The organism is Bacillus sp. FSL R7-0646 (genome assembly GCF_037969865.1).
GTDB lineage: Bacteria > Bacillota > Bacilli > Bacillales > Bacillaceae > Bacillus > Bacillus licheniformis.
The window spans coordinates 1136543-1366067 of sequence record NZ_CP150217.1 but is presented as its reverse complement, the minus strand read 5'-3'; the positions used below and the strand labels follow the sequence as shown (position 1 = coordinate 1366067).

The 229525-nt window shown below is 47.1% G+C and carries 241 protein-coding genes, 1 tRNA gene, 5 pseudogenes, 3 riboswitches and 1 other annotated feature (2 of these 251 cut by a window edge); of the genes and pseudogenes, 85 read left to right on the top strand and 162 right to left on the bottom strand.

The features are described from left to right. The 8 genes from MKY62_RS06905 to ggt all read right to left on the bottom strand — a co-directional run. Positions 1-732: the 5' portion of a glycoside hydrolase family 105 protein gene (locus MKY62_RS06905; protein ID WP_011197819.1), read on the bottom strand. 303 nt of this gene lie to the left of the window's left edge; only the first 732 of its 1035 coding nucleotides appear in the window; its start codon is at positions 730-732; its stop codon lies off the left edge, out of view. A 17-nt stretch (positions 733-749) separates the two neighbouring features. Then, positions 750-1625, bottom strand: a complete 876-nt coding sequence (locus MKY62_RS06900; protein ID WP_085959531.1) for a carbohydrate ABC transporter permease — start codon at positions 1623-1625, stop codon at positions 750-752. Between the two features lie 21 nt (positions 1626-1646). Continuing rightward, complete coding sequence (locus MKY62_RS06895; RefSeq protein WP_171003031.1) at positions 1647-2564, bottom strand: sugar ABC transporter permease; 918 nt, start codon at positions 2562-2564, stop codon at positions 1647-1649. A 34-nt stretch (positions 2565-2598) separates the two neighbouring features. Continuing rightward, on the bottom strand, positions 2599-3894 hold the full coding sequence (locus MKY62_RS06890) for an ABC transporter substrate-binding protein (protein ID WP_025808357.1): 1296 nt from the start codon (positions 3892-3894) through the stop codon (positions 2599-2601). Between the two features lie 146 nt (positions 3895-4040). Then, entirely contained in the window at positions 4041-5207 is a 1167-nt protein-coding gene (locus MKY62_RS06885; protein ID WP_025808355.1) for a response regulator, read from the bottom strand. A 2-nt stretch (positions 5208-5209) separates the two neighbouring features. Beyond that, entirely contained in the window at positions 5210-6946 is a 1737-nt protein-coding gene (locus MKY62_RS06880) for a histidine kinase (protein ID WP_016886673.1), read from the bottom strand. A 13-nt stretch (positions 6947-6959) separates the two neighbouring features. After that, the gene (locus MKY62_RS06875) at positions 6960-7604 is read right to left on the bottom strand and encodes a YesL family protein (protein WP_009328721.1); all 645 of its coding nucleotides are present in this window, start codon (positions 7602-7604) and stop codon (positions 6960-6962) included. 128 nt (positions 7605-7732) lie between these two features. Then, positions 7733-9490 (bottom strand): gamma-glutamyltransferase, encoded by a 1758-nt coding sequence (gene ggt, locus MKY62_RS06870; protein ID WP_003180886.1) that lies wholly within the window; start codon positions 9488-9490, stop codon positions 7733-7735. A 331-nt stretch (positions 9491-9821) separates the two neighbouring features. On the opposite strand from ggt, the gene MKY62_RS06865 reads away from it, so the two are divergent. The 5 genes from MKY62_RS06865 to MKY62_RS06845 all read left to right on the top strand — a co-directional run bounded on the left by MKY62_RS06865 (position 9822) and on the right by MKY62_RS06845 (position 12707). After that, positions 9822-10439, top strand: a complete 618-nt coding sequence (locus MKY62_RS06865) for a DUF47 domain-containing protein (RefSeq protein WP_003180884.1) — start codon at positions 9822-9824, stop codon at positions 10437-10439. 12 nt (positions 10440-10451) lie between these two features. Beyond that, positions 10452-11450, top strand: coding sequence for an inorganic phosphate transporter (locus MKY62_RS06860; protein ID WP_009328723.1), 999 nt, complete (start codon positions 10452-10454; stop codon positions 11448-11450). A gap of 110 nt (positions 11451-11560) precedes the next feature. Next, positions 11561-12307 carry a type II toxin-antitoxin system SpoIISA family toxin gene (locus tag MKY62_RS06855; RefSeq protein WP_003180879.1) on the top strand — a complete coding sequence of 249 codons (747 nt, stop codon included), beginning with the start codon at positions 11561-11563 and terminating at the stop codon, positions 12305-12307. Further along, complete coding sequence (locus tag MKY62_RS06850) at positions 12307-12480, top strand: type II toxin-antitoxin system SpoIISB family antitoxin (RefSeq protein ID WP_003180877.1); 174 nt, start codon at positions 12307-12309, stop codon at positions 12478-12480. The genes MKY62_RS06855 and MKY62_RS06850 overlap by 1 nt, the downstream gene beginning before the upstream one ends. 95 nt (positions 12481-12575) lie before the next feature. Continuing rightward, entirely contained in the window at positions 12576-12707 is a 132-nt protein-coding gene (locus MKY62_RS06845) for a hypothetical protein (RefSeq protein WP_003180875.1), read from the top strand. 62 nt (positions 12708-12769) lie between these two features. On the opposite strand, the gene MKY62_RS06840 is transcribed toward MKY62_RS06845, so the two are convergent. The 41 genes and pseudogenes from MKY62_RS06840 to MKY62_RS06640 all read right to left on the bottom strand — a co-directional run bounded on the left by MKY62_RS06840 (position 12770) and on the right by MKY62_RS06640 (position 45182). Continuing rightward, on the bottom strand, positions 12770-14041 hold the full coding sequence (locus MKY62_RS06840; protein WP_011197811.1) for an MFS transporter: 1272 nt from the start codon (positions 14039-14041) through the stop codon (positions 12770-12772). A gap of 52 nt (positions 14042-14093) precedes the next feature. After that, positions 14094-15107: a zinc-binding alcohol dehydrogenase family protein gene (locus MKY62_RS06835; protein ID WP_011197810.1), complete on the bottom strand. Its 1014-nt coding sequence runs from the start codon at positions 15105-15107 to the stop codon at positions 14094-14096. A gap of 26 nt (positions 15108-15133) precedes the next feature. After that, entirely contained in the window at positions 15134-15982 is an 849-nt protein-coding gene (locus tag MKY62_RS06830; protein WP_003180869.1) for an SDR family oxidoreductase, read from the bottom strand. Beyond that, complete coding sequence (gene uxuA / locus MKY62_RS06825; protein ID WP_339614007.1) at positions 15958-17055, bottom strand: mannonate dehydratase; 1098 nt, start codon at positions 17053-17055, stop codon at positions 15958-15960. Before uxuA ends, MKY62_RS06830 begins: the two co-directional genes overlap by 25 nt. Before the next feature lie 20 nt (positions 17056-17075). Beyond that, on the bottom strand, positions 17076-18092 hold the full coding sequence (locus MKY62_RS06820; RefSeq protein ID WP_003180865.1) for a zinc-binding alcohol dehydrogenase family protein: 1017 nt from the start codon (positions 18090-18092) through the stop codon (positions 17076-17078). A 22-nt stretch (positions 18093-18114) separates the two neighbouring features. Then, positions 18115-18792, bottom strand: coding sequence for a GntR family transcriptional regulator (locus MKY62_RS06815; protein ID WP_003180863.1), 678 nt, complete (start codon positions 18790-18792; stop codon positions 18115-18117). 101 nt (positions 18793-18893) lie between these two features. Continuing rightward, a complete protein-coding gene (locus tag MKY62_RS06810; protein ID WP_003180861.1) occupies positions 18894-19958 on the bottom strand; it encodes an N-acetylmuramoyl-L-alanine amidase in 1065 nt (354 codons plus the stop codon). 50 nt (positions 19959-20008) lie between these two features. Next, the gene (locus tag MKY62_RS06805; protein WP_003180859.1) at positions 20009-20272 is read right to left on the bottom strand and encodes a phage holin; all 264 of its coding nucleotides are present in this window, start codon (positions 20270-20272) and stop codon (positions 20009-20011) included. 14 nt (positions 20273-20286) lie between these two features. Next, complete coding sequence (locus tag MKY62_RS06800) at positions 20287-20556, bottom strand: hemolysin XhlA family protein (protein WP_003180856.1); 270 nt, start codon at positions 20554-20556, stop codon at positions 20287-20289. A gap of 476 nt (positions 20557-21032) precedes the next feature. Next, entirely contained in the window at positions 21033-21695 is a 663-nt protein-coding gene (locus MKY62_RS06795) for a hypothetical protein (RefSeq protein ID WP_016885891.1), read from the bottom strand. A 37-nt stretch (positions 21696-21732) separates the two neighbouring features. Further along, complete coding sequence (locus MKY62_RS06790) at positions 21733-22938, bottom strand: pyocin knob domain-containing protein (protein WP_003180851.1); 1206 nt, start codon at positions 22936-22938, stop codon at positions 21733-21735. A gap of 15 nt (positions 22939-22953) precedes the next feature. Continuing rightward, entirely contained in the window at positions 22954-23340 is a 387-nt protein-coding gene (locus MKY62_RS06785; protein ID WP_003180850.1) for a phage tail protein, read from the bottom strand. A gap of 472 nt (positions 23341-23812) precedes the next feature. Then, positions 23813-24274, bottom strand: a pseudogene (locus MKY62_RS06780) (YmfQ family protein); the annotation flags it as partial. Next, entirely contained in the window at positions 24261-25304 is a 1044-nt protein-coding gene (locus tag MKY62_RS06775) for a baseplate J/gp47 family protein (RefSeq protein ID WP_009328732.1), read from the bottom strand. The pseudogene MKY62_RS06780 and the gene MKY62_RS06775, both read right to left, overlap by 14 nt. Next, positions 25297-25722, bottom strand: coding sequence for a DUF2634 domain-containing protein (locus MKY62_RS06770; RefSeq protein ID WP_003180844.1), 426 nt, complete (start codon positions 25720-25722; stop codon positions 25297-25299). Before MKY62_RS06770 ends, MKY62_RS06775 begins: the two co-directional genes overlap by 8 nt. Before the next feature lie 18 nt (positions 25723-25740). Then, positions 25741-26049: a DUF2577 domain-containing protein gene (locus MKY62_RS06765; RefSeq protein ID WP_003180843.1), complete on the bottom strand. Its 309-nt coding sequence runs from the start codon at positions 26047-26049 to the stop codon at positions 25741-25743. Then, on the bottom strand, positions 26046-27026 hold the full coding sequence (locus MKY62_RS06760; RefSeq protein ID WP_009328734.1) for a hypothetical protein: 981 nt from the start codon (positions 27024-27026) through the stop codon (positions 26046-26048). The genes MKY62_RS06765 and MKY62_RS06760 overlap by 4 nt, the downstream gene beginning before the upstream one ends. Before the next feature lie 56 nt (positions 27027-27082). Beyond that, a complete protein-coding gene (locus MKY62_RS06755; RefSeq protein WP_003180838.1) occupies positions 27083-27739 on the bottom strand; it encodes a LysM peptidoglycan-binding domain-containing protein in 657 nt (218 codons plus the stop codon). Further along, positions 27732-31514: a transglycosylase SLT domain-containing protein gene (locus MKY62_RS06750; RefSeq protein ID WP_011197805.1), complete on the bottom strand. Its 3783-nt coding sequence runs from the start codon at positions 31512-31514 to the stop codon at positions 27732-27734. The genes MKY62_RS06755 and MKY62_RS06750 overlap by 8 nt, the downstream gene beginning before the upstream one ends. 3 nt (positions 31515-31517) lie before the next feature. Beyond that, positions 31518-31655 carry a hypothetical protein gene (locus MKY62_RS06745; protein WP_003180833.1) on the bottom strand — a complete coding sequence of 46 codons (138 nt, stop codon included), beginning with the start codon at positions 31653-31655 and terminating at the stop codon, positions 31518-31520. A gap of 41 nt (positions 31656-31696) precedes the next feature. Beyond that, positions 31697-32146, bottom strand: a complete 450-nt coding sequence (locus tag MKY62_RS06740) for a phage portal protein (RefSeq protein ID WP_003180832.1) — start codon at positions 32144-32146, stop codon at positions 31697-31699. Between the two features lie 182 nt (positions 32147-32328). Beyond that, positions 32329-32772 carry a phage tail tube protein gene (locus tag MKY62_RS06735; RefSeq protein ID WP_003180830.1) on the bottom strand — a complete coding sequence of 148 codons (444 nt, stop codon included), beginning with the start codon at positions 32770-32772 and terminating at the stop codon, positions 32329-32331. 1 nt (position 32773) lies between these two features. Further along, the gene (locus MKY62_RS06730) at positions 32774-34120 is read right to left on the bottom strand and encodes a phage tail sheath family protein (RefSeq protein ID WP_011197804.1); all 1347 of its coding nucleotides are present in this window, start codon (positions 34118-34120) and stop codon (positions 32774-32776) included. Then, positions 34120-34344, bottom strand: a complete 225-nt coding sequence (locus MKY62_RS06725) for a hypothetical protein (RefSeq protein ID WP_003180826.1) — start codon at positions 34342-34344, stop codon at positions 34120-34122. The genes MKY62_RS06730 and MKY62_RS06725 overlap by 1 nt, the downstream gene beginning before the upstream one ends. Further along, positions 34345-34785 (bottom strand): hypothetical protein, encoded by a 441-nt coding sequence (locus tag MKY62_RS06720; protein ID WP_003180824.1) that lies wholly within the window; start codon positions 34783-34785, stop codon positions 34345-34347. 12 nt (positions 34786-34797) lie between these two features. Continuing rightward, positions 34798-35286, bottom strand: a complete 489-nt coding sequence (locus tag MKY62_RS06715) for an HK97 gp10 family phage protein (RefSeq protein ID WP_003180822.1) — start codon at positions 35284-35286, stop codon at positions 34798-34800. Continuing rightward, positions 35283-35639, bottom strand: a complete 357-nt coding sequence (locus MKY62_RS06710) for a YqbH/XkdH family protein (protein ID WP_009328738.1) — start codon at positions 35637-35639, stop codon at positions 35283-35285. Before MKY62_RS06710 ends, MKY62_RS06715 begins: the two co-directional genes overlap by 4 nt. Beyond that, positions 35636-36010 carry a DUF3199 family protein gene (locus MKY62_RS06705; RefSeq protein WP_003180816.1) on the bottom strand — a complete coding sequence of 125 codons (375 nt, stop codon included), beginning with the start codon at positions 36008-36010 and terminating at the stop codon, positions 35636-35638. Before MKY62_RS06705 ends, MKY62_RS06710 begins: the two co-directional genes overlap by 4 nt. A 93-nt stretch (positions 36011-36103) precedes the next feature. After that, positions 36104-37039 (bottom strand): phage major capsid protein, encoded by a 936-nt coding sequence (locus MKY62_RS06700; RefSeq protein WP_009328739.1) that lies wholly within the window; start codon positions 37037-37039, stop codon positions 36104-36106. Positions 37040-37056: 17 nt separating this feature from the next. Then, positions 37057-37905 (bottom strand): XkdF-like putative serine protease domain-containing protein, encoded by an 849-nt coding sequence (locus tag MKY62_RS06695; RefSeq protein WP_009328740.1) that lies wholly within the window; start codon positions 37903-37905, stop codon positions 37057-37059. A 7-nt stretch (positions 37906-37912) separates the two neighbouring features. Continuing rightward, entirely contained in the window at positions 37913-39427 is a 1515-nt protein-coding gene (locus MKY62_RS06690) for a phage portal protein (protein WP_003180808.1), read from the bottom strand. 3 nt (positions 39428-39430) lie between these two features. Then, positions 39431-40729, bottom strand: coding sequence for a PBSX family phage terminase large subunit (locus MKY62_RS06685; protein WP_003180806.1), 1299 nt, complete (start codon positions 40727-40729; stop codon positions 39431-39433). Continuing rightward, complete coding sequence (locus MKY62_RS06680; protein WP_003180804.1) at positions 40726-41526, bottom strand: terminase small subunit; 801 nt, start codon at positions 41524-41526, stop codon at positions 40726-40728. The genes MKY62_RS06685 and MKY62_RS06680 overlap by 4 nt, the downstream gene beginning before the upstream one ends. A gap of 142 nt (positions 41527-41668) precedes the next feature. Further along, positions 41669-42172: a sigma-70 family RNA polymerase sigma factor gene (locus MKY62_RS06675; protein ID WP_003180803.1), complete on the bottom strand. Its 504-nt coding sequence runs from the start codon at positions 42170-42172 to the stop codon at positions 41669-41671. 120 nt (positions 42173-42292) lie between these two features. Then, positions 42293-42496: an XtrA/YqaO family protein gene (locus MKY62_RS06670; RefSeq protein WP_003180800.1), complete on the bottom strand. Its 204-nt coding sequence runs from the start codon at positions 42494-42496 to the stop codon at positions 42293-42295. Further along, complete coding sequence (locus tag MKY62_RS06665; RefSeq protein ID WP_003180798.1) at positions 42493-42834, bottom strand: hypothetical protein; 342 nt, start codon at positions 42832-42834, stop codon at positions 42493-42495. The genes MKY62_RS06670 and MKY62_RS06665 overlap by 4 nt, the downstream gene beginning before the upstream one ends. 100 nt (positions 42835-42934) lie before the next feature. After that, positions 42935-43105 (bottom strand): hypothetical protein, encoded by a 171-nt coding sequence (locus tag MKY62_RS06660; protein WP_003180796.1) that lies wholly within the window; start codon positions 43103-43105, stop codon positions 42935-42937. Then, positions 43105-43905 (bottom strand): ATP-binding protein, encoded by an 801-nt coding sequence (locus MKY62_RS06655; RefSeq protein ID WP_011197802.1) that lies wholly within the window; start codon positions 43903-43905, stop codon positions 43105-43107. Before MKY62_RS06655 ends, MKY62_RS06660 begins: the two co-directional genes overlap by 1 nt. Continuing rightward, complete coding sequence (locus MKY62_RS06650; protein ID WP_003180792.1) at positions 43805-44635, bottom strand: hypothetical protein; 831 nt, start codon at positions 44633-44635, stop codon at positions 43805-43807. Before MKY62_RS06650 ends, MKY62_RS06655 begins: the two co-directional genes overlap by 101 nt. Then, a complete protein-coding gene (locus MKY62_RS06645; RefSeq protein WP_003180790.1) occupies positions 44636-44932 on the bottom strand; it encodes a hypothetical protein in 297 nt (98 codons plus the stop codon). Continuing rightward, a complete protein-coding gene (locus tag MKY62_RS06640) occupies positions 44922-45182 on the bottom strand; it encodes a helix-turn-helix transcriptional regulator (RefSeq protein ID WP_003180788.1) in 261 nt (86 codons plus the stop codon). Before MKY62_RS06640 ends, MKY62_RS06645 begins: the two co-directional genes overlap by 11 nt. Positions 45183-45354: 172 nt before the next feature. Here MKY62_RS06640 and xre point away from each other — a divergent pair, with 172 nt between their 5' ends. Both xre and MKY62_RS06630 read left to right on the top strand, forming a co-directional pair. Next, positions 45355-45708 carry an HTH-type transcriptional regulator Xre gene (xre, locus tag MKY62_RS06635; RefSeq protein ID WP_003180787.1) on the top strand — a complete coding sequence of 118 codons (354 nt, stop codon included), beginning with the start codon at positions 45355-45357 and terminating at the stop codon, positions 45706-45708. Positions 45709-45896: 188 nt separating this feature from the next. Beyond that, the gene (locus tag MKY62_RS06630; protein WP_003180785.1) at positions 45897-46553 is read left to right on the top strand and encodes an ImmA/IrrE family metallo-endopeptidase; all 657 of its coding nucleotides are present in this window, start codon (positions 45897-45899) and stop codon (positions 46551-46553) included. Positions 46554-46566: 13 nt separating this feature from the next. Here the strand turns inward: MKY62_RS06630 and MKY62_RS06625 are convergent, their stop codons facing one another. Beyond that, on the bottom strand, positions 46567-47214 hold the full coding sequence (locus MKY62_RS06625) for a poly-gamma-glutamate hydrolase family protein (RefSeq protein ID WP_003180784.1): 648 nt from the start codon (positions 47212-47214) through the stop codon (positions 46567-46569). Between the two features lie 220 nt (positions 47215-47434). Here MKY62_RS06625 and MKY62_RS06620 point away from each other — a divergent pair, with 220 nt between their 5' ends. The 6 genes from MKY62_RS06620 to MKY62_RS06595 all read left to right on the top strand — a co-directional run bounded on the left by MKY62_RS06620 (position 47435) and on the right by MKY62_RS06595 (position 53143). Continuing rightward, complete coding sequence (locus MKY62_RS06620) at positions 47435-49474, top strand: T7SS effector LXG polymorphic toxin (RefSeq protein ID WP_025808340.1); 2040 nt, start codon at positions 47435-47437, stop codon at positions 49472-49474. 3 nt (positions 49475-49477) lie between these two features. Continuing rightward, positions 49478-49960 (top strand): immunity protein YezG family protein, encoded by a 483-nt coding sequence (locus MKY62_RS06615; protein WP_003180781.1) that lies wholly within the window; start codon positions 49478-49480, stop codon positions 49958-49960. 374 nt (positions 49961-50334) lie between these two features. Beyond that, complete coding sequence (locus MKY62_RS06610) at positions 50335-50748, top strand: regulatory YrvL family protein (protein ID WP_003180779.1); 414 nt, start codon at positions 50335-50337, stop codon at positions 50746-50748. 28 nt (positions 50749-50776) lie between these two features. Beyond that, complete coding sequence (locus MKY62_RS06605; protein ID WP_003180778.1) at positions 50777-51112, top strand: hypothetical protein; 336 nt, start codon at positions 50777-50779, stop codon at positions 51110-51112. Between the two features lie 12 nt (positions 51113-51124). Beyond that, entirely contained in the window at positions 51125-51703 is a 579-nt protein-coding gene (locus MKY62_RS06600; protein ID WP_003180775.1) for a TetR/AcrR family transcriptional regulator, read from the top strand. Between the two features lie 15 nt (positions 51704-51718). After that, positions 51719-53143 carry a DHA2 family efflux MFS transporter permease subunit gene (locus MKY62_RS06595; protein ID WP_003180773.1) on the top strand — a complete coding sequence of 475 codons (1425 nt, stop codon included), beginning with the start codon at positions 51719-51721 and terminating at the stop codon, positions 53141-53143. A 55-nt stretch (positions 53144-53198) separates the two neighbouring features. On the opposite strand, the gene MKY62_RS06590 is transcribed toward MKY62_RS06595, so the two are convergent. After that, positions 53199-53933, bottom strand: a complete 735-nt coding sequence (locus tag MKY62_RS06590) for a 3D domain-containing protein (protein ID WP_003180772.1) — start codon at positions 53931-53933, stop codon at positions 53199-53201. Positions 53934-54385: 452 nt separating this feature from the next. Here MKY62_RS06590 and MKY62_RS06585 point away from each other — a divergent pair, with 452 nt between their 5' ends. Further along, positions 54386-54934 (top strand): IseA DL-endopeptidase inhibitor family protein, encoded by a 549-nt coding sequence (locus MKY62_RS06585; RefSeq protein ID WP_003180770.1) that lies wholly within the window; start codon positions 54386-54388, stop codon positions 54932-54934. Between the two features lie 43 nt (positions 54935-54977). On the opposite strand, the gene MKY62_RS06580 is transcribed toward MKY62_RS06585, so the two are convergent. Both MKY62_RS06580 and MKY62_RS06575 read right to left on the bottom strand, forming a co-directional pair. Next, entirely contained in the window at positions 54978-55355 is a 378-nt protein-coding gene (locus tag MKY62_RS06580) for a VOC family protein (RefSeq protein ID WP_003180768.1), read from the bottom strand. Between the two features lie 47 nt (positions 55356-55402). Then, positions 55403-56275, bottom strand: coding sequence for a DMT family transporter (locus tag MKY62_RS06575; RefSeq protein WP_003180767.1), 873 nt, complete (start codon positions 56273-56275; stop codon positions 55403-55405). A 91-nt stretch (positions 56276-56366) separates the two neighbouring features. Here MKY62_RS06575 and MKY62_RS06570 point away from each other — a divergent pair, with 91 nt between their 5' ends. Then, positions 56367-57254 carry a LysR family transcriptional regulator gene (locus MKY62_RS06570; RefSeq protein WP_003180765.1) on the top strand — a complete coding sequence of 296 codons (888 nt, stop codon included), beginning with the start codon at positions 56367-56369 and terminating at the stop codon, positions 57252-57254. 57 nt (positions 57255-57311) lie between these two features. Here MKY62_RS06570 and cysI read toward each other — a convergent pair whose 3' ends face one another. Both cysI and MKY62_RS06560 read right to left on the bottom strand, forming a co-directional pair. Continuing rightward, the gene (gene cysI / locus MKY62_RS06565; RefSeq protein WP_003180762.1) at positions 57312-59030 is read right to left on the bottom strand and encodes an assimilatory sulfite reductase (NADPH) hemoprotein subunit; all 1719 of its coding nucleotides are present in this window, start codon (positions 59028-59030) and stop codon (positions 57312-57314) included. Positions 59031-59057: 27 nt separating this feature from the next. Then, positions 59058-60887 (bottom strand): assimilatory sulfite reductase (NADPH) flavoprotein subunit, encoded by a 1830-nt coding sequence (locus tag MKY62_RS06560; RefSeq protein WP_339614004.1) that lies wholly within the window; start codon positions 60885-60887, stop codon positions 59058-59060. Between the two features lie 320 nt (positions 60888-61207). Here MKY62_RS06560 and MKY62_RS06555 point away from each other — a divergent pair, with 320 nt between their 5' ends. Both MKY62_RS06555 and MKY62_RS06550 read left to right on the top strand, forming a co-directional pair. Further along, positions 61208-62098, top strand: a complete 891-nt coding sequence (locus MKY62_RS06555; protein WP_003180759.1) for a LysR family transcriptional regulator — start codon at positions 61208-61210, stop codon at positions 62096-62098. A 135-nt stretch (positions 62099-62233) separates the two neighbouring features. Then, positions 62234-62593, top strand: coding sequence for a hypothetical protein (locus tag MKY62_RS06550; RefSeq protein WP_011197795.1), 360 nt, complete (start codon positions 62234-62236; stop codon positions 62591-62593). A gap of 91 nt (positions 62594-62684) precedes the next feature. Here the strand turns inward: MKY62_RS06550 and MKY62_RS06545 are convergent, their stop codons facing one another. Both MKY62_RS06545 and MKY62_RS06540 read right to left on the bottom strand, forming a co-directional pair. Continuing rightward, positions 62685-63263 (bottom strand): maltose acetyltransferase domain-containing protein, encoded by a 579-nt coding sequence (locus MKY62_RS06545; protein ID WP_003180754.1) that lies wholly within the window; start codon positions 63261-63263, stop codon positions 62685-62687. Between the two features lie 33 nt (positions 63264-63296). Beyond that, positions 63297-63476 (bottom strand): hypothetical protein, encoded by a 180-nt coding sequence (locus MKY62_RS06540; protein ID WP_003180752.1) that lies wholly within the window; start codon positions 63474-63476, stop codon positions 63297-63299. A gap of 173 nt (positions 63477-63649) precedes the next feature. Here MKY62_RS06540 and MKY62_RS06535 point away from each other — a divergent pair. The 3 genes from MKY62_RS06535 to MKY62_RS06525 all read left to right on the top strand — a co-directional run bounded on the left by MKY62_RS06535 (position 63650) and on the right by MKY62_RS06525 (position 65587). Continuing rightward, positions 63650-63722: transfer RNA gene (locus tag MKY62_RS06535), tRNA-Val, on the top strand. 192 nt (positions 63723-63914) lie between these two features. Further along, positions 63915-63998, top strand: coding sequence for a putative holin-like toxin (locus MKY62_RS06530; RefSeq protein WP_016885898.1), 84 nt, complete (start codon positions 63915-63917; stop codon positions 63996-63998). A gap of 602 nt (positions 63999-64600) precedes the next feature. Further along, positions 64601-65587, top strand: coding sequence for a glycoside hydrolase family 43 protein (locus MKY62_RS06525; RefSeq protein WP_003180748.1), 987 nt, complete (start codon positions 64601-64603; stop codon positions 65585-65587). Between the two features lie 87 nt (positions 65588-65674). Here the strand turns inward: MKY62_RS06525 and MKY62_RS06520 are convergent, their stop codons facing one another. The 4 genes from MKY62_RS06520 to MKY62_RS06505 form a co-directional block, all read right to left on the bottom strand. After that, the gene (locus MKY62_RS06520) at positions 65675-66109 is read right to left on the bottom strand and encodes an SMI1/KNR4 family protein (protein WP_035334158.1); all 435 of its coding nucleotides are present in this window, start codon (positions 66107-66109) and stop codon (positions 65675-65677) included. A gap of 94 nt (positions 66110-66203) precedes the next feature. Then, positions 66204-67577 (bottom strand): serine hydrolase, encoded by a 1374-nt coding sequence (locus tag MKY62_RS06515; protein WP_003180744.1) that lies wholly within the window; start codon positions 67575-67577, stop codon positions 66204-66206. A 177-nt stretch (positions 67578-67754) separates the two neighbouring features. Beyond that, a complete protein-coding gene (locus tag MKY62_RS06510) occupies positions 67755-68039 on the bottom strand; it encodes a hypothetical protein (RefSeq protein WP_003180743.1) in 285 nt (94 codons plus the stop codon). Beyond that, positions 68029-68598, bottom strand: a complete 570-nt coding sequence (locus MKY62_RS06505; RefSeq protein ID WP_003180741.1) for a MarR family transcriptional regulator — start codon at positions 68596-68598, stop codon at positions 68029-68031. Before MKY62_RS06505 ends, MKY62_RS06510 begins: the two co-directional genes overlap by 11 nt. A gap of 171 nt (positions 68599-68769) precedes the next feature. Between MKY62_RS06505 and MKY62_RS06500 the strand changes: the two genes are divergently transcribed. Continuing rightward, complete coding sequence (locus tag MKY62_RS06500; protein WP_003180739.1) at positions 68770-69960, top strand: DUF819 family protein; 1191 nt, start codon at positions 68770-68772, stop codon at positions 69958-69960. 45 nt (positions 69961-70005) lie between these two features. On the opposite strand, the gene metC is transcribed toward MKY62_RS06500, so the two are convergent. Both metC and MKY62_RS06490 read right to left on the bottom strand, forming a co-directional pair. Then, the gene (gene metC / locus MKY62_RS06495) at positions 70006-71181 is read right to left on the bottom strand and encodes a cystathionine beta-lyase (protein WP_003180737.1); all 1176 of its coding nucleotides are present in this window, start codon (positions 71179-71181) and stop codon (positions 70006-70008) included. Next, on the bottom strand, positions 71171-72295 hold the full coding sequence (locus tag MKY62_RS06490; RefSeq protein WP_003180736.1) for a methionine biosynthesis PLP-dependent protein: 1125 nt from the start codon (positions 72293-72295) through the stop codon (positions 71171-71173). The genes metC and MKY62_RS06490 overlap by 11 nt, the downstream gene beginning before the upstream one ends. A gap of 65 nt (positions 72296-72360) precedes the next feature. Beyond that, positions 72361-72477, bottom strand: a riboswitch (SAM riboswitch). Between the two features lie 127 nt (positions 72478-72604). Between MKY62_RS06490 and MKY62_RS06485 the strand changes: the two genes are divergently transcribed. From MKY62_RS06485 to MKY62_RS06440, 10 genes and pseudogenes are all read left to right on the top strand, one after another. Continuing rightward, on the top strand, positions 72605-73552 hold the full coding sequence (locus tag MKY62_RS06485; RefSeq protein ID WP_003180735.1) for a YafY family protein: 948 nt from the start codon (positions 72605-72607) through the stop codon (positions 73550-73552). A gap of 80 nt (positions 73553-73632) precedes the next feature. Then, the gene (locus tag MKY62_RS06480; RefSeq protein ID WP_003180734.1) at positions 73633-74121 is read left to right on the top strand and encodes a DinB family protein; all 489 of its coding nucleotides are present in this window, start codon (positions 73633-73635) and stop codon (positions 74119-74121) included. An 11-nt stretch (positions 74122-74132) separates the two neighbouring features. Then, positions 74133-74588, top strand: a complete 456-nt coding sequence (locus MKY62_RS06475; RefSeq protein ID WP_003180732.1) for a helix-hairpin-helix domain-containing protein — start codon at positions 74133-74135, stop codon at positions 74586-74588. 111 nt (positions 74589-74699) lie between these two features. Continuing rightward, positions 74700-75422 carry an esterase family protein gene (locus tag MKY62_RS06470; protein ID WP_003180731.1) on the top strand — a complete coding sequence of 241 codons (723 nt, stop codon included), beginning with the start codon at positions 74700-74702 and terminating at the stop codon, positions 75420-75422. A 64-nt stretch (positions 75423-75486) separates the two neighbouring features. Continuing rightward, positions 75487-75996, top strand: coding sequence for a YjcG family protein (locus MKY62_RS06465; RefSeq protein WP_003180728.1), 510 nt, complete (start codon positions 75487-75489; stop codon positions 75994-75996). A gap of 9 nt (positions 75997-76005) precedes the next feature. Further along, on the top strand, positions 76006-76425 hold the full coding sequence (locus tag MKY62_RS06460) for a GNAT family N-acetyltransferase (RefSeq protein ID WP_003180726.1): 420 nt from the start codon (positions 76006-76008) through the stop codon (positions 76423-76425). Positions 76426-76590: 165 nt separating this feature from the next. Next, positions 76591-76920, top strand: a pseudogene (locus MKY62_RS06455) (GtrA family protein); the annotation flags it as partial. Between the two features lie 82 nt (positions 76921-77002). Next, positions 77003-77899 carry a UTP--glucose-1-phosphate uridylyltransferase GalU gene (gene galU, locus MKY62_RS06450; protein ID WP_167511163.1) on the top strand — a complete coding sequence of 299 codons (897 nt, stop codon included), beginning with the start codon at positions 77003-77005 and terminating at the stop codon, positions 77897-77899. Beyond that, on the top strand, positions 77896-78882 hold the full coding sequence (gene galE / locus MKY62_RS06445; RefSeq protein ID WP_003180718.1) for a UDP-glucose 4-epimerase GalE: 987 nt from the start codon (positions 77896-77898) through the stop codon (positions 78880-78882). Before galU ends, galE begins: the two co-directional genes overlap by 4 nt. A gap of 95 nt (positions 78883-78977) precedes the next feature. After that, complete coding sequence (locus MKY62_RS06440; protein ID WP_003180716.1) at positions 78978-79565, top strand: DedA family protein; 588 nt, start codon at positions 78978-78980, stop codon at positions 79563-79565. A gap of 39 nt (positions 79566-79604) precedes the next feature. On the opposite strand, the gene MKY62_RS06435 is transcribed toward MKY62_RS06440, so the two are convergent. After that, positions 79605-79862, bottom strand: coding sequence for a hypothetical protein (locus MKY62_RS06435; RefSeq protein ID WP_003180714.1), 258 nt, complete (start codon positions 79860-79862; stop codon positions 79605-79607). Positions 79863-79983: 121 nt separating this feature from the next. Between MKY62_RS06435 and MKY62_RS06430 the strand changes: the two genes are divergently transcribed. After that, the gene (locus MKY62_RS06430; RefSeq protein WP_339613999.1) at positions 79984-82263 is read left to right on the top strand and encodes an ATP-dependent helicase; all 2280 of its coding nucleotides are present in this window, start codon (positions 79984-79986) and stop codon (positions 82261-82263) included. Between the two features lie 38 nt (positions 82264-82301). Here MKY62_RS06430 and MKY62_RS06425 read toward each other — a convergent pair whose 3' ends face one another. The 5 genes from MKY62_RS06425 to MKY62_RS06405 form a co-directional block, all read right to left on the bottom strand. Beyond that, entirely contained in the window at positions 82302-82559 is a 258-nt protein-coding gene (locus MKY62_RS06425; RefSeq protein ID WP_003180710.1) for a stage VI sporulation protein F, read from the bottom strand. Between the two features lie 126 nt (positions 82560-82685). Continuing rightward, positions 82686-82817 carry a YjcZ family sporulation protein gene (locus MKY62_RS06420; RefSeq protein WP_020450965.1) on the bottom strand — a complete coding sequence of 44 codons (132 nt, stop codon included), beginning with the start codon at positions 82815-82817 and terminating at the stop codon, positions 82686-82688. A 79-nt stretch (positions 82818-82896) separates the two neighbouring features. Further along, positions 82897-83106, bottom strand: coding sequence for a hypothetical protein (locus tag MKY62_RS06415; protein WP_003180706.1), 210 nt, complete (start codon positions 83104-83106; stop codon positions 82897-82899). Between the two features lie 83 nt (positions 83107-83189). Next, complete coding sequence (locus tag MKY62_RS06410; protein WP_254926386.1) at positions 83190-83315, bottom strand: hypothetical protein; 126 nt, start codon at positions 83313-83315, stop codon at positions 83190-83192. A gap of 77 nt (positions 83316-83392) precedes the next feature. Next, the gene (locus tag MKY62_RS06405; RefSeq protein ID WP_003180704.1) at positions 83393-83749 is read right to left on the bottom strand and encodes a DUF1360 domain-containing protein; all 357 of its coding nucleotides are present in this window, start codon (positions 83747-83749) and stop codon (positions 83393-83395) included. Between the two features lie 147 nt (positions 83750-83896). Between MKY62_RS06405 and MKY62_RS06400 the strand changes: the two genes are divergently transcribed. From MKY62_RS06400 to MKY62_RS06380, 5 genes are all read left to right on the top strand, one after another. Next, positions 83897-84283 (top strand): spore coat protein, encoded by a 387-nt coding sequence (locus tag MKY62_RS06400; RefSeq protein WP_003180700.1) that lies wholly within the window; start codon positions 83897-83899, stop codon positions 84281-84283. Positions 84284-84331: 48 nt separating this feature from the next. Further along, entirely contained in the window at positions 84332-84685 is a 354-nt protein-coding gene (locus MKY62_RS06395) for a hypothetical protein (protein WP_003180698.1), read from the top strand. Positions 84686-84752: 67 nt separating this feature from the next. Further along, positions 84753-85259, top strand: coding sequence for a spore coat protein (locus MKY62_RS06390; RefSeq protein WP_003180696.1), 507 nt, complete (start codon positions 84753-84755; stop codon positions 85257-85259). A 132-nt stretch (positions 85260-85391) separates the two neighbouring features. Continuing rightward, positions 85392-85874 carry a CotY/CotZ family spore coat protein gene (locus tag MKY62_RS06385; protein ID WP_003180694.1) on the top strand — a complete coding sequence of 161 codons (483 nt, stop codon included), beginning with the start codon at positions 85392-85394 and terminating at the stop codon, positions 85872-85874. A gap of 150 nt (positions 85875-86024) precedes the next feature. After that, entirely contained in the window at positions 86025-86474 is a 450-nt protein-coding gene (locus MKY62_RS06380; RefSeq protein WP_339613998.1) for a CotY/CotZ family spore coat protein, read from the top strand. Between the two features lie 36 nt (positions 86475-86510). Here the strand turns inward: MKY62_RS06380 and MKY62_RS06375 are convergent, their stop codons facing one another. The 10 genes from MKY62_RS06375 to MKY62_RS06330 form a co-directional block, all read right to left on the bottom strand. Beyond that, complete coding sequence (locus MKY62_RS06375; RefSeq protein WP_003180690.1) at positions 86511-86990, bottom strand: CotO family spore coat protein; 480 nt, start codon at positions 86988-86990, stop codon at positions 86511-86513. Positions 86991-87092: 102 nt separating this feature from the next. Continuing rightward, positions 87093-87869: an enoyl-ACP reductase FabI gene (fabI, locus tag MKY62_RS06370; RefSeq protein WP_003180687.1), complete on the bottom strand. Its 777-nt coding sequence runs from the start codon at positions 87867-87869 to the stop codon at positions 87093-87095. 156 nt (positions 87870-88025) lie between these two features. Continuing rightward, positions 88026-88844, bottom strand: coding sequence for a bifunctional hydroxymethylpyrimidine kinase/phosphomethylpyrimidine kinase (gene thiD, locus MKY62_RS06365; RefSeq protein WP_003180685.1), 819 nt, complete (start codon positions 88842-88844; stop codon positions 88026-88028). Between the two features lie 24 nt (positions 88845-88868). Beyond that, entirely contained in the window at positions 88869-89879 is a 1011-nt protein-coding gene (locus tag MKY62_RS06360; protein ID WP_339613997.1) for a thiazole biosynthesis adenylyltransferase ThiF, read from the bottom strand. Beyond that, on the bottom strand, positions 89876-90643 hold the full coding sequence (locus MKY62_RS06355) for a thiazole synthase (RefSeq protein WP_003180679.1): 768 nt from the start codon (positions 90641-90643) through the stop codon (positions 89876-89878). The genes MKY62_RS06360 and MKY62_RS06355 overlap by 4 nt, the downstream gene beginning before the upstream one ends. A 6-nt stretch (positions 90644-90649) precedes the next feature. Continuing rightward, positions 90650-90853: a sulfur carrier protein ThiS gene (thiS, locus tag MKY62_RS06350; RefSeq protein ID WP_003180678.1), complete on the bottom strand. Its 204-nt coding sequence runs from the start codon at positions 90851-90853 to the stop codon at positions 90650-90652. Then, a complete protein-coding gene (gene thiO / locus MKY62_RS06345; RefSeq protein ID WP_003180677.1) occupies positions 90850-91959 on the bottom strand; it encodes a glycine oxidase ThiO in 1110 nt (369 codons plus the stop codon). Before thiO ends, thiS begins: the two co-directional genes overlap by 4 nt. Then, positions 91943-92554: a thiazole tautomerase TenI gene (gene tenI / locus MKY62_RS06340; protein WP_003180673.1), complete on the bottom strand. Its 612-nt coding sequence runs from the start codon at positions 92552-92554 to the stop codon at positions 91943-91945. Before tenI ends, thiO begins: the two co-directional genes overlap by 17 nt. Next, on the bottom strand, positions 92529-93230 hold the full coding sequence (gene tenA / locus MKY62_RS06335) for a thiaminase II (protein ID WP_003180672.1): 702 nt from the start codon (positions 93228-93230) through the stop codon (positions 92529-92531). The genes tenI and tenA overlap by 26 nt, the downstream gene beginning before the upstream one ends. Positions 93231-93313: 83 nt before the next feature. Further along, positions 93314-93422, bottom strand: a riboswitch (TPP riboswitch). Between the two features lie 59 nt (positions 93423-93481). Beyond that, positions 93482-95326, bottom strand: coding sequence for a monovalent cation:proton antiporter family protein (locus MKY62_RS06330; RefSeq protein ID WP_003180670.1), 1845 nt, complete (start codon positions 95324-95326; stop codon positions 93482-93484). Between the two features lie 272 nt (positions 95327-95598). Between MKY62_RS06330 and prpE the strand changes: the two genes are divergently transcribed. Further along, a complete protein-coding gene (gene prpE / locus MKY62_RS06325) occupies positions 95599-96339 on the top strand; it encodes a bis(5'-nucleosyl)-tetraphosphatase PrpE (RefSeq protein WP_003180667.1) in 741 nt (246 codons plus the stop codon). Between the two features lie 15 nt (positions 96340-96354). Here the strand turns inward: prpE and MKY62_RS06320 are convergent, their stop codons facing one another. Genes MKY62_RS06320 through MKY62_RS06305 form a run of 4 tightly spaced genes read right to left on the bottom strand, consistent with a single transcriptional unit; the run spans position 96355 to position 99108 of the window. Then, entirely contained in the window at positions 96355-97245 is an 891-nt protein-coding gene (locus tag MKY62_RS06320) for an RluA family pseudouridine synthase (RefSeq protein ID WP_003180665.1), read from the bottom strand. 11 nt (positions 97246-97256) lie between these two features. After that, positions 97257-98057, bottom strand: a complete 801-nt coding sequence (locus tag MKY62_RS06315) for an NAD kinase (protein WP_035334049.1) — start codon at positions 98055-98057, stop codon at positions 97257-97259. An 18-nt stretch (positions 98058-98075) separates the two neighbouring features. Continuing rightward, a complete protein-coding gene (locus MKY62_RS06310) occupies positions 98076-98711 on the bottom strand; it encodes a GTP pyrophosphokinase family protein (RefSeq protein WP_003180661.1) in 636 nt (211 codons plus the stop codon). Positions 98712-98742: 31 nt separating this feature from the next. Next, on the bottom strand, positions 98743-99108 hold the full coding sequence (locus MKY62_RS06305; protein WP_003180659.1) for a hypothetical protein: 366 nt from the start codon (positions 99106-99108) through the stop codon (positions 98743-98745). Between the two features lie 130 nt (positions 99109-99238). Here MKY62_RS06305 and MKY62_RS06300 point away from each other — a divergent pair, with 130 nt between their 5' ends. From MKY62_RS06300 to MKY62_RS06280, 5 genes are all read left to right on the top strand, one after another. Then, on the top strand, positions 99239-99811 hold the full coding sequence (locus MKY62_RS06300; protein ID WP_003180657.1) for a CYTH domain-containing protein: 573 nt from the start codon (positions 99239-99241) through the stop codon (positions 99809-99811). A 12-nt stretch (positions 99812-99823) separates the two neighbouring features. Next, positions 99824-100477, top strand: coding sequence for a lytic transglycosylase domain-containing protein (locus tag MKY62_RS06295; protein WP_003180655.1), 654 nt, complete (start codon positions 99824-99826; stop codon positions 100475-100477). 281 nt (positions 100478-100758) lie between these two features. Next, positions 100759-101157: a thiol management oxidoreductase gene (locus MKY62_RS06290; protein WP_339613996.1), complete on the top strand. Its 399-nt coding sequence runs from the start codon at positions 100759-100761 to the stop codon at positions 101155-101157. Beyond that, entirely contained in the window at positions 101154-102056 is a 903-nt protein-coding gene (spxH, locus tag MKY62_RS06285) for a protease adaptor protein SpxH (RefSeq protein WP_003180650.1), read from the top strand. Before MKY62_RS06290 ends, spxH begins: the two co-directional genes overlap by 4 nt. Positions 102057-102467: 411 nt before the next feature. Continuing rightward, positions 102468-102635, top strand: a complete 168-nt coding sequence (locus MKY62_RS06280) for a hypothetical protein (protein ID WP_003180648.1) — start codon at positions 102468-102470, stop codon at positions 102633-102635. A 57-nt stretch (positions 102636-102692) separates the two neighbouring features. Here the strand turns inward: MKY62_RS06280 and pepF are convergent, their stop codons facing one another. Both pepF and MKY62_RS06270 read right to left on the bottom strand, forming a co-directional pair. After that, complete coding sequence (gene pepF / locus MKY62_RS06275) at positions 102693-104522, bottom strand: oligoendopeptidase F (RefSeq protein WP_023856662.1); 1830 nt, start codon at positions 104520-104522, stop codon at positions 102693-102695. 212 nt (positions 104523-104734) lie between these two features. After that, positions 104735-105883, bottom strand: coding sequence for a competence protein CoiA family protein (locus tag MKY62_RS06270; protein ID WP_003180643.1), 1149 nt, complete (start codon positions 105881-105883; stop codon positions 104735-104737). Positions 105884-106053: 170 nt separating this feature from the next. On the opposite strand from MKY62_RS06270, the gene MKY62_RS06265 reads away from it, so the two are divergent. Beyond that, complete coding sequence (locus tag MKY62_RS06265; protein WP_003180641.1) at positions 106054-107598, top strand: sensor histidine kinase; 1545 nt, start codon at positions 106054-106056, stop codon at positions 107596-107598. 22 nt (positions 107599-107620) lie between these two features. Then, positions 107621-108340 carry a response regulator gene (locus tag MKY62_RS06260; RefSeq protein ID WP_003180638.1) on the top strand — a complete coding sequence of 240 codons (720 nt, stop codon included), beginning with the start codon at positions 107621-107623 and terminating at the stop codon, positions 108338-108340. A 19-nt stretch (positions 108341-108359) separates the two neighbouring features. Here the strand turns inward: MKY62_RS06260 and MKY62_RS06255 are convergent, their stop codons facing one another. The 6 genes and pseudogenes from MKY62_RS06255 to MKY62_RS06230 all read right to left on the bottom strand — a co-directional run bounded on the left by MKY62_RS06255 (position 108360) and on the right by MKY62_RS06230 (position 113973). Continuing rightward, positions 108360-109865, bottom strand: a complete 1506-nt coding sequence (locus tag MKY62_RS06255) for a tripartite tricarboxylate transporter permease (RefSeq protein ID WP_003180636.1) — start codon at positions 109863-109865, stop codon at positions 108360-108362. A 22-nt stretch (positions 109866-109887) separates the two neighbouring features. Beyond that, positions 109888-110343, bottom strand: a complete 456-nt coding sequence (locus MKY62_RS06250) for a tripartite tricarboxylate transporter TctB family protein (protein WP_003180634.1) — start codon at positions 110341-110343, stop codon at positions 109888-109890. A 100-nt stretch (positions 110344-110443) separates the two neighbouring features. Further along, positions 110444-111559 (bottom strand): tripartite tricarboxylate transporter substrate binding protein, encoded by a 1116-nt coding sequence (locus MKY62_RS06245; protein WP_080989013.1) that lies wholly within the window; start codon positions 111557-111559, stop codon positions 110444-110446. 123 nt (positions 111560-111682) lie between these two features. Next, the gene (locus MKY62_RS06240; RefSeq protein ID WP_003180630.1) at positions 111683-112987 is read right to left on the bottom strand and encodes a glycosyl hydrolase family 8; all 1305 of its coding nucleotides are present in this window, start codon (positions 112985-112987) and stop codon (positions 111683-111685) included. A 237-nt stretch (positions 112988-113224) separates the two neighbouring features. Beyond that, entirely contained in the window at positions 113225-113863 is a 639-nt protein-coding gene (mecA, locus tag MKY62_RS06235; protein WP_003180627.1) for an adaptor protein MecA, read from the bottom strand. Next, a pseudogene (locus tag MKY62_RS06230) lies at positions 113845-113973 on the bottom strand (hypothetical protein). The gene mecA and the pseudogene MKY62_RS06230 overlap by 19 nt, the downstream one beginning before the upstream one ends. Positions 113974-114148: 175 nt before the next feature. On the opposite strand from MKY62_RS06230, the gene MKY62_RS06225 reads away from it, so the two are divergent. Continuing rightward, positions 114149-114811 carry a TerC family protein gene (locus MKY62_RS06225; protein WP_339613993.1) on the top strand — a complete coding sequence of 221 codons (663 nt, stop codon included), beginning with the start codon at positions 114149-114151 and terminating at the stop codon, positions 114809-114811. Positions 114812-114841: 30 nt separating this feature from the next. Here the strand turns inward: MKY62_RS06225 and spxA are convergent, their stop codons facing one another. The 7 genes from spxA to MKY62_RS06190 all read right to left on the bottom strand — a co-directional run bounded on the left by spxA (position 114842) and on the right by MKY62_RS06190 (position 121807). Beyond that, positions 114842-115237, bottom strand: a complete 396-nt coding sequence (spxA, locus tag MKY62_RS06220) for a transcriptional regulator SpxA (protein WP_003180621.1) — start codon at positions 115235-115237, stop codon at positions 114842-114844. Positions 115238-115414: 177 nt separating this feature from the next. Beyond that, the gene (locus tag MKY62_RS06215) at positions 115415-115993 is read right to left on the bottom strand and encodes a GNAT family N-acetyltransferase (RefSeq protein WP_003180619.1); all 579 of its coding nucleotides are present in this window, start codon (positions 115991-115993) and stop codon (positions 115415-115417) included. 229 nt (positions 115994-116222) lie between these two features. Then, entirely contained in the window at positions 116223-117146 is a 924-nt protein-coding gene (locus MKY62_RS06210; protein WP_003180617.1) for an ATP-binding cassette domain-containing protein, read from the bottom strand. Between the two features lies 1 nt (position 117147). Further along, entirely contained in the window at positions 117148-118224 is a 1077-nt protein-coding gene (locus tag MKY62_RS06205) for an ABC transporter ATP-binding protein (protein ID WP_151025719.1), read from the bottom strand. Between the two features lie 4 nt (positions 118225-118228). Then, positions 118229-119146, bottom strand: a complete 918-nt coding sequence (locus MKY62_RS06200) for an ABC transporter permease (protein ID WP_003180613.1) — start codon at positions 119144-119146, stop codon at positions 118229-118231. Positions 119147-119150: 4 nt separating this feature from the next. Continuing rightward, the gene (locus tag MKY62_RS06195; protein WP_003180611.1) at positions 119151-120086 is read right to left on the bottom strand and encodes an ABC transporter permease; all 936 of its coding nucleotides are present in this window, start codon (positions 120084-120086) and stop codon (positions 119151-119153) included. A 95-nt stretch (positions 120087-120181) separates the two neighbouring features. Continuing rightward, entirely contained in the window at positions 120182-121807 is a 1626-nt protein-coding gene (locus MKY62_RS06190; RefSeq protein ID WP_003180610.1) for a peptide ABC transporter substrate-binding protein, read from the bottom strand. Between the two features lie 461 nt (positions 121808-122268). Next, positions 122269-122490, top strand: a binding site (T-box leader). A 54-nt stretch (positions 122491-122544) separates the two neighbouring features. Between MKY62_RS06190 and trpS the strand changes: the two genes are divergently transcribed. Then, positions 122545-123537: a tryptophan--tRNA ligase gene (trpS, locus tag MKY62_RS06185; protein WP_003180607.1), complete on the top strand. Its 993-nt coding sequence runs from the start codon at positions 122545-122547 to the stop codon at positions 123535-123537. 244 nt (positions 123538-123781) lie between these two features. Here the strand turns inward: trpS and MKY62_RS06180 are convergent, their stop codons facing one another. The 11 genes from MKY62_RS06180 to MKY62_RS06130 form a co-directional block, all read right to left on the bottom strand. After that, a complete protein-coding gene (locus tag MKY62_RS06180) occupies positions 123782-124534 on the bottom strand; it encodes a YjbA family protein (protein ID WP_003180605.1) in 753 nt (250 codons plus the stop codon). A gap of 214 nt (positions 124535-124748) precedes the next feature. Next, positions 124749-126014, bottom strand: coding sequence for an MFS transporter (locus MKY62_RS06175; RefSeq protein WP_003180603.1), 1266 nt, complete (start codon positions 126012-126014; stop codon positions 124749-124751). Positions 126015-126306: 292 nt separating this feature from the next. Continuing rightward, positions 126307-127221 (bottom strand): oligopeptide ABC transporter permease, encoded by a 915-nt coding sequence (opp4C, locus tag MKY62_RS06170; protein WP_003180601.1) that lies wholly within the window; start codon positions 127219-127221, stop codon positions 126307-126309. A 19-nt stretch (positions 127222-127240) separates the two neighbouring features. Next, on the bottom strand, positions 127241-128191 hold the full coding sequence (locus MKY62_RS06165) for an ABC transporter permease (protein ID WP_003180599.1): 951 nt from the start codon (positions 128189-128191) through the stop codon (positions 127241-127243). 78 nt (positions 128192-128269) lie between these two features. Then, entirely contained in the window at positions 128270-129913 is a 1644-nt protein-coding gene (locus MKY62_RS06160; RefSeq protein WP_003180598.1) for a peptide-binding protein, read from the bottom strand. A 112-nt stretch (positions 129914-130025) separates the two neighbouring features. Then, positions 130026-131009: a dipeptide ABC transporter ATP-binding protein gene (locus tag MKY62_RS06155; protein WP_035317451.1), complete on the bottom strand. Its 984-nt coding sequence runs from the start codon at positions 131007-131009 to the stop codon at positions 130026-130028. Between the two features lie 42 nt (positions 131010-131051). Next, positions 131052-132026, bottom strand: a complete 975-nt coding sequence (locus MKY62_RS06150; RefSeq protein ID WP_003180594.1) for an ABC transporter ATP-binding protein — start codon at positions 132024-132026, stop codon at positions 131052-131054. Positions 132027-132217: 191 nt separating this feature from the next. Then, the gene (locus MKY62_RS06145) at positions 132218-133006 is read right to left on the bottom strand and encodes a DUF2268 domain-containing protein (RefSeq protein ID WP_025808298.1); all 789 of its coding nucleotides are present in this window, start codon (positions 133004-133006) and stop codon (positions 132218-132220) included. A gap of 208 nt (positions 133007-133214) precedes the next feature. Next, positions 133215-133808, bottom strand: a complete 594-nt coding sequence (locus MKY62_RS06140) for a hypothetical protein (RefSeq protein WP_229118231.1) — start codon at positions 133806-133808, stop codon at positions 133215-133217. 274 nt (positions 133809-134082) lie between these two features. Continuing rightward, positions 134083-135321 carry a beta-ketoacyl-ACP synthase II gene (gene fabF / locus MKY62_RS06135; protein WP_003180590.1) on the bottom strand — a complete coding sequence of 413 codons (1239 nt, stop codon included), beginning with the start codon at positions 135319-135321 and terminating at the stop codon, positions 134083-134085. A 21-nt stretch (positions 135322-135342) separates the two neighbouring features. After that, positions 135343-136281, bottom strand: a complete 939-nt coding sequence (locus tag MKY62_RS06130) for a beta-ketoacyl-ACP synthase III (protein WP_003180588.1) — start codon at positions 136279-136281, stop codon at positions 135343-135345. A 168-nt stretch (positions 136282-136449) separates the two neighbouring features. Between MKY62_RS06130 and MKY62_RS06125 the strand changes: the two genes are divergently transcribed. Next, positions 136450-136692 (top strand): hypothetical protein, encoded by a 243-nt coding sequence (locus MKY62_RS06125; protein ID WP_003180586.1) that lies wholly within the window; start codon positions 136450-136452, stop codon positions 136690-136692. Positions 136693-136743: 51 nt separating this feature from the next. Here MKY62_RS06125 and MKY62_RS06120 read toward each other — a convergent pair whose 3' ends face one another. The 4 genes from MKY62_RS06120 to MKY62_RS06105 all read right to left on the bottom strand — a co-directional run bounded on the left by MKY62_RS06120 (position 136744) and on the right by MKY62_RS06105 (position 139374). Beyond that, positions 136744-136914: a ComZ family protein gene (locus MKY62_RS06120; protein ID WP_031314537.1), complete on the bottom strand. Its 171-nt coding sequence runs from the start codon at positions 136912-136914 to the stop codon at positions 136744-136746. Between the two features lie 25 nt (positions 136915-136939). Further along, entirely contained in the window at positions 136940-137893 is a 954-nt protein-coding gene (locus MKY62_RS06115; RefSeq protein ID WP_003180583.1) for a BMP family ABC transporter substrate-binding protein, read from the bottom strand. 85 nt (positions 137894-137978) lie between these two features. Continuing rightward, entirely contained in the window at positions 137979-138554 is a 576-nt protein-coding gene (locus MKY62_RS06110) for a hypothetical protein (RefSeq protein WP_003180580.1), read from the bottom strand. Between the two features lie 85 nt (positions 138555-138639). Continuing rightward, positions 138640-139374 (bottom strand): hypothetical protein, encoded by a 735-nt coding sequence (locus MKY62_RS06105; RefSeq protein ID WP_003180579.1) that lies wholly within the window; start codon positions 139372-139374, stop codon positions 138640-138642. A gap of 231 nt (positions 139375-139605) precedes the next feature. On the opposite strand from MKY62_RS06105, the gene MKY62_RS06100 reads away from it, so the two are divergent. Then, on the top strand, positions 139606-139800 hold the full coding sequence (locus tag MKY62_RS06100) for a YjzD family protein (protein ID WP_009328851.1): 195 nt from the start codon (positions 139606-139608) through the stop codon (positions 139798-139800). Positions 139801-139870: 70 nt separating this feature from the next. Here the strand turns inward: MKY62_RS06100 and MKY62_RS06095 are convergent, their stop codons facing one another. Further along, complete coding sequence (locus MKY62_RS06095) at positions 139871-140050, bottom strand: YjzC family protein (RefSeq protein WP_003180573.1); 180 nt, start codon at positions 140048-140050, stop codon at positions 139871-139873. Between the two features lie 181 nt (positions 140051-140231). Here MKY62_RS06095 and MKY62_RS06090 point away from each other — a divergent pair, with 181 nt between their 5' ends. Next, positions 140232-141044, top strand: a complete 813-nt coding sequence (locus MKY62_RS06090; protein ID WP_003180571.1) for an undecaprenyl-diphosphate phosphatase — start codon at positions 140232-140234, stop codon at positions 141042-141044. A 33-nt stretch (positions 141045-141077) separates the two neighbouring features. On the opposite strand, the gene argF is transcribed toward MKY62_RS06090, so the two are convergent. The 9 genes from argF to MKY62_RS06045 all read right to left on the bottom strand — a co-directional run bounded on the left by argF (position 141078) and on the right by MKY62_RS06045 (position 151948). Next, the gene (gene argF, locus MKY62_RS06085; RefSeq protein WP_003180569.1) at positions 141078-142028 is read right to left on the bottom strand and encodes an ornithine carbamoyltransferase; all 951 of its coding nucleotides are present in this window, start codon (positions 142026-142028) and stop codon (positions 141078-141080) included. Next, positions 142016-145105: a carbamoyl phosphate synthase large subunit gene (locus tag MKY62_RS06080; protein ID WP_003180566.1), complete on the bottom strand. Its 3090-nt coding sequence runs from the start codon at positions 145103-145105 to the stop codon at positions 142016-142018. The genes argF and MKY62_RS06080 overlap by 13 nt, the downstream gene beginning before the upstream one ends. After that, positions 145098-146162: a carbamoyl phosphate synthase small subunit gene (locus MKY62_RS06075; protein WP_003180564.1), complete on the bottom strand. Its 1065-nt coding sequence runs from the start codon at positions 146160-146162 to the stop codon at positions 145098-145100. The genes MKY62_RS06080 and MKY62_RS06075 overlap by 8 nt, the downstream gene beginning before the upstream one ends. Before the next feature lie 67 nt (positions 146163-146229). Further along, positions 146230-147387 (bottom strand): acetylornithine transaminase, encoded by a 1158-nt coding sequence (locus MKY62_RS06070; protein WP_003180562.1) that lies wholly within the window; start codon positions 147385-147387, stop codon positions 146230-146232. After that, positions 147384-148160, bottom strand: a complete 777-nt coding sequence (argB, locus tag MKY62_RS06065) for an acetylglutamate kinase (protein ID WP_003180560.1) — start codon at positions 148158-148160, stop codon at positions 147384-147386. Before argB ends, MKY62_RS06070 begins: the two co-directional genes overlap by 4 nt. A 14-nt stretch (positions 148161-148174) precedes the next feature. Beyond that, positions 148175-149395, bottom strand: coding sequence for a bifunctional ornithine acetyltransferase/N-acetylglutamate synthase (gene argJ, locus MKY62_RS06060; protein ID WP_003180559.1), 1221 nt, complete (start codon positions 149393-149395; stop codon positions 148175-148177). A gap of 19 nt (positions 149396-149414) precedes the next feature. Next, a complete protein-coding gene (gene argC, locus MKY62_RS06055; RefSeq protein WP_003180556.1) occupies positions 149415-150452 on the bottom strand; it encodes an N-acetyl-gamma-glutamyl-phosphate reductase in 1038 nt (345 codons plus the stop codon). Between the two features lie 357 nt (positions 150453-150809). Next, a complete protein-coding gene (locus tag MKY62_RS06050) occupies positions 150810-151118 on the bottom strand; it encodes a metal-sulfur cluster assembly factor (RefSeq protein ID WP_003180552.1) in 309 nt (102 codons plus the stop codon). A gap of 62 nt (positions 151119-151180) precedes the next feature. Further along, positions 151181-151948 carry a prolyl oligopeptidase family serine peptidase gene (locus MKY62_RS06045; RefSeq protein ID WP_003180551.1) on the bottom strand — a complete coding sequence of 256 codons (768 nt, stop codon included), beginning with the start codon at positions 151946-151948 and terminating at the stop codon, positions 151181-151183. 122 nt (positions 151949-152070) lie between these two features. Here MKY62_RS06045 and MKY62_RS06040 point away from each other — a divergent pair, with 122 nt between their 5' ends. From MKY62_RS06040 to guaC, 4 genes are all read left to right on the top strand, one after another. Continuing rightward, positions 152071-152883 (top strand): Cof-type HAD-IIB family hydrolase, encoded by an 813-nt coding sequence (locus MKY62_RS06040; protein ID WP_003180550.1) that lies wholly within the window; start codon positions 152071-152073, stop codon positions 152881-152883. 97 nt (positions 152884-152980) lie between these two features. Next, positions 152981-153121: a hypothetical protein gene (locus MKY62_RS06035; RefSeq protein WP_003180548.1), complete on the top strand. Its 141-nt coding sequence runs from the start codon at positions 152981-152983 to the stop codon at positions 153119-153121. Beyond that, entirely contained in the window at positions 153122-153310 is a 189-nt protein-coding gene (locus MKY62_RS06030; protein ID WP_003180546.1) for a DUF3813 domain-containing protein, read from the top strand. A gap of 177 nt (positions 153311-153487) precedes the next feature. Then, positions 153488-154468 (top strand): GMP reductase, encoded by a 981-nt coding sequence (gene guaC / locus MKY62_RS06025; RefSeq protein WP_003180544.1) that lies wholly within the window; start codon positions 153488-153490, stop codon positions 154466-154468. Positions 154469-154567: 99 nt separating this feature from the next. On the opposite strand, the gene MKY62_RS06020 is transcribed toward guaC, so the two are convergent. After that, the gene (locus MKY62_RS06020) at positions 154568-155020 is read right to left on the bottom strand and encodes a BsuPI-related putative proteinase inhibitor (protein ID WP_003180542.1); all 453 of its coding nucleotides are present in this window, start codon (positions 155018-155020) and stop codon (positions 154568-154570) included. Between the two features lie 15 nt (positions 155021-155035). Beyond that, on the bottom strand, positions 155036-155878 hold the full coding sequence (locus MKY62_RS06015; RefSeq protein ID WP_003180539.1) for a YitT family protein: 843 nt from the start codon (positions 155876-155878) through the stop codon (positions 155036-155038). Between the two features lie 163 nt (positions 155879-156041). On the opposite strand from MKY62_RS06015, the gene MKY62_RS06010 reads away from it, so the two are divergent. After that, positions 156042-156902: a DegV family protein gene (locus tag MKY62_RS06010; protein ID WP_003180537.1), complete on the top strand. Its 861-nt coding sequence runs from the start codon at positions 156042-156044 to the stop codon at positions 156900-156902. A gap of 40 nt (positions 156903-156942) precedes the next feature. Here the strand turns inward: MKY62_RS06010 and MKY62_RS06005 are convergent, their stop codons facing one another. Further along, complete coding sequence (locus MKY62_RS06005) at positions 156943-157149, bottom strand: hypothetical protein (RefSeq protein ID WP_003180535.1); 207 nt, start codon at positions 157147-157149, stop codon at positions 156943-156945. A gap of 154 nt (positions 157150-157303) precedes the next feature. Here MKY62_RS06005 and MKY62_RS06000 point away from each other — a divergent pair, with 154 nt between their 5' ends. Continuing rightward, positions 157304-157426 (top strand): hypothetical protein, encoded by a 123-nt coding sequence (locus tag MKY62_RS06000; protein ID WP_003180532.1) that lies wholly within the window; start codon positions 157304-157306, stop codon positions 157424-157426. A 38-nt stretch (positions 157427-157464) separates the two neighbouring features. Here the strand turns inward: MKY62_RS06000 and MKY62_RS05995 are convergent, their stop codons facing one another. Then, the gene (locus MKY62_RS05995) at positions 157465-158313 is read right to left on the bottom strand and encodes a S1 RNA-binding domain-containing protein (protein WP_003180530.1); all 849 of its coding nucleotides are present in this window, start codon (positions 158311-158313) and stop codon (positions 157465-157467) included. A gap of 163 nt (positions 158314-158476) precedes the next feature. On the opposite strand from MKY62_RS05995, the gene MKY62_RS05990 reads away from it, so the two are divergent. The 3 genes from MKY62_RS05990 to metH all read left to right on the top strand — a co-directional run bounded on the left by MKY62_RS05990 (position 158477) and on the right by metH (position 164476). After that, entirely contained in the window at positions 158477-158968 is a 492-nt protein-coding gene (locus MKY62_RS05990) for a YajQ family cyclic di-GMP-binding protein (protein WP_003180528.1), read from the top strand. A gap of 77 nt (positions 158969-159045) precedes the next feature. Beyond that, positions 159046-159157, top strand: a riboswitch (SAM riboswitch). Between the two features lie 80 nt (positions 159158-159237). Further along, positions 159238-161067, top strand: a complete 1830-nt coding sequence (locus MKY62_RS05985) for a bifunctional homocysteine S-methyltransferase/methylenetetrahydrofolate reductase (protein WP_003180525.1) — start codon at positions 159238-159240, stop codon at positions 161065-161067. Beyond that, on the top strand, positions 161060-164476 hold the full coding sequence (gene metH, locus MKY62_RS05980; protein WP_003180523.1) for a methionine synthase: 3417 nt from the start codon (positions 161060-161062) through the stop codon (positions 164474-164476). The genes MKY62_RS05985 and metH overlap by 8 nt, the downstream gene beginning before the upstream one ends. A 74-nt stretch (positions 164477-164550) precedes the next feature. Here the strand turns inward: metH and MKY62_RS05975 are convergent, their stop codons facing one another. Continuing rightward, positions 164551-165513, bottom strand: a complete 963-nt coding sequence (locus tag MKY62_RS05975) for a YafY family protein (RefSeq protein WP_003180521.1) — start codon at positions 165511-165513, stop codon at positions 164551-164553. Between the two features lie 111 nt (positions 165514-165624). Here MKY62_RS05975 and MKY62_RS05970 point away from each other — a divergent pair, with 111 nt between their 5' ends. After that, positions 165625-166458, top strand: coding sequence for a dehydrogenase/reductase SDR family member 1 (locus tag MKY62_RS05970; RefSeq protein ID WP_003180519.1), 834 nt, complete (start codon positions 165625-165627; stop codon positions 166456-166458). Positions 166459-166622: 164 nt separating this feature from the next. Then, positions 166623-167063, top strand: a complete 441-nt coding sequence (locus tag MKY62_RS05965; protein WP_003180517.1) for a GNAT family N-acetyltransferase — start codon at positions 166623-166625, stop codon at positions 167061-167063. Between the two features lie 42 nt (positions 167064-167105). Here the strand turns inward: MKY62_RS05965 and MKY62_RS05960 are convergent, their stop codons facing one another. The 7 genes from MKY62_RS05960 to MKY62_RS05930 form a co-directional block, all read right to left on the bottom strand. Further along, positions 167106-168920, bottom strand: coding sequence for an IucA/IucC family siderophore biosynthesis protein (locus tag MKY62_RS05960; RefSeq protein WP_003180496.1), 1815 nt, complete (start codon positions 168918-168920; stop codon positions 167106-167108). A 16-nt stretch (positions 168921-168936) separates the two neighbouring features. After that, positions 168937-170280: a lysine N(6)-hydroxylase/L-ornithine N(5)-oxygenase family protein gene (locus MKY62_RS05955; RefSeq protein WP_003180495.1), complete on the bottom strand. Its 1344-nt coding sequence runs from the start codon at positions 170278-170280 to the stop codon at positions 168937-168939. Continuing rightward, on the bottom strand, positions 170255-170809 hold the full coding sequence (locus tag MKY62_RS05950; protein WP_003180492.1) for a GNAT family N-acetyltransferase: 555 nt from the start codon (positions 170807-170809) through the stop codon (positions 170255-170257). The genes MKY62_RS05955 and MKY62_RS05950 overlap by 26 nt, the downstream gene beginning before the upstream one ends. Continuing rightward, positions 170806-172572, bottom strand: a complete 1767-nt coding sequence (locus tag MKY62_RS05945) for an IucA/IucC family protein (RefSeq protein WP_003180490.1) — start codon at positions 172570-172572, stop codon at positions 170806-170808. The genes MKY62_RS05950 and MKY62_RS05945 overlap by 4 nt, the downstream gene beginning before the upstream one ends. Continuing rightward, a complete protein-coding gene (locus MKY62_RS05940) occupies positions 172569-174080 on the bottom strand; it encodes an aspartate aminotransferase family protein (protein ID WP_003180488.1) in 1512 nt (503 codons plus the stop codon). The genes MKY62_RS05945 and MKY62_RS05940 overlap by 4 nt, the downstream gene beginning before the upstream one ends. Then, positions 174064-175410 (bottom strand): aspartate aminotransferase family protein, encoded by a 1347-nt coding sequence (locus MKY62_RS05935; RefSeq protein WP_003180486.1) that lies wholly within the window; start codon positions 175408-175410, stop codon positions 174064-174066. The genes MKY62_RS05940 and MKY62_RS05935 overlap by 17 nt, the downstream gene beginning before the upstream one ends. A gap of 286 nt (positions 175411-175696) precedes the next feature. After that, a complete protein-coding gene (locus tag MKY62_RS05930; RefSeq protein ID WP_003180484.1) occupies positions 175697-177169 on the bottom strand; it encodes a PLP-dependent aminotransferase family protein in 1473 nt (490 codons plus the stop codon). A gap of 98 nt (positions 177170-177267) precedes the next feature. On the opposite strand from MKY62_RS05930, the gene MKY62_RS05925 reads away from it, so the two are divergent. The 4 genes from MKY62_RS05925 to MKY62_RS05910 all read left to right on the top strand — a co-directional run bounded on the left by MKY62_RS05925 (position 177268) and on the right by MKY62_RS05910 (position 181667). Continuing rightward, the gene (locus tag MKY62_RS05925; protein WP_003180482.1) at positions 177268-177873 is read left to right on the top strand and encodes a LysE family transporter; all 606 of its coding nucleotides are present in this window, start codon (positions 177268-177270) and stop codon (positions 177871-177873) included. 114 nt (positions 177874-177987) lie between these two features. Further along, positions 177988-179457 carry a spore germination protein gene (locus tag MKY62_RS05920; RefSeq protein ID WP_003180481.1) on the top strand — a complete coding sequence of 490 codons (1470 nt, stop codon included), beginning with the start codon at positions 177988-177990 and terminating at the stop codon, positions 179455-179457. 6 nt (positions 179458-179463) lie between these two features. Next, positions 179464-180582 carry a GerAB/ArcD/ProY family transporter gene (locus MKY62_RS05915; protein ID WP_003180479.1) on the top strand — a complete coding sequence of 373 codons (1119 nt, stop codon included), beginning with the start codon at positions 179464-179466 and terminating at the stop codon, positions 180580-180582. Continuing rightward, positions 180579-181667 carry a Ger(x)C family spore germination C-terminal domain-containing protein gene (locus MKY62_RS05910; protein ID WP_003180477.1) on the top strand — a complete coding sequence of 363 codons (1089 nt, stop codon included), beginning with the start codon at positions 180579-180581 and terminating at the stop codon, positions 181665-181667. Before MKY62_RS05915 ends, MKY62_RS05910 begins: the two co-directional genes overlap by 4 nt. Before the next feature lie 130 nt (positions 181668-181797). On the opposite strand, the gene MKY62_RS05905 is transcribed toward MKY62_RS05910, so the two are convergent. The 4 genes from MKY62_RS05905 to MKY62_RS05890 all read right to left on the bottom strand — a co-directional run bounded on the left by MKY62_RS05905 (position 181798) and on the right by MKY62_RS05890 (position 185543). Then, the gene (locus tag MKY62_RS05905; protein WP_003180474.1) at positions 181798-182826 is read right to left on the bottom strand and encodes a Gfo/Idh/MocA family oxidoreductase; all 1029 of its coding nucleotides are present in this window, start codon (positions 182824-182826) and stop codon (positions 181798-181800) included. Between the two features lie 167 nt (positions 182827-182993). Beyond that, a complete protein-coding gene (locus MKY62_RS05900) occupies positions 182994-184037 on the bottom strand; it encodes a LacI family DNA-binding transcriptional regulator (RefSeq protein WP_003180471.1) in 1044 nt (347 codons plus the stop codon). A 56-nt stretch (positions 184038-184093) separates the two neighbouring features. After that, the gene (locus MKY62_RS05895; protein WP_339613987.1) at positions 184094-184651 is read right to left on the bottom strand and encodes a GNAT family protein; all 558 of its coding nucleotides are present in this window, start codon (positions 184649-184651) and stop codon (positions 184094-184096) included. A gap of 28 nt (positions 184652-184679) precedes the next feature. Further along, on the bottom strand, positions 184680-185543 hold the full coding sequence (locus MKY62_RS05890) for an AraC family transcriptional regulator (RefSeq protein WP_003180467.1): 864 nt from the start codon (positions 185541-185543) through the stop codon (positions 184680-184682). Positions 185544-185628: 85 nt separating this feature from the next. Here MKY62_RS05890 and MKY62_RS05885 point away from each other — a divergent pair, with 85 nt between their 5' ends. The 3 genes and pseudogenes from MKY62_RS05885 (at position 185629) to MKY62_RS05875 (ending at position 188982) form a co-directional block, all read left to right on the top strand. Continuing rightward, a complete protein-coding gene (locus tag MKY62_RS05885; protein ID WP_025805600.1) occupies positions 185629-187005 on the top strand; it encodes an MATE family efflux transporter in 1377 nt (458 codons plus the stop codon). A gap of 202 nt (positions 187006-187207) precedes the next feature. Continuing rightward, positions 187208-187467 (top strand): annotated as a pseudogene (locus MKY62_RS05880) (P-II family nitrogen regulator); the annotation flags it as partial. Between the two features lie 135 nt (positions 187468-187602). Further along, the gene (locus MKY62_RS05875; protein ID WP_003180461.1) at positions 187603-188982 is read left to right on the top strand and encodes an ammonium transporter; all 1380 of its coding nucleotides are present in this window, start codon (positions 187603-187605) and stop codon (positions 188980-188982) included. A gap of 131 nt (positions 188983-189113) precedes the next feature. Here the strand turns inward: MKY62_RS05875 and asnB are convergent, their stop codons facing one another. Continuing rightward, on the bottom strand, positions 189114-190955 hold the full coding sequence (gene asnB, locus MKY62_RS05870) for an asparagine synthase (glutamine-hydrolyzing) (RefSeq protein WP_003180460.1): 1842 nt from the start codon (positions 190953-190955) through the stop codon (positions 189114-189116). 164 nt (positions 190956-191119) lie between these two features. On the opposite strand from asnB, the gene MKY62_RS05865 reads away from it, so the two are divergent. Then, positions 191120-191686: a DUF2777 domain-containing protein gene (locus MKY62_RS05865; protein ID WP_003180458.1), complete on the top strand. Its 567-nt coding sequence runs from the start codon at positions 191120-191122 to the stop codon at positions 191684-191686. Positions 191687-191725: 39 nt separating this feature from the next. Here the strand turns inward: MKY62_RS05865 and MKY62_RS05860 are convergent, their stop codons facing one another. The 4 genes from MKY62_RS05860 to MKY62_RS05845 all read right to left on the bottom strand — a co-directional run bounded on the left by MKY62_RS05860 (position 191726) and on the right by MKY62_RS05845 (position 195067). Then, complete coding sequence (locus MKY62_RS05860) at positions 191726-192082, bottom strand: YisL family protein (protein ID WP_011197750.1); 357 nt, start codon at positions 192080-192082, stop codon at positions 191726-191728. 134 nt (positions 192083-192216) lie between these two features. Then, positions 192217-193269, bottom strand: coding sequence for a ribosome small subunit-dependent GTPase A (gene rsgA / locus MKY62_RS05855; protein ID WP_003180453.1), 1053 nt, complete (start codon positions 193267-193269; stop codon positions 192217-192219). A gap of 269 nt (positions 193270-193538) precedes the next feature. Beyond that, positions 193539-194444, bottom strand: coding sequence for a fumarylacetoacetate hydrolase family protein (locus tag MKY62_RS05850; protein WP_003180452.1), 906 nt, complete (start codon positions 194442-194444; stop codon positions 193539-193541). Positions 194445-194596: 152 nt separating this feature from the next. Then, complete coding sequence (locus tag MKY62_RS05845; RefSeq protein ID WP_003180451.1) at positions 194597-195067, bottom strand: hypothetical protein; 471 nt, start codon at positions 195065-195067, stop codon at positions 194597-194599. A gap of 165 nt (positions 195068-195232) precedes the next feature. On the opposite strand from MKY62_RS05845, the gene MKY62_RS05840 reads away from it, so the two are divergent. Together MKY62_RS05840 and MKY62_RS05835 are read left to right on the top strand one after the other, a co-directional pair. Continuing rightward, positions 195233-196306: a CotH kinase family protein gene (locus MKY62_RS05840; RefSeq protein WP_035334042.1), complete on the top strand. Its 1074-nt coding sequence runs from the start codon at positions 195233-195235 to the stop codon at positions 196304-196306. A 166-nt stretch (positions 196307-196472) separates the two neighbouring features. Then, complete coding sequence (locus MKY62_RS05835) at positions 196473-196652, top strand: aspartyl-phosphate phosphatase Spo0E family protein (protein ID WP_011197747.1); 180 nt, start codon at positions 196473-196475, stop codon at positions 196650-196652. Positions 196653-196733: 81 nt separating this feature from the next. On the opposite strand, the gene MKY62_RS05830 is transcribed toward MKY62_RS05835, so the two are convergent. Next, positions 196734-197027: a DUF3784 domain-containing protein gene (locus MKY62_RS05830; protein WP_003180447.1), complete on the bottom strand. Its 294-nt coding sequence runs from the start codon at positions 197025-197027 to the stop codon at positions 196734-196736. 181 nt (positions 197028-197208) lie between these two features. Between MKY62_RS05830 and MKY62_RS05825 the strand changes: the two genes are divergently transcribed. Genes MKY62_RS05825 through MKY62_RS05800 form a run of 6 tightly spaced genes read left to right on the top strand, consistent with a single transcriptional unit; the run spans position 197209 to position 199143 of the window. Beyond that, positions 197209-197430, top strand: coding sequence for a spore germination protein (locus MKY62_RS05825; RefSeq protein ID WP_003180445.1), 222 nt, complete (start codon positions 197209-197211; stop codon positions 197428-197430). 11 nt (positions 197431-197441) lie between these two features. Further along, on the top strand, positions 197442-197684 hold the full coding sequence (locus tag MKY62_RS05820; protein WP_003180443.1) for a spore germination protein GerPB: 243 nt from the start codon (positions 197442-197444) through the stop codon (positions 197682-197684). Between the two features lie 20 nt (positions 197685-197704). Further along, complete coding sequence (locus MKY62_RS05815; protein ID WP_003180441.1) at positions 197705-198310, top strand: spore germination protein GerPC; 606 nt, start codon at positions 197705-197707, stop codon at positions 198308-198310. Next, positions 198307-198489: a hypothetical protein gene (locus MKY62_RS05810; protein ID WP_003180439.1), complete on the top strand. Its 183-nt coding sequence runs from the start codon at positions 198307-198309 to the stop codon at positions 198487-198489. The genes MKY62_RS05815 and MKY62_RS05810 overlap by 4 nt, the downstream gene beginning before the upstream one ends. Further along, the gene (locus MKY62_RS05805; protein WP_003180437.1) at positions 198486-198869 is read left to right on the top strand and encodes a spore germination protein GerPE; all 384 of its coding nucleotides are present in this window, start codon (positions 198486-198488) and stop codon (positions 198867-198869) included. Before MKY62_RS05810 ends, MKY62_RS05805 begins: the two co-directional genes overlap by 4 nt. A 55-nt stretch (positions 198870-198924) precedes the next feature. After that, positions 198925-199143 carry a spore germination protein gene (locus MKY62_RS05800; RefSeq protein ID WP_016885923.1) on the top strand — a complete coding sequence of 73 codons (219 nt, stop codon included), beginning with the start codon at positions 198925-198927 and terminating at the stop codon, positions 199141-199143. A gap of 44 nt (positions 199144-199187) precedes the next feature. Here the strand turns inward: MKY62_RS05800 and sbcC are convergent, their stop codons facing one another. The 6 genes from sbcC to modA form a co-directional block, all read right to left on the bottom strand. After that, positions 199188-202580, bottom strand: coding sequence for an exonuclease subunit SbcC (sbcC, locus tag MKY62_RS05795; RefSeq protein WP_003180433.1), 3393 nt, complete (start codon positions 202578-202580; stop codon positions 199188-199190). Then, positions 202577-203758: an exonuclease subunit SbcD gene (gene sbcD, locus MKY62_RS05790; RefSeq protein ID WP_003180431.1), complete on the bottom strand. Its 1182-nt coding sequence runs from the start codon at positions 203756-203758 to the stop codon at positions 202577-202579. Before sbcD ends, sbcC begins: the two co-directional genes overlap by 4 nt. A 65-nt stretch (positions 203759-203823) precedes the next feature. Continuing rightward, positions 203824-207516 (bottom strand): helicase-exonuclease AddAB subunit AddA, encoded by a 3693-nt coding sequence (gene addA, locus MKY62_RS05785; RefSeq protein WP_003180429.1) that lies wholly within the window; start codon positions 207514-207516, stop codon positions 203824-203826. After that, the gene (addB, locus tag MKY62_RS05780) at positions 207503-211003 is read right to left on the bottom strand and encodes a helicase-exonuclease AddAB subunit AddB (RefSeq protein WP_003180427.1); all 3501 of its coding nucleotides are present in this window, start codon (positions 211001-211003) and stop codon (positions 207503-207505) included. Before addB ends, addA begins: the two co-directional genes overlap by 14 nt. 109 nt (positions 211004-211112) lie before the next feature. Then, complete coding sequence (modB, locus tag MKY62_RS05775) at positions 211113-211769, bottom strand: molybdate ABC transporter permease subunit (protein WP_003180426.1); 657 nt, start codon at positions 211767-211769, stop codon at positions 211113-211115. 8 nt (positions 211770-211777) lie between these two features. Further along, positions 211778-212572: a molybdate ABC transporter substrate-binding protein gene (gene modA, locus MKY62_RS05770; protein WP_339613980.1), complete on the bottom strand. Its 795-nt coding sequence runs from the start codon at positions 212570-212572 to the stop codon at positions 211778-211780. A gap of 202 nt (positions 212573-212774) precedes the next feature. Between modA and MKY62_RS05765 the strand changes: the two genes are divergently transcribed. The 6 genes from MKY62_RS05765 (at position 212775) to MKY62_RS05740 (ending at position 219125) form a co-directional block, all read left to right on the top strand. Beyond that, positions 212775-213215: a ferritin-like domain-containing protein gene (locus MKY62_RS05765; RefSeq protein ID WP_003180422.1), complete on the top strand. Its 441-nt coding sequence runs from the start codon at positions 212775-212777 to the stop codon at positions 213213-213215. 80 nt (positions 213216-213295) lie between these two features. Further along, complete coding sequence (locus MKY62_RS05760) at positions 213296-213970, top strand: response regulator transcription factor (RefSeq protein WP_016886420.1); 675 nt, start codon at positions 213296-213298, stop codon at positions 213968-213970. Next, positions 213967-215334 carry a HAMP domain-containing sensor histidine kinase gene (locus MKY62_RS05755; protein ID WP_003180417.1) on the top strand — a complete coding sequence of 456 codons (1368 nt, stop codon included), beginning with the start codon at positions 213967-213969 and terminating at the stop codon, positions 215332-215334. The genes MKY62_RS05760 and MKY62_RS05755 overlap by 4 nt, the downstream gene beginning before the upstream one ends. An 83-nt stretch (positions 215335-215417) precedes the next feature. Next, positions 215418-216659: a cell wall-binding repeat-containing protein gene (locus MKY62_RS05750; protein ID WP_016886422.1), complete on the top strand. Its 1242-nt coding sequence runs from the start codon at positions 215418-215420 to the stop codon at positions 216657-216659. Positions 216660-216894: 235 nt separating this feature from the next. Further along, positions 216895-217431 (top strand): MFS transporter, encoded by a 537-nt coding sequence (locus MKY62_RS05745; RefSeq protein ID WP_016886423.1) that lies wholly within the window; start codon positions 216895-216897, stop codon positions 217429-217431. Positions 217432-217505: 74 nt separating this feature from the next. After that, the gene (locus tag MKY62_RS05740) at positions 217506-219125 is read left to right on the top strand and encodes an AMP-binding protein (RefSeq protein ID WP_003180415.1); all 1620 of its coding nucleotides are present in this window, start codon (positions 217506-217508) and stop codon (positions 219123-219125) included. A gap of 43 nt (positions 219126-219168) precedes the next feature. On the opposite strand, the gene MKY62_RS05735 is transcribed toward MKY62_RS05740, so the two are convergent. From MKY62_RS05735 to MKY62_RS05725, 3 genes are read right to left on the bottom strand one after another with little or no spacing between them, the layout of a single operon-like run. Further along, entirely contained in the window at positions 219169-219738 is a 570-nt protein-coding gene (locus tag MKY62_RS05735; RefSeq protein ID WP_003180413.1) for a manganese catalase family protein, read from the bottom strand. A gap of 21 nt (positions 219739-219759) precedes the next feature. Further along, positions 219760-220023, bottom strand: coding sequence for a spore coat protein CotJB (locus tag MKY62_RS05730; protein WP_003180412.1), 264 nt, complete (start codon positions 220021-220023; stop codon positions 219760-219762). A 5-nt stretch (positions 220024-220028) separates the two neighbouring features. Beyond that, positions 220029-220262: a spore coat associated protein CotJA gene (locus tag MKY62_RS05725; RefSeq protein ID WP_003180410.1), complete on the bottom strand. Its 234-nt coding sequence runs from the start codon at positions 220260-220262 to the stop codon at positions 220029-220031. Between the two features lie 210 nt (positions 220263-220472). On the opposite strand from MKY62_RS05725, the gene MKY62_RS05720 reads away from it, so the two are divergent. Then, positions 220473-221627, top strand: coding sequence for an AbrB family transcriptional regulator (locus MKY62_RS05720; RefSeq protein ID WP_003180408.1), 1155 nt, complete (start codon positions 220473-220475; stop codon positions 221625-221627). Between the two features lie 24 nt (positions 221628-221651). On the opposite strand, the gene melA is transcribed toward MKY62_RS05720, so the two are convergent. The 6 genes from melA to MKY62_RS05690 all read right to left on the bottom strand — a co-directional run bounded on the left by melA (position 221652) and on the right by MKY62_RS05690 (position 227928). After that, positions 221652-222950 carry an alpha-galactosidase MelA gene (gene melA, locus MKY62_RS05715; RefSeq protein ID WP_003180406.1) on the bottom strand — a complete coding sequence of 433 codons (1299 nt, stop codon included), beginning with the start codon at positions 222948-222950 and terminating at the stop codon, positions 221652-221654. A gap of 30 nt (positions 222951-222980) precedes the next feature. After that, entirely contained in the window at positions 222981-223811 is an 831-nt protein-coding gene (locus MKY62_RS05710; RefSeq protein WP_003180403.1) for a carbohydrate ABC transporter permease, read from the bottom strand. Further along, complete coding sequence (locus MKY62_RS05705) at positions 223812-224729, bottom strand: sugar ABC transporter permease (protein WP_016886425.1); 918 nt, start codon at positions 224727-224729, stop codon at positions 223812-223814. Between the two features lie 42 nt (positions 224730-224771). Continuing rightward, complete coding sequence (locus MKY62_RS05700) at positions 224772-226025, bottom strand: ABC transporter substrate-binding protein (protein WP_009328911.1); 1254 nt, start codon at positions 226023-226025, stop codon at positions 224772-224774. A gap of 113 nt (positions 226026-226138) precedes the next feature. Further along, positions 226139-227176 carry a LacI family DNA-binding transcriptional regulator gene (locus MKY62_RS05695; protein ID WP_025805588.1) on the bottom strand — a complete coding sequence of 346 codons (1038 nt, stop codon included), beginning with the start codon at positions 227174-227176 and terminating at the stop codon, positions 226139-226141. Between the two features lie 257 nt (positions 227177-227433). After that, positions 227434-227928, bottom strand: a complete 495-nt coding sequence (locus MKY62_RS05690; RefSeq protein WP_003180395.1) for a hypothetical protein — start codon at positions 227926-227928, stop codon at positions 227434-227436. A 105-nt stretch (positions 227929-228033) separates the two neighbouring features. On the opposite strand from MKY62_RS05690, the gene MKY62_RS05685 reads away from it, so the two are divergent. Continuing rightward, positions 228034-228561, top strand: a complete 528-nt coding sequence (locus MKY62_RS05685) for a hypothetical protein (protein WP_003180393.1) — start codon at positions 228034-228036, stop codon at positions 228559-228561. 530 nt (positions 228562-229091) lie between these two features. On the opposite strand, the pseudogene MKY62_RS05680 reads toward MKY62_RS05685, so the two are convergent. Next, positions 229092-229318: pseudogene (locus MKY62_RS05680) on the bottom strand (site-specific integrase); the annotation flags it as partial. A gap of 97 nt (positions 229319-229415) precedes the next feature. Further along, positions 229416-229525, bottom strand: the 3' portion of a protein-coding gene (locus MKY62_RS05675) for a hypothetical protein (protein ID WP_003180390.1). Its footprint extends 7 nt past the window's final position; 110 of the gene's 117 nt are visible here — the last part of the coding sequence; its start codon lies off the right edge, out of view; it ends in the stop codon at positions 229416-229418.

Here is a 229525-nt window from a genome sequence, read left to right as displayed (position 1 = left end):
TAAACCTGAGGGATGCTGAAGCCTGACAAGCGCGCTCAGCAAGTCCCGGAGCGAACCGTCAATGATCATATAAGACGGATGCGTAACATCGATTAAAGGGAGCGCTTTTGCCATCGTTAAAGCTGCCCATCCGTTTCCCCTTCCCCAAAATATGCCTGACAGGTTGTTTTTGGCCACATGGTCCCATGCGTGATAATAAAGATTGGTCTCCATATCCTGCAAAAATTCTTCATGGCCGTGATACTGGCTCAGCCCGTCTTCAAAATATTCCTCGCTGCCGACAAGCTTTCCGATTCGGAGAAGGAACAAGCCCGCCATCATCATCGTATCGACCCATGCCTGTTCAGGGAATACATGTTTCTCTGAGTTGACGGTGTGCTGCAAAACCCCGTCTGCGAACCGAGGCGCTTCGTGGAGCACATAGTCCGCCATTTGCCGGGCGGCGTCCAGATAACGGTCATCTCCTGTCGCCTGGTAGAGCGATATGAGGGTATGGCCGATGGATACTCCGTTGATCGACAGCTTAGGCAATCCGTCTTCAAGCTTTTCATCCGTCCAGTTTTTCAAAAGCTCGAGGTATTCTTCATTTTCGGTTGCTTCATACGCCTCAGCCACGCCGTAAAACGCGACGCCGCCCGGCCAATCCCATTCGAAATCCATCTCAAATGTCCGCTTAACGATTCTGTCGATCACTTGATTGAGTTTTTCTTCATCAAAAACAAGCTTTGTCATGCACTCTTCTCTCCTTTTTATTTTAATCCGCTCATGCTGATTCCTTGGACGATCGATTTTTGAAAAACGAAAAACACGAGGATCACCGGGACGAGTGAGACGACTGACATCGCAAACATCGCCCCCCAGTTAGACGCCGTTTCCGTATCTAAAAACAGCTTTAATGCCAGAGAAACCGGGTAAAGCTCCGGCTTGTTCAAGTAAAGAAGCGGATTGATCAGTTCCTCCCACTTCCAGTAAAACGAGAAGATGGCGGACGTCGCGAGCGCCGGTGCGATCAATGGCAAAATAATTCTGAAAAAGATGCCGAGACGGCTGCAGCCGTCAATCTTTGCCGCTTCATCGAGTTCTACCGGGATCGTCCTGATGAACTGAATCATCAGAAAGATAAAAAACGCGTGCCCGAAAAATTGGGGAACAACGATCGGCTTGAATGAATTCAGCCAATCCAGCTTTGCAAAAATGATGTACTGCGGAATCATCAGCACCTCGTGCGGCAGCATCATCGTCACCATCATGCAGCTAAACCAAAACGCCTTCCCTTTAAACGGAATCCGCGCGAATCCGTAAGCGATGAACGCCGAGGACAAGACCGCGCCGGCCGTCGAAAGGCCGACAATGATAAGCGAATTTTTAATGAATGTGATGAACGGCTGTCCGGCGATCCCTTTCCAGCCCTCCGTATAATTGGACAGGATCAAGGGGTCCGGAATGAGCGAGTGGGATGTGGCGAATATGCTCGCACTTTCTTTAAACGAGCTTGCGATCAGCCAGATAACGGGATACAAAAGGATGATCGCAAGACCGGCCGTCGTGATATGAAACACGAGTTGCCCGGCTCTTTTCTTTCTATTTCCCGCAGGAAGCGGGGCAGGCGCGGCCCGCCCCGAAATATCTTTTACCGGCTCCACCAGCTACCCCTCCTTCGATTCGTAATGCACCCATAAGGATGAAGTTTTGAACAATATGAATGTGACAAGGCCGATCAGGATCAGCATCACCCATGCCATAGCCGAAGCGTAGCCCATTTGGAAAAAGTTGAACGCCCGCTGGAACAAATAGAGGGAATACAGAAGCGTCCCGTCAAGCGGACCGCCTTCCCCTTTTGAAATAATGTAGGCCGGCGTAAAGGTCATGAAGGCTGAAATGGTCTGCATCACCAAATTAAAAAAGATGATCGGGCTGAGAAGCGGGAGCGTAATGAGAAAAAACCGCTGAAACCTGTTTGCACCATCAACGCTTGCCGCTTCCTGATACATCGGCGGAATATTTTTCAATCCGGCAAGAAAGATCAGCATGGAAGAGCCGAACTGCCACACAGACAAAAGAATCAAGGTCCACAATGCGCTTGTCGGGTCCTGATACCAAAAAATCTTCTTGTCAAAACCAAGGAAGAACAAAAGCCCATTGATGACACCGTCATTGCCAAATACATTGCGCCACATAATCGCAACCGCCACGCTGCCGCCGATGATGGACGGGAGATAAAAGAGCGTCCGGTAAATGCCCACACCCTTTTCGGCTCTGTTCAAAATCACCGCGATGAAAAGCGCAAACGCGAGGCGCAGCGGCACACCGGCGAGCACGTAATAAAACGTAACTTTCAGCGAACCCCAGTATTTTTCATCATCGGTCAGCATCGCCTTATAGTTGTCAAAGCCGACCCATTTGGGCGGGGTGAACAGATCGTAGCTTGTAAAAGACAGAAACAGCGAGGCTCCCATCGGAATGACGGTAAAGCACAAAAATCCGATAATAAACGGGGAAATAAAGGCATAACCCGCCAAATTGTCAATTCTTTTTTTTCGCTTCACGTTCACTTCCTCCTGGATTTGATGAGCGGCCTTCCTTCACTTGCCCCGCTTATCATTGTTGATTTCTTTTCAGTATGGCGTCCGCTTCTTTTCTGAACTTCGCGGCTCCTTCTTCAGGCGTGATCTTTTTAAACAAAATTTGGTCTGACGTGTCTTTTAGCAGCTTGATGACTTCGGCGCTGCCGATCGGCTCAGGCGGTTCCGCTTCTCCCGCGTACGCTGTAGCCCTTTCGACATATTCGAAAATCTTTTTCTCCTCTTCGCTCAGTTCTGACTTCACTGTTTCCGCTATTTTGGAGGAGACCGGTACGCCTCTTTCTCCTTTGATCAGGGCATTGGCTTTTTCATTGTTAATAAAGAAGTCGATAAATGCAGCCGCTTCTTTTTTCTGTTCGGAGCTTTTCGGAATTGAAAACAGCATGCTCGGCCTTAAAAACAGCGCCTTTTCCTTCGCCTGTTCAGGAGGCAGCTTTAATGACAGGGGCGCATCGGTAAGCTGCGCGAACGCCGCAAACTGATTTGAATAATTCCATGTTGCAGCGGTTCGGCCTTTGACGATAAAATCGTCTTCCATCCCCTTCACCTGCGCGCTTTCATCAGGCGTCGGCGAAGCTTTTTCATCGACGAGCTTCACCTGCCGCTTGAAGTAATCGACAAACAGCTTGTCGTCTGAATAAGCAAGGCCTGTGCCGTCCTCTTTATAGAAGCGCTCGCCCTTTGTCCTGAGGTAGTACGGGAAAAAGACATCGGGCGGATGCATGCCGTTTGAACCGTATTGTCCCGTCTTCTCTTCGACCTCTAGCGCCAGGTTTTCAAAATCGGTCCACGTCCAGCTGCCATCGTCAATCTCGACGCCCGCTTCTTTTAGCAAGTCGTCATTGGTAATCACCGACAGTACATTCACACCGAGCGGGAAGCCGTATAGCTGATCACCGATTTTTCCGCCTTTGATCGTCTTTTCATCAATCGATTCGGTGTTGATCGCCCCGTCTTTGACATACGGAGTCAGATCTTCAAGCTGGCCTTTCTTGCCGTATTGGGATAAATACGCCATATCCATTTGAATCACATCGGGCAGCTGCCCTGCCGCGGACATCGGGGCAAGCTTTTTCCAATAATCGTCCCAATTCGCAAACTCCGCTTCGATTTTGACATGCGGATGTTCCTTTTCATATAGCTCAATGATTTTTGATGTATAATCATGCCGAGGCTGTCCGCCCCACCATGCGACCCTTAAGGTAACCTTCTTTTTGCCGTCCGCACCGGCCGCCTCTTCAGTGTTTGAACTGCATCCGAACAGGCCGAGCGTCAGCAAAATGCACAAAGAGACAAACACAAATCTTCTCATCAACATTCCCCCTCCCCAATTTGTAAGTGCTTACATTTCATTTTAAATTCAGCTTTCTGTCCCAGAAACTCAAAAAACAGAGAAGAATGTTAAAAAAACAGAGATTCCGTCAATGCGCAAAAAACCGCCGGATAAACCCGGCGGCATTAAAACGTGTTGTCTTCTTTTTTTCGAAATTCTGACGGGGTGAGTCCCGTGTATTTTTTAAAGACAAGGCTGAAGTATTTTGGATTGTGGCCAAACCCCAGTTCCTCTGCCAGCGTGCCGATGGCCGTGTTTTTAGACTTCTTCATCTTCGCGATCGCTTTTTCGATGCGCACCTTTGCGACATAGCTTGAAAACTTCTCACCGGTTTCCTGTTTAAACAGCTTGCCGAGATAATCCGGATTCATATACAGCATGTTGCGGGCTGCCCACTTTAGCGAAAGCTTCGGATTTGAGGCCTCCTTTTCGATGAGATCAAGCATCCTTCCGATTAAAACCGATGTCTCCCCTTCATCTTGGACGATCTTTCTATATGCCTTTTCGTACATCGCGGAGGCTTCGCTGATATTGCCGCTTTCGCTGAGTGATGCTTCTGGTTCAAATCGGAGCAGGCGGCGTGAAAGCTCTTGGACGCTTTTCATTTTTTCCTCAAGCACGGCAGGAGCCAATGTTCCGTCTACTGCACAGACAAGCAATTGCTGAACCCGGGCCGAGGCGATGACAGCACCGTTCAGCACCTCATCCGCAATGGATTCAACGCCTTGTGCATATTCTTTATCCTCCCCGTCCCGGACGGAAAACAGGATCAGCCTGATGGCCTTTTGCTCTGAAAAAAGGCGCAGGCACGCTTCATCCTCGATGCCGCCTCCGGTGATCAGCTCTTTTAACATCTGCTTCATAAGATGCGGCTTCATCATCTCCAGATCGGTTTTCACTTTTTGCGCCGATTCCTCTTTTTTCAGCTCGCCGATCACGCTTTGAAGCGAATCTGTAATATGGCTCTCATTGCAGGGTTTGAGCAAATAATGCCTGACTCCGTATGACATCGCTTTTTTAGCATATTCAAACTGGCCGAAGCCCGTCAGCAAAATAAACCGGATTGACGGGTGGTCGCGGGACACTTTTTCGATCAGTTCGAGTCCTCCCATCCCAGGCATTTTAATATCGCTGATCACAATGTCCGGCCGCTTTTCCATAATCAGGCGGTAAGCATCAATCCCGTTCTGTGCGGCCCCGATCAAAGAAGTCCCGAACGAATTCCACTCGATCATGCTGGAGATGCCGTCAAGAATAATCCGTTCATCGTCCGCCAACAGCACTTTATACATCATCACACCCCGCTTTGAAATGGTATTTTAATCATCATCTCGGTTCCCTTATTCTTTTCGCTTGAAATCGTCAAGCCATACCCTTTGCCAAACATCAGCTGAATGCGCTCGTCGATATTTAGCAGCCCGATTCCTCTCCCTCTTGTCCGGACAAGCTCCTTTCTCGCCTTTTCCAAAAAGTCTTCATCCATGCCGGGGCCGTTGTCGGCAACCTTTAAATAGACAAACTCTCCTTTTTTATATGCTTTGATTTGAATATGGCAAGGTTCAATGAAGGGCTCAAGGCAATATGTAATCGCGTTTTCAGCCAAAGGCTGGAGAACAAGCTTAGGTACGCGGCATTTTTTCACAGCCGGCTCAATGTCGAGCTCAAAAACGAGCCTCTCCTCAAAGCGAAACCGCTGAATCGTAAAATAGTGGCGCACGATTTCAGCTTCTTCCTCGATCGTCAGCACGTCGGTTTTCACATTGATGGCATTTCTGAGCAAAAACCCTAGAGATTCCGTCATCTTTGAAATTTGCGGCTGCCGGTTCGTTTTTGCAAGCCAGTTGATCGACTCGAGCGTGTTGTATAAAAAGTGGGGGTTGATTTGCGCTTGAAGCGCTTTGAATTCCGTCTCTTTCAGCATCAGCTGCTTCTTGTAGTTCTCGGCAATCAGTTCATTGATCCGTTCAACCATTGTAAAGAAGTTGCGGTTTAAGACGCTGACTTCATCCTGCCGGTCTAAAGGAGCGCGAGTGAGCGGCGCCAGTTTAAAATCGCCGTTTTGGACATTTTTCATGGCCGCCACCAGCTTCTCAATCGGGCTCGTAATGCCCCTGGCCATTTTTCTTCCAAAGAGAACCGCAATCAGAAAAAAAAGGATAAAAAGGGAAATCAGGATCGTCTTCATTGCAGAAATTTTCGAAAACATAGCGTCAAAGGGGATCAGGCTCCAATATGTCCAATTCTTATACGCTGATTTGACATATGAAACGAAAAACCGCTGGCCGTTTTCCTCCACAATGTCATATCCGTTTTCAGCATGAGAAGACAATCGGAGGCCATCGGTTTGGCTGAAAGGCATTTCAGAAAAAAACAGCTCCCGCCCGTCCGACATCGCAATCTTGCCCGCGCCTTCCCCCCAGTCTTTCGGAAGATCGCCGATCACCCGTTTTAAATCGGCGACAATCACCACTGTTCCCAGGTGGTCAAGGTTTAAACGCTCATAGGAGCGGATTTCCCGGACGGATAACAGCTCGCCGGTTTCACCCGGCATGGGCTCCCACATGTTGCTGCCTTTTTGGCGCGACGCTTTTTCGATCAGTGCATTCTTTTGCTCCCGCAATGCTTCGGTTAAATTCGCCCCTGCGGAGTACTCGGTGCCGGAAGCATCAAACAAATGAATCGATTTAATGTACCGCTTAGAGCCGGTATATTCGGCCAGCTTATCCCAAATTTTGCTTTTTATCCGGTAGCGTCCGTATTTGTTCTGGCCGCGGCCGGCTTTCAGGAGGTTCGCTTGGATGTCTGCGTCAGTGGTGATTTGATATGACACATCCTCAATCTTTTTCAATTCATCTTCAATGCTTTTTGATGATAGCATCAGCACCTGTGACGACTTCCTGTAAATCTGCTGGTCATATACCCGGAACGCGTATTGAATGCCGCTCAAGATCAGGATGAGCGAAACGGCCATGATCAGTGAAATCAAAATAAACAATTGATCTTTAATTTTTAAATGCTGATACCGGTTCACCGAACGAACACCTTCATTTCAAGCGTGGGGCGGCAGCCTGCTTGTCTGTCCGGCGCCCGTCGATTGCACGGAATGCCTGAAACGAAAGCTTCGTCAAAATGAAGCTTAAAGCGCTGCCGCTGAAAAACAGAAGAAATGTGACATGAAATAAAGCGAGCAGAATCATGCCAAACGCGCTGATCAGCATGAAAAACGAGGTGAGCGGACGGGAAAAGCCGATGATGAAGCTGTATTTCAGCACTGCAATCCGTTTTAAATCGTAGTGGACATCAATTGGAAAAGCGTATAAGAGGATGATGGCATAAATGATAAACAAACTGATGAACAGGCTTAAAAACACTGGCTGATCGTGAAAATAGACGGCCGCAATCTGAAAATCAACAAACAGCAATAAGCCGACCAGACCCAATATCAAACCGAGAACGCTTGATTTGGCCCATTTCTTTTTAAACGCCCGAAAAAACGTCTGAAACACCGGGACATCCGTTTTTCCCAGCGTCCACTGTCTAGTCACAGCGAACATCGCGGCGGTCGCCGGCGCTAAACCGAAGATGACCGCTCCCGCCAGCGTAAAGCCGATCCACAGCAGATTCAAATAGGCAAGCCGCATCACCCACTCGCAAAAGCGGTAAAATCCATTTGCCAACGTGTGAATCATGGTACCCCTCCTTTATAAATTGGTAAACGCTTTCAAAAAATATATTTCTATTCTTTCGAAAAAAATCCTCTTTTCCCCGCTGACGGAAGAAGGCTTGATCTAAATACTTTAGACCAAGCCTTGCTCCGCTATTTAGCCGATGTCTTAATGTTGACCCCAACCGCCGTTCCGTTTCTGCTTGAATCGGCAACCCCCATAAACGTTTTGTTCTCCCGGTCAATGAAAATGCTTTGGACATTGCCGATATCAACCGGATTCGAGCCGAATTTGTGGCCGAAGTCATTGAGCTTCCGTCTGACATCCTCCGGCATTCCGGATTCATAGCGGTACGAAGTCAGGCTGTTCGTATAGATCCTCGGCTCTTCAATCGCATCCTGAAGGCTCATGCCGTACTCAAAATAATTCAAGATCGTCTGGAAAACGGAAGCAATGATCGTCGTTCCGCCAGGGGAACCGACAGTCAGCACCGGTTTTTCATCTTTGAATACGATCGTCGGCGTCATGCTTGAAAGCGGCCTTTTATTCGGCTGCACTTCGTTGGCGCCGCCTGGAACCGCATCAAAATCGGTCAGTTCATTGTTCAAAAACAGTCCGTACCCGGGCACTAAAATCCCCGTTCCAAAAAGCTGTTCAATCGTTGTCGTATAAGAGACAACATTGCCCCACTGATCCGTGACGGTAAAATGCGTCGTCTCCCCGATCGTTTTATCTTCAGGCTGAGGCACGATCTCATAATTCGGCTCGCCTTCCTCATATTTCCACGGATCGCCCTCTTTCACATCGCGGTTCATCGAATCAAGGCTGATCAGCTTTTGCCGCTCCTTAATATAATCGGGATCGAGCAGCCCTCTGAGCGGAACATCGACAAATTCCGGATCGCCCGCATATGCAGCCCTGTCCGCATAGGAGAGATGCATCGTTTCCGCGAGCAGATGATATTTTTCAAACGACTTTGGATCGTATTGCGATAAATGAAAATCATCAATCAATTTCAGCATCTGCAGCATGAACACTCCGCCTGAGCTTGGAGGAGGCATGCTTGCAATATCATAGCCGTGGTACTCGCCCCAGATGGGCTTATCTGTTGTGACCTCGTAGCGGGACAGGTCATCAGGTGTCATTGAACCCCCGAAATCCTGCACGACATCTGCAATCGCCCGGCCGATTTCCCCATCATAAAAGGCTTTTGACCCTTCTTTCCGTATCAATTTAAACGTTTTGGCCAAATCCTTTTGTACAAGGATATCGCCTTCTTTCAAAGGTTCACCGTCCGGAAGGAAAATATCCTTTGCGGCCGTTTTGCTCAGCTTGTCCTGATGATCCTTTATCGCGTCAGCCAAAACCGAGTCGATTGGGAACCCTTCCTCTGCAAGCTTTATAGAAGGCGAAATCAAGTCTTCCATTTTCTTTGTTCCCCACTTCTTATGCGCTGCTTCAAGCCCTTTCAGCGTTCCCGGCACACCGACCGCATTTCCGTGTCTCGACCTTTCTGAAAACGGAATCACCTTTCCGTCTCCATCCAAAAACATGTCAGGCTTGGCTCCCTCCGGAGCACGCTCCCTGCTGTTGATGATCGACGTTTCCTTCGTCTCGCCGTCGTAGACCATCATGAAACCGCCGCCGCCGATTCCAGACATCATCGGCTCTGTTACATTCAGTGCGTACTGGATCGCAATAGCTGCATCAATGGCATTCCCGCCCTTTTTCAAAACTTCGGCTCCGATTTTTGATGCAAGCGGATGGGCCGTAGCCACCATACCGTCTTTCCCGACGGCGACTTTATCACCATCTCCCCCGCTCATGACTCCTTCTGCTTTCGACACCGGACTGAAAAAGCAACCAACCGCCAAGCAAAACGCAACAACTAAGAAAGCTAACCGTCTCATCAGATCACCTTCCTTTCCAGTTTATTACTACTATAACAGGAAAGCGGACTGAAAATAAGAAAAACTCCCAATTTTCTATTTTTTTGAACCTAAACTCCCAAATTTCTCGAAACGATCCTGAGATCCGTTCTTTTGGAACGATGATATCAAAGGAAAAATCGCCTATTGTCATCTTAAAATCCCGGATGCCAGCTGGTGCTTGCGCCTATCTAAAAGGTATGACGATTTGAAAATTAATTGTTTTTTTCGACTGCACCTGTTTTTTTTCGACAAAAAGTTATATAATATTTTGATGTGTGCATTGTCTCATTTAAACAATGGAGGGTTACAAATGTTGAAAAGAAAAAAAGACAAGTTTTCCGTGCTTTTGACGGAAATTGCAAAAAATTTAGATGAAACAGCTGAGTATTTTGTTAACTATAAAGTGACGAATCAGACAACCCTTAAAGAATTCGCGGATACCTTAAAAGAGTATGAGACAAAAGGAGATAACTATGTACATACGATGATTAAGGAGCTGAACAAAGCATTTATCACGCCGATTGAACGCGAAGACATCCTTCAGCTTACAAACAGCCTCGATGATGTACTCGACGGCATCGAGCACTTTTCAGCCATGATGGAAATATTCTCGATCACATCTTCAGATGAGCATATTGACAAATTCAGCGGCTATATCAGAGAATGCGCAAAAGAAATTCTGGTGACGATCGAATTGCTGGCGGAAAATCGCCTGAAAGAAATTCAGCCGCACGCCATTAAAATTAAAGAATACGAACATAACTGCGATAACCTGCACCGCAAATCGCTGAAAAATCTTTTCGGTAAAGAGACAGATCCGATTAAAGTGATCCAGTACAGAGAAATCTATGAGACGCTTGAAGAAATCGCAGATTCATGCCAAAGTGTAGCAAACAATTTAGAAACCATCATAATGAAAAATGCGTAACGAGGGATTATAATGGATCTTTTATTTGTATTAACCATATTGATTGTCATCTTTGCTTTGGCATTTGACTTTATCAACGGCTTTCATGATACGGCAAATGCGATCGCCACCTCGGTATCGACAAAAGCGTTAAAACCAAGGCATGCCATTATTATGGCCGCTGTCATGAACTTCGCCGGCGCCATGACGTTCACAGGCGTAGCCAAAACAATTACAAGCGATATCGCCGACCCTTTCAAGCTTGAAAACGGATCGGTCGTGATCCTTGCCGCTCTTATCGCCGGCATTACATGGAACCTAGTGACCTGGTATTTCGGGATTCCCAGCAGCTCATCCCATGCGATCATCGGAGCGATTGCCGGAGCTGTCATCGCATCGGAAGGATTTGCCGCGATTAAATACCACGGATTTATTAAAATTATTGAAGCACTTATATTATCGCCCATTTTGGCGTTTGTTTTAGGATATTTGATCTACAGCATCGTCAAAGTCATTTTTAAGAACAGCAATCTGGCAAAAACGAATAAGCGGTTTCGGCGCGTTCAAATCGCGACAGCTGCCATTCAGTCCTATACGCACGGCACGAACGATGCACAGAAAGCGATGGGTATCATTACGATGGCTTTAATCGCGGGTAACTTGCACAGTACAACCGACATCCCGTTCTGGGTGCAGTTTGCATGCGCCATGGCCATGGGACTCGGAACATCTGTCGGCGGCTGGAAAATCATCAAAACCGTCGGCGGAAAAATCATGAAGATCCGTCCCGTCAATGGTGTCTCTGCAGATTTGACGGGAGCCCTCATCATCTTTGGCGCGACGATCGTCCATTTGCCTGTCAGCACGACACACGTCATTTCTTCATCCATTTTAGGCGTGGGCGCTTCCCACCGGGTGAAAGGCGTAAACTGGGGCACCGCAAAGCGGATGCTGATCACTTGGGTCATTACCCTTCCCATTTCGGCAACCATCGGTGCATTTGCCTATTTCATACTTGATTTATTCTTTTAATCAGCACACTCCCGTCCGAATCTAGGACGGGAGTTTTCATGTTTAAAAGAAAGCCGGCATAACAATAGAAATAGGAACTGCACTATTTCTCGGGAAGAGGGAAACAAGTTATGCTGCTATTTTATCAATTCCTTGTTTGGCTTATTGTTTTGGCGCTGGCTCTGTACGTAGCTGCCGTGTGGCGTTTTGAAAAACAGCTCGCCGAAAAAACGGTCGCCATCAGAAAAACGTGGTACCTTCTTTATGTCATCGGCGCCGTGATATATTGGACGCACGATCCGCAGTCAATTTTCACAAACCCGCTTCATTACCTGATCGTTGCCGTTTTTTTCACGTTGACAGACGCTTTTATTTTCTTAAATGCCTACTTTAAAAAGCTCGGCAGCTCTGAACTCGCGACAGATACAAGAATGCTTCTCGAAGAAAACAACGACCTCCTCCACACGTATCAAAACAGGCTGAAAACGTTTCAATACCTATTGAAAAACGAACCGATCCACATCTATTATGGAAATATAGAAGCGTATGCAGAAGGCATCGAAAAGCTCATCAAACGGTTTGCCGAAAAAATGAATATATCCGCTGCACTTTGCGAATATAATTCAGAAGAAAGCAAGGATCATTTGCTTGAGCATATGGAAAACCGGTTCGATGTTCAAGAAAAGCTTGACCGCAAAGACGTTTATTATGAAGAAAACGGAAAAATGGTCCTCATTCCTTTTTCCATCCACGATTTTGACTATGTCATGAAGTTAACCTCAGAAGACCTTGTCACAGAATTTGATTATCTCCTGTTTACTTCTTTAACAAGCATCTATGATCTTCTGCTACCAAACGAAGAGGAAGGTGACGACTGATGGAGCCTGCTTTTCAGCAAGACCAGGAAAGCGTAAAAAAGCGCCTCGCCTTTAAAATGTTTAAAAGGCAATCCAAAACCAATATCGCGAAATACGAAGTCAGCCCCCATACCGAACGGATTTTCCGGCAAAACGAACGGCTGATCGGCGAGTATAAAAGAAAAAAAGCTTAACGAGGACGGGAAAAAAATTCTCCCGTCCTTATTCCGTTTTCCCGTTTCTTACATACAATAAACCAATCAACTAAACCGCTGAATTAGGTGATGCTGTGAAAAAACTGAAAAAACAAGTCAAACACGTCGATTTCGCAAAATTCGGCCTGTCAGACTATACCTCTCTTCTCAGAAGAAGAAGCGAAAAAATCATTAAAACGCTGAACAGAAGAAAAAACAAACCGTGAAGCTTGGACTTTCACCCTCCTTCTCTGCTGAGAAGGGGGTTATTTTCATGTCTACAGGAGCATCATAAAGGATGCCCCTGTCCGCCTTCTCCTACAGATTGAGGCAGCCTTTCAGAACGTATCGGTTTCACAAACAAAGCGACGCAAATAGAACCTGCCACCGCCAGCCCTCCCGCAAGCAAAAAGGCGCTTGTGAAAGCTCCGGTGTACTCGACGATGTACCCTGTAACCGTCGGACCGATAATGCCGGATGTATTGGCAAGAAAATGCATGAATCCGCTCACGCCCCCGACCCTGTCCGGATGAACGATATCCTGTATAATCGCCCAGTATGTGATGCCGGTCAAATACAAAAAGAAAACCGATAATGCGACAAGTGCAACAGCTCCAAACGCGGTAGTGACAAGCCCGGCAAATCCAATGCATACCGCTGCAGCCAAAAGGCAGCACACAAGCACGGCTTTTCTGGAAAACATCTGTTTGCCCGTCAGCTTGAACAGATAATCTGAAATAAATCCCCCAAGCGCAAGACCGAGAAATCCGACAACCCACGGTATAATCGTTGCAACGCTCATATCGTGAATGCTCAGCCCCCGGGCTGTCGTTAAATAGCTCGGAAACCATGTTAAGAAAAAGAACAAAATATAGTTGTAGGAAAAGAACGCGAACGCCGTAAACAGCACGGTCGGCTGCTTCAAATAAAAAGACAGCGGGATGCCGGTATCCTTTTTCGGACGCGCTTCCTTTTCAGGAGACAAACTGCCGGAATCAGCCGGCTTATCTTTCATGAATTTCATCCAGAAGCAAGTCCAAACAAGCCCGATGATCATGATCAACACAAAGGAAGCCTTCCACCCCCAATGGATCGCGATCAATCCGACGATCGGACCTGAAACGGCTCCGCCGAGCGGCGTTCCGCACATTGTCATGCCGAGCGCTCTTGCCCTTTCTTTTTGCGGAAACCAATTGTTGACCGACTTGCTCGTTGCCGCTGACAGCGGACCTTCCCCCATGCCGAAAATGACGCGGATGATAAACAGTGAAACGAAATTATATGTCAGTGCAATAGCGCCGCTGAAAACCGACCATACGACCATTGCAGCCGACAGCGTATGTTTCGCTCCGTATTTGTCTGATGCCCAGCCGCCGATAAAATTAAAGACGGCATATCCGATGAAAAAACTGCTGAACAGCATGCCCATCTGCGCCGGACGTATGTTCAAATCTTCCTGAATAAAAGGAGCGGCGACAGACAATGCCGAACGATCCAAATAATTAATCACTCCCGCCAAAAAAAGCATCACGATGACAAACCCGCGGCCGTTTGAAAACATGGCCAACCCCCCTCTTTCCGAAATTTAGAAAACGCTTTCATTTCGTGCGATCTTACAGATGGATCAACACTTTCACAGGATTGGTTTCCGGAGCAAGCGCTGATTGAAATCCGTCAACAACATCGTGAAACGCCATCTGTCCGTTCACAAACCGGTTCGCATCCGCTCCGCCATCCATGATGGCTTTCATCACCGTCTCAAAATCTCTTCTTAATGCGTTGCGGCTGGATAAAATCGTCAGCTCCCGCATGTGGATTTCAGGATCGGGCATAGCCAGATGGTCGTTGACAAGTCCGACATAGATCAGCCGTCCCCCGTGTGCGGCGTACTGATAAGCGCTGTTCATCGATGCAGGGTGCCCTGTCGCATCAAAGACAGCCGTCGGAAAGTCGCCGTTCGTCAACCGTTTGATCTCATCAGCCGCATGTTCTCCCCCTAATACGACTTCATCGGCTTCAGCCCATCTGCGGCTAAATGTGAGGCGCTCTTTTCTGACATCCATCGCGATGACTTTTGCACCCTTCAATTTTGCGAATTTCATCACGCTGAGCCCGATGGGCCCCGCTCCAACAACAAGCACCGTTTCCCCTTTTTTGATATTTGCCCTTTCTGCAGCGTGGGCGCCGATGCTTAAACATTCAACAACAGCAGCTTCGCTGAGCGTCAATCCTTCTGTTTTTAGCAGGTGGTCTGCCGGGACGTTTATGTATTCCCGCATTCCCCCGTCTGTATGGACACCGAGGACGTTCAGATTGACGCAGCAGTTGGGGCGTCCGTTCCGGCAGGCGATGCATGCCCCGCATTCCAAATAAGGAATAATTGACACTTGATCGCCCGGCTTGAGCGTTCCGCCGGAATTATCGATGCTGACAATTTCACCGGACAGTTCGTGTCCGAGCACTCTTGGATAAGAGAAAAATGGCTGTCTTCCGCAATAAGCGTGAAAATCCGTCCCGCATATTCCGATCCGTTTGATGCGGACCAATGCTTCCCCATCCTTTAGTTCCGGCATTTTCACATCCGTCATTTTAAAACGATAAGGCTTTTCACACACAATCTGCTTCATGTACCGGCCTCCCCTTTATCGTGTTTTTAGACACCGGCATAAGCCGTAAATCCGCCATCTACCGGCACTGTTATGCCGGTAACAAATCCGGACATCTTCTCATCCGCCAGCCAAAGCAGCGTCCCCAGCAAATCTTCCGGTTTGCCGAAACGCCTCATCGGGGTGTGAGAGATGATCTTCTTTGCTCTATCTGTAAATTCGCCGTTTTGATCAAGAAGAAGCCTTTCATTTTGATTGGTTAGGAAAAATCCCGGGGCAATGGCGTTGACCCTGATTCCCGTTTCGGCCAGATAGACGGCCAGCCATTTCGTAAAATTGTCGATGCCCGCTTTCGCCGCGCTGTATGCAGGCACTTTCGTCATCGGGGTTTGAGCGCTCATTGAAGAAATATTGATCACGGACGCCCCTTTTTGATTCAGCATCATTTTTGCAAATTGCTGTGTTGGAATGAAAGAACCGAGGAAGTTTAAATTGAGAACAGAACCGACATCATCGCAGTTCAGATCAAGTAACGTCTTGATGTTGTCCTGGAAGATGTGCTCGGAGTTGAATGTTTCATCTGATGTCGTGCCATTGGGGTGATTGCCGCCGGCTCCGTTCACCAATAGATCACAGCCGCCGAATCGGTCGGCCACAACGCGTTTCGCCTGTTCAACGCTCCGTTGGCTGATGACATCACACTCAACTGCAATCGCTGCGCCGCCGGCTTTTCGGACAGCTTCGGCCACGAGTTCCCCTTTTTCAACGGTTCGATTAAGAATGGCAACATTCATACCCTGCCGGCCGAGCTCTCTCGCCATCGCACCGCAAAGCACCCCGCTGCCGCCTGTGATGACCGCAGTTTTCCCCGCTAAATTTTCATGGATTTCAAGCATTTTGAAGCCTCCTGTTTTTCTCTATTGAGCGAATCCCATATGCCCCATAAATACATGATACCGAGCGCCCTGTCATACAGACCGTAGCCGGGCCTGCACTTTTCATCCCAAATGTGGCGGCCGTGATCCGGACGCACATAGCCTGAAAAACCTGTTTCATGATAGGCTTTGACAATCCCGCAAATGTCAACTGTGCCATCTTTTGTTCTGTGCGATGTTTCGATAAAATCGCCGTTTTCGTAGACTTTGACGTTTCGGATATGGGCAAATGGAATCCGGTCGGCATACGCATGGATCATGGCGGAAATATCATTTTCGGGGTTGGCGCCCAATGAACCGCTGCACAGTGTCACGCCATTCGCCGGATGATCGACAAGCTGTAGCAGCCGCCCGATGCTTTCTCCTGAAGTCATGATGCGCGGGAGTCCGAAAACCGGCCACGGCGGATCATCGGGATGGATCGCCATTTTGATTCCGCAGCGTGCGGCGGTTGGAATGATGCGTTCAAGAAAATAGTGAAGATGGCTCCACAGATCCTCCTCCGTCACATTTTGATAGGCTTCAAACAGCCTTGTCAGATGCTCAAGCCGCTCCGGTTCCCAGCCGGGCATCGTGAATTCGGGATGCTTGGCGATTTGATCGACAAGCGCAAAAGGGTCGATTGTGTGCAACTTTGCGTGCTCATAGAACAAAGCGGTGGAACCGTCTGGAGCCTTTTTGTACAAATCGGTCCGCAGCCAGTCAAATACAGGCATAAAATTATAGCAGATCACTTTTACGCCGGCTTTGGCCAAATTTTCAATCGTTCGCTTGTATTTTTCAATATACAGATCTCTCGTCGGCAGCCCAAGCTTTATATCCTCATGGATGTTAACGCTTTCAACAACTTCAATGTGAAAACCGTGCTGTTCACACTGCCGCTTCACTTCTAAAATTTCTTCCAATGGCCACTCTTCACCCGGCGGCTGATGATGAAGCGCCCAAACGATTCCCTCCACACCGGGAATCTGCCTGATCTGCTCAAGGGTGACGGAGTCGTTTCCTTCTCCATACCATCTGAAAACCATTTTCATCACACTTCCTCCTCACCGATTCAATAAGATAAAATGATCTTTGTGACCTGATGGGGACAGTTTTTCGCTTTTTTCAACGCCTCTTCTATTTCCATAAAAGGCATGATCTCAGTGACAAAAGCCCGGGCTATTTCAGGGTTTTCATTCAAAAATTGAATGACGCCGGGAAATTGATTGACGCTGTGTTTTGTTCCATAAATTTCAATATCTTTCTTTGTGAGAAGAAGACCCGGAATCGTCACATTCCTCCCCGTTAAGCCGACAATGACAATGCGCCCGGCGGCGGCCGCCAAACGAACGGATTGCTCAATCGTCGCGGGAATCCCGGCCGCTTCGAACACAATCCCCGCTCCTTCTCCGCCTGTCAGCTTCAGAATCATTTGCTCTGCATCCTCTTCACCAGGCTGAATAACGGCATCCGCCCCGAATGCCTCGGCAAGCTCAAGCCTTTCCCTTACAGGATCGACAGCGATCACACGAACGTCGAAGCGCTTTTTTACCTGCGCCAAAATCGTTAACCCGATCGGACCCATTCCCAATATGACAATCGTTTCGCCTGTTTGAATATCTGCCCGCCGAACCGCCTGCGCTCCGATTGAAAACGGCTCGCACAAAGCAGCGGTTGCAAAATCCATTTGCTCAGGAATCGGATGGACATGCGTTTCTGGAACAATGATAAAATCAGCGAACCCTCCTCTGCGAACCGACCCGATCATATCGATGTTCATACAGGCGTTTGTCCTCCCTTTCCGACAAGGGTAGCAGCCTCCGCACGGGATCGCCGGTTCAATTACGACCCGTTCGCCTGCGGATCGCCCCCTCACGCCGGCCCCCGTTTTTTCAATGATGCCTGCAAGCTCATGTCCAAAGATCTGAGGGTACTGTGCATATGGATTTGAGCCGTCGTAAAAATGCACATCACTTCCGCAAATCCCGGCAGCCTTTATCTTGACAAGGACTTCACCGCTGGCCGGTTCGGGACGCGGTATGTCGTGAAATTCAATCGAATAAGGCTTCGTCATCACCGCAGCTTTCACATCACCACTCCTTTTAAAGCGCTTACTTTTTGAAATAACCGGGAAACTCATCAATGAGCATCTGTTTATCGACGATGACTAGCTGCAAATGCTCTTCGGCGATTTCCTTGGCTTTTGCCTTCTGTTTTGTTCGAATCGCTTCTGTTAATGCCGCGTGCTGCTGATGGATGGTGTTCCAGTTAAAATCGGCGGCAAGCCTTAAAAAGCGGATTCTTTGGAAGGGAACGTTCATCTGCTGAATCGCAGCCCAGACATTCGCTTTTCCGCAGCCTTCAAAAATCGTCTGATGAAACGCTTCATCTAATTCAAACAAACTTTCATAATTTTTCTGTGCGATCGATAATTCCTGCATCTTCACATTCTGCTCCAGCTTAAACATAGCTTCCTGCGGGAAGTCCTCACACGCCAGTTCAGCTACAGCCTTTTCCAGTTTTTCCCGCATAAACCTCGCTTCCTCCACCAGGTCAAGATCGATCAGCGACACGCGGGTTCCTTTCTGCGGATAGACTTCGAGAAGCCCTTCCTTCGACAGTTGCAAAAAAGCCTCTCTGACCGGAGTGCGGCTGACTTCATACCGTTCTGAAATCTCTTTTTCCGATATCTGCTCACCCGGAACAAGCCGAAACTTCATGATTTCTTCCTTCAGCACCTGATAGATTTGATCTCTGACAGAACGCGGGTTTAATTGTTTCATTTTCATGACTCTCACCCCCTCTCCGCCATACTACCATACAAGTATGGCTGTGGGATAGTTATTTTTTGAAAATTTTTAAAAAATATAAAGGAACTTTAAAAGTTCCTTTATTTCAAAAGGGACAACATTTTCGCTTTTGTCTTCGGTCCGTATATCCCGTCCGCTCCCAAACCGTACATCAGCTGAAAACGTTTCACCGCATTTGCCGTCTTCATTCCGTAAAATCCGTCGATCCCGTTGTTTTTGGCCCCTTTATCAGGGTAGTAATAAAGAGCGGCAAGGGCTGTCTGGATTTGTGTGACACCCGTTCCCTTCATCAGCGGGTTTTTCACCTTATAAATGCCGTCGGGAAGGGTCCACGTCTTGCTCTTGCCGGCTGCTGACGCTTCAGCGGCCGAGAGGGCTTTTTCAGTTGACGGACCGTAAATGCCGTCGGCTTTAATTCCCGCTTTCTTTTGTAAAGAAACAACCGCCTGCACCGTCTCGTCTCCATAGCTTCCGTCCGCCCCGTACTTAGGCAGCGAAAAGCCGGCCGCGATCAAGCGAGTTTGCAGCTTTTTCACATGAGCGCCTGACATTCCTTTTTTGAGTATGATGCCAGATGACGAACTTGTCTGGCTGGTGGAGGCAGCCGACACGGATACGGTTTTCGTTCCCAAAAGGGCGTCTACTCTTTTACGGAAAGCTGACAATTGGCCGGCATCTCTCACCCACGGGGTTGGACAGCTTTTGTTGGTGACATCGTAATGGCGGACAATCCGATCTGCGGACAAACCGTATGTCTTGCACAAATCCGCTACAAGCTCTGCCGCATTGCGAATCGTCTCTTCATGGATGGTACCGTCTTTTTCCACGCACATTTCGACCCCGAGAGCCGTGGTATTGGCATTCGGCTTCAGAAAGCTGACATAGCAGCGGTTTTGATCATGCGCATGATATGCGACTTCATGATCGGGAATAATATGCTGCGCCTCATGGCGGTCGACAAAATAGTGAGCCGACGCATAACGCTTGTCGGCAATGCAGGTGCCATTGAAATAATTGCGCTCATTCAAAGCCGAAGCCCCGGGCGTCGCCGTCCAATGCATGACGATGCCTTTGACTGCCGCAAGCTTCAGCCCGGGACGGGTGTATTGATTGACTTTTACAAAGTTATTGATTACTTTGACCAAACTTCATCATTCCTTTTCAAATTCAATTCTGGAAAGTCTGAAAGGAAGCTTTATTTCGTTAAACCTTTTTTCTGTAAAACTTCTTTTTGCATTTTCCCTTTGCTCGTCACATAGTTGTTCTTATACCAGGCAACGAGCGATGCAGCGATCGTAAAAGCCGCAGATCCGGCCGAATACAGGGCATCCGCCAATGTATGAATCTGATCTTCAGCGACCGGCAAAACCGGCTTTCCAAACATGATCAACGTCTGATTGACCAGCGCAATAAAAAGAAGCACCGTCCTGACGACCGTGCCTTTGTCGATATGTTTCATGATGATGTCCTCCCTTATTTCTGCAATAAATTATAAAAAACAGCGATCGCGCCGCCGATGATGCCGGTGCTGACCGCTGTAATTATCGCGCCTGTGATGCTGCGCTTAATCCAGGTTGTATTCTCTTCGATTTTGTTCAGCTTTTCGTTAATCGAGATGATTTGCTGATCGTGGCGGTCTGATGTTCTTTCGAGTGTACTGACGCGCTGTTCGAGTGATTTTTGATCAGCTTTCATCTCTGTAATTTCCTTTTGAAAAACTTCTAATTCAGACGTTTGTTGCATATCTATGTTCCCCCTAATTCATCTACACGGGCAAAAATAAAAACCGTTCTCTATAGACCAGTTCAATAAGTATATATCAGGATATTATCCATTTGTGACCAATCACCTAGCTTTAAAACTAAACCCTAAAGCTATATATTCGTTTGGATAGACCTTATTTGAACAATTTTCAATGATCACTTCTCCATCCGTGTTAACAAATAGCCTGTGATATTGCGGTACTCCCTGCATTCCCACTTGGGACGCCACACCCGTCCATTGAAAATTTCTTCCTGGCCTGTAGCCTTCAGGGAGAGTAAATGCTGGTATACCAAACCCGATACTTCCCCCGGAAATTGCACCTTCAACATATACTGTTCCGGTAATATCTTTGGCGTAGCGGACAGCATATTTCTTTTTATCATCCTCACTTCCAGCAGGATAATTTCCCCAGCCATTTTGAAACGTTGGAGTTAGCCAGGTTAGATCGGTTAACTTTAACTCAAGATTATTAGTTTAGTATAGTTTTTCGCATCATTTAACATTTTATCTGCCTTCAATTGGGCGTTGACAGTAGATTCAATGGGAAACCATTTAATTCCGGTATGAGCTGCATTGTAATAAAACCACCATGCATTGCCTAGTGTATCAATAGCATACCCTATACCTATCCCTTTTTGGCCAACCAACTGCATTCCGCGGAGACTTCCATTTGACGGTGAATCTTCCACTGCATTCGTTCCATAAAAAGTTCCAGTTCCCACATCTTTTAAAGCTTCATAAAAGGTACCCGAAGTAAGATTATATTTATGGATACCTGTATCAGATGTTATTTTAAAAAGTTGGGCATTATTCCATTTATCACGTTCTTGGCTTATAATATGACGCAGATTATCATTTAGATGTGAATCAAATTCTATTTTTGACGCCTGCTTAATATTGTCTACTTGATCCAAACCAAGTTGTTCTTTTGTCACTCTATGAGGGTTATCTTTTCTTGAAGCATGTTCATCTGTGTATATTTTAGCCTTTTGATCGACCTCTTCAGCACGCTTAACAAGCAATTCATCATTTTCATTCAGTTGATCTATAACAATATTAAAAAGGTCGGCATGGGCGCGATCTGTTGTTTCAAAGCGTCTTGTTTTTTTAATGTCCACTGTAATATGCCTCCTTGATCTATTTAGGACTGCATAACTATGCAGTCCTAAATTTAAAACCAAATGTAATAAACTCAGTTGGATTTACAGTATTCGAACAGGATTGAATGCATACCCTTCCGTCAGTATCGATCAGTGTCCGGTGATATTGCGGTGTTGACCCTGTACCTACACTTGATGCGACCCCGACAAAGTGCATCATTTGAATCGGGCGGAACCCCTCAGGCAGCGTAAACGCAGGAATATCAAAGCCAATCGTCCCGCCCGTTATTGATCCAATAATTTCGACTTCTCCAAGCATATTTTTACAAAACCGGACTTTGTGCGACCCATACTGTTTCCATCCATTTGTCAACGTTGGAGTCTGCCAAGCAACGTTTAAATCGGCGTTTGTGACTACTCTTTTCCATTCTCGAAACTGTCCATCTGTGTGAACTGTTCCATGCCATAAAGTATTATCATAGCTCCGCCACGCATGGATGGTCTTTCTTCCAGCGCCAGTTTCAATTACATCGTAATTAAACCAGGAGCTGTCGTTTTCTACAGGGTTGTTTTGAACAACATGGCCCATAGCATAATAAAAACCTGTCGGCAGCGTTAATAAATCCGTTCCATCCGGCAGTTTTGTGCGCGTTCCATTATTATCAGTAATTTTATATAACTGTGCATTGTTCCATTTTTCCCGTTCATCTTCATTCACATGGAGATTCGTATTTTGTTCATGAGCATCAACCTTGGCCTGTGCTCCACTGGTCGTTTCCTGGGTCTGCCATGGCGTCCACGTTGTTGAATCGGATTTTCTGAATCTAAAATACGACTGTGTCCCTTTGTACGATTCATAAGCTGCCTGAACCAAGGTATTGCCGAAACTCATGACAAGCAAAAATATCCGATTTGATGAAGGTGGCGAGTTGATTCCTTCATTATAGATGAGATACATGCCGGTTTCTGTCAAAGTGTTAAAATCTGTTGTTTCTGAACTGCCTCTGTAAAAGACTTTTCCGTTATTTTCGGTTATTTTATATAACTGCCCCGCGCTCCATTTTTCCCTCTCTTTGTCGGTGATGTGAATCGAATGGTCGTTAGCATGGGCATCAGTATACGTTTTAGCCCTTTCTTCAGCTTCCTCAGCCCGCTTTGCAATCCGTTCATCGTTTACATTCAGCTGATCTATCGCTTCGTTGAACAAGTCGGCATGGGCGCGGTCTGTTGTTTCAAAGCGTCTCGGTTTTTGGATGTCCACCTTGTTTCAGCTCCTTTAATAAATGTCGTCGATTTCAAAGACGAACTCGATGTCGCCGTCTTTCTGCTTGTCTGTCATCGTTCTGACCGCTGTGAATTTTCCGGCTTCATCGACAAGGGCGAGCTCGTTGATCGTTTCCCCTGCGAGTTCGCTTTCTCCCAATGTACATGTATAGCGGACTTTCGCCGGCTCCATAAAGGCAAAGCCGTCGATATCCTTTTGCAGAAGTTCGTTTTTCAGGGCCTGTTCGTTGCCCTGCAGAGGAACGGGTTCGCCTTTATCGTTTGTACCTCCGTTTCCGAAAGCCATTTTTGTGATTTTGGTGAGCTTGCCGCCCTCAGCCCGTGCTTTTGCCATTTGCTGTCTCGCATAAAGCGTTGTCACTGTTAATTGTTGTGCCATTTTGATTTCTCCTTTACAATGCGATTTTTTGCGCCGCTGCTGCCAGCTGCTTTGTACCGTCGAGCAAAAATGCGCCGTTTAGCGTCCACCACTTCTCTCTCATTTCAAGCGCGCCTGCTTGCTTAAATTCATGTTCGCATTTGCAGCTGATTTTGAAGGATTGGACCTTTTTGTTTTGATTGGTAATGCCGGTTTTCATGCCAGCTTTTGTTTGCTGTTTCCGCCGGTTTTCAGCGGCCGTCTTTATCGTAAAGCTGGAGGCGGACCGAATGTATTGCCGCTTCTTGTGGCGCAGTGTGAGCTGCTGTTTAAACCTGCGGGGCAGTCCGTCGATTTCTCGAAAACCGTTCAAGTAGAATGCATCATCAAGCAGATACTGTCCGTCCAAATAGACCGGTATCGTACCGAAAAAGCCGTTTTTGCTTCTTAAAACGAGCCTGTCATGAACGCTTTTCGGCGGCCGACATTCATAATGAAACCCGCCCCGGAATGTATAAGCCAAATGGGCGGGCTTCATATGATTGACGGTTTGAATGATTGAAGGTATAAACTGCAGATCCTCTCCGTTTACACTCAGCAAAAAATGATACCGTCCGGCCGTCAGTCTGACGGATGCGGACGGCTGTTTTAAAAAAGCATTAACCGCGCGCTCGATCGAGCGGCTTGTAATCGGCGGAATATTGGACATCTTGGTTAACAGACGGGCCCTTCGAATATCGACGCCGTCCGAAGCCTCGCGTCTGACATTCAAAATCTTTTCCCACCTGTCCAGCCCCCATGTGGCCGTCGTGACGAAAAGCTGGTCCGTCATATCGAAAATCTCTTGATTTTGCCTCTCAAATTCAGGCGCTTCAGCCGTTATAATTTCTTGAATTTCCCGGATTTCCATCAAGTATGGCGGCAGGTGAAAAGCCATTTCATCAATCTTGCTCAATGATGGTCACCTGCCCCAGCTTTGGAATTTCCGTTTCTGTCAACTGCAGATTTTTCGCTTCCCCGTTGATGAAGACTTCCGAATAGTCGCTGACAGAGGACGATTGATAGATCATGTTGTTGATCTGCGAGAGACGGATGACGCTTTCTTTAAAAGCCATTTCTTTAAATAATTCAGTGATTTTTTCTGCAATTTCCTGTTTGGCCTCACCGATCGTCCGGCCTGATTCAGGTATGATTTTTGCAGATATGCTCACGTCTTTCCATACCGCGCTTTCAACCGCGGTATAAGCTCCGATCGGCGCCATACCTTCCCCTTTGCCCGGATCGGGATCGATATACTGCTTGACTCTTTCGATTAATGCGTCTGTGGCTGGCTCCATTTTCGCGTTTGTAATGACAACCTTTACGGTTCCCTCGCCATTCCACAGCGGAAAGACCTTCGCTTTGCCTACGCCGTCCACTTCTTCGGCCCATTGTTTGTAATGCAGCTGATTCGCGCTGACCGCTTCCCTACGGACGCGGATTAAATACCTTTCATACAGGGATTCATCCGTCTCCTCGTCGCGGCCGGGAATTTCAAGGCTTCCCATAACCGCTTTTTCAAGCCCGGGAATGGTATCGAGCGGAAGCAAAGGCCGCCCCGAAAAATTGGCGTTTCCTTTTGTCCCGGCTGTTTCACATTCCAGCTTGCCGTCTTCGAGCATGGTAAAATATAAATCTTCCAGAAAGAAACGGGTTCCGGGGGGAACCGATACTCCATCCGTAAATGCCGCAGACCATATGGCTTTTGACGCCCGATAGCGCTCAAGACCGGCCTCAGCCGCCCTTCTGTCCAAATATTCGCCTTCAGCCGTATCCGCATAAACCAAATTCAGCACTTGATCAAGCCAAATATAAGAAAGCGCCAGCTCGGCGGCTGCCGGGGCAAGCGCATTCCAAATGACGCTGTTTTCACGTTTGTCAATCTCATCTGAAACCCGCTCAAGCATGCGTTCCATGATCTCTTCAAATGTCTGGTCTTCAAACATCTTCCCCAATCACCTCCTCGATTTCCAATGTCCCTTCATCGGTTTCAACCGAAAAGGACACGTGGAAGGCATCGCCTTGACGCTCAATCTCGAAGTCGGTCACCGCCGAAATTCGGTCATCGTATATGAGGGCTTCCTCGATCAATCTCGGTATCTCCATTTCTTTATAAGCGTCGGTCGTTTCATGATCTGAAAGAACCTCCTGCAGTTCATTTCCGATATTATGGCTGTAAACGGCGTATGCGTAGCGCTCGGTTCTCAGCGCCATACAAACCATTTGTTCCACGGCTTCCAGCCCCGAAATCATATCACCCGTCATCCTGCCTGTTTCAAAATCAATTTTGTACGTTTTTGAAGTCTCAATCACATCGCTGTCATCCTCGATATCTTCAAAAGATACTTCCGGCGAAAGAGCCATCCGAGCCACCTCCTACTCCTACACTCTGTCTATTACAAAAAAAGACTGCCCTCCAGGCATAGCCGCAATCATCACGTGGTCGCCGGCATGCAATTGATTGTAAAAGCGAATCGTTTTGTCTTCTCCGTCAATTCGGATCTGTTCCGTATGCTCTGTCAAATGCCTGGCCACCACCAATAAGTCGGAGGGGATCACCAATTTATCATGATTGCGGAGCTTCAGCTTGAGCGGAGACGCGGACACGACTTCAGCCGGCATGACATCGACAGGCGATTCAGCGTTTACGGCTCCAAGAGCCAGCTCTTTTATCGCATCGCTTAATTTCATGAAGACGCTCCTTCAGGTATGGTGTTTTTAGCGACGACATCAATCGTCATCACATGTTTTGTTCCTGTAAAATCGTGTTTATCCTTATCAACCCAATAGGTTTCTTTAATGCCCGCTTCCGGAATCGATATATAAACCGGCAGTCCGCTTTGAACTTCCGGTATGCCGATTGCCTGTATGCTTTTCAGCTCTTTTTTGACGCCTTTCTTTTCAGCCTGTATCTTCTTCGCCCGGTCGCGGAGCTGCGCCTCGTTAATGTCATCCGAAACCGTTTCTGTGTACTGGAGAACGCCGAATCTTTTCATACCGGCTTCATCGCTTGCGGATGCGGTATAGGTTTTGTTATCTTTCTGCTTTCTCAGTTTCACCCGGGTTGCCGTTTCATCGATTGACGTGCTGTAAGCGTAATCCGTAATGTTCACACCCGTTTCCAAAACCCAGATATCCTCCGGTTCGGGCCACGCTCGTAAACACAGCTTTCCTTTTTCGGCATACAGCTGATAGTTTTTTCCGGTTTGCTTTTTTGTCTCCCGCAGCGCTTTTAAAATAATGTCATACAGGCTCGTATTGTCTTTAAAGACGAGCGATTTAATCGTATGTCCGGTGTTTGCAATCGAACCTTTGGGAATTTGAAAGTCGTTCGCAATTCGTTTGACAATGTCAGCGGCCGTTTTGTTCGAGAATACATAGACATCCTGGTTTTTCACCAAGTACTGAAGCATGTCGTACGCTTTAAACGTAAGCGTATATTCTTTCGGCACCCTGCTGAACACAATTCCGCGAAACAGTTCTTTTCCTTTCCATTTAAATAAAACGGTATCGCCTTCCTGCACGCTGTAATATTTGTGGCTTCCCTGCTTGATCACAATCGACGCTTCGATCGAACGAGGCGCCTGGTACCTTTCTCCTTCCAATGTGACGCTTTCGGTGACAAGTTCATACCATTCGCTTTCTTTTATGACAAATAATTCGATCATCGCTATCCCCTGCTTTTGATTTACCAGAAAAACGCCGGTTCATCCGGCGCTTCGTTTTATGGTATTTTCAGCTTTTGCCCCGGAAAAATCCAATGTCCCGGCTGTTTGATGTTTCGCTTGCTTCGTTTGATCATCGCCTGCTTGTTCGCATTCCAAATTTTCCGCCATTCCTGGCTGTTTCCGTAAAAACGGCCTGCGATGTGCCAGAGCGTATCGCCTTTTTTGACGGTGTACATTTTTGGAGCCGGTTTGGACGGCCGTTTTTTCTTCGTTTTCTTTTTTTGTTTAATCTTCCGGGGTGATGCTGTTTGGTACTCTTTCAATGTGAGATCAAAATCCCGGTCGCCGATATCCTTTTCACCCTCGCGATGCGAAAAGTTTTCAATGCTGCATGTGAAATTGATCTTCGTTCCCGTCACGAGAAATTGAACCGGTTTTTTTGCTTTCATCCATTTCTCGATTTTAAGAATCGCGTTCTCCGGCGAAAGAAACCCTTTGTATTCCGAGAGCGGAGAATACTTTTTCGGAAAATGAGACGAAAATGAAATCGTCTTCGCTCCCGGTTCATTGATAAACGTCACCTCGCCGAACTTTGACACCTTTACAGATTCGTTCGCAAGATTATTGCTGACGTCAAGCTGCTCTGGAAGCACAGGGAGGCGCAGCTTTTCCTTTCCTTGCGTCAGCCAAAATTCGTACACGGATTTAGTCATAAGCTACGCTTCCTTTCGTCCCAATATGAATATCCCGTTCAAGCTCATCGACAAGAGCGCGCTTGATTTTCGCAATCAATGTTTCCTGGTCGCGCTCACTGTGGTAATGATTGTCCCCGGTAATATAGATGTTGACTTCTTTGGCGCCATTTTCAGCAGGCTGCCGGGATCGGGTCCCGCCCGTGGTGGCTGCAGCCGCCTGAGCACTTGATATGGAACCGGACCCTTCAGCGGGGTCTTGCACTTCCATCCCGAGCGCGCCTGCAGCCCGCTGAAGCAGATATCTGCCGCGGATGCCGCGTTCTTCGGGAATGATCCATTCGCGTTTGCCGCCTTCACCCACGCGGGCGATCTGCTCGCTCGTAATCAGGCCGCCGTTGGCATAGCCTTTATAAGCTCCGCCTCTTGCCATGCTTTTAATCCCCGGAGTGTTAAATGGCGACCCGTATCGCGATTTGATGTAGTTGATGGCCGCTACCGCGTTGTGAACAGGATTGAAAATATCATTCATTCCTTTTCCTTTGTAAGCATTAAACGTTTGGCCGATCGTCTGCATCAAGCCTCTGCTCGGGTCCCCCCGCTTGGCGTTAATGTCCCAGCCGTTATAGGCGCGCGGATTTCCGCCGGATTCCTTTTGAGCAATAACAGAAAGCGGCTGAAGCCACGACACCGGCGAACCGGTAGCCATGATCGCCTGCATCAGCCACGACTTTACATTTCCGCCGACGGCTCCGATTCCGGAAAACGCAGCTGCCAGTGAGCCTGCTTGTTTTTCCGCAAAACTTTTGACATCGACAGAGCTTAAACCTTTGACAATCCCGACCGACGCGAAACGCCCGAGACTCATCATAACCCGGGACGGAGAATGAATATCTAGTTCTTCGCGGAACGCTTTTTCAACTTTTTTCGCCAAGTTTTTTGCAGCTTGAGAAACTTCGCTGCCTTTTCCATTCATGCCGCTGATAAAGTGTCCGACCATTCCTGACCCCCAGCCTGCAGCCGACTGTTTCGAATCAAGGAACGGCTTGTTGATATTTTTATCAACATACTGCGACGTCCCGGTCGGTGTTGCATTTTGCCCGGTTGCAAAGTTTTTGACTGTATTTGCACCCCAGGAAGAGGACGTTTTCACCGTTGTTTGATAAGGCGCATTTACTTTTGCTTGAAGAAAACCGCCGGTTCCGGTCGCGGAAGCATTTTGTCCGGAAGCGAACCCGGCAACCGTCTGTTTTCCGTAGTTAGACGATTCTGCCGGCAGGCTGCTAAACGGCTTGCTGATGTTTTTTTGCTTCCATTGATCAAGGGAAGGAGCGTTTGAGCCGATCCCCTTGTCAAAACCGCCGGTGAATTCCCGGCCGAAAGCCTGCGCCTCTGCTGCTATACTCCCGACACCGACAGCAGGCGACACAGAAGCCGAATACGAAGCGGTGCTTGAAACCGGAGAAGAAGCTCCCCCGTCTCCCGCCGCGGCCCCCATGTCGTCAACAACGCGCATGCCGAGCTTGGTAGCGGCCTGGGCAAGCAGCATCTTCCCGCGTCCCCGGTTGTTTTCCGTAGGGATGACGAATTCATTTCCGGCTTCACCGATCCAGGAGATGGTCGGTTTTGTGATGTAGCCGCCTGTGGCATAGCCTTCAAATCCATGATCCTTATGGGCTCTTTCCCGACCTTTCTGAAAATATTCAACTTTTTCTCCGACCCAGCTTTTCGCGCCTTCGAAAATACTCTTGCCCCTTTCCAAAGCGCTATTCCATTGGTTAGACCACCAGTCTCCATTGAAAACAGTGTCTTTAATGGTTCCTGTAATGGATTCCCAAACAGAGACGGCTCCGTCCCACGCATTCTGCGCCCATGTCACTGCGTTGTCCCATTGTTCACCCCACCAGTCTCCATTAAAAACGGTGTCTTTAATGGTTCCTGTAATGGATTCCCAAACAGAGACGGCTCCGTCCCACGTATTCTGCGCCCATGTTACTGCATTGTTCCATTTTTCGCTCCACCAGTCTCCATTAAAAACGGTGTCTTTAATGGTTCCTGTAATGGATTCCCAAACAGAGACAGCTCCGTCCCACGTATTCTGCGCCCATGTTACTGCATTGTTCCATTTTTCGCTCCACCAGTCTCCGTTAAAAATCGTCTCGCTGATCGTTCCTGCAATGGTTCCCCAAACATTACTTAACGGCCCTAAAAATGCAGCTTCCAAAGTACCATAAAGATAGCCGGCTTGTTCAGCCCACCAGTTTCCGTTTAAAAACGTATTTGTGGCTGTTTCTTTAAGAGATCCCCATTTTTCTCCCCACCAGTCTCCATTTAAAAATGTATTTGTAGCGGTTTGACTAAGGGAATCCCACTGTTCGCTCCACCAGTCTCCATTAAACAGCGTGTTCATGAGATCTTCCTTCAATTGGGAAGTGTCAAACATTTTACCGAGGGAACCGCCTGCCTTTTCACCGCCCATCCCGCCTGCAAAGCCGCCCACTACTCCTCCAATCATTGCACCCGGAGGTCCTCCAACCAATCCTCCGATCGCCATTCCGGCAGCTTCTCCACCAAAAGTTCCTAACATACGGCCGCCTACAGAACCAATTTTTTCGCCTGCGTTATCTTTGTTGATGCCGATTAGATCTGTAAGCGGCAAAAGTTTGCCTAGCGGACTTAGTTTTTTACCTAGCGGCTTTAATTTTTCAATCATTGGTTTTAAGGGCTCTAATAATTTTGCAAGTTTACCGGGCTCTTTGTTGGGCCTTAAACTTTTTAAATAGAAGAGTATCTTTGCGGCTGGAAGAATTCCCCTTGATAAGCTTTTTAGATTCCAGCCTTTATGCTCTTCACTTGAACCTGAAACAGAGACATTTTGCCTATTTCCGGCTGAATTCGGAGGATCTTTCTGCGGATATAAACAGCAGCAGCATTGTCCATGGCCTGGTCCGCTTGATTTTGACTGAGAACCTTTTGTTGACTGAGGCCCTAAGATTTTATCAATGACTTTGTCAAAAATATCATTGTTCAATTTTTCCATCAGTCTATCTTTAAATCGATCTACAAATGCTTTGCCAATTTCCTTCCCAGTATCCTTTATCCAAGGCCATCCTGACTTTTTCCACCATTCGCCTAACAAGTCTTTTCCTTGTTCAAAGAAAGATCCCTTTTTATCGTGTTTGACTTCTGATGTTTCTCCTGAAACTTTTTTGTTTTTGATTTTGTTGGTCGCCTTGTCGTTTAAATCAATTGTGACAATGTACGTTTTCTCTAGTTTTTTTAGGAGCGAGGCAATTCTGCTTGCTGTTTTCGTTACTTTATCAAGTACATATAACTGAACTGAATAACCTTTTTTCAAATTGTTTTTAAGATAGCCGATTATTTTTTTAACAGTTAATGTTACACGGTCTTCAGCAGAGATTGATAAGAAATATTCACGCTTAGAGAGCATCCTTTTAATTTTAGTTAACTTTTGCGAGACATTGTCTGCTAAAGTTAACTTAACGGTTGTTTCTGGCGGAATTCTTTTTAATCTTCTTTGTATTTCTATTAGTTGAGCGGATGCCTGGTCATTTATATTCACTCCAATATTTACGGAGTGAATGAACTTTCTCATCAGGTAATTGTTCAGTTTTTTAAGCCGAAAAAAAGCTTGATCTTCCGTTTTAATGTTAATTTTGATTTGCCGGTTCAATCGTTCTGCTCTCTTTTCTAAAATCGCAAAACCCTTCTGAATCCTCCGCAGCTTCTTAGACACCCGGTCTTCAAGTTCAAAACGTGCCGTCAGTTTTGCCATGGATTATGTACCTCCTTTCCGCGCTTCTTTTTCCAAGAGTTGAAGTTTGTAGCTGATGAGTCCGTATAATAATGCCTTAAACGGTTTTGGGGCTTCGTACAGCTCCCGGAGCTGGGATGGAGAATAGTGAAGTTCGTGCATCGCGAAATAGAGATACACCGCTTCTTTATTCCCATCCTTAATTAGTTTTTTGCTTCTTCTTCCAGATCTTCAAGATCGTCTTCAAAGCCGTTGATTTCAATCGCTTTGTTGAGCCAGTTCGCATATTCCCCACCGACGGAGAGAACGCGTTTGGCCACTTCGACCGGGTCGGCCGTTTTATAGGCTTCTCTTAATTCCTTTGAACGGAAGTCAGGGTAGATCGTCGATTCAATGGCGATTCTGGCGTAAAAGCGCTGGGTGTCTAGATCCTTGACACGGCCTCTGCCTTTAATGTTTTTATAAGTCGTATTTTCTTTTTCAAGCTCGTCAATGCGCTCGGTTGTAATCGGCTTAAACACAAACGGAATGACATTGCCCTTTTTATCGACGAACCGCTTTGAGATCGGCACTTTGATTTCTTCGGCTTCAACGGTTTGTCCCGGCATAAAAAAGGATAAATCATATACTTTTTCTTCTTGTTTTTCGCTCATGTCTGCTTGCTCCTTTAACATTCAATTTTGGATTTGCAATGAAAAAGCACCCTCGGCTTGGCGAGAGTGCTTTGCTTCCTATTTCCTGACTACTGAATCGGTTCCTTCCGTAAAAAAGAAGAAATAGACCGGCTGTTGCGGTCTATTTTTGAAAAGCGGGCTCGTTGTATACGGCTCCTATTTTAAAACGTATCTTTCAGTTTTTCAGGAACGTCGAAATCTTCAAATGTGAACGGCACTTCTTCTTCGAGCGCCTCTGAGTCGACGTCAAGACCGGCGATTTTGGCCGAGTCAAAATTCACGTCATACAGCGTGACCCGCTCCGTTCCGCGGCCTGATGACTGGTCGTCAAGGACGGCCTGGAGCGTGAAATACGGATCATCGCCTTTTTTCACATAGTTCATCATTAACGTGACAAATTGAGACGTGACTTTATAAAATGTCGCCGTTCCCGTGCCGTTTGCCCCTGTTGTCTTGTGGCCGGTCATGCGGCGGCCCATAATATTGACTTCAGCTTTATTCTTTTCGACATTGGCCTCAAATGTTTTGATGTGAGCCATCTCTTGTCCGTCGAGAAAAAGACGGCCTTCTTTTCCGGAAATCGTGTTTTGCGCTTTTAATGCCATACTATTTTACCTCCACATTAAAGTAGAATTTTTCTGCTGCATCAACCGGCTGAACGGCTAAATCGATTAAAAACCCGTCGCGGTCTTCATTCAGTGTAATGGCAATATCGCTTTCAGAATCAAAGCCGGTAATGCCGCCGGCTTCCTGAAGCGCCGTCATATACTGAATGATCAGCGTTTTGACGTATTGCAAACCATCGTCTGATGCAGGGATGTCGCTGCCGCTTGCTTTTCGTGCTTTGATTAAAGCCTTTAACTCGCGGGTCAGGTCATTGTTGACTCCGTCGAGAACGCGGATGATTTTGTTTTTCGAGAATTTTTTGTTCTTGTCGGCAGTGAAACTCGTTAAAGAGTTGATGTCTTTTTCAACGCTGACCGATTGATCGCGTGCATCAAATGTAAATAAAAACTCGCCTTTTTTCAGACGTTCGATGACCTGGTCTTCATCCAGACGGTTCAGGACATCAACAGCACCTTCGTATTCGACAAATGTCAGCGACTGGTTAAAAGTCGCGCCTGCGCTCGCTCCGGCAACCCATGCCGTCGCTTTTTCAGGAGTGATTTCAGTGCCGTCTTCCAGCACGACGCCTCCCGTTACATTAATAATGCCTTCATAGTCTCCGGCATAATCGGCGACAACGCCTTGGACTTTCTGGCCCTGCTTGTCGCGAAGGCGTTTGATGAAAGCGGCAAAAGTGGCTTTCAGCTGTTCATTGTCTGCGACCGGGAGTGCGATCGTATTGAAGTATTCCGTTTCGGCAGCATCTAAAAATGCGGTGTAATCGGCAACGCTTGCCGTTCCGTTCTCCCCGCCTGACAGCTTTGTGCCCGCTGTCAGTTCAAGCGCGCCTTCCCCTTGAAACGCGACGTACGCATTTGCGGTAAGCTCTTCTGCCGTTTTGACGGTTTGTCGGTCAGCTTCATCTGTTCCGACAAAGGTGGTGACATCAAACTTTTTAGAATCGAGCACATTTTCGGAAATGCGGATCGAAATGTCGTTCCCTTTCTCGCCTCCGTATTTTGCCGTTACGCTCAGCGTTTCGCCGATTTGGGCTTTCGCCGGCGCTCCTGTGTTCAGACGGTACAGCAAAACGGTCTGTGCGTTTTTCTTCGCTTCCCGGAAAAGCAGAAGAGACGGATCATCGATGTTCAACCCTACTTTTTTATTTAAGTCTTCAATGCTGGAAATCGATACGAATGTTTTCGGCTCCCCCCAGCTCATGACGACAGGGAGGGCAACTGTACCGCGATCCCCGATGGAAACGCGTTCCTCTGCTGTCGTTTTAAAATTAAAATAAATGCCGGCACGATCTTTTTCTTTGCCTGGTGTAAATGTTCCGCCGTTCATTAATTCATGACCTCCTTGGCTAAAAATGTTTGAATAAGCTGACTTGCCTCAGGTTTTGAAATCTGCTCTTCTTTCACATGAAAAAGAGCACCATCGAGAACTTCCGGCTTAATGCCGAAAAGCTCTTTCGCGTGCTCCCTCAGGTCTTCGATGTAGAACAGCGCTTCACGTTCCTCTTGAGGCGCCTTTTTTGCTTCGGTGTTTGTTTTTTTGCTGACTGCCAATTATTTCACCCCGTTTGTAAAATCAATTGTTTCCAGAGAAAGTTCGCTTTCCCGTTTGTACCAGTAGCGGCTGTTCCATTGAATAATAATGGACGCGGTGCCGGAATCCCCTATTCTCGTCTCGATCCGGCTGATCCTCAAGCTGTCCCCTGTGCCTTTACCCGATCGGTCAATGAGCGGTATGATGTGCCTCGCTTCCCTTACGGCGTCTGCAATGCGCTCGGCATGATCATGGGCCTGCTGCGAATCGTGGTGAAACAGTTTCACATTCAGGGTGAAGACTTTTTTAAATGTTGAAACCGTATCATTCTCATCAAAAACAGAAGGGGGAGGAAAATACAGCGACGGTATTTGAAAGTGGTCGGGTATTTCCTTTTCATAACAGACGACAGGAAAGACTTGATAAAAGAAATTCATGACAGATCCCGTTTCGTCGTTCAAAGCTTCACCTCCTTAAAGGGAATTCAGCCATTTTTGCAGCCTTTCATTCAGGCGTTTTTCAAATAAACGCTCAAATATGTAAAGCGCATGCTCCCAATAGCCTGTTCCCTTTACCCATTGCCGTTTTAAGGCCATGCCGGACGATGAACCGGGATCATATTGAAACCGGCCGCCGTGCCATTGTCCCGGAACCCACCTGACTTCGTCTTTTCCGCCTGTCCAATGGCCGTCATTTACAAATGAGGCGTACTCTAACTCCGTCCCGACTTCAAGCGTGAGTCCGCCTTTTTCGATTTCCCACCTGTTCCCTTCGGCTCCCCGCTTGAAAGAGCGCAAAAGGCTGCCGGTATCAATCGATCCGGCGCGCACGATTTCGTCACAGACCAGGTCCAAAAAATCGGTTCCCGCCTGTTCAAGCCACTTGGCAGCTTCATTTCGAAAGCCGCTCTGCCCTGCTTTTTCCAGCGTCTGCGACAGCTGTTTCAATCCTTTGATTTTCATAGTTTTTCATCCCTGACCGCTAACACTTCGAGGTGATGGCCTTTGATGTTGCGCGGCTGCTGCAGCGTGTAGGCGACACCGTTCCAGACCGCCTTATCGTGAAGGCGCACATCTGCCTCCGCCGGAAAATGGGCCAAATATGAATGATAAATAACCTGTTCGGGATCTTGCTGGACGATCGACTGGTTTTTTTCCGTAAAATAGCAGGGAACGTTTTGAAGATCAGGTGTTTCCCCGTATGTGCGAATCGGCTGCAGGTCTCGCGCAGGAATGCCGTACCTTGCTTCCTCAGCCTGGTCTTCCTTTAAATGATAGATATCGCAGCGGTCGCTTAATAACCTTTTGTAGCTCATAGCGGGCGCACCTTGAATCGAACAGATTCATAATCAAGAATAAATTCTTCGAGCAGTTTATAGACGTCGGGCTTCACTAGGCCTCCGCTTCTTGAAAGCGTATAGGAGTAGTCTCCCAATTTCTCAGATTTGTAGCCTTTCAAAAGCGATTCATCACCGTTTTTCAATGCAAAGTACTGTGCCAGCTGCAGCAAAGCGAGCCTTGCCTTTTCCGGCAGCGGATCATATTTTTCATCTGTAAAACGGTGCCCCGTTATCTGCTCGGCTTCCGCTTCAGCTTCAAGGATATCCTGACGCAGCAATTCCTGCGGCCGGTTTTTCACGGCTTCAATAACGGAATATTGGATGATATCGTCGGGCGTGATCAGCATGTTCATCACATCCTTCCAGAGCTTTTAGCTGTTGTCCGGGCTCGGTTTCCGCCGGTCGGCTGTTCTTCCTTTGGAACGGTTCGAACTCAGCATTTACTCTTTTACATTGATGATTTTTGCAACCGCGTCTTCTTCCTCGAATTTGCTGTCCAGTTTTGCCGTCAGGACAATGATGAATTTGCGCGCGCGAATGTCTTTATCGACTTCAATTCTGATATTGCGCGAGAAACCGAGAATGATATTTTTCGGGTGCGTCAAAATAATGTCTGATGCTTCGGCGGCCGCATCTCCTTCTCCGTATGCATACGGCTGAATATTTGAGACCCCTTTAACAGGCACGCCAAAAGCGGTAGAAAGTCCGCCCTGTACCGCCGCATCCCCGAGAGTCGTTTGACGTTCTGCGACGCGGTCTTTCCATTCAATCTCCTGGCCGAGCGATGTGAAGAATCTGAATTCCTGAGGAACGCGCATATATTTTGCCGGAACAGCTTTCAGCCCCTGTTTGAAAAGCTGCCGGCTGATTTGCTCCCCGCCCGCATCGACGATATGGGAGACGGACTGCTTCCGGATCCCGTCGAGCTGGGCAAGGTATGGATCTGAGGATGCGACATCACCATTGACGATCAGTTCTTCAATATCAACGGCAGCCCGCTCCGCCAGCATTTGCATCAGCGTCTGTTGAAGGCCGTCTTTTTCAATGTTATTTTCGAGCGTGTCATAAGTGATGTTGACTTCGGCAATGACTTCTTTCGCGTTCAGTTCGACCGTGCTGGTCACCGGTGCGGTTAATTGATCTTTCGCCAATGCCTTACCTTCATCAGCCGCTCGTAAAATCCGCTGGCCAAAGCCGATCTTTTCAAATTTTTGCGAGTCGTTTTCCATTTGAATCACGCGCGATTCGCTGAAAATTGTCGGCGTGTTTTGCACCATGCGAATAAATGCAGAAGCCTGCGCCGGATTCATTAATCCTCCGCTTTTCAAAGTCGCAAGCGACATCTCGGCTTTACGAATAATCTCTTGATTTCTCATTGTCTTCCTCCTCCAAATTAAAGCAATCCGCTCCAAATCGATTTTTTAACTTCTTCTTCCCCGTCTTTTTCGGCTGCTGCCTGCTTTGAGGCGCCTCTCATCTTTTCGAGTGCTTCAATGCGTGCAATAAGAGGGGCGAGCATGTCCTCGACGATTTCCTTCACATGTGCGTCTTGGTCTGTCTGTTGCTCTTTTTCATCTGCCGCTTTATCCCCTTCCAAATCGTCAAGACGTTTGAGAAGCGGAGCCAAGACGGCTTCAATCGTTCCTTGAACTTCTGATCGTTTCATCTTTTTTTCTTCCTCTCCCGTTTTTTGTTTGTCGCCGGCAAAAAACTGCTTAAACAGCTGAAAGAAACTGCCGGGCTCATCGGTTTCAGAGTCGGCTTGGGGCGCGTGCTCGACCGTTTCGGCAGTGCCCGCCATGCTGTAGCCGGTGATGCTTCCTTTTTTAATCTGTTCCCAGATCTCATCGCCGGCTTTTGTCACCAGCACCCAAGAGCCTTTCACAATCGTTTCGCCGTTTACTTCAAAATCAGCCGGCGCTACGTAGGACTCCACGACTTCTCCGACGCCTCCCTGGAAATTGTGATCCTTGTCGATCTTCCGGGCATTTTTCAGAAAACCGTGGGCGGCTTTTTGGATTTCTTCAGCCGTCATAAAGTCGCCGTGGGCATCCTGAATGTCCGGCTCGTAGACAACGCCGTAGACGAGCTTCTTTTCATCCTCGGCTTTTGCAATCAGCTTGACTTCCTTTTGAAATGTCGGCGGTTCACTCGACTTCGTCATGAAGAATTTCTTTTTGTTCGCCGCTTTGTCGACATAACTGACGAAATTGATTTTGGCATTTTTAAGCTCTCTCGGCACGAAATGTTCACCTCCTTTCAGTGATCTGTTTCAATGTCTCGACGGCTTCCTGCAGTTCAGGCAGCAATGCTCCTGCTTCCGCTTCCGCACGCTTTGAGCTTTCCTGGTAAACGAGCGGCCTGCTGAATTCTTCCTCCGGCCATTCATCTAGCGTCTTGCCGAGCACTCTGCCGGCCAGGTCGCGCAAATCATTTGCAGATACTGCTCCTGCCTGAATAAAAGGACCGAGCACTTTTGCGATCTCAAGCGGATCGCGAAAGTCCGGTCCTTTCAGCTGGAGCCTCGCGTGGAAAATGTTTAAATCGCGGAGAAACAGCGTATTCAGCTTGCCGATCAATATTTTCCGCTCCGGTTCAAAAACCTGTTCTTCGGTGATTTTGCGGGCGGTATCGGCTGTCGCCCTGTTATATTCATGGGCATCACCGGTGTAGAGCGGCGGGAGCCTGAAGGAAGAGCGGATTTTATTCCGGGTTTTCTCGTCATATTCAAGAAACAGCGCATCTTCCTGCAAAATTTCGGCGAGGGATTTGATGTCCACCTTCACCGGCGTAATGTCCTGGCTGCCGTGAATGTCTTTTTCCTGTGCGATTCCCTCCGCTTCGATCAGCAAAAATTTGTGGGCATTTTCAACGCCTTCCAAGTCGTTCATATATTCCTGCAGCTCTCTGTAGGAAGCCTCTGAGAGCATGCCGTTTTCAACCGTAATGACGGCAGGTACGTGCCGGCCTTGTCTGAAGTACATATAATTCAGCTCTTCCGCTTTCCGCGCCCCGTACAGGTTGACAATATTTCCGATCCAGCGCGGAACGCCGTAGACGCCGCTGCCGATTTTAAAATGGATCGCTTCATTCGCGCTTCGTTCAGGGGGAGTCTGCCTGTCAAACTCTCCGGTGGTCATATCCATGACGCGCGGATCGCCGTACTCTTTAAAGTACACTTTCCTGCCGTCAATCATCTGAACGTATTTGCGGAACCTTTTCTCCCTCTTGATGTTTTTTAGCGATCCGTTTTCCATGTAGGCGAATTCAACTTCGATCGGTTCTGTCAATCCGCATACCCGCATATTTTTGACATCGAGATATTCAATTCCGGCCGGCTGCCCCGCACCGTTTCTGAGCACCTCCAAAAACCCGTTCCCGGTTTTTTCGCGGTCCTCTATCATATGGCTTAAAATTGTTTCAGCCGATTCGTCAAAATGAAGGTGGCGGCAAAAATCTTCAAGCCTTGTCCAATCGGACTCAGCAGCTTTTTTCCGATCGGGCGTCACATCCGCCCCGTTGAAATCAAAAGCGTATTCTACATCGAGCCCGAACCCCGCAATATTCGTTTTATAGGCGTCAATGCATTGCTGAAGAATTGAAGAATATTCGGCAATGGCTTTCAATTCTTTCAAATTGTACGGCGGAGCGATAATATCATCGCCGTAGATCTCCGAAAATTGATCTTCATATATTTGTTTTGTTACAGGCCCGTGAAAACGGGATTTCATGACTTTCGCTCTTACCGTTTGCTGAGTGGACATACGCTATCTCCCCCTTTTCCTGTTCGGCCGTTTTCTCACTTCCGGCTCAGCCTTCAAATCGGTTACTTCATAATCATCAAGCGCGTACCATAGCGCGGAAAGCGTGTGCGGATCAATTGTAAACTGATCCTCCTTCAGATTGCCGTCTTGATCCGTCGCATAGGTCAGCGGCTGCAATTCGTAGATCGTATTGGCACATCGGTCAGAACAGAATATTTTTTTAAACCGCTTGATTTTTTTCGTATATTGCAGGCGCGAGCCTTGGAACTTGCGTGCTGCTGTCATGTTAAAACCATTCTGCCTGAAAAACTGAATGCTTTTCGGCTCAGCGGGATCAGCTTTAATCAGCTCCTTCGTAACCGCGAATTCGTGAAGTTCTTCGGCCGTCTTATCATCTGTCATTTTATTTTTGTAGTACTCCCAATAGATATATAGATATTTTTTGTCGGGATCGACGGCCGCCCGGACGACGGCATTGTATGATTCCTCAAATCCGAAATCCATTCCGGTTCTCTTCAGCGGGTTGGAAATGGCGGAGATCTGCCTCATGACCTCCTCATGCTCCATCACTTCAAATTGCGGCAGAACCCTGGTGCCGTTTACCCCAAACCGCCCTTTTCTGGCAATCCGGTACAGGTCGGGATCATATGCTTTCATATCATCAAGCTGTTTGAGGTAGCTTTTCGGCAAAAACAGGTTGTCATCAGCTGTGGAATGGTGGTAATACGTATCACCGACGACAGCGACCCGCTTTTTATACAAGACCTCATCATCCAAAATGAACCGCTTGTTCCGCTCATCCTTGAAAAAGTGTCTGTACGTCCAGTTTGACTGGCTGACGGGGTTTGTCGTCAACATCATATACAGCCTGTGATAAGGATGCCTCAGCCGGCCGATCAGTTCCTTGAAGCCTTCATACTTCACCTCTGAACATTCTTCAATCCAAATCAGCGAGATGTTGTTGACGGATTTCAATTTCGCCGGGTTGTCCATTCCTTTAAAAATAATTCGGCTGCCGTTTGCAAACCTGATATGCATCGGAGAAGAAACCGCCTGAGCCGCCTTTTGGACACCCAGCTCATCGATAATGGATGCGAATAAAGAAAACGTCGAATCCCTGTGTGTTTCAAACACTTCCCTTACGACAAGAGCGGTCCGCTTTTCCTGAAGCAGTTTTAATACGACTTTTAAAGCGGTATGATAGCTTTTCGACGAACCGTATCCGCCGACAAGAAATTGAAAGGTCTGATCCCAGTTAAACAAATAATCTTCAAAATGCGGATTGACTTCTTTTATGATCAAGCCTGATCACCTTTTCGGGCGATGACCACTTCAACGGGACCCGTTTCCGCATCTTTGTCGGCTTTTTGTCTGGCGAGCTTCAGCTTCTCATTTTCAATTTTCCGCTTAAATGAATCAGGGAAAAGGTCAAAATACTGTGAGAGCTTATCGAGCGCCTTCATTTTATCGGCCAGCTTGATCGCGATCCCTTCTTTCCCGAGTTTCGCTTCCGTGATGACTGTGCCATCGACGAGGTCGGAATGTTTCACATCCACAAAGCTGACCTCTTTCATAACCGGATTGTTTTCTTCATCAAACAGCGGTCCGGACTTTCCGACAGCCTGTACCTCTTTTTTGCCGAAAGTCACATAATCGGTCATATCGGCAAACGCGATTTTTACATAGACTTGGAGAACATCCATCGCCTCGACGAATATCTCCCCTACCATTTCTTTTTTGATTCGCCTGATTTCATCGGCCACCTTTTCATTTTTCAAAAGCCGGCAGCCTGTCACATGGGCGCTGGCCGGGGAATAGCCCGCTTTTACCGCCGCTTGGGTGGCATTGAAGCTTTTCACATAATAGATGCAAAACAGCCGCTGCCGTTCATTCAGCCCTTCATTGTGAATGTCTGCTTTTCCACGGTTCGCGTCATCTCCGGCTAAAGCCTCTTGCCAGCGGTCGCGGGTTTTCCAAACGCTGATTTTTTTATTTGAAACGCCGAGTTCTCTTGCGATTGCGAGATTCGTAATGTTTCCCCCGTATTTTTGATAGAGACGAAAAGCTTCATCCCTTTTTGGATCCCTTTTCCTTGGCATTGTTCATTTTCACCGCCTCTCATTCTCGGAAACAGTAATATTTAATCGCTGTATGAATCTTCCATATGAACAGTATGCTTTGTTATATTTTTTCTCTTTTCACTTATAGGTGGCAAACGTATGACAAAAGACAGATATATCGTTATGCCATACAATCGAGAGGCTTTTCGATCTGTTTCGCGATTTTCAGCTGCGCCCGTTTCACATTGGTTTGAACAGTAGACTTTTTGATGCCGAGCATGGCGGCAATCCGCTCATAGGAAAACTGTTCGACCTTATGTAAAATGAAGATTTCTTTTTCGCGTGCCGTAAGGGCAGACAGCGCTGATTCAATCCGGGCTTTATCGTATGCTGACACTTCCTGAGCCGGTTCAAATGCACTCTGTTCTGAAAACGTGTCGATGATCCGCGGATCTTTCAGGAGCATCCGCTTATAAGAGTCGCGCCTGTCAATCGCCCGTCTGATTCCAGGTTCTCTTCCGTTTTCAAGCCAGTCGATCACATATTCCAAATCGGTCATCATGTTTCTGATCAGTTTTTTATCATTCAGCTGTTCAGCCGTCAGCCCTTGTTCATCTTGATAGGGCTTATACAATTTTTTCGTGTTTTTCAGCGCTCTTTTATATTCGAAAAGCAAATCTTCCATTTTAATGTACCTCCGTTTTTTTGAAATAAAAAAGGACACCAATCAGCCGCACAGTTAAGATGTGCATCCTGATCAGCGTCCGCAGGCTTTCCGTCTTGGACAAATATTCAAGTTGTAGAGCTATAGCTTATAGCCGATTTCAAATTCGATCCTTGCGAGATCTCCCTTTCTCGTTTCAATGACGGTTTTGCCGTGCTCAGGCGCCTCGGCCTGCCATGCCGTGCCGTTCATTCCGTCAAGGACGATCACCGTCACCTTTCCTTTTTTGATGCGGCTTGCAACCGTCGTATCGTTGATATCTGTTAACTTTGCCGGATGGTTCATCTTGTTTCCTCCTCTTCAAATTCTGCTTTTGCGACGACTTTTTCTAAAATATTCTTCAATTGATTCTCAACTGAATCGCTGTGAACGGGCCGTTTTCGCTTCAAATAGGCAAGCGTGAGCTTCACTGCGGTCAACAGTTCGGGAGCTGCAGCGATTAAGCGGGCATTTTTTTCCTTGGAATATGCGCTGTAGTCGGCGACTTTGGCAATCACCCTTCCGTTGGAATAAGGAAACCGTTTCTTTTCGGCTTTGCTGTATGCTGAATAAATGTATACGTCGGTATTTGTTCTGACGACGCGCCATGGTGATGGGCTGTACGCCTCACTTTCGTTTTTCACGTATGTCTTTCCTCACTTTCCGTCTTCTTCGTGCCATCGTTTAATTTGTGCGTCTCTTTTTGCCGCTGTCCAGATGATGAGAATCATAGCTTTTAAACTTTTAAGCACCTTGTGTCACCCTTGTTTTCATTTTTGCAATCAGCGCTTCCAGATGTTTGATCACATCCGTCAAACCGCCGCTTTCAGTGCAGCAGTTCGGGCAAGCGCGGAAAATCGTTCCGACCCTTGCGTCCTGATGGATTGATTTTCTCCCATTACATAGCCGGCACATCAAACCATCCCCTCCAGTCTATGATTGATGCCGAAAGAGCTCCCGTTCAGGACGACGAGAAAGTCCCCGCACATTTCGACCAGCCTCGTTCCGAGCGCTTCGTCTATGCTGACAATTTCTTCAACGCTTAGCTCGCTGGACAGCATGATCGGCTTATGGTTCAAATACCTGTAATTGACGACGGCATATGTCTGTTCGATCTGCCATTCCGTTGCCCGCGGCCTGCCTGCCACCGGCTTAAACAGGTCATCAAGAAACAGCACCTCGACTTGCTTCATCCGGTTCAGCTTATTCTCAAGCAACGAAAAGTCCTGTTTTAAATCATTGAATCCTTCGACAAACGGAAAATACAGGACGGGTACAAAAAGCTTCCTCATCAGCTCATTGGCGGCAGCCGTCAGCAAATGAGTCTTCCCTGAACCGGGTCGTCCCAAGAGCGCGATGCTGTTTCTGCGGCTTTCCTGAATGTCCCGGTAAGCTTGTACATATTCAACGGCGCATTCATACGCCTCTTTTACAGATTGATGCTTTCCTTCCGTCTTGAATTGAGCAAAGTTTAAGTTTTTAAATTGTTCGGTGATTTCGCTCGTCTTCAACAGCTTTTGCGCTTTGCGCCATTCGCGGCAGACGCATGATACCCATACTTCCATCGTTCCGCGCCGTTCGATAAATCCGAGTTCATCTTTGCACTTCGGACAGTCATACCGTTTTGCGGCGGATTCTTCCGGTTTGCCCCCCTGTGATTGACGGCTCCTGTTTCTCAGTTCGTCCATGACCTCTTCGATTGTTCTTTTGGGCATTGTTCTCCCTCCTGACAGTTGTTTTCGTTTTCGCTTCCGCTTCAGCCAGCCGGCCGATGATATATTTTTCACAGTAGCTGAAGACCTTGATCGTTTCATGACGGCTTCGGCGCCGCGCCTCATACTCCTCAAAACATTGTTCAAGCCATTTGATTGTTTGCGGAAGAGACACTCCGCGGGCGACAATCCGGGCGATGGCCTGATAGTCTTTTGACGAGGGATGGACGGGCTTTCCTTCCTGCATCGACCTGAGGGCGGCAAATCGTTCTGCTATTGTTTTTATGGAACTCATATTATGTTTTGTGTTGATTTGTGTGATATCTTTATTGGATTGGACAAGCTTGTCCGCACTGCCAGTCTCTTCTGTCCGATCAGGCAGTTCTGTTCGGACATGGCTGGCGTAGGCAAATTTTTTTGAATGTCTGACTGACAAAATCATTCCGTAAGGCGCTCTTGTGACTGCAATGTAGCCGTTTCGTTCGAGAAGAGCGAGCCATCTTCTGATCGTTTTTTCGTTGACGCCGAATTGAAGAGCCAGTTCGGCTGCTTTCAGCGGCTTGTTGCCGAGCACGATGCCCCATGTCTCCCCATCGCGTTCGATTTCCTTTGTTGTTGAACTGATGCACCATAAAAAAAGCCAAATGGCATTGCCTATTTTCTCGTAGTGAACAGGTGTTAAAAGCCCTGAGTAAACCGAAAAGGGATAGCTTTGATCCGGCGGGCGGGACATTCATCTTCCCCCTTCCTTCTGCCTTTTGCGGTTCAGCCTGAGATACCGTTCGTATTGGCCTTTATGATCAAATTGGAATACAGGCTTTCCGTCTTTCGTAAAAGCGATGAATCCCCCGGCTTCTCCGAGCCGCCATTGATCAAACCGGTCTGAGCTGTAGGAAATCACAATTTTACCCATGCTTCCTCCTTTTGGATATCCGGCAAGTCCGCCGTGGCTTCTCATTTGCTCTCTGTCGGCTTCCTTTGGATAGCCGTGTGTTCGGATGCGTGTGACCATCGGATGTTCAAGATTCATGACATCGCCTTCTTTCATGCAGGTTTTCTTTGATACAATATGTATCTATAAAGGCCTGAAAAAGATCGGGAAACAGCAAACGATCAGGCACTGAATAAAGCGTTTCGAATTTCAGCATCGTTTCTCTGCCGGGATTGCGTGTTCCCCTTTCAATTTTGCGAACATAAACCTCGGAGAGTCCAAGTCTTTCCGACACTTGCTTCTGGGTCCATCCCCTCTTAGAGCGCTCTTCGATCAATCGTTTTCGCACATGTTCTCACTCCCTGTTTTTGATACAATACGTATCTGATGATTTGATTATATATGATACGCTTCTTATCATCAACACTTTTTTGATACTTTTTTTATCATCTGTTTATTTCGATACATTTTGTATCTATAATAGAGATAATCATGCCGAATTGAGGAAGAGAGGTCATTCTATGTTAGGCGGCAGACTGAAGAGCCTGAGAGGAAAAAGGACACAGGAAGAAGTGGCAAAGCAGATCGGTGTATCGCGGGCACGCTACTCCCATTATGAAAACGGAAGAAGCGAGCCGGACTATGAAACATTAAAAAAACTCGCTGATTACTATAAAGTGACGATAGACTATCTGCTGACAGGCACGGAAAAGAAAAAAAACATCGAAGACGAAATCGCAGATCCGGATCTGCAAATTGCCTACCGCGACATGCAGGAATTTTCCCCCGAAAGCAGACAGCAGGCCATCGAGTTCATTCAATACTTAAAAGAAAAAGAGAAGAAACGAAAGCCCGGAGATAAACAAAACGGATAAATAAGGAATTTTTATTAAACATTACCTGGTGAGCGCCGATTTAATAGATAAGACAATAAAAAAGGGAAAGATTTGCTAAAGTGGCTGCTCATCGTATATGATAGATCTGCATGAAATCATGACAGCCCCTTTGACGGGCTTTTCTTTCCCGCTAAAAACAGAACATTCGTTCGAAAGGGTGTCTCGTATTGAAGTTTTATTTATCTCACCTAGAAGAATACGTCAAAAATATGTACCAAAAGTTCGGTTTTTTTGAACCTCACCAGATTGATATGAATCGCATAGCCGCTCATTTTAATATTTGGATTCACTATGAAAATGTCAACAGCATGATGATTAAGCATGACGGCATGTACAGCATTATTCTCAACAGCAGCCTTTCAAAGGAAAAGCAGTGGGAGGACTTTGCCCATGAGCTGTGCCACGTATTAAAGCACGCCGGAAACCAGCTTTACATGAATCAGATGTTCAGGGAGCTGCAGGAGTTCCAGGCCAATCAATTTATGTACCATTTTTGCGTCCCTACTTTTATGCTTTTAAAAATGGATTTTCCTCAGCTGCGATGCCAAGCCGCTAAAATGATCGCCGACCTCTTTAAAGTCACGGAGTCGTTCGCTGTCAAACGGATCGAGCTCTTTGAAAAACGGCAGGCCGGAATCCAGTTTCATGAGGCGTGGATGGCAAGCCTTTCCCAAGAGAGCGAATCGGCGAATGCACCACGCTTTGAAGAAGTAGACGAACTTGCACGCTACCGGCGGGAAACCCGCCGCCCGTACGCAGCGGCAAACGGCCTCGGCAAAATGGTCGCTGCGGAAAGCCGGCCGGCTTATATGCTGAGAAAATAAAAAAACAGCCGGCTCAGCTGCCGGCTGCACTCGGCCCATATGCGATGCATGCTCCTTCCTTCAAAGCTTTGACATAGCGGGAAAACACCTCATTTTGAGACGTTCGCCTGCCCTTTAATGTGAATTGCTCAAACATCGCCTTCCGCTGGGCTGTGCTGATTTCAAATTGCACGCTTAAACCGGTTTGGCAGCGATTGTTGATGCTTGCAGGGTTTGTACCTGAAAGATAGCCCCTTTCAGCCGCCAGCTCCGCAGAAAATCCGTGCCTCTCCAATGTCTCCTTAAACATCAAGGCGCGCCTTCGATCTGTCCCTCCGATGAGCGTATGTCGATGAGCAGGCTCCTCATACCCGTGAAAAGCCAGTATGTACCGGTGTCCTGCAGCCATTCGCAAGGCAAGCGGGCAGTCAAAATGAGCGCTTGTCACATGAAGGCTCTTATTGCCGCGCCTTTTCAATCCTTCCAATAAATAAACCGAAGCGCCCTCTGCAAAAGCCTTGACAATTTCACTGATGCCCGGCTCGATCCCGCCCCCGTGGGGAGCCATCACAAGCAGAGCGCTCCCTGCATCCCGAGCAGCCACCGAATAATCGGTCCCTTCTATTTCGTTTTCTGCCATCTCTGTAAAGCTGCCGTATTGGTCAGTTAAAGCCCGCTTCATCTTTCGATTTTTGCACCTGCCTGTCCTGTTTTTATGTAGTGTACCGGGAGTCGCAGCGGTTGTAAATATGTTGCCTTCAGGATAATGAAATCTCTAGTAGGTATATAAACCTAAATCGAAAGGTTCATTTTATTGGGTATACAGGATGTATTTACCAATATCCTTCCGTAAAGTGGTAAACTCTAAAATGATTGCAACTTTAGTATTAGAGGAGAATGCCATGAAGACTCTGGACGTTCAGGCGCTGCACAAAGCGATTGATCAAACGGTGGAACAATTAAAGCAACAATCGGAAGAAATCGTCAACATTAAAAAAAGCGTGGAAGGTATCACGTCGCTCAACGATGCCTTAAAAGGAAAAGGCGGCGACGCAATACGGAATTTTTATAAAGAGTGTCACACCCCATTCCTTCAATTTTTTGAAACTTTTATCGAGGAATATCAATCAGCATTGAAGAAAATCAAAAGTGCATTGAATTCCCTGGAGCCACAACACAATGGATATATTTCGCAAGCCTTCCTCGATAATGAGCTGGAACAAGGAGTGAAAGATGCCGATCGCACCACGAAGCGTTTGGTTTCTAAAACGAATGCTACAATCGCTAAAGTCAGCCATATAGTCGATTTGCCGGAATTAGATGACAGTAATTTTCACGAGAATTACTCGAAAGCTTTAAAAGAAATCAATCAGACAATTGAAAAATTACATACATTCGACAGGGAGCAGACGAACACCATCAAAGCCGCTGAAAACGACTTAGAAACAATGCAAAGATACATCGCTAGGCTTGAAAAAATGTACACAGGCCCTAAAATTGAAATCACCGGCTATCAGAAAGGTTCTATTTTAAAACAGGATAAAATGGATACCTTGAGTGGAAACCAGGAAACAGCGATGGGCGTTATGTTGGCTAAGCTCGATAAGAGATCAAAACTCGAAAAGGAAGTTAGTGAAGCTAACAAACAGGTTAATAAAATCTCTCACCTAAAGGAAAAGCTCGAAAATGTCATTGATCCTGATGAATTTGTTGAGATTGCACAAGAGATTGGAATTGAAAATCTGACAGAAAAGCAGCAAAATTACTATTTTTACACTATAAATCGAAAACGAAAACAAAGTGGTATCATGGGGCGTATTAAGCAGGGCATTGAAGAAGGAATAGAAGATGTGGCCGTCGATACAGTGACAGGAATACGAGATACCATAACCAATCCAAAAGAAACGCTAGAGGGCATTGCCTACACAGTCACCCACCCTGTAGAAACATTTGAAATCATAAAGAAAGATATCGAGGACTCCTTCGTGAGGGACGTCATCAATGGTGATGCAGAAAGCAGGGCGAGATGGTTTACATACGCTACCGGAATGGTTGCGTCATCCATTGTCGGAACGAAAGGTGCAGACAAAGTTAGCAAGTTGGCTAAGGCGGGCAAGATGGGAAAAGCCGCATCTAAGATAAAGGATGTCTCTAAAAAGACAGCTAGCAAGGGCATAGAGAGTGCGAAAAAGGCAGGTAAGAAAGCAGCTGATAAAGTTGTCAGGGATTTTAAAGATATTAAAAATCTCACTCCGAAAGTCCAAATCGCTTCTCTTCAACTAGCTTTAGCCAATGCTGGTAAAGTTCCGTTCAATACGATAGATGGATCTCGATTGAAAGATAAATTAATTCAACAAACCAAAAAGATTTCTGATCAAGCAAAACAAGCAAGAAATCGAATGGTCAGCATCATTGCGGGTGTTTCTTCCAAAACAAAAACAGACATTAAAGTAGACTCAAAAACCATCCATAAAGTGAAATATGGTGACCATTTCACAAGAGTCAAAAGAAGAAAGGTGTTAAAACCGGATACAACGCCTGTAGGCTATACTTATAAAACTGATCATAAAGGACGTATTACAAATGTCAGCGGCAAACTAAATTTGGGAGCAGCAAAGAGAAACAAATACGCCCAAAGAATTGCCGGCCGTGAAGATCGATTAAAAACCGATGAGGGCGGTCATCTCATTGCAAGTATATTCGAAGGGTCTGGAAAGCTTGACAACCTTGTGCCGATGGATGGTAACTTAAATAAAGGAGAATGGAAAAAGCTTGAGAACATGTGGGCCAAACACCTCGAAAAAGGAAGAACAGTTGAGGTTAAAATACAGCCAGTATACAAAGGGAATTCCCAAAGACCGGCAAGCTTTGAGATAGAATATAAAATCGGAAAACGGGAATGGGAAGTTGTGAAATTTGATAATAAGCCTGGAGGTAAGTAGCCAATGGATGAAAATCAATTAAACACGATATATCAAGAAATTGCGGAGACAGTAGTTGAGACTATTCCAGAGGAATGGTCAAAGATTTTGATTTATGGAGAAATTCTTGAAGATGTGCAAAAAGGATTCTTTTATTATTATCCTGAAGGAAATGATTCACCGGTATATTGTCATAATATCCCTGAATTTTTTAGGATTGAAAAAGAAGCCTATCGAAATCTTTGGAGACAATTAATCAATAACTTAGAAAAGCTATGGTACGAATTTAAGAATAGTGATCAAGAGACTTGGACGAGTCTCTCTATGATCATTCACAGTGATGGTGAATTTAATATCGACTACGACTATGAGGATTTATCAGATGCTGATGATTATGAAAGAAGAATTGTATGGGAACACAAATATTTAGGACTCTGGCCAGAAGATGAAGATGATAAGGAATTTTTAGAGCAATACCTTGAATCTAATCAAGATGAAAATGAATAGACAATACAAATGAGATTCAAAAAAGCAATTGAACCAAAATCGAAAATCACCTAAGGCACGAAAATGATTCTTCGGGTAAACACGTCGGTTTAAGAACAAGCAAATACGAAATATGCTTAACAAAGTAAGGTTGCCGGTTGGCAGCCTTTTTTATTTGGGATCCTATCCTCTTGATTGCAGCCCTTATGAAAACGCTCCAAATATGATATATGGTGATTAATTAGGTCTCGAAAAACACCTTAGGAATTTTTCAGAACGCTCTCTTCACTCCCCCATCCACACAAACTTTAACCCCAAAATCTCATTTATAACTCACAACCGGATATTTTTCTGATATCATGAATATACACTGCATGATTAGGAATGAATGATTAATGATTAAAAAAACTCTCGGTACCATGTTCGCAGTGACTATGATCTTTCTTTTGATCCTCACTGTGTTTACGCTCTTTTTCGGGTCTTATTATTTCGGCGTCGCCGGTTTTTTTGCGATTTTCGGCGTTACATACGAATCGCCCTGGTCGCTCTTCTGGTATATCCTTTTATCTTTTGGCCTCGGCGCGCTGTTTGAAATCCCGGAAAAAATTCTGAGCTTTATGATTGGGCATAAAGCTGCGACCTTTATGATCGAATGTTTTTTTACTTGGCTTGCCATCCATCTCGCTGATGAATTGATGGACAGCATCACCATCCCGCTGGATGTCGAAATCATCGCCTGTCTGTTTTTATTCGTCATTCATCTGGCATTTGAAGACAACAAAGAAAGAAACCGGACATACGAGGATTGAGAAACTTTCCTGCGAAGGGAGAATAACTGTGACGTTTATCATTTTAATGGCCGGATTGTTTCTTTTGATTCAACTCAAAAGACCGTTCCGCAGAAAAATGTTCGGCTATGTTTTTTTAGCCGTTTATTTAACGGCGCTCGCACTCTATACCATCAATTCCGCTTTTGTTCACTTCATATCTGACAGCCTTTTGTCGATATTGGCAGCGATTGCTGTGGCGCCTGCTGCTTGCCGGCTTTCTGAAGCCTTCAGCGGATTCCCGCTGAACCGAATATGGACAAATCGTCCTTATTTTAAAACAGGCCTTCAAAAAAGGTCTTTTTTTTCGTTAAAATTATATAGACCGATCAGTATAAAATCATAAGGGAATGATAGAATGGCAGAAAAAATGAGCAGCCGCGACAAAATTTTGCGGACGGCTTCACGATTGTTCCGCAAACAAGGCTACCATGCCACAGGCTTAAGCCAAATCACAGCCGAAAGCGGAGCGCCGCGGGGATCGCTTTATTATTATTTCCCCGGCGGCAAAGAGGAACTGGCGCAAGAGGCGATTCAATTAACCGGAGAAAGAATCAAAGCGTATATATCGTCAGCGATCAGCGGTGAAGCTGATCCTGTCAAGGCGTTTCAATCTTATATCCAGATGATGGCTGACGGAATCGAGGAATACATCATCGAAGAAAACGACGATATTCCGATCGTATCCGTCGCCGCAGAAACGTGGTCGTTCAGTGAAAGGCTCCGCCAAACGTGTGAACAGGTTTATCAAGACTGGCAGCTTGTCTATCAGGAAAAACTGCTCCAGTCAGGCTATGCGCCGGAAACGGCCGAGACGCTGAGCGTCGCGATACAAGCGATGATTGAGGGTGCGTATGTGCTCTCAGTGACGAAAAAAAACGGCCGGCCTCTCAGTGCAGCCGCCGAACAAATTCCTTTTTTGCTAAAACGTTCATAAAGGGTGGGAATACAAATGGAACAAGCTAGAAAAGGCTCCTTCATGATTATCGCAATCTTAATCGTCGGAAATTTTCTCGCTCTGATTAATGAGACGGTCATGAATGTGGCTTTGCCGAAAATCATCGACGATTTTGGCATTTCAGCGAACACAGCCCAGTGGCTGTCAACCGGATATATGCTCATGATCGGCATCGCCGTGCCGATTACCGCGTTTTTAATGCAGCGCTTTACGACAAGGCAGCTGCTTCTGTCTGCGATGACGCTTTTTACAGCGGGAACCTTGCTGGCCGGAATTGCTCCGGTCTTCCCGCTCGTTCTCGCCGGACGGATCATCCAGGGTTCAGGTACAGGCCTGATATTGCCGCTTGTGATGAATGTGATACTGACTTTGATTCCGCCGCAAAAACGCGGAACGATGACCGGGATCCTTACGCTCGTTATCTTATTTGCTCCGGCGATCGGTCCGGTCATCTCAGGCTATATTGTCGAACATTATTCATGGCGCGTTGTTTTCTTCATGATGCTGCCAGTATCGGTCTTCATGATTTTTTATGCGGCGTTCCGCTTGAAAAATGTAACCGAACTGACGTATCCGAAAATTGACATATTATCAATTCTTTTATCGACCGTCGGATTTGGCGGGATCGTTTTCGGCTTCAGCAACGCCGGGGAAGCAGCGGGCTGGAGCAGTCCGAAAGTCATCATCGGACTGGCGGCCGGTGTCATCGGATTAATATTGTTCGTCATGCGCCAGCTCAGATTGGAAGTGCCGATGCTTGATATGAGGCCGTTTCGTTCAAAGATATTTTCAATCTCGGTTATCCTGATGTGGATCGTGATGATGCTGCAGTTTTCGATGATGCTGATTTTGCCGCTTTACTTCCAAATGGCGCTTGAGCTGTCACCGCTTTATACAGGCATTCTCATGCTGCCGGGCGGCCTCGTCCTCGCGATGACATCCCTTGTTGCAGGGCGCCTGTTTGATAAGCTTGGCTTTAAACCGCTGTTGATCACCGGATTGATCATTGTGATTGCCGTCCTTTCGCTGTTTACGAATATTTCAAGCGATACGCCGATGGCGGTCGGAATGATGCTCTACGCCGGCTTTACACTCGGCGTCGGGTTGACAATGGCTCCGATTATGACGCTCGGTTTGAATCAGGTGCCCAAACCGCTTTACCCGCATGGTTCGGCGATAATGAATACAGTTAATCAAGTTTCAGGGGCAATCGGTCCGGCATTGTATACGACGATCCTGACAACCGTTTCGAATCGCTTTATCGCGCACTCTTCCGGAGGCAGCCGTCAGGAGCTGCACATGCAAGGCATGACAGAAGGCGTTCATATGGTTTATTTCGTAGCCATCGCCTTTGCAGCCGCCGCTCTTGCGATTTCGGTTTTTGTAAAAAGCAGACGCGAGGAACAGCATGCAGCATAAACATCGTTCGACAAAAAAATGCAGGAGGCAATTAACGCCTCCTGCATTTTTTATATCAGTTTAAAATTTTAACCTTTACGGTTTTGACGCCCCAATTGAAAGCGTCTTTTTTATCTGGAATAAATACGTCTATTTTATGGCCTTTAATGGCGCCGCCGGTGTCTTCAGCCGTCGCTTCGCCATAGCCTTCCACATATACTTTCGTGCCGAGCGGAATCACGCTTGGATCAACCGCGATGACTTTCGCATTGCGGTTCGCATTCAGGTCGACTCCCGTTTTTGTGATGCCTGAAATGCCCCCGTCATTTGCCGTATACGCAGTTGCGGTCACTGTGATTTCCTTTTGTACGTTGACAGGCTGATCATTTTGTTTTGGAGCGGACTCTTGTTTCACAGGCGCTGCTGCAGCTGCCGCTTCTCCGTTTATTGCAATCGTTTGCCCTGCAATAATCAAGTCTGACTTCAGGTTGTTCCGTTTTTGAAGATCGCTTACAGTCACACCGAACTCTTTTGCGATTTTTGAGAGCGTGTCCCCTGGCTGAACGGTGTACTGCTTTTCTTCAGATTTTTCTTCTTGAGAAGAAATGTTCAGCTTTTGACCTGGAAAAATCAGATCTGATGAAAGCTGATTCCATTTTTTTAAGTCCTTGAGGTTCATTCCGTAGTTTTGAGAAATCCCCCAGAGCGTGTCTCCTTTTTGAACTTCGATTTCTTTTGCTGAGGCAGTCGCTCCGAATGCAGTCGCCGACATAGCCGCGGCTGCAGCCAAGGACATGATTGTCTTCTTCATAAGTTAAATCCTCCCTTGTTAGCCCTTTTGAAACTAACAGGGAAAATCGTAACACAGCAAAATGTCACCGCTATGACAGATTGATGCGAATTTCGTTACAGTTTTTTTACTGATAAAGTTTGATTTTATATAAAATTCTGATTTTTAACAATATAATTCATTGATGTTTCAGTGATCCTCTTTCCTGCTCCCGGCGAGGTCCCAGATAGAATTCTTTTTCAATATAAAATACTTTTTCAACATGAGGCTTCTATGTTTATGAGGAGAGAAATCCGGGAAACGAATCAATGGACATAAAATATTTTCCTGGACAAACCATAACCCCGGCTGCTTTTATGTCGTCATATATAAGAAAACAGCGGAGGAAAATTTTTCTCGCAAACCTCTTGTAATCTATCTGTAATTATTGTAACATTTGTAATATAAGAGATATATTTAAGGAGAGAGGACCATTGAAAAAGTTAATCGTTTGTTTATTAGCTGTTTTACTGATCTTGCCTGCCGGAGCGTCCCTCGCAGCGAAAAATCAAACATCAGGGAATTTAACAAATAAGCAAGTCATGCAATTAACCTTGCAGGCACGGGAGCACTTTTGGAATACGATGAGCGGCCACAATCCAAAAGCGAAAAACTCAACTTGCCCATCCAAAACATTTGAATACCGCGGTCTTCCATATACGTATATGTGCAGTGAATTCAGCACAAAAGCAAAATTAACAGACTACTTGACGCCGGTTTTCACAAAAGACGCCATTAAAAAAGGCTTTGAAAAATACAACATCATTTCTTATAAAGGAAAAATGGCCGTGCCTGTCGGCGATGGGGACAACCTCTTAGGATGGGACAAGGCAAAAATCAAACTGATCTCTCAAAAAAACAATACCCGCACTTATGAATTTTCCGTACCGGCATTGGATGGATCGGTGACTGCGAAAAGAAAGATCACGTTTGTGAAAGAAAACAACAAATGGAAAATCAATCAGCTCGATGCTGCCATCTAAACGAAAAAGCTAATGTCTAAAAACGGACATTAGCTTTTTTCCGTCAAACGGTCAGTTCAACGATGTTGCCGTCAGGATCCAGAATGACGCTTTCATAATACCCGTCTCCCGTGACGCGCGGCTTTCCGGCAACCTGGTATCCTTCCTTTTCAAAGCGGCTCGTCATCTCGTCAACCTCTTGACGCGACCCTAAGGAAAACGCCATATGTGCATAGCCGGAAGCGTTCTCCTCTCCTTTTGCAAGGTCGGGGCGTCTCATCAGCTCAAGCCGTGTTCCCGATTCAAACTGGATGAAATATGATTCGAAATGCTTTTTCGGATTGACATATTTTTCATTCGTCTTTCCGTGAAAAAAACGGGTATAGAAATCTTTCATTTCCTCTAAATTGTTCGTCCATATGGCGATGTGTTCGATTTTCATAAATCTCCCTCCCATTTCATATTACCATATAGATCCTCTGCCTTTTTTTACACCTTTTTAAATTGATAAGTATTCATAAAAATGCCGATGCAGATCATGAATGCGCCGATCAGGATGCTGAATGTGACCGGTTCATGCAGCTGCAGCCAGCCGAACAAAAGGCCTAATACGGGAACAAACATTAAAGCCATCGATGCTTTCGACGCTTCGATTTGATTCAGTATCCAAAACCAAATGACGAACGTCAAAGCCGTAGAGAATAAACCGTTAAACAATAGAGACAAGATTGCTTCATTTGACCAGTGAATCGGCCGGGACGGTTCCAGTATAAAAGAGAAAATCAATAACATCACCGCACCTGTGAGAAGCTGCCATGCATTCATATGAATCATATCTGTATTTTTGAATTTCAGTTTGCTGTAAACATTGGCGACGCCCCAGCTGAGCGCTGCGATTAAAACGCAAAGCTCTCCAAATATGACGTTTTGATCAACATGCAGAATCCCGCCCCCTAATATAAACAAAAGACCGATCAGACCAGAAAATAAACCGAGCATTTTATACACATTGATTTTCTCGTTTAATTTAAAATGACTGATGACAGTAACAAAAATAGGCATGGTGTACACCAAAACAGACGTTTTTCCCGAATCGACAAACTGCATGCCGTAAGTTAACACCCCCATATAACCTAAACCCATCAATAAACTCATCACCAGATAATGCTTGATATTCTCCTTTCCTATTGAACGTTTCCTTCCTTTGATCAAGAGAATCACAAACAAAGGAACAGCTCCAATGAACAGCCGCAGGGCCGAAAATAAAACAGGGGGAATGTCAGTGATTGCGATTTTCATCGTCACCCAGGTATACCCCCAAATCAGCGTTACAGAGATGATCCCCAAAAGTACTTTAAACATAATCCGTCACCTTTCTTCTTTGTTTCATGTTCAGCATATGCTATATTGAGATATAACTGAAATACATTTTTATCATCGGGGGTATAACTATTTGGTTATAAACATGAACAGTCTTCACATCTTTGTGAAAGTCGCAGAGACTTTGAATATGACAGAAGCAGCCAACGAACTGTATATTTCACAGCCGGCCGTGAGCAAAGCCGTAAAAAGCTTGGAAACGTCGCTCGGGGTCAAATTATTGATTCGGGATAAACAAAACAAGATAAAACTTACGGACGCGGGAAAGGAAATCGTCGTACTGGCGAGACAGATGATCGTGATTGAAAACAAAATATACCAAGTGGCCGATCAAGAAAATCATCTGCTCAGAGGGAAAGTCAAGGTTGGCTCCTTCCCCGCCGTCTCAGCAAATATTTTGCCGCAGGCTATCGCCTCCTTCAGATCAAAGTATCCGCTCGTACAAATCGAACTGCTTGAGGGAACCTCCGACCAAATTAAGCAATGGGTCGAAACTCGCATGGTTGATTTAGGAATCGTCGCCTCTCCCTTTGACGGATTCGAAAGCCAAGTATTGTTTCAAGACCGGATGACGGCCGTGATTCCTGAGCAATATCACCACTTAAAAGACGCACCGTTCATTGATCTGAAAAAATATCAAAATGAATTGATTTTTTGTAAAGGCGGGCACGAAATCGCGGTATCTCAAATCTTTCAAAAACACCGCCTCGAGTTAAAAGAAAACCTGACTGTGCAAAACGCGGAAACATTGGTCAATATGGTTCATAACAATTTGGGAATCGGCTTGATATCAAGCTTCTCGCTTTCCTCCGTGTCCCATCGGTTGATCAAAAAAGACATCTCTCCTCAAATTATCCGCGAAGTCGGCATGATAACACCCTCATTTGAAGAAGCAACACCTGCGGCTGCAGAGTTTATGAAAATGATCATAGAGTCGGAAACTGTCCGGGCATTTTCGTAAAAAAGAAAAACGCCTCAGCACCAATCAATGGGCTGAGGCGTTTTTTTAAAATGCTCATCAGTCATGAAAATTCGTTCCGTCCGTCGTTTCTTTAACAATTCCGGCGCGGATGACGAAATCTCCGAAACGTTCTCCTTCATTGCGTTCTTTCGCATAGCGCGGAAGAATATTGCGAAGTTCTTTTAAAATTTCTTCTTCGCCGATGTTTTCCCGGTACATTTTGCTCAGACGGCTGCCGTCAAAAGCGGCGCCGAGATACATATTGTACTTGCCCGGGGCTTTTCCGATGAAGCCGATTTCGCCGAGCGCATGGCGGGCGCAGCCGTTCGGGCACCCTGTCATGCGGATGGTGATTTCTTCATTCTTCAAGCCGTTTTCTTCAACAATTTCATCAATTTTGTCAATCAGCTTCGGCAAATACCGTTCCGCTTCGGCCATCGCCAACCCGCACGTCGGCAGTGCGACGCATGCGATCGAGCTGCGGCGGAGCGCTGTATAATGCTTGCCGTCAGTCAAGCCAAACTGTTCGATCAGCTCGCTGATCTTTTTCTTTTTTTGGCTTGTGACATTGGCAATGATCAAGTTTTGGTTGGCTGTGAGGCGGATATCGCCGGTATGAACTTTGGCGATTTCCCTTAAGCCGGTCATCAGCTTGTAATCATCATAATCAGTGACACGGCCGCCCTCAACAAACATTGTAAAGTGCCATCTTCCTTTTACGCCCTTTACCCAGCCGTAGCGGTCGCCGTTATGCTCGAAATGATAAGGCTTTGCTTCAGCGAGGCTCCAGCCGAGACGGTTTTCCAGCTCGTTTTTGACCGTTTCCAAGCCGAGGCGGTCAACCGTATACTTGAAGCGGGCATTTTTGCGGACCGAACGGTTTCCGTAGTCCCGCTGGATCGTAATCGTTTTTTCAGCGACATCGTATAGCTGTTCAGGCTTGCAGAAGCCAATGACTTTGGCAAGCTGCGGATACGTTGCTTTGTCCCCGTGGGTCATGCCCATGCCGCCGCCGATCGCGACGTTGAAGCCGATGAGCTTGTCATCCTCCACAATCGCGATAAAACCAAGATCCTGAGAAAATACATCGATATCATTTGACGGCGGAACGGCGATGCCGATTTTGAATTTCCGCGGCAGATACAGCGGTCCGTACATCGGTTCGACTTCATCCGCATCAGGCGTGCCGGCCACTTTTTCCTCATCAAGCCAGATTTCATGATACGCACGTGTGCGCGGCAGCAGGTCATCACTCAGTTTTTTCGACCATTCATACACTTCTCGATGGATTTCTGACTGATACGGATTGGAAGTGCACATGACGTTCCGGTTAACATCGCCGCATGCTGCAATGGTATCTAGCATGGCTGAATGGATCGACTGAATCGTTTTTTTCATGTTCCATTTTAAAATGCCGTGCATTTGGAATGTTTCCCGAGTTGTCAGCTTCAATGTTCCGTTTCCGTATTTCCGGGCAAGCTCATCCATGACAAGCCACTGCTCAGGCGTCGCCACACCGCCCGGCATCCGGACGCGCAGCATGAACTGATACGCAGGCTCAAGCTTCTGCTTTTGCCGCTCATTGCGGAGATCGCGGTCATCCTGCAAATAGCTGCCGTGGTGCTTCATCAGACGGTTGTCGTCATCTGAAATCCCGGCTGAAAGCGGCTCGAGCATCGATTCCTTCAGGGTGCCGCGCAAATAATCGCTTTCTTTCTTAATACGTTCTACATCGCTCGGCGGGCCTTCAGGCGCTTTTAATATTTCGTTCCCCATGTTGAAAAAGTCCCCTTTCAATCAAAATCAGTATACATCGCGCTGATAACGTTTTTGCTTTTTCATTTCTGCGAGGTAGGCTTCAGCTTCCTCACGGCTTTTGCCGCCTTCTTTTTCGATAATTTCAAGCAATGCGTTTTGAACATCTTTGGCCATGTTGTTCTTGTCGCCGCAAACGTAGAAAGCCGCTCCCTCTTCAAGCCACTCAAACAATTCTTTGCTGTGCTCCAGCATGCGATGCTGTACATATACTTTTTCTTCCGTATCCCGCGAGAACGCGACATCCATTTTTGTCAGCACGCCTTCACTCAGCCACTTTTGCCATTCTGTCTGATATAAGAAATCAGTGACAAAATGCTGATCGCCGAAGAACATCCACGATTTCCCCGATGCTCCGGTTTCTTCGCGCTCCTGCATAAATGACCTAAACGGCGCAACGCCTGTGCCGGGACCGACCATGATAATCGGAGTCTCCGGATTCTCCGGCAGCTTAAAGTTTTTATTCGGCTGAATGAAAACAGGCAGGGTGTCGCCAGGCTGCAGACGTTCGGCACATAATACCGAGCAGACCCCTTTTCGGTCTCTGCCGTGCGCATTGTAGCGGACAGCACCGATCGTCAAATGCACTTCATCCGGATTTGCAGCGAAGCTCGATGCGATCGAATAAAGCCGAGGCGGGATTTTTCGAAGAATCGATACAAATTCCTGCGGAGCTGCTGCGATCGGACCGAAATCTCGCACAAAATCAATCAGGTCGCGGCCAGCGATATACGCTTTTAATTGATCCGCATTTTCCGGAGCGGCAAGCTCGCGCAGCTTTTCATTTTCAATGATTTCTGCCGCCTGCTGAATGAATTTCTTTGTCAGCACCGTAATTTCATAGTAAGAAGTCAACGCTTCTTTCAAAGAAAGGTTTTCCCCTTGATCAACAGCAACGGCAGCATTCGGATCCCATTTCAGCTCTTTCAGCAGCATATCGACGAGTTCAGGGTCATTTTCCGGAAAGATGCCGAGCGCGTCGCCAGGTTCATAAGTCAAACCTGAGCCTTCAAGCGATAATTCAAGATGGCGCGTTTCTTTATTTGATCCGCGGCCGTTTAAATTCAAATTTTCCAGCACTTCCGCTCTGAACGGATTTTTTCTCGAATATACTGTTACTCCTCCCGCGGCTTGCGGAGCTGCCGTTTGAGCAGGTGCGGCGCTTGCGCCCTGTTCCTGTCCTTCGTTTAAGCTTGAGATGACACCGTCAAGCCATGCTGCAGCCGGCTCATCATAATCGAGATCGCAGTCGACGCGCGGATGGAGCCTTGTGCCTCCAAGCTCATCAAGCCGCTGGTCGAACTCTTTTCCGGTCTGGCAGAAAAATTCATACGACGTGTCGCCAAGAGCCAGCACAGAATAACGGAGATCATCGAGCTTCGGAGCCCGTCTTCCATGGAGAAACTCATGGAATGACAGCGCGTTGTCCGGCGGATCCCCTTCACCGTGCGTGCTGACAACGATGAGAAGGTTTTTTAGTTTCTTCAATTGGTTCGGCTTAAAATCGCTCATTGAAGAGACGGTGACTTGAAATCCCCGTTCTGTAAGCGTCTTAGCCGCGTTTTCGGCAAGTCCCTGTGCATTTCCTGTCTGCGATCCGAATAAAATGGTCACTTCTTTGGAAACAGGCTGAGCCGGGCTTGCAGCAGGAGCTTCCGCCGACAATGTTTCAAGAGCCGCCGCGGCATCGGCGGTTTGCACAGCTGCCAGATAACCGCTCAGCCAGGCTTTTTGTGATGCCGTCAAAGTTGGCAGAAGACGGTTGAGGAGCTCTGCCTGCTCCTGATTAAAAGGACTGTTCATTACCTGAAGTTGCAACGATATCCACCTCACTAAGGAATAAAAAAATCATGACTTGTTTTGAAACGGAAAAGGATAATACTCATCATATATCCACTATTCCTATAAATCAAATCGGTTTTATTGACGCAAAGCATCTGTCGATCACGGCTTTTGCTGCTAAGAAACATTGTAAGCGCTCACTCATCACGTCCCCTTTGCCGCGCGGCGTCATCCTGCTTCAAACCAAATATTCCTAAAAAAAGATTCTAATTAAAAGTTTACTGGAATACTCAACATTAGTAAAATATATATTAATTATCACAGCTATTAAGATTTTTAATAAAGGAGAGATTCGTGTGCATTATGATGCGCTGAAGACATTCGTTACCCTTGCAGAAGTCAAAAATTTCACGAAAACGGCCGAGCTTCTTCTCATGTCGCAGCCGAGCGTAAGCATGCACATTAAAAATCTTGAAAAAGAATTCCAGACGAAATTATTTGAACGCTCTCCGAAATATTTAAAAATCACGCCGACCGGTGAAATTTTATACGACCGCGCCAAACAAATGATCACCATCTATGAACAAACGAGGCAGGACATTCTCGATCACCACAACTCGATCAAAGGCGAGCTGAAAATCGGCGCAAGCTTCACAATCGGCGAATATATTTTGCCTTCGCTCCTCTTCGACCTTCAAAAGGAATATCCTGAACTCGAGCTCAAGGCCGTCATTGGAAACACGGAAGAAATCGTGCAGTCCGTCCGCCTGTACAAAGTGGACATCGGCTTGATCGAAGGACAGACAAATGAAAAAGAGCTTTCTGTACACGCCTTTATGCAGGACGAATTATTCATCGCTGCTTCAAGCGATCATCCGCTTGCGGCCAAACAGGACGTGACAATCTCCGATCTGCAAAATCAAACGTGGGTAACGCGCGAAGTCGGCTCAGGCACACGCGAATACTTAAACCATGTCATCCGTTCAAACGGTTTAAAAGTGAAGTCGTTTCTGACGATCAGCAGCAACCAGGGGATCAAAGAAACGCTCATGACGGGCATCGGACTGTCTCTCCTGTCTGGAAGCGTCATTGAAAGAGATGTACAGCACGGAAACCTTTCCGTTATCCGGCTGAAAAATCAAACCTTTAACAGGACGCTTTCCTATATATATTCACCTGTCATGCAGGACAAGAAAAATGTGAAAACCTTTATTAACGCTTTGAACAAAAGAACATCTTCGAAATAATGAGTCGTTTTTCCTGCCGCTTCACAAAATGTTTTTTTTCGTATGTCCAATGTGTGAATCATCATTGGAGCCAATTGACTGCCGCCCAACAATCCCATATCCTGGAACCATCACATAGGAAAAGAGATGATGGTTATGAAGTGGTTAGGTAAAAGTTTAGTTGCTTCATCATTGCTGGCGGGTATCCTTGCTGTTTCGGGAAGTCCCATGCATGTACAGGCCCAGGAGCTCTCGAAGACTGAAAATCTCTCTTCTCACGCATTTGCACAAGGAATCATCGCCCCTCAGGCGATCGTCATCAACAGGCAGATGAGAGTCGGACAGGAGGATCAATACGTCGGCATTTCGAACGTCTCCTACAGCGGCAGCGCCATTACCGTCAGAATCACTTCGGACCGCGTATACGTAAAGGCCGTAAGCCCAGGCAAAGCGACATTTTCGTATCTCAATTCATTGGGACAGCTTGTCATCAACAATATTACGGTCACCCGATAGCAGCACTTAAATCCGCGGGAGGAAACTGCTTCCCGCGGATATTTTATCAGCCCCGACATTTACCGCGTCTATGGCAAAATAAAAACACCAATTACATAGAATTGGTGTTTTTGCTATCAACGTATTTAATGATTTTCGCCGGATTCCCGCCGACGATGGCATTATCCGGGACATCTTTTGTGACGACGGCTCCGGAAGCTATCACTGCATTGTCGCCGACCTTGACGCCGGGATTGATGACCGCGCCGCCGCCAATCCAAACGTTCCGGCCGATGATGACAGGTATTCCGTACTCCGCACCGCTTATCCTTTCGGACGGATCGAGCGGATGGGACGCCGTATAAATATGGACACCCGGTCCGAGCATACAATGATCGCCTATCCGGATTTCGCATACATCGAGGAAAACACAGTCAAAATTGGCGAAGAAATTTTCCCCGACATGTATGTTAAAGCCGTAATCACAGCGAAACGACGGTTCGATGTGGATCGTTTCCCCAGTTGAACCAAACAGCTCTTTGATCAGCTTGGTCCTTTTATTATCGTCAATTTCGTTTGAGCGGTTGAATTCATTCGTCATTTTGCGCGCCTTGAGTCTGTCATCGCGCAAAACCGGATCAGAAGCATGATAAAGCTCTCCGTCCAGCATTTTTTGCTTTTCTGTCTTCATTGGTTTGATCTCCTTGACTGGATTTTATATTCGCTACATTAAATGCAGCACTAGATTAAACACTTTTGCAATAAAGTAGACATTGATGAGCAGCAAAAGCAAAATCACAGCGCTCCGCTTCTCATGTCTGATTTCATAAACGAATTTCCAAATGAAAAAAATGGCTAAAACGACAATTAAAATACTATCAATGCTTTTAAATATCAGATCCATTCAATCTCCGCTCCCGTTCGATGTCTATATAAGCCAATTTTTTCATAACGTGCGAGAGCCTGCAAGACTCTTTCCCAGTTCTCAAAAAAAATCAAAAAAACTGTTGACGAATCCACCTAATCTGCATATAATAGAACTTGTCAGCAAAACAAATACCCAGTGTTACATATCATGATTCCGTAGCTCAGCTGGGAGAGCGCTACCTTGACAGGGTAGAGGTCGCTGGTTCGAGCCCAGTCGGAATCATACCAAATCGAAACGGCAGGATTTCCAATGGAATTCCTGCCGTTTTTGTGTTTCGTTTTATTTAATTCTCCTCTATCCCGCCTCAACATCAAAAAACAGCCTCAGTGTTTGAAAGAGGTATGGTAAAATATTCTTTGTACAACGTTTCGGCTCACTCAAGGGAAGCTGGCTCATCCCCTATGAAAGGGGGTGATGCTTATGACGACATTCGAAACAATCTCGTTAATGATTGCTTTTGGCATGTTAATTGCCGTGTTGTCGAAGAAAGAAAAATAGACTTCCCTTGAGCCCTGGTAAAGTTCATAGGGAAAGTCTATTTTAAAATGGCTGAGCCAAGCCCTTGTTGGGCCGCTTTGTACACTCGACTCGACTGTTGGCGCAGTCGGGTCTTTTTTATTTTATGCATTTCTTATAGAAATAATACACCTGAACGTTTAATAAACCGTACGTAGATGACGCGCCTGTGGTCTTTTGTGATGCATTATTTTGACAGTCTATCTTCAAATTCATATTATCAATTTCACCCCACTAAATCAACTAAAAGAGTCATTCACCTTCCGGGGCTAATGAAAATATTCGAGGGGAGACCGTGCTTCTTTTTCCAACGCTTTTTATTTTCTCCACGAACATCTCAAAGTTTTTGATAATTGGCCCAACGTAAAATGTTCCAATATGAGCCAAAATAATTACATCATCCCATTAACATTCAGACGATGAAATGACTTTTAGGTGATTGTTTTTTTAATATGGATATTTTCTGGTTTTTTCGTTTTATTTTAGGACTAGAAAACAAGTCCTTTGGCTGATTGAGAGACAGCCAATCCCTGCTAAAATAAAGTTCGTCTTGTTGGGAAATATTTCACAAAAGTGAGGGCCGAATGTTAAAGACATCGAAATTTGAAAGGAGAACAACTGTGGCTAAGACTATCATTTCTGGTTTTATTTTATTTTTTCTGCTTATTTTCTCGGCGGCTGAACCAACATCAGCGGCTTTTTGGGATACAAAAGGAGACAACGTTATTCATGATCCTTCCATGATTAAAGAAGGAAATACATGGTATACATTCGGTACTGGTATCGGCAATGGAATCCGCGTCATCAAATCGACAGACGGAAAAACGTGGAGCCCAGCGCCAAGTATTTTTACAACTCCATTATCATGGTGGAAAAAGTACGTGCCAAACCATGAAAAAAACCAATGGGCGCCTGATATCAGCTATTACAATGGTCGCTATTGGCTTTATTATGCGATATCCGCGTTCGGCTCCAATACTTCGGCGATCGGACTGGCTTCAACAGACCGGATCTCTTCCGGAAATTGGCGCGACGACGGGCTTGTCACCCGGACGACGACCTCGAACAATTATAATGCGATCGACCCTGAGTTAGTCATTGATAAAGAAGGAAATCCGTGGCTGTCCTTCGGCTCGTTTTGGAGCGGCATCAAGCTGACAAAGCTTGATAAAAAAACAATGAAACCTACAGGGAAGGTTTATTCGATCGCATCAAGGCCGAGCCATGGCGGAGCGGTTGAAGCGCCGTCTATCACATATAAAAACGGCTACTATTATTTATTCGTTTCGTTCGATAAATGCTGTCAAGGTGTGAACAGCACGTATAAAATCGCTTACGGCCGCTCAACAAAAATTACGGGACCTTACTATGACAAAAGCGGCAAGAAAATGACGGAAGGCGGAGGCACAATCCTCGACTCCGGAAACGACCAATGGAAGGGCCCGGGCGGCGCAGATATCGTGAACGGCAACATCATCGTCAGACATGGTTATGATGCGCTTGACAATGGAGCGCCTAAGCTGCTGATTAATGATTTATACTGGGATTCCAAAGGATGGCCGAGGTATTAGTTTTTAAACCGAGCAGATATTTTTCTGCTCGGTTTTTTCTGTTATTTTAGCAGTCCAGCTTTGCAAGAACTCCATCCAAAAAAATGTTCAATCTTCCATATCTTCAAAGTATCGATCATTTTGATCAACTTTTTTGATAAATCCCTCTATAGAGTCAGCTATTTTTTTATCAAAAAAGAATACCGATGACTTATCGGTATCATTTAAATCAAGCGTTAAATATACACCTTCATTTACCTCATAAAAAACAAGCCTGTCTTCATCTTCATATATATCATCTAAATCAGGGTCAAATTCGTAAATATCTTCCCTTAAAGTGATATCTGCGATAGTAGCGGGGTCTAAAAATCTGTTTATTGCACTTTTATTCCCTCTTATAAACCCGTACCCAATTTCTAAATAAAATTCTCTGAGTTCTTTAGGAAATCGGAAACCAAGTCTATCTTCCGCTTTTATTAGATCGTTTTCTTTTAACTCATAAAACTCATGATGACTATTTTTTATAAAATTAAATTTGTTCAGCCTCATGAACCTCCTTATAGATGGCATCAGAAATTCAGCCAGGCTGATATCCCCACAACTTCGAACGATTAATTTTCTTCATGACAAACAACGTTCATACCTTGCTGCTTGATTCCACTATCCGCACCGCTTCTTCCTCTGCGCCATTTTGATAAATAATCAAGCGGGTGACCACACCATCCTCCAAAATAAATTCCACTTCAACAGACAATGACCTGAGGAAAAAGCGCGTTTCCGAGGCTGGAAATAATTCAAAACGGATCTGTCCGGTGATTTGCATATAAAGCCGTTCTTTATCAACTGTCACATCAGCGGCGGTGCCATCCTGAAGTGAATAACTTCCGACATATCTTTTGTAAATGGCCGGATCGATCTCTTTTTTCTTTTTATCGGCAGGGCGATCAGGGATTTTGTAGGCCTTGTCAAACAGGATATTTTCAACGGCTTCAAAGATGGCCTGTTCATATTCATCATCCTGTTCCACATTGCTCAAATAAATGAAGGTTTTTCGTTGATCGATATATCGGATCATTACGGTTGAATAGCCTGGCCAGCCGCCGCTGTGACCGACAATTCGCCCTGTTTCAGGACTGTCCCGAAGCACCCATCCACACCCGTAATCTACAGACTCTCCGTTTTTCAGAGACGCGGGAGTAAAAGCAAGCTCTTTTGAGACTTGATTGATCAAACAATCTGTATATAAGGCCTGGTCAAACAAATATAAGTCATGAATGGTTGAGTTTACGGTTCCGTCCCCCTGAACCCCGTCAAGATAGGAGACATATTTTGTTTCTTCAACATCATCAGGCAGAACGTACTGTTCTGTATGCACGTCATACACATATCCATACGCATAGTTCTCAATGGTTTCAGGTTGAAGCCTTCTGTTATACACCCTTGAGTTCAGCATTTCCACCGGTTCAAAGATATTTTTTTTCATATATTCGGCAAAACTCAGACCGGATGCCTTTTCAATAATAACCGCAAGCAGCACATATCCCGTATTGCTGTACAGCCAACCTTCACCCGGGGCAAAATAGCGTTGCGGCTGATGATTCATCAGCATATCAACGATATCTTGATTAACAGCAATCTTGTTATGATCCCAATGTTGTAAAAACCACTCCATATAATCGGGCAGACCCGACGTATGTGTCAACAAATCGTGAATCGTTATGCCTTGATAAGGAAATCCGGTTATCCACCGTTCTACGGGATCCTCAATATTCAATACCCCTTGCTGTGCTAATTGAAGGATGCCCAAAGCAGTGAACGGCTTGGATAGCGATGCTAATTCAAATAAGGAATCCTCCTGCAATAAACGCTTATCTGCCAAGTTTGCATAACCGAAGGCGCCTTGAAAAAGAATGTCTCCGTCTTCAGCGACTAATACCGCCGCGTTGATCTGCTTTTTTTCATTTAACACACTAAACAGGTTAACAAGTTGTTCTCTTTTTTTCTGTTTCACTTTTCCACCTCCCTTTCTTTATACGCATATGGAAATAAGAGGTTTCAACTAAAAAAAGACAAGACTGCTTCTTGTCTTTGAAATCGCTAGTCTACAATTCTAATAAGTTTCAACATCCTTTTCGCAAGTCACTCATTGATCTACGGTGCGACTCATTAGCCCCAGCACAAACGAATGTCAAATCGATTTTTGATTTCGGCGAAAAAATGTTGCAAACAGCAATAAAACGTTGCTCAAAAGACTTGCCGCCCCTAACCAGACGAGCCATTCCGCCTTTGTCCCCCAGGAATATCCAATGATGATCAGAGCAATGCAGCTTGAGAAAAAGGGTCCTGTCCTGTCTAATTTTGTGCCGCGGCGAATGGTTTCCTTTGTCTGCAGGAATTTATCTTTTGCATGATAGAGCTTCTCCTTTCCTTTGATTTTAAAAGTTGTTGCTTTTACATAAAGATTATTTTTCATCATTTTCTCCTCCGTAGCGGCGTTTCTCAAATTTTTCGAGAATCTTTTCTGTATCTAATGAATTTCCTACGCCAAGCTGAATGTTTGCATTCTCCTCAAAACCGTCTTGTTCTTCACCGTCAAAACGGTAAAGCTTTTGCAGCAGCCGCCAAAATGTCGCAACCTCTTCGGCAGTAAACTGCTGAAACAAGTCAGCCAAGAAATAGACGGACCTTTCGGAACAATCCACCAGCGCTTTCTTTCCTTCAGCGGTCATTTCAATATTAATAGAGCGTTTGTCTTTTTGATTTGGCACTGATTTAACATAACCTTTTTTGATCAGACCTGTCATCAGCTTGTTGGCGGTCTGTTTGGTTGTGCCAAGCTTTTTGGAGATATTCGTAAGCGTGGCAGTTTCAGTCGGCAAATGCGCGATGGCGATGAGTGCCATGTGTTGCCTCGAAGTTAATATTTCCATGTATTCGTCACCTGCGGTTTGCACCTTATTGACAACTGAAAACAATGTCGCATAGCTTTGCTGCATCAAATGTAATTCGTTGATTAAGCTGTTGGTATCCATTTGTTCTCTCCTTTGAATATAGTCAACATGCTGACGAATATACAATACTCTTACTCGTTAATTTTGTCAACATGGTGACTATTTTTTCGTGATTGATCAATTGGACATTCCGTTTTACACTATTTAATTATCTGATAATTAAAAATATAGGATGAGAATAGGGGGAATATAATGAATTCTTCACTCATTTCAGCGGATGATGCATGGATGCTTTGGGGGTTTATTGCGGTGTGGGCGGCGGTGAGTATTTATTTGGAGCAGCGGTATCGCTGGGCTGCGGCAGTATCGGGGGCTGTACTGGCGCTGGGCGGATCAATGCTGTTTACGAATGCGGGGATTCTTCCGGCCGAGTCGCCCGTCTATGATGCGGTGTGGTCCTATGTTGTTCCGCTTGCGATACCTTTGCTGCTTTTTCAAATCAATGTGCGGAAGATCCTGAAAGAAAGCGGCAGACTTTTGATGATGTTTTGCATCAGCGCGCTGGGCACTGCGGCCGGAAGCGTCATTGCTTTTTTTCTGTTTAAGGATCAGATTCCGCACCTTGATAAAATCGGCGGCATGATCAGCGCCTCTTATATCGGGGGAGGCGTGAATTTTGCAGCGATGGCCGCCAAGTTCTCAACTCCCGGTGAGTATGTATCATCGACGGTGGTTGCGGATAATTTTATGATGGCTTTTCTTTTTTTCATTTTAATGGGGATACCGGCGCTAACATGGTTTCAAAAACGCTTCGGCGTTCAGGAAGTGGCGGGCGGCCGCGAAAATCAGGCGGAAGCCTATTGGAAGAGAAAAGACATCTCCTTGCAGGACATCGCTTTAAACATCGGAACCGCCTTTGCGATCGTTGCTGTGTCTGTAAAAGCAGCGGCTTTTTTCAAGGAACGTTTTTCTTCTGACGGAGGATTTCAGTTTCTTGCCTTTATTCTGGGCGACCAGTTCCTGCTGCTGACGACGCTGACAATTTTGCTGACGGTAGTGTTTCCCCGCTATTTTGAACGGCTGCGCGGCTCACAGGAGATCGGGACTTATTTGATTTACTTATTCTTTGTCGTGATTGGCATTCCGGCGGATTTGCGGATCATCCTCATGAACGCCCCGCTCCTCCTGGCATTTGTCTTTGTGATTGCCATGTCCAACCTGCTCGTATCGCTCTTCTGCGGAAAGCTGTTTCGTTTTCGGCTCGATGAAATTCTCTTGGCTTGCAACGCATCTGTCGGCGGACCGACGACAGCGGCGGCGATGGCGATTGCCAAAGGCTGGCGGGGCCTCGTTGCTCCCGTAATGCTGGTCGGGACGTTCGGATATCTGATCGGCAATTATGTCGGCACCTTCTTGGGCACATGGTTTTCCACCCTGTTATAAATGGCAAAAAAAGGCACGGATTCCTTGACGAATCCGCGCCTTCTTTTATGAACGGGCAAGCGCTCCGGATACGGCTTCCAACGCTTGGGCAAAGTCCGCCTGTAAATCATCGGCATTTTCGACCCCGACGCTCAAGCGCAGAAGTCCGTCGGTAATGCCCCGTTTTGTGCGCTCCTCCTTCGGCATGGCGGCGTGCGACATTTTTGCCGGATAAGAAAGGATCGACTCCACAGCTCCAAGACTGACGGCGAAGACAGGGAGAGAGACATTTTCCACAACCTGTTTGACGGCTTCCGCATCCTCAAGTTCAAAAGAAAGGACCGCACCTGCGCCGTTCGCCTGGTGTTTGTGGATCGATGCACCCGGATGCGAAGACAGCCCTGGATAATACACTTGTTTGACGGCCGGATGTTTTTCGAAAAATTCGGCGAGCTGCTGAGCCGTCCTGCTTGCTTTTTCAAGCCGCACTTGGAGCGTCTTCAGCCCTCTCAGCACAAGCCAGCAGTCTTGGACGCCGAGAACAGCGCCGAACGAATTTTGCAGCTTATAGAGTTCTTCTCCGAGCTTTTTGTCTTTCACGACGGCAAGGCCTGATAATACGTCGCTGTGTCCGCTTAAAAACTTCGTCGCGCTGTGAAGCACAATATCGACGCCGAGCTCGAGCGGCCGCTGCAGCGCCGGGGTCATAAACGTGTTGTCAAGAAACGTCAGACAGCCGTGCGCCTTGGCAAGCTTGACGACGCCTCTGATATCCGTAATGCCGAGCGTCGGATTTGACGGTGTTTCAAGGTAGATGACTTTTGTATTTTCCTTTATGTTTAAAGCAATTTCATTTAAATCCGTCATATCGACGAAAGTATGTTCAATCCCGAAGCGGCTCAGCACTTCCGTAATCATCCGGTAAGTGCCGCCGTACACATCTTTTGTGACAAGCACGTGATCGCCCTTTGACAAAAGCAGAAAGGCGGTGGAAATCGCGGCCATTCCGGATGAAAAAGCAAATCCCCTCGTCCCTCCCTCAAGCTCGGCTATCGTGTCTTCAAGCGACGTTCTTGTCGGTGTGCCTGACCGGCTGTAGTCATATTCGCCGAATTTGTCAAAAGAATCTTGATGAAAGGTTGATGCGTGCTGGATCGGCACGCTGACGGCTCCGGTTGCTCCGTCCGTTTTATTTTGGTTATGAACAAGCCTTGTTTCAAGCGTCCAGTTTTCATGACTCATGCGGAACCGCCTCCCCTTTTACTTTTTCCAGCGCAGCTTTTAGATCCTGCTTTAAATCGGAGACGTGTTCGATTCCGACTGAAAAGCGCAGAAGTCTGTTGCAGACGCCGTTTGCAATTCGGATGTCTTCCGGGATATCCATATGGGTCTGTGTCGCCGGATAGGTGATGAAGCTTTCGACTCCGCCGAGGCTTTCGGCGAAACAGATCGTCTTGAGATTTTTCAGCAACGGATTAACCCATTCTTCTTTTTGAACGCGGAATGACAGCATGCCGCCTTTTCCCGGATAAAGAACATCGGCAATTTCCTCCTGCTCTTCCAAAAAGGCCGCAAGTTCCCGCGCGTTTTCCTGATGCTGTCTCATCCTGAGAGCGAGCGTCTTCATCCCTCTCATTAAGAGCCATGAATCGAACGGCGATAAAACCGCGCCGATGGCGTTTTGGTGCTGGAACATTTCCTCAGACAGCTCTTCGCCTTTTGCAACGACAAGCCCCGCCAAAAGATCGTTATGACCGCCCAAATACTTCGTCGCGCTGTGAATGACAAGATCAGCGCCGAGCTCAATCGGCTTTTGCAGAACCGGTGTATAGAACGTATTGTCAACAATGAGCAGCAAGTCGTGCTCTTTAGCGATTTGCGCGATTTTTTGAATATCAGCTTCCTGCATGAGCGGATTTGTCGGCGTTTCTACAAACAGTGCCTTTGTATTGTTCGTGATTTTCGACTTGATACAGTCTTCGTCTGAAAAATCGTCGTAGAAAAAGCGAAGTCCGTATTTCTTCCATTCGTTTTCAAAAAGGCGGTACGTTCCCCCATATAAATCGGACGAAACGATGAGCTCATCCCCGCTTTGAAACAGAGCCATGATCGTCTGAATGGCAGCCATACCGGAACTGAACGCAAAGCCGCGCGTTCCCCCTTCGAGTTTCGCGATTGCATCTTCAACAAGCTGTCTTGTCGGATTTTTTGTGCGAATGTAATCAAACCCTGTGGATTCCCCGATCCCTTTGTGCCTGTACGCAGAAGAGAAATAAACGGGAGGATTGACAGTTCCCGTTATTTCATCACTGCGGTTGCCGATTTGCGCCAGCGTTGTTTGTACATGTTCAGTCATATGACACCATCCTTTTAAAAATAAAAAACCCCTTCTTCATAAGAAGAAGGGGGATTATGCGCTTCTTCTTATCTTCCAAGCATCTGCTTGCTGGATTTAGCACCTTGGTACACTGACATCGTCAGTGCAGACCGGTTGCTGAGGTTTCAAAGGGCCAGTCCCTCCACCTCTCGTGATAAGAATCTCTTCAATTTTCTGATTGTTCTTTACTTTAACCTAAGTCAAGACATTTTTCAAGGGTCATTTTTAAATCTTTCCTCATATTGAACATGGTATGATGAAACCAAACGACGGAACCGGAGGAATCAGATGCCAAAAACAGAGCGATTAATCGAATTGATGATGACCGTTCATACAAAACGAAAATTTACGGCCGGGGAGCTCGCAGCAGAATTCGGGGTTTCCTACCGCACGATTCTCCGCGATCTGGACGAGCTGAGCGCGCTCGGCGTCCCGATCTATTCTGAAACAGGCGCGAACGGAGGCTATTATTTGCTGAATGAACCTGTGCTTCCGCCGCTCTTTTTTACACAATCAGAGGCGGCGGCTATGTTTTTCGCGTATCAATCTCTGCAGTTTTTCGGATCGCTTCCCTTTGATGCGGAAACGCGGATGGTTTTAAAAAAGTTCTACCGCCACCTTCCCGTGGAAACACAGGAGCGGATTGATGCGATGAAAGACAGAATCGTGTTCTGGAATCCGCATCGTCCAAAAGCCGCCGAACATTTAGAAACGCTTCTTGATGCAGCCATCAATCAATCCGTTTTGACGGTCGTTTATGACGGAACAGACGATTGCGCGGAGAGATCCATCCAGCCCATCGGCTTGTTCAGCTGGAACGGCTTCTGGTACTGTCCGGCCTATTGCTTTAAAAGGCAGGCGTTCAGACTGTTCCGCGCCGACCGCATCCTTCGGGCGGAAAAAGCGGCCAGCCCGCTGGCCCGCCAGCTTCCCTATCCATCGGTTCTCAGCTGGATCAAACATTCGGAGAGCGAGTGCCCTGAACCGGTGCGGCTGCAAGCGGAACTGACACGCAGAGGAGCCAGGCGGGCTGCGGCTGATGTGGACTTATTCAAGATCCTCACCATGCGGGATGACGGAACGGGGGCGATCGATGCAAACCTCCCCAGACCAGAACTTGAGTATTTCGGGGAACTTTTGTGGAACCTCGGCACTGAGGCAACTGTCAAAGAACCCGCAGAAATCAAGCTTCAGCTGAAACGGAAGGCTGCTGACATTTTAGCAAGGTACGACTGACTTTTTTTAAGAATCGTGACAAAGCCTGTCAGGATTAGGTGATACTTTTAGAATAAAGCAAAATGTAAAGGATGAAGCAAATGAAGCAAGTTCAAGCCCTGCGGAGCGATTTGTTCCACGAGATGGAGACGGGCATCCGCTCCACGTGTCATCTTCTGAAAAAAGTGAAGGAATCTGACTGGTCTTACCGGCCCGCCGACCGCATGCGAAGCCTGAAAGAACTGGCAAGCCATCTGACGGCCATCCCAGAAGCCGACATGGCTATCATGCAGGAAAAGGAAGAGGCCGCCATCTCCCGAATTGAAAAGAAGTATAGTGCATTGCAGTCGGCTGACCAAATGGCTGAAGCTATGCAGAAAGGATTCGCCGCTTTTCAAACGTATATGACTTCCCTCTCCGACGAGGAATTTTTGACGAAAAAAACAAAGCCGTTTTACCTTGATGAAGGGATGACCCAAAGCCGCTGGCTGACGGAAACGCTCACCCACGTCTTCCATCACAGGGCCCAGCTGTTTAATTATTTAAAACAGCTCGGCTATGACGTCAACATGTTCGATCTGTATCTTTAAAAGGTGTTCATATGAAGCTGCCTCTGACAAAAAAAGAACGGTCAAACTTAAGGACAGCCAAGGTAAAAATAAAAAACACGGCATATATGGATCTGTCCGTCCTTGCACATACGCTCGGTTCGTCTTTGGAGCGCGCCGCATACATCAAGGCGCTCGCCCAGTTTCAAACCGCTCCTTCCATCGGGCCGAAAATGGCGCAGTGCGCCGTTGACCTGGGCTACTATTCCCTTGGCGACATCAAGCATGAATCAGGTGCGGATTTGATCATCCGCCTCGAAAAACTGAAAGGCTACTGGGAAGATCCTTGTGCAGAAGATGCGCTGCGATGCATCGTCCATTACGCCAACGATCCCGAAAGCGCTAAAAGCTGGTGGGATTTCACAGAGGAAAGAAAAATGTACCGCGAACGCTGCGGATACCCTCCGGATAGACCGTCAACGCCCTGGTACGAAAAAAAACGGACATAAAAAATCACGGCTGCCGAACAGTTCGGCAGCCCTTTTCGCTTCTTTCACAAGAGAATTTCGTGTTAAAATGAATGGAAACGTTCACAAACATTATTTCTGGAGGAATTCATCTTGGCTATGAAAACAGGAGTCATTCAGGAGAAGAAGCTTTTTTCGGAAGAGCTCGGCGAGGAAATGGAGCTTCTCGTCTATTTGCCGTCATCCTTCTCGCCGCTTTACAAATATCATGTGATCATCGCACAGGATGGACATGACTATTTCCGCCTCGGGCGCATCAGCAGACAGGTGGAAGAACTGCTGGCGAACGGCGAAATCGAAAGAAGCATCATCATCGGCATTCCGTACAAAAACGTACAGGAAAGAAGGCTTACATACCATCCGGAAGGGTCAAAATTCGAAGCGTATAAACGTTTTTTGGCAAATGAACTCGTCCCTTTCGCCGACAGTGAGTACCCGACATACCAAGTCGGATCAGGCAGGACGCTGATCGGAGACTCGCTCGGAGGAACGGTTTCCCTCATGACGGCGCTTGACTATCCGAATATGTTCGGAAACGTCATTATGCAGTCACCTTATGTCGACCGCCATGTTCTCGATAAAGTGAAACAGTCCGATTCCCTGCAGCTTATTTCAATTTGCCACCAAATCGGAGAGAAAGAAACCGCCGTCAAAACGACTGATGATCAAATTTTGGATTTCACCGGTCCAAATGAGCAATTAAAAGAATTGCTTGAAGAAAAGCAGACAAACTACGATTTCAAAGCTTTCGACGGGGATCACAAGTGGACATACTGGCAGCCGCTCATCACCCCCGCTTTAAAAAAAATGCTGTAGCTCTCTGTATATCGGCCCATCTTTGATATACTAAACCATATCAATTGTTTAAGGAGGGAACAAAATGAAATACGGTATTGTGCTATTTCCATCAAAAAAACTTCAGGACATTGCAAATTCCTACCGAAAACGCTATGACCCGAATTACGCTTTAATTCCGCCCCACCTTACATTAAGAACACCTTTTGAAGTGTCCGAAGACGAGATCGCGAGCGTCGTAGGACACCTGAGGGAACTTTCAAAAGAGCTGAAACCGGTCACGCTGAAGATTACAAAATTCAGTTCCTTTGCCCCTGTCAATAATGTCATCTATATGAAAGCCGAACCGACAGAAGAATTGACGCAGCTTCATGAAAAAATGTACAGCGGCGTTTTGGAAGACAAACCCGAATATGCGTTTGTTCCCCATGTCACAGTCGCACAAAAGCTGTCAGATGATGAGCATTCCGACGTCCTCGGCACGCTGAAAATGAGAGACGCGTCGCACGAAGAAGTCATCGACCGCTTTCATCTGCTTTACCAATTGGACAACGGATCATGGACCGTCTATGAAACTTTTATTTTAGGAGCGTGAAGAAAGCCAGTGGAAGCCGTCATTGTGAAGAATCAACAACAGCTTGAAGACGCCTTCTTTGTTAGAAAGGAAGTCTTTATCAAGGAGCAGCACGTATCACCGGAAGAAGAAATGGATCATCTCGATCAGGAATCTTCACATCTCGTCATCTATGACGGAAAAGAGCCGATCGGCGCTGGCCGGCTACGGCTTGTCGACGGCTATGGCAAACTTGAACGAATCTGTGTACTGAAAAGCCACCGCTCCCTCGGCATCGGCAACCTGATCATTCAGGCGCTTGAAGAGGAAGCCGCCAAGCAAGGCGCGGTTCAATTCATGCTGAACGCGCAGACACAGGCTGTTCCCTTTTACGAAAAACACGGCTATAAAGTCGTGTCTGAAGAATTTTTAGATGCGAATATCCCCCATGTCAAAATGGTCAAAAAGTAACCGTTCCGCTTTTTAAGCGGAACGGTTTTTCTTTTCCTCAGAAAACATTTCATAGTTTGTTCATCTTTTGTTTATCGTTTATTCAACATTGTCTATTAAAGTTGTTTCTAAGCTTTTACGAAGCCCCACACAAAATAGACGGGAGGTAAACAGCCGAATGCCGTTATGAACAAAAAAAACATCACCACACTCGCCCGTTTCGGGATAGTCGGAGCCGGAAACACACTCGTTGATTTCGCCGTGTTTTTCATCCTTACGTCCCTCCGCGTACCCTATCTGGCCGCACAGCTGTTTTCCTATTCGGCAGGCGTAGCAAACAGCTATATCTGGAATCGGACATGGACGTTTCAAGTAAAGGAAAAAGCGCATGGCGCGGAAATCGTCCGGTTTATCATAATCAATCTTGCAGCAGCGGGCGCTACATTTGTCCTTCTGTATATTTTTCAAAAAGCCGGCCTTTCCCTTTTTGTCAGCAAAATGTCCGCAACAGTCGCATGAATGGCGATCAACTTTATCGGAAACAGGCTTTGGGTGTTTCAAAAACCCGGAACAGATTCATAAAAAAGACCAGGAGTGAATAACCATGAAAGTAAAAAAAGCAGTCATCCCAGCAGCCGGTTTGGGTACAAGGTTTTTGCCGGCAACAAAAGCGCAGCCGAAAGAAATGCTGCCGATTGTCGATAAACCGGCTATACAATATATCGTGGAAGAAGCTGTTCAATCAGGAATAGAAGACATCCTTATCATTACAGGAAGAAATAAGCGTTCGATTGAAGACCATTTTGACCGCTCTATCGAACTGGAGCAAAATCTGTTCGCCAAAGGAAAAAATGATGTGTTAAAAGAGATACGCGACATCGCCGATATGGCGAATATTCATTATATCCGGCAAAAGGAGCCCCTCGGTCTCGGACATGCGGTGTTATCGGCCAAGCATTTCATCGGTGATGAGCCGTTTGCCGTCCTTCTCGGCGACGACATCATGGTGTCAGAAACGCCGGCGCTTCGGCAGCTGCTCGAAGTATTTGAAGAATATCAGACAGAAGTAATCGGCGTTCAGCCAGTCGATCCGGCGGACGTGAGCAAATACGGCATTATTCAGACGTCCGCGCAAAAGAACAAAGTATATCAAATTGACGATCTTGTGGAAAAGCCGTCTGTCAAAGAAGCCCCTTCAAATATCGCGGTTATGGGCCGCTATGTGCTGAGGCCTTCGATTTTCCCTGTGCTCGAACAAACGAAGCGCGGTGCGGGAAATGAAATTCAGCTGACTGACGCACTAAGGGAAATCTGCCGGGAACAAAGCATGTATGTGCGCAAATTGGAAGGAAGCCGCTTTGATATCGGCGACAAGCTGGGCAGTTTTAAAGCGAGTACGGAAATCGCTCTTATGCGGGACGAGATGCGGCCAAAAATGCTCGCCTACCTGGAAAGCGTCCTAAAAAAAGAGGCGCAGAAAGGAGCATGGCAATGACATCCGTACTCGTTACAGGGGGAGCCGGATACATCGGCAGCCATACCGTACTCGAATTAACAAAGCAAAACCGCTCCGTCGTCGTGCTTGACAATTTATCTACCGGACACAGGGAAGCCGTCAGCGGGATCAGCTTTTACGAAGGCGATATCGGTGATACGGCACTTGTCAAAGCCGTCATCAAACATCATGATGTCGATGCTGTCATCCATTTCGCCGCCAAAAGCCTTGTGTCCGAATCGATCGAAAAGCCTGAGCTCTACTTTAGGGAAAACACGCTCAAGTCTTGTGCATTCTTCGAAACGGTCATCAAGGAAGGCGTCAAAAACATCGTCTTTTCGTCGACCGCCGCCGTATATGGCATCCCGGAGAACGTCCCGATCAAAGAGACAGCCCCCCTCTCCCCTGTCAATCCTTACGGGGAATCGAAGCTGGTGATCGAAAAATACTTGCACTGGGTCGGGAAAACGCACGGTGTCAAATGGGCAGCCCTCCGCTACTTCAACGCGGCCGGCGCCGCTTTAAACGGAGCTATCGGCGAGGATCACGATCCTGAAAGCCATCTCATTCCCCTCGTCCTGCAGACGGCTTTGGGACAGCGAAAGCAGCTGTCCATTTTCGGAGATGATTACCCGACACCGGACGGAACATGCATCAGGGATTATATTCACGTCCTCGATCTGGCTTCCGCCCACCTGGCGGCTCTTGACAGGTTATATGAAGACAGACTGAAGCAAAATGTTTATAATGTAGGGACAGGAGCCGGACATTCCGTAAAAGAAATCATTGAAACCGCGGAAAACATGACAGAGCGAAGCATTGCAGCAAAAACGGACGAGCGCAGAGCGGGGGATCCGCCAGTGCTTGTGGCGGACAGCCGGACACTGATGGAAGATACCGGATGGAAGCCGCAATACAGCGATTTACAAACCATCATTCAAAGCGCGTGGCAATGGCACAGGGCGCATCCGGACGGTTTTTGAGATTCGCTTGTATCCCGCGCGGGCGGCAGGGAAACATCCCGGCGGCTGCTCCAACGTTCGGCTGATGAAATCAAAAGCAGGGAGAAAAAACGAAAATGGGAAGCATAGTGAATGATATTTTAATGTGGCTGACCGATCTTGGCTATTTCGGCATTGCAATCGGTTTAATGATCGAAATCATCCCGAGTGAAATCGTACTGGCCTACGGCGGATACTTGGTGTCAAGCGGCTCCATTACGATGACAGGGGCCGTGATCGCCGGCGTCATCGGGGGAACGATTGCTCAATTGTTTTTATACTGGATCGGCTATTACGGCGGAAGGCCGTTTTTATACAAATACGGAAAGTACTTATTGATCCAAAAGCATCACATTCAAACGGCCGAAAAATGGTTTGAGAAATACGGCGGAGGCGTTGTCTTTTCCGCCCGCTTCATTCCCGTGGTCAGGCACGCCATCTCCATTCCGGCAGGAATTGCGAAAATGCCGATTTTAAAATTCACAGGTCTGACCGTGCTGGCCATCATACCGTGGTCGATATTATTCGTCTACCTCGGCATACAGCTCGGCAGCCAGTGGGACCATGTTGAAAATGTGGCGAGAACGTACACGACTCCGATTATGATCGGAGCGGCCGCTATGATTATTCTGTATTTCGGACTCAAAAAACTGCGCAAAAAATAACGAAAACCCCGGTATAAAAGCCGGGGTTTGTTTCATCTTTCAAACGGACTCGTTAACGTAGCGTCCGCTTTCCGCCTTTTCCGCAACACGGCGGTTCAGCGTTTTTTTTCGCTTCTTTTCCAAGACCCGCCTAAAAGCCGCAGTCTGGTTTTCCTCTCTTTTTTCGACTTCGCGGTAGGCGCGCTCGCTTGGGATATTGGCGGTTTTTTGTATATGCGCATAGTTCGATTTTTGGCTGATGCTGCGATTGGCGTACTGTGTATATTGATCATGATGGACAGGCGGCAAATATCCCATTCGATCTCCTCCTCATCAGCTTTAATTCCCAAAAATCTACTGTTTTAAACGGTTTTCATTTGATATGATAGACGTTGTCTCATAACACTAGACGATTACCCATTAATTGGAGGACCTCTTTTTGAAATGCGCCCGATTCAATAACCGAGACATTCATATACATACATATTCGAGAGAACACCTGCAATTCCTCTTTGATGAAGCAAGAAAAGACAGAATCACGTGTAAACATTGCGGCTTGCCTCTCAGACTGAAATTGTCGATTCATGAAGAACCACATTTTTTCCACCGGGAAAACGGGGATTTTTCTCAATGTGAAGCAGCTTGCTTAAACGAGAAGACAGAGCAATCCAGACAGAACGACTATACAGAAAGCGGCGTGTTCCGTCTCCCGAAAGGCAAAGCGATCGGAGAGGAAAAGAAGACGGATGCGGACTTCTGGACGCCGCCTCGCGAAGCTTCCATCCATTCTCCTTTCTCCCCAGCGGAAGAAACGGCCCCGGAACCGGTCTTTCCGAATGTGCCGCTGAATGAGAAACAGCTTGCCGCCGTGACGGCCCCCGAAGAACCCCTTCTCGTTCTGGCCGGCGCGGGAAGCGGAAAAACACGGGTATTAACCGCGCGAGCGGCTTATATGATATCCCGGCTCGATATCCCGCCTTCCGCCATTTTGCTCGTCACATTCACGACAAAAGCCGTGAAAAAAATGAAAGAGCGGATGGCCTCGCAATACGGATTGCCGATGCAGACTGTGAACCGCCTCGTGACAGGCACCTTCCACAGCTTTTTCTACAAAATTCTTTATCACCATGATCCGGCAAGATGGAATGGCGAGCACCTGCTGAAATGGGAATGGCAAAAAGAACAATACATCAAAATGGCCCTTGCCGAAGAAGGGCTTGATGAAAAAGATTTTCCGGTTGATCAGGCGATCCAGCAGATCGGCTACTGGAAGAACGCTTATCTTCCGGGCGAACAGATTCCGCTGGAAGACGAATGGGAAAAGCGGGTTCACCGTCTGTACCGTCAATATGAAGAACAAAAAGCTGCGCGGCGCCAATTCGATTTCGACGATATGGCATCTGCATGCTGGCAGCTGTTTCAAGAACAGCCAGACATTTTAAAACGATATCAGACGCGCTTTCACGCGATTTTGATCGACGAATTTCAGGACATTAACCCTGTTCAGTATGCCATCATCAAGCTGTTGGCGAGCCCGGAAAACAACCTGACCTGTGTCGGGGATGATGACCAGTCAATCTACGCGTTCAGAGGCAGCAGCCCTTCTTTTATACTCGATTTTGAAAAAGATTATCCGAAGGCGAAAACGGTCCGCCTCACGACGAATTACAGATCGAGCCATCCGATTGTGGCAAGCGCTGATATGGTCGTGAGGAAAAATAAAAAGCGTTTTCCGAAAACATTAAGTGCCGCGAGAGATGACCGCCAAAAACCGCTTATATTTTATCCTTATGATGAAGAGGAAGAAGCGATTATGATCGTCTCTGATATCCAAGAAAAAATTGAAATGGGCGCTAAGCCTGATGACTTCGCCATCCTATACCGGACAAACAGCAGCGGGCGCGCAATCTTTGAACGTCTGCACCAGTCAGCTATTCCGTACACGGCTGAACAAGGCGTCCGGTCGTTTTACAGCAGGAGGATCGTCCGGCAGATCCTGGCTTATCTCTACTTAAGCCATAATCAGGATGACGCGGAAGCCGTCAAACAGATTTTACCCGCCCTCTTTCTCAAGCAGTCCGCATTAAATACGCTTAAAGCGCTCTCGATTACCGAAGATTGCACGATGGTTCAGGCGCTTGAAAAATTGACTGACATTAAACCGTTTCAGCTTGATAAAATAAAAAAAATCGTTCCTTTTTTCCCAGGCTTAAAAACGATGAAGCCGGTTGAAGCCATCTCTTTCGCAGAAGAAAAGATGGGCTTTTCCGATTACCTGAAAAAGCGCGGAAACGAAGGGAACAAGCTCGAAAAAGGGTCTGACGATCTGCGGGATCTCAAAACAGCGGCAAAAAAATTCAAAACGATCCCCGAATTTCTTGAGCATGTCGATCATATGAGAGCAGCGGAAAAGCAAAAAGCTGACGGATACGGTGTTCAGCTTTTAACAATCCACCGTGCGAAAGGGCTTGAATTCAAAACGGTCTATATCCTGGGGGTGCAGGACGGCTCGATTCCGCATGACTTTGCCCTTGAGACAGCGAGAAAAGGCGACGAAACCGCTCTTGAAGAAGAGCGGAGGCTGCTGTATGTCGCCATGACCCGGGCCGAGGATCGCCTGTATATCAGCGTCCCTTCCGTCAGAAGGGGCAGAACGGCATACCGCTCAAGGTTTTTACAGCCTGTTTTACGCCCGAATCCCCAGGTCCAGCTGCAATAAAAGACACCGTGCCCTCCTTTTATCGGAAGGCGCGGTGTTTATTTTTTGCTGTTCATCATTTTCGCGATCGTGTTGAAATCCATTTTTTCCTTGCCGCTTACAATGGATTCAACAATCTTATCTTCCATTTCCTGCGGAACCCGTTTGTTCGCCAATTTAGCGACGCGCTTAATCACGCTGCGGACCGTTTTTTCATCCTTGAAGTTGGCATTTTGCAGCGAATTTGCGAGCTGCATGACGTCATTCATGCTGACGCCCGTTTTCTTTTCGATGTTTTTGAAAAATTGATTGTCCATACCTATGCCTCCTTTTTGGGAGTGATACGCTATCTTATGCATCTTTGAAAAGCCTTGTGCTTTTCCCGTTCAAAAAGAAGAGGACCCGGCACACATGCCGCCGCCCTCTTCGCTTCAACTCAAAAACTAATATTTAAAAGAAGCGCCGACAATAATGAGAAGAATAAACAAGACAACGATCAATACAAACGTTGAACCATAGCCGCCGCCATAGCCCCCGCTGTAGCCGCCGCCGTAGCCTCCGCCACAAAAGCCCATCTAAAGCACCTCCTTTTCTCTCTACACGATATGACAGTTGATAGGATTCGCTTGGATTGATGCATAGGGCTTCCGTGGATTATTTATAGATGCCCGGCAGACTCACGTCCTCTCCCAGCCATTTTTCAGCATTCTCTGCAAACGCTTCGACCTGCCTGCCGAAGTGTTCGGCAGAACGGTCAAATGTCTCCAGTTCCTTCTGCTGCTCAAAGATCACCCGGTCATGGCCGGCTTGCGTTTGATCGTGCTTACGGCATATTGATTCAACCAGCTGTTCAAATACATTCATCGCTTTTCCCCCTTATGATGGTGTATGCATCAGAAGAAAAATTGGCAACAAAAAAACCGGACTGTATCCGGCTTTTTTTGATATTAATAGGTTCTCTTTTTTTTGCCGCATCCGCAGCCTTTTTTCTTCACTTTTTTTGAGAAAGTGGACTGATGATTGCTGGAAGCGTTCGTTAATCGGCCTTGCTGCCTTCTTTTCACTTGTCTCATTGCATTCCTTCCTTTCTCATGCTTATACGCCATTATATGAGTCTTCTTTTCATAAGTTGCCAATGATAAATCCCCATTCAATCGAGCCATTTGGACACGATCGTTTCCAGTACCCCAGCAAGGCCTGCTATGGCAAGCAGAAGAATCAGCCATTCGGCAATGGTCGGAACAAATGCGTAAAGAACAAGCAAAAACGCGGTACACCACACACCCGTGCACCAATAACAGCTCAACAGCTCGCCGATCCACGCTCTCACGCCTTTTCCTTTCATGACAAGATATGTCTCGGTCTCTCCCGTTTTTTCGTTTTTTTCTTCAACCTCTTCGTGAAACAGGCTTCTAAACGGCGCCATGATCGTATCAAACACGACCAGCCGTGTCAGCCGAAATACCGCGATAGAAAATAGAATATATAAAAGCCAGCTTTGTATCACAGGGCTCCCCCTTTCCTGCTTCCAAATATATGCCGGAACCGCCTTCCCTAAAACAGCAAATTTGGGTGCTGAAATGTATGTTTTCCTCATTCCGCTAAGTTACCGGTCTGCATTTAATAAAGTGTGGATAAGAAAGGAGTGAAAGTTATGTCGTTTCATGAAAAAGCCGAAGCGCTGTACGCAGAAACATTTGACGAATTATACCGGGAATATGACCAGCTCATTGAAGTGATTGATTCCGAACATGTCACTGTAAACACGGCAAACATAACAGCAGCTCTCTCTTTACAAGCCACTGTGATCTCTTTGACGATTTTATCGGCTCAGCTTGCGATCGAAGACGAGGATACAGCAGACATCGTAACAGAACATGTTTTAGCCGTACACAGGCTGCAAAGCAGGAGAAGAGTCATCATCAAAGTCATCGGCAGCCGCAATGTCACCATTACGCTTTCCTCGCTGGAGATCCTGCTTTCCGTCCAAGTTTTAACCGAAGTGCTGATCGCGCTTATCACAGAGCTTGACATACTTTAAGCCTTCCTTTCTTTCTAATATTTTTTGAGAAATTGAGGTGAAAAACAATTGGCAGATCGCGAAAAGCTTAAAGCGGAAGTAAATCCGCTGACAAATACGCTTGTGCAAAATATCCTTAGAAAACACGGCGTTTCAAAAGACAATGTGCGAACGCTGTCTGAGGAAGAAAAAGAAAACATCTTAAAAATACTCGAAGATTTAAAGGCGCAGTCCGAGGCTCTCATCCAGCGGCAGCAGGAAAAGAAGAAAGAAGCGAACAATGAATCATCATCACAATCCGAAGAACGCCCGAGACGAAGAAGAGAACGTTCAGGTAAAAATAAATTAAGAGAAAAGCTGAGACAAAGAAGGCAGCAGGAGAACACCGCCCAAACCGAAGAAAAAAATGGGGATTTGGAGTAGGGTATCTGCCATATACAAGTTCGAGCCTTCAAACATTTAATAATAGTAAATGGAAGGAGGAAAACAAATGGAAACTAGACCATATTCTTGGGTTGCGCTAGATCCAGAATGCGAGCATCCGGGAACTGAGTATTATCCGAGACACCCTAAGAAACACGTTTGTGACGATTACAACTGCAAGTGCGGTAAACACGATGCATTTATCAATCAGGAGCTCGACCAGCTCAACCTGAACAAACAGCTGTCAGATGAGACAATCATCATCAAGGATTCTTGCGATATCCGAGTCTCTACAGAGGATACTCAAGTTGTCGCATCTGTTATGACTGCGGTGCAGACGGCAATTGTTACAATCGTTCTGGCAATCATTGACGATGCTGATCTTGCCGAGCTTGTATCACAAGACTTGCTGCAGGTAACAGCAAACAAGCAAACAAACCGTCAAAAATTAATTATCGACAATTCACGCGATGTCACAGTTACAACAGAAGATACCGATGTCGCCGTCTTGGTCTCTACAGCTGTCCAAACGCTTACCGTTGTTATCGCAACACTTATCGTCGGACTCCTTTAATACAAAAAAGCAGAGCCATCAAGCTCTGCTTTTCTTCATTTTTATAGACGATTACCCACACCAACAAGGGCACGGGTACATATGTTGTTAAAGACTAAAGTCAAATATCCCTATAAAAAGGAGCTGAAATCCATGAGCTGCGGAAAACATCATGGCCGGCATGAAAATTGTGTATGCGATGCAGTAGAACAAATTATAAAAGAACAGGATGCAGTTGAAGAAACATGTCCGACGAGCTGCTTCGGCAATCTGCTGAGTCCGACGGTTTCCGGTAAAGACACCATTCCGTTCCTTTTGTACGACAAAAAAGGCGGTTTATTTTCAACATTTGGAAATGTCGGCGGATTTTCAGATGATATGCAGTGCTTCGAATCGATTTTCTTCCGGGCAGAAAGTCTAAAAGATTGCTGTGCAACGCTTTCAATCCTGAGGCCTGTGGACATAAACGGCGACACATTAAGCGTCTGCCATCCTTGTGACCCTGACTTTTTCGGGCTTGAGAAAACGGACTTTTGCATCGAGGTTGACTTGACTTGTTTCTGCGCGATTCAATGTCTGTCACCTGAACTAGTTGATCGCGCAGCAGACAAAAAACACAATCAGCACCACGGTTAAAAGGTGTCGGACTGCATCAAGCCGGCTGTTATAATCGGCTTGATGCCAGTCTTTTCACGAAAGCTGCCGGCTTTCGGCAGCTCCTTTTACCAATAGAAAAGCCAGGCCGAAAAATGAATTTTTAAATCCTGAACTAGGAGGGATCATAACATGACGAAATGTTCAGCCGAAAACTGCGTGTGCGAAGCCGTTGAAAACATTCACGATCTGCAAAACGCCATTGAGGAAGAAGGCTGCCCGACAAGCTGTTTCAGCAACCTGCTTTCCCCTTCGAGACACTTAGGCGACACCATTCCGTTTATTTTATACACTTCAAAGTCTAAGCCGTTCGTAGCCTTTGGAAATGTCGGAGAGCTTCAGGCAGGCCCTTGCTTCAGCACCGTGTTTTTCAGAGTTGAAAAGATTGACGACTGCTGCGCTACATTGAGACTGTTGATTGCCTTTGATGAAAATCGCCGCGTTCTCGATTTCACAGAAGATAAAGACAAAATTTGCGATGTGTTCCGCTTGGAAAAAACAAATTTCTGCGTCGAAGTGGATCTGGAATGCTTCTGTGCGATCGAATGCTTAAATCCAAAACTGATCAATCGTTCAAATTAAAAAGTCCCTGAATCGGGACTTTTTTTATCGTGTAATTTAAAAGCCAAGCGGGTGCAAGGAAGTAATACTCTCGATTTGCAGTTCCGCCGGAGCCCCTTTGCTCGACGTTTTGACAAATACGGAACCGCCTTTCTTTCCGGCGATCGTTCCTCTGTATGTCTTCCCGTCTGCTTCAATGAGGCAAAGAGTTTTCGGCATATTGCCGGGAAGGCTTGCCAAAAAGTCGATTTTCTCGGCGATGGTCATCTTGCTGAGCGGCTTTTTAATCGGTTTGACTCCTTTTTCTGACCGATTCGCCTCATCGCTAAGCACCGCTTCGGCGCCATCCTTTTCGTCTGGCCGGACGGCTTCATCCTGCTGTTCCTTTCGCCGGGCTTTTTGTTCGGAAGCGTCAGGCTTTGCTTTCTTCTTTCTTTTAATCAGAATATCCTGCATGTTCGCTTCTGCCTTATCATAGTCCGGCTGCACAATATACATGAGCGGCTTTTGCTCCGCATCGTTTTTTCTGCTAGACATCTTGATCCCTCCGATCTGTTCATGGTATATCTATATGCAAAAAAGGAGAAATCAGAAGAAAAGAAAAAGCAATCCTTTAGCGGATTGCTTTTTAGCGTTATGTTATCGCGCGATGATATGATAGCCTGAATCAACATGCAGGTTTTCGCCGGTCATACCGCGGGAAAGGTCGCTGAACAGGAAAGCAGCCGTGTCGCCGACTTCTTCCGGAGTCGTTGTGCGGCGAAGCGGCGCGCGCTCTTCGATTTCTTTTAAAATCGAGTTGAAGTCGCTGATTCCTTTTGCGGACAATGTCCGGATCGGCCCTGCGGAAATGCTGTTGACGCGGATTCCGTCTTTTCCGAGATCGCTCGCCAAGTATTTGACGCTGGCATCAAGCGATGCTTTCGCAACACCCATGACATTGTAGTTGGATACAACGCGCTCGCCGCCAAGGTATGTCAGCGTGACGATGCTTCCGCCTTCAGTCATGATGCCGCGCGCCGCTTTAGCGACCGCTGTCAGAGAGTAGGAGCTGATATTGTGTGCGAGCAGAAAACCGTCGCGGGTAGTATTTAAGTATTCGCCAGCCAAGTCTTCTTTGTTGGCGAAAGCGATGCAGTGTGCAATGCCGTGGATGACCCCGACTTCTTTTTTGATGTCGGCGAAGCATGCTTCAATTTCCTGGTCATTAGTGACATCACAAGGAAGTACGATTGAATCGTTTCGCTCCAAAGAATCAGCCAGCTCCTTGACCGATTTTTCAAGCCGCTCGCCCGCATACGTAAAAATCAGCCTTGCGCCTGCATTGTGAAGCGAGCGGGCGATTCCCCATGCGATGCTTCGTTTATTTGCTACACCCATGACGACGATATTCCGGCCTTCTAGTGATAAATTCATATGTATGAAATCCTCCTAATGATTAACATTTTATTAGTACCTGATCATAATATATAGTATCACAATTAATAGCAGGCTGACAATTTCAGAATATAAAAAGCGGCAGAGGCCGTTTTTGATGCTCTGCCGCGATATTGATTCTTTCTTATTGCGGGACTACAGTTCCAACCCTGCGTTGGATAACTTTTGATATGCAAAATGGTTGGTCGGTCCGTGGCCGGCTCCAAAATCAAGGCTGTGTACAACCGCTTCGTGGACGAAAGCCTCAGCGATGCGGAAAGCTCCTTGAATCCCGTTTCCTTTCGCTGATTGCGCCGTAAGAGCCGCGGCAAATGTACAGCCTGTTCCATGGGTATTTTTCGTCTTAATATAGGAATTGGTTTTTTCTGTGAACGTCTCTCCGTCGAAGAGGAGATCGGTTACTTTGCCATCCTCAGGCTGATGACCTCCCTTGATGATAATGTTGCGGACGCCCATTTCATGCAAGTCACGAGCTGCTTTTTTGCGGTCTTCCATTGTTTGAATGCTTCTCCCTGTCAGCACTTCGGCTTCGGGAATGTTTGGCGTTACCGCATAAGCAAGCGGAAGAAGGCGCCGTTTCAATGTTTCAACAGCTTCCTCATTCAATAGTGAAGCGCCGCCTTTGGCGATCATGACAGGATCGACGATCACACGTTTAAGCTCATATGCTGCAATTTTTTCAGCAGTGACCTCAATCATCTCCGCGCTCCACAGCATCCCTGTTTTCACGGCGTCAGGTTTTAAATCTTCTGCCACTGCATCAATCTGTGCGCCGAGCGCTTCCGGAGAAAGCGGGTAGACGCCGTGAACCCCTGTTGTATTTTGCGCAGTGACTGCTGTCAAAACTGTCATGCCGAAGACGCCAAGCTCCTGAAATGTTTTAATGTCGGCTTGAATGCCGGCTCCGCCTCCTGAATCCGATCCGGCGATTGTTAATGCTTTATATATGCTCATGATGTTTGCACTCCCTTCGGCCTTTTAGCCAATCCACCTGTGATATATCGTTTTCGCGCGATTGATGTCATTCGTTCCGTGAATTAAAGCACGTCCATCCCGAAAAATCACGAACTTAAAATCCTCCGCACGGCAGGAAACTAAATAAGGATTTCCCGTCACATTTAAACCGGCTTTTTTTAATTTGGCAGCAAGCGATTCCAGTTCCAGCGGCTGTTCCGCGGCCGGCCTGATCTGAACCGTTTGTCTGCCGCAAAGAACGGCTGCTTTTGTTTCGTTTTCAGCTGAAAGAAACGGAAACTCGCCTTTTCCGCACGTCGGACATGTCTCATGTTTAAGCGTGTCAGCCCGGACTTCAGACCGCTCATTTGTCCAAATATCAAATGAGCGGAGCATCCCTGACGGTTCATGCCCGGTCAGCAGCTTCAGGGCATCTGTTACCTGGTATGCGGCAACCTGCTGGACGACCGGACCGATCACCCCTGCTGTGTCGCACGTCATGGTATTCGCAGGCAAATGCCCCAAAAGACAATGAAGACACGGCGTTTTTCCCGGAATTACGCTATATGTGATGCCATAGCTTGCGACACACGCGCCGTACAGGAAAGGGATGCCTAATTTGACCGCCGCGTCGTTCATGATCAGCCGTGTTTCAAAATTATCCGTCGCATCGACGATCAGGGACGCTTCCTCCGCAAGCTCGAGCGCTTTTTCCGCAGTAACATCCACTACGATTCCGGTTACTTGAACAGAGCTGTTGATCAGGCGCAGCCTTTTTTCAGCGGCGGCGGCCTTTGGCATATGATCAATCACATCCTGTTCCGTATAGAGCTGCTGGCGCTGGAGATTGCTCCATTCCACATAATCTCTGTCGGCTATCGTCAGCGAACCGACCCCGGCCCTCACCAGCATTTCTGCGCTGGCCGCGCCCAAAGCCCCAGCACCGATCACGAGGACGCGGGCGCGGCTTAATTTTTCCTGGCCGTCCGGTCCGATCGGGTGAAAGAGCTCCTGTCTTGAATACCTGCCGGTCAAATCGTCAACTTCCCTTCTTCAGGGCTGCTGGCGATGCCGTAGTTCTTTTCCGGAATTCGTCCGGCAAGATATCCGAGCCTGCCCGCTTCAACGGCAAGCTTCATAGCCTTCGCCATTTGGACCGGATCTTTCGCCCCGCTCACTGCCGTGTTCAAAAGTACCCCGTCAGCACCGAGTTCCATTGCGTATGACGCATCTTTCGGAGAACCGATTCCGGCATCCACGATAACGGGAACCTTAGCCTGTTCAATGATGAACGACAGGTTGAGCGGATTGATGATTCCTTGTCCCGAACCGATCGGAGAGGCCCCGGGCATAATGGCGTGCACGCCGAGCTCTTCAAGTTTTCTCGCGAGGACGACATCATCCGATGTATACGGCAGTACAATGAAGCCTTCTTCAAGCAAGGTTTCTGACGCCTTCAGCGTTTCTACCGGGTCCGGCAGAAGCGAACGGTCACAGCCGATCACTTCGACTTTGATCATGTCGCAAAGACCGCTTGCTTTGGCAAGCTTGGCGATCCGGACGGCTTCCTCAGCCGTTTTTGCTCCTGCCGTATTCGGCAAAAGCGTATAACGGCTTAAATCGAGCTGCTCCAAAAAATTAGGCTGAGATTCTTCAAAAATATTCATCCGTCTGACGGCAAACGTCAGGATCTCCGATTCAGATGCGCTGACGGCCTCTTTTTGAATCTCAAATGACGGATACTTCCCTGTACCGAGCAATAATCTTGATGAAAATTGACGATCTGCGATTTTTAACATAACGGTTTATCCCCCTCCGACAAAATGAACGATTTCGATGACATCGTGTTCTTCCAGTTTGACTGATTGATATTGGTCTTTTCCGATAATCTGCCTGTTTTTTTCAACAACGACAACACGATTTTCCAGATTGTAGGACTCGAGCAAATCGTAAATCGTGCCGCCGTCGTCTCTCCACTCTATTTTCCGGCCGTTGAGCTGAATGTTCACCTGTGCACAGCCTCCTTTCGCTCCGCTTTAAACGCCTCGATCCACTCTGTTTTGACCGGATTGCCGAGGATCATGTCTGCCATCATCTCACCGGTTGCAGGTGCCAGGAGGATGCCGTTTCTGAAATGTCCGGCAGCAAACAAAATCCGGTCATTTTCAGGATGTCTTCCGATATACGGATTGCCATCCCCTGTTTCGGGACGCAACCCGGCCCAGCATTGGTCGATTTTCATGGATTCAATCCCAGGGAGCATCGACTTGGCTTTTCGGATCAACTCCTCGATTCCGCCAAGTTCCGGCTGCTCATTCCAGTCCCCGGGCTTCATCGTCGCGCCGACGACAAGCCTTCCGCTATGGCGCGGAACGATGTAGCAATGATCATGGTAAAGCGTTCTCGTCAAAGAGATGCCGTCATTCCATACGGACAGGCACTCCCCTTTGACGGGGTAAAACCTTTTGTCTAAGCCGATTTGTTTAAACAAAGCTCCGCTCCACACGCCGCTTGCAATGACAGCGTGCTCCGCCTCCGCTGTGCCGGAAGCGGACGTGACGCGGACGGCCCCCGCTTCGGATTCTATCGATAAAACGGGCGTATACTCGAAGACATCTGCACCGAGCATCCGGGCTCCCCTGGCAAATGCCCTGCACACTGCAGCCGGTTCGACATGGACGTCGTCCCTGATAAAATTGGCGCCGAGAATTCCTTTTCCGGCATTCGGTTCTAATTTATATACTTCATCAGCTTCAAGCCATTCCACAGAATCCAGTGCACCCATTTGCATCAGGTGTTCGCGGTCGCTTTCTGAAAATGCCAGCTTTAATATCCCTCCGTCATGCCTTCTGATATCAATGCCGCTTATGTCTTTCAATTCCCCCGTCAGGCGCTTATAGGCTTTTTGACTGGCTCTGGCAAATTCGAAAAAGGTACCGGGTTTATCGCATTCCGCATGGGCGCCGAGCATGCCCGCAGCCGCGCTCGTCGCTTTTTTGCCGACTTCCCCGCTTTCAAACACGGCCGTTTTTTTCCCCGCTTTCGCAAGATGATAAGCGATGGAAGTCCCGATGATGCCTCCGCCGATCACGATCGTATCATAGCGCTTTCTCATATGAATCTCCCTTCGCGAGACTGGCAAGCCGCGCGGCCGCCTCATTCGGTCTGTCATGGGAAAAGATCCCCGACATCACGGCGATGCCGTCTGCCATTTTGACTTCCGCCAGACGTTGTTCGGTAATCCCTCCGATCGCAATGACCGGAATGCGGACAGCCGCCTTCACTTCTGCCAAGCTCAGAGCTCCTCTTCCTTTCCGGCCCTTTTTACAGTCCGTTTCAAAAATGTGGCCGAACAGCACGTAATCTGCACCTTCAGTTTCAGCCTGCACCGCTTCTTCAGGTGAATGTACGGACTTTCCGATTTTCAAATGCGGAAAACGGCTTCTTACACTTTTGACGGAAAAGCCGTGTGAAGGCAGCTGAACCCGGTGAATATGATGAAACAAAGCAATATCCACCCTGTCGTTGATGATGAGCTTTCGCTTATCAACGCCTTCTTCGGCCAGGCGATCGATCAAACTTGATATTTCGCTTACTTTTTTTGACCTTTCCCTGATGTGGATAAAGTCAACGGCATCGTGAATCGAGATGATTTTTGCTGAAAGCTCTTCCACGGAGTGCTTGTCATCGGTGATCGCGTGCAGATGCAAGCTGATCCACCCCGCTTTTTGACCAGCTTTCTTTTTGATAGGCCATATCCCAGAACCGGTATTCGTAGAAGCTGGAGATGACGAAATTCTCCTTCATCTTCGCGCGCGTTTTCTCATCGGCGTTTTCAGCCAGCTCATCGAAGCGGTTGATCTGTTCCGTTACAGATTTTTTAAACCAGTCTCCTCCGTATGTCGCGATCCATTCCTGATAAATCGCGTTGTCAGGCCTGCACGTTTTCAGCGTTTCGCCGACGTCATAATAGAGCCAATAGCAAGGAAGCAAAGCAGCGAGTATTTCCGCAAAACTGCCGCTGACGACAGAACGGTACAAATGCGATGTGTACGCATACGCTGTCGGCGACGGCTGAAACGACTCCAGCTCTTCCTTTGTGATGCCCAATAGATCGGTGAATTTCCTGTGGAGCGACATCTCGGCTTCATATGTCCCTTTCGCGTGTTCGGCCATCCGGCTTGTCGTATATAGATCGTGAGCATATGCCGCTCCAAAGGATTGGACTTTGGCAAAGTGGGTCAAATAGTAGGAATCCTGCATGACATAGTATTTAAATCGGTCAACCGGAAGTGTGCCGTCTCCAATTCCTTGAATAAACGGATGGACAAAACTCCCTTCCCACCAAGTTGCAGCGCTGTTTCGGCATTCTTCTGAAAACTTCATTTCAAGGCTCCTCCTTCGATTCTGAACATAAAAAAACCACTTTCCCGCAAGGAAAGTGGTTTGGAATTTGCATATATACATACTCAAATACCGTGCCACTTCCCTACGCAGGTTTGAACCTGTTCAGGTTATGAGGGTCTAAAAGTCAAACTTTTATCTCAGCCCTTATCAAGGACTCCCCTAGTGGAAAACATTTCTTGTTCATTCAGTTTATACTTTAATCTTATCACGAATTGCAAAATGGTCAAGCATCAGTCTCCAAGCGTTTTTTTCAATTCCGCAATATATTCGCGCGAACCGGTGGCGATCAGCCTGTCACCCATTTGCAGCCTTGTATCCCCATGGGGCACGATGCTGTCAACCCCGCGGAAAATCCGGACGAAGATGACATCTCCCGTAAACGGAAACTCCCTTAACAGGACGCCGTCAAATCGCTCATTGCTCATATTGATCTGATACAGCGACGCATCCTGGTTCGTCAAAAGTTTCATAACGCCAGGCGCCTCGATAAGCGCGCGCAGCAGCGTTTTCGTGGAAAGCAGAATGGAGAATGTATCAATTCCGTTTTCTTTCAGCCTCGATTCGGCGTCTGGGGAATCTGCGCTGGCGATAATTCTCGCGACTTTCTGCTCCTTCGCATAAAGGGCGATCCCTGTATTGCGCTCTTCGCTGCCTGTCGCCACGACGAGTATATCCGTTTGGAAAACGCCGAATGATTGAAGCGTTTCGTATTCATAATCTGGCAAAACTTCAACGTCAAACACCGGATCCGCCAGCTTTTCTTCCTTCTTTTCCTGCCGGACATGCAGGATTCTGACGTGATAATCTTCTGGAGAAAGTTCAAGCGTGACCGGCAGCGTCATTTGATTCGCGCCGATAAAGGTGATCGTCTTTTTCTCTTTTTCGCTTTCCGTTTTCGGCATTAATTTTTTAAAGCCGGTCGGTGTGATGATGCATGTAATGACAGCCACCAAAATCAGCGCGCCGGACATCTGCGCGTCAATGATGCCGATGCGCTCGCCGATCGTTGTCGCCGCGATCACCAGAGAAAGCGTGGAAGTCAGGAGAAAACCGGAAGCCAGCACGGTTTTCATGTCATACCACTTTTTCAAAAACAGCACCGGAACGACTTTGCTGATTAACAGAGCCACAAACAGAAGTGGGATCATCACTAAAATTTTCGGATTGCCAAACAGCGACCAAATGTCCAATTTGACGCCTGTCATGACAAAGAAGATCGGGATGAGGAACCCGTAGCCGAATGAATCAAGCTGCTGAACGAGCTCTTTGTTCGGCGAAAGCAGCGAAACAAGCACCCCGGCTAAAAACGCGCCGAGAATGTTTTCTGCACCGAGCGACTCGGAAAGCGCCACGAGTACGATGATCAGCGTAAATATCGCCCTTGTGCCGATCTGGATCGTGCCTTTTGACAGCACTTCGACAAAAGGCCGCTTTTTAAATACCCTGCCGAAAATGTATAAAACAACGCCGGCGGCAAATAAAATCATCAGCAGCCACATATTGCTGTTTTCGTCTCCGTAGATTGAGGCGAACACCGCAAGCAGTATCATCGTGACAAGATCGGCAATCACGGCGACAAGCAAAATAATCTGGCCGATATTCGTCTTCATGAGCCGCTCTTCCTTCAGCGTCGGAACGACAACCCCAAGCGAAATTGTTGAAATGATCAGCGTCATTAAAAAGGCGTTGTCAATAAATCCTGCCATGACAAAGCTGTAGGAGAGGCCGAGCGATAGTATAAAGACGGCAATAAAGATGACGGAAGCCGTTTTAAACGTATTCGGCGCTTCCTTTCCGCTCGGAAGCAGCTGCTTTTTCTTACCTTTTTCAAATACGGAAAAATCGATTTCAAGCCCGCTTAAAAACATTAAAAAGATAAATCCGAGCATCGATAAAGTTTCGAGCCAAGTATCGTGCTGGGCAACCAGATCGAACCCGCTTTTTCCGATAATAAGACCCATGATGATTTCAGCGACAACCACCGGTATGCTTAACCTGAAACGGTGCAGCAGGATGGGTGTTAAAAATGCGATAATCAGTACGACAACTAAAGATGAGACAGATGTGTGCTCCATAAACTGGTACCTCCTCTAAAACCGGTTTCCGGGTATGATTAGCGTTCCCTTTTTTAAAAATAAAAGGGGCATATTTTTGACATTTTCATGTGGGAAAAGAACCGTCGAAACTCTTTTCCCACAGGTGTAAAAATTGATTTTAACAATGCTCGCTCAGAAAAAAAAGTAATATGCCTGATTTTCTCCGGAGAAAGTTGCAGAAGCTTGATTTATACGGCTTGGGGCAATGTATATACATATGAAAAACAAACGGACTGGAGGCGAAAAAACGCATGAAATACGATGTTATCGGTGATATTCACGGGTGCTATGACGAAATGATTGCGCTGATTGAAAAACTCGGCTACTCGCTGACATCAGGAGTTCCCGTTCATCCGGAGAACAGAACACTTGTCTTTCTCGGGGATTTAACTGACAGAGGGCCAAAATCGCTGGAGGTCGTTGAATTTGTAGGACGGGCCGTTGAAGATGGAGCTGTGCGATATGTGCCCGGCAATCATTGCAACAAGCTGTACCGTTTTTTCAAGGGAAATCCGGTGAAGCTGCAGCACGGGCTGGAAACGACGGCGGCCGAATACAGAAACCTTCCGAAACAAAAACAGAAGGATATCAGAGACCTTTTCATGCGCCTTTACGAAAAGGCTCCGCTTTACGAGATCCTGCATAACGGCGAACTTGTCGTTGCACATGCCGGCATCAAAGCGGAAGACATCGGCAAAAAGCCTGTCGGAAAAGTAAAACAGTTTGTGCTCTACGGAGATATTACAGGGGAAACGCTGCCAGACGGACGGCCAGTGAGACGGGACTGGGCCGCTCATTACAGAGGCGAGCCGTGGGTTGTATACGGCCATACTCCCGTCAAAAACCCGAGGATGATTCATCATACAATTAATATCGATACCGGTTGTGTATTCGGCAACAGGCTGACCGCTTTCAGATTCCCGGAACTGACAACCGAATCTGTTCCCTCCTCTTTGCCTTATGATGAGTCTAGATTCCGCATGGAGCCATAAAAATAGAGAGCCTATTCAGCTCTCTATCAACTGTCTCATATCATTCGGCACCGGCGCTTGGAACGTCAGCTCTTCCATTGTGAACGGATGAAAAAATGTCAGCCTCTCACTGTGGAGCGCCTGCCGATTGATGAAGCCGCGGGTTCCCCCGTACAGCGTATCACCGCACAAGGGATATCCGATATGACTCATATGGACGCGGATCTGATGGGTTCGCCCGGTTTCCAGACGGATAGAGACATCCGTCATGCCGCTGAAACGCCTGTTCACCCAAAAATGCGTCACTGCTTTTTGCCCGTCCGGGATTACCGCCCGCTCGATGATGCTCGATGATTTTCTCCCGATCGGCGCATCGATCGTTCCCTGCTCTTCCGCGATCAAACCGTGGACGACCGCTCGATATTGCCGTTTGACGGCTCCCTTTTTTTGCAGCCCCGATAAAAGCGAGTGGGCGAAGCGGTGCTTGGCAACAAGCATGACACCCGATGTATCGCGGTCAAGCCTGCTCACCAGGTGAACGGTCGCGTGTACGCCCGTCCGCTGGTAATAATGAATCAGACCGTTCGCCAGACTGCCTGATGGATGCTCACGCGAGGGAATCGACGAAATGCATGGCTGTTTATTTAAGACGAGGACATGGTCATCTTCGAACAAAATATGAAGCGGCACTTCTTCCGGTTGCAAAGATTCGCTCATTTTTTCCGGAGGAAACTGAATGACGAGCTCGTCCCCTTTTTGAAGAACGTATCTGACCGTTACATGCCCGCCGTTTACCAAAAGATCGCCGCCTCCGAATTTGATGTCCGTCAGCATCCTTTTTGAAATGCCCAGCCGCTGGACGTATTCTTTCAAAAGAACCCCGCTGTCCTCTTCTGTTATGATCTGTTTCATCAAAAAATCGCTCACAGCAAACCTTCCTATTCTCCTTTTCCGATAAAGGAATCCTGGACCCTTTTCCAAAACGGAAACGGCCGAAAGCGGGCAAACCTGATATTTTCGTTTGCGACGCGGCATTGAATCGACTTGACGTCTTTATGCAGCAATGTCAAGTGGTCAATCGCGACTTGAAACGTCACATCATTTATCGGTTTAATTAAACAAGTGTGATGCTCAGGCAGAATGAGCGGCGATCCGACCGTCCGAAACACCCGGTTGTTGATCGACGCCATTTCAGCCAGCTGGATCGCCCTGATGGACGGATGAATAATCGCACCGCCAAGCGCCTTGTTATATGCCGTACTTCCGGAAGGAGTCGACAGACAAAGGCCGTCGCCGCGGAACGTTTCAAAAAGTTCCCCTTTAATCTCGACATCCGTCACAAGCGTTCCTTCAATGCTCTTGATCGTACATTCGTTCAGCGCCAAATATCTCGCTTCATCGCTGCCGTCATTATAGCGGACGATGACTTCCAAAACCGGATATTCAACAATTTGATACGGCGTTTTCGCAATCGCGATTACGAGTTTTTCAATCTCGGTCGGCACCCAGTCGGCATAAAAGCCGAGATGTCCTGTATGAACCCCGACAAAGGCCGTTTTGTCGAGGCGGCCGCTGTATTTGTGAAATGCGTATAAAAGCGTTCCGTCACCGCCGACGGAAATGACGATATCCGGCTCTTCTTCATCGCATTCAAGACCGAAGTCGAGCAGATATGTTTGAATTTTGCTTTTTAATGAATCGGAAACATCATTTCCTTTGGACGATACCGCAAACTTCATCATTCCATCTCCTTTCCCCTAACCGTCATCCTCATCCTTTTTCTTGCGTGAAAATGCCACGTGAGCCTCCTGAATCTCGCCCCTGATCTCGGACATTTCCATATCGAGCCTTGATGCTGCTTCAGAAGCTCTTTGAAGCCTTAATTTTACTTTTTCCGGAATGTTGCCGCTGTATTTATAATTTAAAGAATGTTCGATTGTCGCCCAAAAATTCATCGCCAGCGTCCGGATTTGAATTTCAACCAAAATCTGTTTTTCCCCGTTGATTGTCTGCAAAGGGTACAGCACGACGAGGTGGTAGGAGCGGTAGCCGCTCTCTTTATGTTCCGCGATATAGTCGCGCTTATCCACGACCGTGAAGTCCTTTCTCGCCAGAAGCATATCGACGACAATGCGAATATCCTCAAAAAATTGGCACATGATTCTGAGCCCGGCAATATCTTGCATGCTTTCAATGTTGTGCAGAGGAATGTTTTTCCGCTTGGCCTTCTCAAGAATACTCGGAACAGGCTTCACCCGCCCTGTCACGAATTCGATCGGCGAATGTTCCTCCTCGTATTCGTAAAGGGTCCGGATCCCTTTCAGCTTCACTTTCAGCTCTTCAACAGCCTGCCGGTACGGCGCTAAAAATTGCTCCCATTGTTTTTCGTCCATAAACCTTCCCCCAATTTCATCGCCTTTTTTTCTAGAGGAATATCCGTTTCACTCTCTCTTCCATTTCTTCGCCATAATTTGCATTATCTTTAATATTCTCTATTAAATATCCGAGCTCATCATGGAACCCGTTAAGCTCCAGCTCCGTGTTTCCGATATGTAAAAACACAGGAAGATTGGCGTCGAGGGCCGCTTTAAGATCGGACCAGATGCCTTCGTTTAAAATGACGTATTCAAAGGAATCGTCCTGTTCAAGTATGTATACAAATGCAAAATGATCGGAGTCTGTCAGCATGCGTCCGGCCGGTTTCCGCTCCGCTCCGTCATTGATTTCGCTGGTCAACACCAGCCGGTCGTTTCGCAGATTGGCTTCTGTAATCTCAATTCTGTTCTGCATAATGCTCTCCTTTACAATAAAAGTACAGATTCATTTTATCATATCAGCTTCAATATTGATAAACGTTCCTTCTCAAGAGATAATAAGGAAAATGCAATTTTACCAGCTGAGAGGATGAAAAAATTAAAGAATGGACCAGGAACTTGAAATCGAATTTAAAAATATGCTGACAAAAAAAGAATTTGAGAAAATCAAATCATATTATCAATTTACTTCCGAGCAATTTGTTATACAAAAAAACCATTATTACGATACGTCCTCCTTTTCTTTAAAAGAAAAAGGAGCGGCTTTAAGAATTCGCGAAAAACAGCAGCGATATGTACTGACATTAAAAGAGCCGGCACCTGTAGGTCTGATGGAAACCCACCAGGAGCTGACCGGGAATCCCGAATTTGAAACGTTCACGATTCCGCATGGACCGGTATACGATCGCCTGAAGCGCCTCGGCATTCAACCGGACGAGCTCATCCTTTTCGGAACGCTTGCGACAAGCCGTGCAGAAAAAAAATTGCCGCAGGGCTTAATTGTTTTGGATCACAGCCGATACTTAATGGTAGAAGACTTTGAAGTTGAATTCGAAGTGACAGACTATGAACGCGGAAAACGGGATTTCTCTGAACTGCTGAAATCGTTCGGCATCCCTGAGCGTGAAACCAAAAATAAAATCGTCCGATTTTATGAACAAAAACTTAAAGATCAATAAGGTGGGAAAACAATGAACGTCAACCATTTGGCCGCCCTTTTGGAACTACAGGCGATACGGTCGTTTTATCCGGCTTCAGACAGCGGTTCCGAAGATGCTGGTTTTGATTTCAGCTCGATTTTAAACCAATATTTAAGCAATGTCGGTGGTTTGGAGTCTTCACAGCCCACGGTTGTTCCGGCCGTGTCGACAGGGTCTCAGCTCCAGGCGCCGCTGACAGCCGAAAAGCCTGCGGCAATTGCGGCCGTCCCATCTGCCGCAGCGAAACCCGTCTCTTTCGGCGGCCAAAATCAGAGCATTGACCAGATCATCAAAAACGCCGCAGAAAAATACGGAGTCGATGAGAAGCTGATTCATGCCGTCGTCAAGCAGGAATCGCGCTACCAGGAAAAAGCGGTCAGCCCGGCCGGCGCCATGGGCCTGATGCAGCTCATGCCGTCAACGGCGAAAGCGCTCGGCGTGAATAACGCTTTTGACCCCGTACAAAATATAGAAGGCGGAACAAAATACTTAAAGCAGATGCTCGATAAATACAGCGGGAATGTGAACCTCGCATTAGCGGCCTACAATGCCGGACCGGGAAATGTCCAAAAGTACGGAGGCATTCCCCCTTTTAAAGAAACGCAAAATTATGTAAAAAAAATCACCTCAAATTACTACGCTTAAGCCGGAAAGGACGCTTTCCGGCTTTTTTTCCTGCATTTACCTCCTCTTTCATCCTCCCGGTATTAAAAATACACATTTAAGAAGCGAATATGATATGATATTTGAAACAAAACAGCGATTTTCGCCCGCAGGCAGAAGTCGGTTTGTTTGTAGAAATGGAACGAGGTTGCTAAAATAAGTATATACAATCGTGAAATAATAAATGATGCACAAGATAAATATTTTTTTGCGATAGGAATCGGTATATTTTCCTATTAGCCATATTAAAAGGAGTAGTCAACATGGGACAATCGTTTAACGCACCTTATGAAGCGATTGGAGAAGAGCTTCTATCGCAACTTGTTGATACTTTTTATGAGCGTGTAAAGCGGCATCCGCTGCTCTACCCGATTTTTCCGGACGACTTAACGGAAACGGCAAGAAAACAGAAGCAATTTTTAACGCAATATTTAGGCGGTCCGCCGCTTTATACAGAAGAACACGGACACCCGATGCTGAGGGCGCGGCACCTGCCGTTTCCAATCACACCGGAACGGGCAGACGCATGGCTTTCGTGTATGAAAGAGGCAATGGATCATGTCGGTTTAAAGGGCGAAATAAGGGAATTTCTTTTTGAAAGGCTGACATTGACAGCCAGACATATGGTAAATCAGCCTAAAATAGAGGATGGTTCACATTGACACTAAATCAGCGTGACCAATTTTTCTCCCATTGCCATGGACATCCGCAAAAACCGATGGAAATTTATATGTTTGTCGACCCTTTGTCTCCCGAATGCTGGGCTTTGGAGCCGGCGATCAAAAAGTTGAAAATCCGCTACGGCCGTTTTTTCACACTAAGGATCATCGCCGCATGCAGCATCACAGCGCTGAACGTTCAGAAACGTAAAAAGCACCGCCTCGCAGAGGCATGGGAAAAGATCGCATGCAGATCAGGCATGTCTTGTGACGGGACGCTCCTGCATGACAAAGCGCTCTCCGCACCATACCTCGCTTCACTCGCTTTAAAAGCGGCGGAACTGCAAGGCAGAAAAGCAGGGCTGCAGTTTTTGAGATGCATGCAGGAAAGCCTGTTTCTCAATCGGCAGGATATCACCGAGGAACAGGTGCTGCTGGCGATCGCAGAGCATACACAGCTCGATCTGGAGGAATTTAAAAGGGATCTTCATTCGCAGAGCGCCGTGAAAGCCCTGCAATGCGATTTGAAAATCGCTGCCGAAATGGAAGTGGCATCTGTCCCGACTCTTACGTTTTTTAACAGTCTCCGCGAAGGAGAAGGCTTAAAAGTAACCGGAAATTATTCATACGAGATTTACGAAGAAGTATTGTTTGAGATGCTCGGTGATGAGCCGAAGCCTTCACAAACACCTCCGCTCGAACTTTTTATCGAATACTTTCAATTTGTAGCCGACAAAGAAATTGCCGTCGTTTACGACTGGACGCTGGAAGAGGTGGAACGGGAAATGAAAAAGCTCGCGTTCGCCCGCAAAGTCGAAAGAGTGGAAGCGAAACACGGCATGTTCTGGCGCTATATAAACGGACATCATGATGCCGGACCGCTTTATCAATGCGAAAAATAGCACGGGTTTCTCCCGTGTTTTTTTTCGCGCTAAAACGAACGCACGTTCCTTTTTGAAGCAGTAAGAAACCGCGCCGGGATAAGCGCGGTTTCTAATTATGTCTTAACGACAACAAAGGGGATGGGAGAAATTTTTCACGGTCAAACAAAGGGGTAAATGTTTGTTTGTGATCAATTTCACATCTTTATAATATCAAATCATGTCGAGTTTTGACAACTGATTTCATTAGTTTTCACATTTTTGTCACAAAAACATAAAAAATAGATGTCCATCATATGATCAAAGTAACAAAGAAAACGAGCCCGCCGCACGTTGCCATACCGCGATTTATGCGAACTGGCGCCCGGTTTTGCTGCCTTTTTGCGCCTCGTCTCCCCCTGTGAAATTTTATCGGTCCTTAGGAGGGTTTTTATGCTTCAGATCATTTTAGGACTTGCATCAATATTATTTTTTTTCGTCTTGAATATTTTAGGTTTGATGAATATGTTTCCCCTTTATATTACGTCCCCTCTCTTATTTATATCAATCCTTTTTACGCTCAACCGCCTCAACCACCGCAAAACATTTAAAGGTTTTTGACCTCATCGCGAACAAGGCTGCCGGTATGACCGGCAGCCTCTTCTATATACTCGCCTATTATGAATGATTGACTTTTTGCAAAAGTTCTTCCATTTCGTTCAGCTGCTCTTCAAACTTTTTGCACGCAGCTTCGATCGGCTCTGAAGACGTCATATCGACGCCGGCTTTTTTCAGCACTTCAATCGGATAATCCGAGCTTCCAGCTTTCAAGAACTCAATATAGCGGTCAACAGCCGATTTGCCTTCTTTTAAAATCTGCTGACTGAGTGCCTGGGCTGCACTGAAGCCTGTCGCATACTGATACACATAATAATTGTAATAGAAATGCGGTATTCTTGACCACTCAAGACCGATTTCCTTATCAATCTCAATATTGTCACCGAAATATTTCTTATTCAAATCATAGTAGATGCTCGTTAACAGCTCAGGTGTCAGCGGTTCCCCTTCCTGGGCTTTGCTATGGATCTCATGTTCAAATTCGGCAAACATCGTCTGTCTGAAAACCGTTCCTTTGAAGCCTTCAAGCATATGATTCAAAATGTAGAGCCGCTGTTTTTCATCGTCGATTGTATTCAGCAAGTATTCTCCCAAAAGTGCTTCATTCGTCGTAGAAGCTACTTCGGCTACGAAAATGCTGTAGTTTCCGTACGGGTAAGGCTGATATTTTCTCGTATAGTAGCTGTGCACGGAATGGCCGAATTCATGGACGAGCGTAAACAAATTATTGACGTTGTCCTGCCAGTTCATCAAAATATACGGATTTGTTCCGTAAGTTCCTGAAGAATAAGCGCCGCTGCGTTTTCCTTTGTTTTCATACACATCGACCCAGCGGTTGTTCAAGCCTTCTTTCAGGATGGATGAATATTCTTCCCCTAAAGGCGTCAAACCTTTTAGCATATAGTCCTTGGCCTGCTCGTAGGTAACTTTCATTCCAGAGTCCTTTACCAGCGGAGTATACAGGTCATACATGTGTACTTCATCAAGCTCAAGCACTTTTTTTCTAAGTTCAACATAGCGGTGAAGAAGCGGGAGATGCTTGTTGATCGTGCTGACAAGATTGTCATAGACTTCTTCAGGAATGCTGTTTCGCGACAAAGCAGCTTCCCGCGCCGATTTATAATGTTTAACCTTCGCATAAAAGTTGTCTTTTTTCACAGCTCCGCTGAGCGTGGAAGCGAGCGTGTTTTTAAAGCGGCCGTATGTTTCGTAAACCGCCTTGAATGCCGCGCGGCGGACATCGCGGTTCTCGCTTTCCAAAAAGGTGACATAATTGCCGTGTGTGAGCTGTACCTTTTCTCCATTTTCATCGGTGATCTCCGGAAATTCCATATCGGCGTTATTCAGCATGCCGAACGTGTTGGAAGAAGATGAAAGAACATCAGACGCTTCGGCCAAAATTCCTTCCTCCTCCTCGCTCAGTACGTGAGGACGCTCTTTATTGATTTCTTCGAGAGCATGCGAGTAAAGCTTTAACTCCTCTTTTTCCAGCAGGAACTGCTGAAGCTTTTCTTCTTGAATCGATAGTATTTCCGGCACCATGTAGGCCGTCGCGCTCGCAGCCTGGGTATAGAGGTTGGCCGCTTTATCATTGAGACCTTGGTAAAAAGAATTTCCAGTATCCTGATCATAGCGCATGTGAGCGTAAGTATACAGCTTCCCGAGACGCTCCATCACCTTATCCTGATAAGTCAGCGCTTCATATAGATCATCGGCGGAATGGCCGAGCCTGCCCTTGAATTCGGAAAGCTTGGGCAGCAGTTCTTTAACGGCTTGAAATTCCTCGCTCCAAGCATCATCTGACGGGAAGATATCCTCAAGTCTCCACGTGTCTTCTTGCTTCACCTCTTCTCTTGAAGGCAGTTTCTTCGATTTTTTTTCTTCAGCCACTGTCAATCCCCTCGCTTTCTTTACTCCAAGTCCATTGTTGTCCAATAAACTTGTATTGTGTTTATCTTCTGTTTTTTCACCGTCTTTTGTCAAATCATATGCGAAAAAAAAGACGCAAAATCCCGCCGTTAAAAAATAAAATACATATCTTTTGATCTGAAACAGCCCGGACACCACCTTCCTTTCTTTAGGTTGAACGAAAGGCTTGATAATCATTCGGAAAAATAATGTTCATCCCTTTTTAACAGCGCCTCCAGCCGCGGCTCCGGAGCAACAGGACCCGCGGAATAATAAAATTCCTCTTTCCTCTCTAAAAATCCTTTTTTATGCAAAAAACAAATGTATTCACAAACGGCATCAGCAGCCGTTTGCTGCCCGCTCCATCTCAGCTTCAGCCTTTTGCCCTTGACGAGCCAGTCCATATAATGAACCGCAGACTGCAGGCGAAACGTATCATGCTTCGTTATAAATAAGAAAAGGTGCCCTTGCCACACATAAACCGGGTGGGCAAAAATATAGCCTGACGGCACCGGGAGAAAGACTTCTGAGGGGAAAAAAGGGAGCGGGAGCCGGAACTTTTCATAAAAGAGCGCGGCCATCTGCTTCGCTTCTTTTGATAAAAAACGCACGGTCGACATTCGAAAGCTGCGGATGTTTTCTTTCCAACCTTTAAGCTGGAGAGGCGAACAGTTTTCCCATGCGGTTAAATCATGCCAGCCTGCTTCAGCAAGTGGGAGAAAACGCAAGGATGCGGATGTTTTGTTTGTTTGAAAGGGAATCAAGTGTTCGAGGATGATGAAAGCCTTTTGTTCGGGGCAAAAAAACAGGAGCTTAGGAGGCTTATCCCTTTTCTGAGCGAACTGCCAGTGAAACCCTGAAAGCTGAAAAAAACTCCTCGCCAAGCGTCTTACCCGGTTACCGCCCAGAATCCACAACGGCTCGATTCCCAGTTTGAGAAAGCCGTCCGTTCTTTTTCGGTACGCTGCCGCATCGAGATTCGCACATTGAAATTCAACTGCAACCTGGCGGGTTCCGTATTCCAGAAGCAAATCGGGCCTTTGTCTGATCTCTTGCAAATACGGTTCAAGCACCGGGCGGAAGCCTTGTCTGCCGAGCCATTCGTACAACAGCCGTTTTCCTTTCAGGTGATAGGAGCTCTCCGGTTCATGTTGCACCGGACATGCTGCACCCGGCTTATGAGCGAAGTGCGGGAGCTTGACGGCACCGACTTTCAGGTCGAGTTCACACCGGCAAACCGGACAGTAAAATGCATGTCTTTTTCTCAATCGCTTGAGATCTTCGGTTTTGTATCCGTCGGCAAGACAGATGATCTCTTCTTGATCGATCATTGCACTGAACATATTGTCTCTCTCCTTCCTGTTTGATCAAGTATTCAACATGCGCGGAAGCTTTCCTTTTTTTGAAAACGCTTCAAATTCAGGCTGATTTTATATAAAGTAGTATTATAGAACTCGAAATTTTTAGAAAAGGAGTTTTTGACATCAAACGGAAGCTGACCACCAAGCTTACATTGCTGATTCTCACCCTGCTATTCATCTTGCTTTCTGTTATGAGCGGCCTCTATTTAATCATTTTAGAAAATTCGTTAAAAACACAAATTCAAGCCAGAGCGCTCGATATGGCGAAAACGCTCGCCCAGATGCCTTCCGTCCAGGAAGCCTTTGAAACGGACGATCCGTCCCGAATCCTTCAGCCAATTGCAGAAAACGCGAGAAAGCAGTCCGGTGCGCAATACATTGTGATCGGCTCGGCGGATGCGATTCGCTATGCTCATCCGGACCCGGGAAAAATCGGCAAACCGATGGTCGGCGGAGACAATCAGCGCGCTCTTGAAAAAGGGGAAGCATATATTTCGGAAGCCGTCGGCACGCTTGGCCCAGCCATCAGGGGCAAAGCCCCGATCCTTAATGAAAACGGCAAAATCGTCGGAATCATCTCAGTCGGTTTTTTAAAAGAAAATATTCAGGATATCGTCTCTCAATATCAGACAAAATTAATATTTTTATTAGGATTTGTCGTGCTGATGGGGGTTTTGGGAGCCGTCTATATTTCCCGCAATGTCAAAAAGTCCATTTTCGGTCTTGAACCTTATGAAATTAATCAATTATATACTGAAAAACAGGCGATTACAGAATCTGTGCACGAGGCCTTGATCGCCATCAACAAACATGAAGAAATCACGCTCTTGAATAGAAAAGCGTGTGAGCTCCTTCGCGTCGAAAGCGAAGATCAGTGGCTCGGCAAACCGATTTCCGAGCTTCTTCCAGATACGCTGCTCCCCGAAGTACTGAAAACGAAAACGGCGCAAAAAGATCAGGAATTAACGATCGGAAATGAAGAATTAATCGTCAACAGAGTGCCGATTTTCGAAAACGAAAAAATCCGCGGGGCCGTTGCAAGCTTCAGGAGAAAGACGGACATTGACGAACTCTCCAAAAAGCTGGCGCAAACTTCGCAATACGCGGAAGGTCTGAGAGCCCAGACCCACGAATATTCAAACAAGCTGAACACAATCGCGGGACTGATCCAGCTGGAAAGCTATTCTGAAGCGCTCGAATTGATCCAAAAAGAGAACAAAAGCCATCAGGAAATGCTGCGATTTCTCATCCATTCGATTCCTGATCCGCTTCTTTCCGGGTTGCTGCTGGGAAAGGTCAACCGTGCAAAAGAGCTGCACATCAACCTGGAAATCGATGAAAGCTCAAAATTGGACGCTTTGCCGGACGAAATGGACAAAGGCAAATTCATTACGATTTTAGGAAATTTGATTGAGAATGCTTTTGACGCCGTTTCCCACAAAAAAGACCGCAGCATCCTTGTCTTCTTGTCAGACGGGGGAGATCACATCTTAATTGAAGTCGAAGACTCGGGAGACGGTATTCCCGAGGGGGAACAGGAGCGGATCTTTCAAAAGTTTTATTCGACAAAAGCGGCTAATCACCGCGGTCTCGGCCTCTTTTTAGTCAAAGAAGCCGTCAATGCGTTAAACGGACAAATCAAAGCGGATAAAAGCGACCTTGGCGGAGCATTGTTTACTGTCGTGATACCAAAATAGAGAAACGCTGGGGGACTGACCTATGAAAGCATTACAAGTGTTTATCGTGGAGGATGACATCAGGAACGCTGACATACATCAAAAACTGATCAGCAAAATTGAAGGATTTTCTGTTATTGGAATCGCAGAAAATTTTCAAGATGCAAAGGATTTGCTTCCGGACGTGAAGCCCGACCTTGTCCTGCTCGACATTTTTCTGCCGGACGGCTCAGGCATGGAGCTTCTCTGGCTGATCAGACAAAAGCTCAGACATACAGACGTCATGATGATTACGGCGGCGAAAGAAGTTGAGTATGTCGAACAGGCGATTCGCGCGGGAGCCGTCGATTATTTGATCAAGCCGATTACGTTTTCCAGGCTGAAAGAAACGCTGTTAAACTATCGGTCCTACCGGCTCAAGGTAAATGAAATGTCTTCAATCGATCAGACAGACGTTGACAGCTTGATGGCAAAAAGGCGAAGCATCATGAAAGAAAAACAAACCGCTGAAGCCGATTATCCGAAAGGAATCGACGGCCTGACGCTGAAAAAAGTAGCCGGCGTTTTAAACAAAAGCGAAAACAGCGATGGCATCACCGCTGAAAATCTCGGGCGCACCATCGGTGTCAGCCGGACGACCGCAAGGCGCTATTTAGAATTTTTAGCTGCGGAAAAGCATGTAAAAACAGAACTTTTCTATGGAACCGTCGGACGTCCCGAACGCCGCTACAAGCCTGTGAAAAATGAAAGTCCGGAAACGTAGCGTTCCGGACATCAAAAGCTCAGCCTTCCAAATCGATCGACTTTTTATTTTTGTTCTTCATTGCCCGGGAAATCGGTGGTACGATGAGCGACAAAAGAGCCGTAATCAATAAACCGATTGTGACGGGACTTTCAAAAAACACGGACAGGCTTCCTGATGACAGCGTCATCGCTTGTCTAAACGATTCTTCCATCAAACTTCCGAGAATAAAAGCTAAAATAAACGGAGCCGCCGGAAAAGACAGCACTCTCATAAAATACCCGAGGATTCCGAAGAACACCAGAATATAAAGATGTACGACATTAAATGTCACAGCATAGACGCCGATCAGGCAGAAAACAAATATGAGCGAAATTAAAAGCTGCTTCGGAATCAGAAGAATTTTTGACAAGAAAGGAATTAACGGCAAATTTAAAATCAACAGAAATAAATTGCCGATATACATGCTTGCGATCACGCCCCAGAACACGTCGGGATGATCCGTCAGCATGAGCGGTCCCGGCTGAACGCCGACGACCAAAAGGGCGCCGAGCAGGACGGCCGTTGTTCCTGATCCGGGAATCCCGAGTGTCAGAAGGGGTACGAATGCGCCGCTCGTTGCCGCATTGTTCGAAGTCTCAGGTGCTGCGACCCCTTTGATATTTCCCTTGCCAAACGTTTCAGGATGTTTTGAGATTCTCTTCTCTGTAATATAAGAAATAAATGATGCAATTGTCGCCCCTGCACCGGGCAGGATGCCGAGCAAAAATCCGATGACCGAATGCCTTGCGATCGGTCCCGAAATCTCTTTCATTTCGCTTTTCGTCACCTTCAGGCTGCCGACCTGAGACGCTCCTTCCGTCATCGGCTTGTTCCGCGTCTTGATCAAGAACGCAACTTCAGCAAGTGCAAACAAACCGAGAGCCACGATCAGAAAATCGATGCCTTCCAGAAGGCTTGCCGCACCGAATGTAAACCGTTCGGTCCCCGTCTGCGGATCAATCCCGATGGTAGCGGTCATAAAGCCCAATGTCGCAGAAATCAGCGCCTTGACTGTCGATCCTTCGGAAAGGCTTGAAATTGCCACCAAGCCGAGCATCATCAATGCAAAATATTCTGTCGGCCCAAATGTCACCGCAATGTTTGCCATTGTCGGTGCGACGAGCATCAGCGCAACTACGGTGATCGTTCCGCCTGCGAAAGAGCAAATTGCAGCGATGGCAAGGGCTTTTCCCGCTTTCCCCTGCTTTGCCATCGGATAGCCGTCAAACGATGTCGCGACAGTGCCCGCTACTCCGGGGGCATTTAACAGAATCGATGACGTCGAACCGCCAAAGACCGCTCCGTAATAGACACCCGCCATCAAAATTAACGCGGAGGCCGGGTCCATTCCGTAACTTAACGGGATCATAATGGCAATCGCAGTGATCGGCCCAAGCCCGGGCAGCATCCCGATAACCGTCCCGATCAGCACCCCGATAAAAGCGAACATGATATTCTGCGGAGTCAGCGCCACCTGAAATCCGTATAATATACTATCTAACATGCACTTTCCTCCTTATGTTCGATTAAAAAGGCATAACCCCCTGCGGAAGCATGATGTTGAGCACATAGTTGAATGAAAAATAAATTGTGCCGCTGAAAATCAGTGAAACGAGCGCAGCCGTTGTCCAATTTCGATATCCCAACACCGCGGGCAAAACGATCAGCAGCATTACCGTAGAAAGCAAAAATCCGATGAATTCCAAAATCGAAATGTAGATCAACAGAGAAGCGACACAGAGCATCATGACCTTGACGTCTTTTTTCTTCAGCTGAAACAGCTTTTTCACCGTTGTATCTTTTTGATCTTTTTCAAAAAACAGAAATACACCCAAAATGAGAAGCAATATGCCTAAACTTTTCGGCAGCACGTCCGCATCGATCACCGCGTACGGATAGCTGTCTAAATTAAAGCTGAGCGCCAGGTAAATGGCTGCCACAGCCAAAATGATGACAGAAACGGCCCGGTTTGTGATTCTCATGGTTTACACCAGCCTTTCTCGATTTCAGCTTGCCGGTCGCCGGCTGTGCCGGGCAAAGCTTTTAAGGCTTTCCCGTGCCGGCAACCGCGCGGAGACCATTTTATTTGCCACCCAATCCGATATCATCAAGGAGCGCTTCCATTTCTTTATATTGAGCGTCAAGATAGTCTTTGAATTCTTGATGGCCCATAAACTTATCCGTCCATCCATAGCTGTCCCGAATCGATTTCCAGCTGTCTTTTTCCATCATCTCTTTGATTTTTTCTTCATAATATTTTACGGCGGACTCGCTCATCCCCGGAGGTCCCATAAATCCTCTCCAGACCGTAAATTCATCATCGATTCCCTGCTCTTTTAAGGTCGGAAAATCTTTGACCGTATCTCCTTTCATGCGTTCGGGAGCGGTGATGGCCAGCACTCTGACTTTTCCGGCTCGCGCCTGTTCGGCCGCTTCACCGACACCCGTCGAGTAGACGTCGGCTTTTTTACCGAGCAGCATGCTCATCCCGGCGCCGTCTTGCGCCGTAATGTATTTCAGCTCTTTCGCATCAACGCCAGCCTTTTGAACAGCGCTGACAAATTGCATGTGGTCCATGCTTCCCGGAGAAGACGTCCCTACAATAGAGGCTTTTTTCGGATCTTTTTTCAGCGCATCCACAAGATCTGTCATCGACTGATAAGGCGAATCTTTATGAACAACAAACGCTCCGTAGTCGGCAATCACGCTTGCGATCGGCGTAAAATCATTGTGACCGTACTGGGATTGTCCGTTTAAAGGCACGAACAAAATCGGCGGAGATGTAACAAACAACGTATGGTTATCACCTTTTTTGCGGTGGACATACGACCATCCCGACCCTCCCCCGCCGCCCGGTTTATTGACGACAGCCATCTTTTCAATCAATTTTTCTTCACCCATAATTTTCGAGATCGTTCTGGCCGTTGTATCCCATCCCCCGCCGGCTCCGGCAGGCGCAACGACCTCAATTGCTTTCGAAGGTTTAAAGTCTTTTTCGTTCGCGGCTTTATTTGAAGCCGTGTTTCCGCCGCATCCTCCCAAAATCAGCGCAAACACAAGCAAAATTGTAAAGCCGTAACATCTACCCCTCTTTGTCATGTTGTGCTCCCCCTTCATTGTAATCGCTTTCATTATAGCTTCCTCGACTTTTCGTGCACAGTTTAACTGCATAATATTCTTTTTGTTCATAAAGTTCACAAAAAGTCTTCCTCAAATAGAGATGTAATTTTTGTTAAAGGATAATTACGGGATCAACTTCTGACCAATTAAAAACCCCTCTCCGCAGAGAAGGGTCAGTCTTTCAATTTGATATTACATTTTTTAAGGAAGGTACATCGCAAATTTGCCGTTTGCCACAAGGCTGTTCAGCATGTAAAGACATGATCCGTAATAATCTTCTGGAATATATGTGCTGTTAAACGCATTGGCAAATCCCGTCCTTAATGATGCATCGCTTGCTGCAGTCGCGCCGCCCGCATTGGCGGCGATCAGGCCAACCGGGCTTCCTTTTTTGACGGCCGTCCCATTCAGCGTATATTCATGGGCCGTTCTCCCATAGTTTTCCCGTTTCATAAACGTCAAGAACTTGTTAACCGCTTTTTGCTCGCTGGCGCGATATGCGTTATCTGCCGAGGACCAAAGTGTATGATCCATAGCGATATGAGACACCGTCCGCCAAGCATCATAGCTGAAATTTCGGTCTGTTTCCGTTGAGGAATGAGCCGAATCGCTTACGCCGTCAAAGCCGGCTTCGTCGGGAAACAGTCCTGTGGCCGCATTGGTGACGGTTGATCCGTTATTTAACACGCTTTTAAACGTTGTTTCTGACAAGTATGTTCGAGATTTGTTTGCTGCATCTTTCCAAAAATACTGCTGGCTGCTTCTGGCGCTTTTAGCGAACAACTCGAAAAAAGCAGGAACGTGGTAGGATGGGTCCGTCCAATTGACATAAGGGCCGAATCGAACCATCGCATAGCGCTGATCCTTGGTGTTTTTAATAAACACTCGCGATTCCTTACCGGTGTTGGCGTATTCTCCATCACCGGCCAAAGCGTCAAGCATGTCTTGAGCCCGCTCTTTGTAATCATACGGGTATTTTTTATCTCCCCAGCGGCCAGATGCCATCATGAGCGCTGCCGCAAACCAGACCTCGCCGTCAGATGCAACATTCTGATCAATGGTTTGCACGTCTGAGCCGTTCGTTTTCATATGCCAGCTATGGTAGCCGTACAAACTGTCGTTTCTGTCGGAATGGCGCATATATTTACGGACGAAATCCCACAGCTTTTGGAACTTATACTCATCATTCATTTGCAGCGTAATCATCATCCCGTAACTCATACCCTCTGTTTTGACGCTGTAGTAGCCATTTCCCAGGTTATCGTCCGTCGGCGAAGCGATGTAAGCTGAACCGTCCTTCATATAATGAAACAGCGATCCGCCTTTACCATCGCCTTTTGTATCAAAGTATTTTTTATAGGCCTGATTCAAATTGTTTTTACCCGTTGTTCCGAGAATATCCGGAGTCTTGGAATGTACGGCTGCCATGGCTGTTTGAGAATAAGCGGCACAAAAACATGTTAAACCAATAAAGACAGCCATGATCCATTTTAAACTTTTTCGCATCAAATCAATCTCACCTTTCAAAATTTGTCATAACACCAATCCATCTTAATCAATGAAACTGGAAGTGTATAGATCAGATTGACCCTATTCGGTTTGGGCCGAAATGATCGTTTTCTTTTGAAAGTGGTGAGCCGTTTGAAAGATGTAGAACGGGAGGAGGGAAGTTGTGGAGAATTGAAGCTCTTTGTTATATTTGTTCCAGAAAGTTAAAGCCGGCTTCAAAAGAAACCGGCTTTTTTATGCGAAGTGCTTTTTTATTGTATGAAGAGCATGATCCGCTGCAATCAGTGTTCCATACTCTTTCAGCATATGAATCGTCGTCTTTGATTCTGAGGCATACTCCAGCAGAATGCTCAGCTGGTTTTCCACCTCTTCATCGGGCAGTTCACTGAAATCCACGAATAAATAATAGCGGTTCTCGTGAGAGTACAATGTCGTTTGGCAGCCGCTGATAGACATTTTTGACAGTGAGATTAAATCCTCAAAATCGTCAAACTTTAAAACAAACTGCAGTTTCTGCTCTTCTGCCTGCTCTTCTTTTTGAAAGTCGTCAAGCAAAGCATCAAGGCTTTCTTCTGCTACATGCTGTTTTTTATCTTCAGGAATCGGCAGTTCCAGCTTTTGTCCGTCTTTGGACAGCTGAGCTCTTGTCACAATGATTTCCAATCCCTTATCAAGGGCCTGCACTTGAATCCAAAGGGGGCCTTCAACGGCAAACTCTTCTTCTTCGTGCACTTCGTCCATCATTTCCCAAAAAAGCTCTTCACTGCGTTCTCGATTGTACCAAATTTCTTCTCTGTCAAACCCGCGGTCTTCGATATCACCGTAGGAAATATAAAACTTAACCGTGTGTTCGTTTATTCTTTCGATTTCCATTTGCCAACCTTCCCTTCTTTGTAAGATGTTGAAGGGATAACTAAGCTCCCAATTAATTGTACTTTACTACACTTTACCCATTACGTCCACTTCTTAACCTTATCCCTGATCAATCTTTATTTTCTATTTTATGATAAAAAAGGCGGAAAAGAAATAAAAACGCCTCCAAGGTCAAGCTAACATATTTTCCGGCCCGCTTCATATATTAGTTGTACAAGCAGCAGCTATTAATGCGGGGGCCTTTTTAGCAAGTCCCGATGCAAAGGCAAAGCGAGGTGCCAGTGGATGGAACACGATATACTGATGTCGTTCCTTGTGATCATCGGAATCGATCTCATACTTGGCGGCGACAACGCTGTTGTGATTGCAATGGCAAGCCGTCATTTGCCTCCCCGGCAAAGGCAAAAAGCGATCATCATCGGCACATTGATCGCCATCATGATGAGAATCGCGCTAACCATGGCAGCAGTATACCTGCTCGCGGTTCCTTATCTGCAATTTATCGGAGGAATCTTCCTTTTGTACTTAGGATATCAGCTTTTGATTGAGAAAAAAGATGCCCAGCATGTCAAAGGCGGGACATCTTTATTTAAGGCGATCCGTATCATCGTGATTGCCGATTTGTTCATGTCGCTCGATAATGTGATTGCGGTCGCTGGAGCTTCGCACGGACGCCTGATGCTAGTCGTTGTCGGCTTGATGGTCTCCGTCCCGGTCATCATTTGGGGCAGCAGGCTGATTCAAGCGGCCCTTGCAAAGTTTCCGCTCTTCATGTACGCGGGAAGCGGACTGCTCGCTTATACCGGCGGCGAAATGATCGTCAGGGAGCAGGAGTTGTCTTCCTTTATGGCGCAGCACAGCACCCTCGAAATGCTGCTGCCCGTCCTGACGGTGATTTTTGTGATTCTAGCCAGTATTTATTATGAACAGACGAGTGAAAAGCATTAAAAAAAGAAGGCTGAAAAATTCAGCCTTCTTTTAGTTTGCGAGACGCTGCGCTTCACGAAGCTGGAATGTGCGCACTTTGCGCGGCAGGAAGCGGCGGATTTCGTCTTCGTTGTATCCAACCTGCAGGCGCTTTTCGTCAATGATGATCGGACGGCGCAAAAGGCCCGGATGTTCATTGATGAGCTGGTACAGCTCTTGAAGCGGCATTGTTTCAAGGTTGACGTTCAGTTTTTGGAACACTTTGGAACGGGTTGAAATAATTTCGTCTGTTCCGTCCTCCGTCATTCGTAAAATCTCTTTTATTTCATCAATTGATAAAGGCTCTGAAAAAATATTTCTTTCCGTATACGGAATATCATGTTCTTCTAACCATGCGCGCGCCTTTCTGCAAGACGTGCAGCTTGGGGATGTATATAATGTAACCATATTGCTTCACTCCTTAAAAAGTAGAATGAAATTAGCGTATTCTTAAATTGAAATAAATCTAAAAAAGTAATCTTTATTGAGTATTATACTATAAAAAAGTAAGTGTGAACAGTCTGTAACAGAAATTTTTTGACAATCCAGCGACTTTTGCTTTTTTATGCCATCTGTTATTCTCATTTAGCTCAATTCATCGAAAATGTTCTTTTGTTTATGATCGTCAACAATCGTAAGGACGTCATCCACATCTTCATAAGATTCTCCATACCACTTCTCATCTTTGTATGTATGGATTTTTTCGTACGTTTCTTTCATCGCGTCAAATACTTCTTTCTCTGTGTTTGATTTTGGAGACCAATACAAAATCTCCATTTTGTTCACTTTGCCGGTTGCGAGTGACCGGCGACGGTAACCAATCGACTCAGCGTGTTTAAAGTTTTCCTTTTGATAAAATTTAAGACGTTTCGCCGTATCGGCATCATCTTCATCCACGGGCTCGACTTCGAGGAGGATCGGTTTGTTTTTCTTTTTCAGCTTCTCAATCAGCTTGGAACCAAGTCCCTGTCCTCGCGCGTCTTTAGAAACGAATAAATAGTCGATGAAAATAAAAGAGTCGAATTCGGCGTACATCAACACATGATGACGGCCTTCTTCTTTATGGTAAATATCGTTTTGTTCCTTTAACAATGCTTCCATGTGCTCTTTTGATTTCATTTCTTCAATTGGGAAATACTCGCTAAGCTTCTCATACCAGTTCATTGATTTGCTCCTTATGGATGTTCTAATTTCACACTTTAGATATACCCGCTTTCTTTTTAGTTTAAACAAAATCTTTTTAGAAAGGAGCTTCAGTGAAGCTGAGCATGTTACCTACATATACTAAGACGGTTGTCTCCCGCGAAGGTTTCAAATTTTTTCTCGAAAAATTGCCGGCGGTTGTTCGGCATAAAAAAAAGACAGCCTTGTGACGGCTGTCTTCCTGCTTCGTTTATTTGGTTTGATAGGCTTTAAATTCTTCCTCTGTACACATGACGAAATGGCCGGGCTTTACTTCGCGAAGCTCCATCTGTTCGTCGCCTTTCAGCTGGTGGACGCTTGGATCATACGTCTTCCGCACGCGCGTACGCTCATAATCCGGATCAGGGAGCGGAATGGCGGAAAGCAATGATTGTGTATACGGGTGAAGCGGATTTTCATACAGTTCATCTGCCGGCGCCAATTCAACAAGCTTCCCAAAATACATGACGCCGATCCTGTCGCTGATATATTTGACCATCGACAGATCGTGAGCGATGAAAAGGTATGTAAGCCCTCTTTCCTTTTGTAAATCCTTCATTAAATTAACGACTTGCGCTTGAATGGACACGTCCAGAGCGGAGATCGGTTCATCGGCAATGATGAATTCCGGCTCGACCGCAAGCGCCCTTGCGATTCCGATCCGCTGGCGCTGTCCGCCGGAGAATTCGTGCGGATAGCGGTTCGCGTGTTCTTTATTTAAGCCGACGAGATTGAGGAGTTCATGAACGCGCTCAAGCCGTTCTTTTTTCGTTTTGGCCAAACCGTGGATGTCAATACCTTCTGCGATGATGTCGGCAACCGTCATCCGCGGATTCAAGGATGCATACGGGTCCTGAAAAATCATCTGCATCTTCCGGTTGAATTCGAGAAGGTCCTTGGCAGACTTTTTGTCGTGGACATTCTTTCCCTTAAACAAGACTTCTCCGGAAGTCGCTTGATACAAACGAATGATCGAACGGCCGGTCGTCGACTTTCCGCAGCCGGACTCTCCGACAAGACCGAGCGTTTCCCCTTTGTAAATGTCAAAAGAGATTCCGTCAACAGCTTTTACAATCCCTTTCGGCGTTGAAAAGTGCTGTTTTAAATTCTTGATTTCGAGCAGTTTTTCTGCCATGTCATTCACCTTCTTTCACTTGAACCGGTTTTTCATACTGATTTTTAAACTCCTTCATCTTGCTTTTGACAGCCGCCGGAGGCTCGACTTTTGGAGCATCCGGATGCAAAAGCCATGACTTCACATAATGTGTATCAGATATTTTAAACATCGGCGGCTCCTGTTCAAAATCGATTTTCATTGCGTACGGGCTTCTTAACGCAAAGGCATCGCCCTTCGGCGGATTGGTCAAATCCGGCGGAGAGCCCGGTATCGCCATTAATTCCTCATCACCGTCATTGTCAAGGCTCGGCATTGAAGCCAGCAGCCCCCATGTATACGGATGCTTCGGATTGTAGAAAATCTCGTCGACCGTACCGATCTCCACAATCTGTCCCGCGTACATGACGGCGACTCTGTCGGCGACGTTCGCGACAACGCCGAGATCGTGCGTAATAAAAATGATGGATGTCTCGATCTTTTTCTGCAGGTCTTTCATCAGCTCTAAAATCTGCGCCTGAATCGTCACATCAAGAGCCGTTGTCGGTTCGTCCGCAATTAAAAGCTTTGGATTGGCCGCAAGCGCCATTGCGATGACGACGCGCTGCCGCATCCCGCCGCTGAATTCGTGCGGATACTGGTTGACGCGGCGTTCAGGCATCGGAATTCCGACAAGGCTGAGAAGCTCTACCGCCCGCTTATTGGCCTCTTCTTTTGAGATTTTTTCATGCTTAAACAGCACTTCTGTGATTTGGCGGCCGACTTTCATTGTAGGGTTCAAAGAAGTCATCGGATCCTGAAAGATCATGCCGATCTCTTTTCCCCTGATCGACTGCATCTCTTTTTCCGTTTTCGGAACCAGGTCTTGTCCGTCAAATAAGATTTGTCCGTTTTTAAAATAGCCCGGCGGCATCGGAATCAGTTTCATAATTGCCTGTGAAGTGACGCTTTTACCTGATCCGGATTCACCGACGATCGCAAGCGTCTCTCCTTTGTCAACATGAAAGTTGACGCCGCGGATCGCCTGTACTTCTCCGGCGTATGTTTTAAAAGAAATGGCTAAATCTTTCACTTCAAGTAAGTGTTTCATCTTTCTCACTCCTTTATTTACGCAGCTTCGGATCTAAAGCGTCGCGCAGTCCGTCGCCGATAACGTTGAATGCAAACATGGTCAGACAGATAAAAGTAGCCGGGAAGAACAGGCGCCAAGGGTAGTATTCCAATCCCTGAACACCGTCTGTTGCCATCGTTCCCCAGCTTGCAAGCGGCTGCGGAACCCCGAGGCCGAGGTAGCTTAAAAACGCCTCATAGAAAATAGCCGTAGGAACGGTTAATGTCATGGTGACCAAGATCGGGCTCATGATGTTGGGCAGCAGGTGCTTTCTGATAATGCGCGAGTTTTTCGCTCCCAATGTTCTTGAGGCGAGTACGAACTCCTGATTTTTAAGCTGGAGTACTTGGCCCCGGACGATTCTCGCCATGTTGATCCAGCCCGTAATAACCATCGCCACGATCATCGTGATCAGGCCTTTTCCCATAACAACGAGCAGCAGGATGGTCATTAATAAAGAAGGAATCGCCCATAAAATATCTGCTATTCTCATCATAATTTCATCCGTACGTCCGCCTCTGATGCCGGAAATCGCACCCCATATCACACCGATCAAAACGTCGATCAGCGCAGCAGCGAGTCCGATTGTCAGCGAGATGCGGGCGCCGACCCATGTACGGACGAATACGTCCCTTCCAAGGTCATCTGTTCCAAACCAGTGCTCACCGCTTGGCGGCTGGTTCGCATTCGTTAAATCTGTTTCTTCATATTGAAAGCTTGAGAACACCGGCGCGAAGATAGCCATCAGAGCGATCAGGATCAGAACCACCAGTCCAAACAGCGCCAGCTTGTTTTCTTTAAATCTCAAGAATACGTCTGTCCAAAAAGAAAGGTTTTTCTTTGAGATCTTTTCGGCTTCGCTATGGTCAACAGCTGCAGGTTCAAACATGTCTTTTGGTATTTGCTGCATCCTCTTACTCCCCTTTCTTAGCGCCAAACAATTTAATGCGCGGATCAATTAAGCCGTATAAAAGATCGACAATCAAGACGCAAAGCAGCAAGATTGCCCCGAAGAAGACGGTAACGCCCATGATCACCGTATAGTCTCGGTTCGTAATGCTTGTGACAAAGTGCATGCCGAGTCCTGGTATACCGAAGACTTTTTCGACGACAAACGTTCCTGTCAAAATGGACGCCGCCATTGGGCCCATATATGTAACAACCGGCATGATGGCATTTCGTATCGCATGCTTAAACGTAACGGCTGATGTGCTCAAACCTTTTGCACGCGCCGTGCGGATATAGTCGCTGCTCAACACTTCAAGCATGCTGGAGCGCGTCAAACGGGCGATAAACGCCATCGGCATCGAGGCAACAGCGATTGCAGGAAGCACAGTATGTCCCCATGACTCCCATTGCGCGACAGGAAACATGCCCAGCTTCATTGCCAGCACGTATTGGAGAAGCGCGGCCATGATGAAGTTCGGCACAGAGATCCCGACAACCGCAATGATCATCGCTGTGTAGTCCTGCCACTTGTTTCGCTTCAGCGCGGCGATCACGCCGAACAATACGCCGAAAGCGAGCGCAAGGCAAATCGCTTCCAATCCGAGTGTAAAAGAAATCGGGAACCCTGAGCTGATCAAGTCGTTCACAGTTTGTCCCTTATATTTAAATGACGGCCCGAAATCCCACTTTGCTACCGATACTAAATAATCGAGATATTGTTTAAAAAGAGGCTGGTCTAAACCATAGTAGGAATTGAGACTGGCTTCAATTGCAGGGGGAAGTTTCCTCTCGCCTGAAAAGGGTCCGCCCGGTATCGCTCTCATCAGGAAGAAGGTAGCTGTTACGATAACCCAGAGAGAAATTAACATATAAACAAGACGACGGCCTAAATATTTAATCAATTTTACACACCTCCGAATATTCAGTCTATTAACTTCTTTTCATAAATAAAAGTATATGGGGGGAAAGTCTAAGCCCCATATACTTTCATGCAATTTTATTCAAAATGCGCGGTTTTGAAATAGATCTCACCTGTACCGGTCAGAACAAAGTCTTTTAAGCTTTCATCATGAAGATACGGCATTGTGTAGAAGTAGATCGGTGCGACCGGCAGCTCATCCATGATGATGCTTTCCGCTTCTTTCATCAGCTCGATGCGTTTCGCTGAATCAGTTTCTCTTGATGCTTTATTCAGCAGCTCTTTATACTTCGCGTTTTCCCAGTTCGTATCATTGTTTCCGCCTTCTTTGTCGCGGTATGTTTCAAGGAAGTTCATCCCGTCGTTAAAGTCGGCGGTCCAGCCTAAACGGCCGATTTGATAGTTTCCGGCATGGAGCTTATCGATGTAAACGTTCCATTCTTCATTGCCTAATTCCACATCTACGCCCAGTTCCTTGTTCCACATTTCCTGAACGGCTTGAGCGATTTTTTGGTGCGCTTCATCCGTGTTGTAGGAAAGCGTGATTTTCGGAAGGTCTGACGCTTTTTTCAAACCGAGCTCTTTCAAGCCTTTTTCCAAGTGTTCTTTCGCCTTATCGACATCATGGTCTTTGAAATAGCCTTTGTTGGATTCAAAGCCGTGGACCGCCGGCGGCACTAATCCCATCGCAGGCAGCTGTTCCGCTTGTGTGATGTTTTTGACGATCGCTTCGCGGTTGATCGCGTATGTCAGTGCTTTACGAATGTTGACATTGTTAAGCGGAGCCGCTTCAGTGTTGAATTTGTACAGGTAAACCGATGCGAACGGATCAATTTGCAGGCCTTCTTTTTTCAGGCTTGGAATCGCGTCCGTTGAAATCTGATCAAGCGGCTGCCCTACAAAGTCAAGCTCGCCTTTTTTGTACATGTTCAGACCCGTGTTCGGATCGTTGACCATCGCCATATTGATTTTCTTCAGCTTAACAGCGTCTTTATCCCAGTACTGGTCGTTTTTCTCCAGCACGATGTTACCGCCGTGCTTCCATTTCGCCATTTTGAAAGGTCCGTTAGATACGTAGTTCTCGTCTGCGTTTGTGTACCATTTCGGATTCTTCTCTGCTACCTTTTTATTGACTGGCATATATGTGTAGAATGCCGTCAGTTCAGTAAAATACGGTGTCGGTTTTTCAAGCTCGACTTTTAAAGTCTTATCATTAACAGCTTTAACGCCGACATCTTCAATTTTCCCTTTGCCGGTGTTCGCCGCTTCTCCGCCTTTTAAGTAGTAAAGCTGATACGCATATTGCGACTCGTTTTTAGGGTCGAGCGCCCATTTCCATGCGTATTCAAAATCCTCTGCTGTTACAGGATCTCCATTTGACCATTTCGCGTCGCGGAGCGTGAATGTGTATGTTTTCTGGTCGTCGCTGACTTCGATTTTTTCGGCTGCCGCTTCAACCGGCTTTCCGTCTTTGCCGATGGTCGTCAATCCTTCAAAAGTCTGACGAAGCACGTTTGCAGACACCGAATCGTTTGCGAGTCCCGGATGTAGTGAAAACGGTTCTGTTTTAATGTTGACATTTAATGTGTCTTTCCCTTTGCTGTCTTTTTTACCGCCGTCACCGGAGCTTGAGCCGAAGCCGCAGGCGCTGAGGACGAGTGTGAAAATGAGCATTAAACTGATAAATGACAAACGCTTTTTCAAAGAGAAACCCCCCCAATTTCTTGTTTTTTTAGTTCCTTACTCCTGAACATTCAGATTTATCATAAAAAAGTAATAGGCCCACTTGCCATACTTTTTCCTCTGTTTCGTCTTTTCTGAATATTTGTTATGTAAGAAACCTGTAACACCGAGGTGAACAAATTCATTATAATTAATAGAATAATTTATTGCAATATTAATTTTCAATTATTTTTTTATTCAAACTATTTATGATTGTCAGGTTTTCTACCAAATGTACAAATACACTTCTCTGTTTTAAAGCGTAACCACATTAAAAGGAAAGTTAATGTTTTACATGTTAAAACGTTTTACACGTATAACATTCGCCATTCTTTATATCGAACCGAACGATGCCGCGCCAACTTTATTCAGCCCGGTATTCGTTTTCTTTTCCCCGGGGTTGTCGACTTTCATTTAAAATTTATATATAATAAAATTATGAATAACATGCGATGAAGAAGAAGAGTACACATTTCTCCCCATTTAAAGAGAGTCCGCGGTGCTGGGAGCGGATAATGGCGAATGTGGAATGGGCTTCTGAGCAGCTGACCGAACACGGATAAGTAGGCTCAGCCGGAGAAGACTCCGTTACAAACGTCTAGAGCGATTTCATTTTGACCATAATGAAATAATCAGGGTGGCACCACGGTTCATTCGTCCCTTTTCTTTTGAGGGAAGAGTGGGCCTTTTTATTTTGAAATGAAAAGAGAGGGATTCACATGAAAAAAACGATTTTTTCCGGTATCCAGCCGAGCGGCTCTGTCACCCTCGGCAACTATATCGGAGCGATGAAGCAGTTTGTCGACTTGCAGGATGACTACAACTGTTACTTCTGCATCGTCGATCAGCACGCGATCACAGTCCCGCAGGACCGGCTCGCGCTGAGAAAGAACATCCGGAACCTTGCCGCGCTGTATTTGGCGGTCGGCCTCGATCCGAAAAAAGCGACGCTGTTTATCCAATCGGAAGTGCCTGCACACGCCCAGGCGGGATGGATGCTTCAGTGCGTCGCCTACATCGGCGAGCTTGAGCGCATGACGCAGTACAAGGATAAATCAGCCGGAAAAGAAGCCGTCGTCTCCGGGCTTTTGACATATCCTCCATTAATGGCGGCGGACATCCTGCTTTATGGAACAGACGTCGTCCCTGTCGGCGAAGATCAGAAGCAGCATCTTGAATTAACCCGGAACTTGGCGGAGCGTTTTAATAAGAAATACAATGACATCTTCACGGTTCCGGAGGTTAAAATACCGAAAGTCGGCGCCCGCATTATGTCGCTTGCCGATCCGCTCAAAAAAATGAGCAAATCAGATCCGAACCAAAAAGCGTTCATCACCCTGCTCGATGATCCAAAGCAGCTCGAGAAAAAAATCAAAAGCGCTGTCACGGACTCCGACGGAATCGTCAAATATGATAAAGAAAACAAACCCGGTGTATCCAACCTTCTGACGATCTATTCGATTCTCGGACAAGTCTCAATCGAAGAGCTTGAGGCGAAATACGAAGGCAAAGGCTACGGCGAATTTAAATCAGACCTTGCCGAAGTCGTCATCGGCGCGCTGAAGCCGATTCAAGACCGCTACCACGAATTGATCGAATCTGAAGAGCTGGACCGGATTTTGGACGAAGGCGCAGAACGCGCAAATCAAACAGCAAACAAGATGCTGAAAAAAATGGAAAACGCGATGGGACTCGGCCGAAAAAGACGCTGATCCAAAAACACCTTCCGATTGTACGATAATCGGAAGGTGTTTTTCATAGAGAACAGCCGCAGCTCCGCATTCACTTGCCTCCGGATCACGATATTTCTATAATAAATGATTCAAAACACATGTCTCCAGTCCTTCATTGACCGCTTTGTCAGAAAGACAGCTCATATTTTTTATTTTTCAATATAGAATTTTCGCTTTTACAAATAAAAAGACCGCCGTACTTCCGGCAGTCTTGATTCTTAATTTAGTTGACTTTAGACTCATTCTCAATTTCCCAAAGCTTTTCAAAAAACGGCTGTCCTTTAATCAAATTTTCACAAAAGTCCCTGTGTTTGTCTGACCATCCGTCGATCGTCTCATTGAAAAGCATGTCCCAGATTTCTTCAAATGTCATGCGCTTGATCTGTTCATACATATACGGATTCCATTCGGTGTACCAATAAGCGATCTCGGCCCGATTTTGGAGCCCTTTGAGCTGATCGAGCGCCATGAACAGCAGCTGTTTGAGCTGGCGTTCTTTTCTCGTTAATCCTCTGACATGCTCCGGTGATAAAGATAAAATGTGGTATTCTTTGGAAGATTGCAGCTTCTCTGGTGCAAACTCGTAAGTTTCCGCTTCAACGTCCTTCACCATTTCATAAACGAGCTGCTCCTGTCTCGGAATGAGGCGGCTTTTTCTTACCGGTATTGTGTAACCGGCCGTATCGACCGCGAGAATACCAATGCCGTCCGTTACGACGAAACAATGATCAAGCTGTGTCCGCTCATGATTTTTACGAATATACGCTTTTTGATGAACCTCGTTCAATAATTCGGCAGGAAGCTCTGACAAATCATTTTCTATGTAGTGAAACAAAACGGACGACACCCTTAACAAAGGCACCTGGTCAAGCAATTCAACACTGTCTTCCTTCCGCCATTCATGAAAGTGGCAGACGTTGTAGCCATTTTCTTCTCCCTCAAACCAATTCACCCACACATCATGAAGAAACAACATTTCTAACCCCTCACTTTTAATAAAAACTGTTGTCCACAGTATAGGCAAGGGGGCAGGAATTTATTCCAAGCGGATGAGATTATGGCAATCGCCGTTAAAAAAAACCCAAGGGCGGCAATCCCTCAGCTTTTTATTTCATATTCTTCGGATCAAGCGCATCGCGGAGTCCAGACAATGGGCAAAATCATGATGACTGAATGAAGCAATTCACACATTATTTATTCAACACGTTTGTAAAAAAGCTGTATTCTTTAGCGTTTATTTTTTCTGATGAAGGAATTGATCTTAAAGAAGACTGAAACACCCAATAAACAGATACAAACAGCATGGCAATTCCTCCTATAAAGAAAACCTTATCGCTGCCGATCAATGACGCGGTAAACCCTCCCAGCAAAGATCCAAAAGGAGCTGCTATGCTTGTCAAACTTGCGATAAAAGAAAAAACTCTCCCTATAAACTCTTCCGGCAGTATGCTTTGCAAAATGGACATGAAAATGACGTTTGTCACGCCGATGGATATTTGAGACAAACCAAATAAAATAATCGATATGTATGAAGAGGTGGCGATCGCCGAAATACTCCATAAAACCCCTGAAATGAAAAATCCGTATATCGTAAGTGATCCTATCGCGAATCGGCCAAACACTGTTGCGAATATTGAACCTAACAGTAAACCGCATGACATGGAAGCCAAATAATATCCATAGTATTCTTCTCCTCCTCTAATCGAAGAGAAGCTTGGCAAAATCACAATCGTCGCACTAAGCATGAAGTTAGAAATCATCGAGCCCAAGAGGATTTTTGGAATGAGGGAATGACGAATGAGTGTAAATCCCTCTTTTATATCCGTTGTATAATTGTGTATGACTTTTTTGAAGTGGAATCGGGGCTTATGTTCTATCTCATTTTTTTGTTCTAATTTTACGCACTTAAAAAACAGCGCCGCTAACAAAAAAGTGAAAGAGTCAACTAAGTATATGCTTATAGCTCCTACCGAAGCAATCACAATACCTGCAATACCAGTAAATATAATATCTGTACCCTGATATGAAAATGACATAATTGAGTTTGCTTTAACCAGATCTTGACTTTTGATGATTTTAGGCAGTGCGGCAGATTGCGCAGGATAAGTAAATTGCTCAATGAATACGATAAGAGGCATAATCATCATGATGATCCAAATGTTCAAATATCCAATGAAATAAAAAAGCGGAATAATCAACACCAAAATAGCTTGAATGAGTTGACTCCAAACCAAAACTTTATTTAATCTGACTTTATCAACAATCGGACCTGTTAAAAATTGCAAAACAGTTGGGAACATCGTCAAAAAACCAGCTAATCCGGAATAAAATGTACTTTTTGATAAATCAAACACAAGCCACATTGCCGCAACTGTATACATACTGTCCCCAATATTGGTTACCAAACGCCCCAATATCAAGAATAAAAAGTTTTTATTTTTCAATACGCTTAACATCGTTAATACCTCTATTCATTTAACAAAGCGATTTATTTTTTTGCTACACCGTTAATTTCTTCATCTAACAGTTCCAAAAGATCTTCAGGAGTTGGAAGACCTGCTTCTGTTTGAACAAAGTGAGATACCAAAGATTTACGAATGATATTCCCTTTGGTACCTCATTTATGAAAGTGTTCTTTATCGACTAACAGGAAACATTCGTTCAATGTCCACTACATACATTCATTGAAACTAAATCTATTGACCTTCCATTTTGTTAAAATATTTCCTCTGTAATACACTGCATAAATCATTTAATATTCTTCGGATCAAGCGCATCGCGGAGTCCGTCGCCTAAGAAGTTAAAGCACAGCACAGTGAGCAGGATCATCAGGCCCGGGAACAGCGGATACCACCACGCCTGGATCATGATCGTAAAGTTCTGTGCATCCTGAAGCATGTTTCCCCAGCTTGCCATCGGCGGCTGAACCCCGAATCCAAGATAGCTTAATGCCGATTCCGCAAGGATCACAGTACCGACTGAAAGCGTCGCGGCAACGATAATCGGCCCCATCGCATTCGGAAGAATATGAGAAAAGATGATTTTGTAATTTCTTGTGCCGATCGTTTTCGCCGCCAAGACGAACTCCCTCGACCTCAAGGATAAAAACTCGCTCCGGACAAGGCGCGCCGTCGTCGTCCATCTCGTCAAGGCGAATATTAAAATCAGTTTATCTATGCCCGGCTGGAAGATGGTGACCAGCGTGATTAACAGAAAGATGTCGGGTATGGATAATACAATATCCACCAGTCTCATCATAATAGCGTCGATTATTCCGCCAAAGTAGCCGGCGATTGCGCCGACCACCGTACCTATCGTAATCGATCCAAGTACAGAGGCAAAGCCTACAAGTAAAGAAACCCGAGCCCCATAAAGTAAACGGCTGAAAATATCTCGGCCAAACTTGTCTGTTCCCATTAGATGTTCACCACTTGGCGGTTTTAGCTTATTCAGAAGGTTTTGCTGTTCCGGCGGGTATGGAGCGATCACCGGAGCAAAAATCGCTGATAGGATAATAATAAATAATAAAACTCCTCCAATTACCGCCAGCTTGTTTTTATAAAACTTTTCAAAAAAGATTTTTGTCATTGTCTCGGGCTTTGGTGCGACATTTTCCTGCAATGTGATCTCCGGCGAAGGTGTCGATGGATTTGTCTGTGTCATGAATCAATTCCCTCCTTCATTAATACTCAATCCGCGGATCGACCATTGCATAAAGAATATCCGCAACTAAATTCCCAATGACAACAAGTGTGGCTGAAATAACCGTCATTGCCATAATGACAGGATAGTCCCTCTGGAAAGCAGAGTCGACAAACAGCTTTCCAAGTCCTGGCCAACTGAAAATCTGTTCAGTAACGACAGCTCCGCCGATGAAAGAAGGAATCATCAGACCAAAGATCGTAATAACCGGAAGCAAACCATTTCGAAGCCCATGCTTGTACACGACATGATTTTCTTTAAAACCCTTTGCTCTCGCTGTCCGCATGTAGTCTTGCCTGAGCACATCAAGCATGCTCGATCTCGTGTAGCGGGTGAGTCCCGCCATATCTGCGGTCGCCAGGACGAATGCAGGCAAAATTAGATGATGAATGCGATCCCATAAACTAAAATCGGCATTCAGAGTCATAACGCCCCCGGTTGGAAACCATCCTAAATTAACAGAAAGAAACATGATTAGAATCAGTCCAAGCCAAAAATTTGGGACAGCAAGACCGATAAATGATGTGAATGTGATGCCATAATCCAATTTAGAATATGGCCGCCTAGCTGAAAGCACTCCAAGCGGGATCGATATGAGGAGAGCCAAAATGGTTGAAACGAGCATTAACAATAACGTATTCGGCAGCCTCGCCATAATCAAATCAGTCACTGGCGTTCCTTTTCTAACGATTGAAGTACCGAAGTCACCTTGAACCATATTTCCGAGCCACTTTAAATATTGAACGTGTTCAGGTTCATCCAACCCGTATTTTTCAATGAATTTTTCACGGTCTCCCGCGCTGATGGTCGGATCCATCATCAATGCCATTGGATCTCCCGGCGCTGCTTTCATAATCGCAAATGACAAAATTGTAATACCAAATAATATTGGAATCGACATGAGCGTCCTTCGAATGATATATGTAATCATTTTTTATCCCCTTTTTTAAAAGTCATTAAGAAGGAAGGGAAGGAAGCTGCAAGCTACACTTCCCTCAAGGGATTCTCGTTATTTTTGATCCAGCCACCAGTCTTCGGCTTTATAGAAATCTTCTTTCGGATGGAATACGTAGCCTTTCATATTTTTAGGCATCGCTCTATGGTAATTCGTATAATACAAGAATGTATACGGCTGATCTTCCGCCAGAATTTCGTAAATATCTTCATACGCCTTTTTATATTCTTCACGGTCCTTCAACGTTTTAGCTTCATCCAGCAGTTTATCAAGCTTTTCATTTTGATACCAAACATAGTTTAGTCCTTTTTCAGCTTCTTTCGAATGGAAAATGTTGCTCTGATCAGGGAACGTAGCAAGGCTCCAGCCCATGATCATCGCATCAAAATCCCAATTCGGCGGGTTCATTTGTTCAATTAAAGCACTCCATTCAACAATCTGCGGTTTTGCTTGAATCCCAATTTCTTTTAATTGCTGCTGAACAACAACCGCGAGGTCTTCCCGTGTTTTGTTTCCTTGGTTCGTTTTAATAACGAAAGAAAACTTTTTGCCGTCCTTATCTAAAATCCCATCACCATCTGAGTCTGTCCATCCTGCTTCTTTGAGCAGTTTTTTTGCTTTCTCTGGATCGTATTCAAACGTTTTAAACTTATCTTTGTTATCCGGGTAGTTCCATGAAAGCGGGCTTTCCGGGATGTTCGCGATTTCCCCATCTCCATCTAGAACTTGGTCAACGAGCGCCTGGCGGTCAAGCGCATGTGTCAGCGCTTGGCGAACCTTTTTATCCTTAAACAGCTCATTTCTTTCGTTCCAGCCGATATACGTATAATTCAAACCTAAATCGGTTTCCATCTTCACATTGTTAAATTTCTCGGCCGTTTTATAGTCTGGTCCTGGTGTAACGACCAAGTAATCGACATCTCCAGCTTGCAGCTGTGACAGCGCTGCATTTGAATCCGGAATAATTTTATACGTGATCGAATCTAAATGAGGACGCCCGGCATAATAATCATCAAAAGCCTCAACCTTTACATATTGTCCTTCTTTCCATTCTTTAAATTTAAACGGTCCTGTTCCAATCGGATTCTTTCGATTGAATTCGTGTTCACCGAGTTTGCTGATTGGGACATCTTTTAAAATGTGCTTAGGCAGAATACCGTAACTGGCAAGTGTAACATTGTAAAAATACGGATCCTGCTTCTTTAATTTAAACTGCACTTCATATTTACCTTTTTTCGTGACAGACTCTATCATTTTAAAGTTTGAGCCGCGTTCTCCAACGTATTCATCACTCATCGGAATGCTGTAAGTAAAAACGACATCGTCGGCTGTCATTTCTTCACCGTCGTGAAACTTGACACCTTCTTTTAGCTTCACATCGAATGTTAACCCATCCTCCGATTCCTTTACTTCATCAGCGAGTTGGTTTTCCACTTCAAGTTTCTCATTAACGTCTAACAAAGTGTTGTAGATCAGTCTTTCAATATCTGAACTTGCTGTATCAGTTGAATACAGTGAATTAAACAGCGTCGGTTCACCTGTGGATCCAGCAATCAGATCTCCGCCCTGCTGCGGCTTCCCGTCAGATTTGCCTTCTTTTTCATCCCCTCCGACTTCGCCGCTGTTGCAGGCCGTTAGAAAAATCGATAAGATCAGCAGCAAGCTTAAAATTGAAAATCCTGTTTTGCGTTTATTCATTTTATGAATTCCCCCTTATTAAACTGTTGTCCTTCTTTCCACCCGATTGACCCCCGTTTTTTAAAGAAGACATTCCCCCTCTCAAGGATTTAATATGTGACGGCCTTCCCCTTTATTCGTAAAGGTGACATGCCACGAAATGGTTTGTTTTCACTTCCTTGAAAGCAGGTTCGACTTCCGCGCAAATCGCTTTTGCGGCCGGACACCTCGTATGAAAGACACAGCCTTTCGGAGGGTTGGCGGGACTCGGCAGCTCGCCTTTTAAAACGATTCGCTCCCGCTTTGTTCCGCCTTTCTTCCTAGTGACGGGAACGGCGGACAGAAGCGCCTGCGTGTATGGATGAAGCGGGTTGTCGTACAGCTCATGCTTGTCTGTCAGCTCCATCATTTTGCCGAGATACATGACGCCGACCCTGTCGCTGATATGGCGGACGACGCTCAAGTCATGGGAAATGAACAAATATGTCAGATTGAATTCTTCCTGAAGCTCTTCCATCAGGTTGATCACTTGAGCCTGGATTGACACGTCCAATGCGGATACCGGTTCATCGGCGATAATAAGCTCCGGATTTAAAGCCAGCGCCCGCGCGATTCCGATCCGCTGGCGCTGCCCTCCGGAAAATTCGTGGGGATAGCGGTTCGCAAACGACGGGTGCAGCCCGACCTTAGCCAAAAGCTCTTCGGCTTTTTCGTTGCGCTCTTTGAAATTGTACATATGATGCGTGTTGAAGGGTTCTTTGATGATGGAACGCAGCGTTTTTCTCGGGTTCAGTGAGGCAAACGGATCTTGGAAAACCATCTGGATGTTTTTGCGGACACTCTTTCTCAACGCTTCTTCCGACAAACTTGAAATGTCGCGGCCTTTGTAAAAGATCTGTCCTGCCGTCGGTTTATAAAGGCGGATCATCGTCCGTCCGGCGGTCGACTTTCCGCAGCCCGATTCACCGACAATGCCGAGCGTTTCGCCGCGTTTAAGCGAAAAGCTGATGCCGTCCACCGCTTTGACGTCGCCGATTTTTTTCTGAAATATCCCTGAGCGGATCGGAAAGTACTTTTTGACATCTTTCAGCTCCAGAAGGGATTCTTGCGGGTTCATTTCCTGTCCGGGCTGTAATCGTTCAGCTGATGAAGTCATCCCTTATTCTCCCTCCTCATATAAAAAACATCTGACAGACCGGCCGTCCGGACGCGTCTTCAAGTCCGGCTGCGCGCCCCAGCATTTGTCGCCCGCACTCGGACACCTCGGAGCAAACCGGCAGCCGGCCGGAAGGTTGTCAGGCGTCGGCACATTTCCTTTAATGGCTGTTAATTTTTCAATGGAGCCTTCAATAACAGGGATGGAGTTTAACAGTCCTTTTGTGTAGGGATGCAGGGGTTCATCGAATAGTTCATCTACTGTGGCATTTTCAACAACTTGTCCGCAATACATGACGATCACGCGGTCCGCAATTTCGGACACAACGCCGAGATCGTGGGTAATGAGAAGTATGGAGGTATCGAATTTGTCGCATAGGTCTTTCATCAGTTCCAGCACTTGCGCTTGAATGGTGACGTCAAGCGCTGTAGTCGGTTCATCCGCGATGAGCAGCTTCGGATTGCAGCTTAAGGCAATGGCGATCATCACCCTCTGCCTCATGCCGCCCGACAGGCGGTGCGGATATTCTTTCATCAGCTCGCCTGCCCTCGAAAATCCGACAAGCTTTAATAATTCTACCGCTTTTTTGGCAGCTTCTTTTTTCGATAGCTTTTTATGATAGATCAGCACCTCTGTGATTTGTTCGCCGATCGTCAAAACCGGATTGAGCGAGGTCATCGGCTCCTGAAAAATCATCGAGATTTCATTTCCGCGGATCTTGCATAAATCTTGTTCTTTGTATGTAACGAGATCCCGTCCTTCGAGCTTGATGGAACCGTTCATGATCTTTCCGCCCGAGCCCTCGACGAGTCCCATGATTGACAGAGACGTGATGCTTTTACCGGATCCCGATTCACCGACCAGCGCCACGGTTTCTCCTTTTTTGATTGAAAAATCGACGCCGTCCACTGCGGGTATCGGCTGTTTTTTTCTGAAAAAATAAGTTTTTAAATCATTGACTTCCAGCAATGCGCTCATCCAGATTCCCCTTCCATAGACCAGAAGTTAAATATTACGAAAAACTAATATATTACTTTTTTAGAATTTTCTTAATATGACTGAATTATCTTAAAATTTTATAGTTGTATATTATTACATAATCATTACAAAAGCAAGGAGTTTTTTTATTTTTTGTAATAATATTAATTTAATCCCATAATTTTAGTATTTTAAAGCGATAGCTTTATAAAGTCTTCTGAAGGGAAGGATAAAATGTCGGCAACCTTCAAATTTCGAGCCGATAAATATTTTTTTACAATACTGTAACCGACAGCATATCCGAGCATGTCGGGGTAATGCCCTTTTCCAAATAAAATATTGGAGAATAGTCGGCTATCATGTCGGCGCAGCTCGAAATGAGGCTTTACGAACCGATCCTGAAAATGACGAAGCTGTTTTTCGGAGTAATATGACGTCCATGCAGCTGTTTCGGCTTCCCCCAACCGTTCGAAAACGGCATATTCCGCGATGCCTTCGAGAATGATTGTATCAAGCAGCGTCATCTTTTTTTCTTCTTTCGGCATATTTTCTAACCGGCAAACGTGATTATATTCGTGCGTCATGATCGCAGAAATCGATGACCGGGGAAGATCGGCCGATAAAAACAAAAATAATTTGTCGCTGAACGCAAGGCCTGATTTCGAGCCGAATTCGACGCGGATTTTGCGGTTTCTTTCATCGACCGGCAGGATGAAAATCGGAACATCCGGCCCATTCCATCTCATTTGCAAAATCCTTTCTTCCTGCTCTACCGCTTGAAATATATCGTTTTTTTCAAGTGACGCCATGGTCTGCAGAGCATCCGGCCAAAAGCGAAACATTCCATGTGCTTGAAGGTGTTCGATCAATGATCTACTTGCTGATTTGGAAGATCCTTTGAAATAGTGCAGGAGGCGCTCGGCTAACTCTTTCATTGATGAAGCCTTCTTCATCCATTCATTTGTTTTTTCGATACTCACCATAATCACTCCTTTTCAAACGTATTTTATGCAAACACCAAAAAGCGGCTACCATCTAAAATGATAGCCGCCGTTTAAATAATGACTTATGGTGATTTCAGGATTGTTTGAACAGGGTGATAAAGTCACTAAAAGTTAGACCCAAAAAAAGCTTGTCGTTGAAACAGGTTTTCCGACTTGGGCCACAAGATGTTACTCTTAAGTAAATTTAATTGGCTATTGATTTTGCTTCTTCGGGGAAAAGCGTTTTAATGACATCTGACGTCTCGTGTGTATATTTAGACTGTTGAATGACATTCATATTATGTTGCAAAGCAGCTGTAATTAACTCTCTTGCCGAATTAGAAACCGAATTATACAGTGAATTGAAATCATTGTTTTCTAATGCTTCTACAGCCTTTTCTTCTGCGTTAACATATGTTAAATGATCGATGCATTGTATGACATTTTGAATTCCACGAACTCTTATTCTAAAGATTTCCTTCATTTCTTTCTCATCATACATGATCTCTTCATATTTTGTTTCAAATTTTTTAGTATTGTGAGGATGCATTTCAAGTTCTCTGTGTTGAACATCAACTAGAAGGTATCTTGCGTGTTTTAATTTTTTAAAACCTTCTTTAATTGCAGCAATGGCCTTCACTTTGTCACCTGCAAAATAATATTCACCTGCTCTATCAAACTCAATTGCCCCCAGATAAACTTCTACCAGAGATTCTTGCGCCCTAACTGCCAATGCCTCAGCCTTTGATTTCATTGCAGGAACTTTTGAAGTCCTGCAATTATTTGCAACAACTCCCATAAAATCACTCCTATGTTATTTTTTTACTTACATTAAATATATTACATAAAATGGTCGTTTTTTTCAACTCAATATCTGTAAATTAAAATTTTTTACTGAAGATACCTTGGTTAAAAATCGCCCCCTGGTTCCTATCTGAACGCCCATATTTTCAAATTATGAAAAACTATAAACATCTTAGTCTTTTTAGACTGCAAATACTTTTAAGTCTGCGGAAAGAGGATGACAAAATAAAAACGGCCACCATCTAAAATGGCAGCCGTTTTTATTGCGGTTATTCATATTTTTTGAAAATCAGCGTTGCGTTGTGTCCGCCGAAACCGAGCGAGTTGCTGAGCACAACATTTACGTCCTGGCGGCGGGCTTGATCCGGTACATAGTCCAGATCGCAATCTTCATCAGGCGTTTCGATATTGATTGTCGGAGGAATGATGCCTTCCTTAATGGCTAGGACGGAGAAAATCGCTTCGATGCCTCCGGCAGCCCCGAGCAAGTGCCCTGTCATCGATTTTGTCGAGCTGACGGCAAGCTTGTAGGCATGCTCTCCGAACACTTCTTTAATGGCGATCGTTTCAAATTTATCATTGTACGGCGTGCTTGTTCCGTGCGCATTGATATAATCAATGCTATCAGGAGACAGACCCGCATCTTTGATCGCTTCTTTCATGGCTCTGACGCCGCCTTCCCCATTTGGCGCAGGAGCCGTGATATGATAGGCGTCTCCCGTTGATCCGTAGCCGACCACTTCCGCGTAGATTGTCGCTCCGCGGTTTAACGCGTGCTCAAGCTCCTCAAGAACGACGATTCCCGCTCCTTCTCCCATGACGAAGCCGTCGCGGTTTTTGTCAAACGGGCGGCTTGCCGTTTTCGGATCCGGATTAGTGGAGAGCGCTTTATTGGCGGAAAAGCCGGCAAACGACATTCTTGTAAGCGGGGCTTCCGTTCCGCCGGAGATCATGACATCTGCATCGCCGCGCTGAATGACTTTAAAGGCGTCGCCGATTGAGTTCGTACCCGTCGCGCAAGCCGTCACCGTACAAGAGTTGACCCCTTTTGCACCGAGAGAAATCGAAATCTGGCCGGTCGCCATGTCAGGAATCATCATCGGTACAAAGAACGGGCTGACGCGCCGCGGTCCTTTTGTTAAAAATGTTTCGAACTGCTGTTCAAGCGTTTCAAGGCCGCCGATCCCAGAACCGACCCAGACGCCGACCCGGTCTGCGTTGCTCTCGTTAATGTCGAGCCCCGCGTCTTCCACGGCCATTTTCGCCGACACAACGGCATATTGTGTGAAGCGGTCCATTTTTCTCGCGTCTTTTTTATCCATGTAATCTTCTATCTTAAAATCTTTCAGTTCCGCGGCTACTTTAGCTGGATACTCGTCCGCGTTCACCCTTGTAATCGGGCCGATTCCGGAAACCCCGTTAACCGCGTTGTTCCAGCTCGTTTTGACGTCATTACCAAGAGGTGATAAAGCTCCTAATCCGGTAATGACTACTCTTTTACTATTCATAAGTTGCACCTCACCTTTCTTTTATCGGCCCCAGCGCATGGCGATGGCTCCCCATGTCAAACCACCGCCGAAGCCGACCATCACAATGACGTCACCGTCTTTTATTTTACCAGCTTCAAGCTCTTCCACAAGAGAAATCGGAATAGAAGCAGCTGATGTGTTTCCGTATTTATGAACCGTTTTAGACATTTTTTCGACTGGCAGCTCCAAACGTTCGCGCGCCGCTTCCATGATCCGGATGTTGGCTTGATGCGGCACCAAAAAGTCGACATCCTCTTTGGATAATCCGGCTTTTTCAATGACATTCACACTGGATTCGCCCATTTGGCGGACAGCAAACTTGAACACTTCTCTGCCATTCATGATTGTATGATCTTTTTCATCCAAGTACAAGTGCTTTCCGCCTCTGCCGTCTGCACCGAGCTCAAAAGACAAAATCCCTTTATCGTCGCTGACAGGCCCGACAACTGCGGCGCCCGCTCCGTCTCCGAACAGAACAGCGGTATTGCGGTCATCCCAGTCCGTAATGCCTGAAAGCTTTTCAACTCCGATGACAAGCACATGCTTATACGTCCCGGCTTCGATAAACTGTTTTCCAGTGACTAAACCGTACATAAAACCGGCGCACGCTGCGCTGATATCCATTGCACAGGCATTGAATGCACCGAGCTTTTCTTGAATCATGCAGGACACTGTCGGGAATGCCTGGTCAGGAGTAACGGTGGCGACGAGAATCATATCAAGATCTTCCGCCTCGATGTTTGCGTCTTCCATCGCTCTTCTAGCGGCGGCCACAGCCATGTCGGATGTTTTCTCATCTTCAGCTGCGATTCTTCTTTCTTCTATGCCTGTTCTTGTACGAATCCACTCGTCAGAAGTTTCAACCATTTTTTCCAAGTCGAAATTGGTCAGCACCTTTTCAGGGATGTACCGGCCGATTCCAATAATTCCAGCTTTCATAGGAAAGACTCCTTTATTCATGATTTTTTCCAACTAATGTTATGAGTTATTATTAGTATCTGGTACTAATCCTACCCTATTTTTTTTTAGTTGGCAATATATTCGTCTAATCTAGCAGACCAAAACATTCATATAGTAGTGATATATATGAAAAAGGAGGGATGAAGAGTGGCGAACGACGATTTTTTCACAAAAATGATGTTTGGCGCAAACGCACCCGGCAGGCATGAAGAGACGGAGACGGATGCGGAAGCGGAAACCGCCGAAGACGCTGAAGTATCCCAGGAAGCCGATTATATGCACGTGTTGAATCAGGTTGGAGAAATTATGGATTCGCTCGATGAGCTGAAGCCTGTGTTTAAAGAAATCGGCTCAATGGTCAGCGCTTTGAAAAATAAGATTTCCATATAAAAAAGCCACTTCTATTAAAAAGTGGCTTTTCAACCGTTTGCGGGCATTTCGTCAGGCGTCAGAACCGGCGTCCGCTTTACCGAGCTCGTAAGCTTCCGCCATCACTTTTGTAAACAGGTTCATGAACGGCTCAAGCATTTCCGGCGAAAGTTCGATTCCCGCTTTCTCCATCTCTTCTTTCGCTTCCGGAACGTATTTCATGGCAATTTGCAAAAATTCCATCGATTTTTCGTGCACTTTGATCACCTCAATGTTCGTTTGGCAGTTTGTTTGTTTTTTTGTATTCGTCAATCAGCCGTTTCATCTCTTCTTGAAATGACGGATCGACAACAGGGCTGAATTTCCCCATCTCGATGACGCCTTCTTGAATGTCAAAGGACCGCTTGCCGCCTTTAAGCGTTCCTTTATTAAACTCGTCGGCGGTGAGTTCATAAGCGTCGTCTACATGCTGTATAGTGCTTGTCAAAACGACATTCTCACCCAATTCCGACTGGTCGCTTACATATCCGATAGCGTACAGCCCGTCCTTTTTGATTTGTTCAATGACAGGGACATTATACCCGTCTCCGGCCGGATACACAACATCCGCGCCTGCCTTCTTCATTTTTTCATACAGTTTGACGGCATTTTCGCTGTCGTCCCACTGGCCGACATATTCTGTCATCACCTCAATGTCCGGATCGAGGTATTTAGCCCCTTCGGAAAATCCTTCTACTTCAGGCTGCCATTTATACGTTGCGAGCACGCCGATTTTCTTTGTTTTTGACTGATGTGCCGCCGTCATTCCGCCGAAGAACCCCATCGCTTCTCCTTCAAGCGATATGCTTGTCACATTTGGGTGATCGGCTTTCGAGTTCATTAAAACAAAATGAATATCAGGATAATCTTTGCATATCTCATTAAAGGCTTTTTCATATTCGCTTCCGTGCCCGTAGATGAGGTTGACGCCTTTTTTGTGAAAATCTTCTACAGCCATTTTAATGGCAGCGTCATTATCGATTCCCTCTTTATAATAGACGTCGACATTGTAGACGGATTGTATTCTTAATAATCCTTTATATCCTTTGGTTCCCCATACTTGGTCATTTATCGTATCAGGGACAAGCAAACCGACTTTTTCAATTTTCCCTTTCAGCGGCGATTGTCCGCAGCCGCTTAGCGCCAGGAGAATGAAAAAAATCGCGACAAGCCTGTACACCATGCCATGTTCAACTCCCTTTCGAAAAAACAGCAATTCAAATCTATCTTTATTGTATCCTTTCAAGTGTAAATTAGGAAGATCTTTCTTATTTTTTGTCGAAAAATGTAGACATTTGTCTGATCCATTCTTCAATGATCTCATCGGCTTTATCGTATGGCGTCTTCTGTACAAACTGCAAATCTGAAAAATCTTTTTCAACAGCACAGGCAGCGGCTTGTGCTGCCGCGTCGTTCACAAAAAGCGCTCCGTCCCTGTTTTGTTTATCCTCTGCCCTGACGTCCCACGGACCGAACAGATCCGGAAGCACGATCAGTTCAACACCCTTTTCCTCCATGCCGGCGCGTAAATCCTCTTCGAATTGTTCCTGGTAGACAAACAGAATAACAGGCTTGTTTTCAACGCCTGCAGCCAGCGCTTCTTCCGGCACTGAGCCTGTGTATTGGATGAAGACTTGTTCGTACGGGGCTTCAAGCTCTTTTTCGATGAGACGGAAATGCTCGTTTCTTCCCAGCCACATCAGCCGCTCTTCGAGATACATCAGCTTTTTTTCGTCGCTTGTCTGTTCCAGCTTTACATCTATGTCAACACCCTCTTCAAGTAGATGTTCACAAAATGAAAGGCCGAAGAACTCATCTGCTCCATATACAAGTGCCGGCTTCATTCGATGGACCACCTTTCGTTTCAGCTTTTTTAACCAAGCAAAAAACAGCCCTTTCATCATTTTCGGGCTGCTATTATTCTATTCTCTATAAGACTTTTTCATGCGTTTTGAAAAAGTTCGCGATTGCTGAATGAATGCGCTGAGGATGTTCGGTCAGGTGCAGGGTAAGCCCTACGCTGTGACGGCCTTTAAGCTGGCGCTCCTCAAACGTTTTGGCATGGATCATATACGGATACGGTGAGCCGTTCAGTCTTTGCCAAATATGAACGGGTACGAGATTGTGATAAGGGGATATGCTTTTGAACGGATAATCGGCTGCCTCCCGCTCCGTAATTCCGTAGCTTTCGGCAATTTCTTTAATAAACTGTTTGTAGAAAAACTTGTTTTCTTTTTCTCGTTTATGATGAGCCTGAAGATCGAGGCAAGGATTAACCATCGCTGCAGAACGTATTTGGTTCGAGATCGAGCGAAGGAGCTCATCTGCAATGAGCGCGCCTGTGCCTTCCGCCAATAGATGAATTTTTTCATTTAAGATTTCCTGTTTGAACACGTAATGAATCAGCTGTTTGGCGTATGCAACCGCTTTTTCGGAGCCCCAGTGCCTGCCGAACAAATTGCTGTTTACCAGGGTGTAGCCTTTGTTTCTCAGGCTCGTAAGAAGCTGACTTCTTCCGTAATGCTGAAGCCAGAAGCTCGTATCTTCCCCGACGAAATGTGTTCGGTCGCCGAAAATGAACACCAGAAAACCGTTCGGCCTATACGGAAGATGAACCACATTCCATTCTGTATCCACTTGAAAAAAACGGTCGGTTATTTTCATCACTTGCCTGCCTCCTTCCTGCCGTAATCTGCTCATTATTTTATGTCGTACACGCATCAAACGAATAAGGAAAAGTCCCAGTCTTCATGATGAAAAATGAACTTTTATCAAATGCCCTTTTTGATATTTCTGAAATCGGAGTTGAAAGCCCTGTCTTGTTCACTAAAATGTCTTTTCCAGCCGGCTATGTATATGGTATGATAAGTTTTAGAATTGAATGAGAAGGACGAGGTGGGAAACGTGCGATTTGTGGTCGCTTTTTTCTGGACATTTCTTTTGACGCAGATGGCCTGCTACATTGTCGGCGCCATGAACGGTGCTGGGTATGACCTTCAAACCAGTGTCATTATGGGCTTTATCATCACCGCAGCCGTTATTGTTCTTGGAGAAATTATGCCTGTTAAACAGGATGCAAGTCAACATTAAAACCCCGGCTTCTAAAAGTGGGGTTTTTTGCTTTAGACAGACAGCCGGCAGAAAACCGACGGCTGTTTTTTTAAGGCTTTCTTTTATATGTCCAGAGCCGGTTATGATTGGAGGTTTCAGGGAAGAACTCGCCGGCGCTCAATTTGATTTGCTGAGGGTTCTGAACCATGCTTCCCGTTTCGCCGATTTCCACATACACTCCATTATTGGGCGCTTTTTGGCCCGGCCGGAATTGACGCTGCTGTCCCATTTGCTTCACTCCCTTTTACCATTAGATTGCCCCAATTTCTCAAAAAACATGTCGATTTTATCTTTACATCTGTTTGCTTTGTGTAGTTTAATGAGAAAAGCGTTCTGAAAATTGAAACGAACCGCCTGTACATTCCGTCTGTTAAAAGGGCATCACAACTTGTGGGAAACGGAGGAGTATCATGGATTTTTTAGTGTTGATCAAGTATATCCTTTTAGGGTTGCTTCAGGGATTCACAGAGCCGATCCCTGTTTCGTCAAGCGGCCATTTGGTGCTGGCACAGCACTTTTTGGGCTTGAATATTGAAGGCTTCAGTTTTGAGCTTTTGATGAATGCCGGTTCTTTAATTGCCGTACTGCTCGTTTATAAAAACGATATTTTCAGGCTGGCGGTAAACGGGCTGTCTTATGTCACAACAAAAAATGAAAAAGGAAAAGCGGACTTCAGGTTTATCATCTATCTGATCATCGCCACGATTCCTGCCGGTGTCATCGGCGTTTTATTTGATGATGAGATTTCGGCTTTCTTTAAAGACGGCGTCCGGATCACCGCGGTTACTTTGCTTATTACGGGTCTGGCATTGTTTCTTATTCGAAATTTGCGCGGCCGGAAAAGCGACGGCGAAATCAGGCTGAGAGACGCCGTGATCATCGGCTTTTCGCAAATGGTTGCACTTGTTCCCGGCATCAGCCGTTCGGGAGCGACGATCGTTCCTGCGATGGCGCTCGGCCTCAAATCTGAAACCGCGCTCAGGTTTTCATTTTTGCTTTACATACCGGTCAGCCTTGGCGGAACGATTTTAAGCATTACCGATATTTTTCATGATCCGCGTTTAGGAGAGCTTTTTCTTCCTTATTTATTCGCGTTCATCGCATCTGTTATAGCTACATACTTCTCATTGCGCTGGTTCATGAATATTATGGCGAAAGGAAACTTGGTTTATTTCTCGATTTACTGCTTTGTCATCGGCATCGCCGTTTTGATATTCGCCTAAAAACAGCTGATCAATGGATCAGCTGTTTTTCATTTAAGATAACAGTGCTTTTAATAAAGCTTTTTGGACGTGCAGGCGGTTTTCAGCCTGCTGAAATACCGCTGAATTCGGACCGTCAATGATCTCTGCGGTGGCCTCTTCCTCCCGGTGGGCAGGAAGGCAGTGCAGAAAGATGTAATCAGGCTTGGCATGGGAGACAAGCGTTCCGTTGACTTGGTAAGGAGCAAAAATCTTCATCCGTTCTTCGGCTTCCTCCTCCTGTCCCATGCTTGTAAAAACATCAGAATAGATGACATCCGCTTGTTGAACGGCTGACACGGGATCATTTGTGATCGTGACGGCCGCACCGGATTCTTCGGCGAATGTCTCGGCCAGTTTCACCACGTCCTGATTCGGCTCATACCCTTTGGGTGAAGCCACCGTAATGTCGCATCCCACTTTCGCGCAGCCGATTAACAGCGAATGCGCGACATTGTTTCCGTCGCCAACATAAACGGCTTTCAGCCCTTTTAATGTTCCTTTCATCTCTTGAATCGTTAATAGGTCACTAAGCGCTTGACACGGATGAAAAAGATCGGTCAATCCGTTGATCACGGGAATCTCGGCGTGCTTGGCAAGCTCTTCGACTTTTTCGTGTTCGAATGTGCGGATCATAATCGCGTCCACATATCGCGAAAGCACTTTCGCGGTATCTGCGATCGTTTCCCCTCTGCCCAGCTGCATGTCTTTACTGCTTAAAAACAGGGCGTTTCCGCCGAGCTGCGCCATTCCGGCTTCAAACGATACGCGCGTTCTCGTCGACGATTTTTCAAAGATCATCGCCAATGTTTTTCCTTTAAAGATGTCTTGAATTTTATTTCGCTTCATTGCCGCTGCCTCTTTCAGCAAATAGACGATCTCCTCTTTTGAAAAGTCTTTCAGGCTTAAGAAATCCTTGCCTGACAGATTGATCTCCCGGGTCGCCCCGATGTTTACAGTAGACATGTCTCCACTTCCTTTTTATATAAATCTTTAAGCGACACGGCTTTAGTCGTTCCATGCCCGCTCGTCAAAAATGCCCGCACCGTCTCTTCTTCCGTCATCACCGCCACGCCGTGAGTGACGGCTTCTATCCTCTGCTTTCTCGCCTCTTTTGACTCGGCTAAATGGATGTGCAGCGCTTTGTCCTTCCGTTTGATCCAGCCCGGAAAATCGTCCGACTGTACGGTGAAGCCCGCCTGTTCTGCGAGAGAACGGAGCTCGCCGGCTCCTTCCATGTAAATGCAGCCTTTCGTTTGCCAGATTCCTGCAAAGATTTTCTTCAGGGCGCTTTCCGGATTGAAGCCGACATACATGCCTTCACCGGTCGATTTCATTTCCGGCCCAAGCTTCAAATCGACATCTTGAATGGCGTGCGATGAAAAGACCGGAAACTTCACGGCAACACCGCGTGAATTTTTGGCGGCGGGCTTCAGTTCTTTGAGTGACGAACCGGCTAACAGTTTCGCCGCAAGCGGGATCATCGGAACTCCCATCACCTTGCTGACAACCGGAACCGTCCGGCTCGCCCTCGGATTGACTTCAAGGATGAGCAGCTCATCCGAATCCGCTATAAATTGAATGTTCATAATGCCTTTAAATCCGAGCTTGCGGACGATTTTTGCGGCAGCATCCCGAGCGGCGCTTTTCATCTCCGGAGTAACCGAAGGCCCCGGCAAAATCGCGTAGCTGTCACCTGAATGGACGCCTGCTTTTTCAATATGCTCGATATAAGTCGGGATATAAAGATCGCCGCCATCGCTGACAAGGTCGATTTCAAACTCTTTTCCTGATACGTATTGATCGATCAGAATCGGGTAAGGCATTTGCGATGCCCCGCCCAGCAGCTCTCTGAGCTCCGCTTCTGAGTGAACGATCATCATGCCCATTCCGCCGATCACGTATGACGGCCTGATCAACACAGGATAGCCGATTTCGTTCGCTTTTTTCACCGCTTCCGCTTTTGATGAAGCCGTTTCTCCTTTGGCATGGGAGATGCCGAGCTCGTCAAGCAGCTGATAAAATTGATCGCGGTCTTCAAGTATGTCAAGGGTTTCCGATGATGTCCCAAGCAGGGTGATGCCCGCTTTTTCAATCGCTTGCGCTACATTGATGGCGGATTGGCCGCCGAATTGCACAATCGCAAAGTCGATGTCTTCCGCTTCAGCGACATTGAGAATATGCTCGGGTGTAATCGGTTCAAAGTACAGGCGGTCCGCCATTTCATAATCCGTGCTGACGGTTTCCGGATTGTTGTTCAGCATGATCGTTTCAAATCCGAGGCTTTTCAGCGTCATGACGCCGTGCACGGCGCTGTAGTCAAACTCGACCCCCTGGCCGATCCGAATCGGGCCGGAACCGATGATCAAGGCCCGCTTTTTCGTTTTTTGAGAGATGTCTCCGTCGCTTTTCCCGAAGTACGTTGAGTAAAAATAGTTTGTCTTCGCATCAAATTCAGCCGCGCATGTATCGACGATTTTAAAGGATGCGGCAATGCCCATTTTCTTGCGGAGCGCGCGCACTTCTTCTTCTGTCTTTCCGGTGAGGGAAGCGATCGTAAAGTCGGTAAATCCCTTTTCTTTCACCTTTTTCAAAAGGCTGACGGACAACGAGTCTCCCTGCTCCATCAGCGTGTTTTCCAGCTGAATGATGTTAGAAAACACATGAAGGAAATAATCATCGATTTTCGTTTTCTCGTGTATTTCGCTGATGGAAGTCCCCCTGCTCAGCAGTTCCATAACCGCAAAGAAACGGCGGTCATCAGGGGTCTCAAGCAGCTTCCACAGCACTTCAGAAGATACGCCGCCAAGTTCGGGCAAATGTGTTCCTGATGTTTTCAGCTCAAGGGAGGCGACCGCTTTTTGCAGGGCCGCTTCAAGATTGCGGTCAATCGCCATGACTTCCCCTGTCGCTTTCATTTTCGTGCCGAGCTTGCGGTCGGCTTGTTTGAATTTGTCGAACGGCCAGCGCGGAAATTTGACGACGACATAGTCAAGCGCAGGCTCGAAGCTTGCATAGGTCGAATCTGTGAGCGGATTTTTCAGCTCGGCAAGCGTGTAGCCGACAGCCAGTTTTGCCGCCATTTTTGCGATCGGATAGCCGGTTGCTTTTGAGGCGAGGGCTGATGAACGGCTTACTCTCGGATTGACCTCGATGACATAATAGTTTTTGCTCTCCGGGTCCAAGGCGAATTGAATGTTGCAGCCGCCGACGACATCGAGCGCGGAAATGATTTTTAAGCTGGCAGAACGCAGCATTTGATAATCCGCATCCGTTAATGTCTGCGACGGGGCGACAACGATCGAATCTCCCGTATGGACGCCGACAGGATCGATGTTTTCCATATTGCAGACGGTGATGCATGTATTGTTACTGTCCCGCATGACTTCGTATTCGATTTCTTTAAAACCGGCAATGCTTTTTTCGACAAGGCATTGATGGATCGGACTTGCGAGGAGGGCGCTTTCGATTAAAGGCAGAAGCTCCTCTTTTGTCGCCGCGATGCCGCCTCCTTTTCCGCCCAGTGTATAGGCCGGCCGCACGATAATCGGAAAACCGATTGAGAGCGCAAAACGAAGCGCATCATCCTGATTGTCAACGATTTCTGAATCCGGCACAGGTTCATTCAGCTCTTTCATCAAGGCGCGGAACTTTTCTCTGTCTTCACCCTTTTCGATCGTATCGACAGATGTTCCAAGCAGCTTCACCCCGTACGCTTTCAGAATGCCGGCCTTTTCAAGCTCGACAGCCAAATTCAGCGCTGTCTGTCCGCCCAGATTGGCGAGCAGTCCATCCGGTTTTTCGCGCTTGATGATTTGTGTGAGGCTTTCCACTGTCAACGGCTCAAAATAGATTTCATCTGCAAAAGATTCATCGGTCATGATTGTCGCCGGGTTGCTGTTGACGAGAATCACCCGGTAGCCTTCGCTTTTCAGCGCCATGCAGCCTTGGGTTCCTGAGTAGTCGAATTCAGCGGCCTGCCCGATGATAATCGGCCCCGATCCGATAACGAGAATGCTTTTGATGGTTTGGTCTTTAGGCATGGGCGATCTCTCTCCTTGCTTCGTTCAATTTCTGCAAATATTCTCCGAATATCCATTCGCTTTCAGCCGGTCCCGGATGGGCTTCCGGATGAAACTGAACGGATAGGACAGGCAGTGTTTTATGCATCAGCCCTTCTACTGAACCGTCGTTGACATGATGAAACCTGACGGAAAATTCATTTTCGCTGATGGTGTCCCGATCGACGACATAGCTGTGATTTTGGCTTGTCATGAACACGCGTCCGGTCTCTTTGTCCATGACCGGATGATTGGCTCCCCTGTGGCCGAACGGAAGCTTATACGTGTCGCTTCCGAATGCGAGCGCGATCAGCTGGTGCCCGAGGCAGATGCCGAGCGTCGGATAGGAAGAAATGATACCCCGGAGTGCATCCATATATGGAAGGATCGCTTTCGGATCGCCCGGCCCGTTTGAAAGGACGATTCCGTCCGGATTCAGCTTCGCAATGCCGTCCATCTCTTGATAGGGAACGACCGTCACTTTGCAGCCCCGGTTTGCTAGCGATGAAGCGATCGACTTTTTATAGCCGAAATCGATCAGCGCAATATGCGTATTGCCTTCCCCAAAAGCGCCGTTTTCGTTTTGTCCGGAAACCTGTGCCGCATAGTTTTCCAGCTGGCGCGGAGCCGGGATGTCGTCCTTTTGTTTCGTCAGCCTCGCATTCAGCGTCCCTTTTGCCCTGATATGCTGAACAACCGCTCTTGTGTCCACGTGCGACAAAAGCGGAACATCCCACTTCGCCAAGTATTCCCGAAGGCTTTCTGTCGCCTGATGGTGGGAAAATCTGTCGCACGCTTCATAGACGACGACCCCTCTCACCTGAGGCTGTTTGCTTTCAGCATCGCTTCCATTAATTCCATAGTTGCCAATCAGCGGATACGTAAAGACAATAATCTGGCCTTTATATGAAGGATCTGTCAAAACCTCCTGATAACCGGTCATGCCCGTAAAAAAGACGACTTCACCGGTGCAGCCGTCAAGACCGTCCAGTTCTCCGCTGAAGGATGTACCATCTTCAAGAACTAAATATCCTTCCATCTTATGCCCACCTTTGATGAATAAATAGTGATATTCATGAATTTTTATACTTTCATTTCAAAAAAAATTACTGCTTTACAGCAGAATGATTTGCCATGACATCTTTCAGCTTCTCCACGGCCGCTTTGATTTCGCTTTTCGCAACCGTCAACGGCGGCAGAAGCCTGATGACGTTCGGACCCGCAGGAAGAACGAGCAGGCCTTCTTTTTGAAGCGCTTCGATCAGCGGCTGCACGGGTTCTTTGCACTCGATTCCGGCGATCAGCCCTTTCCCGCGGATATCTTTCACAAGCGGAAATTGGAGCTTATCTTTCAGCTGTTGATGCAAAAATGCTCCTTTGGCGCTCACTTCTTCAAGAAAGCTTCTGTCAAAAATGGTCTCCAACGTGGCATTTGCCGCAGCCATCGCAAGCATGTTCCCTCCGAATGTCGTGCCGTGGGAGCCCGGCGAAAACGCTTCTGAGAGCTCTTTTTTGCCGATGACCGCTCCGACCGGAAAACCGCTGCCCAGCCCTTTCGCAACGGTGACGATATCGGGTGACAGCCCTTCGTGTTCATATCCGAATGCTTTACCGGTGCGGCCGATTCCGGTTTGAACTTCATCAATGATAAGGAGAGCCTGCTTATCTCGGCAAAAGTCTTGAACGCTCTGCAGAAATTCTCTGCTCGCCGGGATGACGCCGCCTTCGCCTTGAATCGGCTCCAGCATGACCGCCGCGATATCTTTTTCGTCCTGCAATTCGGCAAATGCTTTCGGCTCGTTGTAAGGGAGGTAATGGAATCCTTCAAGCATCGGTCCGAATCCGTGCTTGATCTTTTCCTGTCCGGTTGCAGCCATTCCCGCATACGTGCGCCCGTGGAACGATTGCTGAAAGGTTACGATTTTTGTTTTTTTCGTATGTTTTCGCGCAAGCTTCACCGCCCCTTCATTCGCTTCCGCCCCGCTGTTGCAAAAGAAGACGAGATCGCCTGCACTGTTTTTGGCAAGGAGCTGTGCAACCTTTTCTTGAAGCTCATTTTGAAACAAATTGGAAACATGCCAGACATCGTCAAGCTGTTTTTTGAGAGCAGCCGTTACTGAATCGGGGCAATGCCCGAGATTGCAGACCGCGATTCCCTGGACGAAATCGAGATAGGCGTTCCCCTTCTCATCCTGGACGATCGTGCCTTTCGCTTTTTTAATATTGATATTCCAGCGGCTGTACGTTTGAAATAAGTGACTCACGATACGGCCTCCTTTTGTTTGATGATTTTCGTGCCGATGAAATCGTCTTTCGTCAGGAAAGATCCTTTCCCGCTTACGATCATTACTTCTTCCACTTCATCTGTAAGAGCCTCTTTTGCGGAATGCACTTTTGGTATCATGCCTCCCGAGATCACGCCTTCAGCAATCAGGCTTTCGATGTCTTCGGGCGTCAGCTCTTTCAGCATTTCTTCGTTTTTCATAATTCCTTTGACATCTGTCACAAACATCAATTTGTCAGCGCGCAAGGCTGCCGCAACAGCCGACGCCGCCAAATCGGCGTTCACATTCAAGGTCTCACAGCCATCCGTCATCGAGAGGGGTGCGATAACCGGAATAAATCCTTTTTCCATGAGCGCTTCGGCCATTTGGCCGTTTACTTTTTTAATGCGCCCGACTTGACCGTATTCCTTTTCATTTAAATAGTCTGCAAGGAGCAGTCCCCCGTCTTTTCCCGATACGCCGACAGCCGGAAGCCCGTGCTTTGTCAGCTCAGCAACGAAAAATTTGTTGATCGAACCGGACAGGACCATTTCAGCGACTTCAAGAACCGCTTTTGTCGTCTTGCGCTGTCCGTTGACGAATTCGGTTCGAATATTGAGCTTCTTCAGCATCTTTGTAATATCGGGTCCACCCCCGTGCACGAGCGCGATTTTCCAGCCGCTTTCAGTCAGATCTTTCAGGTTTTGAAAAAATTCGTCCGAGAGTTCGCGGATGACGCTTCCGCCGCATTTAAAAACGATTGTTTTACCCATTGTGATCCCCTTTTTTACGTACGATAGCTCGCATTGATTTTGACGTATTCATAAGTTAAATCGCAGCCCCAAGCCGTACCCTTTCCTTCACCTTCCTGCATGAAAACCTCGATTTTCACTTCGCTGTTTTCTAAATATGTTTTGGCCAGCTCTTCCGAAAACGGCTGGGGTTCGTTATTTTTAAAAAGGCATTGGCCGCCCAGGTAGATTTCTACCTTCTCCGGTGTCACAGCAGCCATGCTGTCTCCGATCGCGACAATGATTCTGCCCCAGTTCGCATCCGTTCCGTAAACCGCGGTTTTTACAAGGTTTGAGCCGACGATTTTTTTGGCGATGATTTGCGCTTCAAGATTGCTTTTCGCACCGTTCACTTCAACCTCGATCAGCTTTGTCGCCCCTTCCCCGTCTCTCGCGATTTGTTTGGCGAGGTCTGTGCAGGCAAGCTGCAGGCCTTTTTTGAAAACCGGCCAATCTTCGTGTTCTTCATGGAGGCGCTCATTTCCGGCGCATCCGTTCGCCATGACGAGCACCATATCGTTAGTCGATGTGTCGCCGTCGACTGTGATCTGGTTGAATGAAACGTCCGTAATTTCCCTTAATGCCCTTTGCAGCGCGCTTTCTTCGATGCATGCATCTGTTGTGACAAAGCCGAGCATCGTCGCCATATTCGGGTGGATCATCCCCGACCCTTTGGCTGCTCCGCCAATCGTCACTCTTTGACCGCCGATCGTCAGTTCATAGCACGTTTGTTTGATCACCGTGTCTGTCGTTAAGATCGCTTCTTCGAAATCGCCTTCGGCAGGCTCAGTCTCGGCGAGAAGGCTGATGCCTTTTGTAATGCTCTCCATATTGAGGTATTCGCCGATGACGCCGGTTGAGGACACGGCCACCAGTTCCGGCTCGATCCCAAGCATATCAGCGCTTTGGCGGCGCATCTCATATGCATCTTTTAAGCCCTGCTCTCCCGTACATGCGTTGGCATTTGCGCTGTTGACGATGACGGCTTGCAGATGCGCGCTTTTTTTGAGACTTTCCTGCGTCACCTTGATCGGCGCAGCCTGAAAGTGGCTTTGCGTATAAACGGCGGCGCTCACCGCCGGTCTTGAGCTGATGATAATTCCAAGATCCTTTTTTGAATAGCGGAGGCCGCAGTGAACCCCTTTTGCCAAATAGCCTTTAGGCGAAGCGACATTTCCGTCTGTTTTTTTTATGCTGTCTTGACTCACCTGAATCATAAGTTTGTTCTCTCCCGTCTTATGGATAAATTGGCGTAATTTCAAGCCCGGCGGTTTCGCTCCAGCCGTTCATAATGTTGAAGTTTTGAACAGCCTGACCCGCGGCTCCCTTCATCAAGTTATCGATCACTGACACAATTGTCACTCTGTTCGTCCGTTCATCAACGGTAACGCCGATATCGCAAAAATTGCTGCCGTACACCTCTTTAGTTGCAGGGAATGAACCGGGTTCTCTCACTCTGACAAAGTATGAATCTTTATAAAATTTCGAAAAAATAAGTTGGAGCTGTTCGGCATCCATGCTGTCTTTCAGTTCTGTGTAGATGGTCGCCATAATGCCCCTTGTCATCGGAACTAAATGCGTGCTGAATGTGATCGGTTTAAATGCGGAGTCCCATTGTTTAACAATCTGCTCGATTTCAGGCGTATGCTGGTGTTCGTTTACCTTATATATTTTGAAATTGTCATTGATCTCTGAAAAGTGAGTGCCCATCGACGCCTTTCTGCCTGCTCCCGATACCCCTGTTTTCGCATCGATGATGACAAAAGATTCGTTGATGCTGCCGCTTTTGACGAGCGGCGCCAAGCCGAGAAGAACCGCTGTCGGGAAACAACCTGGATTGGCTATGTACTGCGCCGTTTTAATGTCTTCCCGATTCAGCTCAGACAGTCCGTATACCGCTTTTTGAAGCACGTGTTCAGGCGCGGCTTCCCTTTTATACCACTTTTCATAGACGCTCGGGTTCTGCAGCCTGAGATCGCCGGACAGGTCAATGATCGGTATGTCATATGCATCAAACTGTGGCGTCAGCCGGCTGGATACCCCCGGAGGCGCAGCCATAAATAAAAAATCGATTTCGTTCGCAATTTTCTTTACTTCGATCGGTTGCAGGTGTTGATCTGTCAGTTTCATAAGGTGCGGGTATGCGGCATCATAGCGGGCTCCCTCATCACTCGATGAATACAATATGCATTCATCTGCATAAGGGTGCAACTTCATAATCCTCATAATCTCTGCCCCTCCATAGCCAGTAGAACCTATAATACCTATTTTCAAAACAAGTTCACCTTCTTGGTCTTTGTGAAATTATTTAACATTATAACATGAATAAAAATTAATTCAATTGTATATTTAATATTTTTTGTTCATCTTTCATATTGGTTCTTTCCTCCCGCCGGCGGTCCTTTTTCAGCGGCTTGGTCGTGCTCCGTTCCCATCTTCCCGGATTCTCCGCTTTTCAAACCGGAGAATGTGCCGGCTGGCGTTTTTGCAATAAAAAAAGAACGCTTGTACAAGCGTTCTTTTTATAACGGGAGTAGCGATCTGCCTGGATACGCCCGTGTTATCTATTACGGCGGCTCCCTTTTCAAAACAGAAAGAGCCTGTCAACGGTTGAGCAGGCTCTGGAAACGTTTATTGGATGCCAAGTGCGATTTTCGCATATCGCGACATTTTGTCCCGTGTCCAAGGCGGATTCCAGACGATATGAACGTCAACTTCCTTGACTTCGGGAATATCTGCGAGCGCTTTTTTGACTTCATCCACAATGATCGGCGCCAGCGGACAGCCCATTGAAGTCAAAGTCATAGTCACGTCAGTTTTGCCGTTTTCATCCATATCCACGTCATATACAAGGCCGAGATTGACGATATCGACGCCCAGTTCAGGGTCAACGACCTGTTCAAGGGCGCCCATGATGTTCTCTTTTAATGCTTCATCCACTCTTCCTCACTCCTTTTTTCATCAGTATAACGCACTTCTTTCATTTTCTAAACCGATAGCACTTAAAGGTGCGCATCAAACCATTCGACTGTTTTCAAAAGGCCTTCCCTTGATACTTTATGCCCGGCCCGCTCATCTTCGATAAAATGCAGCAAATCAGGCCGAGTTTCATACAGCGGAATCGTCGATTCATAGAAGCGGCGCGCCAAAGCAAACGGAACGGTGCCATCCTGTTTGCCGTGCCAAAATAAAAGCGGCCTCATCTTCAATTTGTCCGGCTGCAGACTCAAGTCAAAACGCTTCAGTTTATCGCGCTGCTGTTCGATTTGTCCTTCTGTGAAAGGAAGTTCAATTTTCTTTTCACGCATAAAAGCGAGCTGTTGATCAAAAAATTCTACATAGGCGGGACTGCCCATTAAACTGACGGCAGTTGTAATCCATTCGTATTGGGTCAAAGCGCCGAGCGTGACAATACCGCCCATCGAAGTTCCGGCGGCGCCGATACGGCCCTTTTCAATCAGGTTTTCCTGTTCAAAGTGGTTTTTCAGCACTTCGAGCTCTTTGATTTCATTCGTGACGATCTCCCAAAACCTCGGGGCGAGCTCTTCCTGAGTGAGCTGTTCTTCCCTCTCCCCGTGATAAAGAGCCTCAGGCAGGACCACGCGCATTCCTTTTTCGGCAAGCAGATATGCGAAGTGAAGGTTATGCTCTTTTGCGCTTGTAAAACCATGTATGAAGAAAACAAGAGGAAGAGCTTTCTCTTTTTTCTCCTCTTTTACAATATGCAAAAGAGGAATGTTTGAAATATGCTGCTTTTCGATTATGATCACGACTGTTTCTTCCTCCTTTTAGGATGTCCATCATCATAAGTTTAACATGTAGACAATAAAGAAGGTAAAAAGATACACTATAGGTAAGTCAGAACTTTCAAATTCACATTAAAGGAGCATTTATGGAGACAAAACCATATTTAATTGCATTGGACTTAGACGGTACATTATTAAAAGACGACAAGACCATCTCGGAAAGCTCCAGCGAAGTCATCCGCAAGCTGCGGGAAGATGGACATTACGTGTGCATTTCTACGGGAAGACCGTTCAGAGCAAGCTCCATGTATTATGATCAGCTCCAGCTCGATACGCCGATCGTCAATTTCAACGGCGCGTTTGTCCATCACCCTAAAGATGAAAGCTGGGGACGCTTCCATACATCTCTTGATCTCGAGGTGGTCAAACAGATCATTGAAGTCAGCGAAACGTACAACGTACATAATATCCTTGCTGAAATTGTCGATGATGTTTATTTTCATTATCATGACGAAAAGCTGATTGATGTCTTTACGATGGGCAGCCCGAATATTACAGTCGGAGATTTAAGAACAAACCTCGGCCAGGATGTGACAAGCGTATTGATTCACGCAAAAGAAGAGGATGTTCCGGCGATCCGCTCCTATCTGTCAGACGTACACGCGGAGATGGTCGACCATAGAAGATGGGCGGCCCCGTGGCATGTAATCGAACTGATTAAAAGCGGCATCAATAAAGCGGTCGGCTTAGAGAAAATCACGGACTACTACGGAATCCCGCCTGAGCGGGTCATTGCCTTCGGCGATGAAGACAACGACCTTGAAATGCTTGAGTTCGCAGGCTGCGGAGTAGCGATGGGCAACGGCATCGAAGGGGTAAAAAGCGTTGCAAACAAGGTCACGAAATCGAATGAGGAAGACGGAATCGCAGTCTTTTTAAAGGATTACTTCGCTTTATAATTTTATAATTTGCCATTCATAAACGGCTTTTCAAAACGGCCATACTATGAGAAGACGGCCGCACCGGACCGTCACTTGTGTTAAGGGGGAATTCAAGATGGGTAAACGCAGCAAATCAAAACGGTTTATTCAGCAAGGCAAAGACTCGCTTAAACAGCATGCCGCCAGGTTCCCTTACCGCTCCACATTAGAAGAGGCTGAACAGAAGAGCGGCCCGACGGAATGCGGAGGGCTGTAAATGAGAAACGAACTGTTTCAAATGGCCAAAGCAGCCGTACATGAAGCTGAAGCTTCGGCGGATTCAGGCGAAAAGGCGAAAGCCGTTGCAAGAGCTAAAAACGCCCTTTCCTCGGCGTATGCCAATTCAACTGATGCCGAACGGCGACAGCTTCACAATCTTCAGGAGCAGCTAGATCAACTATCATAATACCGCACCGGCTTTTGACAGCCGGAGAGGAGTCTGTGCCATCGGCACGGCTCCTTTTTTATTTTTCCGCTCTCAAAGCATAAAAATTTGACATCGGGAACAAAAGGAAGTACATTATAAAAGGCGAACATTTTAAATAACTTATTAATAAATATTCGTTTTTTGGGGGTTTTTATATTGGAAAATGTATTTGATTACGAAGATATTCAACTAATTCCTGCAAAGTGCATCGTCAAGAGCCGTTCTGAATGTGATACATCCGTGCAGTTTGGCGGAAGGACATTTAAACTGCCTGTCGTGCCGGCCAATATGCAGACCATTATAGATGAAAAGCTGGCTGTTTCATTAGCGGAAAACGGTTACTTTTATGTGATGCACCGCTTTGAGCCGGAAACACGGATCGATTTTATTAAAGACATGAAGGCACGCGGTTTGTTTTCTTCAATCAGCGTCGGAGTCAAAGATGAAGAATACGCGTTTATCGAAGAGCTGACGAGAGAGAATCTCACACCCGAGTACATCACGATCGATATCGCCCACGGTCACTCAAACGCCGTCATCAATATGATTCAGCACATTAAAAAACATCTTCCGGACAGCTTTGTGATCGCAGGAAATGTCGGAACGCCTGAAGCTGTTAGAGAGCTTGAAAACGCCGGAGCCGACGCTACAAAAGTCGGCATCGGTCCCGGAAAAGTCTGCATTACAAAAATCAAAACCGGTTTTGGAACGGGCGGATGGCAGCTGGCTGCGCTGCGCTGGTGCGCAAAAGCGGCAAGCAAGCCGATCATTGCTGACGGCGGCATCCGCACCCACGGAGACATCGCCAAATCGGTCAGATTCGGGGCGACAATGGTCATGATCGGTTCGCTGTTTGCCGGACACGAAGAATCGCCTGGAGCAACGATCGAAAAAGACGGCAAGCTCTACAAAGAATATTTTGGTTCAGCTTCTGAGTATCAAAAAGGCGAAAAGAAAAATGTCGAAGGCAAAAAAATGTACGTGGAGCATAAAGGCGCGATCATGGATACGCTGACAGAAATGGAACAGGATCTGCAGTCGTCCATTTCTTATGCGGGAGGAAACAAGCTCGATGCGATCCGCAACGTAGACTATGTCATCGTTAAAAATTCTATTTTCAATGGGGATCAATATTAACGGTCACATCCTGTGACCGTGGCGGTGTTCATTCAGCCGCCGATCCTTCCTGACAGAATACAAAAGAGGCATCCTTTCCCGGGATGCCTTTTTTGATGGTTATTTCACTTCAAACGTTTTGCCGGCCCTCAAAGTTGCAAACTGTTCCGATCTCCCCAAAAATGTCACGTTTACTTCGTATGTGCCGGGTTCAGGCACCTCTTTCCATACATCAGTAAAATCGTAGGACTCTTTCGGATTGAGCGTCATCGTCTGGAAAGCCTGTGTAAACATTTTTCCTTTCGAGTAGCGGTATCTTTCATTCCCTTCTTTGTCGCTGACGATCAGCTCAAATTTCTGTCCGCTGCTGAATTCAAACTCTGCCGCATCATCCGTATGGTTTACAACCGACATCCGAAATTCGATTTCTCCCTGCTTCTGGACGGGTTCAACCGTCAATGTCACACTCCCGTTATCCACTTCCCCTGATACCTCCTTATCGGGGACTTGATCCCCGTTTTGCCCGCATCCACTGACAAACAGCAGCATCACAATCATGGAAATCAGCCGCATTCATTCACCCTTTCATTAATCTTTGCGGAAAAACCCTAAAACCTGTGTTGTCTGTACGACGTTTGTGAAAGCTTTTGGATCAACTTCATTAATGATTTTTTCCAAGTCGTACAATTCATACCTTGTGATGACAATGATCATCATTTCTTTCTGTTCATTCGTAAAGGCGCCTTTCGCCGGAACGGTTGTAATTCCGCGGACCATCCTCCCGTAAATGGCTTCTTTGATCTCCTCCGCTTTCTTTGTGACAATCATAACGGTGAGCTTGGCGTGGCGGGTGTGGATGGCATCAATCACCCTGGTTGTCACATATAGTGTAACGAGCGTATATAATGCTTTCTCCCATCCGTTCAATAATCCTGCTGTTAAAATAATCGCACCGTTTAAAATAAAGAAATAGGTGCCGACCGGTTTGTCTTTCCACTTTGCCAGGATCATCGCAATAATATCCAAACCGCCCGTTGAAGCCCCGTATTTAAGGGTCAGGCCGATCCCGACCGCGGCGATCACCCCGCCGAACACGGCATTCAGCAAAATGTCGTTTGACAGGCTCGCCTCAGGGAGCATCCCCAAAAAGACCGTCGTCAAGGCCACGCTCAAAATGCTGTAGACCGTAAATGAGCGCCCGACCTTGAGCCACCCTAGAATCCCGACGGGAATGTTTAAAATAAACAATAGCGTCCCCGTTGAAAAATAAATCGGGCTGTACTGGTCAAGCGCGCTCGATAAAAGCTGCGCCACCCCCGTAAAGCCGCTGGCGTAAACATCGGCGGGAATCAGAAACAGATTCAATCCGATGGCATTTAACAAGGCGCCGATGATGACAATGAACAATTTTTTTGCTTCCGCTATGACCATATTTAGTTCCTCCGCTACTTTCGTATATATTTGGTTTACCCTTAAAACAATATTTTGAAAACGTCAATGTAAAAATATATGATATAGTTGACCTAAAAAACGAAGTATGCCGAAGGACAGCTTAGTGTCCTTTTCAACCATTTTTTAGAAAGAAGGGGTTCAAATGAACGTTCACCTTTTAGCAGACAGCGCGGCAGATTTGCCGAAATCTTTTTATGATGAACATCGCATCTCATTTATTCCGTTAAGGGTGCTGCTTGATGAAAAAGAATACGATGATCTTCTGACGATTCAGCCTCTGGACGTTTATGAAGCGATGCGCGAAGGCAAAGCGCCGAAAACGTCCCAGCCGTCTCTGATGCTGTTCAAGAACGCATTCAGCGAGCTGGCCAACGAAAATAAACCCGCTCTCTATATCGCCTTTTCCTCAGAGCTGTCCGGAACATACCAGACGGCTGTGATGGCGGCAAACGAAGTCAAGGAGGAGTTCCCTGATTTCGACCTGCGGATCATCGACTCAAAATGCGCTTCATTAGGCTATGGGCTTGCTGTCAAGCACGCCCTCAAACTCGCAACTAACGGCAATACAATACAAGAAATCGAGTCGTCTGTAAAGGACTTTTGCGAACATCTTGAACATATTTTTACCGTTGATGACTTGACTTATTTGGCAAGAGGCGGAAGAATCAGCAAAGCATCGGCATTTGTCGGCGGGCTGTTGAATATTAAACCGCTTTTGCATGTTGAAGACGGCAAGCTTGTCCCCCTTGAAAAAATCCGGGGCAAAAAGAAGCTGCTCAGACGGATGATCGAATTAATGAAGGAAAGAAGCGTCGATTTGAGCGGACAGACGGTCGGCATCAGCCACGGAGATGACGAAGGGACGGCCGAAGAAGTCAAACGGATGATCGAAGCCGAATTCCAGCCGGAGGAGATCGTCGTCAACATGATCGGTTCAGCGGTCGGCGCCCACGCCGGACCCGGAACATTGGCGGTCTTTTTTCCGGGGAAAGACAAAAGATAAGATAAAACAGAGGCCTGCTTTATAAAAGCAGGCCTCAGCGTCAGCTGTCTTCGGTGACTGTCCCTTCCTCAACGGCCGGCGCAAGCGCTCCATCAAGAAGGCCGGCAGCAGCTGTCGCGACATCCGGGCCTCCAGATCCCTCGACCACTTTTTCCATTGTGATCGGACAAATTTTGTACGCACCGCCGAAGTTGACGACCCCTCCTGCCGAAACGCGATGAATGTAAACTGAGCAGCAATGTTTCATACCAAGTCTCCTTTTTTGGGTCTTATGATATGTGTATGCTGACGGAACAAGGTGGCATAAACTCCCCGGCAAAAAACATCGCAATTGGGAGAGTACATAGTTTCGCCGGCAGTGAGCAAGCTAAGAGCGACATTTTGACGGGAGGTGCTTCCTCATGAAAGATGATGATAAAAAGCCGGTTGACAATAACGCCGTCAACCAGCAGAAAAACCGGCTCGCCGAAAAGAACAGACAAGCCGGTAAACACCAGGAATCAAAGAAGCCTCATCACCTGTAAGAAACCGGCGGCGTCCCGATCGGAACGCCGCCTCAAGATTATTTTTTCTCGTACGTCCAACCCTCTTCCTGATAGATTTTATCCTGTTTCATCAGATGGCCGAGCGCCCTTTTAAATGCTGCTTTGCTCATGTTGAAGCGCTCTCTGATATCCTCTGGATCGCTTTTATCCCAGAATGGCATCGCGCCGTTTCTCGATCTCATATAAGTCAGGATTTGTTCCGCATCAACCGACAAGGCATCCTGCTTTCTCGGCAGAAGCGACAGATTTACAGAACCGTCTTCTTTTACTTTGATCACCCTTGCAGTCAGCTTTTCGCCGAGCCTCGGCTCTTCCTTTCGCTCAGAAGAATGGATGAAGCCTCTGATGCCGGCTTCGGAAATCATAAAAGAGCCTGATGCGATCAAGCGGTAGATCGTCCCGGTGAGCTCTTTATTCATCAGGCCGGGTGAAGCTTCAGTAAACAGTTCGCTGATCTTGTCCTCCGGCGCCGGCTTGGCAAACATCCTTCCGTGCCCCGTAATTTTCAGCATACAGTACAGCCTGTCTCCTTTTTGCGGCCATACTGATTCATACGGCGGGAGATGCTCTGTCGCAACGAGGGCGTCCTTCGAGAGCCCGACATCGACGAAAACGCCCATGCCGCTGACGGCATCAACGACTTCCACCCAGCCGTATTGTTCAGCGCTGATGATCGGCTTTCTCATCGTAGCCGCAAGGCGATCTTCGTGATCGACATATAAAAAAACATCGACCTCTTCTCTCCCGTCAATATCCTCGGTGATCTCGCTCTGATGCAGAAGGACCGCCGTTTCGCCGTCCGTCAAAAAGTAACCGTAATCTGCTTTATGATCTATTTTCAATGTTAGCTGCTGTCCAGGTTTCATACTGCTTCTTCCTTTCTTATCCGCCTGTTTTTCTTTTTCTTATTATTCCTCCAATGTTCAAATTATTGCCAGATCGCGGCCAGGCAAAACCGCTCGATATTGGAAGTTTCACCTTATTCTACTATAATTGACTCATAAGTAAAATGGATGGAGGTTTTTTCACATGGCGAAAGAAAGCTCATTTGATATCGTCTCAAAGGTTGAACTGCCTGAAGTTCAAAACGCAATCCAGACCGCTCTCAAGGAAATCGGCACACGCTATGATTTCAAAGGGTCAAAAAGCAGCATCACACTCGAAGGAGACGAACTCGTTCTCGTATCAGACGACGAATTTAAAATGAACCAGTTGAAAGACGTACTTGTCGGCAAACTGATCAAGCGGAACGTCCCGACGAAAAACATCGAATACTCAAAGCTTGAGAACGCTTCAGGCGGCACGGTCAGACAGCGCGGAAAATTAGTTCAAGGCATCGACAAAGAAAACGCAAAAAAAATCAATAACCTTATAAAAAAATCGGGTCTGAAAGTTAAATCGCAAGTGCAGGACGATCAAGTCCGCGTAACCGGAAAAAATAAAGACGACCTTCAGCAAATCATCGCGATGGTGAGGGAAGCCGACCTGCCGATTGATGTTCAATTTATAAATTTTCGATAAATTCTTAATTTACTGTTGATTATTCCCCCGATTTTCGGTAAATTGAGTAAAAGTAATCAATAGAAACTAAATAGCTGTTCTTATCAAGAGAGGCAGAGGGACTGGCCCGATGAAGCCTCAGCAACCGGTGAATGAATATTCATGACCAAGGTGCTAAATCCAGCAAGCAGCCTGCTTGGAAGATAAGAAGACGGACAAATGTCGCTGAAAAGTCTTCTGCTTCCCAGAAGACTTTTTTGTTTTATTAAGAATGATTAAGGGGGAAAACGATGGGTTTTTTGGAGGATATAAAAAACAAAACGTTAATCGCTGACGGCGCAATGGGCACGCTTCTGTATTCCTATGGGATCGACAGGTGTTTTGAGGAACTGAACATCTCCAAGCCCGAAGAAATAAGACGCGTCCACGAAGCGTATGTACAGGCCGGCGCCGACATTATTCAAACGAACACGTACGGCGCAAACTTCATCAAGCTGTCCAGATACGGACTCGAAGACGAAACAAAACAAATCAACGAAAAAGCCGTCCGCCTCGCCCGCGCCGCCGCCGGCTCCGCTTATGTTCTCGGTACGCTCGGCGGAATCCGGACGTTCAACAAAAACTCGTATTCTCTCGAGGACATTAAAAGAAGCTTCCGCGAACAGCTCTACCTTCTGTTAAATGAGCAGCCGGACGGACTTCTGCTCGAAACCTATTACGATTTAGAAGAAGCGCGCGAAGTTTTAAAGATTGCCAGAAAGGAAACGGAGCTGCCGATCATTTTGAATGTCTCGATGCACGAAGAGGGCGTTCTTCAGGACGGCACCCCGCTTGCGGACGGTCTGAAGCAGCTGGCATCACTCGGCGCAGATGTCGTCGGCATCAACTGCCGTCTCGGCCCTTATCATATGATCAGAGCGCTTGAAGAAGTCCCGCTTTTAGAAGATGCCTATCTTTCCGTCTATCCGAACAGCAGCCTCCCGTCCCTTGTCGAAGGCAGGCTTGTTTATGAGACGGATGATGAATATTTCAGGGAAAGCGCGGAGGAATTCCGCAATCAAGGCGCACGGATCATCGGCGGCTGCTGCGGAACGACGCCGAACCACATCAGAGCGATGGCTGAGGCCGTCAAAGGACTTCCTCCAGTCACCGAAAAACGAGTGAAAATCAGAAAGAAAGCGGCGCTTGCCGTTCAAAACGAAAGGACAGAGCCTGCTCTTGACGATCTGGCAAAGCAGAAACGGTCCATTATCGTCGAGCTCGATCCTCCAAAACAATTAAACTTTGAGAAATTTTTGCACGCCGCAGAGGAGCTAAAATCAGCCGGAATCGATGCACTGACATTGGCGGACAACTCCCTTGCCACACCGAGGATCAGCAATGTCGCCTGCGGGGCGCTCTTAAAACAGCGCCTCGATATGAGGTCGCTGATTCATATCACATGCAGAGACCGCAACCTGATCGGCCTGCAGTCCCATTTAATGGGACTCGATACGCTGGGGCTGTCAGACGTGCTGGCGATTACCGGCGATCCGTCGAAAATCGGCGACTTTCCGGGAGCGACTTCCGTCTATGACCTGACATCGTTCGATTTGATCAGCCTGATCAAGCAGTTTAACGAAGGCTTGTCCTATTCGGGTAAACCGCTCGGCAAGAAAACGAATTTCTCAGTGGCGGCCGCCTTCAATCCGAATGTCAGACACATTGACAAAGCGGTGAAACGGCTTGAGAAAAAAATCGCCTGCGGCGCAGACTATTTCATTTCCCAGCCTGTCTATTCCGAGGAGCAGCTCATTAAAATCCACGAGGAAACGCGGCATCTTGAAACACCGATCTATATCGGCGTCATGCCGCTCACCAGCAGCCGCAACGCGGAATTCATCCACAACGAAATCCCCGGCATCAAGCTGTCTGATTCAATCCGCGAAAAGATGGCGCTGGCAGGAAACGACAAACAAAAACAGGCCGAGGAAGGGCTCGCGATCGCTCGCTCTCTGCTTGATGCGGCGTGCGACCTGTTCAACGGCATTTATCTGATCACACCGTTTTTGCGGTCCGATCTAACCGCCGAGCTGACGGCATATATCCATCAGAAAGAAAAGGAGAAGACAAATGTCTAACATCAATGACCAGCTGAAGAAAAAAATCCTCGTCCTTGACGGTGCGATGGGAACGATGATCCAAGACGCCGGTTTGTCCGCCGCAGACTTCGGAGGCGAGGCATATGAAGGGTGCAATGAATTTCTAAGCATTACGGCGCCCCATGTCATTCAGGGCATCCACGAAGCCTATCTCGAGGCTAAAGCCGATATCATCGAGACCAATACGTTCGGAGCCACCCGGCTCGTTCTGGACGAGTACGACCTCGGGCATCGAGCCTATGAAGTCAACCTCGCTTCAGTCAAACTCGCCAAAGCGGCCGCCGAAAAGTTTTCAACTCCTAAATGGCCTAGATTTGTCGCCGGTGCGATGGGTCCGACGACAAAAACCCTTTCCGTCACCGGCGGCACCACCTTTGACGAACTGATCGATAACTACGAGGAACAGGCAAGAGCGCTGATCACGGGGGGAGCCGACCTCTTGCTCCTCGAAACGAGCCAGGATATGCTGAACGTTAAAGCCGGCTTTATCGGCATTAGACAAGCCTTCGAAAAAACCGGCAAAACCCTTCCGCTCATGGTGTCAGGCACAATCGAACCGATGGGCACGACGCTTGCCGGCCAGGATATCGAATCGTTCTATATCTCCCTCGAGCATATGAAACCGGTCAGCGTCGGTTTAAATTGCGCGACAGGCCCGGAATTTATGACAGATCACATCAGGACCCTTTCTTCCCTAGCGAGGACGGCCGTCAGCTGCTATCCGAATGCCGGCCTCCCCGATGAGGAGGGGCAATACCATGAATCACCGCAATCGCTGGCGAAAAAAATCAAGGCGTTTGCTGAAGAAGGCTGGCTGAACATTGTCGGCGGCTGCTGCGGAACGACGCCCGCCCATATTGAAGCGCTGGCCGATGAAGTAGCCCTTCTGCCTCCGCGGACGGTTCCTTCGGGAGCAAAGCCGCACACCGTCTCAGGAATCGACGGATTAATTTACGAAGAAACAATGCGTCCCCTTTTTGTCGGTGAGCGGACCAATGTCATCGGCTCAAGAAAATTCAAGCGGCTCATCGCCGAGCATAAATTTGAGGAAGCATCCGAAATCGCGAGAGCCCAAGTGAAAAACGGCGCCCATGTCATCGACATCTGTCTCGCAGACCCGGACCGCGATGAAGCGGAAGATATGGAAGGCTTTTTAAAAGAAGCGATGAAAAAAGTAAAAGCCCCGTTTGTCATCGACTCGACGGACAAAACGGTAATTGAAAAGGCGCTGAAATACTCGCAGGGAAAAGCGATCATCAATTCGATCAATCTTGAAGACGGCGAAGAACGGTTCGCTGACATCCTTCCGCTCGTCAAACAGTTCGGAGGCGCACTCGTCGTCGGCACGATCGATGAAGAGGGGATGGCAGTCACCGCGGCAAAAAAGCTGGCCGTCGCCGTCCGGTCGCATCAGCTGCTCACCGAAAAATACGGAATACCGGCCAGCGATATCATATTCGATCCGCTCGTCTTCCCGGTCGGAACGGGCGATGAACAATACATCGGCTCAGCTAAAGAAACGATCGAAGGGATCCGCCTCATCAAAGAGCAGCTCCCTGAATGCTTAACGATTCTCGGCGTCAGCAACGTCTCATTCGGTCTTCCGCCCGTCGGCCGGGAAATCTTAAATGCTGTATTCTTGTACCACGCAACACAGGCTGGGCTCGATTACGCGATCGTCAATACAGAAAAGCTTGAGCGGTTTGCTTCCATTCCTAAAGAAGAAGTCGAGATGGCTGAAAAACTTCTGTTTCATACCGACGATAAAACGCTCGCATCCTTCACTGACTTCTATCGTGGAAAGAAAAAAGCGGACAAACAGCCGAAAACGTCCCTTTCCCTCGAAGAGCGCCTGGCCGAATACGTAATCGAAGGTACAAAAGAAGGCTTGATTCCCGATCTCGAACAAGCGTTGAAAAAATTCGCCACCCCGCTCGACGTGGTCAACGGTCCGCTCATGGACGGCATGGCAGAGGTCGGACGGCTGTTTAACAACAATGAGCTGATCGTCGCTGAAGTTCTGCAGTCGGCAGAGGTTATGAAAGCTGCCGTTTCCTTTCTCGAACAATATATGGAAAAGAAAGACGACAGCGGCAAAGGAAAGATCATTTTGGCAACCGTTAAAGGCGATGTCCATGATATCGGCAAAAACTTAGTCGACATCATTTTAAGCAACAACGGCTACAAGGTAGTCGATCTTGGGATTAAAGTGACACCGCAGGAGTTAATTGAGGCGATCCGCAAAGAGAACCCCGACATCATCGGTCTGTCCGGCCTGCTCGTCAAATCGGCGCAGCAGATGGTCGTTACGGCGAAGGATCTCGATAAAGCGGATATTTCCATCCCGATCATGGTCGGCGGAGCCGCGCTTTCAAGAAAATTCACGAACATGAAAATTTCGCCTGAATATAAAGGGCCGGTTTTATACGCGAAGGACGCCATGGACGGCCTATCGCTCGCCAATCAGCTGCGGACGGACCCGTCGCAGTTTCTCGAGAAAAAAGAAGCCGCTGCACCCGCCGCCGTCGCGGAAAAAAAGCAGACGAAAGCCGTAATTGAAATGCTTGAAAAACGGGCGCACGTTCCGAAGGCGCCGGTCTTTCAGCCTGAAGACTTGAAACGGCACTATTTGAAAAACATCGACCTTTCCTATATTGTGCCGTATGTCAATGAACAAATGCTGCTCGGCCATCATCTCGGCTTGAAAGGGAAAGTCAAAAAACTACTGGCTGAACAGCATCCAAAAGCACTGGAGCTGAAAGAACTGATCGACGAGCTGCTGAGAGACGGAAAAGAACACGGCTGGTTCGATCCTGCGGTCGTCTACCAATTTTTCCCTGCGTACAGCGACGGGGATTCGCTTCATATTTTAGATCCAGTGAACAAAGACAGCATCCTTGAAACGTTTGTTTTTCCAAGGCAGGAAAAGCTTCCGTACCGCTGTATTTCCGATTACGTCCGACCGAAGGGAGAGCTTGATTATGTCTCGTTCTTTGCCGTAACGGCGGGCAGGCATGTAAGAGCTGCCGCCAACCGCTTTAAGGAGGAAGGCGACTACTTGAAAAGCCATGCGGTACAAGCGCTTGCTCTTGAGCTGGCCGAAGGGCTCGCCGAACGGACGCACCAGGTTATCCGCGACCGCTGGGGCTTCCCTGATGCACCCGACTTCACGATGGAACAGCGTTTTCAGGCGAAATACCAAGGGCAGCGCTATTCCTTCGGATACCCGGCCTGTCCGAATCTTGAAGATCAGGAAAAGCTTTTCAGGCTCATCCAGCCCGAAGGCATCGGCGTTCACTTAACAGACGGCTTCATGATGGAGCCCGAAGCTTCCGTATCAGCGATCGTTGTCTCCCACCCGGAAGCCAGATATTTCAATGTTCATTAAACGAAGACCCTGCCTGCCGTTTGCGGCCGGCAGGGTTTATCATGTATGTCTTTAACATAAAGTCATTGCCGCTTTCAGGTTTTATAATGCGCAACTATGGATTCAGCCATTTTAAGTATCTTTCCGTGCAGTTCTTTAGGTTCAATGATCCTCATGTGCTCTGCGAATCCGAGTATATACCTTTTTGCTTCTTCTTCCGTATCAAAGGATAGCGTAACGGGGATCCAGCCCTCCTGATCGATCTCATTTGTTTCGATGATCCGCACAAAATGATTGGTAAACGACAGCCTCGGCAAGATGGCCTGCGCCGCCTTCACCCGCACTTCATACGTCGGCAGCCTTTCAATAAATTCCTTTGTTGAAGACCGCCACACGTGAGCAATATCAAAATTTTCGGGCCTATCAAACGTTTCGCGGACAAAAACGGCAGATTTAATCCGTGAAGCCCTGTAATTCCGAATCTCCCCATTTTCTTTAGATGCAATCAGATACCAGTTCGCCCCTTTAGCCACCAGCCCAAGCGGTGCAACAACACGATCAGCCGTTTGTCCATCTGCCCGCTGATAGACAATTTTTAATTTTTGATCTTTCCATATGGCATCTTTCAGCACTTCAAAGGATTCTGCTTTTTCTTTCTTATGGCGCCATGAACAGGTATCAATATATATGCGGTTCCATACATCCTTTGCGTTTTGGCGATATTCCGAAGGCAGCGAGGCAATCAGTTTATTTCGGGCTTCTTCGGATATGCGGGTTAATCCGAGATCGTCAAGCAATTGTTCAGAAAGCGGAACAAATAGTGCGCGTATTTCAGATTCTTTTAAGCCGGTTAGAGTGGTTTGGTAATCATCAAGCAATGACCAGCCTCCGTTTATGCCGCGTTCGGCCACAACGGGAATCCCCGCTCCGCTTAAAGCTTCCATATCCCTGTAAATCGTGCGCTCGGAGACTTCCAGCCTTTCCGCTAATTCTTTCGCCGTCATTTGCCCTTGTGCCTGAAGCATTAAAAGAATAGATATCAGTCGATCCCCTCTCATATGACCACCTTTCTTATCAATGAATGAACTTATTTAATAAAATATGACAATGGTTGTCAAGATTGAGCTTTTATAATGAACATATCTTTTTAAATGAAAGGAATGGGATGAATGAAGCCGCTGAAAGGAAAAATCGCCCTCGTAACAGGCGGAAGCAGAGGCGCGGGCCGCGCCATCGCTGCAGAACTTGGAAAAGCCGGTGCAACCGTGTATATTACAGGCCGCAGCATCAGAGGGGCTTCCACGAATCAATGGCCCGGTACAATTGATGACACCGTGTCACAAATTGAAGCTTCCGGCGGAAAGGCTATTGCTGTAAGATGTGATCATACGAACGATGCAGAAACAGAGGCTGTCATCGCTAAAATTCGCGAAGAGCAAGGAAAACTGGATATTTTGATCAACAATGTGTGGGGGGCGCACGATCTGGGTGTCGAGGCAAAGCCTTTTTGGGAATTGTCATTGAAAAATTGGGATACGATGTTCGCCGCCGGGGTGCGTGCCCAGCTGGCGACAAACCACTTCGCCGTGCCGCTCCTTCGCGAAAATAAACAAGCTCTTATCATTCACACGACCTTCTGGGATGAGAACAAGTACACCGGACAGTTTTATTACGATTTGGCCAAGAACGCAATCGTCCGCATGGCGTACGGTCTTTCATTGGAATTAAAACGGGACAACATTGCCGTTATTGCCGTTTCGCCGGGATTTATGAGAACCGAACTTGTGCTGAAATACCATGAATCAGATGAGGCGCATTGGCGGGAGTCGGAAGATTTAAGGAGAACCGAAACGCCTTATTATGTCGGACGCGGAATCACAGCATTGGCTAAGGATCCGGATGTGATGGAGAAAAGCGGACGTGCGTTAAGAGTTGGTGATTTAGCCAAAGAATATCAGTTTACCGATGTGGATGGACGATATATTCCGCCATTTACGATATAGGGATTAGGGACCGCCTCCCGGGGGAAATGATTCTTTAAACAGATCAGGGGGTGATGATCATCCTGCTTTGATTGTTTCCACAAGCGTTATATATAATGGAATAACATCACAGCATGCTGAAAATCGATCGCTCTCATCTGATCTGCAACTGAAGGAGGAATCATATGATTGAAGTCAAACCAATAAACGCGGAAGATACGTATGAGATCAGGCACCGCATTCTCCGGCCGAATCAGCCGCTTGAAGCATGTATGTATGAAACCGATTTGCTCGGGGGTGCGTTTCACCTCGGTGGATATTACCGGGGCAAGCTGATCAGCATCGCTTCCTTTCATAAAGCCGAACATTCAGAGCTTGAAGGCGAAGAACAGTATCAGCTGAGAGGGATGGCGACGCTTGAAGGATACCGTGAGCAAAAAGCGGGAAGCACGCTCATCCGCCATGCCGAAGAGCTTCTTCGGAAAAAGGGGGCAGACCTTTTATGGTGCAATGCCAGGACATCTGTGAGCGGCTACTATGAAAAGCTCGGCTTCAGCGAACAGGGCGAAGTCTACGACATACCGCCGATCGGACCTCATATTTTGATGTATAAGAAATTGACGTAAAAAAACCCCGCCGGAAGCGGGGCATTCTCGGCCGCATTAGCATTACAGCTTTGCGGCCTCTTTTTTAAATTTCGCAAGCGCATTTGTCACTTTTCCGAATTCGGAGGCGTGCGGGCGGTCATCGCCGTCCTTGTAGCCGTAGTCGACCATCCGGTTTCTGTTGAGGCAGAGCTTCGTCAATTCCGGCTTGAATAAGTCGAACAATTCGAAGCGCTCACGCAGTTCAGGGAATTTTTGCTGATAATCAAGAATCGCATCAGCCAGAGCTTTCCACAGACGCTTTTCAGGAAGCAGACCGTCATTTTCTAAAATGTTGGCTACATAGCGCAAATGGCAAATGAAAAGCCCGGTAAAGATAAACTGCACAAGCCCTTCCGGCGGCTCGCTTCTGAGAACGGCTTTTAAATCCCCTGTCAAACCGCTCAGTTCAGGAAGCGGCTGGTCGCTGATATTGACGTCATCAACAAAATCTTTAATCGCCAGCCTGTGCGGCTGATGATCTTTTAAGACGAGAATCGTATTTTGTCCGTGCGGTGAAAATACGGTTCCGTAGCGGTACATGAAATGCAGAAGCGGCGGCATCACGGTGTCAAACAGCTTTCCGATCCACTCCTCCGCTGACAGCCCCGACTTTTCGATCAGGCGCCTGATAAACGGCACGCCGCCTTGATCAATGTATGTTAAAGAAGCGAGCGTAACAGGCCGTTCTCCTTCTTCCAAATACGTATAAATGCTTTCTCTGAAAATAGCGCCGAGCATTTCCAAATATTGATACGGGGCTTTTTCAAGAGAGTGATAGTATTGGTGGTCAACGTTCAGACTGGCATTTTCGCCTGGCAGGATCACCCGGCATTCGTCTTTTAGAAATGCGTCGTTTTCGGCGATCCCTTTGATATGCTCAGTGATTTTCGGCGCGATAACCGTACGTTCCGACGGCAGGCCTCTGTATACAAGCGTATTTAAAATGCTCATCGGCAGTTTAATATGATGCTTGTGTTTGTTTGTGATGTTTGTAAAGGTCCTAATCGATTGCTGCGGCAGGTACTCGTCTCCGCCTTCCCCTAAAGGAATGATCGCTTTTGAAGCAATTTCTTCAGGAAACTGCTGAATGATCGTATTTGTCCACTGCCATTCGTGGACGGGCATATAATAATAGTCTTCACTGGCTGCGCCCTGCTTTTCTATGACTTTAGCGAATTGCCTTAAAGTCAGCTCATCAAGCTCTTTATGAATCAGCGTCTCATAATCGAGCCCTTCAACCGAGTGAAATGACGCGGTATCTTTGTGTACAGCGATCCACAGCAGCCGTTTGGCTCTCTGATTTTCCGGGGCAAACCGGAGGTAGTCATCATAGCCAAAACCGATTCTTCCTTTGTTGTAGACGATCCACGGATGGCCGGTCATCTCGCCTTCAATTACGGCATAATCGGCTTCGGTCAGCTCGTCAGCCGTAAGCGCATCCTTTGCCAAAAGGTGGGCATCAGCCAGCATCGTATGGTTGAACTCCTTGATCAAATGACCCGCTGTCTCCGGACTCATCGGGATATGCGGCTGAATATCCAGGAGAAATTCAATCGCGCTCACATGTTTTGTCCATTGTCCGCCCTTGAAGACTTCAATCGTCTCCGGCACCGCGTCAAAACTGTCGAACATGCGTGGTTTGGCGGCAAACCGGTACACCTTATCCTCGGCCGTTCTCAGCTCATAGCGGTTGATGCCGTCTTCAGTTTCAATGAAATCGGGCTTAATGATATCCTCATACATATATTCAGAAAGCATCTTCGCCAGCAATCGCCGATTGACTTCTCTCCACCTGTCAGGATCGAGGACCCTCTTTAATTCATCTTGAAACAACATGAAAATGCCTCCTTTATTAGCCGTTTGGTACAGCTGTTTTTTCCGCGATTCCTGTTCCGAATGTCTGAAAAACCGTTTTATGGCTGACGGTGTATACTTCTCTCCCGGCCAGCTGATTGATGATCACCGAGTTCCGGTAAGCGCCGAGTCCCAGGTCAGGTGCACCGACACCGTGCGTGTGCAGCTCTCCGTTTTGAATAAAAATATGGTTTTTTGATTTTGCAGCTGTCACTAGTCTGTAGTCGCGTGTAATCACGTAGCGGCCGCTCGCGTCCTTTTCAATCAAACTGTCAACAGGCGCCAGACATTCCGGCAGCCTCTCTTTATAGCCCGTCGCCAGAACGACCACATCTGCCTGCCGCTCAAACCGGTCTTCATTCACCCGGTTTGTGCAGTATAGAACCAGCGTTTCCCCACGCTGTTCGATCTGCTCGACTTCTGTCATGGACTGAAGATCAAAAGCCGCTTTCCGCCCCCCGCAGGTCCGCTCATACAGAATATGATAAATATCGCTGATCGTCTTCGCGCTGATTCCTTTATAAAGAAGATCCTGCTGCGTTAGCAATTCATCTTTTTTCCACTGCGGAAGCTGATAGAAAAAATCGATATAGTCAGGCGAAAAATATTCGAGTCCGAGGTTCGAATATTCCATTGGGAAGAAGCCTTTTGAGCGGGTGAGCCAGCTGACATGCTCCGCTTCATCTTCACCGACCAGGTCATAAAACACTTCGGCTGCGCTTTGCCCGGAGCCGACGACGGCCACCCTTTTCCCTTTAAATCCGCCGGGCTTTCTCTTTAAATACTCGGCTGAATGGAACACCGAGCCCCCCAAAGCGTCTGAGAGCGCATCGGGAACGTGCGGGCCCGTCCCAATGCCAAGCGCAATATGCCTCGTGTAATAAACCGCTTCCCCTCCGTTCTCCCGATTCGCGACCCGCACCTTAAAAAGCGCCTCCGGGTTCGATTCAACGAGTGATATGCTTTCGACATTCATCCCGAAGCGGCACGGGTCGAGCTGTTCTGCCACCCAGCGGCAGTAGTGGTTGTATTCCTGTCTCGGAATATGAAAGTCTTCCAGAAAATAAAAAGAATAAAGACGGTTATGCTGCTGAAGATAGTTTAAAAAGCTGTATTTGCTTGTCACATCGGCCATGCTCACCAAGTCGGCCAAAAACGGCACCTGCAGTGTCGTTCCTTCAATCAGCATGCCGGGATGCCAGTTAAAGCTTTCGTTTCGTTCAAAAAACAGCGCATTGATCTCAGGCACGGAGTCAGCCAATGCGGCAAGGCCGAGATTAAACGGCCCGATGCCGACGCCGATGACATCGTATACATCATTGGGTCTCTTTGTAGAGTTCATCTTTTTTCTCCTTTTCAAAAAAACGTTCTCGTTCGCAAAACATCAATAATCCGGTTTTATCAGGGAGATTCACAGGTTTAATAGGGCGAAACCCGCATTTTTCAAAAACATGAATCATTTTTTTGTTGCGGATATCCGGCTCTGCGATCACCTTTTTTGTTTCAGGCACGGCAAATTGCATGTTGACCATCGCTTTTAATAGCGGAAGGGCAAGACCTTTACCCAAATGCGCTTTTTCACCGATCAACAGGTGGATGCCCTGGTCAAAAGGTTCATTGTCATAGTGGTGTTCAATGATGTCTCCCTTGACCCAGTACGACTCCCAGTAGCTCATCGGCACACCGTCGATAAAGCCGATGTACAGCGTTTGGTGAGGGTCTGTGATGGCCTTGTGAAAATGGGCTTCAAATTTTGCAAACGGCATGTTTAAATGCCAAAACGGAATGACATGCTCCTCCTGCATCCAGCGGTAGACGAGCGATATGTCTCTTTCATAGTCCGCTTTTTGAAATGTGATCCGTTCATTCATTGGACAGCCGCCGCCTCCTTTAAAAGCGGATTGTTGACAGACGTATAGCGAGACTGGGTTTCAAGCGAGCCTGTCAGCTCATCCATGTCGTAAAATCTCGTCAGCAGATTGGCCTTGCACGGAAGCTCCGCAAAACGAAGGAGGCTGTCCGTCAGCTCTGTGATACCGTAAATTTGCTCCGCTTTTTCAAGCCGCTCTCTGATCATGGACAGGAGCGTTTCTTCCCCGATCAGCCCTTCGCAGCCAAACCCGTTTACAAGCCCAAACAAATGGTTGAAGAAGAAATAATAGCGCAGTCTCTCTACAGCCACGCTGTCCGAGCAGATCGTCTCGCTCCTTTCGCTCAAGCCTTCGATCAGCTTGGAAAGAATCCCGGCTTTTGATTCGCTGTAATAATAGCCTTGGTTGTCCCTGTAGTAAAATGTCTCCGGATAGCCGTTTTTTAAGCGGATGACGGCGTTTTGCTGGTGCGCTTCAATCGCCAGCCCGTATGTTTCAAACAGCCATAAAACTGGCTCAAGCGAAATCGATAAGTATTTGTCAAACCAATCGATGCTCACTTCTTCCGTCGTCCGCCCTTCTTCTAAAGCCAGCCCGCGGATGACAGAGCACAGCCGCGACTCTTTCCCGTAGGCGTGATCTTGGCAAAGCCCGGCGATCAGACATGCCGAACGGTCGTCTTCATAAAACGGATTCTCCCTGATCACGACTTCAAAGCCGGACTCCCCGTTCTCTCCTCGAATGGAAATGTAAGCAGGATCTGTGATGACGCGAAAGCCCGGAAACTCCTGTTTCAACCTTTGGCCGAGCTCTGTCTGAAGCAGCCGGGCCATTTCAACACCTCTGTCCAATTCTTTCTGCTTGTTCACACGCAGCGAATTCGTGATTTTGATCGGTACCGAAAATTTGTACATATAGCGCGAGTGCTTGCTGTAGACCGTGCGGACGGAGGATGTCGCCGTATACTTCCGGCCTTTTGCGCCGAGATATGTAAGGAGACCTTGAGCGATCAATTTTTGCACATACGGCTCCTCCAACAAGGCTCTCGCCTGGAGCGGATGTGCGGGAAGAAGCGCAAAATCCGGATCGGCCGTTTGCTCATCCAGCCACGCATTGTCAATCATCGGGTCGTTTCTCAATTCCTCTTGAATGACTAGCGGCGCTTTTGTTCCTGTACTTGAGTCGTGCAGAACGAGGGAGGCGTGTGCCTTAAAGTAATGAAGCTGAAACTCCCCTTTAAGTTCAGGCGAATAGATGCTTTCCTCTTCAGGCTTCATCCCCTGCCTGCTTTTTGGCGTCGGATGCATCAGATGGCCGAGCAAGAGCGACTGCTCCGCTTCGATAAACGTAAAATCAGCACGGCTAAGCTCACTTTGATCATCGGCTCGTTCCTCAACATAACGGCTGATATTTCGGCAGCTCAAAATGACTCTGAGCATGAATTCATCCTCGGCACCCCCGCGGCTTTGCTGAAGAAGCAATTCCTTTGAAGCGAGGGAGACGAGCGTCACATAGTCGAGTGGAAGCGGCTTTCCGTTTTGGGCTGTTTGATAATAAAGCGGAAATGAGAAAAGGTGCCTTCCCGTCTTCGACCAGTACTTGATCGGAACGATCAGCTCGATCTGCTGGCGCTCTAGCGGGACAATCAGCGTTTTTTGAGAGCCGTCCGCGATCTCACGGGTTTCGATGCCGGTTTCACGCAAATAGCAATTTAAAAAGCTTTGAATCGTGGCGTTTTCTGCTATTTCTTTAAATGAACTCATCCTGTTACCCTCCTGCTATTCGTATAAAGACTTGCAAGCTCTTGAATCCTCCCGAGAATGTCATCAAGATCCGAAAGCGTCGTCCGCGGATTCAGCAGCGTGAATTTTAAATATGTTTTCCCAGCTGCTGCCGTCTTTGCGATCACCGCCTGTCCCGTTCTGAACAATTCTCTGTGGATACATTTATTCAAACGGTCGTTCTCCGCGTCGTCTTCTGAGGCGAGGCAGCGGAAGACGACAGCGTTCAGTTCAGGGTGCGGATTCAGCAGTTCGAACCGATCGCTTGCTGAGATTTTTTCCGCTGCCGCTTCAGCCAATGCGAATGTCCAGTCGATCATCTCGGCGAATGTATCTTCTCCAAGCACACGCAGCGAGACAAACAGCTTTAAGGCGTCAAAGCGCCGCGTCGTCTGAATCGATTTATTGACGAGATGAACGATTCCCTCCGCTTCATCCTCCTCAGGATTTAAATAATCGGCATGATAATCAATCAAGCGGAAATGTCTTCTGTCTTTTACAAGAAAAGCGCCGCAGCTGACCGGCTGATAAAACTGCTTGTGGAAGTCGACGCTGATTGAATCGGCCCTGTCGATCCCAGCCAATTTATAGCGGCGGGTCCTGCTCAAAATCAACGCTCCGCCATATGCGGCATCAACGTGGAACCAAAGCCCGCCAGCATGCGCGGCATCCGCAAGCTCGGAAAGCGGATCGATGCTTCCGAAGTCCGTCGTTCCGCATGTTGCGACAATCGCAAATGGATGTAAGCCCGATTCCTTCAGCATAGCGGTTTTTTGCTTTAAATCGTAAAGGCTCATCCGCTTTTCAGCATCGGTATCGACAAGCACGACGGCGCGCTCTCCGAGGCCGAGCTGGGAAGCCGACTTTTTCACGGTAAAATGAGCATCCTTTGAACAGAGGATCCGCAGCCTGTTCGCTTCCGGCGGCAGTCCGTCCTTCTGTACATTCCAGTTCCACTGCTTTTCGCAGAAGGCATCGCGGGCCAAAAGAAGCCCCATGTAATTAGACTGTGTCCCTCCGCTCGTAAATGTTCCGTCAGCATCTTTTCCGTATTCAAACTTTCGGCAAAGCCACTGCACCATTTCTTCCTCGATCAATGAAGCCGCTCCGCTTTGATCAAACGAATCCATCGACTGATTCAGCACGCTGATCAGCATCTCTGCAGCAAGCGCCGGGATCAGCGGCGGACAGTGCAGGTGTGCGGCGCATTTTGGATCTTCAACATGAATCCGGTGCGGCAAATAGGCTTCTTTCAGATGCTCAAGAACATCCGCAAGCGATTCTCCCGCTTCCTGAAACGAAAACAAGCTTTTGATTTCGAGATCCAATTCTTTCGGCATCTTCCCGCTGTAGGGCTTCGATTTATTCTTCCAATCGGCCCAAAGCGTCTCTACAGCGGTCTCTACCGCGTCACGGTATGCTTTGATCCCCTGTTCCCCGTTGTGCATAAACAGGGAATCAAAGTTTTTTTGTTTACTTGACTGCTTCATAGACGGCCTCTCTGAAGATCGTGATGATATCGTCGATTTGCGCCTCTGTTACGATAAGCGGCGGCAAGAAGCGGATCACGCTTCCGTGGCGGCCTCCCGTTTCAACGATCAGTCCTTTTTCAAAGCATTTTCTTTGAATCGTGCTTGCAAGCTCCGCATCAGCCGGATAGCTGCCGTTTGCGTTTTGCTTTTTATGCGGTGCGACAATTTCGGCGCCGATCATCAGCCCTCGTCCCCGGACATCGCCGATTTCGGGAACGTGCTCCTGAATGTCTTGCAATTCCCGCATGAGCTTCGCTCCGACCTTTTCTACATGTGATAGCACATCGTGCTCTTTTATATATTTTAAAGTTGCACTTCCGGCCGCCATCGCCATCTGATTCCCTCTGAATGTGCCGATGTGCGCCCCGGGTCCCCACTGATCAAGGTCTTGATCATAGATGACGACAGACAGAGGAAGGCTTCCGCCGATCGCTTTTGAAAGGACGATGACATCCGGTATAATGCCGGCGTGCTCGAACGCAAACATTTTGCCGGTTCTGCCGATGCCGGTCTGCACCTCGTCAATGATCAGAGGGATTCCGCGTTCTTTTGTAATCCTTCTCATTTCTCTTATCCATTCAGCCCGGGCCGGAACTGAGCCTCCTTCTCCTTGTACGGCTTCAAAGATCATCCCTGCAGGCTGTAAAACTCCGCTTTCCGGATCATCCAGCATATTTTCGATATATGCGCTCGACAGCTTGTGGCTCGCCTCTCCTCCTTTTCCAAACGGGCAGCGGTATTCATACGGATATGGCAGGAAATGCACATCAGGCATGAGACCCTGGACGTTTTCCTTAGGAGATAAATTCCCGCTCAGCGCCATCGTTCCGTGAGTTGCTCCATGGTAGGCGCCGTGAAACGATAGGATGGTTCTTTTCCCAGTCGCCGTTTTGACAAGCTTGAGAGCGGCTTCGATCGCATCGCCGCCGGTCGGACCGCAAAACTGTATCTTCGCCCGTTTGGCAAACGCCTCAGGAAGGCTTGCAAATACTTCGTTGACAAACTCCTCTTTGATTTCCGAAGTAATATCAAGGGTGTGCAGCGGGCGTTTTTCCTCAATCATTTTTTGAATCGCTTCAATCACAACTGGATGATTATGACCAAGCGCAAGCGTCCCCGCTCCTGCCAGACAGTCATAATATTGCTTTCCATCCGCATCAGTCACCAAGACGCCTTCCGCTGTCTGCATGGCGAGCGGAAATCTTCTCGGATATGAACGCGCATTAGATTCTCTTCTATTTTGCTGCTCCAAAAACACTTGATTTTTAGAACTCGTTTGTACAGGCATAGAAAGCATCCCTCCAATTGATAAAGATTATCATTTTCAATTACAAAAAAAGTGTATATTTTGTGACACCGGCATGTCAATAAGATTCAGAAAAATAGGACGTTTCTCATAACGAGGCAACTTGAATATTTCCACTTCTGCACATTCATCTGCTAATATGAATCAATAGTTCCTTGAATGATATATTAATGGAATTTTATGGACTGTTTTTAAATAACCTGAGGCCTGAAATAAAAAGCGGAGCGGCTGCTGAACGTCGCTTTTTCAGCAGCCGGTACAGCGGGGTTCACATGAGCTTACCGGCGAGTTCTGCGATTGTTTGAATGCCGTAGCGAAGCTCTGTCAAAGAGGCGTACGAATAGGACAATCTGATGCTGTATTTGGCTTCCTTATCGTAGAGGGTGCCGGGATTGATGAGGATGTTTTTCTGTAATGCTTGTTCGAACAAAGCGCTGAGCGAGAGCGGTTTTAGGAATGTGACCCAAATGTAAAATCCGCCTGAGGGCTTTTCCCAGCGGGCGATTCCTCTGCAATAGGTCTCAAGACACCGGAGCGCTTCATCCCGCCTTTGTCTCAGTTCGACTTTAATCCGGCTGAGATTTTCATCATAGAGCCCGCTTGAAAGCCACTTTGCAGCCGCCCATTGCGACAATGAACTTGATCCGTAGTCAGTCTGCATTTTAATATCGGCCAGCCTCTCGATGACGGGCTCCGGACCTGCGACCCAGCCGATGCGGAGGCCGGGACTGACGGTTTTCGATAATGTGCCGACATAAAGAATGCTGCCTTCTCTGTCCATGGCCTTCAGCGGCGACGACGGCGGGCCGTCAAGCTGCAAATCGCCATATGCGTCATCTTCAATAACCGGGAGCGACAGCTGCTTGCTGATTTGAATCAGCTCGCGCTTCCGGTCTTCGGACATCAGTTTGCCCGTCGGATTGTGAAATGACGGAATCGTGTACAACAAATCGGCGCCATGCCGTTTTTTTACCGCCGGAATGACGGACGGGTCTAATCCTCCGGCATCCATGGGAAGCCCGCAAAGCCGCATGTCCATCGATTGAAAAACGTGCAGCGAGTATAGGTATGACGGCTTTTCCGTCAGCACGACGGCTCTCCGCTTCAAAAGGCCGATCGATATGAGCTGCAGCGCCTGGAGTGCTCCGGAGACGATCAGAATGGAATCGGCCGATGCACGCACACCCTTCCGGCTCAGATGCGCCGCCAGCACTTCTCTTGTATAGCGGTTTCCTTTCGGTTCTTCATACCCGAGCATCAGCCTTTCAGATGCGGCGCCGCGAAGAATCTTTTCCATTTGTTGATAGGGCAGCAGTTCAGGCGCCAATTCACCTGTGCCAAGTCTGATGACCCCTTCTTTAAACTCCTGCCTGTTGATTTCCTGAACCGTCATAGAATTGGGGCGGTGAATCCCCGAGCGTACATAATTCGTCCAATCCAGCGGCGGCCCCGCTGTCAATTCTGACCATATTTGATTGGCCACCTTTGTGCCTCCGCCCCGGTTCCCTTCAAGAAGCCCTTGGGCTGTCAGCTCGTCAAGAGCCGCAGTCACCGTGCTTCTATTCACTTGAAACATGGAGGCCAGCTTGCGTTGGGAAGGGATTTTCGTCCCGGCGGGCCATTCCCCCTGCAAAATCTTCTCTTTTATGATTTGTTCGATTTGCTTGTATAGCGGAATGTCTGAATGTCTGTTCAGCTGTCTGTGCACTTCATGTTCAGCTCCTTTTTTAAAGGATAGCATTTGGCTGGGTAACCAGACCAGCCAAATGGCCGGAGACATTCCCCGTTTCTTGCTCTACAATAAAACGGATGTTTTGAAAGAAAGGGGTTTTTGCAGTAATGAACGCAGCTATTCACGGAATCATTCTCGCTTTTGGACTGATCTTGCCGCTCGGCGCGCAAAATGTCCTGATTTTTCAGCAAGGGGCTGCATCATCGAGCATTTGGCGGGTTATGCCGCTTGTCATCTCCGCATCGTTGTGCGATTCCCTCCTGATTATACTTGCAGTCACAGGTATTTCCGCGGCTGTCGCCGGCCTTCCCGAAGTTAAATTTGTCCTATTGGCCGGAGGAGTTCTGTTTCTCATTTATATGGGATGGATCACCTGGAGAAGGAAGCCAGCAGTGGGAAATGCGTCCGAAGCCATGCCGGCCAAAAAGCAAATCGCCTTTGCTGCGGCCGTGTCGCTCTTAAATCCGCACGCCTTGCTCGATATCGTCGGCGTGATCGGCACGAACTCTTTAGCATATGAAGGTGCTGATCTTTGGCTGTTCACCTGTGCATGTATGATGGTTTCGTGGCTATGGTTCCTGGGACTCGCCGCAGCGGGAAGTCTTCTCAAACAGCTCGATTCGCAAGGGTTCATCCTGACCTTGTTCAATAAAGGATCTGCGGCTGTCATGTGGGGGCTTGCCGCCTACCTCGGCGCCTCGCTGTTTACTTGACCCTGCGGAACGCGGGTTCTGCCTGCATAAACCTGAGAAGCAGCGAGCACAATTAAGGACATCTCGACAAAGTCCGGTAACCCGGGATTGATCAATCGCTGATGAGGGATGTCCATGTTTCGAAAATATAAAAGAAAGGGAGCTGGATTGCGGAGCGCTCCCATTACGAGAGATGCCCTTCTCGATGCCACCGCCGGTATGGCTGATGCGGTGATCGAAGAGCATGAAACAAAAGGCGGACAAAAAGCAGTAATTTACTATTTACATACGATCATTGACCGGGTGCTGCTGCAGCAGTCGATCATCAGGCCTCTGATCACGAGCGGCGAAGAAGAGTCAATATATCGCTGTTTAAAAACCTTTGTTTTGCACGTTGAACCGATCGTATCTTTGGAAAGCGCAAAAGAGTGGCTGATGTCCGGTTCGATCATCATCCATGATCCGGCTCAGCAGCAGTGGTTTGCCATTCCTGCTGAAAATCGGGTCGGCCGGCAGATCGAACCGTCTCAAACCGAAACGGTAATGTACGGTCCGAAAGACAGTTTTACCGAACAGCTTGACGTCAATCTTTCTTTGCTGCGGCGCAGGCTGCCTTTAACCAATTTAAAAGCGGAAAGGCTGACGGTCGGGTCGCTCAGCAAAACATCCGTTGTCATCGTTTATATTGCCGGATTAACCAATCCAGAGTTGATTGAGGAAGCCAGAAAAAAAATCGCGGAAACCGATTTTGACATGATCTTCGATTCCGCACAGCTCACTGAATTGATTGAAGATCATCATCATTCGATTTTCCCGCAGTTCCAGCAGACCGAGCGTCCCGACATTTCCGCATACAACTTAAGCATTGGCAAAATCGCCATTTTGGTCGACCAGACGCCGTTTGTATTACATGCGCCGATCACGTTTTTTCACCTTTTTCACTCCGCCGAAGATTATACGACGCGCTGGCCGGTTGCCAGCTTTTTTAGAATGCTGCGCTACGCCAGTTTTTTTCTGTCTATTTTGTTAATACCTTTGTATGTCGCCTTGTCGACTCATCATTATCATATGTTTCCGCTCCAGATTCTTTACGTGCTGATCGAATCAAGGAGCAAAGTGCCGTTCAGCCCGTTTTGGGAAGCGGTCCTTATGCTGCTCGTCATCGAAATTATCAAGGAAGCCAGCGTGCGGATGCCGACAAAATCAAGTTCAACATTGGGTGTCATCTCGGGGATTGTCATTGGGGAAGCAGCGGTGCAGGCCGGCTTTGTCAGCAAAGTGCTGATCGTTTTGGTCGGCATCTCAACGGTCGCGTCATTTTTGGTGCCCAACTACATCGTCGCTAAAGGACACACTATGATTCATTTTACGATGCTTGTATTCTCCGCCTGCCTCGGTTTTTTCGGATTGACCTTCGGAATGATCGGACTGTTTGTTCATTTGAACGGGCTCACTTCTCTGAAGCAGCCCTATTTTGCACCGATTACTCCTTTATATTGGCGCGATTGGCTTGATCTTTTTATACGAAGTCCTTTGATTTGGCTGAAAAAGCGTCCCGAATATCTGCATCCTCTGCAAAAATGGCGGTACGTAAAAAGGAGATGAAGCGGCTTGAGTTCTTTTCAATTATTTCACAAGACACGTCCTCTCGGCGGCATTTACATCGCCCTTATCGCCAACCGTATGCAAGTCCTTTTTTTCATATTGGTTCTACCGATGTATTTGGTTCACCCTTACATGATGTTCGTTATGCTCGGTGTCGGAATGCTGTCCCAGCTCAACCTGTACCTGTTGTCCAAATGGCTGTCTTCTCCAGCTGCTGCTAAAGGCTACGAAGGCTTCGCCGCCCTCTTCGGCGAACGCAAGCTGCGATTTTTTATTCTGATCGGCTTAATTCAGCTCGCGCTAAAGATCGCGATCATGATCACAAGCTACGCCGAAACAGTGAGACATTTCATCTTTCCCGCGATCAATATCAACTGGCTCGTGATCTTTATTCTGGTTATCAGCGGGTATGCTGCCTCCCGAGGCATGGAAAATACGATGCGCTTTGTCATTATTGCCTTTATGTCATCATTTTGGATGGTGTTCCTTTTTATCAGATTTTATATACCCCCGATCGCTTCCTTGACTGATTTATACCCGCTGATTCCTTTTGAATGGACTGAACATTCTTGGAAGGCACTGCTCGTCATGTGGTCTTCTTTTTCCAGTCCCGAGTATTTGATTTGTCTGGCTCCGTGGTTCAGCAAGGAAGCAAATGTGCTGAAATGTTTATCGGTCGGTAATGCGATTTCACTCTTCGAATACTTGTTTTTGTTTATCGGTGCACTGTTTTTCTACGGCTCCTCTTATTTGCGGGAAACCGTTTTTCCGGTGATGAACATGCTCCGCTATTTGCAGTCGCCGATTTTGGAGCGGATCGATACGTTTCTTCTGTCTGCCCATATGTTTCATTTTGCGTTTGTGATCGCAATTTTTTTGCTCTGCTTTTACGGCGGCCTCCGCATTTTATTTAAAAGGGTGTCCAAACCGGTGACGCGAAGAGGATTTCTGTTCAGCTTCCTTCTGATCATGGGATGTTCGCTCATTATGAGCACCTGGTTTTGGCAATCCGGAAAGGAGCAGAATATGTGGTTTTTGATCGAAGTATCCATCGGAGCCGCCACCTATGCATTGATTCCGGCTCTTCTTGTTTTCGCCGGAAAACGAAAGGGGCGCATAGAATGATCAGCGGAAAACGCATCAAATTAAAGTGCTGTCTCGTACTCGGGATTTTCACAGCGGTTGCGGGCTGCTCTCCATTTGTCGAAAACAATGAGATTGAAGAAATCTCACCGGTTACCTTTTGGTACATGAAAGAAGGAAAAAAAGGAAAGATCTCGATGAGCACTGTCGTCCCTCCGATGGGTCTTGAAAAAAAGAGGCTGTTCAGCACCGAAGTCGATATGATTAAACAAGCTGGAAAGCGCTTTAACTTAAATTATTACAACGAGCTGAAAAACGGGCAGCTGAGAATGGTGATGATCGAAGAAAATCTCGCCGACAAAGGCATACTTCCGATTATCAACACGCTCCTGTCAGACCCGAAAATCGGCCCCCGCCTTTATCTGATCGTCGTCAAAGGCGATTTTGACAAATATATAATGAGCGAATTGAAGCAAAGCGAGAATTTTGACTTTTATCTTTATCAGACGTTAAGGCATTTTGAAAGAGCAAACCAGGGTGAAATGAGCATCGTCAACCTGCATCAATTCAAAAACCAGCTGTACACCCACTTTTCAGATCCATACGTGCCTGTTTTCAGAACCGATGGAAACCAGTTCACATATGAAGGAACAGGACTTTTCCGAAACGACAAATTCGTGAAGGTCCTGACCGGCATAGACGATCAAATTTTTCAGCTGATCAACAATAACAGGTTCCTGAAGTTCCTCACGATCCCCAACTTGTCAATCGTGATCGGCCAGGCACGCTCAACCGTCACGTTCGACTTGAATCAAAACAATACGGGTTTATCAATGAAGGTCAGCCTAAACGCGGGAATTGAAGAATATACAGGCGATAAAAACCTGCAGGATCAAAGCGAATTCAACGCACTCGTCCATGATGTAGAATCTGAATTGGAAAAGAAAACAGCGGACATGATCAAGGACATGCAAAACATTCGGGTTGATCCGCTTGAAGTCGGCGGCGAAGCGCTGTTTCCGTTTACAAAGCCGATGAGCGACAAAGCGTGGCTGAAGCGTTGGGAGAACATGGATGTTAAGGTGGACTACCAGCTGAATCTGAGACCGGTTGTGAATACGCAGTAGGGCGGCGCTTGATTGAAAACGCATGGAGAAAGGCGGCACCGGGCGGGGAACGCTTCCTTACGCCCTCCTTCCTGTTGTTCCTTTGTGACCGCAGGATCATCTCAACAGCCCGCTCAGGGTGGCCCCCGTTTCATACCGTAAGCTTTTTCGTCTGATACTGAATCTTGACGGGCCTGCCTGTTGACCAGGATTGTGTGGCCGCAAGCGCGATTTCAAGATTGACCGCCGCATCCACTTCAGTCACAAGCGGTTTCGTTTTGATGCGAACACAATCAGCAAAATGCTGCAGCTCCAAACAGTACGCTTCATGGAACCTCGCCTGGAAATCGGGAATGATATTATAGCTGCTCCCCTTTCCGGTCCGCACTGTAACCGCCGGGTTCCGCAGCATCCCGATGAAGATGCTGCCGTCCGTTCCGATGATTTCGGCGCGGATATCGTGGCCGTAAGACGAATTGCGGCTTGCTTCCGCATCACCCGCCGCTCCCGAATCAAACTCCATATAGGTGAGCGCCTGATCGACGTCATGGCATCCCGGCATGAATGCGTGCTTCAAAACCCTTCCGTGGCCGGAAACCGCAGTGATTTCAGCCCCCATTAAATAACGAGCGATGTCATAGTCATGAATCGAACAATCGACGAAAATACCGCCGCTTTTTTTGATGAATTCGGCCGGAGGAGAGCCAAAATCGCGCGTAAACCCTTTATAATAGATCGGTTTGCCGATCTCTCCGGCATCGATCCTTCTTTTGGCATCCGCATAAGCAGGATCAAACCGCCTCATAAACCCCACCTGGCAAATCACGCCCATTTCTTTGACCTTGGAAATGACTTCTATTGACTCTTCAAGATTTAATGTCAGCGGCTTCTCCACAAAAATCTGTTTGCCGAATTCGGCTGCCTGTTTGATCATTTCGGCATGAGTGGATGTCGGTGTAACGATGACAACGGCATCAATTTCCGGATCGCGGAGGCACTCAAACGGGTCTTCAAACCACTTTTCAACACCCAGTTCAGCTGCAACCTCCCTCGCACTTCCCTCTGCCGGATCGGCTACAGCGGCGAGCAGGACTCCGGGCACCTCGGTTTTGAGGTTTTTCGCATGGTAATAGCCGAGCCTTCCAAGCCCCAATACGGCGCATCTCACAACTTCTGTCATTTTCTTCTCCTCCTTTGCGTTTCATGAAAGCGCTTTATTAATTAGAGAAAGCGCTTGCTCATTTCAATTCTGATTTTACCCTGTATTTATTTTATCCGCAATTGTTTTTTAGGAATTAATTTGGTCAAGCGCTTGCTCTTTAGAAACGAAAAAAGAGCGTTTTTCTATCAAAACCCGCTCTTTTCGGCATGTGCTTCTTTTTTAAATGGAGGGGCCGTCGACTGTCTGACGACAAGTTCAGGCGTGAGAATGATTTTGCTTTTCGAGCTTTTCTTGCCGCTGATTTCTTCGGCAAGCAGCTCGGCCGCGCGGCGGCCCATTTCTTCAATCGGCTGAGACACTGTCGTAAGCGGCGGATCGGTCATTTCGGCTAAAAACGTATTATCAAAGCCGATGACCGATAAATCCGTTGGAACATGGAGCCCCCATTCCCTTGCAGTCTGAATGACTCCGCACGCGAGCACATCATTCATGGCAAAAACGGCGGTCGGAATATTGCTTTTGAAAATCTGAGCGGCCGCTTTTTTGCCGCATTCCAGGGAAAAACCGGATCCGGCGATGAGCGTTTCATCCGCTTTGATGCCTGCTTCATCCATCGCTTTTTTGAAGCCTTTCAGCCTGTCTTTTTCTCCGGTTGTCGATCCGTCGCCGGCGATGCAGGCGATTGTCTTATGACCGAGCGAAATTAAATGCCGCGTCGCTAAATATCCGCCCATAAAATCATCGATGACCACGACATCCATCGGAACAAGGGCGCGATCCTGGGAAATCATCACGAGCGGTATGCCCTCTTTGGCAATATCCTCGAGCGCATCCATCGTCTCCTGATTTTCGATGCCTGTCGCAAAAATGATGCCGTCGACGCTTTTTTGCTTGAGGACCGAGAAATACGTTGTCTCCTTTTTCGGATCGCGGTCGGTACTGCACATCATAATGCTGAAGCCGAGCTCGCCCGCCCGCTCTTCAACGCTTTTGGCAAGCTCGCCGAAAAACGGGTTTGCAATATCGGGCGTCAACAGGCCGATAATGTTCGTGCGCTTTCCGGTAAGCGCAGAAGCGTGAACATTCGGCTGGTAATCGAGCTCTTTCATGACGGCATGCACTCTTTGCCTTGTCGACCTGCTGATCCTCCCGGTATTGTTGATCACCCGGGAAACCGTGGAAATCGAAACGCCGGCCGCTTCCGCTACATCATAAATGGTTTTTTTCATATTGGTCCCCTCTAGTCCGCTGATGAAAGATTTCTAATATTATATTATAGAGCGTGTCAGCTTCCGCGGCAAATCAGCTCCCACTCCTCCCGCAGGATTCCGTATCTGATTGAATCGTAATAGACTCCGTCATAATATCTGACTTTGCGAATCCGGCCTTCCATCTTAAATCCGGCTTTTTCGGCGCACCTCATCATCCGCCTGTTGCCTGACCACGTCGTCATTCCGATTCTCGGCACATCGACGTTTTCAAACAGGAAGCCGATCCATAATTCTACGGCTTCCGTACCGTATCCCCCGTTCCAAAACCGCGGATCATAGATGCCGATCCCGCATTCCAGCCAGCGTGTCGGCCGGGATTCCCAATAGTAAGAAACGGTTCCTTTCAGCTCTCCGCCGATCTCTATCGCCAAATAGCGCGGCGGTTTTTCTTTTAAAGCCGGCACTAAAGAATCGACAAAGTATTGAAACGATTCGGGCTGAAGCGGAAAATAAGGGGCATCCCATTTTTTCCATTCAGGGTTTTTAGTTCCGTAAATCATTCTCCATAATCCGGGCAGGTCATCCATTGTGATCGTACGCAATTTCACTTTTTCACCATTGATGGATGCCAAACTTATCTCCTCCTATGCTTTGAAAATATCACTCAATATTTCGCTTCATCATCTTTCTGTATTCAACGGGCGAAATCCCTTCTATTTGTTTAAACAGCTTTGAGAAATAGGTCGGATCATCGATTCCGACTTGTTCGGCAATCGATGACATTTTGTCGTTTGTAGAAGAGAGGAGCCGCTTCGCTTCAAAAACTTTCGCCTTATTGGCATATTGGCCCGGTGTGATGCCAAACACCTTTTGCATGCAGCGGGTAATGTAGTCCTGGTGATAATGAAGGGCAGCCGAGAGCTGCTCCATGCTGAGCTTCTCCTTATAATGGCGGTCGATGTAATGCTGTGCTTCGGATGCTACACGCTCACTCGCCGAAGGAATATGGAACGCCTCCTTCTGCAAGTGAATCAGCAGCTCTTCGAACAAGAGCTGCCTGCGAAGCGGCAGGTCGGAATTTTGGGCGGAATCGTCAATCAAACGCCTAAACTGCTGTTCGATAAACGCTTTTTGGTCGATCTTTCCCTTTCTCGGAATCTTTAAATGATACAATGTCGGCGTTTCAAATGTCCCCTTCCTCAGCTTGAGTTCAGTCCAGTTCTCACCTCCCTGCTGCGCGAAGCCATAGGACGGCTCCTGAAAGTGCAGCCAAAAATAGCGGGTATCGTCTTGACAGCCGCGGTGGCCATAATGCTCGAGCCCCGGAATAAGGATGATGTATTCCCCTTCCCGGATCTGATGGGGCTCGCCGTCCTCAGTCAAAAATAGTTCCCCCTGTATCACATATAAGAGATCAAACACGGAATATTCACGCCTCACATGCTTTTCCCCTCTTTTGAACAGCCCTTCTCCGCCGGTAATCAACACAGGGAGCGGCGGAATTGTAAAGATGATATGTTCCATGTTCTCTCCCCTTTTTCATCAAGTCGGATTTCTCCAAGAAGTATCGGTTTCGTCTCTTCTTATTATAAGAAAATGGCGTTACACTATAAAACGGAATTTTAAAAGAAAGGGGTCAAACGCCATGAAAAAAACAGCACCTCAAAACCTCTCTTTATTCGCATTGACTTGGCCTATCTTTATCGAGGTTTCATTATATATGTTAATGGGCAACGCAGATACCCTGATGCTCAGCCAATATTCCGACGACAGCGTGGCAGCCGTCGGCGTCAGCAACCAAATGCTGAACTTGATCATTGTGATGTTCGGTTTTATCGCAACAGGAACAACCGTCATTATTTCTCAATTTTTAGGGGCGCGGCAAAAAGCCGAAGCAATGGAAGTCGGCTATGTTTCCATCAGCGCCAATTTTATCATCAGTCTATTCATCAGTGCGGCGATTTATATATTTGCCAAACCGCTTTTATTGATGATGGGCCTTTCCGCCAACCTGCTTGCTGAAGCCGGCATCTTTCTCCAGATCGTCGGCGGACTGTCCTTTGTCCAAGCGCTCATTATGACGTTCAGCGCCATTTTGAAAAGCTACGGGTATACAAAGGACACAATGGTTGTAACCATCGGCATGAATATCCTGAACATCGCCGGCAACTATCTTGTCATATTCGGACCGTTCGGCTTTCCGGTTTTAGGCGTGGCCGGCGTGGCAATGTCCACTTCAATCGCGCGCATCATCGGCCTTTTGGCGATCGCTCTGCTCGTCAAAAAGCGCGTCGGCATGCCGCTGTTGTCCAAACGGCTGTTTGTCTTAAAGAAAAGTCACCTGAAAAAACTGCTGAAAATCGGGATTCCTTCAGCAGGGGAGCAGCTGTCATATAACGCGTCACAGATGATTGTCACCTATTTTATCACGCTGATGGGCGCGCAGGCGCTGACAACAAAAGTCTATACCCAAAATTTGATGATGTTTATCATGCTTTTCGGCACAGCGATCAGCCAGGGAACGCAAATCTTAATCGGACGCCATATCGGCGCGAAGCAATTTGATGAAGCATACAGCCGCTGCCTGAAAAGCCTGTGGTGGGCTCTGGCCATTACAACATTTACTTCCGTTCTCTTCGCTGTGTTTTCAAAACAGCTGATCGGCATTTTCAGCAGCAATCCCGATATTATCGCAACGGCCAGTATACTGATCCTTTTGACGATTATCTTGGAGCCCGGCCGCTCGTTTAACGTGGTCATCATTAATTCTCTCAGAGCTGCGGGAGACGCGAAATATCCGGTTTATATGGCGATTGTCTCGATGTGGGGAATCGGACTTCCGATCGCTTACATTTTCGGCATTCAGCTCGGATTCGGCCTGGCGGGAATTTGGTTTTCCTTCATCGCCGACGAATGGGTCAGGGGAATTTTAATGTACAGAAGATGGAGATCTAAAATGTGGCTTCAAAAAGGATTTGCAGCATAACCTGCTTTCAGTTGAAAGCAGGTTTTTTCATGTTATAAAACTTAACGAGACTGCCATTCTATGAACACAGACCTCTCAAAGAATAGGTCTAATAGATTAATTTTTTTGAAAATTCGTATTGATTTTCAATTTACTTTTACGTATGATAAGAAACATAACAACAAACGTAATATAACCTTACACCAAAAGGAGGATTTGCATTGTGAAAAAAATCGAAACGATTATACGCCCCGAACAGTTCCCCCGCCTCCGCAAAAAGCTTGAAGAGGTTGGCATAAACGGATTAACCGTCTCAGAGGTTGCCGGCTGCGGCCAGCAGCGGGGGAAGCAGGCTCTGTTTCGCGGCACCTCCTACGAAATCAAGCTGCTGCCTAAAGTGAAAGTCGAAATGGTGATTGAATCGGAGAGCGTTGATGAAATTATCAAATCGAAAGCACATGTTCGACAAATACGGTCGGCGACGGAAAAATCTTTGTCCTTCCAATTGAAAACGCGATCCGAATCCGGACAGGGGAATCAGGAAAGGAAGCGATTGTCTAAAACGACCGATTCCCTCCTGCTCTCTTTTAGTCGATACTTTAAGAAAGGGTGATTCTTATGAAAACCAAGGTATCTGCCGTCCTGCTCCTCAGTTTTTTCTTCACCGCATCAGCTCTGGCCGCCGAACCGACGGTGCAATCGGTCAATGACTCGGTCAACATGACATGGGTAGCCATCGGCACTCTGCTCGTCTTTTTTATGCACGCCGGTTTTGCGATGGTTGAATCAGGCTTTACAAGAGCTAAAAACACGTTAAACATTTTAATGAAAAACTTCCTGACGATCTCTATCGGCTCCATCCTTTATTTCTTCGCCGGATACGCGTTCATGTTCGGGGACAGCGCCGGCGGGTTCATCGGCACAAGCGGTTTTGCTCTAGCGGGTGATCAGGATGTCGGATTTTTCGTCTTTCAGGCCGTGTTTGCCGCTACGTGCGCCACCATTATTTCCGGCGCTGTCGCTGAACGGATGAAGCTTGGCAGCTACATGATCTTGACGCTGTTTATGACCGGTCTCATCTATCCGGTTGTCGGCCATTGGACTTGGGGGGAAGGCTGGCTGTACGACCTCGGATTTGTCGATTTTGCCGGATCTTCAATCGTTCACTTGACAGGCGCTGCGGGCGCAGTTGCGGCTGTCATGTTTCTCGGGCCGCGGATCGGAAAATATACAAACGGCAAGGTCAACGCCATTCCAGGGCACAGCATTCCGCTGGGCGCTCTCGGCGTCTTTATCCTGTGGTTCGGCTGGTTTGGGTTCAACGGCGGAAGCACGCTTGCGGCTGATCCCGCCGCCGTCCCGCACGTCATCACCACAACCCTTTTAGCGGCATCGGGCGGAGTCGTCAGCTCGGCGCTGTTCACTTATTTCCGCTACGGCAGGATCGATCCTTCCCTGACGCTGAACGGCGCGCTAGGCGGCCTTGTCGGAATTACCGCGGGCGCGGACGGCGTTTCATTTACAGGCTCGATATTGATCGGATTCATCGCCGGTGTCATTTTAGTTGTCGGCGTTCAGTTTATCGACCAGGTGCTGAAGCTTGACGATCCCGTCGGCGCCATTGCCGTTCACGGTATTTGCGGTGTTTGGGGGACGCTTGCAGTCGGGCTTTTCAATACATCGAGCGGTCTCTTTTACGGAGGAGGAGCCGCACAGCTTGGCATTCAAGCCGTCGGCATTTTGTCGATCGCGGCCTGGACCCTCGCTGCCACATCAGCTGTCGCCGCGGCAATGAAAGCCCTCGCTCCGATCAGGGTATCAAAAGAGGAGGAAATTTCCGGACTAGATTATGCCGAACACGGTTCTTCCGCGTACGAGTATAAAGAAAGCTACATCGATCAGGACGATGTTGACGTAAGCTCCGCTTTCGGAACGGATCTTGTCTCACGGCTCAACAATTTAAAGCCTGGACCTTCTTCCAAAACTGAACAGGTGTGACTCTCATGCATCCGGCTCTCAGGCCGGCTTGCTGATCATAGAAATCGGCGGTGTTCAAAATAAACGCCGCCGTTTCTTTATAGCTTAGCTGCCAAAACGCAGAACACCCGGCATATGCCGGGTGTTTTATGTTATTCCTCGATATCAATTCGATAACTTTCAAACCAAGTATGGATTTGGGCAAGGTGGGCGATCAGCTGCGGTCCCTTCATCAATTGTCCGTACCACGGAACTTGAAATGATGCACCTTCCGTCTCAATCAGCCGCTCCAGTTTTTTCTTTTCTAAGAAAGCATAGAGCGCCGAGTCTTTTTGCTCCAGCAATGACTCCAGCCAGCGTATCACGGCTTTCGTATAGGCCGGGTGGTGCGTTTTCGGATATGGGCTTTTTTTGCGGTACAGCACTTCATCAGGCAAAATGCCTTCCAGCGCCTTGCGGAAGATGCCTTTTTCACGGCTGCCATGCATTTTGACATCCCATGGAATATTCCAGACATACTCGACAAGCCTGTGATCTGCAAACGGAACCCTGACCTCGAGGCTCGCACCCATGCTCATTCTGTCTTTTCGATCCAAGAGCGTTGTCATAAACCAGAGCATATTTAAGTAAAACAGCTCTCTCCTTCGTTTCTCCGCACCCGTTTCTCCTTCCAGCAGCGGTGTTTCTTTAACTGTTTCCTCATATTTTGCCTTCACATATTCGCTGAGGTTCAGCTTTTTCTGCCAGCCGTCCTGCAGAAGTCCGATCCGTTCTTCCATTGATCTCATCCATGGGAAACCTTTCACATCTTCTGCCGAATGGAACCAAGGATAGCCGCCGAAAATTTCGTCCGCGCATTCCCCTGAAAGGCTCACGACAAAGTCTTTTTTAATCTCGCGGCAGAACCATAGCAGGGAAGAATCGACATCAGCCATCCCCGGCAAATCCCGAACCAGTACGGCTTCTTCCAAATAGGCAGCCAGCTCCTCCTGGGATATCACGCAATTGTGATGAACCGTTCCGAATGCATCGGACATTTTTTTAATCCACGGGCCGTCGGCGTTTGGCTGAAATGAGCTTGACGTAAAATATTGCTCATTGTCTTCATAATCGATCGAAAACGTATGAAGGGGCGCCTTCCCTTCTCTCTCGAAATGCTTGGCGGCCGTTGCGGTAATGGCGCTCGAATCGACCCCTCCAGATAAAAACGTACATACCGGCACATCAGACACAAGCTGCCTTGTAACGGCGTCCTGAAACAGCGACCGCACATTTTCCACCGTTTCGTCAAAGCTGTCCGTATGCTTCTCGCTTTTCACATTCCAGTAGCGCCAAACCGTTAAACCGTCTTTTGAGAAAATCATCGCATGCCCCGGGCGGATCTCCTTTACTCCTTTAAAAACACCGCTCCCCGGCGATCGTGACGGGCCGAGGCCGAAAATTTCTGCCAGCCCTGAACGGTCTACCTTTGCTTTCACTTCAGGATGAGCGAGGATGGCTTTGATTTCAGATCCGAACAAAAATGATGAGCCCTGTTCGGTGTAAAAGAACGGTTTAACACCAAGCCGGTCGCGTGCCGCAAAAAGAAGATCCCGCTTTTCATCCCATACCGCAAATGCAAAAATTCCGTTCAGCCTGTCGATGCATTCCTCTTTCCATTCCATGTATGAATGAAGCAAAACCTCTGTATCTGAGTGGCTCTTGAATTGATGCCCCCGCCGCCTAAGCTCTTTTCGCAAATCCTCCGTATTATAGAGCTCGCCATTATAGCAAATCGTATAATCATATCCTTGATGTGTGCGGGTCATCGGCTGTCTGCCGCCTTCCAGATCCACAACTGCCAAGCGTTTATGTCCGAATAAAACATGGCGCTTTCCCCAAATATTCGTATCATCAGGTCCTCTTTTCGAAAGCGTATCAGTCATCTTCTCCATGATTGACTGCTCTCGGACAAGCGGCTTCTTAAAATCGACCCACCCCGTTATTCCACACATTGTCGATCAGCTCCAATTCTAATGTACTTCCTCTGCTTTAGGCTTCACTTCCTTTGTCACTTTACCTATTTTATGCACCTTAAAATAATAGTTGAATTGTCCAACAGAGTCTTGTATGAGACAAGCCCGTTTTGGAAAAAACGAAATAAGAAAGGAGACCGCCCATGGACACCGAACGCCAGAAACGACTTTATGCCGAAAAGCGCAAATGGATTTACGGCAAAATTTTAATGGAAGACGGGATCTGCCTGATTGAAAATGAAGAAGGAGATTTGCTTTTGGTTGAAAGCCTGAACAGCCCCGGAGTTTTCATCAGCATAGACGGAGAATGGCAAAAAGCCGAACTGTTTGATCAATTCGCCGTAACGGAAAAACCGGAGACCGTGAAGCTGACAGGAGGAGAACCGATCCGTTATCTGAAAACGGTAAAACAGGCATTTCTCGAATTTTTGAACGATCTGGAAGACGGACAGTTCTATTCTTTTTTGGATCAGCTGAACAGCCTCGGCTTTTCCGTCTTTGACTGCGTCTTCGCCTATAACGGCCTGAGCTTTTGGCCCGAGAAAAAGGATGTCAAGGGCGTTTCGTTTTATCAGTTTTCTCATGATATGAAACAATGCGCCCTGCAGCATCATTACGAAAGAAAAGAGGAGTGGAAGGACAGATTTGAATGGACCGCTTCAGATGGGGAACGAATCGTTATGATTTCAACATTCAAGCCGCCGACATAAAAAAGACACCAGTCCTCATAAAGAACCGATGTCATTTAATTAAAACACTTTAAAGCCCAGCGGAAGCCGGAGTCCAAGCACAACCGTCAAGAGCAGAACGACAATAAAGCCGATCCAGATCCCAGTGGCCGCTTTTCCGTTTTTCCTGCGGATTAATAGCATTTCCATGAATCCGATGGTGATGAGGCCGAGCAAGGCCTTCGCTATGTATTCTCCGTTCCATGCCGTGAACTTTAAAAAGAGCTGCGCCCCGGTAATGATAACGATAATATAGAATAAGCGGAGAATCATATGTGTAATTTTTGCGCCTTTGCTGTTTCCAGATGAGTAAAGTCCGTAAGCAACGAACACTAAAATGAGCGCGATCACCCAAGACGTGATATGCATATGCGTCATATTCATTTTTCCCCCTATCAAATCAGGTATCGTTCTTATCTTATCATGAACCGGTCCATTAAACAAAACAATGTGAACGCTGTCATTTCCGCAGCAAAAAAGACGCTGAGATCATTCATCAGCGCCTTTTTCATTTATTTGCGTTTGTTCTTTTTCATGCTTTTCGTTATCTGTTTCCACCGCTTTTTTTCCTGCTGCGCCGCCCGTTTATCCGTTTTTCTTTCGAGGTATTCGAGCTCTTTTTTTAATTTCAGGTAGCTTTGGAACCGGCCGGCATCGAGTCTGCCGTCAGCCAGCGCCTCCTGCACGGAGCAGCCGGGTTCTGTTTGATGCATGCAGTCTGAAAATCGGCAGTTTTTTGCAAGCTGGTCAATATCGCTGAAGCTCTGTCTGAATCCTTCTTCCGATTCCCAAAGCTCTAAGGCCCGCATCCCCGGCGTATCGATTAAAAGCCCGCCTTCAGGCAGCATAAACATCTCCCTGTGCGTCGTCGTATGCCGCCCTTTGTCATCATCTTCACGAACGGATTGGACGGCTTGCCTGTCTTCCTTCAGAAAAAAGTTGATGATCGTTGATTTTCCGACGCCTGACGACCCTAAAAGGGCGACGGTTTCCCCTTGTTTCACATACGCTTTCAGCTCATCCATCCCACTGCCTTCATGAGCGCTGATGACGTGAATCGGCACCCCGAATGCCACGGACTCCGCCTGGCGCACCTTTTCTTCAATCCGGTCAGCAATGTCCGCTTTGCTTAAGACGATGACGGGATTGGCTCCGCTTTCCCATGCCAGCAGCAAGTAGCGTTCGATTCTTCTCACATTAAAATCCAGACCGAGCGCATTGACGAGAAAGATCGTATTGACGTTTGCTGCGGTGATCTGTTCCTCCGCCGGCTCACCCGCCGCTTTGCGCGAAAATTTGCTGAATCGGGGAACGACCTCCGTGATGATTCCCTTCTTTTCGCCGCCGCGTGGGCGCATATACACCCAATCGCCGACAGCGGGGTAGTCTCCGCGGCTTTCCACTTCAAACCGCAGCCTGCCGGAGATTTCGGCAAGCCACTGACCTTCTTCCGTCCATACCCGGTACAACCTTTTATGCTCAAGGGCGATCCTTCCCAAAACCAGACCTTCCTCATCCTTTAAAGCTTCCATGATATATTTGATGCCTAATGCTGATAAATTCAATTCGGTTTCCTCCTAAAGATCTGATGATTGATTAAAAAAAGAGCCGCAAATACACGGCTCTTTCAACATATAAACACTCCATGAGCCGGTTCACAGCCCATGGAAATATCACCAGATCCATTTGAAGAATACCAGTCGAAATATTACATGGGCTGTGCAATGATCGTTTGTTGGGCAAAAAAGACAATATCCATTCTCATCACACATCCCTCATTTCTAAAAAATTTGACAGCTTCATTATATGCTAAAGCCATCCTTTTGACAATCCTTTATTTAACTGGATTGGAAAGCGTTCCGATCGGTTCGATCGTAATGTCGACCTGATCGCCTTTTCGGAGGAACTTCGGCGGATTAAAGCCTTTGCCGACTCCTGACGGCGTACCGGTTGCGATAATATCCCCCGCTTCAAGCGTCATTCCTTTGGACAGCGTTTCGATCATTTCCGCAATCGGAAAAATCATGTCCTTTGTGCTCCCCGACTGGCGGAGTTCGCCGTTCACTCTCGTCTCCACCTTCAGGTCACCGGGGTCTTCAATCATTGATTTATGTACAAGAAACGGCCCCATCGGGCAGGTCGCATCAAGGCTTTTGCCGATAAAAAACTGCTTGTGCCTCTTTTGCAGATCGCGCGCCGTCACATCGTTAATGATCGTATAGCCGAACACATAGTCGAGCGCTTCAGCTTTCGGGATGTTTTTTCCCGTTTTGCCGATGACAACCGCGAGCTCGCCTTCATAATCGAGCGCCTCTGTCACGCCTTCGTGGGCATCAATCCCTTCCATGTGGCCGATGACCGAAGTCGGCGCTTTTGTAAACACCATGATATGTTCGGGAATATCTGCTTCACTTCCCATTTCAATCGCATGATCCCGATAATTTTTTCCGATGCAGATCACATTTTTCCGCGGTTCGGGAATCGGTGCAAGCAAATCGACGTCTGACAGCGGATAAATATACGAACCGCTCTCTTCGCTGTTTTTCTTCTTTGACCATTCCACTAGCTGTTCGACATGGCGGACAAACTTCTCTCCCTCGCTTACGCATTCGATAAGCGTTTCAGGTATCGTTTCAAGCTCAAACAGCTTTTTTTCCGCCTTTTGCAAATCCATTATCTTCTCATCCATGACAAGCCCTACAAATGTACGGCTGTGCAGCTTTGCTGTCGCAAACTTCATAAATATTCCCCCGCAGTATGATTTAAAGCTATTCTACATATTCTCTAAAAAAACGAAAATTCCTTTCCTCTTTCAGAAAACCGCTTCTAAAGTCCCGGGCGTTCCTTCCCGGAAAAGAAAATGGCGGCTCACCATGCAGCAAGCCGCTTTTCTTATTTTTTCCGGTAGATGACCTCGGTCAGATTTCCGTCAGACCATTTTGTAATGGTTTCATAGCCGCCTCTTTTATGATGGTGAGTCTTCTTGCAGCGATGATGGTCGGGGCGTTTGCGGCCGCATTTGTCGCGTTTTTTGCAGTCGTGATGTTTTTTGCTTTTGTCAGGCTTCTTACAGTCGTCTGGTTTCTTGCTTTTGTCAGGCTTTTTGCAGTCATCGGGTTTCTTGCTTTTGTCGGGCTTTTTGCTTTTATCCGGCTTTTCATAGTCGTCATGCTTCTTGCTTTTATGATGTTTTTTGCTTCTGTCCGGCTTTATTCCCCACCAAAGATCCCAAATGTTATGCGGACGCCGCTCTTTTCCCGAGCCGGCGTATTCTTCGGGTTCCCGGTCTAAATAATGGTCTCTGCCTTCGCTCTTCAGCTGGTCTACTGCCTTTTTAATGTCATGATCATGGACACCACTCATCTTGTAACCTCCTGTTCTTCCTTTTTTATGTCCTGATTTATCATACGCGCCGTAAAGACAAGTGTACTGAGGCAAATGACTGTTTTTGTTCAAACTTAGGCGGTCTGCTTCCGGGACAGGTTTTTTTCACATATGATATGTCAGCTGAAAAAGGAGGAAATGATGATGAGTGCCACTGCCTTGCCGGCCTTTAGGCTGCACATTCATCCGAAGCATCTGCTTGAGTTGAAAAAAGACGTCTGGAGTGATGAAGCCGTTCCCGGCATGCTCTTGACCGGTTCAGCAAAGACGCCTGTCGCAGTGTCATACAGAGGGGCCCACACCCGCAAACTGACGAAAAAATCCTATTTCATTCAATATCCGGACAATAAAGAAAAGGCTGCGTTTCATTTGAACGCGGAATATCATGATCCGTCTTTCATCAGAAACAGGCTTTCCTTTCATTTTTTTGAACAAATCGGCGTCCTTGCGCCAGCAGCATCACACGTTTTCCTTTATATCAATGAAAAAAAAGAAGGTATCTATTTAAAAATCGAATCTGTTGACGATCATTTCTTAAAGAGGAGAAATTTAGAAAGGGGGGCCATTTATTATGCCGTTGATGACGATGCTAATTTTTCTCTGCTGAGTTCCTTCAATAAAAAGGCTAAGCAAAATCTCATGCAGGGATACGAAAGAAAAACGGGTTCAAGCCGCCACGATGACTACCTCCAGGAGTTTATCTACTTTATCAATACCGCCAAAGACGACATATTTGAAAAAGAAATCAAACGCTATCTCGATGTCAAACAATATTTGCTGTGGCTCATCGGCGCCGTCTACACCCAAAATTTCGACGGCTTTGTCCATAATTACGCGCTTTATTTAAACGGTCGCACAAAAACGTTTCAAATCATTCCATGGGATTATGACGCGACATGGGGACGGAATATTCACGGGGAAGAAATGGAGCACAACCGGATTCCGGCGAAAGGCTATAATACGCTGTCTGCAAGGCTGCTCGACATCCCGGCTTTTCAATCCCAATACTTTAATTTAATGAAAAATGTCTTGCACCGCCAATTTACACTCAGCCGGCTTTCGCGGTATGCGGTAAACTGGCACGAGACAATCGCGCCTTTTCTTGAACATGATCCTTATACAACCGTCACATACAGCCGGCTCGAAGATGAGCAAAAACAAATTTTTCATTTCATCGATCAGAGGAAGCGGTTCCTGCTTTTCGAGCTTTCCCGATAATAGACTGTCGCTGTCCTCCGAAAAAAATGTCACATTTTTTGTCATATTGGCGAAAAAAATCCCTTTTACACAAAATAAGGTATACTAGCAATATCAAGGACATCAATGCGCTGAATACCTGAAATTACCGACTCAAAATACAAATCGAAAGTTGGAGACTGCCATGATGAACAATAAAATTGAAGCAAAAAGACTGGCCTTATTTGAAGCTGCCGAAAAGTTCGGCATCAACTCCAAAGAGGCCATTCGATGCAGTCAGGAATTGGACAACTTGCTGAATCAAAGAATGCAAAAGGATGATAACTGCGTGCATGCGGAAGAAAGAAAAGGCCGCCACACGTCATGACCTCCGACTGCAAGCTGCGCCTGATGCCGGCCTCCTTCCTCCTCCATTTCATCATCCGTTGATTTCGGGTCGCAGCTTGGGCTATTCGGCCATTGTTTTTTGAACATAAATCATCGTGCAAATACAGTAGGCAAGAATGGCTGAAGGTGTAAAAGACTCTTGATACGGGATGTAAACAACCCCATTTAAAAATAACAAAAATCCGCTGTTCAAAAAGAAATACCCAGCGATTTTCGCCAGCTTATCCTGATCCCTTACCCTTTCCCGGCGAAACCCCCGCAATATCCAGGTTTGCTTTTTTATTCCGACTGCATATGCGGCCGCAAAGAACAGCAGGGCTGCAGCGATTGATATCGGATTCAATTGAAAATACATACGTCTCTCCCCTTATCGCACGTTTTCCTTCTTCATACGTTTTCTCATCTTATTAGTTTCACCAGTATGTGATCTGCACTCACGGAAGAACCTCATTTTTAATCACAAAAGCGCCTAATCAACATAGGATATGGTGTATAGCCCATAAAAAAATGTTTGATCAATTAAAGGGTGTGCCATCATGCCAGCTATTGTCGGAGCTTTTAAAGTAAATGCCGTCGGTACGAGCGGCGTTGTTCATGTCGGAGACTGCATCACGATTTCTCCTTATGCAGAAGTTAAAACATTTGCGGGTGCCGGCAGCTTCAATACCGGAGACGGACTCAGAGTATACAACCAGAACAGCATCACCAACACATATGACAACGATGTAATCGATCAGCCGGTCGCAGGCAACCTGTAGGGAGTGAAGGCATGAACTTTTATATCAATCAAACAATACAAATCAATTATTTAAGAGTTGAAGGAATCAGCAACTCTTCCGTATTGCAGATTGGAAGCGCCGGTTCAATCAAAACACTTGCCAACCTGTACAATACCGGAAGCTACACAGAACCCGCACCTCCGGTAACCGGCGAAGTCTTTGACGACGCTTTTGGAGATGGGACTCAACCGACTCTCGTTCCTCTTCACGCTCCTTCTGTTACAGTACCATAGATATACGGGGGTGTAATCTCATGAAACAAAGCAATCCACAGAACTGGTATGTGTATTTGCAGCAGCAGGCTGCGCAAATCCAGAGGCTCGAAAGTCAGATTGCCGTATTGCATTCGGAGTTGAACCAGCTGAAAGAAAATCCCGGCACCCGGATCGACCGGATCGAATACAAATTTGATCAACTAAAAATTGAACGCTTGGACGGAACGCTAAATATCGGACTCAATCCTGCGGACCCGGATAATGTCGAAAACTTTGAAATCAGCCAACAGCCGCCGGGTATCGGAATGCTTCAGCAGGAGCTTGACAGCCAGCTGATGCAGCAAACGAGACAGCTTGTCGATGCCTATTTAAACGAAGAGACCCCTCGTTTGCTGGAACAGCTGGAAGACCGGTATGACAGTAAACTGGACGATACAAACCGCCACCATATCATCGAAGACATCAGAAAGCAAATCGACAGCCGCATCCGCTATTACGTCAAACATGTGCAGCCTGACGAAAACATCCAGTCCCGCGAGCATGCAGAACGGCTGGCCGATTATGTGAAGCGTGATATCGCGCGGGCAATCGAACACTTTCTCAAATCGATTCCTGACGAAATGAAAGGAAATGAAAACGAATGAATTTTACCGTTGTGAACCGCTGTTTCGATGTAGGCAATATTAATATTACCGCAGTTTCAAGCTCATCTGTTTTTTTAATCGGAGATACAGAATGCATTTCCCTGTCATCAATTTTTGATACACCGCCTGAATCTCTCATTGTCGGGCCGTTTGTCCCGCTGGCGCCGGAATCAAGATGATCAGAACGTCAAAAGTAAAGTTTATGAAAGTTCATTCAGTAGGGATCACCAGCACGCTGCAAATCGGGGATGTCGAAGAGATTATTCCTAAAGTGAAAATTCTCGCTGTTCAGCGCTACCTTTCACTTTTTTTCGGAAATGAAGGCTCATTTAATCAGGAAGATTTCCCTCTCTTTCAGCAGCCGATACCACATTTATTACCGGAAACCGGCGTCTCATCAGCTTTTTTCCATGAGGTTCCCGTCATTCGAGTCAGAGCTGTAAAAATTGCCGGGGTATCTTCTTCTTCAGTTTTTCAGGTTGGTTCGACGCGCCGCATGATTTCCGAGGCGAGAGTCAAACATATCAGAAAGCTTCCTCCTGCAAGGAACTCACAATAACCGCCCGGCCGACATATACTGGTTCAGAGACTTCTATAAAGGATGTCGATCAATCATGCCAGCCATTGTCGGACCCATTAAAATCAATGAAATCTCAGGAGGAGTAGTGAATTTCGGCGATTCTTTTTATCTATCTCCAAAAAGCTCTTCAAAGTCTGCACTCGGTTCTGGTGCTGGTAATACTGGAGATTTCCTTATCGTCAACAATGGTATAAACGCGACAAATTATATAGACCCGGATGTAAGCGACCAGAATGTTGTCGGAAATGCATAAAGCAGCCTCTTCCACTAGAAGAAGGCTGCTTTTTGGTTACCAGGTTAAATCATTTCAAGCGATACAGCTGTGCCTTTGCCGCTCGGTTCAGCCGGATGGACAATCAGCTTCTTCGGCAGCCTGGCCCGAAGTTCCTGAACGTGGCTGATCACACCGACCGACAGATTGTCAGACTGAAGCTTCTCCAATGCGGTCACGACCGTATCCAGCAAATCCTGATCAAGCGTGCCAAACCCTTCGTCCAAAAAGAAGAATTGGAGCGGATACTCTCCGCGAAGCTGGATCTGTGCCGAAAGTGCAAGCGCAAGCGCCAGTGAAGTCAGAAACGTCTCCCCACCTGACAGACTCGTAACAGGGCGCTTGACTCCGCCGTTGGCATCGTCCCTCATCACAAAACCGCCTTCTGAGTCGACTTCAATCGCATACCTCTGTCTTGTCAGTTCGCCGAGTCTTGCAGATGCGTCTCTTGTGACGCTTTCAAGCTGCTCTTCTGCCAAGTATTCAACAAAGCTGTTTCCTTTAAAGACGGCTTGGAGTTTATCAAGACGGTCGATGTATGTCTGCCATTCAGCCAATGATGCTTCAAGTTCCTTAAACCTTTTATGGTTCTCGCGGATGACGGCGAGAGCTTTGCCGGCCGCGCCCCTTTCTTCCAAGGCTTTGCTGAATGCCTCCTCAGCTTTGTCCTTCGTGACGGCGGCTTTTTCCCAACTCTCCTCAGAAACCGATCTCCCATCAAGCTTTTCCGTAATCCGCTTGATATTGGACTCGCACTGTTTTGTCTGATCCCAATGCATTTGAATGTCTTCTTTCAGCCGGGCAAGATCATCGCGGTCTAAAATGCTCGCTTTCACTTCAGAGGCCTTTTCAAACGGTGTACCTCCGGATTTTTCCTGCCAGATGTCCGCCGCTTTCGCAAGCCTTGCTTCCGCTTCACGCAAAGCGAGCTCACACCCTTTTGTCTGTCCTCTTAAACGGCTGACTTCGGATTCGGTCTCTTTGAGCCGTCCGTAAAGCGTCTGTTCCTGCTCATGCAGCTTGGCCAATTGCGTTTTCACGTCTTGAAGCTTTTTGTCGATTGCAGCTGTATCGGGATAGCCCATCAGCTCTTTTTGATAATCGTTTATTTCTTTATTAAGGCTTTCGACAGCATAGCGGAGGTCGAGCTTTTCTTTATCAAGCGCAAACAAGCGCTCGGTGAGCTTCTCTTTTTGCTGTTCATGTTTTGTGAGAAAGCCGACGCTCGTTTCGATACGCTTTTCGAATTCCTCTGCGGCCAGATCTTTTTCTTCAATCGTTTTTTGCCATTTTTCAGCCTGTTCATAAGAGAGGCCGTCGAATTGTTCGCCGAAGCTTTTTCGGCGTTCATTTAACTGGTCATTTAATTCGCCGACGCGGTTTTGAAGCCTGTTACGCTCCTTTTCTTCATGGCTGAGTCGCTCGCTGATTTGGTCGCGTTTCTTGCAGAGCTCTTTATATGTGTGAAGGAGCTTGGACATCCTGCTTTTTGTCTCTGCGAGATCCTGTCTGATTCCTTTCCATTCAAAGCTGATGCGGTTGTACCGTTCGGGAATGGTGCCTTCTTCTATCGATGCAGCGGTTTCAGGCAGTTCATGTTTGCTCTTGACTAAAAACGGGCATTCGCTCACCAGGTGGTCGGATTGCTGTTCGAGTGCCACTTTGGCCGAGAGAAACTCCTGAGCCAGCGCACCGGCTTCAGCGATGATGGCTTCCGTTTTCTCCAGTTCGGAATCCGCCTCTTTAAAGGACAGGCTTTCTATGCCGACGCGGGCGGGCATTTCATGATGTACAGATCCGCAGACCGGACAAGGCTCTCCGTCTTTGAGCTGCTTTGCCAGTTCGATTGCCAGCTGATCACGGTTTGCCTGTTCCCGTTTTGCCGCAATCTCTTCTTTTTTTTGAGATGCCACACGGATGGTCTCAGAGAGCGATCTGTCTGTTTCGCAAACGAGCGCGTACGCTCGTTCGACAGCGGCAAACAATGCCTCGATGCGTTCGGTTTCAGCTTTTACCTTTTGATCCACCGCTTGCTGTTCTTGCTGGAGCTCTTTAATCAGCGTCTCCTGCTGACCAAGCCGTTCCTTTTCTAAAGCGGCATCGTTGTTAAGCTGTTGAATGTGAAAAGCAAGCTGATTGGCATTTCGGCAGTTTTTACGCTCTTCGCTAGATACCTGGACAGATTTCAGCTCCGCTTTCAGCTGATTCTGCTTGGCTGTCCCGCGTTCAAGCAGACTTTTCACCTTGGCCAGCTCGTCTGCCGCATGCTTGATTTCCTCTTCTTTCAAACGCTGTTCGCGCTGCTTCTTCTCGGCCTCGGCCTGTGCGGCTAGCCGCTTGTTTTCAATTTCCTTCAAAGCGGTGAGCTGTTCTTCTTGCTTGAGAAGCTCCGGTTCCTTTTCATTTTTAAGACGCCTGAAATCCTCGTACTCGCGTTCTGTTTTTTTATGAAGCTCTTCATATTGTTCTAATTGTTCCCGCGCTTGTTTTTCTTCCCGGTGTGCGCGTTCGGCATCTTCCCGCGCTGCCAGCAAGGCGTCTGCATAAGGCTTGAGCGTATTTGCCGTTTCGGCGAGGTGCAGGCGGCTTTCTTTTTCCCGAATCTGTTCCTGTTTCTTTAAAAGCTCCGCCTCTTTTTTCAGATAGCTTTCTTTTTCCTGCTGCAGGTTCCAAATCTCCTGATACTCCGCAAAGCGCTGCGCTTCTGCGTCTCGTTCGCGCTTCTTGCTTTGCAAAAGGCTTTCAGCTTCTTCGAGATGCTGTTCCGCCTGTTTCAGCGCCTCTTCCCCCGCATCGCCCAATCCAGCCTGCTCGGCAAGCATCTCATTTTTTCTGGCCTGCGCTGTTTGCGCCTGTTTCTTCAGTTTTTTGACGAGCCTGTCCCCGTATTGTTCGAGGTTGAACAGGCGCTGAAGCATCTGCCGCCGCTCCGCTCCTTTTAAGGAAAGAAATTCGGCGAATTTACCTTGCGGCAGGACGACTGCCCTTGTAAAATCGTCGATCGTCAAGCCCAGCAGCTCTTCGATTTTCCGGTTTACTTCATTCGCTTTATCGGCCAGAACGATTTGTTCCTCTTTCATTTCAATGAAGCGGCAGATCGATGTTTTGACCTTGACGGCATCTGTCCGCTTAAAGACCCGTTCCACTTTATAAGCCGTCTCATGGCCTGTCTGCAGCTTAAACGTAAACGATACGGCAAGCTCATCTTCGGCATGATTCAAAATACCGTGCGTATTATTGGCGGCCCGCTCCACCTTCCCGTACAAAGCGAGAGTCATCGCGTCAAGAATCGACGACTTGCCGCTTCCGGTCGGCCCGAAGATACCGAATACACCGGCATCGCACAGGCGCTCAAAATCGATCACCTGCTCCTGCCTGAAACTGTGCAGCCCCTTAATAGACAGAGAAATCGGCTTCATGTTTCATCACCCTCTTCCTGTTCCGATCCTGCGGCGAGCTCCAGAAACAGTTTGACGGTTTCCTCATCGGGAACCGCTCCACCGGTTTGTCTTTCATAAAACGCTATAAACCGTTCTTCAATCGGAACGTTTCTGGACCGGATCTTCTCTTCATCCGAGGCGGCTTCCTCAAAAACCGGACGAATATGGATGATGCCTTGATGCGCTTTTCTCAAACGGTGAATTTCTTCAATCGACAGCTGGTCTGTCAGATGGATTTCAAGGTCGATCCACGCGTTTTTGTCCCGCTCTTCCTCCAGCCAGCTGTATACTTGGGACATCCCTTTTTCCGCCTTCCATTTAACGAGCGGTTTTCCACTCGTCAAATGGACCTCTTCCCATGATGCCGTTTGACCGGGTGCGGCTTCGACAATGGAGACCGATTTTGCGTATCCCGCTTCAGAAAAGCTGTAGGCAAGCGGTGAACCTGAATATCTGGCAAGCGTGCGGGCCCGTTTGATCGTCTGCGGGCGATGAAGATGCCCGAGCGCCACATAGGCGGCGTTTTCCGGCAGGCTTTCCGCAGCCACCGTATATGCGCCTCCGACTTCGATCGGCCGCTCAGAATCCGTCTGGCTGCCGCCCGCCACATAAATATGGCTTGCCGCAATCTGCACCGCATCCTTTCTCGCCTTGCCGCACATACGCTGAAAGGTCTGCTTGATTTTCTCATCATACTGGTCGCGCAGCAGTTTTTCGTCAAATGTTTCCGACAGCACTTCATTCAGTCTGGACTCGGAAGGATAGGCGAGCGCTGCGACTGACAGGATCTCCCCACTAGAAGCGACTTCTATTTCAACTGGCTCAGTCTTCGGGTACCCGATCAAGTGGATGCCATGGTCTGTCGTTAACGGAGAGGCCGCGGAAAGGCGGTCCGGATTATCATGGTTGCCGGCAATCACGACGACCGGACGGTTTCCTTTGTCAGACAAGGCGGAGAGGCTTTCATAAAAAAGCTGTTCAGCCAGTGCAGGCGGATTCACTGTGTCAAATGCGTCTCCGGCCATGATAACGGCGTCGATCTTTTCATCTTTTACGATCCTTGTGAGCTCTTCAAGAAAGTCCGCCTGTTCTTTCAGGCGGCTTCTCCCTTCAAGCGTTTTTCCTAAATGCCAGTCCGCTGTATGTAAAATTCGCATGTGTGCCTCACCTCTCTTTTCATTAAAGCTCCCCCCGAAATCGTCAGGGGGACGCCGGTTTCATATTAAAATAAGAGCACATGTCCTCCGTCAAAAAAGTACAGTGCACGCCCTTTGAGCGGCATTTTAATCATCGTTTCAACGGCTCGTGCATAAAGCTGAATTTGTGTTTCGTAACGCTTCCTTAAAATCGGTTCGGCCCCTTCGAATCCGTTTCGGTACTTTCCGTGTATCCGGTCGGTTTTGTAATCAAGAAGGTAAAAACCGTCCTCCGTCTCGAATAAACAATCGATAATTCCCTGTATCAATACAGGTTCGTCGGCTGACTCAAGATCAGGATAAACCTCTTTGGCGGACAGCGTCATGTTAAAGGGAACTTCCCGTTCGACGCGGCGGGCGCCGAGAAGCTTTTGTCCGATTTCCGTATCAAAGAATGCGAGAATATCGTCTTCCTCAATCGCTGCCCGCTGGTCTTCTGTTAATAGCTCTTTCTCAACAAGCCTGTCTAGGAGGCGGCTGAGCTCATTCATTTCAAGCGCACGGGTCAGCGGAATATGCTGCATGACGGTGTGCATCGCCGTTCCCCGTTCGGAAGCGGTCAGGCCTTTAACCATCATAAAGGACGGCCGTTTAAACAGGAGAGCATCCTTGGTTGGGCGAATCAGCGAGCGGTCGCCGTACTCATCCTCATACTCCTTCTGCCTTTTCATTTCTGAGACAGACTGTTTTGTTCGGACTTTGGCGGCGTCTTTGTATGGATATGACCATGTCAGCCTTTCTCTGACTTGTTGCTCATACTCAAACGAACCATCGATCGGAAGCCCCATTTGAATTTGGGAGAGCCGGCCGTGTCTTTCTTCACCGGCCTGATCAATATCTTCTGCTTGAAGATCCGCGGCCGACAGCCAGCTGACCTGAAAGCGCGCCGGATGTTCACGGATCTCATCAATCACCAGCGGCGCGCCGGATTCATCCATATCTCTGTGTCTCATCAAAGCAGGTCCGATGAAATCCAGGTAAGATTTCGCCTGAAACCGTTCATAATCCGGAAGCAGCCACTCAGACCCCGCCGCTTGTGTCCGCCAGTCGGCAAGCAGCTTTTCTTTATCCTTCGCCGTCCCGACCAGGTACAGCTTTTCCTTGGCCCGGGTAAGGGCGACATACAAGACGCGCAGCTCCTCTGATAAAAGCTCGCGGCGGAGTTTTTTCTTCATCGCGATAAGCGGCAGCGTCGGATAGCTGATCCGCCACTTCGGATGGATAAACTTCGTTCCAAAACCGAGCTCTTTATCCAGCAGATAAGATTTGTTCAAGTCCATCATATTAAAATTCCGTCCGAGACCGGCGGTAAATACGACAGGAAATTCAAGCCCTTTGCTTGAGTGGATCGTCATCAGCCGAACAACGTCTTCCTGTTCGCTTAGAGCCCTTGCCGTTCCGAGGTCATCGCCCCGCTCCTGCATCCGCTCAATAAATCTTAAAAAGCGGAACAAGCCGCGGAATGATGTCGCTTCATAGGATCTCGCCCTGTCGTAAAGCGCGCGCAAATTGGCCTGCCGCTGTTTTCCGCCCGGCATTCCGCCGACATAATCCAAATACTTCGTATCCCGGTAGATTTCCCAGATCAGCTCTGCTACAGAGTGGTTTTTCGCATAAGCTCTCCACTTCTTGAGCAGACCGTCAAAGCGGCGAAGCTTTTCGCTGAGCCTCTCATCGCCGTCTGCTGCAGCAAGGTACGCTTTCATGGCTTCGTAAAACGGCGCTTTTTTATCTTTGATTCTGATCAAGGAAAGCTCATTCTCATCAAGACCCACAACAGGCGATCTGAGAACGGACGCAAGCGGGATGTCCTGATAGGCATTATCGATGATTTTTAATAAAGACAGTGTGACCGATACTTCTGTCGCCTCAAAATAACCAGTTGAGAGGTTCGCGTATACGGGTATTCCCTGCTGTTTAAACTCGTCCATAATTTGAGGCGCCCAAGGCATCGACCGCAAAAGCACCACGATATCACGGTACTGGATGTTTCGCGACGCTTTCGCTTTGGCATCATATACTTGAAATTTTTCTGTAATCAGCCTGCGGATTTGCCCGGCCATCGCTCTTGCTTCAAGCTGGACCGCCTCAAGCTCTTCAGCCTCTTCACCCGGCGCGCCGCTCGGGGTTTCGATGAGCAGAAGCTCCGTTTTTGTCGCTTCGTTCGGCGGATAAGAGGCGCCGAGCTTCAATTCGGCTTGTTCGTCATACTCGACTTCCCCGACTTTTTCTCCCATGAGCTGTTTGAATAAAAAGTTCGTGCTGTCCAAAATATCTGAACGGCTTCTGAAGTTTTTATTTAAATCGATTTTCTGGCCGGAACCCGAGCCATCGTCTGTAAAGCGTTTATATTTCGAGAGGAACAAAAGCGGCTCAGCCAGGCGGAACCGGTAAATCGACTGCTTGACATCGCCCACCATAAACAGGTTCCCCTCATGCTCCTCTTTGGCGACGAGCTTTAAAATCGCTTCCTGGACCAGGTTCGTATCCTGGTATTCATCAACAAGCACTTCGTGGAACTGATGGCGGTAAAACTTCGCCGCTTCGCTCGGCACGGCCTCGCCCGCCGGATTTTTCACGGATAAAATCGCAAGGCAGTCGTGTTCAAGGTCTGAAAAATCGACGATCGCCTTTTCCTTTTTCGCTTCCGCAAACCGCCTGCCATACTCCAGCACGAGCTGGACAAGCGTCTGAATGACAGGCTTCATTTCCCTCAGGCTCTCAAGGTGCTGCTCCGGAGTTCGCGAAAAATAATCGCTTTTCAGCTTTTCAAGCTGCTTTTTCGCACTGTTGCGGAGGTCTGCCGCCTCATCAACCAATCTGGGATCGTACTCATCACCTTTGCATGGCTTCAATCGTTGAAACGAAACGGTCGGTACAAGCTCATGCAGGGCCGAAAAATCATCCTGCTGCTGAATCAGCCTGTCGATCTGCGCTAAATCATCGAGAAAATTTTCGGCGCGCGGAGCAGGCCCCCCGGGCTGCTTCGTCAAATCAAGCGCGCGCGTCAGCTTTTGCCGCATACCTTCCAGAACGAGTGCGATGTCTTCTTTAATGTAAGAATAAAACGGCAGAGCCTCAACCTTCGTATCCGAAGCCGCGTCATACAGTTCAGCCAATGAGTGAAGCCAGCCCTCCGGATCGGGATGCGAACGGGAAAATTCGTAGACCCGCTTGACAAGATGCTGCAGGTCGAGGTCATGACGGTCTGTCGTATATCTGTCTACAAGTTCAAAAAAGGCAGGATTGCCTTTTTTGTATTCTTCTTCAAACAGTTCATCCAGCACCTCATCGCCGAGCAGCTCGCCTTCCGTCTGATCGGCGATCCGGAAAGCCGGATCGACATCGATCAAATAGTAATATTTGCGGATGACTTGAAGACAGAATGAATGCAATGTTGATATGCTCGCTTTGTTTAATAAAGCAAGCTGTCGGCGCAAATGAAGCGATCCCGGATTTTCGGCAAGCTCTTTTTCGAGCGCTTCGCCGATCCTGTGCTTCATTTCAGCCGCAGATGCATTTGTAAAGGTGACGACAAGCAGCCTGTCGACATCTACGGGATGTTCCTGATCCGTTATTTTCCGAATGATCCGCTCAACCAGCACGGCCGTTTTTCCGGAGCCGGCCGCTGCCGCAACTAAAATGTCCCGGCCGGATGAGACAATCGCCTTCCATTGGTCATCAGTCCAATTGCTGCCCTTCGGTTTAGAAATCTCCATCTGTCTCATCCTCCTTTTTCAGCCGCTCCAAAATCACGTTGTCTTTTTCGGGTTTTAATATCCGGTATTCGTTTTCCTCAAGCGATTCGTCAAACTGGCAGAATGACCGGTACGAACAATATGTGCACGGTGTCCGGTCTTTTAGCTTGTAAGGCTCGATCGACACTTTACCGTCTGTGATCTCCTCGCCGGCCTTCTGAAATGTCCGGCGGATATGGCGCCTTAATACATGAAAATCCTCTTCTGCAATAACGTCAGAATCCGAACGGAGCGAGCCGTCTTTTTTCAAGCCTGCGCTGATCATGTTCGACCTGCCTTGTTCCAGCGTGGTATCCATCAGCTTGACCGCTTCCTGGTCTCCCAAGAGCAGCCCTTTCATCTTGAACTTTTTGAAAATCTCTTTTTCTATTTCATCAAGGCCGAGCGGCACCGAAGCCTGGATCATCGGATCGTGCACATGAAAATAAAGCACGCCTGCAGGGGATGCCTTCATGCCGAGCCAATCGGTTGAATGTGTGATCGACAAATCGAGATATGTCAGCATTTGCAGGGCGAGGCCGTAATACACCTCGGCCAAATCGAGGCCTTTATCGCTTGATTTATAGTCGACAATCCTAAGCAGCAGCCCTTTTGAGCTCTCCGCTTTATCCACTCTGTCGATCCGGCCGACAAGCTCCATTGTGCAGCCGTTCTTCAAGGTAAAACGCATTGGAGGAAGCGGACCTTTCCCCCCGAATCCGAGCTCGATGCCGACGGGGGCAAACCCGCTTGCTTTTGCATGCTCGCTTAAAATGCCCGATACCCTGGCAATGATTTTTTGCAGCTTCTGCTTCACGTAATGATGACGGTTCGAACTGAGCAAAATCTCTTTTTGCAGCTTTGGCGCGAGCCGTTCAACTGCATCGCTTGACAAAGTCTCGCATTGGGCTTTCGTTAAGTCGCGCCAATCCAGTTTAAGCTCGTGAAGCCGATCTGAAATCAGCTTCAGCGCCGAGTGGAACAGCTGACCGATATCCGGAGCTTCAAGCTTGAAAAATTGACGTTCCTTCAGCTTTAAACCGTGCGAAGCAAAATGGGAAAACGGACAGGCTTTGAACGTCTCCATCCGCGACACGCTTCCCTGAATGTGCTCCCCATATAAATCGCGGCTCACATGCCGGTTCAAGTTTTCGACCTTGTTTCTGAAAAACAGGCTGGACAGGATATTTTGAGAAAAGATGCGGTCAGGCTCATTCATTAAAAAGTTGTATGTACTCCACCATACATCGCTGATCGCATACTGCCTCGTCCAAATGCCGAGCTGCCCTGCCAAATGGCTCAAGGCGGCGCCTTTATTCACGAGAAATTCAAGCTGGGCTTCGTCGTCCAGCTGCTCGGGTTCATGAATCAGCATCTTCTCTTCGCCGTCCGGGAACAGCTCATTCAGCCGTTTCACTACTGTTGAAGGAAGCAGCGTCTTCCCTTCCGAATCTGCGATCGGATAGGAGACATAGAGCTTTTCAGACGGGCTGGAAAGCGTCATGTAGATCAGAAAATTCTCATCCAAGAGCTGCTCTCGACCCGTCGCAGCCAGCTGTGCGCCGTTTCGTTTCAGCCACTCCCGGTCATCGTCTGAAAGCACGCCGTCGTCCGCAGGCCTCGCCGGAAGTATACCGTCGTTTACACCGATGAGAAATGTGCATTTCGTGCCGTACATCCTTGAAAGGTCCATATTGCCGATAAACACTTGATCAAGAGCGGGCGGAATCAGCGCGAATTTCAAAGACTCCAAGCCGGTTTCAATCATTTGCTGAAATAAAGCAAACGATATCCGCTCTGTGCCCATCATTTCAACAAACTCGTCCAACAGTTGAATAACGGCATCCCATACTTGCTCATGCTGGCGCGACTCTGCAATCCTACCGCTTTCTTCGGCCAGCCGCCTTTCCTGTTCAAGCTTCATCGGAACATCGGCTTCTTCAAGATAAAGGTAAACGGCTTCGGCCATTTCCCTGACGGTTTCAGCTTTTTTCAAGCGCTTCTGCAGCCTGTGGATCGGTGGAACGATCCAGCCCTTTAGTTCATTGAGCATATTTTCCGTTTCAATCTCTTTGTCTGTCTTGGCAAAATCCTCATCCAGTGAAGCGTACCTTCTGTAAACAAACGGATCTTTGCTTGTCCATCTGTCTCCTTTAATGCCATACGCAATACAGTAGTTTTCAAGCTGGTCAATCTGTTCGCGCAGCCGTTCCTTCGGCTGTCCTTCCGGGAATAAAAGTTCCGTTTTGACACAGCGGAACACCGCTTCATACCGCCAGTTTCCTTTAATGATATCAAGCGTCGAACGGATCAGCTCAATGAGCGGATGATTTTGCATCGATTCCTTGCCGTCTATGAAAAAAGGAAGTTCGCAGTCTTTAAAAACTTCTTTTATCGTATCTTTATAATCTTCAACATTGCGGGCGATGACAGCAATATCCCTAAGCCGGAACCGGCCCTGGCGGATTAAAGAATGAATCTCGCGCGCAATTCCTTCAATCTCGGTTCTTCTGTTCGACGCCTGCATGATGCGGAGCGATTCCGTCTGTCCGGGATACGGTTTTGCAGGACGTTCATCAAAATAGCGTTCAAGATGCTGAAGCTCCGGATGATGCCGGTGCCGTTTCGTTTCTTCCAGCCGCACTTCAGACGGATCAAGGCCGAGTTCCTTCGCCTTTTGGTAAAGGTCATAGTACGCCTTCCCGGTCATCCTGAACAGATGGAGATCATTCGGGCTGTTTGCCGTAAACGGCTTATCCGCCGTCAGCGAAAACGTGATCTCTTCGGCATGTACCATCAGCTGTTCCAGCACGTTCATCTCCTGTGGCGTAAATTGGTGAAATCCGTCCACGTAAACGGCAGCGTTTCTAATCTCATCCGCATACGGAATCTGCTCGGCCAAAAGCGTCAAATAATCCTCAGATTGAACATATTGATTCTCCAGATTTTCCTCAAGCTTGCTGTATAAAATATATAAGTCGTGCAATTTATCGGAAAGGATCCGTTCATCTTCGTATTCCGATTTGCCCGTCCCCTCTATCATGTCCCGGATGCTTTCAGGCTGCAGACAATGCCGTTTAAATTCGGTCAGCATCCGTTCCACCTGCTCCGTAAATCCGCTTTTATCGCTTGCGTTTTGATAGACTTTAAACTCGCCCTTATGCTCTTCAATCAGTCTCCGCAGCAGCATCTGAATGCCCGTCCCCGTCAAAAACGGCCGATTCATGCCTCCGGTATGCTGGAGCACTCGCCAGGCAAGCCTTGAAAAACTGTACACTTGGGCGCGGATAGTTCCGCCCAAATCGGGTGTTTTGCTAAGCTCGTATTCCATTAAAAACGTCATTTGATCCGGGACTAGAAAAATGATCGGTTTTCCGAGCGGTTCATCGCGAAGTTTTTCTCTGATTTCATTCAGGATAAAGGTCGTTTTCCCACTCCCGGATCTGCCTGATAAAAATACTGCTCCCACTAAGCTCGTCTCCTTTCTGTTTCTTACTCTTTATTCTATCGAAACATCTGCAAAATAACCATTCTCCAAAACTGGGAAAAAACCGTATGAGCACTTGCACCCCATACGGCTATTTTTGCTTGAACTGCACAAAAAACAGCATCAAAAACGAGATGATCGCGATAGAGGCGACCCACATCCATGCCAGCGTCATATTTCCCGAATCGATCGCCAAGTATATCGCCGTAGGCACCGTCTGCGTCACCCCCGGGATGATACCCGCAAACATCAGCGTTGCGCCAAACTCGCCAAGCGCCCTCGCAAAGCTGAGCACAATCCCCGTCATGATTCCATTTGATGCGAGGGGAACGGTGACAAAGAGGAACACCCTCCACTCGCTTGCTCCATCAACCCTCGCGGCATCCTCGATATCGCGGTCGACAGCCGAAAATCCTGATTTTGCTGACTGATACATTAACGGGAACGCGACAACCGCAGCGGCGATCACGGCTGCCCACCAGGTAAAAATAACCGGTGCTTGAAATACGTTTTCTATCAAGCGTCCGATCACGCTCTGCCTTCCGAAGATCACGATTAAAAAGAATCCGACAACGGTCGGCGGCAGAACGAGCGGCAGCATCATTACCGTCTCGATAACAGACTTGCCTTTAAAGTTTCTGTTCGCCAGGAGCCTCGCTGCAGCAGTTCCAAGCAAAACTGCGATGATGCCCGCTGCGACTGATACTTGAATTGAAATTTCAATCGGGGAAAAGAATTCCTCAAGCATAACGGCGGTCAGCCCTTCTTAAATCCGTACTTTTCCATTGCCTTAACGGCTTGGTCGCTTTGCAGGAATTGATAAAATTCCTCAGACTGTTCCCTGTGCTTTGTATTTTTTACAATTCCGAGCGGGTAGACAATCGGTGTATGCAGATCGCTTTTCGCCGTCTCGACAGTCTCGACCTGATCTGATGAAAGGGCGTCCGTCCGGTAAACGATTCCGGCATCCGCGTTGCCTGTTTCGATATAAGAAAGGATCTGCCTTACATCTTTGCAGTAGACGATTTTAGATTGCACTTTAGACCATACGTCAAGGTTCGTCAACGTTTCTTTTGCGTATTTTCCGGCTGGCACTGATTCGGGTTTGCCGACCGCAAGTTTTTCGATTTTGCCCTCCGCCAAATCTTTGAAGCTGTTGACATGCTGATTTTTCCCTTTCGGAACGATCAGCACCAGACTGTTTTCGACCAGCTTGACAGTGTCTTTTTTGTCAATTAACCCCTGATTAACTACTCTATTAAATTTGTCCTCGGCGGCAGAAAAAAACAAGTCGGCCGGAGCGCCCTGTTCGATCTGCTGCTGCAATGCACCCGATGAACCAAAATTAAACTTTATGGAGACATTCGGATGATCTTTCTCATATACGGAGGAAAGTTCCGCTAATACATCTTTGAGACTCGCAGCCGCGGAAACCGTAATTTGAACTTTTTCAGACTTCCCCTTGGCTGATCCCCCTTTTTCCGCCTGGCAGCCGGCGAACAAAACAACCGACACCAATAAAGCCACGGCCGTCAATATTACCTTTTTCAATAGTCTCACTCCATTTTGATATGTATGTCATTAATTCGGCACTAACAACCATTTTACGTCAAACTTCATTTTTTTAAAATAGATTGTGCTCACCGCACATCATTTTGACACATGTTCGAGGCTCAACCTTCCATAGGCACATGCATGCAAGCACATACATATAATGACAGGACGTCAAATATAAAGTGTTGAGGTGAAAAAGATGTGGTATGTTCAGCCGTATCTTCCCGCCTATCCCGCCAGGCAAAACGACAGGCTGATCAAGGATCTTGAAAAAGCGGTAAACGGAGAGCACAGCGCGGTCGTCTGCTATCAAAAAATCGCCCAAAAGGCGCCGGATTCCGAAACAAAAAAGCGGATTTTAGAAATCAGACAAGATGAAATTCGCCACTTTAATGCGTTCCTAACATTTTATACGTCTCTTACCGGCCGAAAGCCTGACATTTCCATAACTGAGCCTTGTCCGGAACAGTATCGAAACGCGCTGGAGTTCGCATTTAAAGACGAACAGGAAACGTTTGATTTTTATTTGGACATCGCAGACTATGTGAAAGACCGGGCGATACGGGAGGCGTTCAAGCGGGCGGCAGCTGACGAACAAAACCATGCAGTCTGGTTTTTATACTTCTTAACAAAGAGATGATCCGCCTTGATCAATATACCCTTATAGGGTATATTTTTAAAATAGCGGACTTTTATTTTGACTAAAGAGGTGCTAAAACATTGAACGTGCTGCTTGTCGATGATGAAATCCGGATGCTCGATCTGCTGGAGCTTTATTTAGAACATTATTCGTGCACAAAAGCCGCCACCGGAAAAGAAGCCCTGGATTTAATAAAAATGAACAATTTTGATCTTGTTATTCTCGATATTATGATGCCTGAGATGGACGGATGGATGGTGTGCCAAGAGATCCGCAGATTGACAAACGTTCCGATTATCATGCTCACCGCCAAAAACGGGCAGGATGACATTGTGCGCGGATTGAATTGCGGAGCAGACGATTATTTAACAAAACCGTTCAGCGAAAAAGTGCTGCTTGCCAAAATAGAAGCCGTCCTGCGCAGAACCCGCCGATTTCATGAAATCAGGTTCCGCGGTTTAATCTGGAATAAACAGCATCATACCCTGCATGTCAATCAACGGGAAATCGGCATTACGCCAAGTGAATTCGATCTGCTCGGGACGCTCTTAAACCACACGGATCAAGCGCTTTCGAGAGACCAATTGATTGAGAACATCTGGGGGTTCAACTCTGATATCGAGCCCCGCACCATCGATTCACACATGAGAAATTTGCGAAACCGATTGAAAAAAGCTGGCTTTCCGGTTGAAGATCATCTCCGGACCGTCTACGGCGTCGGCTACAAATGGACAAGCAAAGGAACCGGAGCATGAAAAAGATTTCATTTAAGCTCGCAGGTTCATTTTTCATTTTAATCCTTTTCATCGAAACCATCCTTTTTGCGGCGCTGTATACAACGATTATCAACACAAGAATAAACGAAGAAATCCGCGCGCTCCAACTAAGGGGCAACAGCCACAGAGACGTCCTCGAAAAACATTTTGACAAAAGGACGATAGACCACGTCACCCTGATGGAAACCGAAGCCCGGACAAACGTAATCATAACGGACCAAAATAGACGCGTATTGGCGCAGTCTGCCCGGGGAGACATGACGGAACACCTTCATTTCGAAGAAAAACACATCCCGAGGAAAGGGACCGCTTTATCGTCCCATTGGAATACATCAAAGTATATTTGTACGATCAGTCCGATCATGAACGGACGGGAAACGGCCGGCTACGTCTTCATGTATTTGGAGACCTCCTCGATAAAAGCCTTGGTGGCAAGCATTACGAAGCGGTTTTTCCTCAGCTTTGGCTTAACCGGCGTCTTAACTGCCGCAGCTATTCTTTGGTTCAGCCGTGTATTAGCGAAGCCGATTATTAAACTGAAGGAAGCAACCGAAAGTATCAAAAACGGTCAAGCTTCGATTCCGCTTGATATCAAACGGAACGATGAACTCGGCGAGCTCGCCGCATCAATCGAAAGCCTTTCTTCAAATCTCAGCAGGCTTCAAAAAGAACGAAACGATTTTCTGTCAAGCGTCGCTCATGAGCTGCGGACTCCGATCACATATATAAAAGGCTACACAGATGTCGCGATGAGAGATAAACTCGATCCACAAGCCAGAAATCAGTACTTGTCGATCATCAAAGAGGAAGCGGACAATTTAAACACCCTTGTTGACGATTTATTTTTGCTGACAAAACTGAAACAGCCCGGATTTCAAATCAGTAAGAAAAAGGTTCACCTGCACACATTCATAAAAAAAGAAGTTCAGAAAGCGGCAGTCGCTTTTTCGGAAAAACGAATCAGCCTTTCGTTCGACATCCCGGCGGATCTTTATGTCTCAGTCGATGAAGTCCGTTTTTCACAAGTGATCTCAAATTTGCTGAACAACGCCCGCCAATACTCCGATCCTGATTCAATAGCATCCGTCACCGCAACAAAAGCAGAGGATCAGGTCAAGATTACGATAGCGGACGAAGGCTGCGGCATTCCGGAAGAAGAACGGGATTATATTTTTGAGCGCTTTTACCGGGTCGATAAGTCGAGATCGAGACAAACCGGCGGTACCGGGCTGGGCCTGGCCATCGCGAAAGAAATCGTCGAGCTTCACGGCGGTCAGATTGCAATAAAAAACAGAACCCCGAAAGGAAGCGAATTTATCATCACGCTGCCTTCTAATATGTAACAAATGTCGAGATGTCTGCACCAGTTTTGCACATTTCCCGGGTATACTACTCAGTAATCTGGACCAAAAAGGAGGAAAACACCATGAAATTGAAATCCGGTTTACTTTTTGTCATGCTTGTTTTCGCGCTTCCGCTCGCAGCATGCCAAAATTCCGGCTCGGGAAAGACGGACGGACATAAGGAGCATCATACAAAGAATCATTCGGAGATGAAAGAAAAAGACGCCGTTTCTCTTCCGAATGATTTCAATAAGCGGGCGGAAGAAGGGCTTCTGGTGAAAAACACAAAGAACACGACAAGACTTGACGCGAATACACCGGAAGAAATGAGCATCAAAACCTCTCAAACGATATGGCCGGCCACTCATAAACAAAACAGGCCGGGCGCAGTGATTTTAGTTTCGGGCGGATCATGGCAGGCAGCTCTTGCATCAGCTGATCTGATCCATCACCCGAATAACGGACCTGTTTTAATCGCGGAAAAAGGGAAAATCTCCGGGCAGATTCAGAATGAAATCAAGCGCTTGAACCCGACGGGCACTTCAGACGGAACGCAAATCATGGCTGTCGGAGAATTTGATTCAAAAGCGCTTCAAGCTTTGAACACTTTTAAAATAAAAGAGCTCAAAGGGAAGAACGCGGCTGATCTGGCAAAAGAGATTGACAAAGAATACGCGGAGGCAGCCGGTGAATATCCGAAAAGCGTCATCATCGGATCATCCGAGGATGATGCAGAACTTTATTCGCTCCCGGCTGTAAACTGGATCGCCCACATGCCTGAGCCGATCCTGTACGTGAACAAAAAAGGCATTCCCGAAGAGACGGCCGCAGCATTAAAGAAAAGGGACGGCAAAGCAAACATCTATATTCTCGGCCCTAAAAAAGCCGTTTCAGAAAAAACGGAGGATGCATTAAAGGAATATGGAACAGTCAAAAGAATTTCCGGAGATACGCCTGTCGCAAATTCGATTGCGTTTGCGAAATTCAGCGATAAAAACACCGGTTTTGGGTGGGGAATCACAGATCCGGGACGCGGACTGTCCTTCGCATCAACGGCCGCGCCCGAGCTGGCGCTTGCCGGAGCGCCATTTTCCCATTTGGGAAAACACGCTCCTCTGCTTTTACTCAAAAATGGACAGGCAGACAGTACGATGTACAGCTATTTATCCGAGATCGAGCCTTCTTTTCGGGACAGACCGCAGGACGGCCCTTATAACCATGCATTCATTCTCGGATCAGAAAATGAGATTTCATTTCGAACGCAAGGCGTTCTTGATGGCATATTGGAAATTAAGTCTGCGGATGGAGGACATTCCGGTCATTAAGAGACACAATGGAGGGGCTCTTAAAGTAGAGCCTCTTTTTTGTACCAGACGCCGTAAAAAGAATCCACCCTTCTTCATTCAGCACAATGCCTTGAATAGCTACCCCCGCTTTGACGCGTATATTGTTTTGATAGAGCGGAACTGGCAGTCAAAAAAGCAATAGGAGCTTTTCGAGAGGGAAAATCTTCTTTCCGCAAAAAAGGTATTACTTCAACACCGTCCTGTTCTGCCCTTGATGTTCTTGTCGGTTCCCGTCAGCCTGTTCTATGCTCAGCTGGAGTCCAACTACCGCCTTTATCTCGAAACTCTTTTTGACGATTTCCTATTCACCTTGACTGTTTATACAGTGTGCCGCGCCCTTCTTAGCATTACGATGCAAATTCCGCTCGTCAAATGGACGGAAGGACTGAACATCAAAACGATCGTTTCCATATCATACGTATGCTACGCTATTGGTTTCGCTTTTTCTTCATCGATCTTTTGGCTGCTCTCGACTGCCGTTTTATTTACGGCGGCAGAAAGCATGCTGCTGAATCACATGCAAACCTTTGTCTCGCGCCTTGCTCCCGATCATATGCGGGGCAGATATTTTGCATTTTTCGGCCTGCATTGGGATATTTCCCGGACAATCGGTCCTTTTTTAGGCGGGATGATGTTCATCAAGTTCGGCGGGGCAGCGCTATTTCTTGCTATTGCAGGAATCGTGGCTGCCGGCGGAATTGCACAATACCGAACAGTATTAACATTATCTTCCCGGCTAAGAAAAAACTAATTCTTTATAGTACCTGGTACTAGAACAAAGTGCTATAATAGAAACAGTTTTTATTCGGGAGGCAAGGAGGCATTATGATTACATTAAAAAAACAAACGATCGGCGGGCTTTTAAAATCAACCGCCGGCCGGTTTCCGAATCATGAAGCGGTTGTATATTCTGAGCTCGATTTAAGATACTCGTATCAGGAGCTTGTTGAAGAAACTTCTAAAATTGCAAAAGGGCTGCTCGCGCTCGGCATTCAAAAAGGGGAGCATGTCGCCATCTGGGCATCCAATATTCCGGAATGGATTCTGCTCCAGTTTGCTACGGCAAGAATCGGCGCTGTGCTCGTCACCGTCAATACGAGCTATCAGGCGAGAGAACTCGAGTACTTATTGGAACATTCCGATTCCACCACCCTCTTTCTGATGGACGGCTACAAAGGAACATCCTATATCAATATGATCGATGAGATCATGAAAAATCCTGAAAAGCTGCCGAAGCTGAAAAATCTCGTCTACCTTGGCAAGAACGAGACCCCTGAACATATGACGGCTTTTGCCGAGATCGCTAAAATGGGCGAAACGGTCTCTGATGCCGACCTTTTTGAACGAGAGCAGTCACTCACACACGATGATGTGATTAATATGCAGTATACGTCGGGAACGACCGGCTTTCCAAAAGGTGTTATGCTGACTCACTACAATATCGTCAACAATGCGGCGATCGTTGCCGACAGAATGGGGCTGACGAGCGAAGACAGGCTGTGCATCCCGGTTCCTCTTTTTCATTGCTTCGGCTGTGTGTTAAGCACGCTTGCCTGCGTCGCGTCAGGCGCGGCCATGCTGCCAATCATCGAATTCAAGCCGGACATCGTCCTGCAAACGGTCGAAAAAGAAAGATGTACAGGGCTGCAGGGTGTACCGACAATGTTTATCGCCGAGCTCACCCACCCCGATTTCGCAAACTATGACCTCTCTTCTCTGCGGACCGGGATCATGGCAGGCTCCCCGTGCCCTAGAGAAGTCATGAAAAAAGTGATGAAGCAAATGAATATGACGGATATCACAATCGCATACGGACAGACGGAGTCTTCACCCGTGATTACGCAGACAACCGTCACCGACACGATCGAACGCCGCGTCGAGACCGTCGGAAAAGTGCATCCGCATGTAGAAATGAAAATCGTCGATCCTGACACCGGGGAAACGCTCGGCCCGGATGAGCAGGGCGAACTGTGCACAAGAGGATACCTCGTCATGAAAGGCTACTATAAAATGGATGAAGCCACAAAAAAGGCCATCGATGAAGACGGCTGGCTCCATACCGGAGATTTGGCAGAAATGGACCGGGACGGATACGTGAGGATTACCGGGCGCTTAAAAGATATGATCGTCCGCGGCGGGGAAAACATTTACCCGCGTGAAATAGAGGAATTCCTTTATGAACATGAGGATATTGTCGATGTACAGGTTGTCGGCGTTCCGGATGAAAAGTACGGGGAAAAAACGGCTGCCTTTATTAAATGCAGGCCGGGCAAAAAGCTGACGCTCGAAGACGTCAGAGATTTTTGCAAAGGACAGCTTTCGTATTATAAAATTCCGGAGTACGTATTTCTGATCGACGAATACCCGCTGACCGCATCCGGAAAAGTTCAAAAATATGTGCTGCGCGACCGCGCAGCAGAACTGCTTGCGAGCCCGGTGCAGTAAATAAAAAGCCGAAAATACGGTCGTATTTTCGGCTTTTTGCTGTTTAAAACACTTTTTTACGGTCGCGCTCTTCCTTCAAAATTTCGACAGCTTCGCGGAAGCGCTGTGAATGAACGATTTCCCTTTCCCGTAAAAACGCCAGCCCGTCATTTAAATCCGGATCATCCGACATGTCAATCAGCCATTGATACGTAGCCCTCGCTTTTTCTTCAGCCGCTATATCTTCATATAAATCGGCAATCGGATCGCCTTTTGCCTGGATGTATGTAGCGGTGAACGGAACGCCGGCAGCGTTATGATAAAACAGGGCTTTGTCATGGTCTGCGTAATGATCGCCGAGCCCGGCTTCCTTCATCTGCTCGGGCGTCGCGTCTTTTGTTAATTTATATACCATCGTGGCAATCATTTCAAGGTGAGCAAACTCTTCCGTACCGATGTCCGTCAGCAGTCCGACGACTTTATCGGGTATGCTGTAGCGCTGGTTCAAATAGCGAAGCGCCGCAGCCAATTCGCCGTCCGCTCCGCCGTATTGCTCAATCAAAAATTTGGCAAGTCTCGGATTGCATTCTCTCACCCTAACAGGATACTGCAGTTTTTTCTCATAAAGCCACATGAACCTGACTCCCTTCCTCTATTAAACTTGCCATGGCCAAGGACTTCTTTTCCAGCTCCAATAGGATTCCGTCTGATCCGGGCTTCCTTGAATCAAAGGGCCGTATTTTGATTCAAACTTCGCTTTCAGTTTTCTGGAAAATCCGGCATACTGGTTGTATTGTTTGATGGCATCGGTATCATCGGGATGTGTGTCAAGGTATAGCATCAGCTCAACGATGACAAAATCAACAGCCTGAATTTCATGAAGCCTTTTATAATAGTCTTGCGGTAAAGAGTTCGTCACCCTCCTTACCTCCCATCTTCATACGGATTTTCATAATGATCGTAAAATACGGGCCAAAGCGTCCCTTTTTGCAGCGCCTCCATCGGGGAAAACTGCGGAAGGCCGCGGGGCTGAAAACCTAGATATAGATTTGGAGGGGTTCTGTAGTATCTTTTGCCGATCGGCGGACACGGATCAAAGGCGCTGTGAAACGGGCAATACGATTTGACTTTGGTGAATGATTCCTTGGGATGTTTCATATCGGTTCACCTCTATTTATGATCAATCTAATTTAATGTATTCATATATTCGATCTGTTATGTTCAAAAATAAACGATTAGTTTTTCTTATTAATCTTTTAAATAAATTCGTATTTTACCAATCACTAAAATTATTATATAGTAATATATAGAAATACTTTACTTAGTGAACAAAATGATTCCGCAGTAAACAGGAAGAAGGTTTTTCATTTGAGGGAAAAAAGAGATTTCCTTCGGGATATATTATTGATATTGATCAGCAGTTTTGGGGGATTTCTTCTCTCATTGACCGGCATGACAATCGGCTGGATGGTCGGAACAATGACCGCCGCCGCTTGTCTGTCGCTGTTTCGCCCGTCACCGTTGAAAGCGGCGGTCAGACAAAACGGCATCCACCATGGATGGCTTCAGTTCGGCCAAATGCTATTGGGAATTGAGCTTGGCCAAAAAATCAACATGTCTGTGATTTCGATCTTTAAGGAAAATTGGCTGATTGTCGGCGTCATGCTTCTCCTTTCCGTCGTGTTCGCCATGCTGTCGGGCTTTGTCTTGTGGAGATTCAGCAAGACAGATATGCTGACGAGCTTTGTGGGAACGGCTCCCGGCGGGCTTTCCGCGATGCCGGGCATCGCTCAGGAAGTCGGAGCGAACACGGCAATCGTCAGTCTCGTGCAGATGATACGTGTTCTTCTCGTCGTCATGACCATTCCCTTTTTCGTTTTTTTCATAAATGCGAAGCATCCCGACGCCCATGCTGCCGGCAGCCAAGTGATGGCCGCGGGAACATCGGCATTTGAAGCGCCTCATATCGCATGGACTGCGTTGATCGTGCTGGGCGGATTCGGGGTATGCAAAGCTATGAAAGCACTGCGGTTTCCTGCGCCATGGCTGCTCGGAAGCATGACCGGCGCGGCCGTTCTGCAAATCGCGGGCGCCTCAATGACCGGACTCAGCACAACCGCCTGGTGGCCCCACGGCTTTTCAGTGCTGTCGCAAATTTGTCTCGGCGCAACGATCGGTTCAAAGATCAGCAAAGATATGTTTATCGGCGTCAGAAAAACGCTGATCGTCGCACTTGCCAGCTCCGTCGGACTGATCATTGCAATGATTTTAAGCGCCGCCGTCACCGCCAAAGCGGCAGGCATTTCGCTGACAACGGCCATATTGGCGTTTGCTCCGGGAGGAATCGCAGAAATGGCGACAACGTCTGTCACGCTTCACGCCGACTCTACGTTCGTCGTCGCTGTCCAAGTGTTGAGGGTGGTGCTCGTGATCGCAATGCTTCCTCCATTCTTCCGATTGCTTCATCAAAAATCGGAAAAATATACACACCCTCGCGTGAAAAAAGCCAGAGTTGAAGGCTGATCCCTTCGCTCAGGCTTTATTTTTTTATTCAAATTCCGGCAGCCAGTCGCCGTGTGCTTCGATCAATTCATCGCACATGCTTACGATATCATCCATCGATAATTCCGCAGCCGTATGCGGATCAAGCAATGCAGCATGGTAAATGTGCTCTTTTCTTTTTGTTGTTGCCGCTTCAATCGTTAACAGCTGTGTATTGATATTGGTGCGATTTAAAGCAGCCAGCTGTTCTGGCAGCTCGCCCGCGTAGCACGGAGTGATCCGGTTCCGCTCAGCGACGCACGTCACTTCGACGACGGCTTTTTCCGGAAGATTTGTAATCAATCCTTTATTCAAGACATTACCGCCGAATGTAAACGGCTGGCCGGTTTCCATCGCTTCTATGATTCTTGAGCCGTATTCGTTTGACCGCTCGTGGGTTAAATGCCGATTGCCGACGATTTCGCCGCGCATCTTTTCCCAATTTTGAATCTGCTTCTCGCACCTTCTCAAATATTCGTCAATCGGGATATTCAGTTCTTCAATCAGTTCGGGATAACGGCTTTTAATAAAATAAGGGTGGTACTCCGCGTTATGTTCGGACGATTCGGTCACATAGTAGCCGAATTTATCCATCAGTTCAAACCTGACCATGTCACCATGTTTCGTTTTCTGTTTTTCTTTTGCCCGCTTTTTAATTTCTGGATACAAGTCTCTTCCGTCTTGCTTGACTTCAAGAAGCCAGGCCATATGATTGATGCCGGCGATTTTTTCTTCGATTCGTTCATGCTTCATGCCGAGGGATTTGAAAAGATCTTTTGTGCATACTTGAACGCTGTGGCAGAGACCGACCGTTTTCACGTCCGTGTAGCGGAGAAGCGCACCGGTTAAAGAAGCCATCGGGTTTGTGTAATTTAAGAGCCAGGCGTCGGGCGCCGCGCTTTCGATGTCTTTTGCCATATCCAATAAAACGGGAATCGTCCGCAGCGCCCTGAATATCCCGCCGATTCCGACCGTATCGGCAATCGTCTGCTTGAGGCCGTATTTTTTCGGAATCTCAAAATCGATGACTGTGCCCGGTTTATAGCCGCCGACCTGAATGGCATTGATCACGTATTTCGCTCCCGCCAAAGCTTCCTTTCTGTCGTCATAGGCGCGGATCGATACCGTGTCATTATAGCGGTTTTTTAAATGCTCAAGCATATCTTTAGATTCTTTGAGGCGCTTCGGATCGATATCATACAAAGCAAATTCAAATCCGTTGACCGCCGGAACCATCAGACAGTCCCCCAGCACATTTTTCGCAAAAATTGTGCTTCCAGCTCCGATAAAAGCAATTTTAGTCATTCATATCTTCCTTTCCCCGTGAAATTTTCGCTAGCCTTTTAGCGCTCCTGCTGATAATCCTTTTATAAAGTACTTTTGCAGGAATAAAAATAGAATCGTCATCGGCAGCATCGCCATCAGCGAAGCCGCGGCCACCAAGTGCAGGTTGTTCGCATTTTGCCCAAAGAAGCCGGCAATCGCTACAGTCAAAGTCTGCACACTTTTGTCTTGAAGGAAAAAGATCGAAAACTGATAGTCGTTCCAGATGAATACGCAGGCAATAATGCAAATCGTCGCAGTCACCGGCTTTAATAAAGGAAAGACGATTCTGAAGAAAATCCCCGCCGTGCTCGCCCCGTCGATTCTCGCAGCCTCTTCAAGCTCTTTCGGAATCGTCGACCGGATAAATCCGGCATACAAAAAAATCGTCAAGGGCATATAAGCCGCCGTATTATTCAATATCGCGATTTCAAGCGTATTCAGCATGCCAAGCTCCACCACCATTTTGTATAAAGGAACCATGGATGTCAGCGGCGGAATGATCATAATGCCGATAAACAGGAAGTAAACGGCTTGATTGAGCTTTGTTCTGCGCCTGGCGAGCGGATATGCCGCCAGAGAGCCGATCACAATGAGCAGAGCCGCCGAAGCAAAAGTGATCACAGCAGTATTGAAAAACGAGCCGGCCAGACCTGCTTTATCCCATGCTTCTGCAAAATTACCGAGGCTGATTTCGTCCGGGAACTTCCATTTTGAACTGAAATCTCCCTTTGCTTTCAGCGCCGTCGTCAGCAAAATATAAAACGGAATCAGGTGAAAAACGGTAATCCATGCAGCCAGCAAAGTCCACAGCGCCCGTTTCTTTTTCTCTTGGCGATTCATCTAGGCTTCGACCTCCTTGCGCTTAAAATAGATGAGAGCCGTAAAGCTGATTAGCAGTATCAACACCGCCATGAAAACCCCCTGAGCGGCTGCATAGCCGGCATCCTGCCTCTTAAAATACAGATCGTACATAAAAGTCGACATCGATTGCGAAGCATTTCCCGGACCGCCGCCTGTCAGCGCTAAAATGACATCAAACAGCTTCAGTCCGCCGATGATATTGATTACCATGTTGATCGTGACAGAAGGCATCAACAGCGGCAGCGTAATCTTCCAAAATTGCTGAAAACCGCTTGCTCCGTCGATTTGCGCCGCTTCATAAAAATCTTTCGGAACGCTTCCGAGACCTGCTAAATAAATGACCATCGCTATACCGACAAACTGATAGGAATTGACAAATACGATGATCCACGGATTGATTTCCGGGCTGCTCAAGGCGTTGACAGGACCTGCTCCAAATAGTTTCAGCAAATCGTTCAAGGCGCCTCCTTCATAGGAGAAGAAGAAGTACCAGATATACCCCATGATCAGCGGGCTGATGATGACGGGCAAATAGACAACCGTTCTTGTCAGCGCTTTCATTTTGATGCTTTTAAACAGCAGGAGGGCATAGAGAAGACCGATGACATTCTGGAAAACCGTACTGCCCAATCCGTACAGGAGGGTGTTTTTGACGACAAGCCATGTCGCCGGGTCGGCCAGCATCCGTTTATATTGGGCAAAGCCGATCCAGTCATACGACTGTGAGAAACCGTTCCAGTTCGTGAACGTGATTTTAATGCCGCTCGCAAACGGATAAATCATAAAGACGGATACAAGCGACAAGGCGGGAAGATACATCCACCAGAGCGATCCATTTTTCCTCACATATCTCCTTTTCACAATAGTCAGACTTTTTTCTTTAGCTAATTCGCTCATCATTTCACCCTTCTTTTTTTATCATGATGATAACGATCCTTTCTATTGTTCTTGTAATCTGCTGTATTCCTGTTTCATTTTTTCCGATACCTGCTTCGGCGTTAACGTACCGGCCAATAGTTCCTGTCCCGTCGTTCCCATGACGTCCCACATTCCGCTCGGGAGATAGACGCGGTCAAAGTACGGTTCGATTTTGATTTCTTCATATTGATCATAAAACTTAGAATAGTAGTTTTCAGCTTCTGTGTTGGTTAATGCCTGAGGAAATGAGGTGGCTTCGGCGATCTTTTTCACGTATTTGGGCTGTGCGGCGAATTCGATAAACCGCTTTGCTTCTTCGAGGTGTTCTGAGTCTTTCCAGACAGCAACGGTATGGCGCTCTCCTCCAATCCAGCTCGGTTTGTCGCCTTCATAAACGGCAGGCGTCGGCATCACGCCTAACTGGATATCTGGATTGACTTCCCTCGTATCAGGGCCGATCGACGTGACTGAGAGGGTAAAACCGATTTTTTCCTGCGCCATCAATTCGACCAATTGCGACGGTTTTGCCGTCAGGATATCTTTATTGATCAATTGCTTTTCCTGCATCTCTTTAAAGGTTTCTGCGAGAAGTGTGTAGTCGGACCAGTCGAATGTGCCGTTTTCCAAAGCTTTTTTTTCATTGCGGCGATCATCTGTGATGAGCAGCGGGGTGGCAAGCTGATCATAAAACTGAGCTAAAGCGCCTTTATCTGAACCGGCAAACCAAAAAGGAATGACGCTCCCGTTGCTTTTTTCTTTGATCGTTTCCAGCGCATGCATCAGTTCGTCCAACGTCTGCGGAGGCTTGAGACCGTATTTCTTCAAGAGACCGGCATTGTAGACGATCCCGTCTTTTGCCTGATTGAAAGGGTAGGCATATACTTTGCCTTTTTCATCCTTCAAAATCGGATCGAGGTTTGGATCGAGATGCTTCACCCAATCCATGTCTTTTAAATCAGCAGTGTATTCCCCGTAGCGGATCTTCGCCCAGCCGTGCGTATCGAACAAATCAGGCATGTCATTTGCCGCCATTTTGACGCGCAGCATATTTTCATAGTCCGGGCCGGGAAAGCTGATATCGATCTTGATGCCTTCATTTTCTTTTTCAAAATCATCTGCGATGCTTCTGAGCGTGTTTTTTTCACTGTCGTTTGTCATTGTCGAAAACATTGTGAGCGTGACATCTCCGCTCTTTCCGGCATTCTTTCCGGAGCAGCCCGCAAGTATTGCAGACAAAATGATCAGGAGAACAAAAGAGAAAATGATTTTTTTCATCAATTTCACTCCAATTATGATATTTTAATGGTGAATAAAAAGCGCTTTCATTATTTACTGGAATTTAGTAAATCCATTTGCGTCACCTCCTTGGAAAGCGCCTTATTCTACCATTAGCTCCGTTTGCTGAATCCGCAGCTTTCCCGAATAATCAGCTCTGAAGGTACGGTCACTTTCAGCGGCAGTTCCCTTCCTTTCAGTCTGTCGAGCAGCAGCTTCACACCCGTCCGGCCCATCTCTTCTGTATGAACCTTTATGGTTGTCAATGGCGGATTAGCAAATTCGGACGCTTCAATGCCGTTGAAGCTGACGATTGCAACATCTTCGGGAACCTTGAGTCCCGATTCTCGAAGCGCCCGGAGCGCGCCGATGGCCATTGAATCGCTGGCGATAAAAAAAGCTTCGGGAACGTTTTTCTCTAAAAGCGCTTTTTTCATCAGTTCATAGCCTTGCTGCATCGAATACTCGCCGATATAAATGTGCTTTGCGTTATCCGAACCGGCCATCTCCAGAAACGCAGTCAGACGTTTGTCTTCGATTTCAATGGCGCTTGTCTCCTGATCGCTAATTCGAAAGTGCTCTTTTTCTCTTCCGCCGATATAACCGATCCTTGTATAGCCGAGCGATTTCAAATGGTTCAGCGCCCTCCCCGTAGCCTTCTCAAAATCTACGACAACCGAGTCGCGCAGCTCTTCATTGTCTGTATGGTTGATGTACACGACGTTGTTGAGCGCGCCCATGCACTGCTGCAAACCGGCAAAGTTGATCCTTCCGATGACGATTAAGCCGTCGACATCGCCTACAGGCTGATTCGAGCGGATGCTGCTCAGCTGAATAAATTTCGTAATAAACGCTCCTCTTTCAAAACACTCACTTTCAATTCCCTGCCTGATGGAATAAAAGTACGGATCGTTCAGCTCTTCTTCCTGTGATTGGCAGACAACAATGCCGATGCGCGGGCTTTCCCCGCTTCCTGAGGCATATACCTCGCGGCGCCTGCGCGTGCTTTTATAGCCGAGCCGGGCTGCTATATCCAAAATCCGCTGCCTTGTTTCAGGCGCTACTGATAATGACTGGTCATGGTTCAGAACCCTTGAAACCGTTGTGCTTGATACTTTAGCCTGAAGCGCAATCTCTTTAATCGTCGCCATTTTCATCCCGTCCTGTCTTTGGAATCCGTATTCACTAAACTTTACTAAAAAAATCATAACAAACAAGGTAAAAGTTTTCAATATTAAAAAAAATAAGTTTTTTCAATCGCGATCTTTTTGGACTTCTCTAGATCCGGCTGCTGTTCCTGAAGTGCTTATAAATCGGATTAAGAGTCTATTCAATTTATGGTTTCAATATTAAGACACGGAACTTTTGGCGATTGAAATTTTAAAAGAGCAGACAGCTGCCTGCTCTTTTAGTTGTTCTTTTTCTGTATGTTTTTCATAGTTGCCTTATATAACCGCCGTGAAACGATATATGCTACATTTATTAGCAAATACAAAATAAACAAAAATAAAGATACTAAGAATACACCATTATTCCGTATAACAATCTCCTGAGAATGCATTGAATAAATCAATACATATAGATAAAAAACACAAAACATCAACAAAGCTTCAATAACAAAATTGAGAAACCCCCGTTTTTTCAATAAAATCTGAGAAAACACTACGTCTACAATCCCTACGACTACCACAGTGAGAACAAAAAACTTGAATAAAACGATCACAGAATCAAAAGTACCTTTTGTATTGATTGACACATCTGGTGCCAAAGCGACCAATTTAAAGACTCCGAAGAATATCAGAAAAGGGGAAGAAATAAGAAATAAACACATAAGAAGAACAACCAATATTGCAAAAATATGATCCCCAATAGAGTAGTTTTTTTCTTTGGTTTTTTCACCCATTTATACCTATTCCTCTCTTTTTGTGGTATTATATTACTTGTTAAGAATATCAAATAATTGGGGGAATTTGAAATGTAATCAAAGAAAAAAAGATTTTCTCAAGGTGTGATAACACTTACGGCCACAACCCTTATCATTTCAGGATTTAGTGGGTTCGCATCATCTGTCTCAGCCGCTGAACAAGAACAGTCAACCACATCAATTACCGAAACGACGTATGTCACATTGCCAGCTTCTCTTCAAGAATATATGGAAACACATCAAGAGCCTACTACTCTAGAAGATTCCAAAGCATTCATCCAATTTGCATCACAAACTCCAGAATTTCAAACTTACAATCAGTTAAATCAGGATGGACAAGTACATACTGCAGGCCTTATTGGTGGATCTCTAAAAGCCATAAAAGCATTTGGATGGGTTTGCAGAGTTGGGGGAAAAACTCTTAAATGGGCGATTAGACCACTCTCTCCTTCTAAAGCGAGACTCGTCGACAAATATGCACGTAAAATTGCATATGCCACAGAAAGATTAAATAGTGCTTCAAAAGGCGCTCTTGTAAAAGCCTTAGTGAAAGCCGGAGTTCCTAAAAAAACAGCAGATTCCCTTGCGGAAATCATCTTATGGCTCGTATAAAAGTAGAGCAGGCCGCTGGTCTGCTCTTTACTTTGATTATGTAATTTTGATAATAGGATATCAAAAGAAATGACCTCAAACATAGTTTCATCATTTCTTTTGTTTCTTCCATATCTAATCCCAATAAAAAAAGGAATAACTCAATAACAATCCGTGAAAACTTTAATGATTTTTAAAGTGGCTTACATTTTTGTGTTCCCACTTTCTTTTATAATCAATCATTAAGAGGGGCATTTGAATACTTCCGTTGCTCTTTAAATATCCAACAAATGCACCTATCACACTAAAGAAATTGAAAATAACAAATACTTCATGCTGGGAGTATAGTTCGGTAAAATTCAAAAGCAATTAACATCAACGTTTTGTTTCCCACTTTCTTTATTATATAAGTAAATAATACCATTAAATGGACAAATTTAGAATGGGATTTTCACTCAAAAGCAAAACCCTCAAGAAAGAGATCTTGATTTTGAATAAAAGAGTGATTTTACATAAATATCTTGTTCTTCCTTCTGGAAGTCAAAAAAGTCTTAATGTTTAATTATTGTGGAAACATCCTCGTGTTATGCAACATATTTGCTGACAAGTTTCAATTATGATTTTTTTAATAGGTGATGCCTGAGGCGTTGAAGAGATGGGGAATGATCTTACTGACAAGAATAGCTGAAAGGACATCGGAGTAAAAGTAGTCAGCACAGGTTTCGTACCTTTGTTTAGGTTGACCACCCTAAATAGTGGTGAAGAAGTGTTCATTGTCTAACCGCGTTTCTTATGCCTTAATTTACTTTACCTTCCCAAAAAAATCCGCCCTGATGCTCAGGAGCGGATGTTCATATTTGTTCCGAGTATTCGATTTAACCGACCATCTTTTCAGCAACCTGCATGTCGCCGGATGCCCAGTGAGTTTCTGCCGCAAACCATCCCGAACATACGACGGCAGCAATCGCAGCAACAATGAACAGTT

Excerpts from the sequence above, each read along its gene's own strand:
- MKY62_RS06890 (WP_025808357.1), bottom strand. The coding sequence starts at position 3,894 with ATGAGAAGATTTGTGTTTGTCTCTTTGTGCATTTTGCTGACGCTCGGC.
- MKY62_RS06885 (WP_025808355.1), bottom strand. The coding sequence starts at position 5,207 with ATGTATAAAGTGCTGTTGGCGGACGATGAACGGATTATTCTTGACGGC.
- MKY62_RS06875 (WP_009328721.1), bottom strand. The coding sequence starts at position 7,604 with ATGATTCACACGTTGGCAAATGGATTTTACCGCTTTTGCGAGTGGGTG.
- ggt (WP_003180886.1), bottom strand. The coding sequence starts at position 9,490 with ATGAGACGGTTAGCTTTCTTAGTTGTTGCGTTTTGCTTGGCGGTTGGT.
- MKY62_RS06865 (WP_003180884.1), top strand. The coding sequence starts at position 9,822 with ATGTTGAAAAGAAAAAAAGACAAGTTTTCCGTGCTTTTGACGGAAATT.
- MKY62_RS06860 (WP_009328723.1), top strand. The coding sequence starts at position 10,452 with ATGGATCTTTTATTTGTATTAACCATATTGATTGTCATCTTTGCTTTG.
- MKY62_RS06855 (WP_003180879.1), top strand. The coding sequence starts at position 11,561 with ATGCTGCTATTTTATCAATTCCTTGTTTGGCTTATTGTTTTGGCGCTG.
- MKY62_RS06850 (WP_003180877.1), top strand. The coding sequence starts at position 12,307 with ATGGAGCCTGCTTTTCAGCAAGACCAGGAAAGCGTAAAAAAGCGCCTC.
- MKY62_RS06840 (WP_011197811.1), bottom strand. The coding sequence starts at position 14,041 with ATGTTTTCAAACGGCCGCGGGTTTGTCATCGTGATGCTTTTTTTGGCG.
- MKY62_RS06835 (WP_011197810.1), bottom strand. The coding sequence starts at position 15,107 with ATGAAGCAGATTGTGTGTGAAAAGCCTTATCGTTTTAAAATGACGGAT.
- MKY62_RS06830 (WP_003180869.1), bottom strand. The coding sequence starts at position 15,982 with ATGCTTGAAATCCATGAAAATTTAGCGGGGAAAACTGCGGTCATCACA.
- uxuA (WP_339614007.1), bottom strand. The coding sequence starts at position 17,055 with ATGAAAATGGTTTTCAGATGGTATGGAGAAGGAAACGACTCCGTCACC.
- MKY62_RS06815 (WP_003180863.1), bottom strand. The coding sequence starts at position 18,792 with ATGAAAATGAAACAATTAAACCCGCGTTCTGTCAGAGATCAAATCTAT.
- MKY62_RS06805 (WP_003180859.1), bottom strand. The coding sequence starts at position 20,272 with ATGAAACATATCGACAAAGGCACGGTCGTCAGGACGGTGCTTCTTTTT.
- MKY62_RS06800 (WP_003180856.1), bottom strand. The coding sequence starts at position 20,556 with ATGCAACAAACGTCTGAATTAGAAGTTTTTCAAAAGGAAATTACAGAG.
- MKY62_RS06785 (WP_003180850.1), bottom strand. The coding sequence starts at position 23,340 with ATGGCACAACAATTAACAGTGACAACGCTTTATGCGAGACAGCAAATG.
- MKY62_RS06775 (WP_009328732.1), bottom strand. The coding sequence starts at position 25,304 with ATGTTTGAAGACCAGACATTTGAAGAGATCATGGAACGCATGCTTGAG.
- MKY62_RS06770 (WP_003180844.1), bottom strand. The coding sequence starts at position 25,722 with ATGGCTCTTTCGCCGGAAGTATCTTTTGAAGATATCGAGGATGACAGC.
- MKY62_RS06765 (WP_003180843.1), bottom strand. The coding sequence starts at position 26,049 with ATGAAATTAAGCGATGCGATAAAAGAGCTGGCTCTTGGAGCCGTAAAC.
- MKY62_RS06760 (WP_009328734.1), bottom strand. The coding sequence starts at position 27,026 with ATGATCGAATTATTTGTCATAAAAGAAAGCGAATGGTATGAACTTGTC.
- MKY62_RS06755 (WP_003180838.1), bottom strand. The coding sequence starts at position 27,739 with ATGACTAAATCCGTGTACGAATTTTGGCTGACGCAAGGAAAGGAAAAG.
- MKY62_RS06750 (WP_011197805.1), bottom strand. The coding sequence starts at position 31,514 with ATGGCAAAACTGACGGCACGTTTTGAACTTGAAGACCGGGTGTCTAAG.
- MKY62_RS06745 (WP_003180833.1), bottom strand. The coding sequence starts at position 31,655 with ATGCACGAACTTCACTATTCTCCATCCCAGCTCCGGGAGCTGTACGAA.
- MKY62_RS06740 (WP_003180832.1), bottom strand. The coding sequence starts at position 32,146 with ATGAGCGAAAAACAAGAAGAAAAAGTATATGATTTATCCTTTTTTATG.
- MKY62_RS06735 (WP_003180830.1), bottom strand. The coding sequence starts at position 32,772 with ATGGCATTAAAAGCGCAAAACACGATTTCCGGAAAAGAAGGCCGTCTT.
- MKY62_RS06730 (WP_011197804.1), bottom strand. The coding sequence starts at position 34,120 with ATGAACGGCGGAACATTTACACCAGGCAAAGAAAAAGATCGTGCCGGC.
- MKY62_RS06715 (WP_003180822.1), bottom strand. The coding sequence starts at position 35,286 with ATGAAAATCAAAGGATTGAAACAGCTGTCGCAGACGCTGGAAAAAGCA.
- MKY62_RS06710 (WP_009328738.1), bottom strand. The coding sequence starts at position 35,639 with ATGAGCTACAAAAGGTTATTAAGCGACCGCTGCGATATCTATCATTTA.
- MKY62_RS06705 (WP_003180816.1), bottom strand. The coding sequence starts at position 36,010 with ATGCTGATCACGCCCGACGATATCATCCAATATTCCGTTATTGAAGCC.
- MKY62_RS06700 (WP_009328739.1), bottom strand. The coding sequence starts at position 37,039 with ATGAGAAATCAAGAGATTATTCGTAAAGCCGAGATGTCGCTTGCGACT.
- MKY62_RS06690 (WP_003180808.1), bottom strand. The coding sequence starts at position 39,427 with ATGTCCACTCAGCAAACGGTAAGAGCGAAAGTCATGAAATCCCGTTTT.
- MKY62_RS06680 (WP_003180804.1), bottom strand. The coding sequence starts at position 41,526 with ATGCCAAGGAAAAGGGATCCAAAAAGGGATGAAGCTTTTCGTCTCTAT.
- MKY62_RS06675 (WP_003180803.1), bottom strand. The coding sequence starts at position 42,172 with ATGGAAGATTTGCTTTTCGAATATAAAAGAGCGCTGAAAAACACGAAA.
- MKY62_RS06670 (WP_003180800.1), bottom strand. The coding sequence starts at position 42,496 with ATGAACCATCCGGCAAAGTTAACAGATATCAACGATACGACGGTTGCA.
- MKY62_RS06660 (WP_003180796.1), bottom strand. The coding sequence starts at position 43,105 with ATGTGCCGGCTATGTAATGGGAGAAAATCAATCCATCAGGACGCAAGG.
- MKY62_RS06655 (WP_011197802.1), bottom strand. The coding sequence starts at position 43,905 with ATGCCCAAAAGAACAATCGAAGAGGTCATGGACGAACTGAGAAACAGG.
- MKY62_RS06650 (WP_003180792.1), bottom strand. The coding sequence starts at position 44,635 with ATGTCCCGCCCGCCGGATCAAAGCTATCCCTTTTCGGTTTACTCAGGG.
- MKY62_RS06645 (WP_003180790.1), bottom strand. The coding sequence starts at position 44,932 with ATGAATCTTGAACATCCGATGGTCACACGCATCCGAACACACGGCTAT.
- xre (WP_003180787.1), top strand. The coding sequence starts at position 45,355 with ATGTTAGGCGGCAGACTGAAGAGCCTGAGAGGAAAAAGGACACAGGAA.
- MKY62_RS06625 (WP_003180784.1), bottom strand. The coding sequence starts at position 47,214 with ATGAAGCGGGCTTTAACTGACCAATACGGCAGCTTTACAGAGATGGCA.
- MKY62_RS06620 (WP_025808340.1), top strand. The coding sequence starts at position 47,435 with ATGAAGACTCTGGACGTTCAGGCGCTGCACAAAGCGATTGATCAAACG.
- MKY62_RS06615 (WP_003180781.1), top strand. The coding sequence starts at position 49,478 with ATGGATGAAAATCAATTAAACACGATATATCAAGAAATTGCGGAGACA.
- MKY62_RS06610 (WP_003180779.1), top strand. The coding sequence starts at position 50,335 with ATGATTAAAAAAACTCTCGGTACCATGTTCGCAGTGACTATGATCTTT.
- MKY62_RS06600 (WP_003180775.1), top strand. The coding sequence starts at position 51,125 with ATGGCAGAAAAAATGAGCAGCCGCGACAAAATTTTGCGGACGGCTTCA.
- MKY62_RS06595 (WP_003180773.1), top strand. The coding sequence starts at position 51,719 with ATGGAACAAGCTAGAAAAGGCTCCTTCATGATTATCGCAATCTTAATC.
- MKY62_RS06590 (WP_003180772.1), bottom strand. The coding sequence starts at position 53,933 with ATGAAGAAGACAATCATGTCCTTGGCTGCAGCCGCGGCTATGTCGGCG.
- MKY62_RS06580 (WP_003180768.1), bottom strand. The coding sequence starts at position 55,355 with ATGAAAATCGAACACATCGCCATATGGACGAACAATTTAGAGGAAATG.
- MKY62_RS06575 (WP_003180767.1), bottom strand. The coding sequence starts at position 56,275 with ATGTTTAAAGTACTTTTGGGGATCATCTCTGTAACGCTGATTTGGGGG.
- cysI (WP_003180762.1), bottom strand. The coding sequence starts at position 59,030 with ATGGGGAACGAAATATTAAAAGCGCCTGAAGGCCCGCCGAGCGATGTA.
- MKY62_RS06550 (WP_011197795.1), top strand. The coding sequence starts at position 62,234 with ATGAAGTGGTTAGGTAAAAGTTTAGTTGCTTCATCATTGCTGGCGGGT.
- MKY62_RS06545 (WP_003180754.1), bottom strand. The coding sequence starts at position 63,263 with ATGAAGACAGAAAAGCAAAAAATGCTGGACGGAGAGCTTTATCATGCT.
- MKY62_RS06540 (WP_003180752.1), bottom strand. The coding sequence starts at position 63,476 with ATGGATCTGATATTTAAAAGCATTGATAGTATTTTAATTGTCGTTTTA.
- MKY62_RS06530 (WP_016885898.1), top strand. The coding sequence starts at position 63,915 with ATGCTTATGACGACATTCGAAACAATCTCGTTAATGATTGCTTTTGGC.
- MKY62_RS06525 (WP_003180748.1), top strand. The coding sequence starts at position 64,601 with ATGTTAAAGACATCGAAATTTGAAAGGAGAACAACTGTGGCTAAGACT.
- MKY62_RS06510 (WP_003180743.1), bottom strand. The coding sequence starts at position 68,039 with ATGAAAAATAATCTTTATGTAAAAGCAACAACTTTTAAAATCAAAGGA.
- MKY62_RS06505 (WP_003180741.1), bottom strand. The coding sequence starts at position 68,598 with ATGGATACCAACAGCTTAATCAACGAATTACATTTGATGCAGCAAAGC.
- MKY62_RS06500 (WP_003180739.1), top strand. The coding sequence starts at position 68,770 with ATGAATTCTTCACTCATTTCAGCGGATGATGCATGGATGCTTTGGGGG.
- metC (WP_003180737.1), bottom strand. The coding sequence starts at position 71,181 with ATGAGTCATGAAAACTGGACGCTTGAAACAAGGCTTGTTCATAACCAA.
- MKY62_RS06490 (WP_003180736.1), bottom strand. The coding sequence starts at position 72,295 with ATGACTGAACATGTACAAACAACGCTGGCGCAAATCGGCAACCGCAGT.
- MKY62_RS06485 (WP_003180735.1), top strand. The coding sequence starts at position 72,605 with ATGCCAAAAACAGAGCGATTAATCGAATTGATGATGACCGTTCATACA.
- MKY62_RS06480 (WP_003180734.1), top strand. The coding sequence starts at position 73,633 with ATGAAGCAAGTTCAAGCCCTGCGGAGCGATTTGTTCCACGAGATGGAG.
- MKY62_RS06475 (WP_003180732.1), top strand. The coding sequence starts at position 74,133 with ATGAAGCTGCCTCTGACAAAAAAAGAACGGTCAAACTTAAGGACAGCC.
- MKY62_RS06465 (WP_003180728.1), top strand. The coding sequence starts at position 75,487 with ATGAAATACGGTATTGTGCTATTTCCATCAAAAAAACTTCAGGACATT.
- galE (WP_003180718.1), top strand. The coding sequence starts at position 77,896 with ATGACATCCGTACTCGTTACAGGGGGAGCCGGATACATCGGCAGCCAT.
- MKY62_RS06440 (WP_003180716.1), top strand. The coding sequence starts at position 78,978 with ATGGGAAGCATAGTGAATGATATTTTAATGTGGCTGACCGATCTTGGC.
- MKY62_RS06435 (WP_003180714.1), bottom strand. The coding sequence starts at position 79,862 with ATGGGATATTTGCCGCCTGTCCATCATGATCAATATACACAGTACGCC.
- MKY62_RS06425 (WP_003180710.1), bottom strand. The coding sequence starts at position 82,559 with ATGGACAATCAATTTTTCAAAAACATCGAAAAGAAAACGGGCGTCAGC.
- MKY62_RS06420 (WP_020450965.1), bottom strand. The coding sequence starts at position 82,817 with ATGGGCTTTTGTGGCGGAGGCTACGGCGGCGGCTACAGCGGGGGCTAT.
- MKY62_RS06415 (WP_003180706.1), bottom strand. The coding sequence starts at position 83,106 with ATGAATGTATTTGAACAGCTGGTTGAATCAATATGCCGTAAGCACGAT.
- MKY62_RS06410 (WP_254926386.1), bottom strand. The coding sequence starts at position 83,315 with ATGAGACAAGTGAAAAGAAGGCAGCAAGGCCGATTAACGAACGCTTCC.
- MKY62_RS06400 (WP_003180700.1), top strand. The coding sequence starts at position 83,897 with ATGTCGTTTCATGAAAAAGCCGAAGCGCTGTACGCAGAAACATTTGAC.
- MKY62_RS06390 (WP_003180696.1), top strand. The coding sequence starts at position 84,753 with ATGGAAACTAGACCATATTCTTGGGTTGCGCTAGATCCAGAATGCGAG.
- MKY62_RS06385 (WP_003180694.1), top strand. The coding sequence starts at position 85,392 with ATGAGCTGCGGAAAACATCATGGCCGGCATGAAAATTGTGTATGCGAT.
- MKY62_RS06380 (WP_339613998.1), top strand. The coding sequence starts at position 86,025 with ATGACGAAATGTTCAGCCGAAAACTGCGTGTGCGAAGCCGTTGAAAAC.
- MKY62_RS06375 (WP_003180690.1), bottom strand. The coding sequence starts at position 86,990 with ATGTCTAGCAGAAAAAACGATGCGGAGCAAAAGCCGCTCATGTATATT.
- fabI (WP_003180687.1), bottom strand. The coding sequence starts at position 87,869 with ATGAATTTATCACTAGAAGGCCGGAATATCGTCGTCATGGGTGTAGCA.
- thiD (WP_003180685.1), bottom strand. The coding sequence starts at position 88,844 with ATGAGCATATATAAAGCATTAACAATCGCCGGATCGGATTCAGGAGGC.
- MKY62_RS06355 (WP_003180679.1), bottom strand. The coding sequence starts at position 90,643 with ATGTTAAAAATCGCAGATCGTCAATTTTCATCAAGATTATTGCTCGGT.
- thiO (WP_003180677.1), bottom strand. The coding sequence starts at position 91,959 with ATGAGAAAGCGCTATGATACGATCGTGATCGGCGGAGGCATCATCGGG.
- tenA (WP_003180672.1), bottom strand. The coding sequence starts at position 93,230 with ATGAAGTTTTCAGAAGAATGCCGAAACAGCGCTGCAACTTGGTGGGAA.
- MKY62_RS06330 (WP_003180670.1), bottom strand. The coding sequence starts at position 95,326 with ATGGAGCACACATCTGTCTCATCTTTAGTTGTCGTACTGATTATCGCA.
- prpE (WP_003180667.1), top strand. The coding sequence starts at position 95,599 with ATGAAATACGATGTTATCGGTGATATTCACGGGTGCTATGACGAAATG.
- MKY62_RS06315 (WP_035334049.1), bottom strand. The coding sequence starts at position 98,057 with ATGAAGTTTGCGGTATCGTCCAAAGGAAATGATGTTTCCGATTCATTA.
- MKY62_RS06310 (WP_003180661.1), bottom strand. The coding sequence starts at position 98,711 with ATGGACGAAAAACAATGGGAGCAATTTTTAGCGCCGTACCGGCAGGCT.
- MKY62_RS06305 (WP_003180659.1), bottom strand. The coding sequence starts at position 99,108 with ATGCAGAACAGAATTGAGATTACAGAAGCCAATCTGCGAAACGACCGG.
- MKY62_RS06300 (WP_003180657.1), top strand. The coding sequence starts at position 99,239 with ATGGACCAGGAACTTGAAATCGAATTTAAAAATATGCTGACAAAAAAA.
- MKY62_RS06295 (WP_003180655.1), top strand. The coding sequence starts at position 99,824 with ATGAACGTCAACCATTTGGCCGCCCTTTTGGAACTACAGGCGATACGG.
- MKY62_RS06290 (WP_339613996.1), top strand. The coding sequence starts at position 100,759 with ATGGGACAATCGTTTAACGCACCTTATGAAGCGATTGGAGAAGAGCTT.
- MKY62_RS06280 (WP_003180648.1), top strand. The coding sequence starts at position 102,468 with ATGCTTCAGATCATTTTAGGACTTGCATCAATATTATTTTTTTTCGTC.
- MKY62_RS06270 (WP_003180643.1), bottom strand. The coding sequence starts at position 105,883 with ATGTTCAGTGCAATGATCGATCAAGAAGAGATCATCTGTCTTGCCGAC.
- MKY62_RS06260 (WP_003180638.1), top strand. The coding sequence starts at position 107,621 with ATGAAAGCATTACAAGTGTTTATCGTGGAGGATGACATCAGGAACGCT.
- MKY62_RS06255 (WP_003180636.1), bottom strand. The coding sequence starts at position 109,865 with ATGTTAGATAGTATATTATACGGATTTCAGGTGGCGCTGACTCCGCAG.
- MKY62_RS06250 (WP_003180634.1), bottom strand. The coding sequence starts at position 110,343 with ATGAGAATCACAAACCGGGCCGTTTCTGTCATCATTTTGGCTGTGGCA.
- MKY62_RS06240 (WP_003180630.1), bottom strand. The coding sequence starts at position 112,987 with ATGCGAAAAAGTTTAAAATGGATCATGGCTGTCTTTATTGGTTTAACA.
- mecA (WP_003180627.1), bottom strand. The coding sequence starts at position 113,863 with ATGGAAATCGAAAGAATAAACGAACACACGGTTAAGTTTTATATTTCC.
- MKY62_RS06225 (WP_339613993.1), top strand. The coding sequence starts at position 114,149 with ATGGAACACGATATACTGATGTCGTTCCTTGTGATCATCGGAATCGAT.
- spxA (WP_003180621.1), bottom strand. The coding sequence starts at position 115,237 with ATGGTTACATTATATACATCCCCAAGCTGCACGTCTTGCAGAAAGGCG.
- MKY62_RS06215 (WP_003180619.1), bottom strand. The coding sequence starts at position 115,993 with ATGAACTGGTATGAGAAGCTTAGCGAGTATTTCCCAATTGAAGAAATG.
- MKY62_RS06210 (WP_003180617.1), bottom strand. The coding sequence starts at position 117,146 with ATGGCAGAAAAACTGCTCGAAATCAAGAATTTAAAACAGCACTTTTCA.
- MKY62_RS06200 (WP_003180613.1), bottom strand. The coding sequence starts at position 119,146 with ATGCAGCAAATACCAAAAGACATGTTTGAACCTGCAGCTGTTGACCAT.
- trpS (WP_003180607.1), top strand. The coding sequence starts at position 122,545 with ATGAAAAAAACGATTTTTTCCGGTATCCAGCCGAGCGGCTCTGTCACC.
- MKY62_RS06180 (WP_003180605.1), bottom strand. The coding sequence starts at position 124,534 with ATGTTGTTTCTTCATGATGTGTGGGTGAATTGGTTTGAGGGAGAAGAA.
- MKY62_RS06175 (WP_003180603.1), bottom strand. The coding sequence starts at position 126,014 with ATGTTAAGCGTATTGAAAAATAAAAACTTTTTATTCTTGATATTGGGG.
- opp4C (WP_003180601.1), bottom strand. The coding sequence starts at position 127,221 with ATGACACAGACAAATCCATCGACACCTTCGCCGGAGATCACATTGCAG.
- MKY62_RS06165 (WP_003180599.1), bottom strand. The coding sequence starts at position 128,191 with ATGATTACATATATCATTCGAAGGACGCTCATGTCGATTCCAATATTA.
- MKY62_RS06160 (WP_003180598.1), bottom strand. The coding sequence starts at position 129,913 with ATGAATAAACGCAAAACAGGATTTTCAATTTTAAGCTTGCTGCTGATC.
- MKY62_RS06155 (WP_035317451.1), bottom strand. The coding sequence starts at position 131,009 with ATGAACCCGCAAGAATCCCTTCTGGAGCTGAAAGATGTCAAAAAGTAC.
- MKY62_RS06150 (WP_003180594.1), bottom strand. The coding sequence starts at position 132,026 with ATGAGCGCATTGCTGGAAGTCAATGATTTAAAAACTTATTTTTTCAGA.
- MKY62_RS06140 (WP_229118231.1), bottom strand. The coding sequence starts at position 133,808 with ATGGGAGTTGTTGCAAATAATTGCAGGACTTCAAAAGTTCCTGCAATG.
- fabF (WP_003180590.1), bottom strand. The coding sequence starts at position 135,321 with ATGAATAGTAAAAGAGTAGTCATTACCGGATTAGGAGCTTTATCACCT.
- MKY62_RS06130 (WP_003180588.1), bottom strand. The coding sequence starts at position 136,281 with ATGAAAGCTGGAATTATTGGAATCGGCCGGTACATCCCTGAAAAGGTG.
- MKY62_RS06120 (WP_031314537.1), bottom strand. The coding sequence starts at position 136,914 with ATGGAATTTTTGCAAATTGCCATGAAATACGTTCCGGAAGCGAAAGAA.
- MKY62_RS06115 (WP_003180583.1), bottom strand. The coding sequence starts at position 137,893 with ATGGTGTACAGGCTTGTCGCGATTTTTTTCATTCTCCTGGCGCTAAGC.
- MKY62_RS06110 (WP_003180580.1), bottom strand. The coding sequence starts at position 138,554 with ATGAAGCCGGCACTTGTATATGGAGCAGATGAGTTCTTCGGCCTTTCA.
- MKY62_RS06105 (WP_003180579.1), bottom strand. The coding sequence starts at position 139,374 with ATGAAAATAACCGACCGTTTTTTTCAAGTGGATACAGAATGGAATGTG.
- MKY62_RS06095 (WP_003180573.1), bottom strand. The coding sequence starts at position 140,050 with ATGGGACAGCAGCGTCAATTCCGGCCGGGCCAAAAAGCGCCCAATAAT.
- MKY62_RS06090 (WP_003180571.1), top strand. The coding sequence starts at position 140,232 with ATGGATTTTTTAGTGTTGATCAAGTATATCCTTTTAGGGTTGCTTCAG.
- argF (WP_003180569.1), bottom strand. The coding sequence starts at position 142,028 with ATGTCTACTGTAAACATCGGGGCGACCCGGGAGATCAATCTGTCAGGC.
- MKY62_RS06080 (WP_003180566.1), bottom strand. The coding sequence starts at position 145,105 with ATGCCTAAAGACCAAACCATCAAAAGCATTCTCGTTATCGGATCGGGG.
- MKY62_RS06075 (WP_003180564.1), bottom strand. The coding sequence starts at position 146,162 with ATGGAAGGATATTTAGTTCTTGAAGATGGTACATCCTTCAGCGGAGAA.
- argB (WP_003180560.1), bottom strand. The coding sequence starts at position 148,160 with ATGGGTAAAACAATCGTTTTTAAATGCGGCGGAAGCGTCATCCGCGAA.
- argJ (WP_003180559.1), bottom strand. The coding sequence starts at position 149,395 with ATGATTCAGGTGAGTCAAGACAGCATAAAAAAAACAGACGGAAATGTC.
- MKY62_RS06040 (WP_003180550.1), top strand. The coding sequence starts at position 152,071 with ATGGAGACAAAACCATATTTAATTGCATTGGACTTAGACGGTACATTA.
- MKY62_RS06035 (WP_003180548.1), top strand. The coding sequence starts at position 152,981 with ATGGGTAAACGCAGCAAATCAAAACGGTTTATTCAGCAAGGCAAAGAC.
- MKY62_RS06030 (WP_003180546.1), top strand. The coding sequence starts at position 153,122 with ATGAGAAACGAACTGTTTCAAATGGCCAAAGCAGCCGTACATGAAGCT.
- MKY62_RS06020 (WP_003180542.1), bottom strand. The coding sequence starts at position 155,020 with ATGCGGCTGATTTCCATGATTGTGATGCTGCTGTTTGTCAGTGGATGC.
- MKY62_RS06015 (WP_003180539.1), bottom strand. The coding sequence starts at position 155,878 with ATGGTCATAGCGGAAGCAAAAAAATTGTTCATTGTCATCATCGGCGCC.
- MKY62_RS06010 (WP_003180537.1), top strand. The coding sequence starts at position 156,042 with ATGAACGTTCACCTTTTAGCAGACAGCGCGGCAGATTTGCCGAAATCT.
- MKY62_RS06005 (WP_003180535.1), bottom strand. The coding sequence starts at position 157,149 with ATGAAACATTGCTGCTCAGTTTACATTCATCGCGTTTCGGCAGGAGGG.
- MKY62_RS06000 (WP_003180532.1), top strand. The coding sequence starts at position 157,304 with ATGAAAGATGATGATAAAAAGCCGGTTGACAATAACGCCGTCAACCAG.
- MKY62_RS05995 (WP_003180530.1), bottom strand. The coding sequence starts at position 158,313 with ATGAAACCTGGACAGCAGCTAACATTGAAAATAGATCATAAAGCAGAT.
- MKY62_RS05990 (WP_003180528.1), top strand. The coding sequence starts at position 158,477 with ATGGCGAAAGAAAGCTCATTTGATATCGTCTCAAAGGTTGAACTGCCT.
- MKY62_RS05985 (WP_003180525.1), top strand. The coding sequence starts at position 159,238 with ATGGGTTTTTTGGAGGATATAAAAAACAAAACGTTAATCGCTGACGGC.
- metH (WP_003180523.1), top strand. The coding sequence starts at position 161,060 with ATGTCTAACATCAATGACCAGCTGAAGAAAAAAATCCTCGTCCTTGAC.
- MKY62_RS05975 (WP_003180521.1), bottom strand. The coding sequence starts at position 165,513 with ATGAGAGGGGATCGACTGATATCTATTCTTTTAATGCTTCAGGCACAA.
- MKY62_RS05970 (WP_003180519.1), top strand. The coding sequence starts at position 165,625 with ATGAAGCCGCTGAAAGGAAAAATCGCCCTCGTAACAGGCGGAAGCAGA.
- MKY62_RS05965 (WP_003180517.1), top strand. The coding sequence starts at position 166,623 with ATGATTGAAGTCAAACCAATAAACGCGGAAGATACGTATGAGATCAGG.
- MKY62_RS05960 (WP_003180496.1), bottom strand. The coding sequence starts at position 168,920 with ATGTTGTTTCAAGATGAATTAAAGAGGGTCCTCGATCCTGACAGGTGG.
- MKY62_RS05955 (WP_003180495.1), bottom strand. The coding sequence starts at position 170,280 with ATGAACTCTACAAAGAGACCCAATGATGTATACGATGTCATCGGCGTC.
- MKY62_RS05950 (WP_003180492.1), bottom strand. The coding sequence starts at position 170,809 with ATGAATGAACGGATCACATTTCAAAAAGCGGACTATGAAAGAGACATA.
- MKY62_RS05945 (WP_003180490.1), bottom strand. The coding sequence starts at position 172,572 with ATGAGTTCATTTAAAGAAATAGCAGAAAACGCCACGATTCAAAGCTTT.
- MKY62_RS05940 (WP_003180488.1), bottom strand. The coding sequence starts at position 174,080 with ATGAAGCAGTCAAGTAAACAAAAAAACTTTGATTCCCTGTTTATGCAC.
- MKY62_RS05935 (WP_003180486.1), bottom strand. The coding sequence starts at position 175,410 with ATGCCTGTACAAACGAGTTCTAAAAATCAAGTGTTTTTGGAGCAGCAA.
- MKY62_RS05930 (WP_003180484.1), bottom strand. The coding sequence starts at position 177,169 with ATGCTATCCTTTAAAAAAGGAGCTGAACATGAAGTGCACAGACAGCTG.
- MKY62_RS05925 (WP_003180482.1), top strand. The coding sequence starts at position 177,268 with ATGAACGCAGCTATTCACGGAATCATTCTCGCTTTTGGACTGATCTTG.
- MKY62_RS05920 (WP_003180481.1), top strand. The coding sequence starts at position 177,988 with ATGTTTCGAAAATATAAAAGAAAGGGAGCTGGATTGCGGAGCGCTCCC.
- MKY62_RS05910 (WP_003180477.1), top strand. The coding sequence starts at position 180,579 with ATGATCAGCGGAAAACGCATCAAATTAAAGTGCTGTCTCGTACTCGGG.
- MKY62_RS05905 (WP_003180474.1), bottom strand. The coding sequence starts at position 182,826 with ATGACAGAAGTTGTGAGATGCGCCGTATTGGGGCTTGGAAGGCTCGGC.
- MKY62_RS05900 (WP_003180471.1), bottom strand. The coding sequence starts at position 184,037 with ATGAAAAAAACCATTTATGATGTAGCGGAAGCGGCCGGCGTTTCGATT.
- MKY62_RS05890 (WP_003180467.1), bottom strand. The coding sequence starts at position 185,543 with ATGGAACATATCATCTTTACAATTCCGCCGCTCCCTGTGTTGATTACC.
- MKY62_RS05875 (WP_003180461.1), top strand. The coding sequence starts at position 187,603 with ATGAAAACCAAGGTATCTGCCGTCCTGCTCCTCAGTTTTTTCTTCACC.
- asnB (WP_003180460.1), bottom strand. The coding sequence starts at position 190,955 with ATGTGTGGAATAACGGGGTGGGTCGATTTTAAGAAGCCGCTTGTCCGA.
- MKY62_RS05865 (WP_003180458.1), top strand. The coding sequence starts at position 191,120 with ATGGACACCGAACGCCAGAAACGACTTTATGCCGAAAAGCGCAAATGG.
- MKY62_RS05860 (WP_011197750.1), bottom strand. The coding sequence starts at position 192,082 with ATGACGCATATGCATATCACGTCTTGGGTGATCGCGCTCATTTTAGTG.
- MKY62_RS05850 (WP_003180452.1), bottom strand. The coding sequence starts at position 194,444 with ATGAAGTTTGCGACAGCAAAGCTGCACAGCCGTACATTTGTAGGGCTT.
- MKY62_RS05845 (WP_003180451.1), bottom strand. The coding sequence starts at position 195,067 with ATGAGTGGTGTCCATGATCATGACATTAAAAAGGCAGTAGACCAGCTG.
- MKY62_RS05840 (WP_035334042.1), top strand. The coding sequence starts at position 195,233 with ATGAGTGCCACTGCCTTGCCGGCCTTTAGGCTGCACATTCATCCGAAG.
- MKY62_RS05835 (WP_011197747.1), top strand. The coding sequence starts at position 196,473 with ATGAACAATAAAATTGAAGCAAAAAGACTGGCCTTATTTGAAGCTGCC.
- MKY62_RS05830 (WP_003180447.1), bottom strand. The coding sequence starts at position 197,027 with ATGTATTTTCAATTGAATCCGATATCAATCGCTGCAGCCCTGCTGTTC.
- MKY62_RS05825 (WP_003180445.1), top strand. The coding sequence starts at position 197,209 with ATGCCAGCTATTGTCGGAGCTTTTAAAGTAAATGCCGTCGGTACGAGC.
- MKY62_RS05820 (WP_003180443.1), top strand. The coding sequence starts at position 197,442 with ATGAACTTTTATATCAATCAAACAATACAAATCAATTATTTAAGAGTT.
- MKY62_RS05815 (WP_003180441.1), top strand. The coding sequence starts at position 197,705 with ATGAAACAAAGCAATCCACAGAACTGGTATGTGTATTTGCAGCAGCAG.
- MKY62_RS05810 (WP_003180439.1), top strand. The coding sequence starts at position 198,307 with ATGAATTTTACCGTTGTGAACCGCTGTTTCGATGTAGGCAATATTAAT.
- MKY62_RS05805 (WP_003180437.1), top strand. The coding sequence starts at position 198,486 with ATGATCAGAACGTCAAAAGTAAAGTTTATGAAAGTTCATTCAGTAGGG.
- MKY62_RS05800 (WP_016885923.1), top strand. The coding sequence starts at position 198,925 with ATGCCAGCCATTGTCGGACCCATTAAAATCAATGAAATCTCAGGAGGA.
- sbcC (WP_003180433.1), bottom strand. The coding sequence starts at position 202,580 with ATGAAGCCGATTTCTCTGTCTATTAAGGGGCTGCACAGTTTCAGGCAG.
- sbcD (WP_003180431.1), bottom strand. The coding sequence starts at position 203,758 with ATGCGAATTTTACATACAGCGGACTGGCATTTAGGAAAAACGCTTGAA.
- addA (WP_003180429.1), bottom strand. The coding sequence starts at position 207,516 with ATGGAGATTTCTAAACCGAAGGGCAGCAATTGGACTGATGACCAATGG.
- modB (WP_003180426.1), bottom strand. The coding sequence starts at position 211,769 with ATGCTTGAGGAATTCTTTTCCCCGATTGAAATTTCAATTCAAGTATCA.
- MKY62_RS05765 (WP_003180422.1), top strand. The coding sequence starts at position 212,775 with ATGTGGTATGTTCAGCCGTATCTTCCCGCCTATCCCGCCAGGCAAAAC.
- MKY62_RS05755 (WP_003180417.1), top strand. The coding sequence starts at position 213,967 with ATGAAAAAGATTTCATTTAAGCTCGCAGGTTCATTTTTCATTTTAATC.
- MKY62_RS05750 (WP_016886422.1), top strand. The coding sequence starts at position 215,418 with ATGAAATTGAAATCCGGTTTACTTTTTGTCATGCTTGTTTTCGCGCTT.
- MKY62_RS05745 (WP_016886423.1), top strand. The coding sequence starts at position 216,895 with ATGTTCTTGTCGGTTCCCGTCAGCCTGTTCTATGCTCAGCTGGAGTCC.
- MKY62_RS05740 (WP_003180415.1), top strand. The coding sequence starts at position 217,506 with ATGATTACATTAAAAAAACAAACGATCGGCGGGCTTTTAAAATCAACC.
- MKY62_RS05735 (WP_003180413.1), bottom strand. The coding sequence starts at position 219,738 with ATGTGGCTTTATGAGAAAAAACTGCAGTATCCTGTTAGGGTGAGAGAA.
- MKY62_RS05725 (WP_003180410.1), bottom strand. The coding sequence starts at position 220,262 with ATGAAACATCCCAAGGAATCATTCACCAAAGTCAAATCGTATTGCCCG.
- melA (WP_003180406.1), bottom strand. The coding sequence starts at position 222,950 with ATGACTAAAATTGCTTTTATCGGAGCTGGAAGCACAATTTTTGCGAAA.
- MKY62_RS05710 (WP_003180403.1), bottom strand. The coding sequence starts at position 223,811 with ATGAATCGCCAAGAGAAAAAGAAACGGGCGCTGTGGACTTTGCTGGCT.
- MKY62_RS05705 (WP_016886425.1), bottom strand. The coding sequence starts at position 224,729 with ATGAGCGAATTAGCTAAAGAAAAAAGTCTGACTATTGTGAAAAGGAGA.
- MKY62_RS05700 (WP_009328911.1), bottom strand. The coding sequence starts at position 226,025 with ATGAAAAAAATCATTTTCTCTTTTGTTCTCCTGATCATTTTGTCTGCA.
- MKY62_RS05695 (WP_025805588.1), bottom strand. The coding sequence starts at position 227,176 with ATGGCGACGATTAAAGAGATTGCGCTTCAGGCTAAAGTATCAAGCACA.
- MKY62_RS05690 (WP_003180395.1), bottom strand. The coding sequence starts at position 227,928 with ATGGGTGAAAAAACCAAAGAAAAAAACTACTCTATTGGGGATCATATT.